Here is a 197,060-nt window from a genome sequence, read left to right as displayed (position 1 = left end):
GTTGGCCGGAATGCGGAAAGTGTTCGGCCCGAGCTTCACGTCCACGGGCGCATCGGTATAGGTGTGGCCGTTGATCGTGCGGCCGGTCTGCGTTGCGCCGGACATGGCGGGATTCCTTTCGTGTTCGGTGGACGGCGGCCGTGCACACGCGCTGGCACTCGTTGCGACGGCGAGTGCAAGCGTCAGGCAACGGCTCGGGGACATCACGTGCATGGGCATTCCATTGCAGGGTTCCAGCGCCACTATAGGGAGCCGGGCGTCAACGGAACAGGAACCGCGTCGCAGCCCTTCACGGCACCAGGCAGCGTTCCACCTGCAGCGACAACGCCTGGCAGGCGTTGAACAGACCTTCGACCACGGCGGCGGAGGGACAGCAGGCGGGATCGTCGTTCTCCCGTGCCACATGCGCAGCGTGCAGCACCGCAGTCAACGCCGCGATGCCCGAAACGCTGCGGGTCGCCAGGGCCATGTCGAAGGCGCGGCCGCGGCTCAGGCACATTTCACTCCAGGCCTCGCCATCGGCGCGCAGGTTCCTGCCGTGGCCTTTCAGGTGTGCAAAGAATGCCGATGGGGTGACGAACTCGGCGGATTCGCGGAGCGCGTCCTCCAGCGTTTCGGCCAAGGCAGCGGGAAGATCAAGTACGGCGGCACCCAGCAGCGCGTGCAGGCGGGGATGGTCGGGAAGACGTTCGGGCATGACGGCAACCTCACGATGTGGCCACCTGCAGATGCAAGGTGGCGGACGGTGCGGGTTGGCGTGCCGGATACGTAGTACGAAAGCCGACGGGCCCTAAGACCCCCACGCACCATCCGCCATGAACTGACAGAAGGTGCATTGTCGTGATCGCAACATACGTTGCAACTACGACGCCTTGTACTACGTAAGTTCGGGACGCCAATCCCGGCCACGGCGAATGCCTTGGCGCGGCCATGGTTACCGCCCTGAACCGGCGGTGGAAAGCAGGGAAATCCTGATCGATCACGTCGCTACGTTGGTTGCGTCAGTGGATGTCGAGTTGTCCATTGACTGGCGTTCTTCGCCAGCAGGCGACTCCAATCGACGCGTACTTTCCGGACGCCCTGTCCAGCCGTATACGACATGCGCGCTGCCGGTGCCAAAGACCCGCCGCTGGCTGTGGGCGTTCGCGAAACCCGCATGCGGCAAGCGCAACGCCGCTCAGCCTTCAGCTATCGCCTTGGGTGCTCTGATAGCCACGATAGGTTTCACCCCACTCGCGCATGGCCAGCAGCACCGGTACCAGCGTGCGCCCGAACTCGGACAGCTCGTATTCCACTTTCGGCGGCACTTCCGGGTACACGTGGCGGATCACCACGCCATCGGCTTCCAGTTCACGCAGCTGGCTGGTGAGCATGGACTGGGTGGCATTGGGCACCCGTCGCGTCAATTCCATGAAACGCCGCTTGCCGGTCATCAGGTGAAACAAAATGATCGGCTTCCACACGCCGCCGATCACCGACAGCGTGACTTCCACCGCGCAACCGCTCTTGCCATCCCAACGCTTGCTACGCATGCATACTCCGGAAAACCATAGTACCTACGGGAAATCGTCGTTCTTGTTGCGATAACGGTGCGAGCCTAGCATGGGGCCATCCACTGAACGTGAGCCCCCACCATGAGTTTCAAGGCACTGCTGACCCGCAAGACGAACGACGGCGTATCCACGGAACTGGTCGATTTCAATGAAGCCGACCTGGTGGACGGCGACGTCCTGGTACAGGTCGAGTACTCCACGCTCAACTACAAGGATGCGCTTGCCCTCACCGGCAAGAGTCCGGTCATCCGGACGTTCCCGCTCATTCCCGGCATCGATCTGGCAGGCGTGGTGCTGGAATCCAGCAGGGCCGACTTCAAGCCAGGCGACCGCGTCGTGCTCAATGGCTGGGACCTGAGCATGGGCCACCACGGCGGCCTGGCACAGCGCGCCCGCGTACGCGGCGAATGGCTCAACCGGATTCCCGGCAACCTGAGCACCCGCGACGCCATGGCCATCGGCACCGCTGGCTATACCGCGATGCTGTGCGTGCTGGCCCTGGAGCATGCAGGGGTGACGCCTGCACAGGGCGATGTGCTGGTTACCGGTGCCAACGGCGGCGTCGGCTCGATTGCGGTGGCGATCCTTTCAAAGCTGGGTTATCGCGTGGTGGCCGCCACCGGGCGGCCGGAGCACGCCGAGTATCTGCACAACCTGGGTGCGGCCGAGATCATCGATCGTGCGCAGCTCTCGGAGCCGCGCGCGCGGCCGGTGAGTGCCGAGCGATGGGCCGGCGTGGTGGATGTGGCCGGCGGCCCAACGCTGGTCAATGCCATCGCCGAAACGAAGTACCGCGGTGCCGTGGCCGCCTGTGGCCTGGCCCAGAGCGATGCACTGCACGGCTCGGTGCTGCCCTTCATCCTGCGCAATGTGACCCTTGCGGGCGTGGATTCGGTGAATGCCCCACAAGAGGTTCGCCAGCGCGCCTGGGATCGGCTCGCGACCGACCTGGACCCGCAGAAGCTGGAAAGCACCGTGCAGCAGATCGGCCTCGCCGAGGTGCTGGATGTCTATGAGCAGATCATCCCCGGCAAGGTGCGTGGCCGCATTGTCGTGGATGTGAACGCCTGACGCCTGCCGCGCCGGCGAGGGTGCAATGCCATCGCTGGCGCGCGTGCGCGAGTGACCGGAATCCCAGCGCGCCATGCCAAGCCGCCTTATCATGGGGCGGCAAGGGCACTTTACGCCCGGTGACGTACGCAAGGCAGTATCTGGATGTCTATGGAATGGCGCCCCTCGGGCTGGGGCCAGCGTGTGACCCGCTCGCCGGACTGGCAGTTGCAGCTGGATGGCGAACAGCTCGCGCTTTTGATCGACGGCAGGCAGTACCGCCAGCAGGTGGCGAACGAACACAGCGTGCGGGTCGTTCGCGGCGTGCTCTGGTCCCGGGTCGAACTGACGACCGAGCACGGTGAAGCACTGTCCGTGGATGGGCTGCCCAACAGCCAGGGCTCCCGGCTTGCGGCTGCCGTGCAGCATATGCTTTTCGCGCGCTCCAGGCGTGGGCGCAAAGCACTGTTTGAGCGCGCTCTGGCGGAGATCCAGGCGTGGCTGGCCGAAGCAGACGCGCTTACCGACCGAGGCACCACCGGACGCCGCTGGATCACCCACGAACAGCAGCAGGCGTTGCTGGCCGACCGCCCCGCCCTGCCCCTGCCGCCCGCCGAGCTGGAGCAGCTGTTCCTCGACGAGGAGGTGCACGACGACCTGCACGCGCCCGGCCACCGCATGGCGCTGGACGCCCTGCACGACTGGCAGCTGGATTGGCCCGCCGTCTGGGCCGAGGCCAACGCGACCATGGCAGAGCGCGAGCGGGTGCTGGCCAAGGACTTCCTGGACCGGGTCGAGAGCAAGCCCCTGACCGAGGAACAAGCCCACGCCGTCATCTGCTTCGACAACCGGGTACAGGTCGTGGCCGCGGCCGGCTCTGGGAAAACCTCCACAATGGTCGCCAAGGCCGCTTATGCCATCGACCGCGGCTTTGTCGAACCCGAACGGATCGTGATGCTCGCCTTCAACAAGGACGCCGCCCAGGAGCTGGAGGAGCGCGCGCAGCGATGCTTCGACCGGCTCGGCATGGGCGACACCGTGGTGGAAGCCCGGACTTTCCACGCCCTGGGCCTGTCCATCATCGCCAAAGCCACAGGGCGCAAGCCGGATATCCCGGAATGGGCGGTCGACGCGACGCTGGGCTTCAACAAGCTGGCCGAACTGGTGGACGACCTGAAGGACCGCTCGACCCATTTCCGCACCCAGTGGGACATGTTCCGCCTGGTGTTCGGGCGCGACCTGCCGCCGTTCGGTGCCGACATGATGGCCGATGGTTACGACCGCGATGGCACGCCCTACATCCGCACCCTGAAGGGTGAGCGGGTGAAGAGCCTGGAGGAGTGCGTCATCGCCGATTGGCTGTTCTACAACGGCGTGGCGTACGACTACGAGCGGCGCTACGAATTCGATACCGCGACAGACACCCATCGCCAGTATCGCCCGGACTTTTACTATCCGGACGCCCAGCTGTATCACGAGCACTTTGCGCTGGATGCCGATGGCCAGCCGCCGAAGCACTTTGCCAACTACAGCGAAGGGATGCACTGGAAGCGCCAGCAGCATGTGGCGCGCGGCACCGCTCTGGTCGAGACGACGTCGTTTGGCCTGCGCAGTGGACAGGCCCTGCAGCATCTTGCCGAGCGGCTTGGCGCGTCTGATGTCGAGCTCGACCCGAACCCGGACCGCGAGCTGCCTGATCAAGGCGCCAAGCCGATGCCGGACGCAGACCTGATTGGCCTGATGCGCACCTTCATTGCCCATGCCAAGAGCAACTGCCTGACACTGGACGATATGGCGGCGCGCCTGCGGCAGATGCCCGAGGATCAGTTCAAGGAACGCTACCGGCGCTTCCTGGAGATCGCCGGGCCGGTTTTCCAGGCCTGGGACAACGCACTGGCTGACGAGCGCAGCATCGACTTCGAAGACATGCTCAACATGGCGGCCGGGCTGCTGGAACAGGGCCACTATGAATCGCCCTACGAACTGGTGATGGCCGACGAATTCCAGGACGCATCGCGCGCCCGCGCGCGCCTCTGCCGTGCCCTGGTCAGCCAACCGGGCCGCCATCTGTTTGCGGTGGGCGATGACTGGCAATCGATCAATCGCTTCGCTGGCGCCGACGTTGCGGTGATGACTGGATTCCGCGAATGGATGGGCCATGGCCAGGTGCTGAAACTGGAGCAGACGTTCCGCTGCCCACAGGCGCTGTGTGATGTGTCCAGCCGCTTCATCAGCCGCAACCCCGTGCAGATCGCCAAAAACGTTCGCTCTGCTGCGCCGGCAATGCGCCCGGTGCTGCAGGCGTTCCAGATGAACCGGCGCGAGGAGGTGCAGGATGGCGTTCGCCAATACCTTGCGAGGCTGCACCAGCAACTGTTGTCAGGTGCAGTGCCGCAGGGCCGCACCGGGCGCGTGACGGTCTTTGTTCTGGGGCGGTATCGCGCGGATCGCGGTGCGATGCCTTCGGATTGGAAGACGGCCTTCGGCAGCACGATGGACGTCGAGTTCCTTACCGCACATCGATCGAAGGGGCGCGAGGCGGACTACGTGATCCTGCCGGGCATGATCAACCGCAGCTTCCCGAGCCTGCGCGCGGATGACCCGGTGCTTTCGCTGGCAATGCCGGACGGCGATACCTATCCGCTGAGCGAAGAACGGCGCCTGTTCTATGTCGCGCTGACGCGTGCGCGACGGTCGGTCGCGATGTTCACCCTGCAGGGCAAGCACTCGCCATTCCTGGATGAGCTGGTGAAGGACGGGGCAGTGGAAGTAACCGCGATTTCAGGCGCGGCCATCCACGATGAGCGCTGCCCGGTGTGCAAGGTGGGCGTATTCGTGGACCGGAATGGGCCACATGGGGCTTTCCGGTCGTGCTCGAGTTACCCGTTGTGCCACAACAAGCCAACAGGTGGGCGTCGGGGCTGAATGCCGCTCCCTCCACATATGCCTGCCTGCATCAGGGCACATAGGCACCGTCTCGGTTTCGCCCCCGGCACGATGCGCGCCATGGCGTTTCCGGAAACGAAAAAGCCCCGGCAGGACCGAGGCTTTTGTCTGGAGGGTGGCAAGGTTGCAGGGTATCGCAAGGTCCCCACACGTCCCCGCCGCGCCCTGCTACGGGATAATGCAGCCGTTCAGACGCAGGCATTGCATATAGTTGCGGGTACAGATACTCAAGTTTGTACCTGACGCCTCGCACGCAATGTATTGGACCTCGCAGACGGAACAGGGGCCAGGGGCTTTCGCCGTGGCGCTGCTGATTCCAAAGGTCAACGCACAGGCCGCAACAGCAACAGAAAGCTTGAATCCAATCTTCATGCCATGACTCCGTTGGTCGCCCTCCTTGGGCATCCGAAGCCTAGCGCGGGTGCCGGGTGCATTCAAATTTCCCGGCGCGAACGTTTGTGCACTTGAAATGATTACCGCCCTTGAATGAAGCAGTTCCCTGTTGTCAGAGGAATGCACCGGTTTATTCGTTCAACTGACCCTCGCGACCGGATGGCTGGCCAGCAAGGGCCGTAGCAACAAAAAAGCCCCTGTTCCCAGGGGCTCTTTGAAACAACTGGCGGAGAGAGTGGCAGACGAACAAAATCTATGTTTAAAGTCTGAACATCCCAAATGACCAATAAAACCACATAAATTCAATGATTTATTGCAAATGAATTTTGCCATCTACAGTGGCCAACAAATCAAGGTGTCTCTACAATGATGGGAACAAAGTAGGGAACATCAATGAAGCTCACCGTTCCGTTCATAGGCAAAGCTCCCCCCGGCAGACATGGTGACGGTGGCGGACTCTATCTGCTCGTAAAGCCGGGCGGACGAAAGACATGGGTGTTCCGATATCGCGACAGAACAACAGGAAAGCAACGTGACAAGGGCCTAGGCCCTTACCCGGACGTCAAGCTAGCTGAAGCTCGGGAGCTTGCTGCCAACTGCCGCTCACAACTCCGGCTGGACATCGACCCAATTGCGTCCAGAAGGGCTGCCCGAGAGCATGCCAAGGCAGAGCAAGGCAGAATGCTGACCTTTGGTGAGTGCGCCAAACGATTCATTGCTGCCAACAAGCCGTCTTGGCGAAACGCAAAGCACGCTGACCAGTGGCATTCGACCATCGAAACCTACTGCAGCACACTTCTCAAACTTCCCGTATCTGAAGTCGACACTAATCACGTATACAGCGCTCTTTACGCCATATGGGAAAGCAAGACAGAGACAGCTACAAGATTACGTGGACGCATTGAGCGAATTCTGGACTGGGCCAGCGTCAACAAACTTCGCTCAGGCGACAACCCAGCAAGATGGAAGGGAAATCTTCAGCACTTGCTCCCTCCACCCGAGCCACTCAAGAAGGTCGAGCATCGCCCTGCACTCCCTTATACGGAAGTGCCTGATTTCATGAAGAAGCTCCAGCAACGGAAGGAACTGTCAGCACTTGCCTTGCAATTTCAAGTCCTGACAGCCACACGCCCTGGGGAAGCAACAGGCGCCAAGTGGGAAGAAATTGATTGGAAACAGAAGCTCTGGACAGTGCCGCCAAGCCGAACCAAAAACAAGAAAGAACACGAAGTCCCGCTAAGCGACCAAGCTATAGCACTTCTGAAAAAGATACCGAACGGAGGAAAGCCCCACCTATTCCCCGGGAAGGCGAACAGGCCAATCGTTACCGCATCGACCTTAAAGGTTCTTCGAACGATTCCTGGCGGCGAAGATGCCACTTGCCACGGGTTTCGCAGCTCGTTCCGCGACTGGGCAGCAGACAAGACAAATCACGAGCGGGACATCATCGAGATGTCCCTTGCGCACAAAGTAGTGGGAAAAGTCGAGGCCGCTTATCTACGGACCAAGATGCTTGAAAAGCGAGCAGCATTGATGGCGGACTGGGGAGACTATTGCCTCAAAATCAGAGCCAGGCAAAAGCGCAATGCCCGCATGGGCACCGCAGACCCCTAAGCGTTGAAGTTGTCAGGTTGCCAAACTTGTAGCAACCTAACCCTAGCCCTCTTGGACAAATCGACCATTGCTATAGCGCCAAGCCTTCCTTGCCGGAAGGCTCCGGACCTTGACAGCAATGCCACTTCTATCGAGGTAGTAGTTGCTGCCATTCCTGTTAGTGTATCCGGGCAGAATCACAGCACTGACATCCCGCCATTGCCGACCATCGAAGCGCTCCACGGCCAGGAACGGCGTACCGACATTGTTCTCGGTGTACATGACCAACGTATCGGGCGAACCAGGCGGCAGGAACATCTGCGTGCTGGCATCCAACTCGGCAAGGCCGCTGGAGGCATCCACACGCACGAAGTCCGACACCGACAGACTGGCGTAGCCCGAATGCACCTTCAGGGCCGCGATGGCATCGTAGATGCTCCTGAAGCCCGCAGTGACCACCGGTTCTTTGTTGCCGCAATCCGAAGTCAGCGCCGACGTGGTTCGCTTGGCTTTCACATCCGCCAGACGGGCTTCCAGCCGCTCATCGTATATTTCGTCCTCGGGGAGCACTCGCAAGCCCGACAGGACCACTGCCGCCTCACCCTTGGCACTGTAGCCGCATCCGGCCCGCCGTGTCCCTTGAGCAATCCCCAGCAGCTTCGCACCTTCGGCAGGATTGGACACGCACAGGGCACCGCTGAACTGGCGTAGCTGGGGATTCCTTGCGGTAGATGCGGCATCCAGCCGGAAGCAAAGGCTTACCCCTTCATCCGTCTCCTTCTGCGATGCGTCGCGGTACTCCCATTGCCCGCTGACCACCAGCGGGGCGACATGAGCCTGCGATGCCAGCGGGGACATTGCCAGAGCCATCACCAATATAGTTCGATTCAACATCTTTTCGTCCTTGTGTCAGGTCAGCCTGAGTACGGCAGGCGATAGACGGACTGCGCCTTGTAACCGGGATTCTGGGCCTCGGCGGTACGTCGAGCTTGGTCCGGAGTGCTGGCGTGGACCGTCACTACGAACGTGCCACTGCCGCCACCTGGGCGGCCCATCTTTACTTCATACTTTGCCATTGCGGCTCACCTTCATCCTTGCTGGACTGGTCATAGGAATAGAACGGACGTGATGTCCTTCGCCTTCGGGTCGGAGAGCAGTTCGCGCATTCGGCTGTAGGGAGGGATACTGTCTCTCACGTCAACGCAGACCAGCGTTGCAGCCCCCTCCTCATAGAAGACGGTTGCGATTCGCTCCTCGTTTGGTTGCATCGTGACCCCCGACAGCGCATGCACGCGCTTTGAACTCCCCACCATGCGCCCCTGTGTATCGAAACCAGCGCACTCCATGTTCGCTTCACGTAGCCCATTGAGGTAGTTCCTCATCACGCAGTTGTAGCTGATGGGGCCACGCCGTTCGCATGAAGCAGGCCGAACATAGCCGAATGACACCAGTTCGCCGGGACCAGCCATAGACGTGAGCTGGTCGCAACCGGCTAGCGAGAACAGAACGATGGCAATGCAAAGCGAGCGGAAGGCGCGCATGAAGCTCCTCATGGGATATTGGTAAGAGAAATGCCAGTCGCCAGCGCCAATCAGCGGCGTTGCAGTTCGGCTTCGCAATTGGGACAGGAATGGATGTCTCGGCTGCCCGAGCGCGCCAGAGCGCTTACCAAGCCGCCCACGATGACAGCGGCCATCATCCCGATACCACCAAAGAGAACAGAGGCAATGCTTGCCGCAATCGCGGCCAGCAGGATGCTTCCCCACCAAGTGGCATACCAAGGTCTGACACACGCCTTGATGCCCATCGGACCAACGTAGCCGCATTCGAGGCAAGTGATACGCTCGGCGTGCTGACGGTATTTCTTCAGGTTCTGCCGGATTCGCTCGGGCAGGACTCCGGGCTGAGCGGAAGTTCCGCTAGGGTCCATGTGCTGGTTCATCTATCCCCCTGTGGTTGGCAATTTCGTACAACACGCCATAGGCGCTACCGACTAACTCACTTGCACCTTAGAAGCAGCAACTCTCCTCGCGAGCCTTGCCGCACAAGGCTTTTCGGCGAAGCGGCACTACCCGTTCACACTGGAGCAACTAAGTCCATTGCGGCTCATGATGCTACATTTAATGTAGCATACAAGATAGGCCAGGGAAGCCATCCTGTGGGGTGCTACAGGACTGCACTTCCCCGGCCTATGTTGTCTTCCAATCTCCGCAGCATCTTTGCCAAGCGCCTGAAGCAGGCGCGCTTGGCCTTGGGCGTCTCCCAGCGCGAGCTTGGCAAACGAATTGGTCTCTCGGAGGAAGTCGTGTCCAGCAGGATTGCACGATACGAATTAGGGACTTCGGAACCCGACTTCGCTACAGCAGGCAAGCTCGCTCAGGAGCTTGGCGTTCCATTGGCCTATCTACTGGCCGACAACGACGTGCTTGCGGATATCATTCTCGCGGCGGCGAGCATGTCTCCAGCCGAGCAACAGAAGCTGGTCGCCGAACTGAAGAAAAAGAAGAATGACACGGCTAAGTAGTAGCCACTTGTGGCTGCGACAGCCGATACACATCATTACTTCTGACTCCGAATCGCCCAGCCAGCCGCTCGATGCCGACGTCCGCTTTCGACCAGGCACTCAAACTCAAGACTCGCGGGCACGGCGTTATCGATGGTGTGGCCATGCATAAAATACGGAGCAACACGAAGGCCAGCCATTCGCAGCACTATGCCCCCTCCAAACATGTGCATTGCGCTCATGCCATTAAAAGCCAAAAGGCAGAAAGAGTCGTGGCCGACTGTGGTGTGTGTGGTATTCGACTAAGGCCTGCGCACATGCATCTATATGCACCCAAGTCATCCGCAGCAGCACGAAACAATGCATACCAAGCTGCCGCATGTACAGTGCAATGAACCGCCCTGCAAAGTCAGCCACGACTCATTCATAGAATAGCTTCAATCATAGGCTGGCTTCAACTCCTTCCGCCTCAAAAGCGCAGGAAGTCCGTCTGTTGACCCCCAGTCGCAGAAGCTAAGATGGTCAGCGGCGAACTTCTTGAAGAAGTTCATATCACTGACGGACATCGGCTTGTATCCAATACTTCTTGTGAAGACGTCTATCGCGACCTTTTTGGTTCCATCTCTCGCAAAAGGACAGGACACAATGTCGAAGAAGAGAAGCGTGGCTTCAGCGTCCAAGTGTATGTCCTCCTTGCGATGCTCAAAGATTCTCTCTGCCGCATCACACGCCGCATCGCGAAGTGAGCTATATCCAGGCTTACCCTGCGCGCAAAACAGCGCAGTGACAATTTTGAAATAACCGTCTTCAGACGCGCCACCCAATCGAAGCGCCTCCATAACGTCAACTTCTGTCACCGAAGTTGGGCCTCCGATGTAGAACAAACAGGCCAAGAGTGAAGATATCTCGCATTCGCCAACAAAGGCTCGGTGAGCTTGCTTCAGAACGGATACGCCGTGGTCGACAATCTCTTGTCGAAGCACCTTCCCCGTACTACCAAACTTGTCCGCCATATCAGCAATGGTCAACAGGATTGAAGCAATCCGATACGTGGTGTTTACCCGGACATCCATCCTGTAAAGAAAGAATGCAGTCTCCAGTACGTAAGAAAGCTTCTGGTATACGTGATGTGGGTTCTGAGTTACGACTGCATCCTTTGTGAGACCTCTATTTGCGCGATATAAGACTCGCGAAATCAGCCCCAATGCGTAAGGTGATATCGTTGAGTAGCTTGCCTTATTCGTCTTGATGGCAGCCTTGAGCGCACGAATTAGGCGGTCCGCAGAGCGCTCATTCGGCGGTCGGACCGATGATGCACTCTCGTCAGGCTTCGACTCTGCCCAATGAAACTGATTAGAGATGCGCTCTCGCAACAAATCCCTTATTGCATCTCTCGCTATCGACAAGTCGCTAATAAGGGGCGACTCAAGAGTCTCCGTCTTAGCGTCATTAATTGACAACTTGTACTTCTCTAGAGAGACCTCGATTGCTGAGCGAGCAGCAGCGGACACATCCTCTGAATTGAAGAACACTAGGTAGTCATCTACGTATCGCCTTATCCGAAGCTGGGATTGGTCAACACCGGCGCCAGCGAGATGCATCGCCACATCATCGTCCACCTGTTGAAGTATGACTTCAGCAAAAAGACGTGAAACCTCTGGCCCTACCAGAATTCCATTTGTCTCGCTCCAGTTCGAACCCTGCATCAATGAGTCGAATGACTTGTCGAACGATTCAGCATCCTTATTCTTCTTGGCAAACGCCTTGTCGCGCACAGCCCATGATATAGAATGCGTATATATGCTCTGAAAACACTTGGAAACATCGAGCCGGAGCAGGCGACGATAGCCCTGCTCCAGCCTCCTAAACTCTGTGGAATCGTAGAATTTCCAAATCTGATTGTACGAGGCGTAGTAGAAATATGATGAAGCATGCGTTCGCTGCTCCTTGGAAGAACTTGGCGCAAGGTCGCCCGCTTCATCACCCAAGGCCGGCTCGTCCTCCTCAAGACTGGATTCAAAGTAGACCGACCCAACCTGTACCGGACGACGCAGACTGTAATCGCTCTTTGAGCACTGGTTAATTATGTAGTGGTCCCAAGTAGCATAGAACTCAATAAATTTTAGTTGACTAGCAGGGTGCATGATTGAGAGCGTTCGCTTGCGGCCATCGCCGCGCTCAATCTTGAAATTGAAAGGTATAGTGAACTTTGGCGAGACAACCCAGCCCAACAGCCCTTTCAGCAAGCCTGGAGTATTGCCAGGTGGATTAGACACAAACTCATACAACCGGTGGTTGGAGAAAAAGACAGGCAACTCGTATGGCAATAGCTCTGTCAACAGGACCCTAGCCGCGTCCTTCTTCTTAATTGCTATGGGTTTACGCTTCACGCCAGCACCTTCCAATCTCAGAAATTCGCTTCGGCGCAAGCTTGCGCATGCGCCTTAGCCTGTGCCCGTTGACGAACGAGAGTGACAACACCTCGCGCCGCTCATTTCTGCTCGGCGGCGCATGAATCTTGAAGACCCTGAGAAGGCTGCTAATGAGGAATTTATCCAAATGCTCCAATCGACTATCGCGCATCAAAGCATCATCGGATAGTGGGCTGTACAAGTCGAAGTTGTAAAAGATGCCACCACATAGCGAACCGCCCACCTTCAACGACTCCAACTTATAGTTGCCAGTAAGAAAAAGCACTCTATCGCGCAGCAAAGAAAAGTCATGCGTAGCCAAGTACTCCCGAGTGGCGGCATGAATTCTTGACTTGTACTTCGCCATCTTCTTGTCCGCCATGTACGCGCCGACAGGATTGAACCTCTTCTTCTCATTAACATCAGGGAAGGCAAGCTTGTAGCCAAGGATGTCCAACTGCCGGATGTTTGCGTCTGCGAGCAGCACGCTGCACTTGCAGGTGGAAGAGCAAGCGCAGTTGCCATTAGGATGAATACACCCTGCGGCACACCTACACTGGACGCTGATGTCTTTAGTTTTCGATGCATTAACGCGGAGACCATTTGCCTCGAATGCATCGTAGATTCTTCGCTCTAAATTTGATATCTCTACATAGGAGAAGATAACTATGTCATCGACATACCTTGCGACGTAATACACGCCTTCAATGGCGCGCAGGTCGCGCTCCAGATGGGAAGCATGGATTTCTGCGAGCGTCGCGCTCACTTGAAGACCGCGAGGCAGTCCGCGAGAGCCAGAATGACTAGTCAGACGGAGAAGCCTACTAAGAAGTTCAAGGGTCCGCGTCGATACTAAGCGGTCCGCCCGAATCTTCTCCACCAGTCGACGACGAGGCACGGATTCATAGAACGACCTGATGTCCAGCCTAATGACATGCTTGGGCGTTGTTTCTTTTAGTGCCTGCTGAATCTGCTTGATGATATCGAAGCGATTTGCTTGCTTGACCCTGTACGCGCGACGAATGTTGTCATTTATTTTTCGCATGACCATGATGTTCTCAAGGCTATGCGTGGAGAAGAGCTTTTTCCCTTTTGAAAGGTCACGCGCATTAAAGGACCTAAATCTAAACGTTCCGTCTAGAATTTGGTTCTGAATTGACGTCAGTAGGACGGTCCACTCCGCTTGGCTCTTTGGAAAGGAGCCATCATCGGCCTTGTACTTGAACTGCGCCCCCCGCCGTCTCATACGGTTGAGTGCTGCAACCGTAAACTCCTGAGAAATCATCTCCTTCGACTCCCCGCTTCCCCGACCCTAACGAGCTAAGCTTACAGCCAACTGGGACCGACTGCATCGCGCCTCATTAGAGCAAAGGCGACAAGGATTTTGGCCTAAGAACTGAGCGCAACAAGCTCACTACAGCGGCGCTGCTAGACGTCACAATGCCAATCTAGTGCATCGAGGCAAGTTGCGCATTGCTCCTGAGCGTAAACACCAGGCCCTCGATGCCGGTTGGCCTAATGAAGAAGATTCCGTCCCCCGTCGGCCAACTCTGCGTTTCTAGGTCTTTTGTCAGATAGGCCGCTAGCCCTTCGGCACTCCAAACCTGCCTCACGTCAGTTCGGTCTGTAGCCGACATTGACCTCCCAAAGTCATCCTGCAGCCACAAGGCCGCCTTGTTGACTACAGCGCCGAAACGTTCGTCCGTAATTTCGCAGTGTGGCCGTTGAACAAGCACGTGGAAATGGAGGCGACCACGCAACGCATGGCTTATCTTATGACGCTCGGCTACCACCGTTGCATGAACGCCACAGCCTCGCTTGCTCCACCTGGGTCCCCACAATGACCTGTTGATGTGTTTGACGCAGTCCCACAAAGAACCAACGGCTCGCCTGTCACTGTAAGCATGGATATAGGAGTGCGTCCACATATAGCTGTAAGGGCCAGTTGTTGATAGGAACTGTCTCCATGCTCCATAGGAGGAAGCACTCGGACCTACAAGTGATTCCACAACCGCTTCGTCATCGGACTTCTTAGGGATGTCGGTGAGCACCCGTTTCTGGGGTGCTATCTCCAGCACACCTCGACTCAAAGAGTAGTTCGCAATCTTTTCTGTCATCTGCATAGTCATTTCCTAAATTATTGCAATCGCTCTGGGCACACTTCTCCTTTTATTGGAGGGCGGTCGAACTGCGGGACTAGCCTCAGCAGTAGGTGGCTTTTCTTGAGCTACCTAGTAGTTAGTCCGACAAAATAGCCAGAGAGCGCAATTTTTTGTGACTGCGGTCACATTTCAGGAAAATACTATTGCCCTGCACGTCCAGTAGCGGCTATGGCACTGGTCGCGTCGACTTAGCAATCGAAGACTTCCCTACCTCGCCAGACCCGGCGCGTACGCACGCATGCGACCCTTCTGTAGGGAACAGAGTTGGGAACACCAGGGAAATGTCTCAAACTCCCTTTGCAATTCAATAAGTTGCAAAGATATCTGGCGGAGAGAGTGGGATTCGAACCCACGGAAGGTTTAACCCTTCGCCGGTTTTCAAGACCGGTGCCTTAAACCGCTCGGCCATCTCTCCAATCGGGTCCCGGTCGCCCGGGCAGCGCCGTATTCTCGCACGTGAAGGGCATTTGCCCAAGACTACCTTGCCCCTGCCCTCCGCATCCGGCACGGTGGGGGCCTTCACCGCACTCGGAGCCGCCATGGCCCATCTCGATCTGGCCAACCTGCGAACCTGCCTGCTGGACGACACCCAGCTGGCCGCTGTGGCCCTGCACCGCACCTTCGCCGGGCACCTGCCGGTCAGCAGCGGGCACGTGGTGGTCTGCGATCCGCTGGTGCAGGCCGAGGCGCCTGCGCTGGCCGACTACACCGCCCCGCTGGGCCGGCATCCGGTCGAGATCATCGTGCACAGCGGCCGCCCGGCGTTGGCCGTGGTCTGGTTCAAGCCACGCGAAGCTCTCACCGCGACCGCCCTGCACTGGCAGATGGCGCGCTGGACCACGCAGGACCTGACCGGACTGGATGAGGACAGCTTCATCGGCTACCCGGTCGACGCTGGCATCGGTTGCTTCATGGACACCGACACCCAGCAGGCGCTGCTGGCCCTGATCGAACGGGCCGATGGCGACGAAGAGAATGAATGGTCGGATGCACTGATCGACCACGATGGCCTGGATGAAGGCGCCGAATATCGCCCCTGGGGCGAGGACTCGCCGCACGGCCTGGTGGTGTTCACCAGCGGCTGGGGCGACGGTGTCTATCCCAGCTACTGGGCGCTGGATACGTCCGGCATTCCGGTCGCCCTGGTCACCGATTTCCTGTGCATCCAGGGCGGCGACGGGCGCGACGAGCGCGAGATTGCCGACCAGGCCTATCGCGACAACCTGCCAGCTGCGGAAGCCGAGGCGCTGGCGCGGCTGGTGGCTGCAGTAGAACGAGACGACGCGGAGGCATTGCAAATCCTGTTGGAGGATGCGCCGCAGCGCGCCAACCTGATCGAACCGGGCTGTGGCGGCACCGCCCTGTACGAGGCGATCCGCCTGGATCGTCCGCAGGCATTGCGGGTGCTGTTGCAGGGCGGCGCATTGCCGGCAATGCCCGAACGCCTGCACATGAGCAAGGTGACCAGCTATCTGGACTATGCGCGATTCCTGAAGAAGCCACGCAGCGCGGAGCTGATGGCGGTGCTGGAAGCGCCCGTCGTTGCAGCCGGACCGCCACCGGCCGCACCGCGACGCCGTAGTTTCTGGGACCGGCTGTTCGGCCGGAACTGATCGGCGCCGGAATACAGCAACGCCGGGCATGGCCCGGCGCTACCTTCGCGCCTTCTCAGCCGGCATCCACCGCCAGCGCACCCAGTGCACTGGCCTTGATCCGCTCCTTGGCCTTTTCACAGGCGCCACCGCAATCCAGGCGCGAGGCCTCCAGCTGCGGCGGCAGGTGCTCGGCCAGGAAGTCGATGAACACGCGCACCGCCGGCAGCAGGCCGCGGCGCGAGGCGAACACGGCGTGGCACACGCCCTGCGGCAGCGACCAGTCCGGCAGCACCACTTCCAGCTCGCCATTACGCACGGCGTCGGCGCACACGGTTTCCGGCAGCATGGTGATGCCGAAACCGTCCTTCACCATGCTCTGCAGCAGCGGGAAGTCGAAGCCGGCCACGCGCGGCTGCAGGTCGACCCGGCGCACTTCGCCTTCCGGGCCATGCAGTTCCCAGCGCTGGCGGGCTTCGTCTTCGCTGATGCTGAGGGTCACGTGCTGGGTCAGCTCTTCCGGGTCCTTGGGGCGGCCGGCGCGGTCGAGGTACTTCGGGCTGGCCACCAGCAGTTCCTGCACCTGGCCGAAGCTGCGCATCACCAGGCTGCCGTCGTCGTCCAGGCGCGAACGCACGCGCAGGGCCACGTCGTAGCCTTCGTTGATGATGTCCACGCGGCGGTTGCTGATGTTCAGCTGCAGCCGCACCTTCGGATACTGCTCAAGGAACTTGGGCAGCAGCTTGGGCAGCTGCATCTGCGCCAGTGACACCGGCACGCTGGCGCGCACCACGCCGCGCGGTTCGGCGCTGAGGCGGTCCACCACTTCGCGGGCGGCCTGGGCCTCGGCCAGCATCGTCTGCGCATGCCGGTGCACGCTGGTGCCGACATCGGTGACCGCGAAACGGCGCGTGGAGCGCTGCAGCAGGCGCACGCCCAGGTCGGTTTCCAGCTGGCTGATGCGGCGGCTCAGTCGCGACTTGGGAATACCCAGCGCCCGCTCGGCGGCGGCGAATCCGCCGTGGTCGACCACCATCGCGAAGTAGTACAGGTCATTCAGGTCATGCATGCCCGAGTTCCATATCTAGAACAATACGTGGCATTCAATCACCTTTATTCCGCCTTTGCAACAACCTATCGTTCTCTCCGTCGGCGGGGCCACCCCGCCCCCTTCCTCCCAGAACATAGGTGACTGCCATGAAGCTTCTGCATCTCGACGCCAGCGTGCTTGGCGACAACTCCGTCTCGCGCCAGCTGTCGGCCGCCGTGGTCGCTCGCCTCGCCAGCCAGATCGACGGCCTGCAGGTCGATTATCGCGATCTTGACGCCAATCCGGTACCGCACCTGCGCAGCAGCTCGCTGGCCAAGACCGACGCCGCTGAAGCGACCGATGCTGAACAGGTGATGCAGCAGTTCCTGGAGGCCGACATCGTGGTGATCGGCGCGCCGATGTACAACTTCAGCATCCCATCCACGTTGAAGGCCTGGATCGACCGCGTGGCCGTGGCCGGCCGCACCTTCAAGTACACCGAGAACGGCCCGGTGGGCCTGGCCGGTGGCAAGCGGGTGATCATCGCCAGCAGCCGTGGCGGCATCTATACCGACTCGCCGGCCGACTTCCAGGAGCCGTTCCTGCGTCAGGTGTTCGCCTTCATGGGCATCAACGAAGTCGAGTTCGTGCGCGCCGAGGGCATCGCCTACTCGCCGCAGCACCGTGAAGACGCCATCGCCGGTGCGCTGGCGGCGCTGCCGTCGCACGAAGCGGCCGAAGCCGTCGCGGCGTAACGCGTTCCAACGTTCGGCGCCCCTCTCTCCTCGTCTGGGCGCTGAACGCGGGCCGGGATCCCCTCCCCCTCCCGGCCTACCCTGGCGGCCCCGCTGTGCGGGGCCGTTTTCTTTTGCGGCGCGCTAGGCTGGGGGCATGAACTACATCGTGACGGCTGCGCACCGCAGCGAATTTCCGCACCCGATCATCCTGCGCCGCGGCCAGGCGCTGGTGGTGGGCGAACGTTATGAAGGCCCGGAGGGCTGGGACGACTGGTTCCTCTGCGAGGCCGAGGGGCAGCAGCCCGGATTCGTGCCGGCGCCGGTGATCGGCCGCGATGCGCAGGGTGGCGCGTTTGCCACGCAGGATTACTGCGCGCGCGAACTGGATGTGGACCCCGGCCAGACGCTGCGCGGGATGCGCACGCTCAATGGCTGGGCATGGTGCGTGCCGGAGAACGGCGAACCGGGATGGGTGCCGCTGGCGAAGCTGCGGGCCATAAAGGAGAGCCGAGCATAGGCTCGGCTCTACACAGATCTGTAGCGCCCGAGCCCATGCTCGGGCGGCGGCGCGCAGCGCCGGCTATCAGCCAATGGTTTCCAGGCCACCCATGTACGGGCGCAGGGCCTCCGGCACGGTGATGCTGCCGTCGGCGTTCTGGTAGTTCTCCATCACCGCGATCATCGCGCGGCCAACGGCCACGCCCGAGCCGTTCAGCGTGTGCGCCAGCTCCGGCTTGCCGGTGGCCGGGTTGCGCCAGCGCGCCTGCATGCGGCGGGCCTGGAAGTCACCACAGTTCGAGCACGAGGAAATCTCGCGGTAAGTTTCCTGCGACGGCAGCCAGACTTCCAGGTCGTAGGTCTTCACCGCCGAGAAGCCCATGTCGCCGGTGCACAGCAGCACCTTGCGGTACGGCAGGCCCAGCTTTTCCAGCACCACTTCGGCGCAGCGGGTCATGCGCTGGTGTTCGGCGTCGCTGTCTTCCGGGCGGCTGATCGAGACCAGCTCGACCTTCTCGAACTGATGCTGGCGGATCATGCCGCGCACGTCGCGGCCACCGCTGCCGGCCTCGGCACGGAAGCACATCGAGTGGGCGGTCATGCGCAGCGGCAGGCGCTCGGCGTCGACGATCTCATCGCGCACGATGTTGGTCAGCGGTACTTCCGAGGTCGGGATCAGGTAACGCGTGGAGTCGCCCACGGCGGTCTTGAACAGGTCGTCCTCGAACTTCGGCAGCTGGCTGGTGCCGCGCAGCGAGTCGGCGTTGACCAGCAGCGGCACGTTGGTCTCCTCGTAGCCGTGCTCGCCGGTGTGCAGGTCGACCATGAACTGGGCCAGGGCGCGGTGCAGGCGCGCGATCGGGCCACGCAGCACGGTGAAGCGCGAGCCGGACAGCTTGGCCGCGGTCTCGCCGTCCAGCCAGCCGTTGCGGGCGCCCAGTTCGACGTGGTCGAGCACCTTGAAATCGAACTGGCGCGGGGTACCCCAGCGCGCCTGCTCGACGTTGTCGTTCTCGTCGGCACCGGCCGGCACGTCGTCGGCCGGCAGGTTCGGAATGCCCATCGAGATCGCTTCGATCTTCTCGCGCAGCTCGTCCAGCGCCACTTCCGAAGCCTTCAGCTCGTCGGCGAAGGCAGCGACCTCAGCCATGATGGCCGAGACGTCCTCGCCCTTGGCCTTGGCCTGGCCGATGGCCTTGGAACGGCTGTTGCGCAGGCTCTGCAGCTCCTGGGTCCGCACCTGGATGCGCTTGCGATCCGCCTCCAGGGACTCCAGGGCAGACACGTCGAGCTCGAAGCCGCGGCTGGTGCGCAGGCGTTCGGCGAGGTCGGCGGGCTGGTGGCGGAGCAGGGCTGGATCAAGCATGGCAGGTGTCGTGGTGGGTATCAGGGATGGGATTATCGCTTGTTATACGGATTTCTGCCGCCCGGTTCATTCCTGGCGTGGCAGAATCGGGCTATTCCGTACTGGTCCGGTCCATGTCTGCACCCCGCTCGTCGTCCGCCAAGTCGTTCACTGTGCATATCCCGCGCAACGCCCTGAAGATCGCCGGCATCGCTTTCGGCGTGGGCGTGCTGTTGTTCGTGCTGGTCTGGTTGACCGGCCGCGACAAGGAGTTCTTCCGTGCCGATCCGGCCGCGCAGACCCCGCAGGAGACCGCGCAGGTGGAACCGCTGCCGGAACCGCTGGCCGCCGCCGCAGGCTCCAGCGACATGCCCGATGCCAAGCCGGCCCCGGTAGAGGACGACGCCCCGAAGCTGGTCGAAACCGCCCCGCCGCCGCCGGCGCCCATCGCTGAACCGGCCCCGGCCACGCCGGCCCCTGCGCCAGCCGCCACCGGCAACAGCCAGCCGATGCCGATTGCCGGCCAGTCGCCGCCGCCGGCCTACCCGGCCGCGGCCCTGCGCGCGGGCGAGACCGGCAGCGTGGTGGTGCGCGTGGACGTGGATGCCACCGGCTACCCGAACAATGCCACGGTCATCCAGCGCAGCGGCTCACGCGAGCTCGACCGTGCCGCCACCGACGCCGTGCGCCGCTGGCGTTTCACCCCGGCGCAGAGCAACGGCCAGGCCGTACCGGGCAGCATTGAAGTGCCGTTCGACTTCAAGACCCAGTAACTGAACGTTTCCCGGCAGGCAACCTGAACCCTGCCGGTGACGTTGACGCAACGCTGACACTTCCCGCCACTGGCCCGCGCAACACTCTCCCCGTCGTCCATTGACGGAAGGAGTTTGCGATGACCGCCACCACCCACGAAGACCTTCATTCGCCGCAGCTGCAGCAAGACGCCAGCGAACAGCACAAGCCCACGTCGCCCTGGATGTGGATCGCGCTGATCGTGGCGATGTTTGCCGCCGCGCTGCTCTGGCTGCGTCACTCGAATCAGGAAGACGTGGCGCCGGCACCGGTCGGCGAGCGCATGCTGCCCGCCCCCGAGCAGGCGCCGGTGGCCGACGCGCAGGAGCCGGCGGCCCGCCAGGCCGCACCGGTCGGCAACCAGCGCAAAGCCGCCCCTGCGGTACGCAATCGCGAGGCGCGCCCACTGGCAGGCAACATCAAGCCGACCTACCCCGCCGCCGCGCTGCGTAATGGCGTACAGGGCAGCGTGATCGCCAGCCTGAATGTCGATAGCCGCGGCCAGGTGACCAATGCCGCGATTGTTTCGCGCAGCGGCGAACGCAGCCGTGATCTGGATCGCGCGGTGCTGAGCGCCGTGCAGAACTGGAAGTTCCAGCCGGCGATGCATGAAGGCCGTGCAGTGGCCAGTGTGGTGCGGGTCCCGGTGGATTTCCGTACCGAACAGCGTTGATCGCGGACGAGGGGTTCGTGATGTTTAGACGGAGGCTTCGGCCTCCGTCCTTTTATCAGGAGAGGCGTGCCAACCAAGGTTGGCACCTACCGGGCGATGTGAGCGTGCCAACCAGGGTTGGCACCTACCGGGCGATGTGAGCATGCCAACCAGGGTTGGCACCTACCGGGTGATGTGAGCGTGCCAACCAAGGTTGGCACCTACCGGAAAACGCGATCCGCCGATCAGGCCAGGTTGAAGCCGGCGCTGCGCGCCAGGCCATCGAAGTCCGGGAAGGACGTGGCGACGTTGGCGATGTCGTTGATGCGCACTTCGCCGTCGCTGATCTGGCCGGCAATGGCGAATGCCATGGCGATGCGATGGTCGCCGTGGCTTTCGATGGTGCCACTCCCCAGCCGAGCCCCGCCATGCAGGGTGGCGCCATCCTCGGTCTCGTCCACCTGCATGCCCAGCGCGCGCAGGCCAGTGGCCATCGCCGCAAGACGATCGGATTCCTTCACCCGCAATTCGGCAGCACCGCTCACCACGGTCTGGCCTTCGGCGGCGGCGGCGGCCACGAACAGCGCCGGGAACTCGTCGATCATGTCCGGCACCAGTGCTTCGGGAATACGCGCGCCCTTCAGCGGAGCGTAGCGCACCACCAGATCGGCCACCGGCTCACCGCCCTGCTCGGCCGGATTCTCTTCGGTGATATCCGCCCCCATCAGGCGCAGCGCGTGCAGCAGGCCGGTGCGACGCGGGTTCAGGCCGACCTGCTTCAGGCGCAGTTCGGAACCGGGAATGATGCTGGCGGCGACCAGGTAGAACGCGGCCGAAGAGAAGTCGGCCGGCACCACGATGTCCGTGGCGCGCAGGCGCTGGCCGCCCCGCAGGCGCGCCTCGCCCGGCGAGAATTCGATGTCCACGCCGAACGCGGACAGCATGCGCTCGGTGTAGTCGCGGGTCGGGTGGGGTTCCACCACGCGGGTTTCGCCCTGCGCGTACAGGCCGGCCAGCAGCACGGCCGACTTGATCTGTGCGCTGGCCACCGGCGAGGCGAAGTCGATGCCATGCAGCGTCTGGCCGCCATGCACGTGCAGCGGCGGCGTGCCGTCGTCCTGGGTATCGATCCTTGCGCCCATCTGCGACAGCGGGCCGGTGACACGGCGCATCGGGCGGCCGGACAGCGACTCATCGCCGATCAGCGTGCAGTCGAACGCCTGGCCCGCCAGCAGGCCGGCCAGCAGGCGCATGCCGGTGCCGGCATTGCCGCAGTCCAGCGGTGCCTCCGGCGCTTTCAGGCCGTCGATACCGACGCCGTGCACGATGCGCTGCGACGGGCTGGGGGTTTCGATGCGCACACCCAGCTGGCTGAAGATGCGCGCGGTGGCGCGGGTGTCCTCGCCTTCCAGGAAGCCTTCGATATGCGAAGTACCATCGGCCAGCGCGGCGAACATCACCGAGCGGTGCGAGACCGACTTGTCGCCGGGAATGGTCAGGCTGCCCTGCAGCGGCTGGCCCTTGCGGGCGATCCAGTGTTGCGCGTTGCTCATCGTTCGATCGTTCCGTAAACGCCGGCAGCGCCGGCGATGCATCAGGGAGCGGCGGCCAGGGCCGCCACAGCAGCACTCAGGGCACGGCCACCGGGTAGGAGCCCAGCACCTTGATCTGCGCCGAGTGCGCTTCCAGTTCGGCCAGCGCCGCCTGCATCGGCGCGTCGTCGATGTGGCCGGCCAGGTCGATGAAGAAGCCGTATTCCCACTTGCCGTGGTGCGACGGCCGCGACTCGATGCGGTTCATGCTGATGCCGTGGCGGGCGAACGGGCTGAGCACATCGAACAGCGCACCGGGCTTGTCATGGATGAACACCAGCACCGAGGTGCGGTCGTGGCCGGAGGTCGGGAAGATGTTGCGGCCCACCACCAGGAAGCGGGTGGTGTTGTCGGCATCATTCTGGATCGGCTTGGTGACCACCTTCTTCAGGCCGTACACGTGGCCGGCACTCTCGCCGCCGATGGCCGCTGCGTCGTCGGCGTTGCGCGCGCGACGCGCACCCTCGGCATTGCTCGACACCGGAATCTTCTCGGCCTTCGGCAGGTTGGCGCGCAGCCACGCCGAGGTCTGCATGAACGACTGCGGATGCGCGTAGATGCGCTCGATGTCCTCGATGCGGCCGCTGCGCGACATCAGGAACTGCTGCACGCGCAGTTCCACTTCGCCACAGATCTTCAGGTTGGAGGTCAGGAACATGTCCAGGGTGATCTGGATGGTGCCCTGTCCCGAATTCTCCACCGGCACCACGCCGAAATCGGCGTTGCCTGCTTCCACTTCCTGGAACACTTCCTCGATGCTGGCCATCGGCAGGCCCAGCGCGGAGCGGCCGAAGTGCTTGAGCACGGCCTGCTGGCTGAAGGTGCCTTCCGGGCCGAGGTAGCCGATCTTCAGCGGCTCCTGCTGGGCCAGGCAGGCCGACATGATCTCGCGATAGACATGCACCAGCAGCTCATCGCTGAGCGGGCCTTCATTGCGGTCCACCACCATGCGCAGCACCTGCGCTTCGCGCTCGGGGCGGTAGTAGTCGACAGCGGCGGCCAGCTTGCCCTTGGCCTTGCCGACCTGGTGGGCGAAGCGCGCGCGCTCGGCGATCAGGCTCTGGATGTCACGGTCGATCTGGTCGATCTTCGAGCGCACATCGGCCAGCGCCAGCGGTGCCAGGGTGGGTGCCGGGTTCGAGGCGGCCTTGGCCTTGCCCTTCGCCTTGCTGGGCGCGCTGTCCTTGGCCGGTTCGGCCTTCTTCGGCGCCTTCTTGCTGGATTTGCTGCTTGCCATCGGAATTCCTTGTTGCGGGACCCGCACCCGACGGTGCGCGCCGTTCATTGCTCAGCCGTGACGCTGCTGGAAATCGGCCATGAAGGCGACCAGCGCCTCGGCCCCGGCCAGCGGCATGGCGTTGTACAGCGAGGCACGGATGCCCCCGACCACCTTGTGTCCCTTCAGCGCCAGCAGGCCGGCAGCCTTGGCTTCGGCGACGAAGCGGGCATCAAGCCCGGCATCGGGCAGGAAGAACGGGATGTTCATCCGCGAGCGTGCCGCATGCGCGACCTCGTTGCGGTAGAAGCCGCCGGAGCCATCGATGGCGCCGTACACCAGTGCCGCCTTGGCGGCATTGCGCCTGGCGAATTCGGCCACGCCGCCTTCGGCCAGCATCCACTTGAACACCAGGCCGGCCAGGTACCAGTTCCAGGTCGGCGGGGTGTTGAGCATCGAATCGCGGGCGACATGCGAGCGGTAATCGAAGATGTCCGCGCGCGGCTGGCCAGTACGCTCGAGCAGATCGCGGCGGACGATCATCACTGCGATGCCGACCGGGCCCAGGTTCTTCTGCGCGCCGGCATAGATCACACCGTAGCGGCGTACATCCAGCGGCTCGCTGGCGATGGACGAGCTGAAGTCCGCCACCAGCGGCACATCGCCGGTATCCGGCACATCACGGAACTCGACGCCGTGGATGGTCTCGTTGGCGGTGATGTGCACATAGGCGGCGTCGGGCGAGAGCTGCCAGTCGGCGCGGGGCGGCAGCGTGCGATAGCCGTCGGGCTCGCTGCTGGCGGCAATGTTGACGTCGACGTAGACGCCGGCCTGCTTGACCGCAGTCTTTCCCCAATGGCCACTGACCACGTAGTCGGCGCGCTGGCCGGGGCTGGCGAAGTTGAGCGGGATGAGCGCCTGCTGGGTGGTGGCACCACCGGACAGGAACAGCACCGCGTAGTCGTCGGGGATATCGAGCAGGCGGCGCAGGTCGGCCTCGGCCTCGGCGGCCACGGACATGAATTCCGCGCCGCGATGGCTCATTTCCACGATCGAGGCACCACTACCGTGCCAGTCCAGCATTTCCGCCTGCGCCTGGCGCAGGACCGATTCCGGCAAGGTCGCAGGGCCGGCACTGAAGTTGAACGCGCGCGTCATGTCACACCTGTGGGGCAAGACCCCTAGTATGCCGCAGTGCACCAGCCTTGCGGCCTAGTGCGGCAAGGGAAATTTGGTTTCATTGGAATCCATTCGCCGCCGGCGTGGCGCTGGTAGTCGCCGACCTTGGTCGGCGTACGCCGTCAGGCGTCATGCCCGCCGAAAAAGCGTGCCGACCAAGGTCGGCACCTACCAAAGCCGTGTGCTGCCAGGCGTCAAGCCCGCCGACGGAGCGTGCCGATCAAGGTCGGCACCCACCAGGGCGCGGACCCAGCGGATTCAGATCAGCGCGCGCCGAACCAGAGCAGCAGGCTGAGCAGTGCGGCCAGCAGCAGCGCACTCACCAGCAGCCACGGCCAGCGCCGGACCCTGCGCGGCGCGGCCGGCAGCACCGGCGCCTGCTCGGCCTCGTGGCTGGCGTCGTCCTCGGCGGGCAGCGGCCGCCGGCGCGGATCGTGCGGCACTTCCAGCACGAACCGGTGCTGGCCATCGAACACGACCTGGTCGCCGGCCTGCAGCCAGCAGTGGCGCACGGCCACGCCGTTGACCCGGGTACCGTCGGCGCTGCCCAGGTCGCGCAGCAGCACGCGCTCGCCGTGCACTTCCACGCGGGCATGCTGTTCGGCGAAGGCCGGGTCATCGATGGCGATGTCGGCCTCGTTGCCGCGGCCGATCAGGCGGGCCTGCGACAGGGTGAAACTGCGGCCATGGTGCAGGCCACCGACACCGCGCAGCAGTCGTTGCTGCTCGTCGCTGCCATCCTCGTTCTTCGGCGCAGGCGCCTGCAGCAGGCTCTCGACTTCGCCCTGCAGCACCATCTCCACGCCATCCACGTATACCGCATCGCCCGCGCGCAGCAGGGCCATCCGGCGCACCGGTCGACCATTGACGTGGATGCCGCGGATGCCATTGCCGACCTGCAGCCAGAGGCCGCGATCGTCCATGCAGAACTGGGCCAGCAGCAGGGCGCCGTGGCCGGCATCACCGAGCCGCACGCTGCCGTTGGCCTGGCGCACGATGCGCTGCACCCCGGGCCGCAGGGGCTGGTCGGGCTGTTGTTGCTGACTGAAGTGAACTAGCAGGTTCTGCACGCGGCGCAGCCTAGCAGGTTGGTCGCCAACGAAGAAGAACCCACGATGAGTGCTTGGCGCGGCGGCCCTTGATGCGCACAATGCTCGCCCTCTTTGATCATCCCCGCCCTGCGCCAGGAGCCTGCATGTCCACCATCGATGTCCGCCACGCCCACGCCCTGCCCGACGCACAGGCGCGCGCCGCGATCGAACAGGTCGCTGCCAAGCTGTCCGAGCGCTTCGGCCTGAAGTCGTCCTGGACCGCCGACGTCCTGAACTTCTCCGGCAGCGGTGTGGACGGTGCGATCGAACTGCAGCCGGGCGCCGTGCGCGTGACCGCCAAGCTCGGTTTCCTGCTGTCGGCGATGAAGGGCATGGTCGAAGGCGAGATCCAGCGCGTGCTGAAGGAAAAGCTGGGCTGAATCCTGGCGGCGGCCATCACGGCCGTGCAACGCCACCGCGCGCTACTCTCGGGGCAGGCCCAACTCCCACGGGAAGTGCGATGAACCACTACGAGAACGACGACCGCCGCAACGACGACGCCTCTTTCGGTGACCAGGCCGAGCGCTTCTCGCGCAAGCTCAGCGATTCGGCGCAACAGGTCTGGCTGGCCGGGCTGGGTGCGCTGGGGCGCGCGCAGGCCGAGGGCAGCCGCTTCTTCGACGGCCTGGTGAAGGAAGGCGAAGCCTGGGAAGCCCGCCGCCGTGAACGCAGCGGCGAACAGGGCCCGGGCTGGCGTGACAACGTCGAATCGTCCCTGGATGAAGCCCGCGAGAAGGCCTCGGGCACCTGGAACAAGGTCGAGAAGGCCTTCGATGACCAGGTGCAGGGCGTGCTCAAGCGGCTGCATGTGCCCACGTCCGACGAGGTGACCGCGCTGGAAGCCCGCATCGATGCCCTGCACGCGCGCCTGGCCAGGCTGGAAAACCGGGCGGCTTCGGGTGCAGATGCCCCCGCACCGGGCAGCCATCAATCGCCGGACAGCATTCCCTGAGCGCAATTGTTGCAATGCAATAAATTTTGATTGACAATCGCGAGCAACCCGCCAATCGCTTCGGCTGCCGTTTGTTCCCTCCCCTCACGGCTTCAGGATTGGCGGGTTTTTCGTGTCCGTCGTATACCGTTCTGCGCGCTCCATCACGCTTCCTGTCAGGAACATCCTGACCCAGCCGGGCACCGCGACCTTTACACTGTCGCTCTCCGCTTTCGCCCCTTCCGCCCTACTCCTGCATGCTCCCCTGGATCCTGGCCCTGCTGTCGGCCCTGCTTACCTGTTCCCTGGCCGTTGTCTATCTGTGGTGGATCAAGCGGCGGCAGAAGGAGATGCAACTCGGCCTGCAGGCTCTGGCAGGCATGCACTGGCGCGAATTCTCGGTTCTGGTCAAGCGCATGCTGCGCGAACAGCGCGGCCTGCGTGAGCTGATCGATCCGGCCGAAGATGCCCGCGAGCCGAGCAGCGACTTCCTGCTCAGCGATGGCCCCAATCAATGGCTGGTGTCGTGCAAGCACGGCCTGGCCTACCGCATCGGCACCGCCGCAGTGAACGAACTGGGTGCGGCCGCGCGCCTGGCCGGCGCCAAGGGTGGCGTACTGCTGACCGAAGGCCGTATCGAGCGCGACGGCCGTGGCGCCGCCGAGAAGCAGGCGGTTGAAGTGCTGGACGGGCCGCGCCTGTGGCCGTTGCTGCAGCCCTACCTCCCTGCCGATATCGAAGCGCGCGTGCGCGCCAGCGCCCGGCACGAAGCGCTGCGCCGCATTGCCATTGCCGCACTGGGTTCGGCCACGCTGGGGCTGCTTGTCGGCCTGGGTCTGCAGGGCCTGCATGTGGAAGAGCCCGCTCCGGTTGCTGCGGCGCCGGTGGTGCCGACGCCTTCGGCCGCACCCGCCCCGATCGAAGCAGTCCCTGCGGCCGCCCCCGCTCCCACGCCTGCCGTCGCCCCCGCGACCGACGCGCGCAGCAATCTCGACCCCGATGCCGCCACGCTGGAGCGCTTCCAGGCCGATCTGGCCCGCGCCCTGGCCGGCAAGCCCGGCATCGCCAGCGGTGTCTGGCTGACCCGGCAGACACTGGCGATCAACCGCACCGGCGAACTGGACGCGGTGTGGCCGCTGGTCTGCGAGGAAGTGCTGCACTACCCCGCGCTGCGCAACGTGCGCATCCAGCTCAACGCCCGCCCCGGCGTGGATGAGCCCGTACGCTGGCGGCAGTGCGCTACGTATTGATGGCGCAGCATCCGCGCATGGCGTGGATCTACTGAATCCCGATGCGCGACCCCTTGGTAGATCCACGCCACGCGTGGATGCCTTTGCAGAGTTGAGCCACGCGCGAACAGCAGCCGAGCATGGGCTCGGCTCCACATGGCGCCTGCTCAGCCCAATGCCGCGAGATGGGCGATGTAACTGGAGCGCGATTCACCCGCCGCTCTGGCCTGCGCATCCAGCCTCGCCAGGATCCGGCGTGGCAGGCTGATATTGACCCGCTCGATGGTGTCGTCCAGCAGAGCCGGATCAACGCAGATGTACGCAAGAATCCAACAGATGTCCTTGGATGCCTCGGCGGCGATCTTCTGCGGCGCTGAAGGTGTCGGAATCGAGCGCCCCTCATCCAGGGCCACATCAATCCAGGCGAGCGCCGCCTCTTCCGCCGCAGTGAGCGCATCATCAAGCGTGTCGGCCGCTGAGAAGCACCCCGGCAGATCTGGAACGACCACACCCCACGCGGTGCGCTCATCGCCCGCCTCGATCAAGACTGGATATCGCATGGGCCCTCCTACGTCAGTCCTGCGAGCTTCCGCAACGCCTGCACCAGCCCTTTCCCCAGATCCTTCCTTGGGTGAGGAACGGTGATGATGTGAGGGTGCTGCGAGTGCACGAATACATGATGGGATCCGCGGATCCGACGACAGATCCAACCTGCCGCTTCCAGTTCCCGGATGAGGTCCCTGCTCTTCATGCAGGGACGGTACACATCGTACACACGCCCCGACAGAGTTCAAGGCGACAGTCGTTTCGGCAGACTAGATCCACGCCATGCGTGGATGGAATCCCTATCGCGCGCCCGGCGCGAAGCGCGCCACCAGGTCCCAGGCATCCCCCAGGAACACCTGGCGAACGCGGGTGATCGGCTGTTCGCCACGCCAGGTCAGGCGTTCGATCACCAGGCAGGCGGTACCGGGCTTCACATCCAGCAGCCTGGCGGTGGCAGTATCCGCGCCCCAGGCACTGATGCGATGCTGGGCACGGGTCCAGGACACGTTCTGCAGCAGCCAGCTGCCCGGGGCGGTGGTGCTGAAGTCGACCTCCAACACCTCGGGCACGCCCACCGGGCTGATCAGGCGGTGCTCCAGTGCCAGCGGGCGACCATCGGCCAGATGCAGGCAGCGCATCGCCAGCAGGTTTTCCTGTCCGGCCAGCTCGACTTCACCGGCATTGCCGGCATCGGCAAGGCGCAGGTCGCGCTGCAGCAGGCGATAGGCGTACTGGTGGCCGCGCGAGCCAACCTCCATCGCGATATCGGGAATCTCCAGCGCCACCTGCTCCAGGTGCGGGGGCTGCCGCGCGACGAACGAACCGGCACGGCGGCGGCGCTCGATCATGCCGCTCTCGGCCAGTGCGGTCAGCACCTTGTTCACCGTCATCCGCGAGCATCCGTACTGCTCCATCAACTCGTGCTCGTACGGAATCCGGAAGCCCGGCGCCCACTCTCCACTGAGGATGCGGCTTTCCAGATCGCTGCGGATACGCTGGTTGAGCGTGGCGGACTTGCTGGCCTTCACGTAATGGGGTCTCGGTGGCGGGAGGCGATCAGCCCAGCACGCCGCGCAGGGCGGCAGCGAAGGCGCTGGTGATCGCCTCGCGCTGCAGGTGGCGGCCCTCGGCCACGCACTGGCGGCCATGGCGCCAGACCGATCGCAGCGCGCCATTACGTGCGGCGAACACCCAGCTGTCAAGCCATGCGTCATCCTGTCGCGCCTGCAGCGCCGGGTGTGCGGCGTCCAGTTCAACCAGGTCGGCACTGGCGCCGACCTGCAGGCCGGCGGCCACGCCCAGCGCCTGTGCGCCACCGTGCAGTGCACCTTCAAACAGGAAACGACCGCTGCTGCGGGTGGCATCCGGCGCCAGCACGTTGCGCCCGCGCAGGGTAAGCCGCTGGCCGTACTCGAGCAGGCGCAGTTCTTCGGCCGCGTCGATCAGCACATTGGAATCGGAACCGACGCCGAAGCGCCCGCCCTCGCGCGCGAACGCCTGCATCGGGAACAGGCCGTCGCCCAGGTTGGCCTCGGTGATCGGGCACAGGCCGGCCACGGCCTGGCTGGCGACGATGGCCGCGCGCTCGTCATCAGTGATATGGGTGGCATGCACCAGGCACCAGCGCGCATCCACCGGCGCATGGTTGTACAGCCACTGCACCGGGCGCTGGCCGCTCCAGGCCAGGCAGGCCTCCACTTCGCGCACCTGCTCGGCGATATGGATGTGCACCGGGCCGTCGGTCAGCGGCAGCAACGCACTCAGTTCCTCGCCGGTGACCGCACGCAGGCTGTGCGGTGCGATGCCGAGCACCGCGTCGGGCAGCGCGGCCAAGGCCGGCTTGGCGGCCTCCAGCAGCTGCGCGAAGCCGTCCACGTCGTGGATCAGGCGCCGCTGCGCTGGATTCGGCGCCGCCCCGCCGAAATCGGCATGTGCATAGAACACCGGCAGCAGGGTCAAGCCAATGCCGGTCTGGTCGGCGGCGGCGGCGATCCGCGCACTCATCTCGGCGCGGTTGGTATACGGCCGGCCGTCGGCATCGTGGTGCAGGTAATGGAATTCGCCGACGCGGGTGAAGCCGCTTTCCAGCATTTCCATGTAGGCCTGGGCGGCAATGGCCTGCACCGCGTCTGGGCGCAGGTGGGCCAGGAAACGGTACATCAGCTCGCGCCAGCTCCAGAAGCTGTCACCGTCGCCGCCGCCGATCTCGGTCAGCCCGGCCATGCCGCGCTGGAAAGCATGGCTGTGCAGGTTGGGCAGGCCCGGCACCAGGATGCCGACGCGGGTGTCGCCCGACTGCGCGCCCTGCCCCGTGCTGATGGCCGCGATGCGACCGTCCTGCACCTGCAGGCGGACATCGCGGACCCAACCCTCGGCCAGCAGGGCGTGGGCGGCATGGAAACTGTGCGGGGAACGCGAATCGGACATGGCTGGACAACCCGAAATGGACGCCTATATTGTATAGACATATAAGCACAGCCGCGTTGTGGATGCCATGCACGTCGATACCCTCTGGTCCAACGTCCACCTGATCACCCTTGATGGCGAAGGGCTGGGTGTCATCCGCGATGGCGTCCTGGCCTGCGCCGACGGCCGCATCGTCCACGTCGGCGCGGCCGGCAGCGACGCCCACCTGCAGCCGACCACCCGCATCGATGGCGAAGGCCGCTGGATCTCGCCCGGCCTGATCGACTGCCACACCCACCTGGTCTACGCCGGCAACCGCGCCAATGAATTCGAGCAGCGCCTGCAGGGCGTCAGTTATGCCGAGATCGCCCGTGCCGGCGGCGGCATCGTCTCCACCGTGCGCGCCACCCGTGCTGCCACCCCGGAACAGCTGGCCCGCGAAAGCCGGCCGCGCCTGCTGGCGATGCGTGCCGAAGGCGTGACCACGATCGAGATCAAGTCCGGCTACGGCCTGACCCTGCCCGACGAACGCAAGCAGCTGCAGGTCGCACGCGCGCTGGGCGAGGAATGCCGGGTCAACGTGGTGACCACCTTCCTCGGCGCACACGCGGTTCCGCCAGGCCGCGAAGCACAGGAATACACCGACGAGGTGTGCAACGCGATGATTCCGGCCATCGCCGCCGAAGGCCTGGCCGAAGCGGTGGATGTGTTCTGCGAGAACATCGCCTTCTCGCCGGCGCAGGCGCGCCAGGTCTTTGAAGCGGCGCGCGCCAACGGGCTGTCGGTGAAGATCCACGCCGAGCAGCTGAGCAACCAGCATGGCGCCGAACTGGCGGCCCGCTTCGGGGCACTGTCGGCCGACCATATCGAACATCTGGACGATGCCGGCATCGCCGCGATGGCCGCTGCCGGTACCGTCGCCGTGCTGCTGCCCGGTGCCTTCTATTTCACCCGCGATACCACCCTGCCGCCGATCGCCGCGCTGCGTGCGGCCGGCGTACCGCTGGCGCTGGCCACCGACAGCAACCCGGGCACTTCGCCGCTGACCAGCCCACTGCTGGCGATGAACATGGGCGCCACCCTGTTCCGCCTGACCGTGGACGAGTGCATCGCCGGCTTCACCCGTGAAGCGGCGCGCGCACTGGGCCATGGCGAGCGCATCGGCCGCCTGGCGGTGGGCATGGACTGCGACCTGGCGATCTGGGACATCGATGCCCCCGCCGACCTGGTCTATCGCATTGGATTCAACCCGCTGCACGCGCGCGTGGTGCGCGGACAGCCCGACCTGCCTGCCTCCTGGAGCAACACATGAGCAACACCCTGGTTCTTCGCCCCGGCCATGTCACTCTCGCCCAGTGGCGGCAGGTCTATCGCGGTGCGCCGCTTGCACTGGACCCGGCCGCGCTGCCGGTGGTGCGCGCCAGTGCGGCGGCGGTGGCCGCCATCGTCGCCAAGGGCGCGCCGGTGTATGGCATCAACACCGGCTTCGGCAAGCTGGCCAGCGTGCGCATCGAGCGCGAAGATCTGGCCACGCTGCAGCGGAACATCGTGCTCTCGCATGCCGCTGGCGTGGGCGAGCCGATGCCGGCCAGCGTGGTGCGCCTGATGATGGCGCTGAAGCTGGTCAGCTTGGCGCAGGGTGCTTCGGGCATCCGCGAGGAAACCCTGCTGCTGCTGGAAGCGATGCTGGTCAAGGGCGTGCTGCCGGTGGTGCCCGCGCAGGGCTCGGTGGGTGCCTCGGGTGACCTGGCGCCGCTCTCGCACCTGGCCAGCGTGATGCTGGGCGTAGGCGAAGCCTTCATCGGTGACGAGCGCCTACCGGCAGCCGACGCACTGGCACGTGCCGGCCTGCAGCCGATCGAACTGGGCGCGAAGGAAGGCCTGGCGCTGCTCAACGGCACCCAGTTCTCCACCGCCTATGCGTTGGCCGGCCTGTTCGAGATCGAGACCGTGTTCCAGGCCGCACTGGTGACCGGCGCGCTGTCGGTGGAAGCTGCCAAGGGTTCCGACACGCCCTTCGACCCGCGCATCCACGCCATCCGCGGCCAGCGCGGGCAGATCGCCACCGCCGCCATCCTGCGCACGCTGATGCAGGGCTCGGACATCCGCGAATCACACCGTGACAACGACGTGCGCGTGCAGGATCCCTACTGCCTGCGCTGCCAGCCGCAGGTGATGGGCGCGGCGCTGGACATCCTGCGCCAGGCCGCGACCACGCTGGAAATCGAAGCCAACGGCGTGTCCGACAATCCGCTGGTGTTCACCGATACCGGCGAAGCGCTGTCCGGTGGCAACTTCCACGCCGAGCCGGTGGCCTTTGCCGCCGACATGCTGGCGATGGCGGTGTGCGAGATCGGTTCGATCAGCGAGCGCCGCCTGGCGATGCTGGTGGACCCGGCGCTGTCCGGCCTGCCCGCCTTCCTGACCCCGCGCCCCGGTTTGAATTCCGGTTTCATGATTCCGCAGGTGACTGCCGCGGCGCTGGTCTCGGAAAACAAGCAGCGCGCCTACCCCGCCAGCGTTGACTCGATCCCGACCTCGGCCAATCAGGAAGACCATGTGTCGATGGCCGCGCACGGCGCGCGCCGGCTGATGCAGATGGCCGAGAACGCGGCCAACGTGATCGGCATCGAGCTGCTGGCCGCTGCGCAGGGCTGCGACTTCCACGCCCCGCTGCGCTCCAGCGCCGCGCTGGAAGCCGTGCGCGCCACCCTGCGTGCGCAGGTGCCGACGCTGGAAGAAGACCGCTACTTCCATCCGGACATGGTGACCGCCACGAATCTGGTGCGCAGTGGCGCGCTGGCGCAGGGCCTGACCGACCTGCTGCCAACCGTGGAACCGCAGGCATGAATACCCAACCCGAATGGCTGACGGTGCACGAAGGCGACGCCCCCCTCATCGTCAGCTTTCCGCATACCGGCAGCGAGCTGCCGCACGACCTGATCGGCGACTACCACTCACCGTGGCTGGCCCGCCGCGACGCAGACTGGTGGGTACACGAACTGTACGACTTCGTGCGTGGCATGGGCGCGACCACGGTGCGCTCGGCGATTTCGCGTTCGGTAATCGACCTCAACCGCGATCCCAGCGGCGTCTCGCTGTACCCAGGCCAGAACACCACCGGCCTGTGCCCGCTGACCACCTTCGACAACCAGCCGCTGTATCACGCCGGGCGCGAACCGGACGAAGCGGAAATCGCCCGTCGCCGCGACACGTATTTCCTGCCTTACCACGATGCGCTGGCGGCGCAGATCACGCGCCTGCGCGCACGCCACGCTACCGTGGTGGTGTACGACGCGCACTCGATCCGCTCACACATCCCGCACCTGTTCGAAGGCGAGCTGCCGCAGTTCAACCTGGGTACCGCCGGCCCCTCCGGTGCACCGGACACCTCCTGCGACAACGCCTTGAGCGATGTGGTGGAGAACCTGCTGGCGCTCAGTGGCATGAGCCAGGTGCGCAACGGCCGCTTCAAAGGCGGCTGGATCACCCGCCACTACAGCAACATCCCGGGCGGCGTGCACAGCCTGCAGATGGAACTTGCCTGCCGCGGCTACATGCACGAGCCGCTGCCCGACCAGGTGGACGAGCACAGCTGGCCCACCCCGCTCGACCCCGCCCACGCCGCACCGCTGCGCCACACCCTGGCGCAGGTGCTCAACGCCTGCCTTGAATTCGCTACGAACCGGAGCGCCGCATGACCCGCAACGACCCGTCCCGCACCATTGCCGCGCCGACCGGCACCACGCTCAACGCCAAAAGCTGGCTGACCGAAGCGCCGCTGCGCATGCTGATGAACAACCTGCACCCGGACGTGGCCGAGCGCCCGCAGGAACTGGTGGTGTACGGCGGCATCGGCCGCGCCGCGCGCGACTGGGAAAGCTTCGATGCCATCGTCGAGACGCTCAAGCGCCTGGACGACGACCAGACCCTGCTGGTGCAGTCGGGCAAGCCGGTAGGCGTATTCCGCACCCACGCCGACGCGCCGCGCGTGCTGATCGCAAATTCCAACCTGGTGCCGCGCTGGTCCAACTGGGACCACTTCAACGAGCTGGATAGGAAAGGCCTGGCCATGTACGGCCAGATGACCGCCGGCAGCTGGATCTACATCGGCGCGCAGGGCATCGTGCAGGGCACCTACGAGACCTTCGTGGAGATGGGGCGCCAGCATTTCGGTGGCAGCCTGAGCGGCAAGTGGCTGTTCACCGGTGGCCTCGGCGGCATGGGCGGCGCACAGCCGCTGGCCGCGGTGATGGCCGGCGCCTCCTGCCTGGCCGTCGAGTGCCGCAAGAGCAGCATCGACATGCGCCTGCGCACCGGCTACCTCGACACCTGGACCGATAATCTGGACGAAGCGCTGCGCCTGATCGACGAGTCGTGCAAGGCCGGCACGCCGAAGTCGGTGGGCCTGCTCGGCAATGTGGCTGACGTGCTGGCCGAACTGCTCAAGCGTGGCGTGAAGCCGGACCTGCTGACCGACCAGACCTCCGCGCACGACCCGGTGAACGGCTACCTGCCGCAGGGCTGGACGGTCGAACAGTGGGATGAGAAGCGCGCTTCCGCCCCCAAGGAAGTGGAGAAGGCCGCGCGTGCATCGATGGCCAACCACATCCGCGCCATGCTCGGCTTCCATGCGCTGGGCGTGCCCACCGTGGATTACGGCAACAACCTGCGGCAGATGGCGCTGGAAGAAGGTGTGTCCAATGCCTTCGATTTCCCGGGTTTCGTGCCGGCCTATATCCGTCCACTGTTCTGCCGCGGCATCGGCCCGTTCCGCTGGGCGGCACTGAGCGGTGATCCGGAAGACATCGCCAAGACCGATGCAAAGGTGAAGGAACTGATTCCGGACAACCCGCACCTGCACCGCTGGCTGGACATGGCCGCCGAGAAGATCAAGTTCCAGGGCCTGCCGGCACGCATCTGCTGGGTCGGCCTGGGTGATCGTGATCGACTCGGCCTGGCCTTCAATGAAATGGTGGCCAACGGCGAACTGAAGGCACCGGTGGTGATCGGTCGCGACCATCTGGACAGTGGCAGCGTCGCCTCGCCGAACCGCGAAACCGAAGCGATGGCCGACGGCTCCGATGCGGTGTCCGACTGGCCGCTGCTGAACGCCCTGCTCAACACCGCCAGCGGCGCGACGTGGGTGTCGCTGCACCACGGTGGCGGCGTGGGCATGGGCTTCTCGCAGCACGCCGGCATGGTGATTGTCTGTGATGGCACCGAAGCGGCGGCGAAGCGGATTGGCCGCGTGCTGTGGAACGACCCGGCCACTGGCGTGATGCGCCATGCCGATGCGGGGTATGGCATCGCGATCGACTGCGCGAGGGGAAAGGGACTGGATCTGCCGGGAATCCTCGGCTGATCACGGAGGTGCCGGCCAGCGGCCGGCACTACCGAAACGTGTGGTAGTGCCGGCCGCTGGCCGGCTCTCCCCGATGCGGGAATCGGCGGCCTTGACCCGCTCGTCGGTCGTGACCAACATGCGCCATCACCGCTGATGGATCACCGCGATGTACCGCACGCTCGCTGCCGCATTGCTCTGCACGCTGTTTGCGATCCCGCCCGCTTCGGCGCGTGACGTCCCCACCAATCTCTCCACTCAGCTAGACGCCCAACTGCAGAGCAACCGCGAGCGCTACGGCATTGCCGGCCAGGCGGTACTGGTCGCACACAACGGCCAGGTGCTCTACCAGGGCGCCAGCGGTGAACGTGATCCCGCTGCCCATGCCCCTGCCACCGTCGAGACCATCTTCGCCGCGCAGTCGATGGCCAAGCTGCTGACCAGCACGCTGGTGATGCAGTTGGTCGATCAGGGCAAGGTGGATCTGGATGCGCCGGCCAGCCGCTACGTGCCGGGCCTGCCGTTTGCATGGCAGGCGATCCACGTGCGTGATTTCCTCAACCACAGCTCCGGCATCGGCGAGTACTACGACCGGGTGGATAACCGCTGGGTGAGCAAGGGCTACCCCGGTGTAGCGCCTGACCTTGGCGCGGCACTGAAGGTGGCCGGTGCGGCACCGATGCAGTTCGCCACCGGCAGCCGCGTGCAGTACACCCAGGCCAACTACCTGGTGCTGACAGCGCTGCTGGAAGCACACTACCGCACGCCCTACCCGGCCATCGCGCGCGAACGCATCCTGCAGCCATTGAAGATGACCAGCACGTCATGGGGCATCGCCAACGTGCCGGTCGAGCGCGCGGCGGTGCCGTACATCGGCAAGGATGGCGCGTTGCAACCGGCCAATGAAGATCCCTGGCCCAACTACGGCTGGGGGCATGCCGACCTGCAGACCACCGTGGGCGACATGAACCGTTTCCTGCAGGCGCTGGCGACCGGCAAGCTGGTGCGCACGGCGACCCTGGAAAAACTCTGGCAGCCGCAGAAGCTGAGCGGTGGCGGCAGCAATTTCTTCTCCACCGGCTGGGACACCACCCGCAGCGACGGCTACACCCAGGTCGGCCACGATGGGGGCACCCGCGTTAGGGCGCGGCTGGCCTACAAGGACACGCTGGCCAGTGGCTACTGGGTGTTCGTGTACCTGACCAACGGCAGCGCCCGCAATGTCTGGTCCAGCACGCTGGTGGAGAGCACGATGGCGGTGGTTGCGCCGGGGGAGTTTCCGCATGCGGTGTTGTCCGAGCGGCTGATCGGCTATGCGCTGGATGACAGCACCGATGCGAAACCGCAGATGCGTAGCTGGCTGCGCGACAGCAATGGCGTTCCCACCGGCGAACTGGAGCGTGCGATCAACGGTGATGGCTATGCCATCCGCGAGAGTCTTGGTGCCAGCAAGGCGCTGAAAGTGTTCGCGCTCAACGCCGAGCTGTATCCGGATTCGGCCAACGCGTGGGACAGCCTGGCCGAGTGCCATGCGGCATTGGGCGATAGGGAAGCGGCTGATCGGCTGTACGCGAAGGCCAAGAAGCTGGCGAAGCCCTCGCCATAAACCCTGCTGTAGCGCCGAGCCCGTGCTCGGCTGATCTTCGCCGCGATGGCAGACAACCCGCGCTGCGCGCGATTAGCCGAGCGTGGGCTCGGCTCTACAGGAACACGGCGGGCGGCCATACGCCGCCGGCGGGTGACGCGGCGCTGCCGACCTGTTAACTTGCGCGTCACTTTCGTGGTTTACAGCATTCCCGCATGTCGCTTCCGTCGTACCGCCCTCACCCGTCGCTGCTGTTCCTGGCCGTTTCCCTTGGCCTCGCCTCCACCGCCGCTGCAGCCCCGCAGGCCACCACGCTGGATGCCGTACAGGTCACCGCCGCCGGTACCAGCGCGCAGGCGCGCGAAGCGCTGAAGCGCATCCCCGGCGCCAGCAACGTCATCGACGTGGCCAAGGCCGACAGCCGACTATCCACCAGCGCCGATGTGCTGGCCTACCAGCCGGGTATCAGCGCGCAGTCGCCGGGTAATGAGGGCACCAAGATCTCGATCCGTGGCTCGGGCATCAACCGGGGCCCGGGCGCGCACGCCTCGGGCATTGCGGTGTCGATCGACGGCCTGCCACTGACCGGCCCGGGCGGCACGCCCTACGAGCTGCTGGAACCGCTGTGGCTGTCGCGCGTGGAAGTGCTGCGCGGCGCCAACGGCTTCGAGCGTGGCGCGCTGGCGCTGGGCGGTGCCATCGACTACGTCAGCCGCAGCGGTCGTGATTCGGCGGGCGTGCAGCTGCACTACGAAGCCGGTAGCCGTGGCTACCAGAAGCGCGGCATCAGCTGGGGCGGCGTCAGTGGTGATGTCGACTACTTCCTGGCCTACACCGATACCGAATTCGACGGTTACCAGCGTCATGCGCGCGGCGACGGCAAGGGCGCGATGGCCAACATCGGCTGGCAGATCACGCCCGACCTGCAGACGCGTTTCTTCGTGCGCTACCGCGAAACCAATCATGAAACGTCCGGTCGCCTGACCCGCGATCAGATCCGTAACGATCCGCGTGCCGCGAATGCGGCCAACCTGGCCATCGATGCGCGTCGCCCGCAGCCGGGCAGCACCTGGGTGGGCAACGTCACCACGCTGCAGATCGATGAAGACTCCTCGTTGCAGGCCGGGCTGGTCTATCACAAGTACCCGATGGACTTGAACGAGAGCCTGTACCGGCAGCAGCTGGACTACGCCAACCTCAACGCCACGCTGGACTACCGCCGCCGCCACCGGCTGTTCGGCCTGGACAGCGAAACCACGGTCGGCCTGCGCGTCACCCACGATCTGGACGCCGATGTGCGCGAGTCGCTGCGCTTTGCCAGCAACGGCTATGCCGCCGGCACGCGCACGCGTGACTTCCGGCACCACGGCACCGACAGCACGCTGCACGTCGGCAACACCCTCACCTTCAATGACCGCCTGCGCATGCAGACCGGGCTGGCACTGATCAACACCCGTCGCGATGTGCAGGTGACCTGGCCGAGCAGCGGTGGCCGCCTGCGCGACCACGACTGGGACTACGCGCCGCGACTGGGCTTCACCTGGCAGCACAGCGCCCGGACCCAGTGGTTCGGCAACCTCAGCCGCTCGGTGGAGGCGCCGCACCCGTGGTCGATGATCTGGGGCTCGAACCAGTACTTCGGGCCAGGCAATGGCCCGTCTACCGGCCGCCAGCGCGCGCCGGTGCCGATGCAGAACCAGACCGCCACCACGCTGGAACTGGGCGCGCGCGGTGACGCGGCGCTGGGCCGCTGGGAACTGACCGGCTACTACGCGCACGTGAACCACGAACTGCTGAGCGTTGAACTGCAACCAGTGCCGAACCTGTTCATCGCCGAGAACAACGCCAGCCCCACCGTTCACCGCGGCATCGAGGCCGGATTGGACAGCACGCTGTGGCGGGCTGCACCGGGCCGGCTGTCGCTTCGCCAGGCCTATACCTTCAGCGATTTCCGCTACCGCCACGACGCGCGTTTCGGCAGCAACCGCCTGCCCGGCCTGCCGCGCCACGCCTACCAGGCCGAGCTGCGCTTCGATCACGCATCCGGCCTGTACGCCGCGCTCAATACCGAATACGCCTCGCGCATCGCCGTCGACTACGCCAACAGCTACTGGGCCGACAGCCACGTGATCTTCGGCAGCCGCATCGGCTACGACGCACCCGGTGGCCGCTGGCAGGCCTGGGCGGAGATGCGCAACCTCGGCAACCGCCACTACACCGCCACGGTCACGCCGGGCTACGACGACGTAGGCAGGGATATTGCCCGCTCGACGCCGGGCGAAGGCCGTGGCATCTACGCTGGTGTGCGTTTGCGGTTTGACTGATGACCGCAGGCGGCGCCGGGTGTGATCCGGCGCCGCCGTTCCAGTGTCAGCCGATACGCCAGGCCGGCAGGCGCTCGCTGCGCTTCCAGATGGAAGGCGCCAAGCCGATCAGCACCAGTGCCGCCAACCACTTCGGCGAGGTACTGAGCAGTGTCGAGGTGAGCGAGCCATCGGCGGGGGCGGCCATTTCCTGCCACGGGTTGTAGCCCAGGTAGACGACGCTGCCAGCCCACCACAGCAACGCCAGACCGACACCCACCAGCAGCAGGGCCAGCGTGCGGCAGGTCCAGCGCTGCGAGGTAGTGCCCCATTCCCGCGACGCCGCGGTCAGCAGGCCCACCACCAGCAGCGACACCAGTGCCACCAGGCCGATATCGACCTTGGTTCCAATGCGCTCATAGGTACAGGCGCGGCACTGCGCCTCTTCCGCGGCGGTGGCGGCTTCGGCGCCATCGGCCTGCCCGGCTGCGGGCTGCGCCAGTGCTGCAAACGGCAACAACGCCGCCAGCAGCGTCACCATGATCCAACGAAACAACGTCCTGTTCCTGCGTGCAGCGACATCCATGCGCTCTTCCTCGTCAGTGGTTGTGTGTCCCAGTGGGCGTCCGGCCATCCAGCGCCCCTGTTTCAGATGCAGTACGACAAGCTCCCGATAGGTGACACCGCCGGGACACGAATCCCGGCCGACCGCGATCATAGCCTACTGTTCAGTGCAGCTGAAAACGGGGCGGGTCCAGGCGATATGAAGGAGCCAACCGCACTCCCCCCCCTGGATGACCTGCAGCAGATGGCTCGCACCCGGCACGCATTCCTGCGCGAGCCAGCCCAGTACGGCGAAAAACAGCAGCAGGCCGAGCAGCGGCCAGATCGTATGCGACACGCATACCCGCCACCATCCCTGTTCCTGCATGCCCTGCATGCGAGGCGATGGGCTGCCACCGCCCACATCCGGCGACAGTCCCTCCAGTACGTTGCCCAGCGCCAGCGGATCCAGATCCACACCAGCAGCAGGAACACGCCATAGGCCAGCAACACGGCCATCGGGTAGCGAAGCAACATCGCGTCGATGCCGGCCAGGCGCAGCAGGTACGAGGCAAGGAATCCGGCCGCACCGGTCAGGGCGACGATCAGGGCCATCTGCAGGCGTGGCCAACCCCGCTGCTGCAGGTGCTGGCGCGCACGCACGACTTCGCTGCCGTGGTTTACGGGCAATTTCAGTGGACCGCGTGAAAAATGGCGTGAGCGCTTCATTCCGCCGCCGGGGGCCGGAGGCAGCGCGGCCAGGGACTTCGGGAACCTGATGCTGCATGCGGACATCCTTGCCGGGCACGCGTAGGCGGTGGTGGACGGATTCCAGCGCGATGGGGCCGTGGGTCCATCACCCACAGGCCGCACTGGCGCCGGCCTTGTACCCGCGCGCCGGCGGCTGGATCATGACTTTCCGCTACGAAAAAGTATGCTCTACGGCATGCACGTCTCCCAGCTCACCCGCTCCACCGCCCTCGTGATGTTCGTTCCAATGATTGGCCTCGCCGGTTGGGGTTCGTGGTTTGGTAGCCGCTGCATCAGCGATGGCTGCCTCGGCGTCCTGGTGGCATGGCTTGCCGCCGTGGCCACCTTTGCGGTGCAGGCGTTGCTGGTGCTCCCGACGCATGCCTGGGCCCTCAAGCGGCAGGGATCCCCCGCCTCCCGCAGCTACCTGCGTTGGTTGGGCGCGTCGGCCATCGCTGCCTTCCTGCCCATCGGGCTCGGCTGGGGCTATCTGATGATCTTCCGATGACCTGCTGCGCGTCTTCCGCACGCGGATAGCCGGATCAAGGACGCGCGGCCGCCTTCAGCAACTGCGCGGCCACCTGGTCGAACGGGGCGATGTCCTGCAGTGCGCGGCACATCGCCACTGCGCCTTCCACGCTGGCAATCACCAGGCTGGCCAGCTCGCCCGCCGCTGCGGGGGCGCGCCCTTCAGCGACGAACGCCGAGGCGAGGTGCCCCTGCCAGCGCGCGAACACTTCGGCAGCAGCAACACGTGGCTGGCTGGGCACGGCCTCCACCGGCTCTTCCACTGCCGCGGCCAGCACCGGACAGCCCGCGCGGAACCCGGAACGCAGCAAGCGCTCACGCCACATCGCCAGGAACTGCTGCAGGCCCTGCACCGCCCCCCCCTTCAGCAGCTCCACCAGCAGCGCTTCTACCTTGTCGCCAGCCATGTGGGTGGCGCGCGCCAGCAACTCCTGCTTGCCGCCGGGAAAGTGGTGATAGGTGGAGCCCAGCGGTGCCTCGGCCAGCTTGGTCACCTCACGAATGCTGGTGGCATTGAGACCCACGCGCGCCAGCATCTGTGCCGCAGCATCAATCACGCGTTGTGGCGCATCAGAGGGACGCGGGCTCACGGCGGGCTCCTTGCTAAGACAGTCGTCATAGATTAGCGTACCGGCGATTCTATAACAGTCGTCATAACCATGAATCTCTGGTTCCGCCTGCTCCACCTGCTGCTGTACAGCCTGTTCCGGCCGAAGCTGGAGGCCCCGTTCGGGGTCTCGCGCCTGCAGTTCCGGGTGCTGCCCAACGACCTGGACAGCAACCTGCACATGACCAACGGTCGCTACTGGAACATCTTCGACCTGGGCCGGCTGGACCTGATCCTGCGCATGGGCCTGGGCCGGGTGGCGCTGCGCGAGAAGTGGGCGCCCATCGTAGGCGCCGGCACCATCCAGTTCCGTCGCGAGCTGAAGCCGTTCCAGCGCTTCACCCTGGAAACGCGCCTGGTGGGCTGGGTCGGCTCGCGCGGCATCATGGAGCAGCGCGTGCTGATCGGCGCCGAGCAGAAGATCGCCACGCGCGCGCTGCTGGTCACCGGCATCTACGACCGGCGTGCGCGGCAGTTCCTGGGCATGCCGAAGATGATGGAAGCGATCGGCGTGGTCGCCCCGCCGTCGCCGCCGCTCAGTGCGGCCGCCGAAGCGTTGCTGGCCGCCGATGCGGCGTTGAAGCAGGACGACGCCTGAGCTTCAGGGGGCCGCCACCGGCACCGCGTGCGGTTCGCGCGACACGACCTGGGTGCGCCCTCCCACGTGCAGCACGTACTCGAAGGACTGCCGCATGCGGCTGTATGCGCCGCCATCCGGCACGCCGTAGTTGGCACCCACGCTCAGGGTATGCCGGCCCGGCGGCAACGGCTTGAGCATTACCCAATAGCCGTCGGCGGCGGCCAGCCGAGAGTGTTCGTCGCCAGCATCCATGCGGAAGCAGCCTTCACTGCGGACCCGATGCCTGCGCATGTCGCCCAGCGGTTGGCCGTCCAGCAGCACCACCGCGCTGATCAGGTAATCGTTGTTGACCGCCGCCCCCGCCTGCAGCTCCTTGCAGGACACAGCCTCATCCATCTGGTAGTGCGCCATGTTGATGATCGGCAGCAACAGGTACTTGCCAGCCGGCACCACGCATTCGCGATGTGGCCGGAAACGGCCATTGGTGCCGGCCAGGTTCCAGACCGGGCCTTCCTGGCCCAGATCACACACACGGCCATCCGGGTCGAGATAGGGCGCGCCGCCCTGGGCGTCGGCCCAGCGCCACCAGCGGGCGGTCCATTCGGCCAACGAAACGCCGCCCACCGGTTCACGCGTCAGCGGCGAAGGCACCGCCGTGTCTGCACTGAACGCCGGCACGGCGGCCAGCAGCAAGGCCATCGTTGCGCCACTGCGGCAAAGCCATCCCTGGATTCCCTTCCGCATCACCCACCCCATCGTCCCTGGCGGCCACGCGGCGTGGCCAGCTTCGGCGCCACTGTACCTTGGCGGGCTGGATCCTGTGCAGTGCGGGTACTGTGCCTACTCCAGCGCCATTGCGCGCTTGACCGCCGCCTCGGCCAACGGCGCCATCACCGCATAGCCCTTCGCGGTGGGATGCACGCCGTCGTCGGCCAGCTGCGGATCCAGCCCTCCGGCGGCATTGGCCATCGGCGTGTAGTAGTCCAGATAGACCAGCTGCTTCGCATCGGCATAGCGCTTCAATGCCGCGTTCAATGCGCGCACCTTGGGCGCAGGTGCCGTGCCCGGCAACCACGGGTAATCGCTGACCGGCAGCACCGATGCCAGCACCACGGCAATGCCATGTGCACGAGCCAGGTCCACCATCGCGTGCAGGTTGTCTTCGATCATCGCCTGCGTGGACGGGCCGGTGTTGCCGGCGATGTCGTTGGTGCCAGCCAGGATCACCACCACCCGCGGCTTGAGTGCCAGCACGTCCTGCGGGAAACGCACCAGCATCTGCGCCGTGGTCTGGCCGCTGATCCCGCGATTGAGCCAACCCTTGCCGGGAAAGAACGTCGCGCTGCCCTCCCTGCCCCAGCCTTCGGTGATCGAGTCACCGAAGAGCACCACGCGTGGTTGCCCCGGTACGGCGGCAGGCAATCGCGCGTTGGCATCGCGGTAACGCTGCAGTTCCGGCCAATCGGCCAGGCGCTGCTGCATGAAGCGCACCTCGTCCGGGCGCAGTCGCTCGACAGGTTCCACCAACAACGGGTTGATGGCGGGCACGTCGGCCGCCATCCCATGGGCGCTCATCGCGCTACCGAGGGCAACCGCGGCCAGGCCAGCGGACAAGGAACGCATGGGGTCTCTCCGTTGAATGTCTACGCCAGTCTAGCGCGCGGCCCCGCGCTCAGCGTGCCGCCGACCGCGCCGCCACGCCTGTCACCTTGGCCGGCATCCACATGCCTGGCGTCCAGCCACTGGCGGCCAGGATCGCCTTCGGGTTGTCCTGCTGGATCAGCGCACGCACCGCGTCACGCTTGTCCTCGGCCTGCAGGTAATAGGCCTTGGCGATGCGATAGCCCACCCAGTAGCCCAGATCATAGGGTTCCTGCGAACCGGGCTTGTAGTTGTACAGCCACGGCGACAGATCGGTGCTGTCCACATCCAGTGCGAAGGCGCTTTCGATATGTACTTCCCGGCCACGGGTCCAGGCCGCGTGGCGACCGTTGCCGACATTGCCGGAAATCAGCTCGCCGATGAACTCGGCGATGCCTTCGCCCAGTGAAACACGCAGCACCGTCGCATGCGGGTCGCCCGGCTCGACGTCGGTCAGGCCGGTCTGCTGGATGTGCACGTACTCGTGCGCGATCACGTGCACGAAGCGGTCCTGCACATTGGGATTCATGAAATCGGCTGCGCACAGCGCTTCCAGGCCGATGATCACCCCGCTCTTGGAGGTCAACCCGACCGGTCGGCCGCGGCCGACCGCGATGGTCACCGGCGGAAACGCGGCCTGCGGATAGATCGCCTGCAGGTTGCCGAACACCTGCACCAGGCGCTGCTTCACCGCCGGCAGCTCTGCAAGGCAACCGCGTCCCTGCGCATACACCCCGGGCTGGCTGGCAATGGCCTCGGCCATACGCTCGGGCGTGACCCGGCGCGCCTTCGCCAGTTCACCCAGGCCCGGACTGCCTTCGGCCAGGTAACCGGCCAGCTGGGCGATGCTGGGCTTGCCGCCGGTGCTGTCGTAGAGCGCGTAGAAGCGGCTGGCATCGGTGGTGAGGATCTGCGGCCCCGGCGGGGTTCCCGCCGACGCCACGCCGACCGCCCCGGCACAGGCCAGGGCAAGCAGGCAACGCAGGAAACTGGACATCGCTCCGTCCTTGGTGGAGTGCATGCGAAGCGCGCAATCTACCACTCCGCCCCGGCCACCGCAGCGGGCACATGCAGGCCCTTCGGGGCTGTGCCAGACTCACTCAGGCACCTGCCATGGATGATGGAGCACCGCACGATGATGATCGTTCCCGCGTACTGGGCCGAAGCCCGCCTGCAGGCCCGTTTCCGTGGCCGGCCGATGGTCGTGCGCCGCTTCGGCTGGTCCGACGAGGGGCCTGCCCAAGCCCAGGCCCACGCCGACGCACGTGCCCATGAAGCCCTCAACGCCATCATCGCCGGGCAGGTGCTGCCGCGTCGCGAAGTGCGCAGCAACTACGGTGTGGAGGGCGTGCCGATCCGCGAGCAGATCGTACAGCGCGATGGCGATGTCATCATCACCCGCAACAGCTATGGCGCGCTGTGCCTCAACAGCCCCGACGTGCTGTTCGCCGACATCGACCATGCGCAGCCACCGGCTGGATGCGTGATACCGGCCATCGTCGCGGCGGTCGTACTGCTTGCCGGCGCCGTCATCGGCACCGTGCTCTGGCATTGGCTGGTGGGCCTGGTACTGGGCGTGGCGGCAGTGCTGCTGGTCAACGCGGCACTGCTGATGCGGCGGAAGCAGCGCCTGGCCGCTGCCGGCGGTGCTGAAGGGCTTGCGCTGAAGCGCGTGGACGCCTTCAGCGAGCAGCATCCCGATTGGCATCTGCGCGTCTACCGCACCCCGGCGGGGCTGCGCGTGCTGGCGATGCATGCCACGTTCTCACCCGAGGACGAGCAGCTCCAGTCATTCTTCAAGGCACTGGGCACCGACACCCTGTACGCGCGCATGTGCCGGCTGCAGCATTGCTTCCGTGCCCGACTGACACCGAAGCCGTGGCGCGTCGGCCTGCGTTATCGCATCAGGCCACCGGTGGCTGCGTGGTCAGCCGAACAGGCCAACAACCCGGACCGGTTGGCCTGGATTGCCGATTACGAAAAGAAGAGTGCCGGCTTCGCCGCCTGCGCCTACCTGCGCAGCTTCGGTGATACCACCCGGGTGCATGCCAAGGCCGAGCATGTGCGTGACCTGCATGACCGGCTGTCACGCGCGCAGGATCGCCTACCGCTGGCGTGAGAGTGGCAGACGCTCAATCAGCGCCCTGCACGAACGGCTGCCCTGCCAAGGTAGTGCCCAGCTGCACCGCGATCTGCTGCCCGCCCTTCTCGAAGATTGTCGCGCACTGCTTTCCGCCCTTCTGGCATCCGACTTCCGGAAAGCCCTCAAGTGACTCGGGGGCGCCCTGTGCCGGACTCGCCTGCCAACCTGCCGCATCCAGCAGGCGCTTGGCCTTGGCATAGGGCATGCCGGCGACGATGCCCAATTGCGTCAGCTCAGCAGGAAACGACTGGGCATGGGCGGTTGAAACCAGGGCCAACGACAACGTTGCAGCAAGGAGAATGGCTTTCATCGCAGTGACCTGAAACGAGCTATCAGGTTCAGCCTAGATCATTTGCGTGGCGTGCGAATGTGCCGGTAACACGCCGTTACCGTGTCTCCACGGTTGATTTCAGGACATGCGCAATTGATCACATGGCGGATTCCCTGCCCCTGGCGCCACAGTCCAGCGACTCCATCGCGAGATCCCTGCGCAGCCGGTCATGCAACCAGCGCGTCTGGAAACGCCTGCGTGAGTCTTCCCCTTCCGGCAGCAGGGCAATCACCGCTTCGCTCAGTTCCGGGTGCCACTGCTCCTGCGCGTTGTCCAGGTCCTGCTGCTCGAAAACCACCGAGGGCAGGCGTTTCCAGGGCAGCATCATTACCTTCTGTGAGGTCGACACCAGCACCACATCCGGACGCCCCGGCCGGCTCACGACAACCGTCATCATCGGCACATCATCGGTCCAGAGCCCGGAGAAATGCCGGTCGACACGCGACTGCAGGCTCCGTCCGGACAGCGCCTTGCGCGCCCACGCGCGCTGCTGTGCGAACGAGCAGGCATCCGTGTCCAAGCTGTGCAGCCCCGGGTCCAGGGACAGTATTTCGGCGCGATCCAGCCGCGAAGCGATCCGCTGCACCGCGGCCGCCCTGGTCAGCGGGGCGGTCTGCAGCGCGGTGTCGAGCGCCGCCATGGCGCCAAACGGCAGCAGCTCCGGCAATCGCGCCTTGCCGTCGGGCCTCTCCACCACCTGCACGCGGGTGGTCAGGCCATAGGCATCGCGCCGGATCACCCAGTGCTCCGATACCGAGCCCCAGCCGTACCAGTCGTATCTCACATCGACGCTCATCTGTGGCTGTGCCGCCATCGCCGCAGACGATGCGCACACCGCTGTCAGTCCCAACAACCAAGTCTTCATGGAGCTGCCTTGCCTCTGGGGTTCCGACGAACGGCAGCCGAGCATGGGCTCGGCTCTACAGAATGCAGGAAGGCCGCTCTGAGGCGGCCTTCCTGTTCCTTCACTTGGCGTTCTTCACGTAGGTATCGAACCAGTTCAGCATTTCCGCCACCAACTGTTCGTTCGATTCCAGCGCGGTGTACCAGTGCGGCTCGTTCGGCAGCATCACCAGCCGGGTGGTGCCGCCGTTGCCGCGGATCGCCTGGTACAGCTTGCGCGACTGGAACGGCTCGGTGCCCGGGTTGGCGTCGTCCTCGCCGTGGACCAGCAGCAGCGGCAGCTTGATCTTGTCGGCATAGAAGAACGGCGAGGCCTTCAGGTACACGTCCTGCGCCTGCCACACCGAGCGACGCTCGTTCTGGAAGCCGAACGGGGTAAAGGTCTTGTTGTACGAACCGCTGGTCGCCACACCGGCCTTGAACAGCTTGGTGTGCGCGATCAGGTTGGCGGTCATCAGGCCGCCGTGGCTGTGGCCGGTCACGCCGATGCGGTTGCGGTCAACCACGCCCATGTCCACGGCCTTGTCCACCGCCGCCTTGGCGTCGGCTTCCAGCTGCTCCAGGTAGGTGTCGTAGGCGTTCTTCGGATCGCCCACGATCGGGAACGAGGCGTTGTCGATGATCGCGTAGCCGGCCAGCAGCATCAGGCGGTACGGCTGCAGGCGGGTGAAGGTCTGCTGCGAACCGGACACCTGCCCCGCCTGCGCGGCGTTGGCGAAGTCGGCCGGATAGGCGTACAGGATCGCCGGCACGCGCTGGCCTTCCTTGTAGCCCGGCGGCGTGTACAGGGTGAACGACAGGTCCACGCCGTCGGCGCGCTTGTAGGTCACCAGCTGCTTCTTGATCTGGCGCACTTCCGGTGTCGGGTCGACCAGCTTGGTCAGTGCGGTCGCGGTGGACGCGAACTGCGCCTCGCCGGCCTTCGCATCAGCCACCGCCTCACCCTGCTGGCGGACGAAGGCATTCGGCGGATCGATCACCGACTGATGCCAGGTCAGGTAGCGGCCCGGCGTGTTGCTGAAACCGAGGAACTGTTCGTAGGCGTCTGCACTGCTGCGGAACAGGCGCTCGCTCTTCAACGTGGCCAGGTCGAGGCGGTCGAGGAACGGACGGTCGCCCTGCGGCGAGGCACCGCGGCCGCTGAGGAACACATGGTTGCCCTCACGGCGCACCACCTGCGCGCCATTCGGCAGGCGGGTGAAGACCAGATTGCCAGGGTTGCCGTACAGCTCATCGCTGGACATGTCCCACAGCAGGCGGCCTTCCTTCTTCGGCTGGTCCACATCCACGATGCGGGTCTGCATCCAGTGACGATTCTCGTCGTTCTCGTACTGGAAGGCCACGGCCGGATCGGCGGTCCACGCGAAGCCTTCGAAGCGCTGCGCGGTGCGGGTGATTTCGGTCGGCTTGCCGTTGAACGGCGCCTTCAGCATCAGCACGCGATCGCGATGCGGCACGTTGACCTTCCAGTCGCCCTTGTCCAGCGCTTCGGCGTAGACCAGGGTAGCCGGATCGGTGGCGCGCCAGTCGAAACCGCGCGGGCCTTCCGGCACGCCGTGCACCGGCACGCGGTCGGCCAGCGGGAGGCTGGCGATCGGCGTGCTGCGGCCACTGCTGATATCCAGCACGGCCACGTCGTTGGCGAAACGCTGGTAGGTCACCGCGTGCGAATACGGTGCCTTGATCGATTCAGTCAGCACGTGCACGCCATCGGGCGCGGCGCTGACTTCGTTGAACAGTGCCGGCTGCCCGACCGGGCGCACGCTGCCTGCGGCGGTATCTACCACGGCCAACTGCGAGGCACCGTAGTAAGCGAACAGCTTTTCGTCGTGCACGCTGGTCAGCGTGTCGCGGGCCTCATAGGTGCTGCTCTCGCCACTGCTGCCCAGCGACTCCTGTGCATCCGGGCCGGTCGGTACGCCGCCGTTGGAAGGTGCCGGGCCCTGGTTGGCCGGTACCAGTTTCACCAGCAGATTCTGGCTGCCGCCCAGCCACTGCACGGTGTAGCCGAAGATCGGGTTCAGCTGCACGTTCGGCACCTGCTTCACCTGCCCGGTGGCCGCATCGCCCACCCACAGCTGCACGCTGGTATCGACCGCATTCTGGAAGGCGAAGTGGCTGCCATCGGCCGACCAGAGCGCGCCGGTGGCGCAGCCCTGCGGCAGGTTGACCTTGGTCTCCTTGCCACTGCCGATGTCGACCAGGGTGAAGTCGGCCACGCAGGCCGGAATGCCGTAGCCACCCGGCGTGTCATGGCGGCTGCGGTTCTTCGGCTCCAGCCGCACGCCGGCCAGCTTCAGGTAGGGCTGGGCGACGCGGCTGATCGAGGGATAGGTCTGCGCGGTGGTCAGCAGCAGGCGCTGACCGCCCGGGGCCACGTTCGGCGCCGGCGGTGGCGGTGCCTTCAGCACCTTGAGCAGGTGTTCCGGCGGCTTGGCGTAGTCGGCCAAGGCCGGGCCAGCGGCCAACAGGCCGACGGTGGCAACGGCAACAGCCGCCGCCAGAGAGGTTCGACGGATCAGCATCCTTATCCCCTGGGTGTGAATGGGTACCCGGAATCGGGCATGGACCCGAATCTAGCACCGCAGGGGATGGGGTGAATGGGCCGGAAGGGCTAGAGGCCGGATGGGGCAAAGTGGGACACGCCCGGAGAGGCCGGCGATGGACCGGCATCTGCCAGGCGTGGTCTGTCGTCACTGCTGGGCGTGCAGGTCCCAGGCGGTCAGGTAATCGGGGTCGACCACGATCATGCCACTGTTCCGCATGCGGTATTCGCCTGGCTCGGCCCGCTGGTACTGGTCGAGCATGGGCGGCAGGTAGCGCTCATGACCATCGTCTTCGTCGGCCAGCACCACGCCTTCGTCGGCGCTGATGCGCAGCACGGTGCCCGCGTACTGCTCCAGACCCTGCACTTGGCCGTCGCCACCATAGCGGGTGACACCCACCAGCACGACCTTGCCGATCATTTCCTCGGCCTTGGCATCGTCCAGTGGGGGCAGCATGGCATTGAATTCGTCGTTCATCGGTGCACCTCCAAAGCCTGTGGGGATAGCGTGGGTTCGGCGGTCCCACGCTGCCAGCGTCGACGGCAACGCAGGAATCTCTCTCGGGGCGCAAGTAGCTGGATCGCAGGCCCGACCGGGCAACGCGGGGGTGCGATGGGTGAAAGGTGTCTGGAACTTGGCTGGAACTGCGGCAGATGGCCATCTGCGCCGATGGCGGGACCGTGTCAGGTCAAGATCAACACCACGCGTTGCGTTGCATACACGGTGAAGCGTGACAGCTGCACTGTAGTGGCATGAGCGCCTCCTGTTGAAGGTCACACGCGGGTGCGTTGCTCCGTTGGAACGAATGCTGCCACTCCACGCGGAAGGAACAAGTGAAGATTGCAGGCGACCTGCAACAAGCGGTTCGCGCGGTACCCGTTCATTAAGCTGGCGCCCCGCTCTGCTGCGGCACGCCTGCCCTGGCAGGACGCTAGAATGCGTCCATGCGCACCGTACATGCCCTCCGCTACATCACCCCGTTACGGGAAGGCGGCTCCCTGCCCGCCGTGGTCGAGACCGACGACGACGGCATGGCCGTGCTGAAATTCCGTGGAGCCGGCCAAGGCCCGAAGGCGTTGATCGCCGAGCTGATCGCCGGCGAGATGGCACGCACGCTGGGCCTGCCGATTCCGGAAATCCTGTTCGTCGAGCTGGACCGCGAGTTCGCCCGCACCGAGCCCGACCCGGAAATCCAGGAGCTGATCCGCGCCAGCGAGGGCCTGAACCTGGGCCTGGACTATCTGCCCGGTGCAATCAATTACGACCCGGCCGCGATGCCTGTGGATGCCGAGCTGGCCTCGCGCATCGTCTGGTTCGATGCATTCACCAGCAACGTCGATCGCACCACCCGCAACCCCAACCTGATGGTATGGCATCGCAAGCTGTACCTGATCGACCACGGTGCGGCCATGTACTTCCACCACGACTGGGCCAGCGCCGGCGATGCCTGCGAGAAGCCGTTCGTGCTGATCCGCGACCACGTGCTGCTGTCGTTCGCCAGCCGCATTGCCGAGGTGGACGCAGAACTGGCTGCGTGCCTGACCGATGCCGAAATCGAGCGCATCGTTGGCCTGGTGCCGGACAGCTGGCTGGTGGACGAACCGGCGTTCGACAGCCCACAGGCCTATCGCCAGGGCTATATCGACTATCTCAAGCACCGCCTGAAAGTGCGTGCAGTGTTCGTGCAGGAGGCCATCCGTGCCCACGCTGCACACGTATGACTATGCGGTCATCCGCGTCGTGCCGCGGGTGGAACGCGAGGAATTCATCAACGTCGGGGTGATCGTCTCCTGCCCTGGCGCGCGCCATCTGGAGGCGGCCATCGAAATCGATCCTGAGCGCCTGCGTGCCTTCGCACCGGCGCTGGACCAGGACGCGCTGCAGCCATGGCTGGATGCAATCGTGGCCATCTGCCGTGGCGACGCCAGCGCCGGACCCATCGCAAAGCTGCCCGCGCGCGCCCGCTTTCATTTCCTCACCGCCAAGCGCAGCTCGGTTGTACAGATGTCGAGCACGCATGTCGGCCGCACTGCGGACCCGGCGGGTGTGGTGGAACACTTGATGACGAAGATGGTGCGGGTACCGGAATGAACGGCACCTGCCGCGTTCACAGTGGCAACCTTCGCGCGATGTAGTTGACCACATTGCCGATCGCATCCGGATCGACATTGGCCAGGCCAACGATCACGTAGCCCTGCGCCGGCAGCACCACGATGGCACTGTTCGATCCGGGCGCACCGCCTTCGTGGCCGTACTGATGCTCCCTGCCCTCGCCCTGAACCACGAAACCAAAGCCATACCAGCCCTTGTGGTTCTGCGCCGTGGTGGCCTGCTGCAGCAATGCAGGTGAAACCAGCTTCCCGCCTTGCAGTGCCTCGGCGAATTTCACCATATCGGCCACTGTGCTGTAGCCACCACCGGCCGACATGCCGCGCCAGGGCAGCGACTTCGTTTCACGGACCCATTGCCCATCGTGCTTCGTGTAAGCGACGGCACGCTTTGGAACGCTCGCTGTTTCCGGCTCGAAGCCGGTGCCGGTCATGCCCACCGGGTGCAGGATGTGCTCCTCCACATATGCGTAGTACGACTGCCCCGATACCGCCTCGATGATGCGTCCCAATACGATGAAGCCATAGTTGGAGTAGCTGTCCTGGCTGCCGGGCGTGAACTGCGGCGCATCCCTGGCGAACCGCTGCACGTAGTCATCCAGCGTCTTCAGGGACGCGGAATACTGTTCGAAACCATCGCCAAAGAAGTCCCCCAGGCCACTGGTGTGTGACAGCAACTCGCGCACGGTCACGCTGCTGGCGACAGCCTTGTTCGGATAGTCCGGCAAGTGCTTGCCGATCGTGTCATCGAGACTGAGCCTGCCATCCTGCACCAGCTGCAGGATGGCCACGGCGGTGAACATCTTGTTGGAGGACGCAAGGCGGAACTGCGTCTCCACGCCCACTGCAATTCCAGTGCTGCGATCGGCATCACCACCGCGCCAGTCCAGCAGCACCTTCCCATTCTGTGCCACCTGCAACGCGCCCGACAGCGCGTCCTGTGCCCGCAGCGCCTCCAGCTTTGCTGTGACGTCGGCCATCAGGGCAGGCAATGCAACCCGTGCCGGCTTGTGCTTGTCCGGCGTTTCAGTGCCCTCGATCTGGAACTGCATCAGGTGCGACGGATTGGCCGGGTCCATGACGGCGGTCACCCACATCGCGCGTTCGTTCATCTGGCCCATCACCAGCAGCTTCGCTTGGCCGGGTGCACTCTCGGTTGATTCGAGTACGCGCAAGGGGCCTGTGCTTTCGCGGAACTCGAGATAGTCCTTGGGACCGCTGCCTTGCTTCTTCGCGTATCTATCGGCGAATGCCTGCAACCCCTCGAGGCTGCCCGCATTGAAGGCCGCAAGCCAGTCACCGATGGCGTCCTGCGCATGCGGATGTGCACGCACGCTGGAGGCGGCGCCCACTGCCGGAACAGCCCAAAGCGTCATCAGCACCGAACAGGCCAGTACTTTGCAGAGCAGCAGGCATCCAACAGCCTTCATGGCAGTTCCTTTGCGGGTATCCCTGGGCGCATCCTAGATCATGGAACCGCCCGCTGCATCCATGCCAGGGACCCTGCCGCAGCACCTCAGCCGTGACGATGAACGCCTCGATGCGATGCCAATCGCCCCGCTCATGCGGCAGCGATTCCACGCCCATGCCGATCTGGTACCTCACCGCATCCGGGCCGTCGCGCCAGTAGTACGGCGCGCCATTGCTCCAGCCGCAACAGGCGTAGCGCAATGCAGGCATGGCAAAGGTCTCGCGCAGATAGGCTTCCACCTTCACTGCCTGGGTACCTGGAACGCGGTAGTGGGCCTGCATGGGTTTGATGCAGGACGCGTCGTCCTGGCTGCAGCCGCTGTATTCCAGTCCCGCAGGCTTCCGGCCCATCGCCTGCAGGAAATCCTGGCATTCGATATCCGGTCGCGCCAGGCCATCCGCACGCCCCTGCGCTTCCCACGCGGCCAGCGCCTGCGCAGTCGTCTGCTGCGCAATCACGTTGGCGGCGAACAGCAATGCCGCCAGCCCCAGCAGCAAGCGCGCGCTACGCAGCGGCAACCGGCCAATCGTCTCAGGGCGATCCTTCGCAGGCAGTCACAGGAATGCCAACCGATGCCGTGCTATCGCCGTGCCATCGTCTGCTCGCTGAAGCGAGCCACGCAGAAGTCCAGGAAACTGCGCAGCTTGGGCGTCAGCTGGCGGTCGCGCGGGTACACCAGGTTGATCCACGTCGATACCGGCACGTAGTCCGGCAGCACTTCCACCAGTTCACCACGCGCCAGCGCGGCGGCAAGCATTTCATGGGGCTGCAGGATCAACCCCAGCCCTCCGACTGCCGCGGTCAGCAGCGGCTCGGCCTGGTTGACCATGAAGCGGCTGGACACCGGCACGCTCAGCACGCTGCCGTCAGCATCGCGGAAACTCCAGCGCGTGCGGATGATCGAATGGGCGAAGCCCAGGCACTCGTGCCGACTCAGATCGGCCGGATGGACAATGGCCGGGCGCGATGCGAGGTACGCCGGCGATGCACACAGCACCAGCGGATACGGCCCCAGCCGTCGCGCCACCAGCCCACTGTCGGCCAGATCACCGGTGCGGAATACCAGATCAAAGCCGTCCTCGACGATGTCCACCAGGCTGTTGGACAGGTTCAGATCAACCTGCACGTCCGGGTACTGCTGCAGGTAGGCCACCACCGCCGGTCCCAGTGCATGCACGCCGAAGGTGACCGGTGCGCTGACGCGCAGGCGCCCCATCGGCCGCCCGCGCGCCACTTCGGCCAGCTGCTCGGCGCCTTCCACCTCCTCCAGGATCACCCGCGCACGCGCCAGATAGGCCTGGCCGAAGTCGGTCAGGCTCTGCTTGCGCGTGGTGCGGTTGAGCAGGCGCACGCCCAGGTGTTGTTCCAGCGACTGCACGTGTTTGCCGACCAGCTGCGGCGACAGGCCCAGCGCGTCGGCGGCAGCGGCGAAGGAGCCAACCTCGACCACTTTGACGAAGGTCCGCAGGGGAGCGATCAGGTCCATTGCAAACAATTGGTTTTCAATGAAACGCCAGATTACCCCTTATTCTGGAGGCAGGCCACGCGCACAGTAGCCTCCACCTTTCCGCCGGCCCCAGCGCCGGCCTTGCCCAGGAGCCCCCATGAGCCAGGTTGTCCGCATCCACGAATATGGCAGCGCCGATGTGCTGCGCATCGACGACATCGATGTTCCCGCCCCCGCCGCCGACGAGGTCCAGATCCGGGTCAAGGCCATCGGCCTGAACCGTGCCGAGGTGATGTTCCGCAACGGCGCCTATCTGCAGGAGGCGCAGTTCCCCAGCCGGCTGGGCTATGAAGCGGCCGGCATGGTCGAGGCGGTCGGCAGTGCGGTGAGCGGATTCGCTGCTGGCGATGCGGTGAGCGTGGTGCCGCCGCTGGACATCGCCCGCTGGGGCACCTACGGCGAGCTGGCCAACGTGCCGGCACGACTGGTGGTCAAGCACCCGCAGGCGCTGGGCTTCGAAACGGCGGCTGCGGTGTGGATGCAGTACGTCACCGCCTGGGGCGCACTGTTGGAGCAGGCGCAGCTGGCCGCCGGGGATTCCGTCATCATCACCGCTGCCAGCAGCAGCGTCGGCCTGGCCGCGATCCAGATCGCCAATGCAGTGGGTGCCACGCCGATTGCGGTGACCCGTGGCCCGGGCAAGCGCCAGGCCTTGCTCGATGCCGGTGCCGCCCATGTCATCGCCACCCAGGAACAGGACCTGGCAGCCGAAGTGGCGCGCATCACCGGCGGTGCCGGCGCCCGCGTGGTGTTCGACCCGATCGGTGGCCCGCAGTTCGTGCCGCTGACCGAGGCAATGGCCCGTGGCGGCATCCTGCTGGAATACGGCGCGCTGAGCAGCGAACCCACCCCGTTCCCGTTGTTCAACGTGCTGGGCAAGTCGCTGACGCTGAAGGGCTACCTGTACTCGGAAATCGTCTCCGACGATGCCGCGCTGGCACGTGCCAAGGCGTTCATCGTCGACGGCCTGGACAAGGGCACGCTGGCGCCGAAGATCGCGAAGGTGTTCCCCTTCGCACAGATCCAGGACGCCCACCGCTACCTGGAATCGAACGAACAGATCGGCAAAGTGGTGGTGACGCTGTAAACACCCTGCCGGCAGCGACGGACCCACTGCGGGCACGTCGCTGCCGCAGGCTCAGGCCATTGAAGGCCCGCGGTTCTCATGCTGGCGGCTTTCGAGGGTGAGCTGGTGCTCGCGCTGCCGGTTGTCACCGGCCAGATCATTCACCGTTTCCTCCATCGAGCGCGCCGGCTGTGCCGTATCCACACTGGCGCGCTCACCGGGAATCAACCCGGCAACCCACAGGCGATCTCCGGCCATCATCACCCGGTCGACGCGCGCGGCATCATCGATGCCGTTGCGCTTGGACTCCAGCACTGCCTGCATGACGTGCTCGTCGCCGATGGTGCCAGGTACCCCCTGGCGGATGCGCTCGAACAGCGCGGCGTCCCTGGGCGACAGCGATTCCATGCCATTGGGCTGCGGTGCGGGCTCCGGCGCGGCCGGACCAGCGACCGGTGCATTCGCCGCTGCCTGCTGCCGCGCCTGCACCTGCTCCGGCTGGAACTCCGCCCGCGTATAGGGCGGACGCTGCGGCGGCCAGTTCTCCGCGCGGTCGAACTCGGTGGTCGGCGCATGCTCGCGAGCGACGGCGGCATCGTTCAACTGCCGGCGCGCATCCGCGTCGATGACGCCGCCGGGGCGCAGCGGCAGGCCATAGTCCTGCTGGAAGTTGCGCATGGCCGCCTGCATGCCGGCATCAAACGTGCGCGCATCGCGCTCGGCACGTGGGTTCGGTTCGGTCAGGTACCCCAACGCCTCCAGCTGCCGGCGCATTTCGAACACCGGCTCGCCCTTCTCACCGGGGCCCAGGTTGCCGTCGGCCAGCGGCCCGGTCAGGTCGGTCACCGTCCGGCGCTTGAAGTCCGGATCGACCGCCAGCGTGTCGCTGCGCATGCGTTCCAGCAGCGCAGCGTCGATGCGGCCATTGGCCGGGCTGATACCCCGCTCGGTCTGGAAGCGGCGCACGGCCTGCTCGGTGGAGGCGCCGAAATCACCGTCGGGCTTGATCGCGGCATTGGCGTTGTTGCGGATGTCCAAGCGCTGCAGGTACTGCTGCGCTTCCAGCACGTGCTGGTTGGCGTCACCCCGGTGCAGGTCCATCGCCCCGGTGGGCGCCTGGGGGGTCGGCACCGGCATCTGGAAGCCTGGTTGCTGCACACGCTGGACCAGGCCGGCAACCTGGGATTCCCATTCAGTGGCCCGTGTGGCGATGGCGTCTGGATAGGGACTGCCGTTGTTCAGCTCACCGCCATTGACCGAGGCCCGCGCCTGCCGGTAGTCGGCATGGTTGGCGCTGACGTTGTCGGACAGCCGCGCACCAAACAGGCCGTCGCGCATCCCCACCACCAGCACCTTGGTGGCGATGTCTGCCTGGGCAGCCCGTTCCGGATGCTCGACCAGCTCGCGGCCGATCCCCAGCGCCTCGCCCAGCCGCTCGTAGTTGTTGACGTGGGTGAGGTGGGCAAAGCCCCGGCCGAAATACTCCTCGCCGCCGAAGTAGCGCAGATCCACCGCCTGCTTCCTACCCCAGTCTTCCTCGGGCGCGGCGAAATCACGCGATTCGTGCTGCGCCGTGGCCAGCACATAGGCAATCTGCCGATGGTCGGTAATGCCGTTGTCGATGCAGGTACGCACGATCATCTCGACCGACTGGTCCCGGGTCAGGCCGAAGCCCGACCCACCTTTTCCATAGCCTTCGCTCATCCTTCAGCTCTCCAGTTCCGGAACGCATCCATTCGTCGGGGGAAGACCTACTTCAGCAGGTCCGGTTCGGTCGGGACCTCGCCCCTGCAGGTGTCATAGCGGCGCTGCAGCAACGTGCGCGTGCCGGTTCCGCGCAGCTGGATGACCTTGTCCTCACGCTCGCACGGGCTGACCTTCGCGCGAAGCACGAACCGCCCATTGTCGATATGGTCGATGTCGCGCCCACCGATGGCCGCTTCCAACGCCTTGGCACGCACATAGCGGTTGCGCTTGGCATCGAACAGGTAGAACGCATGCACCGGAACGTTGTAGACACCGCTGTTGTCCTGCCACACCTGCAGGTCCGGCACGCCATCACCATTGAAATCCGAAACGGTCAGCAGCACGGCGGTCGCACCCTGGGCACCGGTGCCGGCGCGGGTCAGGCGCGGCTGCACGTCCGTGACCACCACGTTGCGCCCACCACGGGTCACGCCCATGCTTCGCACCTGGCAGGTCGTCACGTTGTCGGTGCCGCTGCAATCGGTCACCTGGAAGACCACCTGCAGTGCCGGTGTGAGCCTGCCCTCGCCGGGCCGCAGGACGATCCTGCCCTGCTTGTCGGGCGCGGCATCGGCGGCATGCACAGCGGCCTGCGCCGGCGCCGGGGCCGCCTTGGCTTCCGCCACCAGCGCCGCCGCACCGCCGCCCTGCAACTGGCGGGCACGCAGCAGGGTCATGTGCGTGCGGCACTGCTGTGAATCCAGCTGGGCAACGGCCGTGCTGCCTTCCGGGCACCGGCTGTCGCGCTGGTGCAGCCATTGCCGCTGCAGATCGCGCAGCACCTGCTGATCACTGGCGGTCAGTGTGGAGCGCGCCGCGCTGTAGGCGGCATTGAGTGCATCGTCGTGCACCTTGAGTTCAGCGTCGGCACAACGGCGACGGGCGTCCAGCGCGGTGCCTGCGGCCGCCATGCAAGGCGCATGAGCGGGGCTCAGAGAGCGCGCATCGCCTGCGATCAGTTCGGCACCGCTGGGCACCTTGCGTGCGGCGGGCTGGGGCGACGCCTGCGCGCTTGCCCACAGGCAAGGGCCAAGCAGAAGCAGTCCTGCCAGCAGCCGGGTGGCACGCCCCGGCAGGCGTTCGGAGTTCAGCATGCGTTTCCTTCCCTGGGGGCGTTGGCCGGCCCCGTCCTGTTCCGATGATGGATGCTGCCCGGTCGCCAGCGCAACTTCAGCGACAGCGGTCACAGCCCGTAGGCCGCACTCAGGCCGGCAGCGCTATTTCGGCAGTGCGTAGGCCATCACGTAATCGCCGTTCGGGGTTTCCATGAAATGGTGGCCGCCAGCCATGATCACCACGTACTGGCGCCCGCCCTGCGCGTACACCATCGGATTGGCCTGGCCACCCGCGGGCAGCTTGGCATGCCACAGCTCCTTGCCGGTCTTCAGGTCGATGGCGCGCAGCAGGTCATCAGTGGCGGCGGCGATGAAGATCAGGCCGCTGGCGGTGACTACCGAACCGCCATTGTTCGGCGTGCCGATCTCGATGGGCAGGCCGGAACGGATGCCGAATGGTCCGTTGCCGCGCGCACTGCCGAACGGACGGTCCCACAGCAGCTTGCCGGTGCGCAGGTCGATGGCCCGGATGCCGCCATAGGGTGGCTGCTTGCACAGCAGACCAGTGAACGGCAGGCGCCAACCGGCGTTCACCTGGATGGCGTAGGGCGTGCCCACCTGTGGGTCGCCCGCGCCTTCGGCGCCGCCCTTGTCGAACCGGACCTTCTCGCGTGGCAGCCAGCCCAGCCTGTCGGCCTCGGCGCGTGGCACCAGCCGGTTGTAGTTGGGCATGTCGTTGTAGTTGGCCACGATCACGCCGCGGCGTGTATCGATGGACACACTTCCCCAATCCGAACCGCCGTTGTAGCCGGGATATTCGATGGAATGGCGATCACTGCTCGGCGGGGTGTAGAAGCCTTCGTAGTACGCCTTGCGGAACTGGATGCGGCAGATCAGCTGGTCGACCGGGGTGATGCCCCACATGTCGCGCTCGGTCAGGTCATGCTGCCGGCGCAGCGTGTGATACAGCGAGAACAGCTGCGTGGGTGAGCGTTGTTCCGGTTCGACACCGCCGACCGGCACCCTGCGCTCTTCGGCGGCGGTCAGCAGCTGGCCGTTGCGGCGGTCAAGGATGTAGAGATCACCCTGCTTGGTCGGCAGCAGGAGCGCCGGCACCTTGCCAGCCGCCGTCGGGTAATCGATCAGGCTGGCCTGCGAACCCAGGTCGTAGTCCCACACATCCTTGCGCACCGCCTGGAAATGCCAGGCCGGCTTGCCCGTGGCCACATTGATCGCCACCAGCGACGTCGCGTAGCGGTTCTGGTTTTCCGTGCGTGAGCCACTCCAGTAATCGCCAGCGGAATTGCCCAGCGGCAGATAGACCAGCCCCAGCGCCTCATCACCGGTCGCGGTGGTCCACATGTTCGGCGTGCCGCGCGTGTAGGTCTGCTCATGCGGCGGCAGGCCGCTGCGTTCGGGCTGGTCCATGTCCCACGCCCAGCGCAGCTTGCCGGTGATCGCATCGTAGGCCTGGATCACGCCCGACGGCGCGTCGCGGCGCTGACCATCCAGCACCTGGTGGCCGGTGACGATCACCCCGCGCACGATGGCCGGTGGCGAGGTGATCGACACATAGCCCGGTGGCACCTCGCCCATGCCCAGAGTGATGTCGACCTGGCCGTTGTTGCCGAAATTCGCACAGGGGCGGCCACTGTCGGCATCCACCGCGATGATGCGCCCGTCCAGCGTGCCCTCGATGATGCGCGCCCAGCATGCCGGACGACTGCCCGGTGCAGCGCTGCGGGTGGCACTGGGCGGCGGTTCCGGCAACGCCAGATCAGCAGCGGCATCGGCCAATGCGGCATCGGCGAGGATCGGCGTGGCCGGTTGCTCGTAATAACTCACGCCACGGCAGGCGGCGGTGTATGGAATCGAAGCGTCCTTTACCTTCGGATCGAACCGCCACACTTCCTTGCCGCTGGCCGCATCCAGTGCGATCAGGCGGTTGCGGGCGGTGCACAGGTACAGACGGTCGCCGATCTTCAGTGGCGTGGTTTCCGCACCCCAGCGCTTCTTCGGCATATCGCCGGTGCGGAACTGCCAGGCCAGCTGCAGCGTGGCCACGTTGGCCGGGGTGATCTGCTGCAGCGGCGAATAGCGGGTGGCGGCATTGCTGCGCCCCCACGCCGGCCAGTCCCCTTCGGCAGGCTGGTCGGCCGGCTGCAGGCCGGTGGTGTCGCGGGTCGGTTCCAGCCCGACGCTGGCCGCGCCTTCCGGGAACGGCTGGTGCCCGTCCACTTCGCCGTGCGGCGCGAACGCCAATCCGAAGGCAGCGACGAACACCAGCATCAGCACGCCGGCCACGCTGCGCGACAGGCGCCTGGAAACCGGTTGGTGGAGGGTGGGCGCCAGCAGCGCCAGCACGATGCCAAGCGCGGTCACCAGGCCGAGCCGCGGTACCCAGCGCCAGTAGTCGCTGCCCGACTCCCACCAGGTCCACAACAGCGTACCGGCGAACACCAGCGCATACAGCAGCGCGCCGCTGCGGCGATTGCCGAACAACAGGAGGCCACTGGCCAGCAGGCCGGCCCCGGCGATGGCGTAGTACGCCGAGCCGCCCAGGCTGAGCAGCCATGCGCCGAGCCCGCCGATGACCAGGCCGAGCAGGACCAGCAGCAGCGACAGCACGGTAACGAGAGGATGCCGGGAGGCGCGGACGGGAGCAGGAGCGGACGGCGGCGTGGCGGACATCGTCGATCTCCGGGGGCAGCATGCGCCGTTATCCCACCGCCGACGTGAAGCGCGCGCGTATGTGCGGCATCCGGATACGACGACGCCGGCACAGGGCCGGCGTCGTCGCGTAGCTCAACCTTGCGGCAGGATCACTCCTGCGCGGCGTCCTCGCTGCTGGAAGCCGCCGGGGCGCCATCGGTCGTGGTCGCGGCCGGGGCAGAGGCAGGCACTGCCACCTCATCCTCGTCCTCGTCGATCGAGGCATCCATGCGCTCCACCGCCTGCAGCTTCTCGTCCTTGGACAGGCGGATCAGGGTCACGCCCTGGGTGTTGCGGCCGACGCGGCTGATTTCCGAGCCACGCGTGCGCACCAGGGTGCCACCATCGGAGATCAGCAGGACTTCGTCGCTGGAGCCCATCAGCACTGCGGCGACCAGCTTGCCGTTGCGCTCGGTGGTCTGGATGCCGATCACGCCCTGCGTACCACGGCCCTTGCGCGGGTAGTCCGGCAGCGGGGTGCGCTTGCCGTAGCCGTTCTCGGTGGCGGTAAGGATGTACTGAACGCTGGCGTCGTCGGCGCCGTCGATCACCGCGTCGCCATTGGCAGCGGCTTCCTCGACACCGCTGTCGTCCTCGTTCTCGTCCTCGCTGCCACCGGCACTTTCGGCCACGATCAGGCTGACCACTTCCTCGCCGGCCGGCATCTTGATGCCGCGCACGCCGGTGGCAGTACGGCCCATCGAGCGGACCTTGTCCTCACCGAAGCGCACGGTCTTGCCGTTGGAGGCGAACAGCAGGATGTCGCGCTGGCCGTCGGTCAAGCCGACGCCGACCAGCGCATCGCCCTCGTCCAGGTTGATCGCGATCTTGCCGCGGGCCAGGCGGAAGGCGAACTCGCTCAGCGGGGTCTTCTTGACCGTACCGTTCTTCGTGGCGAAGAACACGAACTGGCCATCGGCGTACTCGCGCACCGGCAGCACGGCCTGCACGCGTTCGCCGGGCTCCAGCGGGATCCAGTTGATGATCGGGCGGCCGCGGGCGTTGGAACCGGCTTCGGGCAGCTGGTAGACCGGCAGCCAGAACACCTTGCCCGAACTGGTGAAGGTCAGCAGCGTGTCGTGCGTGTTGACCAGCCACAGCTGTTCGATGAAATCCTCTTCCTTGGTCGCCGCCGCGCTGCGGCCACGGCCACCACGGCGCTGTGCGCGGTATACGCTCACCGGCTGCCGCTTCACGTAACCGGCATGCGACACGGTAACCACCACGTCTTCCGGCGCGATCAGGTCGAGGATGTCCAGGTCCTCTTCGCTGTGGCGGATTTCGGTGCGACGTTCGTCGCCGAATTCGGCCTTGACGTTGACCAGCTCCTCGCGGATCACCTGCAGCAGGCGGTCGGGATCTTCCAGGATGTGGATCAGCCCGGCGATCACTTCCAGCAGCTGCTTGTACTCGTCGGTCAGGCGGTCCTGCTCCAGCCCGGTCAGGCGGTGCAGCCGCATTTCCAGGATCTGGGTGGCCTGGATCTCGGTCAGCTGGTAGCCGCCCTCGATCAGGCCCACGCCCTTGGGCAGGTCTTCCGGACGGGAGGCCTCGGCACCGGCCGCACCCAGCATCGCACCGACCAGGCCCGGCTCCCACACGCGGGCCAGCATACGCTCGCGGGCTTCGTTCGGGTTCGGCGAGGTCTTGATCAGTTCGATCATCTCGTCGATGTTGGCCAACGCAACGGTCAGGCCTTCCAGCACGTGGGCACGGGCGCGCGCCTTGCGCAGCTCGAACACGGTGCGGCGGGTGACCACTTCGCGACGGTGGCGGACGAACGCCTCCAGCATCTGCTTGAGGTTCATCAACTGCGGGCGGCCATCGACCAGCGCCACCATGTTGATGCCGAACACCGATTCCATCTGCGTCTGCTGGTACAGGTTGTTCAGCACAACCTCGGCAGATTCACCGCGCTTGATCTCGATGTAGATGCGCATGCCGTCCTTGTCGGACTCATCGCGCAGCTCGCTGATGCCTTCGATCTTCTTTTCCTTGACCAGCTCGGCGATCTTCTCGATCAGACGCGCCTTGTTCACCTGGTAAGGAATTTCAGTGACGATGATCGATTCGCGGCCGTTGTCGGCCACTTCGATATCGGCCTTGGCACGGATGCGCACGCGGCCACGGCCGGTGCGGTAGCCGGCGACGATGCCGGCAGTGCCGTTGATGATGCCGGCAGTCGGGAAATCCGGGCCCGGGATGTATTCCATCAGGCCGTCGACATCGATGTCCGGGTTGTCGATCAGCGCGATACAGGCGTTGATCGATTCGCTCAGGTTGTGCGGCGGAATGTTGGTCGCCATGCCCACCGCGATGCCAGCCGAACCATTGACCAGCAGGTTCGGGAACCGGGTCGGCATGACCGTCGGCTCCAGTTCCTTCTCATCGTAGTTGGGCTGGAAATCGACGGTTTCCTTGTCGATGTCCGCCATCAGCTCATGCGCGAGGCGCGACATGCGCGCCTCGGTGTATCGCATTGCTGCAGCGGAGTCGCCGTCGATCGAACCGAAGTTACCCTGGCCGTCGACCAGCATGTAGCGCAGCGAGAACGGCTGTGCCAAGCGCACCAGCGTGTCGTACACCGACTGATCGCCATGCGGGTGGTACTTACCGATGACGTCACCGACGATACGCGCCGACTTGAAGTAGGGCTTGTTGCTGTGCGCGTTGAGTTCGTTCATCGCGTACAGCACGCGGCGATGCACCGGCTTGAGGCCGTCGCGCGCATCCGGCAGCGCGCGGCCCACGATCACGCTCATGGCGTAATCGAGGTAGCTCTTGCGCATCTCGTCTTCCAGGTTGACCTGGATGATTTCCTTGGCGGTTTCTGCCATTCGGGTTCCGTTGTCTGGTAGCGGTCCAGTCCGGCGCAGCCCTCTGCGGGAGGGGGTCGCGCCGGAACCTCGATTCAACCTGCGGATACTACCACAACAGGCCGTTTTCCGCCTCCCTTTACGGGGATTTTACCGGCACAAATCAGGAACTTAGGGCCCCATACCGCCCCTGTAGAGCCGAGCCCATGCTCGGCTGCGCGAAATCAGTAGATCCGCGCCGTGCGTGGATGAGGCCTGCCTGGGGTCAGAGCCCTTTCCTGCGAAAAGGGATCCGACCCCGGGACCTTCCTGCCCGCCTCAGCCGCCGAAGGCGGTGCGCATGTTCCCGGCGGTCGGGTTCAGGATGACCCCGCGCTCGGTCACGATGGCGTCGATCAGCTCGCCCGGGGTGACGTCGAACACCGGGTTCCAGGCAGCAATGCCCTCGGCGACGGTACGGGTACCCCCCACGCCGTACAGCTCACCCGGGTCGCGCTGCTCGATCTCGATCTGGCTGCCGTCCACGGTCTCCATGTCCACGGTCGAGGACGGAGCGACCACCATGAACTTGACCCCGTGGTGGCGGGCGGCGATGGCCAGCTGGTAGGTGCCGATCTTGTTGGCGGTATCGCCATTGGCGCAGATGCGGTCCGCGCCCACGATCACCCATTGCACGGCGCCGGTCTTCATCAGGTGCGAGGCAGCCGAATCGGCGATCAGGGTGGCATCGATGCCGTCCTGCTGCAGTTCCCACACGGTCAGGCGTGCCCCCTGCAGCCACGGCCGGGTCTCGCCGGCGAACACGCGGGCGATGCGGTGCTGGGCCATGCCGGCGCGGATCACGCCCAGCGCGGTACCGAACCCCGCAGTGGCCAGCGAGCCGGTATTGCAGTGGGTCAGCACGCCGCTGCCAGCCTCGATCAGGCCCGCGCCCAGTGCACCCATGTGGCGGTTGGCGGCCAGGTCTTCCTCGGCGATGGCCTGCGCTTCCGATTCCAGCAACGCCTTCCAGTCGGCGCCGGCGGCGTTCAGGCAACGGCGCATGCGCGCCAGCGCCCAGGCCAGGTTGACCGCAGTCGGGCGCGACGCATTGAGGCGCTGCAGGGCCGGTTCCAGCTGCTGCAGGGCGTGCGCACCATCGGCGGCCTGCACCTCGCGTGCAGCCAGCACGACACCCCAGGCAGCGGCAATGCCGATCGCCGGCGCGCCACGCACGGTCAATGCGTGGATCGCGCTGGCAACCTCGTCACTGTCATGGCAGACCACGTGCTCGACCACGAACGGCAGCTTGCGCTGGTCCAGCAGTTGCAGGGCATCGCCGGTCCACAGGATCGGGCGGATGTGGTCGTAACGGGCGTAGTCGATGTCAGAGGCAGTGTTCATGGCCCCATTGTAGGGCCACGCCCCGCAGGGTTGGAGCCTGCCCGGGCTCAATTCACCGAGAATTCGGCGCGGCAGCCGCCGTCCACCCAGATCCCGTTGCGGCTCCAGCCCCAGGTACTGCCTTCCTCGCAGGGCGTGCTGGACAGCTGCTCGGAGACCACGGCGCCAACCGAGATGCTGGCACCGCAGAAGCGCCGCTTCTTCGACTTCGATTCGCAGGTCAGGCGGCGCGGCATGTCGACGAAGCGGCCATCGTCATCGGCCACTTCGAAGTCACCCTGGCAGCCACGGCTGGTCCAGACTTCATTGCGCTTGTAGCCCCAGCCCTGCCCTTCGCGGCACGGCAACACCGACAACTGGCGCAGCAGGCGCACCGGCGCGCCATCGAGTCGTACCGGGCAACTCTGCGGACGGCCATTGGACTCGCAGCGCACCACACGGCGCACCAGGCGCTTGCCCGAGCTGTCAGCCGGCGGCGCCGCGCCCGCTGCGCGCCGGGCGCGGAACTCGGCACGGCAGCCCAGGGTGACCCACACACCACTGCGGTCAGTGCCCCACTCGCTGCCGCGGATGCAGCTGTTGCTGGACAGCTGGCGCACCAGGTCGACGCCGTTGGCAACCTCGATATCGCAGTGCACCCAACCCATGTCGCGTGATTCGCAGGTCACCACTTCATCGTCGTAGCCCACCTGCTGGGCCGACGCCGGCGACGGCAGCCAGGCACCCCAGAGCGCAATGGAGTACACCGGTGCAGCGACAACCGCGAACCACTTGACCAAAGCCTTCCCCAGCAGGAATGGATGAACTGGATGCCAGTGTCCGGCATTGGCCGTGATAAGAGCATCATCGTGCTTACCGACGCAAGCGCACCGAACCCGCGTTTCGTTCAGCCTGCGATGTTCAGCAACACGCGGGGATCACGCGTGGGCGAAGTCGTAGGCCAGCACATCGGCGATGCGTGGCGTGCGGTTCATCGCCATCAACAGGCGATCGACGCCCACCGCCACGCCAGCACAGGCAGGCATCGACGGCAACGCCGACAGCAGTGCCTCGTCCACGGCCGGCTGCACCTGTCCACGTTCGTGGCGGCGCTGCTGGTCCCGCTGGAACCGGGCGCGCTGCTCGTGGGCGTCGTTCAGTTCGTGATAGCCGTTGGCCAGCTCCACTGCACCCAGGTACAGCTCGAAACGCTCGGCCAGCGGCGGCGTGCCCGGACGGATGCGGGCCAGCGCGGCCTGGCTGGCCGGCCAGTCATGCACCACGGTCATCACCGCGTCATCGAACTGCGGCTGGATGTGGTGGGTCATCAACAGGTCCAGCCAGTCATCACGGGTCAACCCGACCGGGTCGATGTGCACGTCGCCAAGTGCAACACGCAGCGCGGCTTCATCGGCCTCGAACGGATCCAGGCCCACGTGCTGCTGGAACAGCTCGCGGTAACTCAACACACGCAGCGTTGCACGGCGTCCGACCAGGGCCAGCGCCTGGCCGACCAACTCGGCGGTTTCCTCCATCAACCGGTGGTGGTCCCAGCCGACCCGATACCACTCCAGCATGGTGAATTCCGGGTTGTGGCGGGCACCGGCCTCGCCGTTGCGGAACACCCGGCCCAGTTCGTAGCAGTCGCCCACACCGGCCGCCAGCAGGCGCTTGAGCGGATATTCCGGCGAAGTGCGCAGCCAGCGACGACGGCCACCGGCATCGACATGGCCGGTGAAATCGGTATGGAAGCTGTCGATGTTCGGCTCGGTGTTGCCTGCCACCGACAGGATCGGCGTTTCCACCTCCAGCACATCGCGCTCGGCGAAGAAGCGGCGCACCAGCGCGTTGAGCGTGGCGCGCTGCTGCAGCGCGCGCAGCAGGGCCTCGCTCACAGGATGCCCTCCGGGCGCGGATGGTCGAGCCGCAGGGTCAGCAGATCGCGGGTGTCGTCGATGTAACCGCTGGCCAGGTACAGGCGGCGGGCCAGTTCGTTGTGGTGGTTCACCTCCAGGCGCAGGCGGCTGACACCACGCCCGCGAGCGCGCTGTTCACAGATGGCCAGCGCCTGCTTGCCGCGACCACGACCGCGCGCGCGATGACTCAGGTACAGCTCGTCCAGCAGCATGAAGTGGCCGCCCTGCTCCAGGCTGAAGCCCATCGCGATCACCGCGTAGCCGACCACCTCGCCGGCCTCGTCCAGCCACAGCAGCACTTCGCCATTGCGCGGATCGGCCAGCAGCGCGTCCACGCCGCGACGCACGCGCGCGTCATCGAAGTCGATCCTGTCTTCGGCGTAGAACTCGCGCATCAACGCGATCAACAGTTCTTCGTCGGCACGGGTGGCCAGGCGGAAATCCAGCGGGGCGGTCTGCATCGGCGTTCCTTTGTCTTTCATGCCGGGCGTCAGGCACCCGGCGGGGTCATCATTCGTGTTCGGCGAGGTAGGCCAGCAGGCGGTCTTCGTCCCACACCGGCACGCCCAGCGATTGCGCCTTGTCCAGCTTGGAGCCGGCCTCGGTGCCGGCGACCACGAAGCTGGTCTTCTTCGACACGCTGCCGGAGACCTTGGCACCCAGCGCTTCCAGGCGTTCCTTGGCGGCATCGCGGGTGAGCTGGGCCAGGGTGCCGGTCAGCACCACGGTCTGCCCATCCAGCGGGCCGGCCACGATCTCGGCCAGCGCCGGCGCCTTGGCCAGGATCTGCTGCATCGCCTTCTCGGCTGCCAGCAGCATCGCGCCATGGCCATCGGCATCGAGCCAGTCGGCCAGACCGCGCGCAGTGTCGTCCGGCAGGCCGGCGTTGACGAACTGGCCATGCTCGGCATCCAGCACCGCCTGGGCACCCGGCAAGGCAGCCACCAGCTTCTCCGCACGCAGGCGGGTGATGCCGGGGATTTCCGATTCGACCAGCAGTTGCGCCAGATCCAGGCCTTCGCGCAGCTTGGCACTGGGCGCGTGCACATCACTGATGCGCACCTGCCCGACCTGCAGCAGGTCGTCGATGGCCTGCTGGTTGCCCTGCTGCTCGAAGAAATGGCCGAGAGAACGCGCCACTTCGCCACCGATGTCCGGCACGCGCTTGAACAACGGCCATGGCAGGTGGCGGATCAGTTCCAGGTCACCGAACCACTGCGCCAGCGCCTTGGCCGTGCTCTCGCCGACGTGCTCGATGCCAAGCGCGAACAGCAGGCGCTCCAGCGTGGCTGCGCGACTGGCGTCGATTGCCGCGATCAGGTTGTCGGCCCATTTGGTGGCGATCTTCTTCGTGTTCCATTCGAAGCTGGCCGGCTGTGCCAGCGCCTGCGCGCGCCACGCCGGATCGTTGCCATCCAGCTTGAGCACCGCATTGAGCACCGCGCCGCTGCCTTCTGCCGGCAGGTGCAGCTTCAGCGCGGCGGCCAGTGCGGAAGGGTCCTCGGCATCCAGCACCAGCTTCAGGTGCAACAGCTGGTCACGGTTGAGCCGGTACAGATCGGCCACGCTCCTGACGATGCCGGCGTCGACCAGGGTTTCGATGTACTTGTCGCCGAGGCCGTCGATATCCATCGCACGGCGCGAAGCGAAATGGGCAATGGCCTCCTTGCGCTGCGCAGGGCAGGACAGTTCGCCCGAACAGCGCCACGCAGCTGCACCTTCCTCGCGCACGATTTCCGAGCCGCACACCGGGCAGCGCGTCGGCATCTGCCAGGGCGAGGTGCCCTGTGGACGGCGGTCGAGGATGACGCTGACCACTTCCGGAATCACGTCGCCAGCACGTCGCACGATCACGCTGTCACCGACACGCACATCGAGACGCGCGATCTGATCGGCATTGTGCAACGTGGCATTGGACACGATCACGCCGGCCACAGCCACCGGTGCCAGCCGGGCGACCGGCGTGGCGGCACCGGTGCGGCCGATCTGGATCTCGATCGCCTCCACCGTGGTGCTCTGTTCCTGTGCCGGGAACTTGTGCGCGATGGCCCAGCGTGGCGCACGCGAGACAAAACCCATGGCCTGCTGGCCGGCGCGGTCATCCAGCTTGTAGACCACACCATCGATGTCGAACGGCAGGCCATCGCGACGCTCGCCGATGTCACGGTAGTAGCCGAGCAGGCCGTCGGCGCCTTGCACCACCTTGCACAACCCGCTGACCGGGAAGCCCCAGGCGCCGAGCTGGGCCAGCGTGCCCGAATGGGTGTCCGGCAGCTCGCCGCCCTGCACTTCACCGGTGCCGTAGGCGAAGAAACTCAGCCGGCGCTGCGCACTGATCTTCGGATCGAGCTGGCGCAGTGAACCCGCTGCCGCGTTGCGCGGGTTGGCCAGCACCTTGCCGCCCTGCTGGCGCGCACGTTCGTTGTAGGCCTCGAAATCGGCGCGGGCCATGTACACCTCGCCACGCACCTCCAGCACATCCGGCCAGTCCTTGCCGTGCAGGCGCTTGGGAACATCGCCGATTTCACGCAGGTTGGCGGTCACGTCCTCGCCGGTACTGCCATCACCGCGGGTTGCGCCGAGTACGAAATGACCGTCCTCGTAGCGCAGGCTGATCGCCAGGCCATCCATCTTCGGTTCGGCCGAGAACTGCAGGCTGCGGCGGCCCAGGCGCTCATCGATGCGGCGCACGAAGTCGGCCACTTCCTCATCGCTGAAGGCATTGGACAGCGACAGCATCGGCACCGCATGGCGCACTTCGGGGAAGCGGCCGGACGGGCGTGCACCGACCTGTTGGGTCGGGCTGTCGGCACGGGCCAGTTCCGGGTGCTCGCGCTCCAACGCTTCCAGCTCGCGCACCATCCGGTCGTAGTCGACGTCGGGGATCTCCGGCGCGTCCAGCTCGTGGTAGGCGCGGTTGGCCTGGGCGATCTGCCGGCGGAGATCTTCGGCGCGTTCGGCGGGGCTGGGGCTCATCGGGATCCGGTGGTTCTGGGATGGCCGGGGATTCTACCGCGCCCGGCCGTCAGGCCCTGTAACGCCCCGCCTTTGCAGCGTCGAGCGTGCTCGACGGGCACTCCCCGCTCCGGTAGGTGCCAACCTTGGTTGGCACGTCTGTAGTCGAGCATGGCTCGACGCCACAAAAAGCAGCTTGCCGCCCGCTCACGCCGGCGCTAGCGTGCGACGGCCCCATCGGAATCCTGCCCATGACCCTGCCTGACTCCCGTAGACGCTTCCTGCAGCTGGCCGGTGCCAGCCTTGCCGTCGCCGGCAGCGGCCTGCCGCTGCGTGGCCAGGCCCAATCCGCGGCCACCGTCGGTGCGGCCCCTGCCGAAGGCGCGGTACTACTGAACTTCAACGAATGCCCCTACGGCCCCTCCCCCGCTGCCCAGCAGGCGGCGCGCGACAGCATCGCCAGCTGCGGCCGCTACCGCTTCGCCCTGGCGGCACAGGTGCGCGATGCCTTCATCGAGCAGGCCCGTATCCCGGCCGACCATGTGCGCCTCTATCCGGGCTCCAGCGAACCGTTGAACCGCGCCGCCACGTTGTGGACCGGCCCGCAGGCGGGACTGGTGGTGGCCGACCCCACCTTCGAGACCCTGGGCGAGGTCGCTGCCGCACATGGTGCACACGTGCAGAAGGTGCCGCTGCGCAATGACGGCGCACACGACCTGCGTGCGATGGTCGCAGCCGCGCATGCGCGCCCGACCGGGCTGCTGTACGTGTGCAATCCGAACAACCCGACCGGTTCGATCAGCCCACCGGATGAGCTCGCCTGGCTGCTGGCCCACAAGCCTGCTTCCACCCGCGTGCTGGTCGACGAGGCCTACCTGCAATACAGCGAGCAGCCCAGCCTGATCGCGCAGGTGGCGCAGCGCGACGATCTGATCGTACTGCGTACATTCTCCAAGCTGTACGGCATGGCCGGCCTGCGCCTGGGCCTGGCGGCCGCACATCCCGAGCGTCTGCGCGAGCTGGCCAGCCCCGGCGACAACCCGCTACCGGTGCCCGCGCTGGCGGCGGCGCTGGCCAGCCTGCAGGATCCGCAGCTGATTCCGCAGCGTCGCCTGCAGAACGCCAAGGTGCGCCAGGCCACCATCGCATGGCTGGGCAAGCGTGGTTTCAGCTGCCTGCCGTCGGAAGCGAACTGCTTCGTGGTCGACGTGCAACGCGACGGCAGCACGTTCGCCAAGGCGATGGCCGACAACGGTGTGGTGATCGGGCGCAGCTGGCCGATCTGGCCGCAGCACGTGCGCGTGACCGTCGGCAGCGAGGACGAGATGGCCGCGTTCCGCCGCGCGTTTGCCAAGGTGGCCGGCGTACCGGCGTAGACCCCATCCACACAGGGCGTGGATCTACTGTTGTGGGTGCCGACCGTTGGTCGGCACGCCATGGGGCTCACCAGCGCGGGGTCTTGGTCAGCGGCGGCGCCTGGTGCTGGCGGTCGTAGGCGCGCAGCTCGTCACGGATGTGCGCGATGCGCTGGCGACCCAGGGCGTTGCGGCTGTCATCCAGCACCACGCCATCCAGCAGTTCGGCCATGCGCTGCACCGTCGGCAGCATCTTCTCCCAGGCATCCAGCGCGGTCAGCGGCGCCGGCAGGGTCAGGAAGAAGGCGATGGCCGGGGTTTCCATGGCACGGATGTTGGCCATGTCGAAGCTGCCTGGCTTCATGATGCTGGCCATCGAGAAGATCGGCCCGCGCTCGGGATGGCCTTCCACCAGACGGTGGAACACGTTCATGTGGCCGAACACCAGGCCGGTCTTCTCCGCCGCTACCACGATGTCTTCGCCGCGCAGCTGCTCGCCGGCCCGGGCGGCCACGAACAGCGAAACGATCTTGTCGAAATCCTGGGTGGCGCGCTTGCCGAGATCGCTGGCGCCCGGGTCGGTATCGCCCAGGCCGAGTTCGGCCTGTTCGCCTTCCGTGCCCATGCCCGGTTCGACGCGGCCATCGGCCACGACAACGCCGTCCTCGCCCAATACCGGTTCGCGGCGCTCGCCGCTGGCCGGTTCCGCGCTTTCCACGCGGCGTCCTTGGGGCTTCTTCTTCGGACGGCCAAACAGGAAGATCGCGGCGATCAACAGCAGGCCGGCGGCCAGGATGCCGATGCGCAACAGTGCCGTGTCGGACATTCGATAGGTTCTCCGGCTAGTTCATTCAGGTAACTAGGATGGCACGTCAGGCCGCGCCCGCCAATCGCGCGGCTTCTTCCAGGTCCACGCTGACCAGGCGGCTGACGCCCGGTTCACGCATGGTCACGCCCGAGAGCTGGTGCGCGGCCTCCATCGTCGCCTTGTTATGGCTGACGAACAGGAACTGCACCTTCTCGCTCATTTCCTTGACCATGTTGGCCAGCCGGCCGACGTTGGCTTCGTCCAGCGGCGCGTCCACCTCGTCCAGCAGGCAGAATGGCGCGGGGTTCAGCTGGAAGATGGCGAACACCAGCGCCACTGCCGTCATCGCCTTCTCGCCGCCGGACAGCAGCGAGATGCTGGACACGCGCTTGCCCGGCGGGCGCGCCATGATGGTCACACCGGTGTCGAGCAGGTCTTCACCGGTCAGCTCCAGGTAGGCGTGGCCGCCACCGAACAGGCGCGGGTACAGCGCCTGCACGCCAGCATTGACGCGGTCGAAGGTGTCCTTGAAACGGCCGCGGGTCTCGCGGTCGATCTTGCGGATGGCATCCTCGAGGGTTTCCAGCGCCGTAGTCAGGTCGGTGTGCTGCGAATCCAGGTAATCCGAGCGCTGCGAAGCCTCGCCGTACTCGTGGATGGCCGCAAGGTTGACCGGCTCCAGCCGGCGCATGCGTGCGTCGATCTGATGCACGGCCTGCTCCCAGTCGCCCAGGCGCGCATCCTCGGGGAGTGCGTTGAGCACGTCCTGCAGCACGAAGCCGGCCTTTTCCACCGCCGCCTGCAGGGTGTCCGCGCTGAGCACCAGTGCCTGCTGGTCCAGCTTGCGCTGCGAAATACGCTCGCGCTGGGCCAGCGCCTGTTCGTCACGCTGGTGACGGGTCTGCTCGTAATTGCGCAGCTCGGCGTCGATGCCGTCCAGCAACGTACGCGCTTCGGTCAGCACGCGATCCGCCCGCACGCGCTCTTCCAGTGCATTCTGGTGCTCGGCCTGCAACGATTCGACCGGCGAATCACCTTCGTCCAGCTGTGAATGCAGCTCGCCCAGCCGCGAATCCAGCTGCCCGCGCTGGGTGCCCATGCGCTCCAGCGCCTGGCTCAACGAGGCCAGCTGCGCACGCTGCGATTCCAGGGTCAGGGCCAGCGAATGCGAGCGCTCGCGCACTGCACGGGCAGCATCGCGGGCCAGGTCGCGCGCCTCGGTCAGCTGGCGGCGCTCGCCCTCCAGCCGCTGCCGGGTCGACTCCAGATCACCCATGCTGCTGACCGCGTTCTCCAACCGCGAGCGCGCTTCGCGCGCCTGCGCGTTGTTGGCTTCAATCGTTTCCTGCAGTTGCTTCAGCTCGCCTTCGATGCGGTCGATGCGCGTGCGTGCAGCCTCTACCTTGCCCTGCTGGCCCTGCAGCTGGCCAGCCAGCTCGGACACCGCGCGATGGGCCTGGTACAGCGCACGCTGCGCGTCTTCGCGCTGCTGTTCAGCCGCCTGCAGCTGCTCGCGGAAACCGGCCAGCTGTTCTTCCAGCTCGGCCTCGCGGTCCTGCAGCTGCTCGATCTGCTCGCGCAGCTCGTTGATCTCGCGTTCGCGCAGTAGCGCGCCCTGCTGGGCTGCACCGGAGCGCGACACGCGCAGCCAGCCCTGGCCCAAGCGCTCGCCGCTCTGGGTGATGATCGAATCGCCTTCCGGAAGGCTGGACTGCAGGGCCTTCGCCTCGGACAGGTCCTTGGCACCATGCAGGTGCGCCAGCAGGCGACGGATCGCCGCCGGGCCACGCACGCGTGCGGCCAGCGACGTCGGTGCGGCCTTGACCTCGGCATCCGCGCTGGCGACCAGCGCAATGTGGCCGTCGCCGAGTTCGCCGAGGGCGTTGACCAGGCTGCCCGGGTCATCGACCAGCACGCCTTCGATCAGCTGGCCGAGCGCACTTTCCACCGCGTTTTCCCAACCGGCATCGACGTCCAGGCGTTCGCCGACACGTGCCGCCGAATCCAGCCCGCGCGCCTTCAGCCACGCGACGGCCGCGCCCTGCTCCTGGCCCAGCGCGGCCTGCTGCAGGGTTTCCAGCGAGGCCAGGCGACCGCGCAGGCCGTTGGCCTGCTTGCGCAGTTCGGCCAGTTCGTTCTGGCCATTGCGCTGCTGTTCCTGCACGGCCGCCACGCCCTGCTTGCGCAGCTCGACGTCTTCGCTCAGTTCATCCAGCGCGGCCTTCTGCGTGTCGTGCTGCAGGTGCAGCTGCTCGAAGGCTTCTTCCAGCGCGTCCACGTCCAGCCCGGCGCGCTCGGCGGCCAGGGCCTCGCGACGCCGGTCGGCGTCGAGGATCTGCTTGTCCAGGTAGTCCACGCGCGTGCGCTCGACATCACCGGCGCGCGACGCCTCCGAACTCTGCGAGGTGTGCTGCTCCCAGCGCTGCTGCCAACTGGCCAGCCGGTCTTCGGCCTCGCGCAGGCTTTCCTGCTTGATCTCGTTCTCTTCCTGCAGCGCTTCCAGCTGCGGGGTGGCGGCCTCCACTGCCTCGCGCAGCACCCTCAGTTTGGCCTCGTCGCCGCTGATGTGCTGGCCCAGTTCGGCCAGGGCCTGCTGGGTTTCATCGCGCGCCTTGTGCAGGCGCTGCGACAGCTCGCGCTGGTGCTGGATCTGTTGTTCCAGGCGCGCCAGCGTGCTGCCGACCTGGTAGACCGCGGCCTGCGCGGTGTTGAGCGCGTCGGCGGCCTCTTCGCGCCGCGCGCGCGAGGTCTCGATGCGGGCCTCGGCATCACGCTGGTCGGCGATCAGCTGCTGCAGCTTGGTCTCTTCCTGCGACAGGCCTTCGCGCAGCTTCGACAGGCGACCGTCGAGACCACGGAATTCCAGCGCCTTCCACTCGGCATCCTTGACCCGGCGCTCTTCCTGCAGGGCCTGGTACTGCTCGGCCTGCCTGGCCTGGCGCTTGAGGTGTTCGAGCTGCTTGCTGATCTCGTCGCGCAGGTCGCCCAGCCGGTCCAGGTTCTCGCGGGTGTGGCGGATGCGGGTCTCGGTCTCCTTGCGGCGCTCCTTGTACTTGGAGATGCCGGCTGCCTCTTCCAGGTACACGCGCAGGTCTTCCGGTCGCGCCTCGATGATCTGGCTGATCATGCCCTGCTCGATGATCGAGTAGCTGCGCGGGCCCAGGCCGGTGCCGAGGAACAGGTCGGTGATGTCGCGACGGCGGCACTTGGTGCCGTTGAGGTAATAGTTGCTGGTGCCGTCGCGGCTGACCGTGCGCTTGACCGAGATTTCGTTGAACGAGGCGTACTCGCCGGAAATCGTGTGGTCGGAGTTGTCGAAGATCAGCTCGACGGTAGCCTGCGAGACCGGCTTGCGGGCATTGGACCCGGAGAAGATCACGTCGGTCAGCGAGTCGCCACGCAGGCGGCTGGCCGAACTCTCGCCCATGACCCAGCGCACGGCATCGATGATGTTCGACTTGCCGCAGCCATTGGGGCCCACCACGCCGGTCATGTTGGTCGGCAGGTGCAGGGTGGTCGGATCGACGAACGACTTGAAGCCGGACAGCTTGATCGTGGAAAGACGCATAGGGGTTCCGGACTGGGGCCGGCAAGCGGCCTGCGTTTACCCTCCAAGTCATTGATCCTGCTGGGATCGATGCCCGTGGAACGGGTGTGACGCCCTGAGTATACCGATGTGGCCGTGTTCTACGAATGGGCGTGGAACATTGTCCAGCCCACCCTGTCAGCCGGACGTGGCCGCACGCCACGAAACGGAACCATAAAACAAAACGGGCACCCTTGCGGGCGCCCGTTCTGCGGTGATGCCAGGCCTTGCGGCGTGGGATCAGGCTTCGGCGACGACGACGACCTTGACGGTGGTCTCGACGTCGGCGTGCAGGTGGATCAGCACGTCGTACTCGCCGATGTTGCGGAAGGCGCCTTCGCCCAGGATGACTTCGCTCTTGCTGACCGGCAGGCCGGCAGCGGTGAAGGCATCGGCGATTTCGCGGGCGCCGACCGAGCCGTACAGCTTGCCTTCGGTCGAAGCGTTGGCCGGGATGGTCACGCTCGCGCCGTCCAGCTTGGCCTTGCGGGCGTCAGCGTCGGCGTGGATGGCCTGGGCCTTGGCTTCGTATTCGGCGCGCTTGGCTTCGAACTCGGCCTTGTTGCTCTCGGTGGCCGGCACGGCCTTGCCCTGCGGCACGAGGAAGTTACGGCCGTAGCCCGGCTTCACGTCGACCAGGTCGCCCAGGTTGCCGAGGTTGGTGACTTTCTGCAGGAGGATCAGCTGCATGGTATTGCTCCAGATGAGTTATTCGTTAGCGAGGCGATGCCCCGCAACAAAGGCTGTCCGAATAGCTGGCACAGCGGGGCGGCACCAGGCCGCCCCGCCGGGCATCAGACGTCGTGGTTGTCGGTGTACGGGATCAGGGCCAGGAAGCGGGCGCGCTTGACGGCGGTCGCCAGCTGGCGCTGGTACTTCGACTTGGTACCGGTGACGCGGCTCGGCACGATCTTGCCGTTCTCGGTCAGGTACTGGCGCAGGGTGTTGAGATCCTTGTAGTCGATCTCCTTCACACCTTCAGCCGTGAACTTGCAGAACTTGCGGCGACGGAAGAACTTGGACATGGGAAGGCTCCTTAGGCGGCGGAAGCGGCGTCGTCGCCGGCTTCGTTGTCAGCGGTGGTGGTGGACTCGCCTTCTTCGTCGTCACGACGACGGCGCTCACCGCGCTCCGGCTTGTCACCCTTCTCGTCCTTGCTCTTCATGATCAGCGACTGCTCGGTGTCAGCCTCGTCACGCTTGATGACCAGGTTGCGCAGAACGGCGTCGTTGAAGCGGAAGCTTTCGGTCAGTTCGTTCAGAACGGCCTGGTCGGCTTCGATGTTCATCAGCACGTAGTGGGCCTTCACCAGGTTCTGGATCGGGTACGCCAGCTGGCGGCGGCCCCAGTCTTCCAGACGGTGGATGGTGCCGTTGCCGTTCTCGACCAGCGACTTGTAGCGCTCGATCATGGCCGGGACCTGCTCGCTCTGGTCCGGGTGGACCATGAACACGATTTCGTAATGACGACTCATGTTTTTTCTACCTTTCGGATGTGGCCTTGCGGCCGGACAGCCCCCCGCCGTTGAGACCGCGGTGGGGCAAGGATTCCCGCCGGGAAGGCAGGAAGCCGCGCATTATGCGGCAAGCGGCGCCACCGGGCAACCGGGCGCAAACCGGGCAACCTGAACGGGAGCGCCGGCCCATGTCCGGCACGTGCTCATTCCAGATCGACGTGAAGACGATGCTGGCCGCATTCCAGGCATTGGAACAGGCAGCCGACCATCATCCCGTCCCGGCTCAGATGCTCCAGCACCCAGTCGGCGTCGCGCGGATTGACCGCCGCCACGTCCGGCCGGACCTGGTCGAGGATCGGCAGCAGATCGTCGCTGCCGGCGTAGCCGAGGAAGGCGCAGGGCCGTTCGCAATGGCTCAACCAGACCGATTGCTGCCAGGAGGAGTAGCCCGGGGTGCGCTCGCAGACCTCCAGCAGCAGCTCACGGGCGATGGTCGGCGGCGGATCAGCCGGATCCGGGGATACCCCCTCGATATCGCTCCAGCCGGTGAACTCCCCCTCGTAACTGGCCGCAGCCCTGCCATCGGCGATACACCAGGGGCACAGGTAATCCGGGCGCAGGCGGGTGTAGAACGGTCCGCGATAGCGCAGTGCGCGCGCCTGGCCGCAGCAGTCGCAGATCCCCTCGACCTCTTCGAAGGAGAGCTCGTAGGCGTTGGGGTGATAGGTGAAAAGCGGTCGTTCCATCCGTGGGATCCCTGCCGAGCCCAGCGTGCCGACCAAGGTCGGCGCCCACCAGAGCGCGCCTGGTCAGCGCCGGGCCATGCCCGGTGGCCGGCCCTCAGGCCTTGTCGGCGTCGGTGGTGAAGCTCTCGCCGCAGCCACACTCGGCGGTGGCGTTCGGGTTGCTGAACGTGAAGGTCTCGCTCAGGCCGTGCTTGCCGAAGTCGATCACGGTGCCGTCCACCAGGGCCAGGCTCTTGGCGTCGACGTAGATCTTCACGCCCTCCTGCTCGAACACCGTGTCGCCCTCGCGCTCTTCGCGGGCCAGGTCGGTCACGTGGCCCCAGCCTGAGCAGCCGGTCTTGGTCACGCCGAAACGCAGGCCCAGCGCGCCGGGGGTCTGGGCGACGAAGCGCTGCACGCGCTCGAAGGCAATGGGGGTCAGGCTGACGGCCATGGGGCTACTCCAGAGGTACGGGGACATTATAAGGAGCCGTTGCCACGAAAAATGCCTCGCAAGCAGAACGCTGCAACCGGTAAACTCCCGTGTTCACAGATCGAGTCGATCAGCAGAGGATTCAAGTCATGACGGTGGTCAGCGTTGAACATGCGCTTGCCGGGAAGATCCCGGAAGGCGGCGAAGTCACGGTACGCGGATGGGTGCGCACGGTGCGCGGTTCAGCGAATCTGGCCTTCGTGAATGTGAGCGACGGCTCCTGCTTCGCCCCGATCCAGGTCGTGGCCGGCGACAGCCTGGCCAACTTCGATGAGATCAAGCGCCTGACCAGCGGCTGCTCGGTCATCGCCACCGGCACGCTGGTGAAGTCGCAGGGCAAGGGCCAGTCGTTCGAGATCCAGGCCAGCAGGCTGGACGTGGTCGGCTGGGTCGAAGACCCGCTCACCTACCCGATCCAGCCCAAGCCGATGTCGCCGGAGTTCCTGCGCGAAGTGGCGCACCTGCGTCCGCGCACCAACCTGTTCGGCGCGGTCACCCGCATCCGCAACTGCCTGGCCCAGGCCGTGCACCGCTTCTTCCACGAGAACGGCTTCAACTGGATCAGCACCCCGATCATCACCACCTCCGACGCCGAAGGCGCCGGGCAGATGTTCCGTGTGTCCACTCTGGACATGGTGAACCTGCCGCGTGACGAGAAGGGCGCGATCGATTTCAGCCGCGACTTCTTCGGCAAGGAAACCTTCCTGACCGTGTCCGGCCAGCTGAACGTCGAGGCTTACTGCCTGGCGCTGAGCAAGGTCTACACCTTCGGCCCGACCTTCCGCGCCGAGAACAGCCACACCACCCGCCACCTGGCGGAGTTCTGGATGATCGAGCCGGAAATCGCCTTCGCCGACCTGGCCGAAGACGCGCGCCTGGCCGAAGAGTTCCTGAAGTACCTGTTCCGCGCAGTGCTGAACGAACGCAGCGACGACCTGGCCTTCATTGCCGAGCGCGTGGACAAGAACGCGATCACCAAGCTGGAAGACTTCATCAACGCACCGTTCGAGCGCATCGACTACACCGACGCGGTCAGCCTGCTGCAGAAGTCCGGCAGGAAGTTCGACTTCCCGGTCGAATGGGGCCTGGACCTGCAGACCGAGCACGAGCGCTGGCTGACCGAGGAACACGTCGGCCGCCCGGTGGTGGTGACCAACTATCCGGAGCACATCAAGGCCTTCTACATGCGCCTGAACGACGACGGCAAGACCGTTGCCGCGATGGACGTGCTGGCCCCGGGCATCGGCGAGATCATCGGCGGCAGCCAGCGCGAAGAGCGCTTGGACGTGCTGGACGCGCGCATGGCCCAGTTCGGCCTGGATCGCGAGCACTACAGCTGGTACCGCGATTTCCGCCGCTATGGTTCGGTGCCGCACGCCGGCTTCGGCCTGGGCTTCGAGCGCCTGGTGGTGTACGTCTGCGGGCTGTCCAACATCCGCGATGCGATCCCCTACCCGCGCGCGCCGGGCAGCGCGGACTTCTAAGCCCCACACGACCACGGAGGTACCGCCCCCATGACCCTGTTCTTCGCCCTCTGTTTCGTCGGCGTTGCAGTGGCCGGGTTCAGTGCCTTCGTGATCTTCTGGCCGCTGACCCTGGTGCACGTGCGCGACCGCCATCCGGCGCTCGCCGCGCGCTTCGGCAGCGGCGCCTTCCTCAAGCCCGATGCCCTGGCCTGGCTGCTGCGACGCGACTATCGGCAGCAACCGGACCGCTCGCTGTCCGGGCTGGCGACACCGGCCTGGGTATCGCTGCTGACCCTGCTGGCCGGACTGGGCATGGCCGCCCTGCTCTGGCTGGCCTCGCTCTGGTAATACGCTCATGAATGACATCACCGCCTCGCGCGACAGCTGGTGGCTGGCCAGCCTCGGCAACACCCTCATCTGGGCGCGCCTGCGCGTTCGCCCGGCCGGCACTGCCGAAGTGCTCGACAGCGATGGCAACACGCTGAGCTACGACAGCGAAGACACCGCCCGTTCGCAGTTGTTCGACGCCGAGTTCGTCGAGTACGACGGCCTGGACGAGGAGGACGCACTGGTGCGCGGCTTCAGCCTGCACGAAGTGCAGCCGCCGCAGGCCGACAGCGACGAGGGCCTGCGTGGCCGCATGATCCAGTCACTCGGCGGGCGCGCCTGACCCCTGCATGTTCACCCCGCGCGCCTTCGCCGAGACCGACCTGCTCTGGCTGGACCGCCTGCTGGCGCGCGACCCGTTCGTTACCGTGCTCACCCCCGGCAGCGATGGCCTGCCGGAGCTGACCCGGATGCCGGTGCTGTACCGGCGTGACGGCGACCAGATCGAACTGCGCGGCCACTGGGCCCGCGCCAACCCGCAGTCGCGCCACAGCGGCGCGGCCAAGGTGCTGGTCGATGGACCGCACGGTTACGTCTCGGCCAGCTGGTATCCGGACAAGGAGCCCGCCGCGCGGGTACCGACCTGGAACTACGCTGCTGCCGAGCTGCGTGGCCAGCTGCAGACCTTCGACGATGCCGGCGCGCTGGCGGAGCTGGTCGGCGCGATCAGCGACCGCTTCGAAGCCAGCGTCGGCCAGGCCTGGCAGTTCGATGCCACGCGTGCCGAACATGGCCCGGAGCTGCGCGCCATCGTCGGCTTCCGTTTCCAGGTCGAACATGTGCAGATGAAGCTCAAGCTGAGCCAGAACCATCCCGACGCCAACCAGCGTGCGGTGATCGCCGAACTGGAACAGCTGGGCACCCCCTCTTCCACCGAGTTGGCGCAGTGGATGCGCTGGCACCGCGAACAGGCCGCCCGCAGCGACTGAACGCCGCAGATTCCCGCGACGACGCAGCCGGACGGCTGCGGCGCGCCCCCACCCGACGCCAGGGACCCGAACATGAAAGACATCCACAAGCTGCTGCAGAACAACCGCGACTGGGCCGACCGGATCGAGAAGGAAGACCCCGAGTTCTTCCACCAGCTGGCCAAGCAGCAGCACCCGGAATACCTGTGGATCGGCTGCTCCGATTCGCGCGTGCCGGCCAACCAGATCATCGGCATGGCCCCGGGCGAAGTGTTCGTGCACCGCAACGTCGCCAACGTGGTCGCGCACACCGACCTGAACTGCCTGAGCGTGGTGCAGTACGCGGTGGACCAGCTGAAGGTGAAACACATCCTGATCGTTGGCCACTACGGCTGCGGCGGTGTGCATGCCTGCCTGCACAACACCCGCGTCGGCCTGGCCGACAACTGGCTGCGCCACGTCGGTGACGTGATGCAGAAGCACACCGGCATCCTCGATGCGATCGAGACCGATGAGCTCAAGCACGCGCGCCTGTGCGAACTGAACGTGATCGAGCAGGTGGCCAACCTGTGCCGCTCGACCATCGTGCAGGATGCGTGGGCCCGCGGCCAGAAGCTGATGGTGCATGGCTGGGTCTACAGCCTGAAGGACGGACGCGTGCGCGAGATGGGCATCGACGTCGGTTCGCAGGAAGAGCTGCAGCCTGCATATGAAAAGGCCCTGTCCTACATCCCGCGCAAGGGCAAGCGCGACTGATCCCTTACGGATGACCATCATGCTCGCTTCGCCGATCAACCTGCACGCCTGGATCGAAGAGAACCGCCACCTGCTGAAGCCGCCGGTGGGCAACAAGATGATCGACAACGGCGATTTCATCGTGATGGTGGTCGGCGGGCCGAATTCGCGCACCGACTATCACTACGACGAAGGCCCCGAGTGGTTCTACCAGCTCGAAGGCGAGATGGTGCTGAAGGTGCAGGAAGACGGCGCGGTGCGCGACATCCCGATCCGCGCCGGCGAGATCTTCCTGCTGCCGGCAAAGGTTCCGCACTCGCCGCGGCGCCCGCCCGGTGGCATCGGCCTGGTGGTCGAGCGCAAGCGCCTGCCGCACGAGATGGACGGCGTGATCTGGCACTGCGAGCGCTGCAACAACAAGCTGCACGAAGAGTTCTTCCCGCTGCAGAACATCGAGACCGACCTGCCCAAGGTGTTTGCGCGCTACCACGCCAGCCTGGAGCTGCGTACCTGCAGCCAGTGCGGGCACGTGGATCTGCTGCCGGCGCCGGCGGTGGGCTGAGCCCCTCGAACGGTAGTCGCCCACCTTGGTGGGCGCTTGCTCGCTCCCGCCCTGGTAGATGCCCACCTTGGTGGGCGCTTTCTTGTACGTGCGCCAACCAAGGTTGGCGACTACCGGATCACACGGCGCTGGTGCCGGGCCGGCTGCTACCGGGCCATGCCCCAGGCGCTACACTGGCGGTCCCGTTGCAGCCTGTTGCCCGACCATGTCCGACCTGCTCAGCCGCACCCACGCCATCGCCCTGGACGCCGCCGATCCGCTGCGCCCGCTGCGCAGTGAATTCCTGATTCCGCGCCATGAGGGCGGCGAGCAGACCTACTTCGTGGGCAACTCGCTGGGCCTGCAGCCCCGCGGCGCGCAGGCAGCGGTGCAGGAAGTGATGAAGCAGTGGGGCGAACTGGCGGTGGAAGGCCACTTCACCGGCCCGACGCAGTGGCTGTCCTACCACCGCCTGGTGAGCGCGCAGCTGGCCCGCGTGGTTGGCGCGCTGCCCAGCGAAGTGGTGGCGATGAACACGCTGAGCGTAAACCTGCACCTGATGATGGTCAGCTTCTACCGGCCGACCACGCAGCGCCCGGTGATCCTGATGGAAGCCGGCGCGTTCCCGACCGATCGCCACGCGGTGGAAGCCCAGATCCGCTTCCATGGCTTCGACCCGGCCGAGTGCCTGGTGGAAGTGCAGCCGGACGAAGCCAACGGCACGATTTCACTGAACGCCATCGAGCGCGCCATGACCGAACACGGCCCGCGCCTGGCACTGGTGCTGTGGCCTGGCGTGCAGTACCGCACCGGCCAGGCCTTCGACCTCGATGCGATCACCCGCGCCGCCCGCCTGCAGGGCGCACGCATCGGCTTCGACCTGGCGCACTCGGTCGGCAACCTGCCGCTGCGCCTGCATGACGTGGCCCCCGATTTCGCCGTGTGGTGCCATTACAAGTACCTCAACAGCGGCCCGGGCGCAGTGGCTGGCGCCTTCGTGCACGAGCGCCACCACCGCGATACCACCCTGCCGCGCTTTGCTGGCTGGTGGGGCCATGAGGAAGCCACCCGTTTCCAGATGGCGCCGCAGTTCACCCCGGCCATCGGCGCCGAGGGTTGGCAGCTGAGCAATCCACCGATCCTCGGCCTGGCACCGCTGCGTGCCTCGCTGGACCTGTTCGAACGTGCCGGCATGGAGGCGCTGCGCAGCAAATCGCTGGCGCTCACCGGCATGCTCGAAGCACTGGTGCGCGCGCGCCTGCCGCAGGTGCTGGACATCATCACCCCGGCCGATCCGCAGCGCCGCGGCTGCCAGTTGTCGCTGCGCGTGATCGGTGGCCGCGAGCGTGGCCGCGCACTGTTCGAGCACCTGCGCGGCATCGGTGTGCTCGGCGACTGGCGCGAACCCGACGTGATCCGCATCTCGCCCACCCCGCTCTACAACCGCTACCTGGACGTGCACCACTTCGTCGAGGAAGTGGAAGCCTGGGCCGGCCTTTGAGCCGGTCCCTCCCCTGCTGCTGGACAGTTCGTTGATCGCACATGCTTCCCGCTCGTTGAGCATTATCGGTGCCGGCCTGGCCGGGTCCCTGCTGGCCATCCTGCTGTCGCGGCAAGGCTGGCGCATCACCCTGTACGAACGCCGCGGTGATCCGCGCGTGGCTGATTACGAGAGTGGCCGCTCGATCAACCTGGCATTGGCCGAGCGTGGGCGCAATGCGCTGCGCCAGGCAGGTGTGGAGGACGAAGTGATGGCACGCGCGGTGATGATGCGCGGCCGCATGGTGCACCCCCGCGACGGCGAACCGCAGCTGCAGCGCTATGGCCGTGATGACAGCGAAGTGATCTGGTCGATCCACCGCAGCGATCTGAACACCACGTTGCTGGAACTGGCCGAGCAGGCCGGCGCCACCGTGCACTTCCATCGGCGCCTGCACACCGTTGATTTCGACGCCGGTTACGCGCGTTTCATCGATGACCGCGACGACAGCCCGCACGACATCCGCTTCGACACCCTGATCGGTGCCGACGGCGCCGGTTCGGCCCTGCGCGCGGCGATGAACCGCCGTGCCCCGCTGGGCGAGGACATCGCCTTCCTCGACCACTCCTACAAGGAGCTGGAGATCCCTCCGGCCGCCGACGGCAGCTTCCGCATCGAGCGCAATGCGCTGCACATCTGGCCACGTGGCCATTACATGTGCATCGCCCTGCCCAACCACGAAGGCACCTTCACCGTCACCCTGTTCCTTCCCAACCAGGGCGATCCCAGCTTCGCCACGGTCAACACCGGCGCGCAGGCCGAGGCGCTGTTCGCGCGGGAGTTCGCCGACACCCTGCCGCTGATCCCGAACCTGCGCGCGGACTGGGAACAGCACCCGCCGGGGCTGCTCGGCACGCTCACCCTGGAGCGCTGGCACCAGCACGGTCGCGCCGTACTGATCGGTGATGCCGCGCATGCGATGGTGCCGTTCCACGGCCAGGGCATGAACTGCGCGTTCGAGGACTGCGTTGCGCTGGCCCGGCACCTGATGGAAGCGGATGATCTGGAAGGCGCGTTCGCCGCGTTCGAAGCCGAGCGCAAGCCGAATGCACGTGCCATCCAGCAGATGGCGCTGGAGAACTACCTGGAGATGCGCGACCGTGTCGCCGATCCTGCGTTCCTGCTGCAGCGCGAACTGGAGCAGGAACTGCAGCGGCGCTGGCCGACCCGCTTCGTGCCGCACTACACGATGGTCACCTTCCTGCACACACCGTACGCCGAGGCGCTGCGCCGCACCGAACTGCAACGCGACATGCTGGTGGCCGCCACCACCGGTCACGATTCACTGGACAACATCGACTGGGCCGCGCTGGAAGCGCAGATCCACGCGCAGCTGCCGGTCCTGGAGGGCGCGCACTGATGGCCGACAGCTTCCTGTTCTACGACCTGGAAACCTTCGGCCAGGACCCGCGGCGCACGCGCATCTCGCAGTACGCCGCGATCCGTACCGATGCCGACCTCAACGAGATCGATACGCCGGTCAGCTTCTTCGTGCGCCCGGCCGATGACCTGCTGCCCTCGCCGATGGCCACCCTGGTTACCGGCATCACCCCGCAGCAGGCCCTGGCCGAGGGCATCAGCGAGGCCGAGGCCTTCGACCGCATCAACGAACAGCTGTCGCGCCCCGGCACCTGCGCGCTGGGCTATAACACGCTGCGCTTTGACGATGAATTCGTCCGCTACGGGCTGTTCCGCAATTTCCACGACCCGTACGAGCGCGAGTGGCGCAACGGCAATTCGCGCTGGGACCTGCTGGACATGCTGCGCCTGATGCGCGCGATGCGTCCGGACGGCATCAAGTGGCCGCTGCGCGAGGACGGCGCCACCTCGTTCAAGCTCGAGCACCTGGCCGAGGCCAACAACGTGCGCGAGGGCGATGCGCACGAAGCGCTGTCCGACGTACGTGCCACCATCGGCATGGCACGCCTGTTCAAGCAGTCGCAGCCGCGCCTGTGGGAGTACGCGCTGAAGCTGCGTGACAAGCGCTTCGTCGGCGGCCTGCTGGACGTGGCCGCGATGAAGCCGGTACTGCACATTTCCATGCGCTACCCGGCCAGTCGCCTGTGCGCGGCGCCAGTACTGCCGCTGGCCGTGCACCCCACCATCAACAACCGGGTGATCGTGTTCGACCTGGAAGGCGAGATCGACGACCTGCTGGAACTGCCGGCCGAGGTGATCGCACAGCGCCTTTACCTGCGCGCCAGCGAGCTGCCCGAAGGCGTGGCGCGGGTGCCGCTGAAGGAAGTGCATCTGAACAAGGTGCCAGCGCTGATCGCCTGGAACCACCTGCGCGCCGATGACCACGCGCGCCTCGGCCTGGACGTGGCCGCGATCGAGGCCAAGGTGGAACGGCTGCGCGCGTTCGCCCCGCAGCTGGCCGAGAAGGCGCGCCAGGTCTACAACCAGCCCCGCGTCGCCACCGTGGCCGACGTCGATGCCTCGCTGTACGACGGTTTCCTCGGCAACGGCGACAAACCGCTGCTTGCGCTGGCACGCACCACCGCGCCCGAGCAGCTGGCCGCGCTGGAAGGCCGTTTCCGCGACCCGCGCCTGCCGGAGCTGCTGTTCCGCTACCGCGCGCGCAACCACCCCGACAGCCTCGCGCCGGCGGAACGCCAGCGCTGGCAGGATTACCGCCGCCAGCGCCTGCTCGGCGACGGCGGGCTGGGCGAACTCAACCTGCCCCAGTACCGGCAGCAGCTCGATGCACTGGCCGCCGAAGCGCCCGACGATGCGCGGCGCCAGGCCCTGCTGCAATCGCTGCGCGACTGGGGCCAGCACCTGCAGGAGACACTGTGAGCACCTACTTCTCGGACGCCAGTTTCAGGTTCCTGCGCAGCCTGGCGCGGCACAACGACAAGGCCTGGTTCAACGACCACCGCCAGCAGTATGAAGACCACGTACGGCAGCCGTTCCTGCGCCTGCTGGGCGACCTGCAACCGGCCCTGGCCGAGGTCAGCGAACACTTCCGTGCCGATACGCGCGGCGTCGGCGGCTCGCTGTTCCGCATCCACCGCGACGCGCGCTTCTCCAACGACAAGTCACCGTACAAGACCTGGCAGGGCGCACGCCTGTTCCATGAGCGCCGCCGTGAAGTAGCCGCGCCTTCGTTCTACGTGCACCTGCAGCCGGGCGAGAGCTTCGTCGGTGCCGGCCTGTGGCATCCGGAACCGGAAACCCAGCGCCGCGTGCGCCACTTCATCCTCGACAACCCGGGCAGCTGGAAGGCCGCCGCGCACGCACCGGGCCTGCGCAAGCGCTTCGATTTCGAGGAGAGCGAAAAGCTGGTGCGTCCGCCGCGTGGCTTCCCCGCCGACTTCGAGTTCATCGACGACCTCAAGCACCGCAACTGGGTGATGTGGCGCTCGCTGGACGACGCCACCATGACCGGTCCGCGCCTGCTGTCCACGCTGGGCAAGGATCTGGCCGCGCTCGGCCCGTTCGTCGACTACCTGTGCGCGGCGCTGGACCTGGAATTCTGATGCCATTGGCACAGCAACGCCGCACGCTGGGCCGCACCGGCCTGGCGGTTTCGCCGGTGGGCCTGGGCTGTTCCGGCTTCTGGGGGCATCGCCGATTCCCGGAACAATCGGCCGCGAACGTGGTCGAGCATGCACTGGCACAGGGCGTGAACCTGTTGGACACCGGCCACAACTACTCCGGTTTCCACGCCGAGCCGCGGCTGGGCCGCATCCTGCGCACGTTGCTGAAACAATACCCGCGCGACGCGCTGGTGATTTCCAGCAAGGGCGGCACGCTGACCGGCCAGGCCGGCGTCAGCGGCGCCGAGCAACGCAATTTCTCGCCGGCAGCCATCACCGCCAGCTGCGAGGCTTCGCTGCGCAATCTCGGCCTGGATCACCTGGATATCTACCAGTTGCATGGCGCCAGCGAGCACGACATCAACGATGACCTGCTGGCCGCGCTGCAGCGCCTGCGCGAACGCGGGTTGATCCGGCACACCGGCATCAACACCCACTCGGCCTCGACCCTGCGCTGGATGATCGCCCATCCCGACGCCTTCGATGTGGTGCTGCTGGACTACAACGCCCTGCAGCAGGACCGCGAACCGCTGATCGACCAGTTGCAGGCGGTGGGCATCGGCGTGCTGGCCGGGACCGTGCTGGCGCAGGGCCACCTGCTGCCCGCGCGCCCGCGCCTGCCACGGCTGGCCGATGGCTGGTACCTGGCGCGCGCCTGGCTGAAGCCCAGCAGCCGGCAGCTGATGCGCAGTGCCCGCCAGATGCGCCGGGCAGTGGCCGCGATCCGCAGCCAACGCCCGGCCCAGACCGCCTTCGCCTATGCGCTGGGCCATCCCGGCGTGGCCAGCGGCATCCTTGGCACCACCCGTACCCGCAGCCTCGACGAGGTGCTGGCGACGCGGCTGGAAGCGCTGACCCCGGCCGAACGGCAACAGCTGGTCGATGCCTTCGGTGACGGCCGTGGCTCGCCCAGTCAGTGAGTCTTCACCCGGCACTGCCGCCATTGCGGCAGTCTGGTCGGCATGAAGAAACTCACCGCACTCAGTGTGCTGCTGGTCCTGGCCGTCGCGGCCTGGTGGTTCGGCGGCCCCTACATGACCGTCAATGGCCTGTCCAAGGCCATCGAGCAGCGCGACACCGCCCGACTGGAGCGTTACGTCGACTTCCCGCGCGTGCGCAGCAGCCTGCGTGCGCAGCTCAACGACTACCTGGTGCGCCAGGCCGGCCCCGACGTGGCATCCAGCCCGTTCGGCGCCCTGCTCTACGGGCTGGGCGACCAGCTTGGCGGTGCCGCAGTGGAGACCATGGTGACCCCGACCGGGATCGGCGCGATGCTGCAGGGCCACGTGCTGTGGAAGCGTGGCCGCAATGAACTGCAGGGCGGCGATGCCTTCGGTGCGACCGAACCGGCGCGGCCGCTGAAGCATGCCGAGCATCATTTCGAGGCACTGGACCGATTCGTGATCGACGTCGATCGCGGCCCCGGCCAGCCACCGTTGAAGGTGGTGCTGGAGCCGCAGGGCCTGCGCTGGAAGGTGGTGGACCTGCAGCTGGGAATGTCGGGCAGCCCTTGATCGGACCCGTGGCCTGACGGCAGCGCCAACCAAGGTTGGCAACTACCGGGGCATGTGGCTGTGGTAGATGCCCACCTTGGTGGGCATGTCGCTGTGGTAGATGCCCACCTTGGTGGGCATGTCGCTGTGGTAGATGCCCACCTTGGTGGGCATGTGGCTCTGGTAGATGCCCACCTTGGTGGGCATGTGGCTCTGGTAGATGCCCACCTTGGTGGGCATGGGTCCTAGGCAGTGCAAACCAACGGTTGGCACCTACCGGTCGAGTCCGCCCTACCCCTCGTTGGCGACGCCGTGCGGCACGTGGCCGGCGGCCACATGCTCGCGGGCGCTGTCGATGTTGTGCTGCGAATCGTCGAAGAAGATGTCGGCACCGAAGGCCTGCAGGAACGGGCCCTTGTGACGGCCGCCCAGGAACAGTGCCTCGTCCAGGCGCACGCCCCACTCGCGCAGGGTGCGGATCACCCGCTCATGCGCCGGTGCCGAACGCGCGGTGACGAGCGCGGTACGGATCGGCGCGCTCTCGCCGGCCGGGAACACTTCCTGCAGCGTATGCAGGGCCGACAGGAAGCCACGGAAGGGACCGCCACTGAGCGGCTCGCGGGCGCGCTCGCGCTCGTGGCGGCCAAACGCTTCCACGCCCTGCTCGCGCGAGATGCGCTCGCTCTCGTCACCGAAGATCACCGCGTCACCATCGAAGGCGATGCGCAGCTGGCCGGCCGGGCGACCAGTATCGATCTGGTCGGCGGCTGCCGCAGCGGTCTCGCCCGGCGGCTTGGGCAGGATGGTTGCCGCCGCGATGCCATGACGCAGCGCGCTGCGCACCGATTCGGGGTTGGCCGACAGGAACAGGTCGGTACCGAACGGCTTCACGTACGGCCAGGTCGGCTCGCCGGCGGTGAAGGTCGCGCGGATGATGCCCAGCCCATAGTGCTGGATCGAATTGAAGATGCGCAGGCCGGTATCGGCCGAGTTGCGCGACAGCAGGATCACCTCGACCCGCGGGTTCTCCGGGCTGGCGCCCTGGTTCAGCGCCAGCAGCTTGCGCACCACCGGGAAGGCCACGCCGGGGCCGAGGATATCGTCCTCGTGCTGGCGCTGGAATTCGGCGTAGGCCGCCACGCCATCACTTTCGAACAGCGCATGGCTTTCCTCGAGGTCGAACAGCGCGCGCGAGGTCACCGCGACGGTCAGCAAGCGGGGGGAGTTGTCGCCCATCGGTGGGGGTCCTTCAAGCGGTCGGCGGGGCCGGCCGCCCATTGTCCTCAAAAAACGAACTGTTCGCTCAGGATCCTGTCTTCCAGGTTGTGCTCCGGGTCGAACAGCAGGGTCACGCGGCGGTCCTTCGACTCGCGGATGGTCACCTCGACCACGTCGCGGGTCTCGTGCGAATCCGCCGTGACGCTGACCGGGCGCTTGTACGGGTCGAGCACGCGGAAGCGCACCTCGGTATCGGCCTTGAGGATCGCCCCGCGCCAGCGACGCGGCCGGTACGGGGCCAACGGCGTCAGCGCGATGGTGTGCGAGCCCAGCGGCAATACCGGGCCATGCGCGGAATAGTTGTAGGCGGTGCTGCCCGCCGGGGTGGCCACCAGCACGCCGTCACCGATCAGCTCGGCCACGCGTTCCTGGCCGTTGAGGTCGATGCCGATATGCGCGGCCTGCCGGGTCTGGCGCAGCAGCGAGACATCGTTGTAGGCCAGCGAACCGGTACTGGTGCCCGACTCGGTCAGCGCCACCATTTCCAGCGGGCGCAGGTTGGCCGGTTCGGCACGCGCAATGCGGGCCTGCACGTCGTCGTCGCCACGGTACTGGTTCATCAGGAAGCCGACGGTGCCCAGCTTCATGCCGAACACCGGCTTGCCCAGGTGCCCATGCCGGTGCAGGGTCTGCAGCATGAAGCCGTCGCCCCCCAGCGGACACAGCACGTCGGCCTGCTCCGGCGCGTGATCGCCATAACGCGAGACCATCGCGGCGCGGGCCATCTGTGCAGGTTCGGTGGCGCTGGCCAGGAAAGCGATGCGGGGGGTGTCGCTCATCGGTGGATCCGGGTGGGTGTGCCAGCAAGAGCATACCCGGTAGTGCCGGCCGCTGGCCGGCAGCTGCACCCGATTGTGATCCATGCGGTTGCCGGCCAGCGGCCGGCACTACCCGGCAATGCAGAACGGCCCCGCTTTCGCGGGGCCGTTCCTCCAACTGCTGCAGATCAGGAGCCCCCCCTGAGTCAGGGGGGCGCGCCAACGGCGCGGGGGTCTGGGAGCATGGTTGGCATGGGGCCCACGGTTTGCAGAGCAAACCGTGGGGCGTCAGCGCGAATGCGCTTACGCACCATGCGCGGCCAGCTGACCCAGGCGCTGCACCGCGACCGAAACGGTCGGGTAGTCCAGGGTCTTCTGCTCGGCCAGTTCGGCCAGCATCGCCAGGGTGAAGCGCAGGCTGCTGTCGTCGCGACCCATCCAGGCCGCCACCTTTGCTTCGGCACTGCTGCCCTTGGTACCCAGCACCTGGCCCGCCAGATTGCGGTGGTTGGCGGCCAGCTCGTCACGCAGCACGCCACGTGCCACCGCGTGCCAACGGCCATTGACCTCCAGCGCATCGACCTGCTCGAACAGCCACGGCAGCTGCAGGGCATCGCCCAGGCGGAAGTGGACCTTGGACACGTCCACCGGCTTCAGCTTGCGGGTACGGGCCAGTTCGATGATGTCGAACGCCGGCTCCAGGAAGTGCAGTTCGGCCAGCTGCTGCGCCAGCGCGGACGGCAGGCCCTTTTCCTTCCACTCGGCCACCAGGGCTTCGTAGGTCGGACGCTGCGAATCCGGCAGCACACCCGAGGCAACGCGGATGTCGTTGAACGGGCCCTGGTAGCGGTTGACCGCTTCGGTGATGCCGGGCATCGCGCCGGGGCGCGACAGCAGCCAGCGCACGAACGAGCGCTGCAGCTTCCAGATCACTTCCAGGGCGTCGATCTGCACCGACTCCGGCACCTTGCCGTCGAGGGCATCGATCTGCGCCCACAGCGCGCGTGCATCCAGCGTTTCACGGCTGATGGTGTAGGCCTTGGCGACCTCGGCGATGGAACGGCCGGTGTCTTCCTGCATGCGCATCAGGAAGGTGGCGCCCATGCGGTTGATGGTCTGGTTGGTCACGGCCGTGGCGATGATTTCGCGCTTCAGGCGGTGACGCTCCATTGCGTCGGCATACTTCTTCTGCAGCGGGGTCGGGAAGTAGCGCTGCAGTTCCTTGGACAGGTACGGATCTTCCGGGATGTCCGAATCCAGCAGCTGGGCGAATGCCACCAGCTTGGAGTAGGACAGCAGCACCGACAGTTCCGGACGGGTCAGGCCCTGGCCGCGCGCCTTGCGCTGCGACAGCTCGGCATCGGACGGCAGGAACTCGATCTGGCGATCAAGCAGGCCCTGCTGTTCCAGGGTACGGATGAAGTGCTGCTTGGAACCCAGGCGCTTGACCGCCATCCGCTCCATCAGGCTCAGCGCCTGGTTCTGGCGGTAGTTGTCGTTGAGCACCAGCTCGGCGACTTCATCGGTCATCGAGGCCAGCAGCTTGTTGCGCTGCTCGACGGTCAGCTTCTTGGCCCGCACCACATCGTTGAGCAGGATCTTGATGTTGACTTCATGGTCGGAGGTGTCGACACCGGCCGAGTTGTCGATGAAGTCGGTGTTGAGCAGCACGCCGGCCTGCGCGGCTTCGATGCGGCCCAGCTGGGTCATGCCCAGGTTGCCGCCCTCGCCCACGACCTTGCAGCGCAGCTCGCCACCATTCACGCGCAGCGCGTTGTTGGCACGGTCGCCGACATCGCTGTGCTGCTCGCTGGCGGCCTTGACGTAGGTACCGATGCCGCCGTTCCACAGCAGGTCGACCGGTGCCTTCAGGATCGCGCTCATCAGCTCGTTCGGCGACAGCGCCTTGACGTTCTCGTCCAGGCCCAGCGCTTCACGCACCTGCGGGGTGATCTCGATCGACTTCAGGCTGCGCGGGTACACGCCGCCGCCCTTGCTGATCAGCTTGGCATCGTAGTCCGCCCAGCTCGAACGCGGCACGGTGAACAGGCGCTCACGTTCGACGAACGTGGTGGCCGCATCCGGGTTCGGGTCCAGGAAGATGTGGCGGTGATCGAACGCAGCCACCAGGCGGATGTGGCGCGACAGCAGCATGCCGTTGCCGAACACGTCGCCGGACATGTCGCCGACGCCGACCGCGGTGAAGTCCTGGCTCTGGCTGTCACGGCCCAGCGCACGGAAGTGGCGCTTGACCGACTCCCACGCACCGCGTGCGGTGATGCCCATGCCCTTGTGGTCGTAACCGACCGAACCACCGGAGGCGAACGCATCGCCCATCCAGAAGCCGTGCGCGATGGCCAGGCCGTTGGCGATGTCGGAGAAGGTCGCAGTGCCCTTGTCGGCGGCCACCACCAGGTACGGATCGTCCATGTCGTGGCGCACGACATCCACCGGCGGCACGATCTTGTTGTTGACGATGTTGTCGGTGATGTCCAGCAGGCCCTGGATGAACAGCTTGTAGCAGGCCACGCCGTTGGCGAAGATCGCATCACGGTCGCCGTTCACCGGCGGGGTCTTGGCGAAGAAGCCGCCCTTCGCGCCGACCGGCACGATGACGGTGTTCTTGACCATCTGTGCCTTGACCAGGCCCAGCACTTCGGTACGGAAGTCTTCGCGACGGTCCGACCAGCGCAGGCCACCACGGGCGACCGCGCCGAAGCGCAGGTGGGTACCTTCCACGCGCGGGCCGTAGACGAAGATCTCGCGGTACGGGCGCGGCTTCGGCAGGTCCGGCACCAGCGCCGAATCGAACTTGAAGCTGATGACATGGCCGTGCTGGCCGTTGGCATCGGTCTGGTAGTAGCTGGTACGCAGGGTCGCGTCGATCACGCCCATGAACGAGCGCAGGATGCGGTCCTCGTCCAGGCTGGACACGCGGTCCATCAGCTTCAGCAGCGCATCGCGCGCGGCCTGCATCTGCGCGTCGCGGTCACCCTTGCGGGCGTCGACCACGGTCTTGAGCACCTTCAAGGTGGCATCGTCACCGGCAGCCAGCACGTCGAAGTGGGCCTTCAGCTGGGCCTGGCCGGCGGCGATGTCGTCCTTGCTCTCGTGGCCGGTGGCCGGATCGAAGCGGGCCTCGAACAGCTCGACCAGCAGGCGGGCCAGCAGCGGGTAGCGCGCGAAGGTGCCTTCCACGTAGGCCTGGGAGAACGGCACGCCGGTCTGCAGCAGGTACTTGCAGTAGCCGCGCAGCATGGCGACCTGGCGCCAGTGCAGGCCGGCAGCCAGCACCAGGCGGTTGAAGCCGTCGTTCTCGGCATCGCCGTGCCAGACGCGGGCGAAGGTCTCGCCGAAGGCTTCATCGACACTGGCGGCATCGATCGCGCCGGCGGTCGACTCGACCTCGAAGTCCTGCACGTACACCGGGGCGTTGTCGACCGACAGGCGGTACGGACGCTCGGCGATCACGCGCAGGCCCATGTTTTCCATCATCGGCAGCGCGTCCGACAGCGGAATGTCGTCCAGCTGGCGATACAGCTTCAGGCGCAGGCCATCACCGCTTTCGCGCGGCACGGCCTGCAGGCTCAGGCGCAGGTCGTCCGGGCCGGTCAGGGCGTCGAGCTGGCTGACATCGTTGGCGGCAACCGCGGTGCTGTTGTCTTCGATGTAGCCGGCCGGCAGCGCCTTGCCGATACGGGCGGCGATGCGCAGGCCTTCGGTCTCGCCGTGGCGGGCCACCAGCGCTTCGCGCAGGTCGTCCTGCCAGTTGCGCAGCACCTGGGCCAGCTTCTGCTCCAGTTCGGCGGTATCGACGTCGAGCATCTCACCCGGCTTCGGGCGCACGATCAGGTGCACCTGGGCCAGCGGCGATTCGCCCAGCACCACCGAGCTGTCGACGTACTCGCCGTGCAGCGCGTCCTTCAGCATCGCTTCGATGCGCAGGCGCACGTCGGTGTTGAAGCGCTCACGCGGCAGGTAGACCAGCGCGGAGATGAAACGGCTGTACTTGTCGCGGCGCAGGAACAGGCGGCTGCGCACGCGCTCCTGCAGGCCCAGCACGCCCATCGCGGTGCGGAACAGTTCGTCCTCGCTGGACTGGAACAGTTCTTCGCGCGGCAGGGTTTCCAGGATGTGGCGCAGGGCCTTGCCACTGTGGCTGGCCGGGGCCAGGCCCGACTGCTTCATCACGTGCTCGTGGCGCTGGCGCACCAGCGGGATTTCCCACGGGCGGCGGTTGTAGGCGCTGGAGGTGAACAGGCCGAGGAAGCGCTGCTCGCCGATGATCTTGCCCTTGGCGTCGAATTCCAGCACGCCGATGTAATCCATGTAGCCAGCGCGATGCACGCGCGAACGGGCATTGGTCTTGGTCAGGATCAGCGCATCCTTCAGACCGGACGTGGTGTTCAGGCCCTGCGCGGCCAGGGTCTTGACCGGACGGGCGGCGGACTTGTCCTTGCCGCGCATCAGGCCCAGGCCGGTGTCGTTCAGCGGCGCCAGCACCTCTTCCTTGCCCTGCTTCTCGACGCGGTATTCGCGGTAGCCGAAGAAGGTGAAGTGGTTGTCGGCGGCCCAGCGCAGGAACTCCTGTGCTTCCTTGCGCGATGCGTCGTCGACCGGCAGCTGGCGGCTGCCGAGGTCGTCGGCCAGCGCCAGTGCCTTGTCCTTCATCGGCTGCCAGTCGCGCACGATCGCACGCACTTCGTCCAGCGCCTTGTTGATAGCCTGTTCGATGGCAGCCATGGCGTCGGCCGGCTGGCGGTCGATCTCCAGCAGCATCACCGACTCGGCATCGCCCTCGCCGACCTTGACCAGCTTGCCGGCCTTGTCGCGGGTGAAGCGCAGCACCGGGTGGCCCAGCACGTGGACACCCACGCCCTGCTCGGCCAGCGACATGGTGACGGTATCGACCAGGAACGGCATGTCGTCGTTGACGATCTGCAGCACGGTGTGCGGCGATTCCCAACCGTTGGCCTTCGCAGTCGGATTGAACACGCGGACGTTGGCCTTGCCGGCCTTGCGGGCACGGGCGAATTCCAGCGTCTCAGCCGCGAGCGCGGCCCACTCTTCAGCGCTGTGGTGCGGGAACTCGTCCGATTCCATGCGCTTGTAGAAGTCAGTGGCGAAGGCCACCGCTTCGGCCTGTGCGGCCGCGGGGTAGCGCTTGCGCAAGGCCGTGTACACCGGCTCCAGGGAGAAACCAGCGGTCACTGCGACCTCCGACTCTGCTGGTTTCGTCTTGTTTTTCACGGTCTTGGCTGCGGTTTTTTGCGGTTTCATGGCAGAGCGATGCGCTTGCTCAGTTGGGAAAATGAAATTGTAGCCCTACCGCACGAAAAGGCCTTGCTGCAGGACGGAATAAGCAGATTCGGGTTTGCTGCGGTTTAGACGCCTATTCAGTTCGCTCCGGTATGGAGCTGGCGCCTGCTTCAGCAGTGCCGACAGGATCGGCAAAGCGTGTTACCGAAAGACACACGCGGCGACGCCGATTCGATTCCACAATCCTGAACTGGACGGTATAGTCCACCGCGTGAACCCGGCCTACCTCCCCGTTGCCCTCGACGCGCGCGATGAGCGCGTGTTCGATGCCGTGCGCAGACTGCTGGCCGAGCAGGGCATGCAGATGAGCATGGACGCGGTGGCCCAGCATGCCGGCTGCTCCAAGCAGACCCTGTACTCGCGCTACGGCAGCAAGCAGGAACTGCTGCGCCGGGTGATGCAGCGCCACGTCGGCCACGCCACCGGGGCCATGCTGCGTGCACTCCGCAGTGACGACCTGCGTGCCAGCCTTCTCCAGTTCGCCACCGACTTCCTGGAGCATTTCAACCAACCGCACGTAGGACAGGCCTGCCGGCTGATTGCAGCCGAGGCAGCCCAGTTTCCCGAAGAGGCGCGTACGCTGTACCGGCACGGTGCCGGCGCGCTGACGCTTCATCTTGCTGAATGGATTGAAACCGTTTGCATGCAAGGCCAGCTCCGGCATGACGACCCGCACTTCATGGCCGAACTGCTGCTGAGCATGATCGCCGGTCAGGATTTCGACAAACAGCGCTTCCATACCCCCCATCGTGATGACGCGCTCCTGCGTCGGCGCTGGGCAGAGTTCTCCGTCGACAGCTTCCTGCGCGCGTTCGCGCCACAGCCGTCGCCGGCCCCGTCTACAAACCAACCCCGGAGTTCCTCCTGATGACCGCCCCACTCCGCACCCTTGCCTTGACGTGCGCCGTTGCTGTCGCGCTGGCTGCCTGCAAGAAGCCGGAACAGCAGACGCCCCCGCCGCCGGAGGTGGGCGTGATCGACGCCAAGCCGCAGACCCTGCCGCTGCAGCGCGAGCTGGTCGGCCGCCTGTCGCCGTTCCGCAGCGCCGACGTCCGCGCACGCGTACCCGGCGTGCTGCTCAAGCGCGTTTACCAGGAAGGTTCGCAGGTCAAGCAGGGCCAGACCCTGTTCCTGATCGACCCGGCGCCGTTGCGTGCCTCGCTCAACGCCTCCGAGGCCCAGCTGGCTTCGGCCCGCGCCACCTACGCCAATGCCAAGGTCGCCGCCGATCGCGCGCGCTCGCTGGCGCCGCAGCAGTTCGTCTCCAAGTCCGACCTGGACAACGCCGAATCGGCCGAGCGCACCGCCCTGGCCGCCGTCAAGCAGGCCGAAGCGGCAGTGACCTCTTCGCGGATCAACCTGGGCTACGCCGAAGTGACCGCGCCGATCAGTGGCGTGGCCAACAAGCAGCAGGTCACCGAGGGCGCGCTGGTCGGCCAGGGCGATGTGACCCTGCTGACCACCGTTGACCAGCTCGACCCGCTGTATGTGAACTTCTCGCTGAGCGTGGATGAGCTGACCCAGCTGCGCGCGCAGCAGGCCAAGGGCTCGCTGGCGCTGTCCGGCGACGGCAAGGCCACGGTCAACGTCAAGCTGGCCGACGGCAGCACCTATGGTGAGCCGGGCACGCTGGACTTCTCCTCGACCACGGTCGACCCGGCCACCGGTGCGGTGTCGCTGCGTGCGCTGCTGCCGAACCCCCAGCAGATCCTGCTGCCGGGCGCCTTCGTCAGCTTCCAGGCCAACCTGGGCGAGCGCAACAATGCCTACCTGGTGCCGCAGCAGGCGCTGCTGCGTGACACCACCGGCGGCTACGTGATGGTGGTCGGTGCCGACGGCAAGGTGGTGCGCAAGAACGTGAAGACCGATGGCGCGCAGAACGGCAACTGGTTGGTCAGCGACGGCCTGGCCGCCGGTGACAAGGTGATCGTGGCCGGCGTGCAGAAGGTCAAGGAAGGTGCACCGGCGGTGGCCAAGCCGTGGACCCCGGGGCAGGACGCCAACGGCAAGCCTGCCGCAGGCGGCGCCGCTCCGGCTGGCGCAGCACCGGCGGCAGGCAAGGCACCGGCCGACGCCAAGCCGGAACAGGCCGATGCGGCCAAGCCGGCCACCACCGATTCGAACAAGCAGTAACGGGAACCTTCCGTCATGCCTAAATTTTTCATCGAACATCCAGTCTTCGCCTGGGTGGTTGCGATCCTGATCTCGCTCAGCGGCGTGATCGCGATCCTCAACCTGGGCGTGGAGTCCTATCCCAACATCGCCCCGCCGCAGGTCACCGTCTCGGCGACCTACCCGGGCGCCAGCGCGGACACCACCGAGAAATCGGTCACCCAGGTGATCGAGCAGCAGCTGACCGGTATCGATCACCTGCTGTACTTCAGCTCCTCGTCGGCCTCCAACGGCCGCGCGCAGATCACCCTGACCTTCGAGACCGGTACCGATCCGGACATCGCCCAGGTGCAGGTGCAGAACAAGGTTTCGCTGGCCACGCCACGACTGCCTTCGGAAGTGACCCAGCAGGGCGTGGTGGTGGCCAAGGCCAATGCCGGCTTCCTGATGGTGGTGGCGCTGCAGTCCGATACCCCGACCATCAACCGTGACGCCCTGAACGACATCGTCGGCTCGCGCGTGCTCGACCAGGTCTCGCGTATCCCCGGCGTCGGCAGCACCCAGCAGTTCGGTTCCGAGTACGCCATGAACATCTGGCTGAACCCGGAGAAGATGCAGGGCTATGGCCTGTCGGCCAGCCAGGTACTGGCCGCGGTACGTGCGCAGAACGTGCAGTTCGCCGCCGGTGCGCTGGGTTCGGACCCGTCGCCGGAAGGCCAGCACTTCACCGCCACGGTCTCGGCCGAAGGCCGCTTCAGCTCGCCGCAGGAATTCGAGAACATCATCCTGCGCGCCAACGCCGATGGCTCGCGCGTGCTGCTCAAGGACATCGCCCGCGTCGCCTTCGGTGCCAACAACTACGGCTTCGACACCCAGTACAACGGCAAGCCGACCGGCGCCTTCGCCATCCAGCTGCTGCCGGGCGCCAACGCCCTGAACGTGGCCGAAGCGGTGCGCGCCAAGATGGACGAGCTGCAGCCCAGTTTCCCGTCCGGGGTGACCTGGTTCTCGCCGTACGACAGCACCACCTTCGTCAAGATCTCGATCCAGGAAGTGGTCAAGACCCTGTTTGAAGCGGTCCTGCTGGTGTTCCTGGTGATGCTGATCTTCCTGCAGAACTTCCGCGCCACACTGATCCCGACCCTGGTCATCCCCGTCGCCCTGCTCGGTACCTTCCTGGGCATGTGGATGATCGGCTTCACGATCAACCAGCTGACCCTGTTCGCGATGGTGCTGGCGATCGGCATCGTGGTCGACGATGCGATCGTGGTGATCGAGAACGTCGAACGCATCATGAGCGAGGAAGGCCTGGCGCCGAAGCCGGCCACGCAGAAGGCGATGACCCAGATCACCGGCGCGGTGGTGGCGATCACCGTCGTGCTGGCGGCGGTGTTCATCCCGTCCGCCCTGCAGGGCGGCGCCGCCGGTGAGATCTACAAGCAGTTCGCCCTGACCATCGCCATCTCGATGGCGTTCTCGGCGTTCCTGGCACTGGGCTTCACCCCGGCGCTGTGCGCGACCTTCCTCAAGCCGACGCACAACGACAACCCGAACATCGTCTACCGCACCTTCAACAAGTACTACGACAAGATCAGCCACACCTACGTGGGCCACATCACCTCGGCGGTGCGCCATGCGCCGCGCTGGATGATCCTGTTCGTGGTGCTGACCGCGCTGTGCGGCTTCCTGTTCACCCGCATGCCGGGCAGCTTCCTGCCGGAAGAAGACCAGGGCTATGCGCTGGCGATCGTGCAGCTGCCGCCGGGCTCGACCAAGGGCCAGACCAACGAAGTGTTCGCGCAGATGCGTGGCATCCTGGAAAAGCAGGATGGCTATGAAGGCATGCTGCAGGTGGCCGGCTTCAGCTTCGTCGGTTCCGGCGAGAACGTGGGCATGGGCTTCATCCGCCTGAAGCCGTGGGAGGAACGCAAGTTCACCGCGCCCGAGTTCATCCAGAACATGAACGGTGCGTTCTACGGCATCAAGGAAGCGCAGATCTTCGTGGTCAACCTGCCCACCGTGCAGGGCCTCGGCCAGTTCGGCGGCTTCGACATGTGGCTGCAGGACCGCAGTGGTGCCGGCTACGAACAGCTGACCCAGGCGCGCAACATCCTGCTGGGCAAGGCCGCGCAGAAGCCCGAAGCCCTGGTCGGCGTGCGTCCGAACGGGCTGGAGAACGCCCCGCAGCTGCAGCTGCACGTGGACCGCGTGCAGGCGCAGTCGATGGGCATGTCGGTGTCGGACGTGTACAGCACCATCCAGCTGATGCTGGCCCCGGTCTATGTCAACGACTTCTTCTACGAAGGCCGCATCAAGCGCGTGACCATGCAGGCCGATGGCCCGTACCGCACCGGCCAGGAGTCGCTGAAGAGCTTCTACAGCCCCTCCACCCTGACCCAGAACGCCGATGGCACCAACGCGATGATCCCGCTCAACACGGTGGTCAAGTCCGAATGGGTGTCGGCACCGCCGTCGCTGAGCCGCTACAACGGCTACTCGGCGATCAACATCGTCGGCTCGCAGGCCCCAGGCACCAGCTCGGGCGAAGCGATGCAGACCATGGAGAGCATCGTCAACGACGACCTGCCGGCCGGCTTCGGCTACGACTGGTCCGGCATGTCCTACCAGGAAATCCTGGCCGGCAATGCCGCCACGCTGCTGCTGGTGCTGTCCATCGTGGTGGTGTTCCTGTGCCTGGCCGCCCTGTATGAAAGCTGGTCGATCCCGGTGGCGGTGCTGCTGGTGGTGCCGCTGGGCGTGCTGGGCGCACTGGGCCTGTCGATGCTGCGCGGCCTGCCCAACGATCTGTTCTTCAAGATCGGCCTGATCACCGTGATCGGCCTGGCCGCGAAGAACGCGATCCTGATCGTGGAGTTCGCGGTGGAGCAGCGCGCAGCCGGCAAGAACCTGCGCGATGCCACCATCGAAGCGGCCCGCCTGCGCTTCCGCCCGATCCTGATGACCTCGTTCGCGTTCATCATGGGCGTGATCCCGATGGCGATCTCCACCGGCGCCGGCGCCAATTCCCGCCACGCCATCGGTACCGGCGTGATCGGCGGCATGCTGTTCGCCACCCTGCTCGGCCTGCTGATGATCCCGGTGTTCTTCGTGGTCGTGCGCCGCATGCTGGGCGACAAGCTGGATGAACCGTCCAAGGAGTTCATGGAACGCCAGCGCGACGCGGATGCTGCACACCGCCCGGATCGTTGATCCGGCAGTGCGCTGAAACGAAAAGGCCCCGGAGCGATCCGGGGCCTTTTTCTTGCCGCCTTTGAATTCATGCCAACCAAGGTTGGCATCTACCAGGGCAACGGCATGCCCGGTAGCCGCCAACCTTGGTGGGCGCCGTTCGAGTCACGTTTCAGCGCAACAGCGCGACCACCAGGCACACTGCCACGATTACCAGTGCAGCCCACTGCATGGGCACAAAGAAGAAATGATGGGGCGCCACTTCGCCCTTCTGCCGGGGTGCCCGGTTGAGCCACAGGCCCAGCAGCACGTTCACCGCCGCGCCAATGCTGGCACCCAGCAACACCTGCGAGAGTGGGGTGTTGCCCTTGGGGCCTGCGTGCGGGAAGAAATACGCCAGCAGCAGGATCGCTGCGATCGGCGTGATCAGTGTCAGGATTCCCCAACCACGATAGATCATCTGTGCAGACCGTATGGAAACGGCCTGCATTGGAACAGATCCGGCATCGTTCGGCCAAGAGCACAGCGCATCCACGCGTGGCGCGGATCGACCGGCCGCGCCGCCATTGCAGCGGCGCGGCCGTTGCGTCTCAGCGCAGTCCGGTTTCGTTGCGGGCGATCACCAGGCGCTGGATTTCCGAGGTGCCTTCATAGATCTCGGTGATCTTGGCATCACGGAAGTAACGCTCCAGCGGCATCTCCTTCGAATACCCCATGCCGCCGTGGATCTGCACCGCCTGGTGGGTGATCCACATCGCCGCTTCCGAGGCGGTGAGCTTGGCGATGGCGGCTTCGTTGCTGAAGCGCTTGCCCTGGCCCTTCACCCAAGCCGCGCGCAACGTCAGCAGCAGCGCTGCATCCAGCTTGCACTTCATGTCGGCAATCTTGGCCTGGGTCATCTGGAAGGTGCCGATGGCGGCACCGAAGGCCTTGCGCTCCTTCACGTACTCCAGGGTCGCTTCATAGGCGGCACGGGCGATGCCGATGGCCTGCGAGGCGATACCGATGCGGCCGGCATCGAGCACGCTCATGGCGATCTTGAAGCCCTCGCCCTCCTGGCCCAGCACGTCCTCGGCCTGCGCCACGTAATCGTTGAACTCGATCTCGCAGGTGGCCGAGGCGCGGATGCCCAGCTTGGGCTCGGTCTTGCCACGACCGAAACCGGCCTTGTCGGTATCGATGATGAAGGCGGTGATGCCGCGCGCGCCCTTGTCCGGCTCGCTCATCGCGAACAGCACGATGTACTTGGCCACCGGGCCGGAGGTGATCCAGCTCTTCTTGCCATTGATGACGAAGGTGCCGTCGGCCTGTTTCACCGCGCGGCAGCGCATGGCAGTGGCATCGGAACCGGACTGCGGCTCGGTCAGCGCGAACGCGCCGATGGCGGTGCCTTCGGCGATGGCACGCACGTAGGTCTGCTTCTGCTGCTCGGTACCGTGGGTGAGGATGCCGTTGCAGAACAGCGAGTTGTTGACCGACATGATGGTCGAGTGAGCGGCGTCGGCGGCGGCGACCTCCACCATCGCCAGCACGTACGCAACCGGGTCCATGCCCGCACCGCCGTACTCGGTCGGCACTTCGATGCCCATCAGGCCGTTCTCGCCCAGCAGGCGGATGTTGTCCAGCGGGAACTCGCCGGTGCGGTCATGGTGCTCCGCGCTGGGGGCGATCTTTTCCTGCGCGATGCGCCGCGCCACGTCCTGCAGCATCAACTGCTCTTCGGTAAAGCTGAAATCCACAACACCCTCCCGGGTACATGAAGTTATGGGCCGCATACGGCGCGCCCAGGTGCTCCGATTGTACCGGGGGCCGGCTGTTTCCGTACGCTGGCGACTTGACCGCGGCAGGCCCTTTCGGCGAATATATCTCTATATCGCGATAGGTAGATATTTATGGATCTGGAAGACTGGTCGACCCGCCTGAAGGTGTTCGCCGATGCCACCCGCGTGCGCCTGCTGGCGCTGCTGGAGCAGGAGGAACTGACCGTGGCCGAACTGTCGGCAATCACCCGGCTGGCGCAGCCGCGCGTGTCCACCCACCTGGCGCGCCTGAAGGAAGCCGGCCTGGTCCGCGACCGCCGTGCCGGCGTGTCGGCCTACTACCGTTTCGACGAAGCCCAGCTGGACCCGGCGCAGCGTGCATTGTGGCATGCCTTGAGCAACGGAAGCGACGACCCGTTGCTGCGCCAGGATGCCGAGCGCGTGGCTGCAGTGCTGGCCCATCGCGCCTCTGACCAGAACTGGGCCGACAGCGTGGCCGGCGACATGGAGCGCCACTACTCTCCGGGCCGTACCTGGGAGGCGCTGGCGCGCACCGCCTTGCCGTTGCTGGAGACCGGCGACGTGCTGGACATCGCCTCCGGTGACGGCGTGCTGGCCGAACTGGTCGCCCCCCACGCCAAGCGCTACATCTGCATCGATACCAGCGCGCGCGTGGTCGCCGCTGCCAGCGAGCGCCTGCGCCGGCTGCCCAATGTGGAAGTCCGCGAGGGTGACATGCATGCCCTGCCGTTCAAGGACGGCAGCTTCGACCTGGTGGTGCTGATGCACGCGCTGACCTATGCCAGCAAGCCGGCGCAGGCCGTAACCGAAGCCGCACGCGTGCTGCGCCCGGGCGGCCGCCTGCTGCTGTGCAGCCTGGCCCGTCACGAGCACAAGGCAGCGGTGGAGGCCTATGGCCACGTCAACCTCGGCTTCAGCGACAAGGAGCTGCGCAAGTTCGTCGACAAGGCCGGCCTGCAGGTGTCCAGCCTGGAAACGGTCACCCGCGAGAAGCGTCCGCCGCACTTCGAAGTGATTTCGCTGATCGCCAACAAGCCCTGAGCCCGAGACCACCATGCCTGCCCTGCCCTGGTTGCATCCTGATCGTGCAAACGCCCTGCTCGACGCCCTGCGCGAGCGGATCCTGATCATCGACGGCGCGATGGGCACGATGATCCAGCGCCATGGCCTGCAGGAAGACGACTACCGCGGCGAGCGATTCGCCGATGGCTATGACCATGCGCACGGTCCCGGCTGCGACCACGGCACGCCTGAAGGCCATGACCTGAAGGGCAACAACGACCTGCTGCTGCTGACCCGGCCGCAGGTCATCGCCGACATCCATACCGCATACCTGGACGCCGGGGCGGATCTGGTCGAGACCAACACCTTCAACGCCACTTCGGTCAGCCAGGCCGACTACCACCTCGAACACCTGGTGTACGAGCTGAACAAGGCCGGCGCCGCCGTTGCACGCGCCTGCTGCGATGCGGTGGCTGCGGCCACGCCGGGCAAGCCGCGCTTCGTGATCGGGGTGATCGGTCCCACCAGCCGCACCGCTTCGATCAGTCCCGACGTCAACGATCCGGGCTTCCGCAACACCAGCTTCGACGAGTTGCGCGACACCTATCGCGAAGCCATCGAGGGCCTGATCGATGGCGGCGCCGACACCCTCATGGTCGAGACCATCTTCGACACGCTCAATGCCAAGGCCGCGCTGTATGCGCTGGAGGAGGCCTTCGACGCGCGTGGTGCACGCCTGCCGGTGATGATCTCCGGCACCATCACCGACGCCTCCGGGCGCACCCTGTCCGGGCAGACCGCCGAGGCCTTCCATGCGTCACTGGCGCATGCGCGCCCGCTGTCGATCGGCTTGAACTGCGCGCTGGGCGCCGAGGCGATGCGCCCGCACGTGGAGACCCTCTCGCAGGTCGCCGACTGTTACGTCAGCGCGCACCCCAACGCGGGCCTGCCCAACGCCTTCGGCGAGTACGACGAAACGCCTGAAGAGATGGCCACCACCCTGCGCGGCTTCGCCGAGGATGGCCTGTTGAACCTGGTCGGCGGCTGCTGCGGCTCCACCCCCGACCACATCCGTGCGATCGCCCGCGCCGTGGCCGGGCTGCCGCCGCGCGCCCTGCCCGGTGTCCAGGAGCAGGCCGCATGAATGTCGCCGCCACCGTTCCACACTTCCCGCCCTCCTGCTGTTGAGCCGACGCCTGCCATGACGCCTGTCCGCCCTACCCGCCTGTCCGGCCTGGAACCCCTGGTCATCACTCCGGACCTGCTGTTCATCAACGTCGGCGAACGCACCAACGTCACCGGCAGTGCGCAGTTCCGCAAGCTCATCAAGGAAGGCCGCTACGAAGAAGCGGTGGACGTGGCCCGCCAGCAGGTCGCCAGCGGCGCGCAGATCCTCGACGTCAACATGGACGAGGGCCTGATCGATTCGGAAGCGGCAATGACCCGCTACCTCAACCTGATCATGTCCGAGCCGGACATCGCCCGCATCCCGGTCATGGTCGACTCCTCCAAGTGGAGCGTGATCGAGGCCGGGTTGAAGTGCCTGCAGGGCAAGAGCGTGGTCAATTCGATCTCGCTGAAGGAAGGCGAGGCGCTGTTCCGCGAACACGCGCGCAAGGTCCTGCGCTATGGCGCCGCCGCGGTGGTCATGGCCTTCGATGAAAGCGGGCAGGCCGATACCTGCGCGCGCAAGGTCGAGATCTGCACCCGCGCCTACCGCATCCTGGTCGACGAGATCGGCTTCCCGCCGCAGGACATCATCTTCGACCCGAACATCTTCGCCGTCGCCACCGGCATCGAAGAGCACGACAACTTTGCGGTGGACTTCATCGAAGCCACCCGCATCATCAAGCAGACCCTGCCGCACTGCCACGTCTCCGGCGGCGTCTCCAACGTCTCGTTCTCGTTCCGCGGCAACGAAACGGTGCGCCAGGCCATCCACTCGGTGTTCCTCTACCACGCCATCGCCGCCGGCATGGACATGGGCATCGTCAACGCCGGCGCCATGCCGATCTACGACGAGCTGGAGCCTGAGCTGCGCGAGCGCGTCGAGGACGTGATCCTCAACCGCCGCAGCGATGCCACCGAGCGCCTGCTGGAGATCGCCGAGCGCTACAAGGGCAGCAAGGGCGCGGCGAAGACCGAGGACCTGGCCTGGCGCGGGAAGCCGGTGGCGCAGCGCCTGGCACATGCGCTGGTGCACGGCCTGGATGCCTTTGTCGAGGAAGACACCGAGCTGGCCCGGCAGGCCTCCAGCCGCCCGCTGGACGTGATCGAGGGCCCGCTGATGGACGGCATGAACATCGTGGGCGACCTGTTCGGTGCCGGCAAGATGTTCCTGCCGCAGGTGGTGAAATCCGCACGCGTGATGAAGAAGGCGGTGGCCTACCTGCTGCCGTACATCGAGGCGGAGAAGGCACGCAGCGGTGATACCGCCAAGAGCAATGGCAAGATCATCATGGCCACGGTGAAGGGCGATGTGCATGACATCGGCAAGAACATCGTCGGCGTGGTCCTGGCCTGCAACAACTTCGAGGTGGTCGACCTGGGCGTGATGGTGCCGGCGCAGAAGATCCTCGATGCCGCCCGCGAGCACAACGCCGACCTGGTCGGACTGTCCGGACTGATCACCCCGTCGCTGGAGGAGATGAGCCACGTCGCCCGCGAGATGGAGCGCCAGGGCTTCGACCTGCCGCTGCTGATCGGCGGCGCCACCACCTCGCGCGCGCACACCGCGCTGAAGATCGACCCGCACTACAAAGCGCCTACGGTGTGGGTGAAGGACGCCTCGCGCGCGGTGGGCGTGGCCCAGTCGCTGATCTCACGCGACCTGCGCGAAGCCTTCGTCGCGGCCAACGAGGCCGACTATGCCGAGATCCGCGCCCGCCACCGCAACCGTGGCGACGCCAAGCGCCTGGTGACGCTGGAACATGCGCGCGCGCAGAAATTCCAGGGCGGCTGGGACAGCTACACGCCACCGGCACCGGAACAACCCGGCCTGCACGTGTTCGATGACTACCCGCTGGACGAACTGGTCGACTACATCGACTGGACACCGTTCTTCCAGGCCTGGGAGCTGGCCGGCAAGTTCCCGGCCATCCTCACCGACGAGATCGTCGGCACCCAGGCCAGCGAGCTGTACCGCGATGCGCGCGCGATGCTCGAGCGCATCGTCGGCGAGAAGTGGCTGACGGCCAAGGCCGTGTTCGGCCTGTGGCCGGCCAACAGCATCGGCGACGACGTCCGCGTGCAGCACCCGCAGGGCGAAACGACCCTGCACTTCCTGCGCCAGCAGGTAGACAAGCCTGCCGAGCGCCCGGACTTCTGCCTGGCCGATTTCATCGCGCCCCTCGACAGTGGCAAGCAGGACTGGATCGGCGCGTTCGCAGTCACTGCCGGTATCGGCATCGACGCGCACGTCGCGCGCTTCGAGGCCGAGCATGACGACTACAACGCGATCCTGCTGAAAGCACTGGCCGACCGCCTCGCCGAGGCGCTGGCCGAGCGCCTGCACCAGCGCGTGCGTACCGAATTCTGGGGCCATGAGCGCGCCGAGGCGCTGGACAACGACGCCCTGATCGACGAGCAGTATCGCGGCATCCGGCCGGCGCCTGGCTATCCGGCCTGCCCGGAACACAGCGAGAAACGGCGCCTGTTCGACCTGCTGCAGGCCGAAGCAAACGCCGGCATGGAATTGACCGAGAGCTTCGCGATGCTGCCCACGGCCGCTGTCTCGGGCTACTACTTCAGCCATCCGCAGAGCCAGTACTTCGTGGTCGGCCGGCTCAGCCGCGAACAGGTCAGCGATTACGCCCGCCGCAAGGGCGTGGACCGCGCCCAGGCCGAACGCTGGCTGGCCTCCAACCTCGACTACGACCCCGAATGACACAAAAAGGGGACGGAGGGGATTAAGTCGTTTATGCATTCGCGACTTAATTCCCTCCGTCCCCTTTTTTGCCTCATCATTCCGCGATGACCGTTCCCGTTGCACGCCTCTCCAGCTTCTACCTGTTCTACTACGCGGCGCTGGGCGCGTTCACGCCGTACTGGAGCCTGTTCCTGACCGCGCGCGGCATGAGCGTGACGGCCATCAGCGTGATGATGGGCCTGTGGTACGCCACCCGCGTGATCGCGCCCAGCACCTGGACCTCGCTGGCGGCCGCATCGCCACGACCGATCCGCCTGCTGCGCGCGGGCTGCGTGCTGACCCTGCTCAGCTTCGCGGTATTCCTGCTGCCGCTGCCACAGCCGTGGATGTACCCGGCGATGGTGGTGTTCTGCTTCTTCTACAACGCGGTGATGCCGCAGTTCGAGTCGATCACCCTCACCCATCTGGGCAACGACAGCCATCGCTACGGGTTGATCCGGGTCTGGGGCTCGCTCGGCTTCATCGCCGTCGTGACCCTGTTCGGCTGGCTGATCGAAGATGACGGCACGGCCAGCCACGCCGGGCTGCTGCCGTGGATGATGCTGCCACTGTTCGCGCTGCTGGTCGCCTCGGCCTTCAGCAACCACTACGCGCGCGGCATCGGCAAGACCGGCGGCGACGCCAGCGGCTTCTGGCAGATCGTGCGCCGACCGCCGGTGCTGGCGTTCTTCCTGGCCGCCTTCATGGAGCAACTGTCTTTCGGCCCGTACTACACGTTCTTTTCGGTCTACATGGACCATCACGGCTACCGCACCTCCACCCTGGGCCTGTTGTGGACCATCGGTGTGGTCTTCGAAGTGGGCGTGTTCTTCACCATCGGCCGCTTCTTCCGCCGCTATGACGCCAGCTGGATGCTGTTGATCGCGCTGGTCAGTTCCTGCCTGCGCTGGGCCGTGACCGCACTGTTCCCGGAAAACCTGCCGGTGATGCTGCTGGCGCAGAGCGCGCACGCGCTGGGCTTTGCGGCGTTCTTCGCAGCAGCGATGCAGATGCTGGCGACCTACTTCCCCGGTCGCCTCAATGGGCATGGCCAGGGGCTGCTGTACGGATTCTCGTCCGGTGTCGGCGGTGTGCTCGGCGCACTCATTGCCGGCCAACTGTGGAAGATCGACGATGGTCGCACCGCGTTCCTGGCCGGCAGCGGCTTCGCCCTGATTGGCGCCCTGCTCTGTTTCTTCGCACTGAGCCTGCCGCTCATACGTGCGCGACGGAACAGCCGCGTGCGCTGACCCCTGCCCGGCTCAGCGCTGCAACAGCACCTGTTGCAGCGAGGGCAGCAGCACCCGGTTGCCATGCGCACTGAGATGATCGCCATCGAAGAACAGCGGCCGCCCATCGCGCTGGGCTGGACATAACGCGTCGTCGCACAGCACCGGCATCGGGTCCCACAGCACGCCACCTGGCAGTCCATCGACCACCTGCTGCAGGCTGCCCAGCATGGGTGCCCGCAACGTTTCCATCGCGACGCGCGTGCTGTCCAGGCCGTTGCGGCAGACCTCGTTGCGGGCATTGAAGCGGTCCGAGCAGCGATAAGGAGGCGCTGGCAGCACTGGCTTGGGCGCCTCCAGCACGATGCGCACGCCACGCTCGGCCAGGGGTCTCCACTGCGCGACCGCCTCGGCCACTTCGGCGTCGCGTCCTGCCGCGGCCTCTGCCGTCAGTTCGCCCGCCAGCTGCGCCTGCGCATCGAACAGCACGAACTGATCGGAAAGGCGTGGCACGCGCAACGACACCAGCACCACGGCATCCCCCGGCTGCGCACGCCGCACGATATCGGCGAACACCGCGGCGTCGAAATCAGCGCAACCGGCACCGGCACCGCGCCACTTCTGCAGGCTCACCTGCGGGCATCCGCCGCGGCCATAGAGGGAGACCGCCGAGCCGGTTTCCAGGGCCAGTCGCTGCAGCAGCTCGATGTAGGCCATCGCATGCGAATCACCAGCAACGAACACCCGCTTCGGCGCGCCAACCGGTAGCGGGCGGTCGCAGTCTCCACGGGCAAAGGTGCGCGCACTACCGCCTTCGAAACGATGCTTGGCGACCACCAGTGCGCACTCGGGATAGTCACCGGCCACGCTCTTGCCATTGGGGTACCAATCGGCCGGATGCCGGCTGACCGTACTCAACGACAGCCGCGGCGCCTGCAGGTAGAGCACTGTCTGGATGCCGGCGGCGCACAGCAGTACGACCGCGCCGGCCAGCACCCAACGCCCGGGACGCAGGCGCTGCGCCAACGTGCCGCGGAACGGCTGTTCCACCCAGCGCCACGACAGCCATGACAGCAGCAGCACCAACGCCATCGCGGTGGTCATCTGCAAGGGTGTCTGCAGGCCCACGGTCCAGCGCATCAGCACGAACACCGGCCAGTGCCACAGGTACAGCGAGTACGACAGCAGGCCGATACGGCGCATCGGGGCGCTGGCCAACAGGCGCGCCACCCATGCCTGCGGATGATGATGCAGCGCCCACAGCAGGCCCGCGGTGGCGAAGGCCGGCAGCACGCCGTCAGGCCACGGTGACCGCCCGGCACGCGCGGACCACAACGCCCACCCCAGCAGGCCCAGCGCCACCATGGCCAGCAGGGAGAACACCGGCGCGGCGCGCTTCAGTGCCTGGCCGGTTGCCGGGTCCAGCGATTCGCGCACATGCAGCAGCTGGAACAGCAGCACGCCCACCCCCAGTTGCCAGAGGCGGGTGCTGGTGGCATAGAACGCCCACGATGGCGGCGCCTCGCGCAGACCCAGCACCGCCGCATGCAGCAGCGACGCCATGCTGACCAGGGCGAACAGGCCCAGGCTGATCCAGCGCCCGCGTGCACCGCGCGCCCAAGCCAGGAACAGCAGCGGGAACAGCAGGTAGAACTGCTCTTCCACGCCCAGCGACCAGGTGTGGGTGTAGGGATTGAATTCGGCCCTGGGTGCGAAATAGTCGTTGCCGATCGCTGCCAGCACCCAGTTGCTGAAGCCGAAGAACGCCATCAGTCCGGTCCTGTCACTGGCTTCGCTGAGCCAGGACTCGGGAATGAACAGCACGCTTGCCACGGCAGTCAGCAACAGGCAGGCCAACAGCGCCGGCGCGATGCGACGGATGCGGCGCGCATAGAAGCGCAGCATCGACTGCCCCAGCGACAGCGGCGGCAGCCGGTGTACCGACGCGCTGACCACGAAACCGGAGATGACGAAGAACACATCCACGCCGGTGAACCCGCCTGGCAACCAGGCCGGGTCCAGGTGGAACACGATGACGGCCAGCACGGCGATCGCGCGCAGGCCGTCAATGTGCGGCACGTAGCCACGGCTTGGATCAGCGGTCATCCCTACCCCCACGGCCGCGACGGCAGCGCGCCCGCGGCGGTCACGCGTTTACCAGACCAGGTCGTCCGGCACCTGGTACTGCGGGTCCGCGTACGGATCTTCCTCGGCCGGCGCATTCGGATCGACCTTCAGCGCCACCGATGCGGCGAACACCGCCTCGCACTGCGCCAGCACCTCGGCGGTCACCAGCAGGTAGCGGCCATTGAGCTGGACCACACCCAGCTCACCGGCGTTGAGCGCGGTCAGCTGTTCGGCGGTCACATAGATGCGCTTGATCTTGCCGCCGTAGGGGAAGTGGCGGGCAATGTCCGCCGCTTCGGCATTCAGGCCCTTGTCCTTCAGCAGTTCTTCCAGCTTGGTCTTGGCCTCGCGGCGCACACGCGCCTCTTCCTGCTTCAGGCGCTCGGTTTCGATGCGCTCTTCCTTTTCCTTCTGCGCGCGGATGGCGTAGGCCTTGGCCAGGTCCATCTCTTCTGCGCTGCGCGGCTTGCGCGGGCCCTGCTGGCCCGGGCCACGCGACTGGCCGGGCTTGCCCGGGCCGCCATGGCCAGGACCGCGACGCTGGCCGGGCTTGTGCTCGCCCTTGCCAGCGCCCTGCGGCTTTCCATTGCCGTTGCCACCCTTGCCCTGCGGGCGGCCATCACGGCGGGGGCCATCATTCTTGCGCTCTGGCTTGGGCGCAGGCTTGAAGCCCAGGCCCATCAGCTGGTCACGGAGGGTATCGCTCATAGGATTCGGATCAGTAGTGCGGCGGCGGCGGTTCGCTCGCCGGATCGGAAGAATTCAGCGCGTTGCGGACCTTGCCCAGATCTTCCAGCAGCACGCGCAGCACGTCGGCGTTGCGCATGCCCTGCATGCGGGCATCGGCCAGCGCATCGCTCAGTTCGGCCAGCGCCTGTTCCTGGAAGGACACGCGCATTTCCAGTTCGACCAGGCGCGCTTCCAGCGCCTGCTCGCGTTCGGTTGGCAGCAGATCAGACATGCAGCGAGCGCCCCCGGCCAATGCCGTAATACGCCAGGCCCGCTGCTTCCACGTCCGCCGGCTCGTACAGGTTGCGGCCGTCGAACACCACCGCGTCCTTCAACTGCTCGCGCAGCGTCTGGAAATCGGGGCTGCGGAACTGCTTCCACTCGGTCACCACGACCAGTGCATCGGCGCCCTGCAGCGCCTCGTTGGCATTGCTGCAGAACACCAGGTCATCGCGTTCACCGAAGATGCGCTGCGCCTCATGCATCGCTTCCGGATCGTAGGCACGCACCGTCGCACCGCCTTCCCACAGTTGCGCCAGCAGGCGTCGGCTGGAGGCTTCGCGCATGTCGTCGGTGTTTGGCTTGAATGCCAGGCCCCACACGGCAAAGGTCTTGCCACGCACGCCTTCGTCCTCGCCCTTGTCGTAATGGCGCTGGACCAGGGCGAACAGATGGCCCTTCTGCGCATCGTTGACCGCTTCCACGGCGTTCAGCAGTTTAGGCTCCAGGCCGGCCTGCTGCGCGGTGCGGGCCAGCGCCTGCACATCCTTGGGGAAGCACGAGCCACCATAGCCGGCGCCCGGGTAGATGAAATGCCAGCCGATGCGCGGATCCGAGCCGATGCCCTGGCGGACCTGCTCCACATCGGCGCCGACACGTTCGGCGATGTTGGCGATTTCGTTCATGAACGAGATCTTGGTCGCCAGCATCGCGTTGGCGGCGTACTTGGTCAGCTCGGCCGAACGCACGTCCATTTCCACCACGCGGTCGTGGTTGCGGTTGAACGGTGCATACAGGCGCCGCATCACCGCCACCGACTCGGCGCTGGTCGCACCGATGATGATGCGATCCGGACGCATGCAGTCGGCAACGGCGTCGCCTTCCTTCAGGAATTCCGGGTTGGACACCACGTCGAAGGCGATGTCGGCGCCACGTGCCGCCAGCTCTGCGGCAATGGCGGCACGGACCTTGTCGGCGGTGCCCACCGGCACCGTCGACTTGTTGACCACCACGGTCGGCACGCTCATGTGCTGGCCGATGGTGCGGGCCACGGCCAGCACGTACTGCAGATCAGCGCTGCCATCCTCGTCCGGCGGCGTGCCGACGGCGATGAACACGACCTGGCCGTGGCCGATCGCGGCTGCGGCATCGGTGGTGAACGTCAGCCGCGACGCGGCGTGATTGGCCTTCACCATCGGTTCCAGGCCCGGCTCATAGATCGGGATGATGCCCTGGTTGAGGCCATCGACCTTGGCCTGGTCGATATCGACGCAGACCACCTGGTGGCCGACATCGGCCAGGCAGGTACCGGTCACCAGCCCTACGTAACCGGTACCGAAAATCGCAACGCGCATGTCCGTGCTGGCTCCGTGGTCGCTTACGGCAGGACGCCCAGCAGCTCGACGTCGAACGTCAGAGTCGCGTTCGGGCCGATCGGGCCACCCGGGGTGCCGTTCTCACCGTAGGCGAGCTCGCCCGGGATCCAGAAGCGGTACTTCGAACCGACCGGCATCAGCGCGACGCCTTCGGTCCAGCCCTTGATCACCTGGTCCAGGCCGAACTCGGCCGGCTGACGACCATAGGAGCTGTCGAACACGGTGCCGTTGAGCAGCTTGCCTTCGTAGTTCACGCGCACCTTGCTGCTCGGCAGCGGACGCTCGCCGCTGCCCGGGCGGATGACCTGGTACTGCAGGCCCGACGGGGTGGTCACCACGCCCGGCTGGGTCTTGTTCTTGGCCAGGAACGCATTGCCTTCCTCGCGGTTGGTCTGCGCGGCAGCGGCGGCCTTGGCCTGCATTTCGGCCTGCTTGCTGCCCATGAACGCCTGGATGGTGGCGGTCGCGTCAGCTTCCGTCATCTTCGGCTGACCCTTGCTCAGGCCGGTGCTGATCGCGTCAAACAGCGAGGCGACATCGATGTCGTCCTTCAGCTGTGCCAGCGACGGGCCGACCGAGTAGGAACCGATCATCTGCGACACCTTGACGCGGTCGACCTTCGGCGGCTGCGAACCCGGCGCCATGCCCGGCACCTGCTGCCCGCTGCGGGCCATCACGACCTGGCGCAGTGCGGCATCGGTGGCCTTGGCCTGTTCCTGGGTGATCTGCGGCTGCAGGCCTTCGAACGAACGTTCCACGGCGGTGCGCAGCGCGGCCACATCGATCTCATCGGCGATCGGGGTGAACGACTTGGCGACGTCCAGGCCGATGGCGTAGCCGAGCTTCTGCTTGGGGGAATTCAAGGTTGCGGTCTCCTTGGCGGCTGCGGGGGCAGCCGGTTGTTGCGACAGAGCGACACCCGAAGTGCCCATCGCCAGAATCAGAACCGACGCCGCGGCGCCGCGCATTCCCATCTTCATTCGCTGCATTCCTGGAAGTGTCTGGGCGCCGACGTCGGCGCGAAAAGAAGCATTGTCGCACGCATGCCGTCGATGTCGAGGCATCCGTGCCGGATATCAATGCGTAGGAGCGACGGCCAGCGCCTTGTCGATGGCGGCGGTCAGCTGTGGATCGTCCGGCGTCACCTTGCTGGCGAACTGGGCGATGACCTTGCCATCGCGGCCGACCAGATATTTGTGGAAGTTCCAGCCCGGCGCCACGCCGGTGGCTGCGGTCAACCGCTGGTACAGCGGCGTGGCCTCCGCACCGACGACGTGCACCTTCTCGAACATCGGGAACTTGACGCCATAGGTAAGCGTGCAGAAATCCTGGATCTGCTTCTCGTCACCCGGTTCCTGGCCCTTGAAATCGTTGGACGGGAAACCCAGCACGGCAAAGCCGCGGCCGGCATAACGCTTCTGCAGCGCCTCCAGGCCTTCGTACTGGGGGGTATAGCCGCACTTGCTTGCGGTATTGACCACCAGCAGCACCTGCCCGTGGTAGCGCTGCTGCAGGTTGACCTGCTGCTTGCTTGCCAGCGGGCGATAGTCCAGGTCCAGAAGATCGGCCGCCAGCACATGGGCGGAACCGGCCAGGCCGGCCACCAGCAGGGTCAACAGGGACAGGCCGCGCAGTCGGCGCGGAACAACGGTCGGCAGGGGCATCGAGAGCAGTCCGCGGTAGCCATTCACAGGGCCGGCCGATAGCGGCCGGGAATCGGCCGAACTATAGCACCGGGCTCCGTTGCCCCTTGTTGCGGCGGGCGCCGGCGGCTTTGCGCGGCGTGGCCTTTCCCGGGAGGACCCACCCTCAACGGCGCAGGGATGACATAGCATGGACAACGCTGAATGGAAGGCAGGGCGTGATCGGCCCGCACGACAATTCCCGTTTCCCTTTTCAATCAAGGGGATAAGGGGATATTTCAGCGGTTTGACCACCCCTGCCATCAGTTGGGCACGGCAAGGGGTTGCACGTGGGCGTGCCGGTGTTATAGTTGCATACAACACCAGTCACCTGAGACAGGGGGAGCCATGAACGCCCGGATCCGTCGCAACCTCACCGCACCCGCGGCCGCTGCCGTTTCGGCCCTGATCGTGCTGGCCTGGCTGGCCATGCCAACCGCTCCCGCCTCCGCCGACAGTGCGCAGGATGCATCCGTTTCGCCGGCCGGGAACGCCGATCCCTCCCCCTCTCCCCCGCGTCGGCTGCACAGCTCCCTGTCCATGCCGTACTTCTCGTTCGCACAGCCGCTGACCCCACGGAGCTGAATATGAGCGACATCCAGTGGAGCGACGGCGCTCCCATATACCGTCAGTTGAAGGAGCGCGTGATCGCCATGATGCTCGACGGAATCCTCAAGCCGGGCGATGCCCTGCCTTCGGTGCGCCAGGTGGCCGCCGACTACCAGCTCAACCCCATCACCGTTTCGCGCGCTTACCAGGAACTGGCCGATGAAGGCCTGGTCGAGAAGCGCCGCGGCCTGGGCATGTTCATGACCGAGCAGGCGGCCACGCAGCTGCGCAGCAGCGAGCGCGAGCGCTTTCTCAACGAAGAATGGCCGGCGGTGCTGGAGCGCATCCAGCGCCTGGGCCTGAGCCTCGACGAATTGCTGCCCCAGGGGAAAGTCTGATGAATAGCACTGCAAGTGAACCGGTCATCACCGCCCGAGGCCTGCGCAAGGCCTACAAGACCACCGTGGCCCTCGACAATGCCAGCTTCAGCATTCCAAGCGGGCGCATCGTCGGCCTGATCGGGCCCAACGGCGCCGGCAAGACCACCGCGCTGAAGGCCATCCTCGGCCTGACCTCGGTGGAAGGTGAGTTGAGCGTGCTCGGCCGCGACCCGCGGCAGCACCGCGACGCGCTGATGAACGACATCTGCTTCATTGCCGACGTCGCCGTGCTGCCGCGCTGGCTGAAGGTCCGTGAAGCGATCGATTTCGTCGCCGGTGTCCATCCGCGCTTCGACCGTGCCCGCTGCGAGCGTTTCCTGGCCAACACCAAGCTGCAGCCGAAGCAGCGCGTGCGCGAACTGTCCAAGGGCATGATCGTGCAGCTGCACCTGGCGCTGGTGATGGCCATCGATGCGCGCATCCTGGTGCTGGACGAGCCCACCCTGGGCCTGGACATCCTGTACCGCAAGGAGTTCTACCAGCGCCTGCTGGAAGATTATTTCGACGAACAGAAGACCATCATCGTCACCACCCACCAGGTGGAGGAGATCGAGCACATCCTCAGCGACGTCATGTTCATCCGTGATGGTCGCATCGTGCTCGATGCAGAAATGGACGATGTCGGCCAGCGCTACACCGAGCTTCTGGTCAACGCCGACCAGCTGGAGACCGCGCGTGCGCTGAAGCCGATCGACGAGCGCAGCCTGACGTTCGGCAAGACCGTAATGCTGTTCGACGGTGTGCCGCGCACCCAGCTCTCCACCCTTGGCGAGACCCGCAGCCCGGGCCTGGCCGATCTGTTCGTCGCCATCATGAAGGGGACCTACGCATGACTGCCGTCAACCACCCCGTCAGCCCGATGGGCACCCTGCGCTGGCTGCTCAAGCGCGAGTACTGGGAGAACCGTGGCGGTTTCCTGTATGCGCCGCTGATCGCCGGCCTGATCTCGCTGGTGATGAGCACCGTCGGCATCGCCTTCGGCCTGTTTGCACTGAACCGTGCAGCACGCAACGGCGCACTGCATGTCGACGGCGAGAGCGTGAACATCAACGGCCTGGACCTGGCCCTGCTGACCCGGGACATCAGCGCCAAGGACCTGGCCGACCTCGGCAACGGCCTCGACCTGACCCTGGTGCTCAGCTCGGCCTGGCCGTTCCTGGTGCTGGCCTTCGTGGTGTTCTTCTACTGCCTGGGCGCCCTGTACGACGACCGTCGCGACCGCAGCATCCTGTTCTGGAAGTCGCTGCCGCTGTCGGACACCCAGACCGTGCTGTCCAAGGTGATCAGCGCACTGGTCGTGGCCCCGATGATCGCGGTGATCGCCGGCATCATCACCATGTTCGGCTTCATGCTGGTGATCAGCATCGTCGCGCTGATGCACGGTGGCAGCCCGATGACCCTGATCTGGGGCCCGGCCAGCCCGTTGACCCTGGCCGCCGGTCACCTGGCCTGGATTCCGGTCTACGCCCTGTGGGCCCTGCCCACCGCCGGCTGGCTGCTGCTGTGCTCGGCCTGGGCCCGCACCAAACCGTTCCTGTGGGCGGTGATGCTGCCGCTGTTCGCCGGCGTCATTGTCAGCACCACCAAGGTGATGCCGTTGATCGGCCTGACCACCGGCTGGTTCTGGCAGAACATCGTTGGCCGCCTGCTGCTGGGTGGCGTGCCGGGCACCGACCTGGTGTATCGCCTCAGCGCCGAGGAAGGCACGCGTCGCGATCTCGAATCGGTGGTCAGCCTGATGTCGCCGGCCTCGCAGCTGAAGTCGCTGGCGATGCCGGAACTATGGATCGGTGCCGCCGTCGGTGTCGTGTTCATCGTCCTCGCCATCCGCCTGCGCAAGCGCGCCGGCGAGATCTGATTCCATCCACCCGGAGGCACCACCCATGCGTTCCCTGCTCGCCTGTTCTGCGTTGTTGCTGTTGCCTCTGTCGGCGCTGGCCGCCGATGCTCCGAACTGCAAGTTCACCGCCGCCCGCACGCTGAAGCTGGATGTGGCCGGCGCCAAGGCGGTGGTGCTGGAGGTGAACCAGCATGACCTGAAGGTCGTCGCCAGCAAGGGCGGTGGCCAGCTCGATGGCCGCGCCTGCGCCTCCAGCCAGGAATGGCTGGACCAGCTGGTACTGGAGCAGCGCAGGGAAGGCGACAAGCTGGTCGTCAGCCTGCGCCGCGACGGCCGCCACAGCGGCATCAGCCTGGGCAACAGCTATGCGTGGCTCGACATCCGCGGCAGCGTGCCCGACAACCTGCCCCTGCAGCTCAAGGTCGGCTCCGGCGATGCCAGCGTGGACAACGCCCAATCGCTGAGCGTGGACGTCGGCTCGGGCGACGCGATCGTTCGCGGCACCCGCGGCAGCATCCACGCAGCGGTGGGTTCGGGTGACCTGGACATCGACGGTGGCGGCTCGCTGAACCTGCTGTCGCTCGGCTCCGGCGACGTCAAGGCGCGCAACATCGGCGGCGATGCGGTCACCGGCACCGTCGGCTCCGGTGACCTGAAGATCAGCGATGTCCGCGGCAACGCCCGGCTGGACACGGTCGGTTCCGGCGACATCGGGTTCAAGCGCGTGCAAGGCAACGTCGAGGTCGGCGTGGTCGGCTCGGGCGATGTCGATCTGTCCGACATCGGCGGCAACGTGCACGTGCGCAGCCATGGTTCGGGCGACATCCAGGTCGACGGCGTGCGCGGCAGCCTGACCGTCGACCACAGCGGCAGCGGCGATGTCGGCCACCGCAACGTCGGCGGCACGGTCACCCTGCCCCGCAACAAGTAACCGCCACCGGACCAATTCGAGGGAGTTGCCATGAACCTGCTGCGCCCGCTGCCTGCCATCCTGCTGTGCCTGCCGCTGATCGCCTGCGGCGGCACTTCTTCCACGCCCGACAAGACCGTCGGCAAAAGCGTCGCCGAAGCCACCAGCGGCGTCGGCCAGACCGTCAAGGAGGCCATGGTTGATGCCCGCAAGGACATCACCCAGGGCAACATCAACATCTCCGCCGACAAGCAGCCGCGTGCGGAGATCACGCCGGATGGCCACCTGCTGATCGACGGCAAGGACGTGCCGGCCAACGAGGCCCAGCGACAGCGGTTGCTGGAGTACCGCGGCCACGTCGTCGCCATTGCGATGGACGGCATGGATGTCGGCCTGGCCGGCGCCAAGCTCGGCGCCAGCGCTGCCGGAGAGGCACTGAAGGGCATCTTCAGCGGCGACAGCGAAGGCATCGAGAAGCGGATCAATGCCGAGGCGGAGAAGATCGAAGCCCAGGCCAAGCGCATCTGCAACCGCTTGCCGGCGATGCTGGCCAGCCAGCAGGCACTGGCGCGCGAGCTGCCGGCGTTCAAGCCCTACGCAACGATGGACCAGAGTGACGTCGACGACTGCGGCAAGGACACCGTGGTCCAGCGCTAGGCCTGTGACAGATCAGCGCACCCGGCCGGCAGCGGCGCCCCGCTGCCGGCCGTCGTGCGCCGGCCGGCTTACAATGGCGGCCCCGGAGGCCCCCGAACCGAATGCCATGAAGAAGTTGTTCCTGCTGCTGGCCGCCCTGCTCTGCCTGGGCCTGGTCGGCTGTGACAAGGATTACCGCAACCACCGCGCCGAGCGCGGCAAGCCAAAGATCTCCGTCAGCGAAGGCATGGTCACTGTGCGTCGCCCGCCGGCGCCGAACATCATCATCCTCGGCGATGGTTCGATGAAGGTGGACGAGATCCAGATTCCGCTGGACGAGGCACAGAAGCAGATGCTGCAGACCATGTTCGGCAAGCTGCAGGTGCTGCGCCAGAACACCCTGGTCGCCGCCCCGGCCGATCCCAACATGCAGCCGGTGAAGATCCAGCCGCCGGAAGGCATGGAAGTGATCCCGGCCGACCTGGTCCAGCGCATCCCCGAGTTCAAGGACTACACCGACACCTTCGGCAACATCGTCGCCGACCGTCGCTGAAAAAACGCCGCCCCCTGGGCGGCGTTTCCTCTTGTAGAACCGAGCCCATGCTCGGCCCAGGTCCAGGAAGCAGCCGAGCATGGGCTCGGCCCTACGACCGGCAGATCAACCGCCGCCGCCACCGCCCCCCGCGTGGATGCCACCGGCAGTCAGTGCGGCCGGGTCCAGCAGGCGGCGCAGCTCGGCTTCATCCAGGCCGCTGTCCTCCAGCGCGACATCCAGCACCGGACGCTGCTCCTTGTAGGCACGCTTGGCAATCGCCGCCGCCTTCTCGTAGCCGATGATCGGGTTCAGCGCGGTGACCAGGATCGGGTTGCGCGCCAATGCTTCGGCAACGCGATCCTCACGCACCTTCAGCCCGGCAATCGCGCTGTCGGCCAGCAGGCGAGACACATTGGCCAGCAGGCCAATGCCATCCAGCAGGTTCACCGCGATCAGCGGCAGGGTGACATTGAGCTGGAAGTTGCCGGTCTGCCCGGCCACGGTGATCGCGGTGTGGTGGCCGATCACCTGCGCGCAGGCCATCACCGTCGCTTCCGGAATCACCGGGTTGACCTTGCCCGGCATGATCGAGCTGCCCGGCTGCAGCGCCGGCAGTTCGATCTCGCCCAGCCCGGCCAGCGGACCGGCGTTCATCCAGCGAAGATCGTTGGCGATCTTGATCAGCGCCACCGCCAGTGCATTGAGCTGGCCCGACAGTTCCACCGCGTCATCCTGCGCGGCCAGGCCCTCGAACTTGTTCTCGGCGCTGTCGAACTTGAACCCGGTCTGCTGCTTCAACGCCTTGGCCACCTGCGCGCCGAAGCGCGGGTCGGCATTGATGCCGGTACCGATGGCGGTGCCGCCCAGCGGCAGCCGGCGCACACGCTTGAGGCTGTCTTCGATGCGTTCCTGTGCCGAGGCCAGCTGTGCCGACCATGCGCCGAACTCCTGCTCGAAGGTCAGCGGCATCGCATCCATCAGGTGCGTGCGGCCGGTCTTGACCACCTTGCGCAGGCTGCGGCCCTTCTTGTCGAGGGTCTTGCGCAGGTGCACCAGCGCCGGCAGCAGCTGCTCATGTACCGCCAGTACCGCCGATACGCGCAACGCGGTCGGGATCACGTCATTGGAGCTCTGCCCCTGGTTGACGTGGTCATTGGGGTGCACCGCGGTCTTGCCCGCCTTGCCGGCACGGTTGGCCAGGGTGGCGATGACCTCGTTGGCATTCATGTTCGAGGACGTGCCAGAACCGGTCTGGTAGACGTCGATCGGGAACTGCGCGTCCCAGGTGCCGGCGGCCACTTCGGCGGCAGCGGTCTGGATGGCCTTGGCCACGTTCTTGGGCAGATGGCCCAGCTCGGCGTTGACGCCAGCGGCAGCGCCCTTGACCAGGCCCAGGGCACGGATGAAACCGCGCGGCATGCGCTGGCCCGACACCGGGAAATTCTGCACGGCACGCTGGGTCTGCGCGCCCCACAGGGCGTCGGCAGGCACCTGCAGCTCGCCCATGCTGTCGTGTTCGATTCTGAAACCCTTGCTTGCAGCTCTGCTCATTGCATCAACTCCGCACTACTTCAGTTGGGGAAAGGGAAGCGGCGGCTGGCAGGGTGTCGCTTCCCGGGCTGGCGGCTGCGCCAACGATACTCCCTTGCCCGCAGCGTGGGATGACGAGGACGGGCCAGATCGTTCCGTCCGCAGGGCCGTGTTGTAGAGCCGAGCCCATGCTCGGCTGCCCGCGGGGCGCCGGATTCTCCGAAGCAGCCGAGCGTGGGCTCGGCTCTACAGGGCACGCCCCGCCGGCACGTCGTAGAATATCGGCCCCGCCGCTCGTCCCAGCCCTGCCGACATGTCCGATTCCGCCCTGCTCGCCCTGTCCCCGCTCGATGGCCGCTATGCCGGCAAGGTCGACGCCCTGCGCCCGATCTTCTCCGAGTACGGCCTGATCAAGGCCCGCATCACGGTCGAGGTGGAATGGCTGCTGGCCCTGGCCGCCGAGCCGGGCATCGTCGAACTGGCTCCGTTCTCCGACGCTGCCATCGCCCGCCTGCGCGCGCTGGCCGCCAGCTTCAGCCCGGCCCAGGCCGCGCGCGTGAAGGAGATCGAGCGCACCACCAACCATGACGTCAAGGCGGTGGAGTACTTCATCAAGGAACAGCTGAAGGACGACGCCGAGCTGGCGTCGGCGCTGGAATTCGTGCATTTCGCCTGCACCAGCGAAGACATCAACAACCTCAGCTACGGCCTGATGCTGGAACAGGCGCGCCGCGAGGTGCTGTTGCCTACCCTGGACGGCATCGCCAGCACCCTGCGCACCCTGGCCCACACCCAGGCTGGCCAGCCGATGCTGTCGCGCACCCACGGCCAGACCGCCTCGCCGACCACCCTGGGCAAGGAACTGGCCAACGTGGTCGCGCGCCTTGAGCGCCAGCGCCGGCAGATTGCCGCGGTCGAACTGACCGGCAAGATCAACGGCGCGGTGGGCAACTACAACGCCCACATCGCCAGCTACCCGGACGTGGACTGGCCAGCCTTCGCCGAGCGCTTCGTGACCGGCCTGGGCCTGGTGTTCAACCCGTACACCACGCAGATCGAGCCGCACGACAACATCGCCGAGATCGGTGATGCCGCACGCCGCGCCAACATCATCCTGATCGACCTGGCCCGTGACATCTGGGGCTACGTTTCGCTGGGCTACTTCAAGCAGCGCCTGAAGGAAGGCGAAGTTGGTTCGTCGACGATGCCGCACAAGGTCAACCCGATCGATTTCGAGAATGCGGAAGGCAACTTCGGCATCGCCAACGCGCTGTTCGAGCACTTCAGCGCGAAGCTGCCGATCAGCCGCTGGCAGCGTGACCTGACCGATTCCACCGTGCTGCGTGCGCTGGGCACCGCGTTCGGCCACAGCCAGGTGGCACTGGATTCGCTGGCCAAGGGCCTGGGCAAGCTGGAAGTGAACCCGCAGCGCCTGGACGCCGATCTGGACGCGGCCTGGGAAGTGCTGGCCGAGGCCGTGCAGACGGTGATGCGCCGCCACGGCCTGCCGAACCCGTACGAGCAGCTGAAGGCGCTGACCCGCGGCCAGGGCATCACCGCCGAGTCGATGCGTGCGTTCGTGCAGGGGCTGGAGCTGCCGGCGGATGCGAAGCAGCGCCTGCTGGAGATGACCCCGGGCAGCTACACCGGCCTGGCTGAGTCGCTGGCGAAGAAGATTTAAGGGGATTCCTTTGCGGCGGCGGCCGCGGGCGCTGCCTGCGGCAGGCAACGGCAACGGCAATAGCAACGTCAAGAGCGGCTCTGGATTGCTGCTAGCTGGGTGGGGCGGGAGGGGCCAGCGGGACACGCCGTGAACCCATCCATGGGGGCTCGATGGCGCCATCCATGGCGCCAACGGTCCCGCTGGCCCCTCCCGCCCCACCTCTGGCAGATTCCCGGTGACGGATCGAAGAGCATTGGGTTGTCGGGACGGAATTTGAAAGAGGGACGCGGCTTCGCCGCGTCCGTCTTTGTTTGAGGGTCTTTTGTAGAGCCGAGCCCGTGCTCGGCTGCTTTTGGGCGTGGGCAACAGCAAGCCGAGCGTGGGCTCGGCTCTACAAGGGCATGAGCAAGCGCAGCGCGCGACCCGCTGTTGCCTTTGATCTTCTTCTTCCATTCCGTGGCGGGCCGCGCAGGAAACTGTCACCCGCCACGAGGGGCTCCGCCGTTGGCCGGACACCCCGCGACAAACCACCGCACGTGCGCAATCCCGACGAACGGCGGACAATGGAACCCTTGGCGGCTCGCCACGCCGCCCCTCCCGCTTTCCGCTGCAAGGATTCCCCCATGGCCGCCCGCAAGTCCTCCGCCCCCCTGATCGAAGTCACCGCCCGCCCTGGCCAGCCGCTCGGCATGGCGCCGGCCACCTTCCTGCGCGACTTCTGGCAGAAGCGCCCGCTGCTGATCCGCAATGCCTTCCCGGATTTCCAGACCCCGGTACAGCCGGAAGACCTGGCCGGGCTGGCCTGCGAGGAAGGTGTGCTGGCGCGCCTGATCGAGCACGACAAGGCCCAGGACGGCTGGCGCGTGCGCACCGGCCCGTTCCAGGAAGACGTGTTCCCCGCCCTGCCCGACCACGACTGGACCCTGCTGGTGCAGGACGTGGACAAGTGGGACCCGGACGTGCGCGCCCTGATCCAACACTTCAGCTTCCTGCCGCGCTGGCGCATGGATGACGTGATGATCAGCTTCGCCGCCACCGGCGGCTCGGTCGGCGCCCATGTCGACCAGTACGACGTGTTCCTGCTGCAGGCCCACGGCCACCGTCGCTGGCAGATCGATGCGAGCGAATCGATCAAGGGCAGGCAGCCGCCGCTGGGCTTCCGCCCGGACGTGGAGCTGAAACTGCTGAAGGTGTTCAAGCCCACCCACGACTGGGTGCTGGCGCCGGGCGACATGCTGTACCTGCCGCCGAACGTGCCGCACCACGGCGTCGCCGAAGACCCCTGCCTGACCTTCTCGTTCGGCATGCGTGCGCCGTCTTCTGCCGAGCTGATCAGCGACTATCTGGACACCCTGATCGCCGATGCCGATGAGAACATCCGCTACCAGGATGCCGACCTGAAGGTGCCGGCCGACCCGAACGAAATCGACACGGTGGCGATGGCGCGGGTGATCGCCGCCCTCAACGCCATCCGCATGAACGACCCGGACAAGCTGGGTGACTGGTTCGGCCGCTTCATCACCACCTACCGCGCCGCCGGCGAAGTGATGGCCCACCAGGCTGCGCCGGCCGCGGAGCAAGTGGTCGAAGCGCTGGCCTCGGGCATGCTGCTGCAGCGCCACCCGTGGGCCCGCCTGGCCTGGCGCCGGGCCAAGCGTGGCGCCAGCCTGTATGTCAGCGGCCAGGACTTCGCGCTGCCGGTGAAGGACGCGCAGCGACTGGCCGGCGCCGAGCAGCTCGACGCCGCCGCCTATCGCGGCCTGTCCGACAAGGGCCGTGCCGTGGTCCAGCAGCTGCTGGTCGGTGGTGTGTTCCAGCTGATCGACCCGAATGAGGTGTACGAGGCCGAAGACGAGGAAGACAGCGAGGATGCCGTGGTGCTCGGCGAGGTCGTCGAAGGCCGCGACCGCGTCGAGGCGATCGACGCCGACGCGGTGTCCGACGATGTCCACTCCGTGACCGTGCACGACGACGGTATCGAGGTCATCGTCAACTTCGAGGACGACGACGAAGACGACAGCACCGGCCGGGCCTGAGCCATCGTCATGATCCGGGTCCAGCAGGTCAGCCACGCCGACGCCCACGTTGCCATCCACGACGTGCGCCAACGCGTGTTCGTGCAGGAACAGGGCATCGCCGCCGAGCTGGAACGCGATGCGCTGGACCCGGTCAGTGCCCATGTGCTGGCGCTGGACAGTGACGGCCAGCCGGTCGGCACCGGCAGGCTGGCTCCGGACGGCCGCATCGGCCGCATGGCCGTGCTGGCCACCCATCGCAGCAACGGGGTCGGCGAGGCCCTGCTGGCGGCCCTGGTCGAAGCCGGGCGCCGGCTCGGCCTGGCCGAACTGCACCTGCACGCCCAGCTGCCCGCGCGCGATTTCTATGCACGCCAGGGCTTCCTGCCCGAGGGCGAGGTGTTCGAGGAAGCCGGCATCGGACACCAGCAGATGCGCCGCCGGCTGGGCGTGGCCAGCGCCATCGACAGCCGCGTCGAGGCGGTGGCGATCACCACGGCCATCATCCACCGCGCCCGTCGCCAGCTGTGGCTGCACAGCCGCCAACTGGACCCGGGGCTGCTCGACGCGCCCCCGGCACAGTCCGCCCTGCGCCGCTTCGTCACCGCCCGCCACGACAAGCAGCTGCGGGTGATCGTGCACGACGCCGCCGCGATCGCGTCTGCCGGGTCGCCGCTGCTGGCGCTGGCCCAGCGCCTGCCCAGCGTGGTCCAGTTCCGCGAGGTCAGCGATCCGGTCGACCGCGCGCTGGCCTCGGCCTGCCTGCTCAACGATGCGGGCGACTTCTACTTTCGTCTGATCGGCCATCGCCTCGACGGCGAGGCCGGCATCGCGCTGCCAGCACGTTCGCAGCCGTTCGAGCAGCAATTGCAGCGTGTCTGGGACCGTTCGCGCGTCTGCAGCGAACTGCGTGCGCTCGGCATCTGAGTCGGCACAGCCGACCGAACCTGTCTGGAACCGGCATCGGCGGACGCGGGATACCTGTGGTGGTGCCCCTTCGTGTCCGGTTGGGGGTACAATTTGGCTGTTTGAACGCGCCCGCGCAGGGCTATTCATCTTCCTGCCGGGTCCTTCTGAAGCCATACCCCACAAAGCGAATCAACACCCTCCATCGTGGACAATCAACTGAAGCAGTTTGCGCAATCTTCGCAACTCGCCGGCGGCAACGCCTCCTATGTCGAGGACCTGTACGAGCAGTACCTGGTCTCCCCGGATAGTGTCGATCCCAAATGGAAAACCTACTTCGACGGCTTCAAGGGCCGCGAAGCAGGTGACATTCCGCACTCGGCCGTCATCTCCCACATTGCGGACGCGGCCAAGGATGCGCCGAAGGCCGGTACCGGTAACGGTGCAGGCGACGAGCGCGAGCGCAATGTCGGTCGTCTGATCACCGCCTACCGTTCGCGCGGCCACCTGGACGCCCGCCTCGATCCGCTGGGCCTGGCCGCACCGGTCAATACCCCGGATCTGGGCCTGCCGTTCCACAGCCTGTCCGATGCCGACCTCAACAGCGAGTTCAGCACCGGCGGCGTCGGCGGCCAGCCGCGCATGAAGCTGCGCGACCTGCTGGCACGCCTGAAGGCGACCTACACCGGCTCGATCGGTGCGGAGTTCATGCACATCTCCGAGGTCGAGCAGCGCCAGTGGATCTACAAGAAGCTGGAAGCGGCCGGTGGCAACTACCAGCTGGACGCTGACACCCAGCGCCGCACCCTGGAGCGCCTGACTGCGGCCGAAGGCCTGGAGCGCTACCTGCACACCAAGTACGTCGGCCAGAAGCGGTTCTCGCTGGAAGGCGGCGATTCGCTGATCCCGATGATGGACACCATCATCCGCAACGCCGGCAAGGATGGCGTCAAGGATGTGGTGATCGGCATGGCCCACCGTGGCCGCCTGAACGTGCTGGTCAACACCCTGGGCAAGAACCCGCGCAAGCTGTTCGACGAGTTCGAAGGCAAGTTCGAGCACGACGAGCACGCCTCGGCCGGCGACGTGAAGTACCACATGGGCTTCTCCGCCGACGTCGCCACCGATGGCGGCCCGGTGCACCTGGCGCTGGCGTTCAACCCGTCGCACCTGGAAATCGCCGACCCGGTCGTGGCCGGTTCCGTGCGTTCGCGCCAGGAGCGCCGCAAGGACACCGCGCGCAAGCAGGTCATGCCGATCCTGATCCACGGCGACGCGGCCTTCTCCGGCCAGGGCGTGGTCATGGAACTGTTCCAGATGTCGCAGGCCCGCGGCTTCGCCGTCGGCGGCACCGTGCACATCGTGGTCAACAACCAGGTCGGCTTCACCACCTCCAACCCGCTGGATACGCGTTCCACGCGCTATGCCACCGACGTGGCGAAGATGATTGCCGCCCCGGTGCTGCACGTGAACGGCGATGACCCGGAAGCAGTGGTGTTCGCCGCACAGCTGGCCTTCGAGTTCCGCCAGACGTTCGCCAAGGACGTGGTCATCGACCTGATGTGCTACCGCCGCTGGGGCCACAACGAGGCCGACGAACCGGCGATCACCCAGCCGCTGATGTACCAGGTGATCCGCAAGCACCCGACCACCCGCGAGATGTACGCCGAGCAGCTGGAAAAGGCGGGCGTGATCGCCGCCGGCGCCGGCAAGGCGATGGTCGATGCCTACCGCGAGAAGCTGGACGCCGGTGAAGTGACCACCGAGCTGGCCAAGGTCGAGAAGACCCCGCCGAGCAGCCCGCTGTTCGTCGATTGGCCGAAGCTGCTGGAAGGCAAGCTGTCCGACCCGGTCTCGACCAAGGTCGAGAAGAACAAGCTGGTCGAGCTGGCCAAGCTGATCAACACCATTCCCGATGAAGTGCAGCTGCACTCGCGCGTGGCCAAGGTCTATGACGACCGCCGCAAGATGGCCGCCGGCGAGATCCCGGGCGACTGGGGCTTTGCCGAGAACCTGGCCTACGCCACCCTGCTCGATGAAGGCCATGCACTGCGCCTGGTCGGCCAGGACGTGGGCCGCGGTACGTTCACGCATCGCCACGCGATCCTGCACGACCAGAAGACCGACAACTACTACATGCCGCTGCGGCAGCTGGTGGATTCGCCGGAGAAGGCCACCGTCATCGATTCGCTGCTGAGCGAAGAAGCGGTGATGGCCTACGAGTACGGCTTCTCCACCACCGATCCGAACACGCTGTGCATCTGGGAAGGCCAGTTCGGCGACTTCGCCAACGGTGCCCAGGTGGTGATCGACCAGTTCATCGCCGCCGGTGAAGCCAAGTGGGGCCGCATTTCCGGCCTGACCCTGCTGCTGCCGCATGGCTATGAAGGGCAAGGCCCGGAACACAGCTCGGCGCGCCTGGAGCGCTTCCTGCAGCTGTGCGCGCTGGAGAACATGCTGGTGGTCGTGCCGTCGACCCCGGCCCAGGCCTTCCACATGCTGCGTCGCCAGCTGCACATGACCACCCGCAAGCCGCTGGTGGTGATGTCGCCGAAGTCGCTGCTGCGCCACAAGCTGGCCGTGTCGACCCTGGACGAGCTGGCCAACGGCGAGTTCCAGCACCTGATCGGCGACGCCAACGCAGACGCCAAGAAGGTCAAGCGCGTGGTGCTGTGCTCGGGCAAGGTCTATTACGACCTGCTGGAGGACCAGATCAAGCGTGGCCAGGACGACGTGGCGATCATCCGCGTGGAGCAGTTGTATCCGTTCCCGCGTGCGCTGCTGGCGGCCGAACTGAAGAAGTACGGCAAGGCCACCGACGTGGTGTGGACGCAGGAAGAACCGCAGAACCAGGGCGCGTGGTACCAGATCCGCCACCACCTGCAGTTCTGCCTGGCCGATGGCCAGAACCTGCACTACGCCGGTCGCGCACGTTCGGCCTCGCCGGCTGCCGGTCACATGGCTGACCACGTCCGCGAGCAGCAGCAGCTGATCGCCGACGCACTGGTCAACCCGTTCAACGACACGTTCGCTGAATAATCCTCCCCCTATTTAGAAGACAAACCAGGAAGCTCCCGCAATGGCCACCGAAGTCAAAGCCCCGGTACTGCCCGAATCCGTCGCCGACGGCACCATCGCCACCTGGCACAAGAAGGTGGGCGACGCCGTCAAGCGCGACGAAAACCTGCTTGACCTGGAAACCGACAAGGTCGTCCTGGAAGTGCCGTCGCCGGTCGACGGCGTGCTGAAGGAAATCAAGTTCGCCGAAGGCTCGACCGTGACCTCCAGCCAGGTCGTGGCGATCATCGAGGAAGGCGCCGTTGCAGCTGCTCCGGCACCGACCGCCGAGGCCGCTCCGGCCGCTGCTCCGGCCGCCGCCGCTCCGGCTCCGGCCGCTGCCGCTGCGCCGGCCCCGGCCGCCAAGTCGGCCGCCGATGCGCTGCCGCCGGGCGCCCGCTTCACCGCCATCACTGAAGGCGTGAACCCGGCCGATGTCGACGGCACCGGCCGTCGCGGCGCGGTCACCAAGGAAGACATCGTCAACTTCGCCCGCAACGGCGGCGCCGGCAAGGCCGGTGGCGCACGCCCGGAAGAGCGCGTGCCGATGACCCGCATCCGCAAGCGCATCGCCGAGCGCCTGATGGAGTCGAAGAACTCCACCGCGATGCTGACCACCTTCAACGAAGTCGACCTGTCCAAGGTGTCGGCGGCGCGCAAGGAACTGCAGGACGAGTTCGTCAAGGCACACGGCATCAAGCTGGGCTTCATGAGCTTCTTCGTGAAGGCCGCCGCCAACGCGCTGCAGCGCTTCCCGCTGGTCAACGCCTCGATCGACGGCGACGACATCATCTATCACGGCTACTCGGACATCTCGATCGCCGTCTCGACCGAGAAGGGCCTGGTCACGCCGGTGCTGCGCAACGTCGAGCGCATGTCGTTCGCCGACATCGAGAAGACCATCGCCGACTACGCCAAGAAGGCCCGTGACGGCAAGCTGGGCCTGGAAGAACTGCAGGGCGGCACCTTCACCGTGACCAACGGCGGCACCTTCGGTTCGCTGCTGTCGACCCCGATCATCAACCCGCCGCAGAGCGCCATCCTGGGCATGCACGCCATCAAGGAGCGTCCGATCGCCCAGAACGGCCAGGTCGTGATCGCGCCGATGATGTACCTGGCGCTGTCCTACGACCACCGCATCATCGACGGCAAGGACTCGGTGCAGTTCCTGGTGGACATCAAGAACCAGCTGGAAAACCCGGGCCGCATGCTGTTCGGCCTGTAAGACACCTCCCGCCCCTCCGCGCCTGCGCGGAGGGGTTCTGGTAATGCATCAAGGAATAATTCAATGGCTGAACAATTCGACGTCGTCGTCATCGGTGCCGGCCCGGCCGGTTACCACGCTGCCATCCGCGCGGCCCAGCTGGGCCTGAAGACCGCCTGCATCGATGCAGCGCTGGGCAAGGACGGCAAGCCGGCCCTCGGCGGCACCTGCCTGCGCGTGGGCTGCATCCCGTCCAAGGCGCTGCTGGATTCCTCGCGCCAGTTCTGGAACATGGGCCACATCTTTGGCGACCACGGCATCAGCTTCAAGGATGCCAAGATCGACGTCGAGGCGATGGTTGGCCGCAAGGACAAGATCGTCAAGCAGTTCACCGGCGGCATCGGCATGCTGTTCAAGGCCAACAAGGTCGCCGCCTACTACGGCTTCGGTGAACTGCAGCCGGGCAACGTGGTCAAGGTCACCCAGCATGACGGTTCCATCGTCGAGCTGAAGGGCACCAACGTCATCATCGCGGCCGGTTCGGATTCGATCGAACTGCCGTTCGCCAAGTTCGACGGCGAGACCATCGTCGACAACGTTGGCGGCCTGGACTTCACCGAAGTGCCGAACCGCCTGGCCGTGATCGGCGCCGGCGTGATCGGCCTGGAACTGGGCAGCGTGTGGAAGCGCCTGGGCGCTGAAGTCACCATCCTGGAAGCCATGCCGGAGTTCCTGGCGGCTGCCGATGCGGAAGTGGCCAAGGCGGCTGCCAAGGAATTCAAGAAGCAGGGCCTGGACATCAAGCTCAATGCCAAGGTCTCCAAGACCGAGATCACCGGCAAGGGCAAGAAGAAGGAAGTCATCGTCACCTACACCGACGCGGAAGGCGAAAAGACCCTGACCGTGGACAAGCTGCTGGTGGCCGTTGGCCGTCGCGCCGCCACCAAGGGCCTGCTGGCCGAAGGCACCGGCGTCAAGATCAACGAGCGCGGCCAGATCGAAGTCGATGCGCACTGCCACACCGGCGTCAACGGTGTGTGGGCAGTCGGCGACTGCGTGCGCGGCCCGATGCTGGCGCACAAGGGCTTCGAGGAAGGCATCGCGGTGGCTGAGCTGATCGCCGGCCTGCCGGGCCACGTCAACTTCGACACCATCCCGTGGGTCATCTACACCGAACCGGAACTGGCCTGGGTCGGCAAGACCGAAGCGCAGCTGAAGGCCGAAGGCATTCCGTACAAGGCCGGCAGCTTCCCGTTCGCCGCCAACGGTCGTGCCGTGGCGATGATCGAGCCTGCAGGCTTCGTGAAGATCCTGGCCCATGCCGAAACCGATCGCATCCTCGGCATGCACCTGGTCGGCGCCAACGTCTCCGAGCTGGTGCACGAAGGCGTGCTGACCATGGAGTTCAGTGGTTCGGCCGATGACCTGGCCCGCATCTGCCACGCCCACCCGTCGCTGTCGGAAGTGGTCCACGACGCGGCGATGGCGGTCAGCAAGCGCGCCATCCACAAGGCGAACTGATCGGCATCATGGTAGGTGCCGACCGTTGGTCGGCACTCACCTGCAGACGAAAAACCCCGCTTCGGCGGGGTTTTTTGTTGCCCGTTTCCCTGTAGCGCCGAGCCCACGCTCGGCTGCCCTGCAAAGGCCGCCGAGCATGGGCTCGGCGCTACACCTTTCCAGCCGGCTTCTTCGGTGGATCCTCACAGACCCTGTGCTGTATCACCGTATCGCCGGCCTTCCATTGCTTGACCACCCGGCAGCGCGCCTCGGCTTTCGGCGCAGGGACCGCCGCTGCATTGGCTTCGTCAGCCGCAGCGCTCTGCTCGCGCTCCAGCCACGCCGACGGGGGTGCCGGGGGTGCGGCCAGCACCGGGCCTGGCAACAGGACCAGACCGGCCAGCAGCACCCTCCTCATGCGGGAACCGCCCGGCCGCCAAGCAACCGCGCCGGCAGCATGAACAGCGCGCGCAGGAAGGCGAACAACGCCGAGAAGGTGATGCCGACCAGGCGGAACGGCAGGCTCAGCAGCCACACGAGCGGCCAGGCGATCAGGGCGAGGATCGCCAGCGGCCAGCACAGCACGAACAGCAGGCACCACACACCGAGCGCGAACAGGGTCTTCATCACGGTCTCCTTGGGGCGGCACCCTGCCGCCTGCGGACACCTTGGCGCCCCGCCCTTGCCGCCGGCAAACGGTTTGCGACGAAACCCGGGCTGGGGGCGATGAAATCCGGTGCAGGGCCGTCGTTGTAGAGCCGAGCCCGCGCTCGGCTGCTCTTCGTTGCGATCACAGAAAACCCGCGCTGCGCGCGACAGCCGAGCGTAGGCTCGGCTCTACAGGAGCTGCACCGCGCCCGGGCGGCCATGGGTCACCTGGAATCGCGCCGCGGTACGCACTGCGGCATCCGGGCGCAGCACGCTGTCGGCGAAGCGGAGCTCGGCGTCCACGGTCTGCCGGTTCAGCTGCAGCTCCCACCAGCCGCGGCGGTCGCCGTCGAAATAGCGGATATGCGGGTTCTGCGGAATCGATGGCCCGTAGTACGGCCCGTACGGCGTGTCGTCGCCGCCACTGCTGATCGCCGGGGCAATGAATTCGGTGGCCACGACCGGCGCGCTGGCCGCGTCGAAATCCAGCTTCAGGTCGTTGACGAAGGTGGAATGCCAGTCGCCGCCCAGCACGATGGCGTTGCCCTGCCCGCCTGCCTGCATCGCCTGCAGCAGACGCCTGCGTGCGGCGGGATAGCCATCCCAGGCGTCGTTCCAGAAGCGCTCGCGTGGCGTGCCGCCGTCCAGCCGCAGCTGCGCCATCAGCAGCTGCTGCACCACCACGTTCCAGCGCGTGCCCTGCGCGGCGGCCATCGACTGCGTGAACCACGCTTCCTGCCCCGTGCCGAGCATGCTCATGCGCGGATCCAGCGCCGCTTCGCAGCGCGGTGACTCGCCCACACCGCAGGGATTGGCCGGGCGGAACTGGCGGCAGTCGAGCAGAGTCAGCTGTGCCAGATCGCCGTAACGCAGGCGCCGGTGCACGCGCAGGCCGCCATTGCCCGCAGGCGTGCTGCGCATCGGCAGGTGTTCGTAGAACGCGCGGTAGGCCACCGCGCGGCGAACGATGAAGTCCTCGATCGACACGCCGGGCTTCTCCGGATGGATGCCCGAGTAGTCGTTCTGCACCTCGTGATCGTCCCAGATCACCGCGAAGGCGTGTGCGGCATGGGCCGCCTGCAGATCCGGGTCGAGCTTGTACAGCGCGTACTGGTCACGGTAGCGCTCCAGGCTCACCGTCTCGCCACTGAAACGCGCCGCGTCCAGCATGGTGCCACGCACGTTCTGCAGCGGGCTGTATTCGTACATGTAGTCGCCGGCATGCAGCACGAGGTCGACATCGCTCCGTGCGATATCGCGCAGCACCGGATAGTAGCCACTGTTCCAGGCCTGGCAGGTGCACAGGGCCAGCCCCAGCTGCTGCAGCTGCGTGTCCGGTAGCGACGCGGTGCGGAAGTGGCCGACCGCGCTTTCCTCATCGCCATCGCAGGCGAAGCGGTAGTAGTAGTCGCGGCCCGGGCGCAGGCCATTGACCTCCACGTGCACCGAATGGGCCAGCTCCGGCACCGCGGCAGCGACGCCCCGCTGTACCAGCCGGCGCATGCCGGCGTCTTCGGCCACGAACCAGCGCACCGGCACCGCCCGCGACGGCATGCCGCCGCCGTTGAGCGGGTCCGGCGCCAGCCGCGTCCACAACACGGCCCCCTGTGGATCCGGATCACCGGCGGCGACACCAAGGGTGAACGGATCACGCCCCAGCCGCGGCCGTGGGCCGGCCGTGGCCAGCCCCGGCATCGCCGCCAGCGCGATCGCCGCCCCCGTGCCCTGCCACGCCATGCGCAGCAGGCGACGACGGCGTTCCGGATCCACAGGCCCGCGCATCAGAAGCGCACGGTGGCGGTGGCCATCACCTGGCGCGGCGCGCCGACCTGCATGGTCGCCAGGCTGCGGGTCGGGTCGGCGGCGTAGGTGCCGTTGGTGTTGATCGAAGACAGGTAGCGCTTGTCCGTCAGGTTGGTCAGGTTAAGCGCCATGGTCAGGTTCTGCGCCGGGCCCAGCGCGCCGAAGTCATAGGCAACGGAGGCATTGACCAGCCAGTAGCTCGGCACCGACTCGTCGTTGGTATAGGTCACGTAGCGCTTGCCGACGTGGTTGGCCGACAGGCGCATGTCCCAGGGGCCCGGGGTCCAGGCCAGGGTGCTGGCGAACATCCATTCGGGGGTGTCGACGGTCTTCTTGCCGCGGGTCGGCACCACGCCATTGTTCACGTAGTCGTTGTCGTAGGTGCTGTCATTCCAGGACAGCGCGTTGGACCAGGCCAGGTCCTGCATCGGCTTCAGCTGCAGTGTCGCCTCGGCGCCGCGGCTGGTCACCGAACCGACGTTGGAGAACAGCGCCGGGCAGCCGAGGATGCCCACGCACTGGGCGATCGCCAGCAGGCGGTTGTCGAACTTGACGTCGTACACCGCAACCGAGGCTTCATAGCCCTTCCCGTAGCCGCGCCAGCCCAGTTCCAGGGTGCGTGACTGTTCCGGCTTCAAGTCCTGCGCGCTGGCATCGAACGCCGCCTGCGGCACGTTGAACGGGCTGCCCACGCCCAACGCGTAGGCGGCGATGTTCCTGGCGAACGAACCGAAGATCTCGTTGCCTTCGTTGAGCTTGAAGTTGAATCCCGCCTGAGGCAGCAGGCCCTTCTTCGAAGTCAGGCTGCTGTTGTTGGCATAGCTGCCCAGTGGCGTGCGCACGCGGGTGCGGGTGTGCGGCGACTTCGCACCGATGTCGATGGTCAGCCGGTCATCGAACAGGCGGAAGCGGTCCTGCACGTAGAACTGGCGGGTAATGGTGGTGTAGCGCTGGTGCCACACGCGCTGGTCCGGGTTGCGCAGGAAGAAGTCATCGGTGACCGGGCCGTCGATGTAGTAGAAGTTGCGCTGCACGCTGTGGCCGTTGTCCTCGTACCAGAGACCGGCTTCCAGGTCGTGGCCACCGACGTTCCAGGTGAACGCCGAGGTCACGCCGGTACGGTCGATCGCGTACTCGGTGGTGCGGATCGAGATCGGAATCTCGCGACCGGTGCCCGGGTTGGACGGATTGGACGGGCTGAACCAGTGGCCCTGGCCGCGGTTGCTGTGGTTGTACACATTGACCTTCAGCCGCATCGACTCGTTCAGGCCGAAATCGCCGGCGATGCTGGACAGGTCATCGTTGCGCAGGCCGTGGCCGGAGTAGTACGCATCCCAGGGGCTGTTGACGCCGCCCGTGAACCTGCCGCGCGCGGCGGCGACGGCACGATCCCAGTCCGGCGCGTAGTTGTCCCAGTCCCAGCCAAGGCGATCGATCATCTCCAGCGACAGGTCCTGGTAGTCCGCCTCGACGCGGCGCGAGGCGTTGAACAGCGCGGTGATCCTGCTGTCCGTTCCGAAATTGTAGGTGGCCTTGCCGTTGAACTGTTTCAGCTCCTGCGAGCCCTTGCCCTTCCACTTGTCGCCTTCGGAGTACACGCCGGACAGGTAGGCCGCAAAGCCCTGGTGCTCACCGGTCTCCAGGCGCGCATAGCTGCGCCGCGCGCTGTCGCTGCCGAAGCCCTGCGCCAGCACCACGCCGTACTCGGTGGACGGATCGATCGAATAGAACTGGAACACGCCACCGAGGTTGCTGGTGGACGGCGTACCCAGCGCGCCGATGCCGGTGGACACTTCGGCTCCGCCCAGGTTCTCGCTGATCACGGCACGGCTGATGTGCAGGCCGTTGCTGTTGCCATAGGCCATGTTGCCCAGCGGGATGCCATCGAGCGTGTAGCCCAGGCGGCTCTGGTTGAAGCCACGCAGGCTGATGGTGGTGGACCATTCGTAGGCGCCGGTGGCATCGGCCGACTCGAAGTGAACGCCCGGCTTGCTGGCCAGCAGCTTCAGTGGGTTCGCACCGGGCGGCAGGATCTTCATGTCCTCGGCGGTCACGCGCTGCACCTGGCGGGCTTCGCCGCGGCCGATCACCGAGATCGAATCGAGGTTGGTCGCCGACGGTGCGTCGGGGGCGGGTTCAGCGGCAGCGAGCGACGGCAGCGAAGCACAGACCAGCAGGGCCAGCAGATTGCGGCGATGCGAAGCGTGGGACGACATGGAGGTGGATTCCTTGGGCACGCTGGACGCCGAAGGGCGGCGTCGAAGGGCAGCAGCGGCGGAATCGTAGAAGCGGCGCGTTACATGTCATTTACACGCCACATGCGGAATCCTTGCGTTCCGAATGGTTTACCGTCCGGAAGGCGAGGCGATTGCCGGCCAGCGGCCGGCATGGCCGTTATTCGAACGAGCCGACCGAATCGTGGGCCAGGTTGTCGAAGCGGGTGTACTCGCCGAAGAACTTCAGCTTGCACGAGCCGGTCGGGCCACCACGGTGCTTGCCGATGATGATCTCGGCCAGGCCCTTGTCCGGCGAGTTTTCCTTGTTGTAGTAGTCGTCGCGGTAGATGAACACGATCATGTCCGCGTCCTGCTCGATTGCGCCCGACTCGCGAAGGTCGGCCATCACCGGGCGCTTGTCGGTACGCGTTTCCAGCGAGCGGTTGAGCTGTGACAGCGCGATCACCGGCACATTCAATTCCTTGGCCAGGCCCTTCAACGAACGCGAGATCTCCGAGATTTCGGTCGCGCGGTTTTCGCTGTTGCCGGGCACGCTCATCAGCTGCAGGTAGTCGATCACGATCAGGCCGAGGTCATGCTCGCGCTTGAGGCGGCGGCACTTGGAGCGCAGCACTTCCGGCGACACGCCCGGCGTATCGTCGATGAAGATCTTGGTTTCCTTCAGCATCTTGATCGCGCTGGTGACGCGGCTCCAGTCCTCGTCTTCCAGCTGGCCGGTACGCAGGCGCTGCGCGTTGATGCGGCCATTGGAGGAAATCAGGCGCATCGCCAGCTGCGATGCCGACATTTCCATCGAGAACACCGCCACGCCCTTCTTCGACTTGATCGCCGCGTACTCGGCGATGTTCAGCGCGAAGGTGGTCTTGCCCATGGCCGGGCGCGCCGCGAGGATGATCAGATCGGTCGGCTGCAGGCCGGCGGTCATCGCATCGAAATCGGTGTACCCGGTCGGCAGGCCGGTGATGTTGCCGCCGTTCTCGAAGCGATTGCGCAGCTCCTCGAATGCATCCTTCAGCGCACCGGGCATGGCCACGAAATCGGTGCGACCACGTGCGCCCTGTTCGGCAATGGCGAACACGCTCTTTTCCGCCGAGGCCAGCAGCTCGCTGCTGTCGCGGCCTTCGGGCTGGAAACCGTCGTTGACGATGTCGGTGCCCACCTGGATCAGCTGGCGCAACACTGCCTTGTCACGCACGATCTCGGCGTAGGCCACGATGTTGGCAGCCGACGGCGTGGTACTGGCCAGTTCGATCAGATAGGCACCGTCGCCCACCAGTTCCATCTTGCCCTGCGACTCGAACCACTCGCCCAGGGTCACCGCATCGAACGGACGCTCGCGCTCGGAGAGCTCGCGGATCGCCCGATAGATCATCTGGTGGTCGCGACGGTAGAAGTCGCCTTCGGTCAGCTGGTCATTGACCCGGTCATACGCTTCGGGCGCCAGCATCAGCCCCCCCAGCACCGCCTGCTCGGCTTCCACCGAATGCGGCGGTACCCGCAACTGGTCGATGCGCGACTCGTCGCGATCGCGATCGAAGCCATCACCGCGCTCTCTGCGGTTGGAACGGAAGCCGGGACGAGCGGACATGCTGCGGTGTTTCCTGCAAAAGTGGGCCAGACGAGTGTAGGCATGCGCCGACCCCGGCGACCATGGACAAGCCTGTGGATAAGCCGTGGAGAAACGGGGGATATCCGCCGGCGCCTGGCCAGACTGGCGTGGGGGCGTCGCACTGCCTGCGACAGGCGCCATTGCGGCACCCGAGCGGAGCATTATCGCAGATCAGGCGCCACGGGTCGGAGCCCGTCGCTGCGCGTCAGGATCCGACCCCGGGGCGTGGTTGGGGTCGGATCCCTCTGCGACGCAGGGAACTCCGACCCCGCAGGCGTCAATCGCCCTTGACGTGCACCGCGATCAGCGCCAGGAACCGGTCCACGTAGCCCTGCAGGAACTTCTGCGTGCCCTCGTTGTGGATCGTGCCGTCGGCATCGATCAGGCCCTCCTTGAAGTGGATGAACGCCTCGGGCTGCCCAAGCACATGCATGTCCAGGAAGGCCAGGGTGTTGCGCAGGTGCTGCTGGGCCACGGCGGTACCGATCTGCCCGATGGAGGCGCCGATCACCGCCGCCGGCTTGCCGGCAAACGCACTGTCACCGTAGGGACGCGAGCCGATATCGATGGCGTTCTTGAGCACGCCCGGCACCGACCGGTTGTATTCGGGGGTGACGAACAGCACCGCGTCGGCGGCGCGCACCTGGTCCTTCAGCCGGGTACCCTGCGCCGGGTACTGCGCGTCGAAGTCCTGGTCATACAACGGCAGGTCGCCGATCTGCACGTACTGGAAGCGTGCGCGATCACCGGCGATCTTCTCCAGCGCATGGGCCAGCTTGCGGTTGCACGAGTCCTTGCGCAGGCTGCCGACGAACACGGCGATGGTGGGGACGGACATCGGGACATACTCCTCATGGTGCGGGAGGCCCAGCCTAGTCGCCGGGCCCGTGCAGGCCGGTGAAGATCAGCCGCCCACAATGCCTGCGCGCACCTGCCGCCAATGCGCCTGCCAGGCCTGGAACATCAGCACGTTCCACAGATGGGTATGCCACTTGCGCTGCCCTCCCAGGAACTGCTGCCACAGCGGCTGCACCGCCGCCGCCGACAGCACGCCCTCACGCTCCAGCCGCGCCGGCTGCAGCAGGTCCTCGGCCCAGGGCCGCAGGTCGCCTTTCAGCCAGTCACTGACCGGCGCGCCGAAACCGCGCTTGGGACGGTGCACCATCGAATGCGGCACGTAACGGCCCAGCACGCGCTTGAGCAGCACCTTGCTGGTGGTCTCGCTGCGCTTGAAGCCCAACGGCAGCGACCAGGCGAACTCGGCCACCCGCCAGTCCAGCAGCGGTGCGCGCGCTTCCAGGCTGACCGCCATCGAGGTGCGGTCGACCTTGCACAACAGATCGTCCGGCAGGTAGGTCACGAAATCGGCCAGCATCATCGCGTCGGCCGGCGTACCCGCGCCGTGCAGCGGATCGGCCAGGTCGTAGAAGCTGCCGGCGGCCCGCGCGCCGGTCACCGCCGCGGCCGGGTCGCGCCAGCGCGAGATGCGGTTGCGGTAGACGTCGCCGATGCCACGCGCACCGGTCTCGGCCAGCAGCGCGGCCAGGCCGCCGGTGCGCGAGGCTTCGCCCTGCTGCTGCGCACGCGCGCCCATCCAGCGCCGCAGCGGCCCCGGCACGCGGCCGAGCATCTGCCAGTTGCGCAGCGCGCGTACATACCGGGTATAGCCGAAGAACAGCTCATCGCCACCGTCACCAGACAGCGCCACGGTCACGCCCTGCCGCGCCAGCCGGGCGACCAGCGCGGTCGGCACCTGCGACGCGTCGGCAAAAGGCTCATCGAACATCGCCGGCAACTGCGGCACCACCGCCAGCGCGTCGGCGCCGCTGACGTACAACTCGGTATGGTCACAGCCCAGGTGGGCCGCCAGCTCCCGGGCCAGCGGCGCCTCGTCATGTCCCGAATCGGTGAAGCCGATGCTGAAGCTGTGCACCGGCTGCCCGCTCTGGGCCTGCATCAGCGACGCCACCAGTGAGGAATCGGTGCCACCAGACAGGAATACGCCGACCGGCACGTCGGCCACCATGCGTAGCGCCACCGCGTCGCGCAGCAGCGTGTCCAGCTGTTCCTCGGCGTCCTCGATGCGGCCCTGGAAGGGTGCGGCCAGCGCCGCCTGCATGCGCGCGCGCGCATCCCAGTACGGCCGCTGTGCCTGTTCCGGACGATGCGCGGATGCGCCGGCAGCGACGGCCGCCGCGTCCAAGCGCAACACCCGGCCCGGCATCAGCTTGTAGCAGCGCTGGTGGATGCTGTGCGGCGCCGGGATGTAATCCAGCCGCAGCAGCAAGGTGAGCGCATCGCGGTCGATGTCGTTGTCGAACGCCGGGTGCTGCCAGAGCGCCTTCAGTTCCGAACCGAACACCAGCGTGTCGCCGGCCCAGCCGTAGTACAGCGGCTTCTTGCCGACGCGGTCGCGGGCCAGCCACAGGCAACGCTCCTGGCGGTCCCACAGCGCGATGGCGAACATGCCGTTGCAGCGCTGCAGGGTGTCTTCCACGCCCCATTGCAGGATCGCCGCCAGCAGTACTTCGGTGTCGGAATGGCCGCGGAAGGCATGCCCCAGCGGCTCCAGTTCCTCGCGCAGGGCGGCGAAGTTGTAGACCTCGCCGTTGTAGGCCATCACGTAGCGGCCGTCGGCCGAGGCCATCGGCTGGTGGCCCAGCGGGGACAGGTCGAGGATGCTCAGGCGGCGATGCGCCAGCGCGATGCCCGCCTCGGCATCAACCCAGCTGCCGCCATCATCGGGCCCGCGGTGGTGCAGCGCCTGGCCCATGGCCAGGGCCTGCGCCTGCAGCGCCTCGGCCGACGCCACCGGCGCCGGCAACAACATTCCCGCCAATCCACACATGCATCAGGGTTCCTGCGCCAGGTCGAGGGCGGCGCCAATCACCGCATTGTCGCTTGGAAGCCCGAACATTGCTGCCCCCGCCAGTGGCGTGTAGGTGTCGGCACCGCAGACCCGGCGCAACGGCAGATGGCCGAACCCGGCCTCGACCAGCGCGGTGACCACGCCCTCGCCCACCCCGCCGCTGTGGCGGCCTTCATCCAGCACCAGCACCCGCCGTGCGCTGGCGGCCTGGGCAGCGATGAAACCGGCGTCCAGCGGTACCAGCCAGCGCAGGTCGACCACCCGCACCTGCCAGCCCAGCTGCTGCTCGATCGCCCGCGATGCGCGCAATGCCATCGGCACGCCGTTGCCATAGGTATAGATCACCAGATCGCCGGCCTCCGGCGCATAGACCCGGCCCTCCCCCGGCACCAGCGACTGGCCCTGTGCGGGGAAGTCGAACAGCCACTGGCCATCGCCGGCTTCGTGCAGGTCCTTGCTCATGTACAACGCGATCGGCTCCAGGAACACCGCCACGCGCCCATCCACCCGCGCCAGTGCGGCCAGCGTGCGCAGCATCATCACCGCATCGTCGCCACGCGACGGGCAGCCCACCACCAGCCCCGGGATGTCGCGCAACGCGGTGATCGAGTTGTCGTTGTGGAAGTGGCCACCGAAGCCCTTCTGGTACCCCAGCCCGGCCACCCGCACCAGCATCGGGTTGCGGTACTGGTCGTTGGAGAAGAACTGCAGCGAACACGCTTCGCCGCGCACCTGGTCGATGGCGTTGTGCAGATAGGCCAGGTACTGGATCTCCGGAATCGGCAGCATGCCCAGGTTGGCCAGGCCCTGAGCCATGCCCAGGATCATGGTCTCGTCCAGCAGGGTGTTGAACACCCGGCGTGGGCCGAAGCGGCGCAGCAGATCCTTGGTGACGGTGTAGACACCGCCCTTCTGTGCGACGTCCTCACCGAACAGCAGGCTCTGCGGATACTTCGCCAGCAGTTCCTGCAGGGCATGGTTGATCTGGATCGCGAGGTGGCGTGGCGCCTGCCGTTCGGGCAACGCCTCCGCACCGCCATACAGCGCTTCACGCGTTCCGGCGGGCACCTCGCGCCGTGCTTCGGCCTGCACCGCAGCCGGCGTATAGGGCGCAAGCGGCTCCATCACTTCCCGCAGCGACTGCAGCTTCGGCCGTCCTTCGGCATCGGCGGCGGCGGCCATGCAGCGCGCGCGCATCGTCTCGTAGGCCACCTCGATGGCGGCCGCATCCATCCAGCCCGATTCCATCGCGATCTGTGCCGAGCGCAGCAGCGGATCCTGCGCCTCGGCCGCGCACAGCTCGGGCAACGCGCGCCATTCCACCTCGAAGTCGGTGCCGGCGTGCCCCATCAGGCGCGTGGTGCGCAGATGCAGGAAGGTCGGCCGCCGCGTACGCCGGCAGTGCTCCACCGCCGCCTGCACCTGCGCATGGCCGGTGGCCAGGTCGAGGCCATCGGCGTAGAAGTAGTCCAGCCCGGGCTGACCGCTGAAGCGTTCGGCGATCCAGCCTTCAGGCGTTTTCACCGAGATGCCCAGGCCATTGTCCTCGCAGACGAACAGGACCGGTGCCGGCAGCTTCTGGTAGGCCGACCACATCGCGGTGTTGAACGCGGTCTGCGCGGTGGCATGGTTGGCCGAGGCGTCGCCGAACGAGCACAGTACGATGCTGTCGGCCGGAATCGGCAGTTCGTGGCCCAGCCGCTTGCCGCTTTCGAGGGCCAGCGCGGTGCCCAGCGCTTTCGGCAGATGCGAGGCGATGGTCGAGGTCTGCGGCAGCACCCACAACGGTTTGCTGCCCCACACCTTGTGCCGCCCCCCGCTGGCCGGGTCATCGGCGCTGGCAGCAAAGGACAGCGCGGCATCGCGCAGCGGGTCGATCCCCGGCACCTGGCGTGAGCGCTCGGCCATGAAGGCACCGGAGCGATAGTGCAGGAATGCTGGATCCGTATGCCGGCAGGCCCGCGCCAGCAGCGCATTGCCTTCGTGGCCGGATGAACCGATGGTGTAGAAGACCTTGTTCTGCACGCGCAGCACGCGCGCCATCAGGTCCAGCTGGCGGCTGGCCAGCTGCGAATCGAACAGCTCGCCAAACGCGGCGGCGGTAAGCGTGCTGCCCGGCAGGATCGGCGCATCCGGCGCCGGGCGCGGGCGCGGGGTACCGCGCCAGCCACGCACCGCGTCGAGGAAATTGGCGTCGCACACGTCGGCGCGGTTGAGCACGCGCATGCGTGCGGGAATCGGATCTGGAACCACAGCGAACATCGAACACCCTCCGTGTCGTTGTTGCATTCCGCCCGGGGTTGGCCAGGCGCTACCCTGTGGGGATCACCTTGGTGAGAGTCATGCGGCCTCGAAGCGGGCGCGCACCTCGGCGGTCACCGCCGGCATCGGCAGGAAGCGCGGCTGCCCGCGCACGCGCTGCAACCAGGCGCGAACTTCCGGGAACGGCTGCAGGCTGATTCCACCCTCGCCTGCGACGTCGGTGTAGGCGAACAGCGCGATGTCGGCGATGCCGTACCCACTGCCGGTGAACCATTGCGCATCACGCAGGTGCTGCTCCATCACCGCCAGTGCAGCGGCGGCGCGCTCGTGCAGGCGTGGCAGTTCGGCGCGGCGCGGCGACCCAGGCGGGGTCCAGCCGCGGATGAAGCGCGCGACCGCTACGCACGGCTCGTGCGTGTACTGCTCGAAGAACATCCAGCTCAGTGCCTGCGCGCGCTCCCAGCCATCGGTGGGCAGGTAGGGCGTGCCTTCGGCCAGCCAGAAAAGGATCGCATTGGACTCGGTCAGCACGCGGCCATCGTCGCGGACGATCAACGGCACCTTGGCATTGGGATTGAGCGCGAGGAACTCGGGGGTGTGGGTCTGGCCGTGGGCACTGTCCACTTCCACCCAGCGGTAGCGGCTGCCGAGCTGCTCCAGCAGCAGGCGGACCTTGTGGCAATTGCCTGACACCGACATGCCGTGCACCGTCAACGGGACGCGCTCTTCCACCATTGCCTGCTCCCTCGGATCCGGCCGGCGGCCGGCTGCGTGCAGTCTGGCAAGCACGCCAGTGAATGCCAAGCGCGGGTGCAGCATGACTACACGGTAGTGCCGGCCGCTGGCCGGCATCCTCGATGCAGCTGGATCCAAGCGATTGCCGGCCAGCGGCCGGCACTACCAAGCCACGCTCAGCGCGCGCGTTGCCGCCACTGTTCGCGCGACTGGCCCCAGATCTGCATGGGCTTGTCGTTGTATGGCGCTGGCAACTCCCCCATGCGCAGCAGGGTGCTTCCCAGCTTGCGTGCCACGGCCCGCGAGTTGTCGTTGTCCTCGGCGATGGTATGGATCACCTCAGCCCAGCCCAGCGTATCGAACGCCCAGTCGATCGCCGCGACCGCCGCCTCCGGCGCATAGCCCCGGCCCCAGCTGGCATGACGGATGCCCCAACCAACCTCGGTACCCGGCCAGTCCTGCGGCTGCCACGGTCCCATCCGCCCGATCCAGTCGCCGCTGGATTTCTCGATCACGCTGAACATCGAGAAGCCGAACAGCTGCCAGGCGCCAGCCAGGCTGCAGAAACCGCGCCAGGCCACCGAGGGTGGCTGCACGCCGCCCAGGGTACGCATCGTGGCCTCGTCGGCGCAGAACGCCAGGTACGGCTCGTAGTCCTCGCGAAGCAGCGGGCGCAGGATCAGCCGCTCGGTTTCGATGCGCAGGTCGAAGATGCTCATGCCGGCTCCATGTCGAAGGGGGCACCCATGATGGAGGATGGCTTCCCTGCGCGGATGAATATCGCCGGTCGCAATGAAACGGGCCGGCATGAGCCGGCCCGTCAGGTACTGCATGCTGCGCCGGGATTACTGGCGCGTGGCTGCGGCAGTGGCACCGGCGGCAGCGGTCTGCGTGACCAGCTGGCCATCGACCACCGGCAGGCGATCGCTGGCCGGCTTGTTGTCCATGCGCACGGTCTTCTCCGCGCCGTCATAGCGGTAGGTCACGTTGTAACCCTTCACCACGTCGTTGGTACCCATGGCAATGCGGTTGCCCGGCTTGCTGGCCATGCGCATGGTGCCAGTGGTGCCGTCCTCATTGCGGTAGGTCACGTTGTAGCCGGTGACGCGGCTCGACTCGGAGGTGGCGGTCTCGGTGTGGCACTGGCGCTCGGTGCGGTTGACCACGCGGCCACCCACATGGCGCTTGTCGATCTGGTTGCCGATGAAGCCGCCGGCCACGGCACCGGCGGCGGTCGCGGCCTTCTTGCCGTTGCCGCCACCGACCTGGTTGCCGAGCAGGCCACCCACCACCGCGCCAACCACGGTACCGCCAACGTTGCCATCACGTTCCGGCAGGCGCTCCTGCACCGTCACGTCCTGGCAGACTTCATGAGGAGTCTGGGTCGTGGACGTTTCGCGCACCGCATCGGTGCCGATCACGGTGGCGTAGGCCTTCTGCTTCTCGGTGATCGGGTCAACCTTCAGCACATCGGCATATTCAAGCCCGCGCGGCGCGGACGGGTCCAGCTTGTCACCACGTGCGCCGTCGTCAGAAGCGTTACCTTCAACGAGGCGCGATTCACCATTGGGGGTTCCGGCGCTGATGGAATCGGGCGACTTGTCACCACTCTTCATGAAGGCGGCGGTGGCGATGCCACCGACCAGCAGCGCGCCCGCTGCGACCAGGACAGTTGTAGTTGTGCTTTTCATGACCTGCTCCTTGCGGACCATCCGCAACGTTCTCGGGGCAGATTGCAGCATGCGCTGCCTGAACGGAATCTCCACATTTCCTGCTCATTCCGATAACCCATTCAGCATCGGGAAATGCTGGGCCCGTGGTAGCGTTTGCATATTCCCCACGAGGCTTCCCGCCATGGCCAACCCGATGCTGCTGCCGGTACTGCAATGGGCCCGCCGGCTGCGCTACCCCACCCTGTTCAAGCTCACCGCCGGCCTGTTCGTGCTGACCTTGTTCATCCCGGACCCGATCCCGTTCGTCGATGAGCTGGTGCTGGGCTTCGGCACGCTGCTGCTGGCCAACTGGAAGAGCCGCAACGCCGCAACACCTCCGCCGCTGGAACAGCGTTGAGCATCCTGGTTGACAGCCACTGCCATCTGGATGCCAGCGGGTTCGACCGTGACCGCGCTGCGGTGATCGAGCGTGCGCAGGCCGCGGGGGTGCGCCAGCAGGTGGTACCGGCGGTGACCGCGGCCAGCTGGCCGAAGCTGCGTGAGGTCTGCCAGCAGGCGCCGGGGCTGTACCCGGCCTACGGCCTGCATCCGATGTTCCTGGCCGATCACCAGCCCGGGCACCTGCCACTGCTGCGCGAGTGGATCGAGCGCGAACGCCCCTGTGCGATCGGCGAATGCGGCCTGGACTTCTTTGTCGAAGGGCTGGACGCCGACGCCCAGCAGGCGTATTTCATCGGCCAGCTGGAACTGGCCCGCGAATTCGAGTTGCCGGTGATCGTGCACGCGCGACGCGCGGTGGATGCGGTGATCGCCGCCATCCGCCGCGTCGGCGGCCTGCGCGGCGTGGTGCACAGCTTTTCCGGCAGCCCGGAACAGGCCGCGCAACTGCACAGGCAGGGCTTCCTGCTCGGCCTCGGTGGCCCACTGACCTACGATCGCGCGCAACGGCTGCAGCGGCTGGTGCGCGAGATGCCGCTGGAACAGTTGCTGCTGGAAACCGACGCGCCCGACCAGCCCGACGCCGGCATCCGCGGCCAGCGCAACGAGCCAGCGCGGCTGGCGACCATTGCCCGGCACGTGGCCGCACTGCGCGGGATGGAGCTGGATGCCGTGGCCCAGGCCACGACGGAGAATGCGCGGCGATTGTTCGCGCTGCCGGCAATGTAACGGGTAGGTGCCGGCCGCTGGCCGGCACGATCCATCACACCGCGCTGGCCTCTACCGCATCCACCTTCACCTTCTTCGGCTCCAGCAGCATCTCCAGCGCCTTGCCAACCGCCGCGAAGGCGAACGCGCCGGTGATGTGGGTTGCCGCGCCCAGGCCGGCACCACAGTCCAGCTTCAACGCCGCATCGGCGCCCAGGTTCGGACGGATGCCGCAGACGCTGCCATCGGCCTGCGGGTACTTCACATTCTCCAGCGAATACACCGCCGGTACGCCGAAATAGCGCTTGGCGTTCTTCGGGAAGTTGAATTCGCTGCGCAGCTTCTTGCGGATCAGCGCCAGCATGGCGTCGTGCTCGGTGCGAGAGACATCGCGGATGCGCACCAGGGTCGGATCGGTACGGCCACCGGCGGCACCGACGGTCAGCAACGGCAGCTTGCGGCGGCGGCACCATGCGATCGTCTCGACCTTGACCCGGAAGCTGTCGCAGGCATCGATCACCAGATCGAACCCCCGGTCCAGCAGCTCGGCCATGTTGGACACGGTCAGGAATGCCTGCACCGCGTCGACCCCGATGTCCGGATTGATCGCACGGCAACGCTCGGCCATCGCCTCGGCCTTGTTGCGGCCGTAGTTGCCTTCCATCGCCGGCAGCTGCCGGTTGGTGTTGGACACGCAGATATCGTCGGCATCGATCAGGGTCAGGTGGCCGACGGCCGAACGGGCCAGCGCCTCCACCACCCACGAGCCGACGCCGCCCATGCCGACCACCGCCACGCGGCTGCCCTGCAGGCGCTCGAGTGCACCCACGCCGTACAGCCGTTCGATGCCGGCGAAGCGTTGTTTGACCTGTTCGTTCATCGGGCTATTTTAACGTGCAGGTGCTGGCGCCCGCAGTACGCCGGCGTCGAACCCACCGTTGCACGCCCGGAGTGCCCGCATGAATGCCAGCCCGCCCCGCCGCCTGTCCAGCGCCCATCGCTACCTGTTCGTGCTCTGCCTGGGCCTGCTGATCGGCCTGATCGCCACGGTAATGGTCGGCCGCGCCCTGCAGGCGCGTCGCGATCCGTTCCCGGGCAGCCTGATGCAGGTGATGCAGCGGCAGTCACAGCTGCTGCAGCAGGCCCAGCTGCAGAACCGCTGCAGCCTGGCTGACAGCGTGCCGCGGCTGCAGGTGCTGCGCCTGCTGTCCAATGACCTGGACCAGGCGTTTCCCGGGCTGAAGGACAGTGCGCAGTTCCAGCAGCACGCCAGCCAGCTGCGCGGCAACCTCAACACGGCGCTGGCCTCCCCCCCCGGCGACTGCAGGGCCCTCGCCCAGCTGGTGGAAACACTGCAGGCGGACTGCCGCGCCTGCCACCAGGATTTCCGCTGAGCCGCATTCATCCTGCAGCCGGGCAGCACGCACACGGTTGGCGCGTTGTTCACGTTCGAAAGGAGAGGATTCGTCCACCCTGCTGCACGACGCAGTACCACCCAACCCACCCGCCTTCACGGCCAGGAGACGCCCCATGAAGATCCAGCTCATCGCCGCCAGCGCCATCGCTACCCTTGCGCTGGCTGGCTGTGCCACCTCGCCCGGTTACAGCGGCGGTGGTTACAACAACGGCTACAACAACGGCGGCTACGGCAACAATGGCGGCTACAACCAGGGCCGTTGCGCTGACTGTGGCATCGTCACCCGCATCAACACCGTGCCCTCGGGCCGCACCGCGCCCAGCGCGACCGGCGCGATCCTCGGCGGCATCGTCGGCGCCGTGGCCGGCCATGAAATCTCCGACCACACCGGTGGCAGCCGTGGCAACAAGAACATCGCCGCCGCCGCAGGCGCGGTCGGTGGTGCCCTGGCCGGCAACCAGATCCAGAAGAACGTCACCAGCGATACCTATGACATCAGCGTGCGCATGGATGATGGCCGCACCATCGTGGTCAACCAGCGCGATCTCGGCGGCATCCGCGAGAACACCTACGTGCGAGTCGTCAATGGCAAGGTCATCCTGCGCTGACCTGCACCGGGCCAACGGCAAAGAAAAAGGCCCGCTTGCGCGGGCCTTTTTCATGCCGACGGGCGGCGGGTATTACACCGGCTGCACCTTGTCAGCCTGCAGGCCCTTCTGGCCCTGCACGACTTCGAAGCTCACAGTCTGGCCTTCCTTGAGGCTCTTGAAGCCCTGGGTCTCGATGGCGCGGAAGTGCACGAACACGTCCTCGCCATTCTGCCGGCTGATGAAGCCGAAGCCCTTCGCATCATTGAACCACTTTACGGTACCGGTCTCGCGCTCAGCCATCTCACTAACTCCCTTTGACTCTCTCTTGTTGTTGGAAACGCCCGGTGGGCGGCTGACAAGCAAGGGGGAAGCGAGGTGCATCGATGCAGCGGATCGGAAAGATCTTGCTTCATCAGGCCACGATCCACGGTGACCTTGCCAAGCTCAGCGACTGCAACTTAACCCGCCCAAAACGAAAAAGCAACTGGCAAAATCTTTCACTGTCAACCCCAAAACGGCCACCATACGGGACAGCATGGGACTCTCATTCATCTTATATCTGCTAGCGGTCATTTTTGTCCTGATCGGCTTCGCCGGCATCATCCTGCCGGCCCTCCCGGGCATCCCGCTGGTGTTCATCGGGCTGCTGCTGGCGGCCTGGGCCGACGGCTTCGCCCACGTCGGCTGGCCCACCCTGGTCGCGCTGGGCGTGCTGACCCTGCTTTCACTGTTGGTGGACGTGCTCGCCACCGTAGTTGGCGCGCAGCGCGTCGGCGCCAGCCGCAAGGCCCTGTGGGGCACCTTCGTCGGCAGCATCGTCGGCCTGTTCTTCATGCCCATCGGCCTGTTTGCCGGACCGCTGGTCGGCGCCCTGCTCGGCGAGTACTGGCACACCCGCGAACTCGGCCGCTCGACCAAGGTGGGCCTGGCGACCTGGCTCGGCATCCTGCTCGGCCTGGCACTGAAACTGGCGGTGGTGATCGCGATGCTGGGCCTGTTCGCGTTCGCCTGGTTCTTCTGAGCCACCCAGCCTTCACGCCACGCGCACGCCGTGGCCGTGCATAAACGGTGGGGCTGGCCGCGATCCGGTGCAGCCGCCACACTGTGCGATTCCCGTATCCATCGAAGGGCCTGCTGCAATGACCCTCCCCACGCTGCTTCCCCGTCTGGCGCCGCTGGCGCTTGCCCTGGCCAGTGCACCGTTGGCTGCGCAGGAGTTCGCGCCCAGCGCCGACACCTCGCCGGCCGCCTGCGCGGCGATCACCACCGACGCGGCCCGCCTGGCCTGCTATGACCGCCTCTTCGGGCACACCCCGGAGGCCACCGCCGCCGCCGATGCCGCCGCCGAATCGGCTGCGCAGGCGCGCCGCGAGGAACGACAGACCGCGCGCGTGAGCCAGGGCGAGGAAAAGCTGCGCGAGCGGGTCAGCGACCTGTTCCGTCCGGCGGCACCGGACAGCGCGCTGGCCAATGCTGGCCGCGGTTCGCTGCTGGACAGCCGCTGGGAGCTGGCCGAGGACTCCAAGCTGGGGCCCTTCCAGCTGCGTGCCTACAAGCCGGTGTACCTGCTGCCGGCGTTCTGGACCAGCGACCGCAACACCACGCCGCATTCGCCGAACCCGGCCAACAGCGTGACGACCCCGCAGGTACTCGACAGTGCCGAGCTGAAGTTCCAGATCAGCTTCAAGACCAAGATCGCAGAGAACCTGTTCGGCGACAACGGCGACATCTGGGCTGGCTACACCCAGAGTTCGCGCTGGCAGGCCTACAACAGCGAGGATTCGCGCCCGTTCCGCGAAACCAACTACGAACCCGAAGTGATGATGGTGTTCCGCAACGGCTACTCGATCGGTGGCTGGCGCGGGCGCATGACCGGTATCAGCCTCAACCACCAGTCCAACGGACGGGCCGATCCGCTCTCGCGCAGCTGGAACCGGGTCATGCTCAACATCGGCCTGGATCGCGAGAACTGGGCGCTGGTGCTGCGCCCGTGGTACCGCATCCCGGAAAGCCGCAGCGAAGACAATAATCCGGACATCGAGGATTACATGGGCCGGGGTGACGCGACCCTGATCTGGAACCGCAACGGGCATGAGGTCGCGCTGATGGCGCGTCATTCGCTGCGCACCGGCAGCCGCTCCCACGGTGCACTGCAGCTGGATTACGGCTTTCCGATCAGCAATCTGCTGCGTGGCCATGTGCAGGTCTTCGACGGCTATGGCGAGAGCATGATCGACTACAACCACAAGGCCACCTATGTGGGCGTGGGCGTGTCGCTGCTGGAGTGGTTCTGATGGACGTGACGATCTGGCACAACCCGGCCTGCAGCAACTCGCGCGGCGCACTGAAGCTGATCCGCGATGCGGGCTTCGACCCGGTGGTGATCGAGTACTTGGGCACCCCACCCGACGCGGCCACGCTGCGCCAGGTGCTGGCCGAGTCGGCCCTGAGCGCGCGCGACCTGGTGCGCAGCAAGGAGACCCAGTTCGCCGAACTCGGGCTGGAAGATGCCGACGATGCCACCCTGCTGGCTGCGATGGCCGAACACCCGCGCCTGATCAACCGCCCCGTGGTGCGCACGCCCAAGGGCACACGGCTGTGCCGCCCGCCGGAAACGGTGCTGGAGATCCTGTAACGGAAAAGGGGACGGAGGGGATTAAGTCGTTTGTGCACAAACGACTTAATCCCCTCCGTCCCCTTTTCTGGTTACCGCCAGTCGGTGATGCCTTCGCGGCGGTAGGCCTCGGCGAACGCCGGGCGCGCCTTCATCGAGGTGGCATGTGCCTTGAGCGACGGCCAGGTGTCACTGGGCCTGGGCATGTTGCGCGACCAGCGCATCAGCATCACCAGCATGTAGTCGACCACGCAGGGCGTGGCGCCCAGCAGGTAGGGCCCATGCGCCAGCAGGTGCGTGGCCACATGCTGCCAGGCCGCTTCCAGGCGCTGTCGCGCCATCTCGCGACTGGCCTCCACGTTTGCCTCGCCCGCCACCTCGTGCGGATAGAACCAGGCGCGATAGGCCGGCTGCAACGTATTGGCACACCAGAACATCCAGCGGTAGGCATCGGCGCGCTGCGGCGTGCCCAGTGCCGGCAACAAACCGGCGTCCGGATGGCGGTCGGCCAGGTACAGGGCGATCGCCGCCGCTTCAGTCAGTACCAGGCCATCGATCAGCAGCGTCGGCACCACGCCGGCCGGATTCAGTGCCAGGTACTCCGCCGACTTGTGCTCGCGCGCGTCGAAATCCAGCAGCACCAACTCGTGCTCGATGTCGAGCTCGATCAGCAGCCAGTGCACCACCAGCGCGGCGGTGCTTGTCGAACCATACAGCGTGGTGCTCATGCGGCGGATCCTGTGCAGGTGGGCCGGCCGATTATGCGCCCGTGCGGGAGCCGTCGCTCAGCCGCAGCTGCTCATGCAGGTATCGCGGCGCTCGCCACAGGACATCATCGGCGCGCGCAGCGTGCAGTCATGCGTCTTCAGTTCGCAGGCACGGCGCAGGTCCGGGTTGTCCACGTCCTTGCAGCGCTTGTCCGGCGCCGGCACCATCCGCTGCTCGCAATTGCTCTGGCGGCTGCCGAGAGAGTCATTCTGCGCCATGCAGCTGCGATAGCCGGCCTGGCACTGCATGCGGCATTGCGCCGATGCAGGGAAATCCGCGCCTTCGTACGACGCCGGGGTGCTGCAGCCGGCCAGGGCCAGCAGCACGCCGGCCACGATGAAGCGATGCAGGGCCATGGACACGTCCTGTGCGAGGGTGTGCCGACCGTAGCAGAGCCAGGGCTACAGGCGTGTTAATCCTGCCTCCAGATACAGCAACGGCGCCACAGGGGCGCCGTTGTCCGGACCGAAGCGTGCGGGAATTACTCCACCACCACCGGAATCTTGCCGATGCGGGCCTGCCACTCGCGCGGGCCGGTCTTGTGCACCGATTCGCCGGCGGAGTCGACGGCCACGGTCACTGGCATGTCCTGCACGGTGAACTCGTAGATCGCCTCCATGCCCAGGTCAGCGAAACCGACCACCTTGGCCGCCTTGATCGCCTTGGACACCAGGTAGGCCGAGCCACCGACGGCCATCAGGTAGGCCGACTTGTGCTTCTTGATCGCCTCGATCGCGGCCGGGCCGCGCTCGGCCTTGCCGACCATGCCCAGCAGGCCGGTCTGTGCCAGCACCTGCTCGGTGAACTTGTCCATGCGGGTCGCCGTGGTCGGGCCGGCCGGGCCCACCACTTCGTCACGCACCGGATCGACCGGGCCGACGTAGTAGATGAAGCGGCCCTTCAGATCGACCGGCAGCTGCTCGCCCTTGTTGAGCATGTCGACCATGCGCTTGTGCGCGGCGTCGCGGCCGGTGAGCAGCTTGCCGTTGAGCAGCAGGGTCTGGCCCGGCTTCCAGCTGGCCACGTCTTCCGGGGTAATCGTATCCAGGTCCACCCGGGTGCCCTTGGATGCGTCGTAGGTCAGCTTCGGCCAGTCTTCCAGCGACGGCGGGTCCAGCATCACCGGGCCGCTGCCATCCAGGGTGAAGTGCGCATGGCGGGTGGCCGCGCAGTTCGGGATCATCGCCACCGGCAGGTTGGCCGCGTGGGTCGGGTAGTCGTTGATCTTGATGTCGAGCACGGTGGTCAGGCCACCCAGGCCCTGCGCACCGATGCCCAGCGCGTTGACCTTCTCGTACAGCTCCAGGCGCAGCTCCTCGATGCGGTTGGACGCACCACGGGCCTGCAGCTCGGTGATGTCGATCGGCTCCATCAGCGCTTCCTTGGCCAGCAGCATCGCCTTCTCGGCGGTGCCACCGATGCCGATGCCCAGCATGCCCGGCGGGCACCAGCCGGCGCCCATGGTCGGCACGGTCTTCAGCACCCAGTCGACAATCGAGTCGGACGGATTGAGCATGGCGAACTTGGTCTTCGCTTCCGAACCACCGCCCTTGGCGGCGACGATCACGTCGACTTTGTTGCCCGGCACCACCTTGACGTTGACCACGCCCGGGGTGTTGTCCCTGGTGTTGATGCGCTTGCCTGCCGGATCGGCCAGCACCGAGGCGCGCAGCTTGTTGTCCGGGTGCATGTAGGCGCGGCGCACGCCTTCATTGGCCATGTCTTCCACGCCCATGGTGGCGTCATCCCAACGCACGTCCATGCCGATTTCCAGGAACACGGTGACGATGCCGGTGTCCTGGCAGATCGGGCGGTGGCCCTCGGCGCACATGCGCGAATTGATCAGGATCTGCGCCATCGCTTCCTTCGCGGCCGGCGACTCCTCGCGCTCGTAGGCGGCGGCAAGGTTCTTGATGTAGTCGACCGGGTGGTAGTACGAGATGTACTGCAGCGCGTCGGCGATGGACTGGATGAGGTCTTCCTGCTTGATCGATGTCACGTCTTGCTCGCTTGCTCGAGGCTGGCGGGGGTAATCCACCCATTTTACCCCCTCCCCCGGCCCCGGGGTGGTAGTGCCGGCCGCTGGCCGGCAAGATTCCCCCGACGCCCTGTCACGCCACGCGCCACTGCGGCGTCCTTGCCCACATGAATGCCGAAACCGCTTTCCAGACCCACCGCCCGCGCCTGATGGCGCTGGCCTACCGCCTGCTCGGCAGCCGCACCGACGCCGAAGACGTGGTCCAGGACGCCTGGCTGCGCTGGTCCGGCGCCGATCCTGCGGCCGTCCGCGATGCCGAGGCCTGGCTGGTCACCACCACCACCCGGCTCGGCCTGGACCGGCTGCGTGCGGCCAAGCGCGAGCGCGTCCACTACGTCGGCCCATGGCTGGCCGAACCGCTGGCGGTCACCCTGGAGCCGGACCCGGCGCCCGGTCCGGCCCAGCTGCATGCGCTGGCCGACGACGTCTCGGTCGCTTTCCTGACCCTGCTCGAACAGCTCGGCCCGGAGGAACGCGCCGCCTTCCTGCTGAAGGAGGCGTTCGACCACGACTACCGTCAGATCGCCGAGCTGATCGGCCACAGCGAGGCCAACTGCCGGCAGCTGGTGCACCGTGCCCGGCAACGCCTGCAGGCCGGACGACCGCGCTTCAATGCCGATGCCAGCCAGCACCGGCAGCTGCTGGCGCGCTTCATGGAGGCCTCGCAGCGCGGCGACAGCGACGCGATCCAGGCCCTGCTGCACGCCAACGCGGTGCTGGTTTCCGACGGCGGTGGCGTGGTCACTGCGGCGGTGCGGCCGCTGCTGGGCGCCGAACGCATCGGCCGCCTGTTCTGGGCCATCGCCCGCCGCGGCGCGGTGCATCCCGCCCAGCTGGGCTACGTCAACGGCGAGCCGGCGATCCTGCGCTTCCAGGGTGAGCGCCTGCATTCGGTCACCACCATCGAAGTGGTCGATGGCCGCATCGCCAACGTGTACAGCGTGTTGAATCCGGAAAAGCTGCCGGGTGTTGTCACGCGCGATGACGGTACGGCGTCCTGGTAGTGAAAGGCGGCCACCGTGGCCGCCGTGGAGCCGAAAATGTCCGACCACGCCTCTCCCCGCGTCCCCTACACCCGCCTGGCCGCCGAGGCCTTCAAGGGCCTGCTGGCCACCAGCCAGGCCGTGCATGACAGCTCGATCGATCCGACCCTGATGGAACTGGTGTTCCTGCGCGTGTCGCAGCTCAACGGCTGCGGCTACTGCATGGACATGCACGGCACCGCGCTGCGCAAGGGCGGCATCGAGCCGCGCAAGCTGGACACGCTGCCGGCATGGCACGAGAGCCGCTTCTTCGACGAACGCGAGCGCGCGGCACTGGGCTGGGCCGAGGCGCTGACCCGGCTGACCGACGGCGCGCCGTCGCAGGCCGCGTTCGATGCCCTGGCACCGCACTTCGATGAGAAGGGCATCAGTGACCTGAGCATGGGCATCGCGGTGATCAATGCCTGGAACCGCCTCGGTGCGGGGTTGCTGCCGCCGCTGCCGGCCTGACCCACCCCGCCTTCGACAGTTCATCGGTGCTGCTGGTAGGTGTCGACCTTGGTCGGCACGCTGGATCCACGCAATGCGTGGATACGGGAGGGTCGGATCCCTTCGCTTCGCGAAGGGATCTGACCCCGGTGCCGGCAACACGGCTGCACTGACTCCCCCTGCACGTATCACGCGCGCACAATACGCGCATGCCTGCCATCCCCCCCGTTGGCGCTGCCGCCGCGAAGAAACCCAGCCTGCGCCAGCGCTTCAAGGCGATGCGCAACCTGCCGCCGTTCCTGCGCATGGTCTGGCAGACCAGCCCCGCGCTCACCCTGGCCAGCCTGGGGCTGCGCCTGATCCGTGCGCTGCTGCCGGTGGCGATGCTGTACGTCGGCAAGCTGATCATCGACAGCGCCCTGCACCTGAGCCAGCACGACGCCGGTTTCCCGCCGCTGGGCGAGGCGCTGTCCAGCGGCATGCTCAATCCGCTGCTGGGCCTGCTGGCGCTGGAATTCGGCTTGGCCATCGCCTCGGACCTGCTCGGCCGGCTGGTCAGCTACGCCGATGCCCTGCTCTCCGAGCTGTTCGCCAACGTCACCAGCATCCGGCTGATGGAACACGCGGCGACGCTGGATCTGGAGGACTTCGAGGACCCGGACCTGCAGGACAAGCTGGACCGTGCGCGGCGCCAGACCATGGGCCGGATGAACCTGATGAGCCAGCTGTTCGGCCAGGTGCAGGACGCGATCACCGTGGCCAGCCTCGCCGTCGGCCTGCTGGTCTACGCGCCGTGGCTGATCCTGCTGCTTGCGCTGGCACTGGTGCCGGCCTTCATCGGCGAATCGCACTTCAACGCGGCCGGTTACAGCCTCAACTTCCAATGGACGCCCGAGCGCCGCCAGCTCGACTACCTGCGCCAGCTCGGTGCCAGCGTGGAAACGGCCAAGGAAGTGAAGATCTACAACCTGCACCGCTTCCTGGTCGAGCGCTATCGGCGCCTGTCGGTGGCGCTGTTCCAGGCCAACCGTGCCCTGGCACGGCGCCGGGCGTTCTGGGGCACGCTGCTGGCTGCGCTGGGTACGCTGGGCTACTACACCGCCTACGCCTACATCGCCTGGCGCACGGTGCGCGGCGATTTCTCGATCGGCGACCTGACCTTCCTTGCCGGCAGCTTCCTGCGCCTGCGCCAGCTGCTGGAAGGCCTGCTGATCGGCTTCTCGCAGGTGGCCAGCCAGGCGCTGTACCTGGACGACCTGTTCTCGTTCTTCCAGATCGAGCCGGAAATCCACTCGCGCGAAGGCGCCATACGCGTGCCGCAGCCGATCCGCCAGGGCTTCGTGTTCGAGAACGTCGGCTTCCGCTATCCCGATGCCGAACAGTGGGCGGTGCGCCACCTCGATTTCCAGCTGCAGGCCGGCGAAGTGCTGGCCCTGGTCGGCGAGAACGGCGCCGGCAAGACCACCCTGGTGAAGCTGCTGGCACGCCTGTACGAACCGGACGAGGGTCGCATCCTGCTCGATGGCCGCGACCTGCGCGACTACGACCTGGACGACCTGCGCGCCAACCTCGGGGTGATCTTCCAGGACTTCGTGCGCTACAACCTCAGCGCCGGCGAGAACATCGGCGTCGGCCAGGTCGAGGCCATGGACGACCGGGCGCGCATCGCCGACGCCGCGCGCCGCGGCATGGCCGAGGAAGTGATCGAGGAGCTGCCCGGTGGCTACGACCAGCTGATCGGCCGCCGTTTCAAGCGGGGCGTGGACCTGTCCGGTGGCCAGTGGCAGAAGATCGCCATTGCCCGCGCGTGGATGCGCAATGCGCAGGTGATGATCCTGGATGAGCCAACGGCAGCACTGGATGCGCGCAGTGAATTCGAGGTGTTCCAGCGGTTCAGGGAACTGGCGGATAATCGCACCGCCGTATTGATTTCCCACCGTTTTTCCTCGGTCCGCATGGCCGATCGCATCCTGGTGCTGGCCGATGGCCGGATCGAGGCCAGTGGCACCCACGCCCAGCTGATGGCACAGGGCGGCCGCTATGCCGAGCTGTTCGAGCTGCAGGCGGCGGGTTACCGCTGAGAACGCCTCTCGTTCCGCCCAATGAGAACCCGTCTCATTTGAGATAGAATTCCCCCGACGACTTTTGACAGATACGCCCATGTCCTCCGCTTTTGGCGCCGAAACGGTGCTTGAGGTCCGTCACTGGACCGACGCCTACTTCAGTTTCACCACCACCCGCGACAGCGGCTTCCGCTTCGAGAACGGCCAGTTCGTGATGATCGGCCTGGAAACCGAGGCACGGCCGCTGCTGCGTGCGTACTCCATCGCCAGCGCCAACTGGGAAGAGCATCTGGAGTTCTTCAGCATCAAGGTGCAGGACGGCCCGCTGACCTCGCGCCTGCAGCACATCAAGCCGGGCGACAAGGTGCTGGTCGGCAAGAAGCCCACCGGCACCCTGCTGATCAGCGACCTGCACCCGGGCAAGAACCTGTACCTGCTGGGCACGGGTACCGGCATGGCGCCGTGGCTGTCGGTCATCAAGGACCCGGAGACCTACGAGCGCTTCGAGAAGGTGATCCTCTGCCACGGCGTGCGCTACGAAAAGGATCTGGCCTACCGCGATTACTTCGAGAGGGAGCTGCGTGAGCACGAGTTCCTGGGCGAGATGATCGGCGACAAGCTGCTGTACTACCCGGCCGTCACCCGCGAGCCGTTCGCCAACCAGGGCCGCCTGACCTCGCTGATGGAAAGCGGCCAGATGCAGCGCACCCTCGGCCTGCCGGAGCTGAGCCCGGAAAACGACCGCGCGATGATCTGCGGCAGCCCGCAGATGCTGGCCGACCTGCGTGCTGTGCTCGATGCCCGCGGTTTCCAGGTTTCGCCGCGCATCGGCCAGCCGGGCCACTACGTGTTCGAGCGCGCGTTCGTCGAGAAATGATGCTGCAACGGTAGTGCCGGCCGCTGGCCGGCTCTTCCTGGCCCACGGGATTGCCGGCCAGCGGCCGGCACGACCTCACAGCAGCGCTTCGATCTCGCCGCGCAGCTGCTCCGGCCGGGTGGTGGGCGCATGCCGCGACACCACCCGCCCCTGGCGATCGACCAGGAACTTGCTGAAATTCCACTTGATGCGGGCACTGCCGAGCACGCCGCGCTTCTCCCGCGCGAGCCACCTCCAGAGCGGGTCGGCCCCATCGCCGTTGACCTCGATCTTCTCCGACAGCGGGAAGCTGACCGGATAGTCCAGCGAACAGAACTGGCGGATCTGTGCGGCATCACCGGGCTCCTGCGCGCCAAACTGGTTGCACGGGAAGCCGATCACCACCAGGCCGCGCTCGCGGTAGTCCTGCCACAGCTGCTCCAGCCCGGTGTACTGCGGGGTGAAGCCACAGCGGCTGGCGACGTTCACCAGCAGCAACGGGTGGCCCTGGTACCGGGCCAGCGCCTGCCGCTGGCCGTCGAGGTCGCGGAAGCTGAAATCGTAGGCAGTGGTCATGGCAGCGGGCCGTGGGCGGTGAACGCATGGTACCCGCGCCCGGCCCCGGCAACATGCCTTTTGACACAAGTGCAGTCGCCGCCGGCCGGGTTACCCTCGGGCCCTTGTTTGCCTTACCGGAGCTTCTACCTTGACCACTCGACTTGCCCTTGCCGTGGCCATGTCCCTCGGCCTTGCCCTGCCCGCCTTCTCGGCCGGCGCCGCCACCCCGGCTGCCAGCACCAATGCCCAGCAGGCCAACCCGTTCTTCGCCGAAAGCCCGCTGCCGCTGCACTTCCCGCAGTTCGACAAGATCAAGGACAGCGACTTCGCCCCGGCCTTCGACGCCGGCATGGCGCAGCAGCTGAAGGAAGTGGAGGCGATCGCCAACAACAAGGCCAAGCCGACCTTCGACAACACCATCATCGCCCTGGAAAAGAGCGGTGACATCCTCGACCGTGCGACCACCGTGTTCTTCAGCCTGGTCGGCGCCGATACCAACGACACCCGCAAGAAGCTGCAGGCCGACTACTCGGCGAAGTTTGCCGCGCACAGCGATGCGATCGCGCTGAACGGCAAGCTGTTCGCCCGCATCCAGGCGCTGTACGACACCCGCAGCCAGCTGGGCCTGGACGCCGAAGGCGTGCGCCTGGTCGAGAAGTACTACGACAACTACGTGCGCGCCGGCGCCAAGCTGTCCGAGGCCGACAAGGCCACGCTGAAGGACATGAATGCCGAACTGGCCAATCTGGGCACCAAGTTCAGCCAGAACGTGCAGTCGGAAGTGAACGCTTCGGCGATCACCGTCGACGACGTCAAGGAGCTGGCTGGCCTGTCCAAGGAGCAGATCGCCGCCGCCGCCGAAGCCGCCAAGGCGCGTGGCCTGGAAGGCAAATACGTGATCACCCTGCTCAACACCACCGGCCAGCCGCCGCTGACCAACCTGGCCAACCGCGCCCTGCGCCAGAAGATCTACGAAGCCTCGACCACCCGCGGCAGCCGCGGCGGTGAGTTCGACAACACCGCGCTGGTCTCGCGCATCATGCAGCTGCGTGCCGACAAGGCCAAGCTGATGGGCTTCCCGAACTTCGCCGCCTACAACCTGACCAACCAGACCGCCAAGACCCCCGAAGCGGTCAACGCGATGCTCGGCAAGCTGGCTCCGGCCGCGGTGGCCAATGCCAAGCGCGAAGCCGCCGACCTGCAGGCGATGATCGACAAGGAGCAGAAGGCCGCGCGCAAGCCGACCTTCCAGCTGGAACCGTGGGACTGGGCCTTCTACAGCGAGAAGGTGCGCCAGGCCAAGTACAACTTCGACGAGTCGCAGCTGAAGCCGTACTTCGAACTGAAGAACGTGCTCGAGAACGGCGTCTTCTACGCCGCCGGCCAGGAATTCGGCCTGACCTTCAAGCAGCGCACCGACCTGCCGGTCTACCACGATGACGTCACCGTCTACGACGTGTTCGACGCCGATGGCAGCCAGCTGGCGATCTTCATCTTCGATCCGTATGCGCGCGCCTCCAAGCGCGGCGGTGCGTGGATGAACTCCTACGTCTCGCAGTCCAAGCTGACCGGCTTCAAGCCGGTGGTCGCCAATCACCTGAACATCCCGAAGCCGCCAGCCGGCCAGCCGACCCTGCTGACCTGGGATGAGGTGAACACCACCTTCCACGAGTTCGGCCACGCCCTGCACGGCATGTTCTCCAACGTGAAGTACCCCTACTTCTCGGGCACCTCGGTGCCGCGCGACTTCGTCGAGTTCCCCTCGCAGGTCAACGAGATGTGGGCCGACAACCCGGTCATCCTGAAGAACTACGCCAAGCACTACCAGAATGGTTCGGCGATGCCGCAGGCCCTGCTGGACAAGGTGATTGCCGCATCGAAGTTCAACCAGGGCTTTGCCACCACCGAATACCTGGGGGCGGCGATGCTGGACCAGAACTGGCACCAGATCGGCCCGGACCAGGTGCCGGCGGCCAAGGACGTGATGGCCTTCGAGCGCGCCGCGCTGGAGAAGGACGGCATCTACTACGCGCCGGTTCCGCCGCGCTACAAGACCCCGTACTTCAGCCACATCATGGGCGGCTACTCGGCCGGCTACTACGCCTACATCTGGTCGGAAGTGCTCGACGCCAACACCCAGAAGTGGTTCAAGGACAACGGCGGCCTGAGCCGCAAGAACGGCGACCACTTCCGCGCCACCCTGCTGTCCAAGGGCGGCAGCGTCGACGCGATGCAGCTGTTCCGCGATTTCGCCGGCCACGAGCCGCAGATCGAACCGCTGCTGGAAAAGCGTGGCCTGACCGGCGCCGGCAACTGATCGCCAGCGCAGTCGCCTGAAACGAAAACCGCCCGGGAGACCGGGCGGTTTTTTGTTGTGGTCGGGGTCAGAGCCCTCTTCTGCGAAAAGGGATCTGACCCCGGGGTCGGATCCCTTTCCGACGGAAAGGGCTCCGACCCCAGCCACGCCATCAACGCGGCGCCACGTACCCACCCGGCACGCCTTCCGGCGACAGCACCAGCTGCCACAGCTGCGCGTGCCGGCAGCGGAAGGTGGCCATCGACCCGGCCAGGTAGAAGCGCCACATGCGCCGGAAGTGCTCGTCGTAGTGCGCATCCAGCCGCGGCCACGCTGCTTCCACGTTGCGCCGCCATGCCTGCAGGGTCAGGTCGTAGTCGGTGCCGAAGTTGTGCCAGTCCTCCAGCACGAAACGGCCTTCGAACGCCTTGGTGATCTGCACCGCCGACGGCAGCATCGAGTTGGGGAAGATGTAGCGTGCAATCCATGGATCGGTGCGATGCCGTGAGACATTGGTGCCGATGGTATGCAACAGCAGCAACCCGCGCGGCGACAGGCAGCGCTTGGCCACTTCGAAGAAACTGGCGTAGTTCTTGTCACCGACGTGCTCGAACATGCCGATCGAGAAGATCGCATCGAATGGTTCGTCCAGTTCACGGTAATCCTGCAGGCGGATTTCGATCGGCAGGCCAGCGCACAACTGCCGCGCGAACTCGGCCTGCTCCTGCGATATGGTCACGCCGACGCCGCTGACACCGTAGCGCTCGGCGGCGAACTTCAGGGCTTCGCCCCAACCGCAGCCAATGTCCAGCACGCGCTGGCCCGGGCGCAGGCCCAGCTTGCGGCAGACCAGGTCGAGCTTGGCCTCCTGTGCGGCGTCGAGGTCGTCGGCGTTGCGCCAATAGCCACAGCTGTAGACCAGGCGCTGGCCGAGCATGGCCTGGTAGAGATCATTGCCGAGGTCGTAATGGCGGCGACCGACTTCGTAACTGCCCTGCCCCGCCTGCAGGTTGAACAGGCGCGCCTTCAGCGCGTCTGCCACTTCGCGCCAGCCGTGCACCCGTTCATCCAGGTGCGCCTGCATCAGGTGGACGAGGAATTCATCCAGGACATTGGCATCCCACCACCCCTCCATGTAGCTCTCGCCCAGGCCGAGCGAGCCGTGGCCCATGACCCGCGCGAAAAAGCGCGGGTCATGCACCTGGATGTCCTGTGGCTGGGTGCCGCCGATGCGGACCCCGGCTTCGTGGAGCAGGCCGGCGACCCGCTCCTGCAACCCTGTATCCACGCCACCTCCTCGACTGCGGTCAACCGCGTGCGAACAGCTCCACGTAGTCCTTGGCCACGTGCGGCAACAGCACCGCTGCCGGTACATCGGCGGTCTGGGTGCCGTCCGAGTATGGACCCACCTGGTACGGCGGGAAAACAAAGCGCAGCGCGGTGATCTGCCCCTTGTCGTCGGTCAGTGGCTGGAACTGGCTGAAATTGTCGGCCTGCGGGCCGGTTCCGTCGGCGATCATGCGCGATGCGTTGCGCAGCGATTCCTGCAGCTGGGCCGGGTCCATGTCCTCGCCACTGAGGCGGGTGGCCACGCGTTCGCGCAACTGGTCGGCGACGAAATCGCTGATCGCCTTCCAGCCCTTGGCATCGGCCACAAGCTTTTCGGCGCTGAGCATCTGCTGCTGCTGCGGCAGCCACACGAAGCGCGCCACCAGCGGTTCGCCGTGGGCGCCACCCGTGTAGCGGCTGCCGTCGGCACTGACCACCACCAGCTGCGGGGTTTCAAGCAGCTTCTCGAAGCTCAGCGACAGCTCGTAGGGCATGGTCGGCTTGTCGTTGCCCAGCCCGTCCAGCGCCTGCTGCAGGTCGCTGCGCGCACTCGTGGCATAGCTCTGCAGCGCGCGGGCCAGGCCCGGATAACGGTCGATACCGGCCGGGTAGCTGATGCCCACCACTTCGCGCTCGTTGTTCTCGATCACGTCGCGCAGATCCAGCGGCGCTTCCGTGGCCGGCGTTTCGCCCGCGGCCGTCGCCTCGGCGGCGGGCGCCGCGTCGGTCGCCGGTGCCGGCTCGCTTTCACGCTGGCAACCGGCCAGCAACAGCACGCCCACCACGCCGGCCAACACGCTGCCGCGCAGTGGCCGGTTGTTTCCAATCTTCATCGGGATCCCCTGTTCATGTTTGTACATCATCGCCTGCCATGGCTGAAGCGTGACCCGCTGGCGTTCAGCCAACGAGCAGGTCGTGGTACTCCTCGTGGCGCTGCAGGAAGGCTTCGGCGTAGGAACATGCCGGCACCACCTTGTATTTCTGCTCGCGCGCGAAACGCAGTGCCACGCGGGTCAGCTCACCGGCGATGCCACGGCCGGCGATCGGCTCGGGCACCTCGGTATGGGTGATGACCATGCGCCTGCGCTTGATCTGGTAATCGAGCACCGCCAGCTGTCCGCGCACACGTGCGGTGAAGCGGTGGTTGGCCAGGTCGTGCTCGACCTCATAGGCCAGACCGGGGGGCGTGACCGAAGCCATGGAACTGTCTCCTGCGGCGACTGCGTGGATGGTGCGCAGCCGGGCGCCATGATCGCGTGAAGCCTGAACAGGGGCAAGTCCAGTCCATTCACGTCAGTTTTCGCCCTCAAGCTGGAGGCGGGCCGGCCGCTATCGCCTATGGAGGGGTACGGCCAGGCTGGCACGACCCTTGCGACCGTTGACCATGCGCACCACCGTGGAGGCTCCCATGCACGCCAGCAATTCCCATTCCGATACCGACCGCGCCCTGCTGGAGGGCCTGCTGCAACTGGCGGTGGAAGGGCAGACCGAGGATCAGGATTTCCAGCGCATCGGCGAGGAAGTGTTCGCCCGCCTGCTGGATACCTACGGCCAGCAGACCGCAGCCTGACCCGGCCGGGGCGGATCGGACCCGATCCGCCCCGCTACCCGCATCAACCGCCGCCGAGGCGGAAGGTCGGGTTGGAGAGTTCGCGCAGGAAGTGGGTGAAGATGCTCGGCTGCATGGCCAGCATGAAGATCACGCCAAACGCCGCACCTGCCAGGTGCGCGCTGTGGTTGATGCGGTCGCCACCGCGCCTGTCCATCCAGATGCTGTAGCCGACGTAGAACGCGGCATAGATGATCGCCGGTGCCGGGATGAAGAACACCAGGATGATCGACCACGGCTTGATCAGGATGAAGGCGAACAGCACCGCCGATACCGCCCCGGACGCCCCGAGGCTGAGGTAGTTCGGGTTCTTCTGGTTCTTCAGGTAGCTGGGCAGGATCGAGACCAGCAGCGCGCCGATGTAGAACGCCGGGTAGGTCAGGTAGCTGCCGGTCAGCTGCACCATCACGCTCTCGATGAATCCCCCGAAGAAGAACAGGGTGATCATGTTGAAGATCAGGTGCGACCAGTCGGCGTGGATGAAGCCATAGGTCACCAGCCGGTCGTACTGGCGGTGACGGTCGATGGCCGGCGGCCACAGGATCAGGCGGTCGGCCAGCTTGCGGTTGTTGAACGCCATCCACGACAGGATGGCGGTGATGGCGATCAACAGCAGATTGACGGGGGTCATGTCAGGCTCAGGCGCTACGGTAGTTGTCGACCATACGATAGCGTTTCGCGTACCAACCGAAGGCCAACGCCGCGACGAAGGCGAAGCCGGCGAAGAAGAACATCAGGAACGCCGCCTCGCTCAGGCCCGTGCCCGCGATCTGGTGGGTGACCGTGTCGTTGCGCACCGCTGCGTTGGACAGCAGCACCCACAGGTTGCCGATGGTGGTGGTCAGGTTCCAGAAGCTCATCACCACGCCCTTCATCGCCTGCGGTGCCTGGCTGTAGGCGAACTCCAGGCCGGTGGCCGAGACCAGCACCTCACCGAAGGTCAGCAGCGCGTACGGCAGCATCTGCCAGAAGATCGACATGGCGTTGCCGCCGTCCATCACCACCTGGATGCCACCCACCACGATCCAGGCCAGGCCACTGAAGGCGATGCCGGCGGTCATGCGGCGCAGCGCGGTCGGTTCGAAGCCGAAGCGGCGCAGGGCCGGATACAGCACCAGGTTGTTGAACGGAATCAGGATCATCACCAGCAGCGGGTTCAGCGCCTGCATCTGCGAGGCGGTGAACCAGCTTGGCATCTGCATCTGCTGGCCCTGCAGGACCCAGGTCGAGGCCTTCTGGTCGAACAGCGAGAAGAACGGCGTGGTCAGCGCGAAGATCACCAGCACGCGCAGTACCGAGCGCACGCCTTCCACGGCTTCGGCCGGATGCTGGCCACGGGCGCGGTCCAGCTGCAGCCAGGTGCCGCCACCGATGCCGGCAAGGATGGCCACCAGCGCCAGGCACAGGCAGATCACGATGCCCAGCGAACCGACCAGGCCGAACGAGGCCACCGCCAGCGCCAGGCCAAGCACGGCGATCACCAGGCCCGGACGGCCCTGGCCAGCCACGCGCGTGGTCAGCGCGGTACGCACCACGTTGGCGAACGAATGCGGGTCCTTCGGCGGCAGCGGCACCAGCACGTAGCGCCTGCGGCCCAGCCAGAACACGAAGGTAGCGATGAACATCAGGATGCCCGGGATGCCGAACGCCCACTGCGGGCCCCAGTTCTTCAGCACCAGCGGGATCAGCAGCGAGGCGAACAGCGAGCCGAAGTTGATGATCCAGTAGAAGGCGTCGAAGACGATCTTGGCCAGGTGCTTGTTGCTCTGGTCGAACTGGTCGCCCATGAACGAGGCCACCAGCGGCTTGATGCCGCCGGCACCGAGCGCGATCAGGCCCAGGCCGAGGAAGAAGCCCTCGCGGCTGTTCTCGAACAGCGCCAGGCACAGGTGGCCGGCGCAGTAGACCAGGCTGAACCAGAGGATGGTGTGGTACTTGCCGAAGAACCGGTCGGCCAGCCAGCCACCGAGCAGCGGGAAGAAATACACGCCGATCATGAAGCTGTGCATGATGTCCTTGGCTTCACCGGCACGGCCTTCGGCAGTGATTTCCTGCAGCAGCAGCGAGGTGATCAGGAACTGCACCAGGATGTTGCGCATCCCGTAGAAACTGAACCGCTCGCAGGCCTCATTGCCGATGATGTACGGAATCTGGCGCGGCATCTTTCCCTGGCCGGCGATGGGGGCGACTGCGTCGTGGCTCATCCTGTAAGGCATTCCTGCAAAGCGAAAGGCGCAAGGTTACCGGAACCGGGGCTTGCGAAGCACGCTGCAGGGCTGCATGACAACGGTGCCAATCCATGGCAGGCAGTGCAGGCCCTGCCGGAAGTCACGGCACCTGCACGACAAAAGCGTAAACTTATCGTTATGCGCCCCCTCGCCCACGCCCGCCTCCTGCTCAGCTGCCTTGCGCTGTTGCTGGCGTTGCAGGCGCAGGCACGACCACAGGCGCCGGCCGCCGTTGCCAGCGAGAGCGACCCCAGGCAGCTGACGGTCGCCGCGCTGGAGCTGCCCAGCCGCGATGACGCGCAATGGAAGCAGCGCCGCGAGCAGGTCGCACAGCTGCTGACCGAGCTGCAGCCGGACGTGATCTCGGTGCAGCAGGTGCTGCAGCAGCAGGGCCGCAACCCGGCCTGCTGGCTGGCCAGCCGGCTGCGCTACAGCTGCGACTTCGTTACCGCCGATCCGCCCAGCCAGCCGCTGCGGCATGGCAACGCCATGCTGACCCGGCTGCCGGTCAGCGAGGACGGCGTGACCCTGCTGCATCCTCCCGGCACCTTCAGCGCGGCCGGCATGATGCGGCTGAGGCTGGGCGAGGCGCTGGTCAACATCTATGTGGCGCGGCTGCGCCCGGACCCGGACGAGGCCAGCGCCCGCCAGCACCAGACCAGCGACCTGATGACCTGGATCGGCGCCACCGCCGAAGGCATGCCGAGCCTGATTGCCGGCGATTTCTCGGCCAGCACGGTGGAACTGGTGCGCAGCACGCCGGGGTTCCAGCCGGCCCGGCGCAATCCCGGCGGCCGTGCCGAGGCGCCGGCGGCCAGTGGGGGCGGCAGCAGCGGCCACGGCCTGGATGTGCTGTTCCAGGTCAAGCATTTCGGCGGCATCCGCCAGCAGCCGATCCTGCTGCCGGCCGACGGCGACCTGCCCGGCCTGCGTCTGGGTGTGATGGCGACCCTGCGCCTGCAGGGCGATACGGCCACTGCGGAATAGGTAGTGCCGACCGCTGGCCGGCTCCCCCGGTACTGCACGGTTGCCGGCCTGCGGCCGGCACTATCGAACGACTGCTGCAACAGAAAAGGCCGGGGTCTCCCCCGGCCTTCTCATGTCATCCCGTCACGCGATCAGGCGATCGCTTCCTGGTAACGGCGCTCGACTTCGTTCCAGTCGATGACGTTGAAGAACGCGCCGATGTATTCCGGGCGGCGGTTCTGGTACTTCAGGTAGTACGCGTGTTCCCACACGTCCAGGCCGAGGATGGGGGTGTTGCCTTCCATCAGCGGGCTGTCCTGGTTGCCGGTGCTCTCGACCACGACCTTCTTGTCCGGGGTCACGCTCAGCCACGCCCAGCCACTGCCGAAACGGGTCAGCGCGGCCTTGGTGAAGGCATCCTTGAACTTGTCGAAACCGCCCAGGTCCTTGTCGATGGCCTTGGCCACGTCGCCCACCGGGTTGCCGCCGGCATTGGGGGCCATCACGGTCCAGAACAGCGAGTGGTTGGCATGGCCACCACCGTTGTTGCGCACCGGGCCCTGCAGGTTCTCCGGCAGCGACTTGAGCTTCTTCACCAGCTCTTCGACCGGCAGGTCAGCGTACTCGGTGCCTTCCAGCGCCGCGTTGACGTTGTTGATGTAGGTCTGGTGATGCTTGGTGTGATGGATTTCCATCGTCGCCGCATCGATATGCGGTTCCAGCGCGTCGTAGGCGTAGGACAGCTTGGGCAGGGTGTAGGCCATGATGCATCTCCTGATTGCGAGGGCACCCGACGATGTCGGGCGGTGCGCGGTGAATGATGGGGACAGACCGCCAGATTACCAAGGGGGATGTAAAGGAAATTGCGTCCTGCCAGTGAGCACGACGGCAATTGTTACGCAGCAGTGACGCAGCGCGCTCCTCATGCACCGTGCAGCGCACAGGCGCTACAGTGCGTGTACTACCCTCGCCCGCCCCTGCCCATGCGCAACCCCCGGCTGCTGATCACCGCCATCGCCCTGCTGCTGCTCGGCCTGGTCGCCAACCATTTCCTGCAAAGGCCGCCAGCGCCGCAGTTCGCGCCCGACCTGCAGGGCACGCCTGTCGCGCGCGCGCCGGCCACCGCCTCGCCCGGCAAGGACAGCGGACTTCCCGCGTTCCTGCCCGCCGAAGCGCGCGCGACCATCGCCCTGATCCAGCGTGGCGGTCCATTCCCGCACCGCCAGGACGGCAGTACCTTCGGCAACCGCGAGCAGCAGCTGCCGCAGCGCGCGCGCGGCTACTACCGCGAATACACCGTCGACACCCCTGGCGCGCGTACGCGTGGCACGCGTCGCATCGTCACCGGCGGCGATCCGCCGGAAGCGTGGTACTACACCGACGACCATTACGCGTCATTCCGCAGCTTCACCGTACCGGCCCAGGGAGCGCAGTGATGAGCCACGATGATTTCGGCCTTGGCCTGCATGACATCAACAACGCCGGCGTCTACGCCATCGACAGCGACGACATCGGCGCACTGGCCGCGGCGATGCGCGATGCCGGCCTGAAAGTGATCCGCATCGATCTAGAGGGCGTCGCGGACAAGCGCACCCTGCTCGCCCGTTTGGCCGCACAGCTGGATTTCCCGGCCGGTTTCGGCGGCAACTGGGATGCGCTGTCGGACAACCTGCGCGACCTGCAATGGCTGCCGGCCAATGGCTACGCGCTGTTCCTGGCCGACGTGGACGCGCTGCGCGCCGGTCCGCAGAAGGACTTCGACACCCTGCTGGACGTGATGGACGAGACCAGCCGTGACTGGGTCGGCCGCGACGTACCGTTCTGGGTGTTCCTGTCGCAGAGCGCGTAAGGTCACTGCCTTGGCCGGCATGCACTGACGCCTTGGCAGAGGCCAAAGCGCGGGCCGGCCAGCACGTCGGCGCGGCCCCCTGCCTAGCGGCTCCCGTTGTCTTCCTGCAGTTCCTTCTTGAACGGGATGTCCGGCGGCGGTCGTGCCACGGCCGGCTGGTCCTGCATGTTGGGGTTGGTCAGGCCACAGCCGCCACCGGCCTGCAGGATCGAAATGACGCAGGAGATCCTTGTGTTGGTGCCCGGCAATGGAATGTCCATCGCCTTGACGCCCTTGCGCACCCATTCGGCCAGCAGCGATTCCTGCGGCACCCAGTATTTGTCGAACGAGGTCGGCGTGTAGTCGTACGGCGGGCGCTTCAGCCAGGTGCCGGACTGCGCAATGCGCTCCTTGCTCCAGCCGTCGTTGGCCCCACCGGGCGCACCGCGCGCGGCATGGCCATCGCCCTCCTGGCCAGGCACGCGCACGCTGCCATCGGCATTGAACAGGCCGCTGCCCTTGCCGGCGGTACTGGCCTGGCGGGTACCGTTGCTGCTGCCGTCGCGGTTGCGGCTGGAAGACCCCCAGTCATCGCCCTTGGCAGGTGTCGCCCAGTTGCCTGGATCAGGCGCCGGGCGCGCTCCCGCGTTTGCGGGTGTGCTGCTGGATGCTGACGGACGCGCGCTGCTGCTCGCCTGCGTCGCGCTGCCCTGGGCCGCAGTCGCAGGCGTCGCCGTGGCACTGCCACTGGAGGATGCCGGCGCTGCCACCGGTGCCGAGGCCACTTCACGTTCCCGCACCTGCACGTCGCGGCCAGTGGGCGCGCGTACGGCGGGCTCACGCCCGGCCACCGCCGCCATCCGCACCTGCGGATCGGCCACGGCCTGCACTTCACGTTCGCGCACCTGCACGTCCTGCTGCGGCACGCGCACCTGCACTTCCGCGTTGCGCAGCGGTTGGGGAGCCACCGGCGCGTCGACCGTACTGACTTCGCGTTCGCGCACCTGGATGTCACGCACCTGCGGCGTGCGCACGGCCAGTTCCGGGGTACGCACCGGGCTTGGTGTCGGCGGCGCCTGCACCGGCTGCACGCTGCGCTCGCGCACGGCGAGTGTGCTGTCACGCGGTACGACGCTGACTTCGGTGCGCGGCACACTGACCGGCGGCACCACGAAATCCGTGCTGGCCTGCGCCACTTCGGTGGCCTGGACGGGCGAAGGCGGCGGCGCGGCCACCGGCGCCGGCTCGGCGTCGGCCGGCGGTGGTGGAACGCTGGCGGTCGGCGCGGATGCCGGGGATGAGGCGGTGGTTTCGGCAGCCACCGGACGCGGCGCAGGGGCCGAGGCAGCGCCCGCCTCCTGGCCCGGCGTAACCCGACCTGCCGCCGCAGCCGCAGCCGCTTCGGCGCCCGGCTGATCGCCACCGCCTTCCTGCGACGCGCGGCCGACGAACTCCACCTGCACGCGCTCGCCCTCGGTGCCCTCTTCGTCCGGCGCGCTGGTACGGATCACCGCCACCCACAGCAACAGCACGAAGAACAGCAGATGCAGCAGTGCACTGACCAGTGCCGAGGTCCAGCGCATCCAGCGCTGGTCGCGCGGCGCGGCGTCCCAGTCCTGCCAGAACAATCGGCGCAGCGCCTGCCACGGCGACAGCCGCGGCGACTGGCCTGGCGGGCCCGGCAGCGGGCGCGGCAGGAAAACTGCGATCACCTCGCGGGCATGGAACGGCCGCGGCAGTGGCCCCAGCGAGCGCAGCCACAGCGCCCAGCCATAGGGCAGGCGCGTGGACTTCTCGAGGACGGCGCGGGGCTGCTGGCGCGCCAGCAGCAGATCAATGAGTTGCTCGGCCCGGGTCAGAGGCACGCGTCAGCGATCAGGCGACGTTGCCGCGCGGAATGTAAGGCGCGTGGCCGCTGTCATGATCGGTCGCGTCACGCACGGCGGTCACGCCCGGCACGCGGCCCATCAGGGTTTTTTCGATGCCCTGCTTGAGCGTCACATCGGCCATGCCGCAGCCCTGGCAGCCACCACCGAAGCGCAGCAGCACCACGCCGTCGGACGAGACTTCCTGCACGGCCACCTTGCCGCCATGCGAGGCCAGCTGCGGATTGACTTCGTTCTCCACCACCCAGTGCACGCGTTCGACCAGCGAGGCCGCATCACCCGGCGCTTCGCCCTTGATGCGCGGCGCCTTGATGGTCAGCTGCTGGGCACCGGCGGTGCCGGCGACGATGTCGATCTCGGCGCCATCGAGCCAGCCAACGCTGCCGGCGTCGACATAGAGGGTGAAACCATCGCAGTCCACCGCCCACTCGTCACCGAGCAGGTCGGTCGGTTCGGCGAATTCCAGCCGGGCATCGGCGCGCGGCGTACCGGGGTCCACCGCGCTCAGGCGCACGCCCATGCCGGGCACGCCCTCGCGTTCGATCAACTTGCGGAAATGGGTCTGGGCAGTGTCGGAGATCTGGATCATCAGGCTATTCTAGCCAAGTAAGCGCCAGCCGCTCATTCAGTTTATACACCGTCCGGCGCATTGTTCAGTCAACACGAGGTGGAGATTCCCATGGCCGACCTGATTCCACTGGCCCACGCCCGTTGCGTGCCGCGCAAAGGCAGCGACCACAAGCTCGGCGAGGCCCGCCTGGCCGAACTGCTGCCGCAGGTTCCCGGCTGGGAGCTGAGCGAGGGTGACCAGGCCCTGTCGCGTACCTTCCGCTTCAAGGATTACTACGCCACCATGGCCTTCGTGAACGCGCTGGCCTGGATCGCCCACCGCGAGGACCACCACCCGGACCTGGGCGTGCACTACGACCGCGCGGTCGTGCGCTTCTCCACCCACGATGTGGGCGGGCTGAGCGAGAACGACTTCATCTGCGCGGCCAAGACTTCGGCCCTGACGGAGCAACTGCCATGAACGTACGTTTGCTGAGCCTGTCCCTGATCGCTGCGACCGGCCTGGCCGGCTGTGGCGCGTCCGAACCGCCGTCACCGCCACCACCGCCGCCGACCGAAGTGGCCGCGGTGAAGACGCCGCCGCAGTACCCGCTGGAACTGGCCTGCATGGGCGTGGGCGGCACCAGCACCTTCAAGGTGACCATCGGCACCGACGGCAAGCCGAGCGAGGTTGCGCTGTTGACCGGGGCCGGCAACCCGCAGCTGGACGAACTGGCCAAGACCGCCGTGCAGGGCTGGCAGTTCAAGGCCGCCACCCGTAACGGCCAACCGGTGCCGGCCACCATCCAGGTTCCTGTCAGCTTCAACCCGCCACAGCCGAAGCCGGACCAGTGCTTCGCCATCGAAGAACGCCTGCGCCGCGGCGGCTGATCGCGCGCACCCCGACGGGGCCTGCCGACGCCCGCCTCGCCCTCGCCGCCCCGGCCCTGCCCGGGGCGGCTGTCTGTTGACCAGGATCGCGTGGGTTGATGCTGCAGATTCCCCCTGAAAACATCTGGATCGCACTGGCGGTCACGCTTGCCGCAGGCCTGGCCACCGCGATCGGCAGCCTGCTGGTGCTGTTCTCGCGCCGCCCCAGCCCGCGCCTGCTGGCGTTCGGTCTGGCCTTTGCCGGTGGCGCGATGGTCTATGTGTCGCTGTCGGAGATCCTCAACAAGTCCATTGCGTCGTTTGCACTGGCGTATGGCGAGCGCACCGGCTTCACCTACGGCACCCTGGCCTTCCTGCTGGGCGTGATCGTGATCGTACTGATCGACCACTTCATTCCCAATCCGCATGACAGCCTGGACAAACAGGACCCTGCGTTCCGCGAGAACAGCCGCGAGTACCTGAAGCGGGTCGCGCTGCTGACCTCGGTTGCGATCACCGCACACAATTTCCCGGAAGGGCTGGCGACCTTCTTTGCCACGCTGGAAAGCCCATCGGTGGGCATGCCACTGGCCTTCGCCATCGCCATCCACAACATTCCCGAGGGCATCGCGATCGCGGTGCCGGTGTACTTCGCCACCCAGAACAAGTTCTACGCGTTCAGTGCCAGCCTGCTGTCCGGCCTGGCCGAGCCCGTGGGCGCGGCGCTTGGCTACTGGCTGCTGTCAGGATCGCTGTCGCACGCCACGTTCGGCTGGGTGTTCGGCCTGATCGCCGGCGTGATGGTGTTCCTGGCGCTGGATGAGCTGCTGCCGGCGGCCAAGCGCTATGCCAAGGGCCACGAGACGGTTTACGGACTGGTGGCCGGCATGGGCACGCTGGCGATCAGCCTGGTGCTGTTCAAGTGGTGAGGGGTTCCCGGCTCGCCCTGTAGAGTCCAGCCATGCTCGACTGGCTTTCCGCGCGGCCCGACCGAGGCGCAGTCGAGCGTGGCTCGACGCTACAGGAGATCCTTACTTCAGCCGGTCCAGCGCCTCGACCAGCTCATCCGCCAGCGGCGCGTTCAATACGTATGGGCTCTTGCCGTCATCCAGCGCGAACTCCAGCGAGGCCGCATGCAGGAACAAGCGCTTCAGCCCGATCTGCTCACGAAGCCGCTTGTTGACCGCTGGATCGCCGTATTTGTCGTCACCGGCCACCGGATGCCCCAGATGCTGGGCGTGCACGCGGATCTGGTGGGTACGGCCGGTCTCGATGCGGACTTCGCAGTACGAATGGCCACCGCGGCGTTCCAGCACCCGGAAGTGGCTGATCGATTCCTTGCCGATCGCATTGACCTGCACATGGCGCTCGCCGCCCTGGCGCAGGCCCACGTGCAGCGGGGCGTCGACCGTCATCACGCCGTCGGGCATGCGCCCGGCCAGCAGGGTCAGGTAGCGCTTGCGGATGCCGGCGCCGTGGTCTTCACGCAGCAAGGCCTGCAGTTCGCTCAGCGCGGAGCGCTTCTTGGCCACGACCAGCAGACCCGAGGTGTCGCGATCCAACCGGTGGACCAGCTCCAGGGTCTGCCCCGGGCGCAGCGCGCGCAGCGTCTCGATGGCGCCGAAGCTGATGCCGCTGCCGCCGTGGCTGGCCACGCCGGTCGGCTTGTTCAGGGCCAGCAGGCGGGCGTCCTCGAAGACGATGGCCTGCTCCAGGCGGCGCATGAACGCCTCCGGCGGACCGGCCTTGTCTCCTTCCTCAGTGAGACGGACCGGCGGCACGCGCACCTCGTCACCGGCCTCGAGCTTGCGTTCGGCCTTGGCGCGGCCACCGTTCACCCGAACCTGGCCACTGCGCACCAGCTTGTAGACCAGGCTGCGCGGGGCGCCCTTCAGCTGGCCGAGCAGGAAGTTGTCCAGGCGCTGGCCGGCGCGGTCGGCGGGAACGGTGATCATGCGCACGGAAGGCTTGTCGCCAGCGGGTTTGATGGGGTCTTGGGCGGTCATCAGGCTGTTTATTCTGTTACACTCGGGGGGCGAGATAAGGGATTGATTTCGTTGGAAGTTACTCAGGGCCAGAAGCCCAGCTTCCGACGAATCCGGCACAGTGCGCGACCACCGCCCGCGGGGCGGCCATGTTAGCGGCTCACCGGCCTTCCCGGCCATCGCCGGATGCCTGACACGCAACCGTGCTGAACATGTCCCGCGTGGCGCTCCAGCCTGGCTGACAGCTGCCTGCGGCCTGTAACACCCCAAAACCCATAAGAGTGAAGCGCTCCCGCGGCCTGCCGTGGTGTCGTAGCGCTGGAAACCCAAGCCGCCCTCCCCGCGCTTGCGCGAATGGGCGGCGAACCGTGTCCAGAGGCGAAACCCCATGGCGTTCCGCGCGGTAGCCGCTTGCGAGGAACGCAACAATGAAGCGAATGCTGATCAACGCCACGCAGGCTGAAGAGCTGCGTGTTGCCATCGTGGATGGCCAGTCGTTGTATGACATCGACATCGAACAGCCGTCGAAGGAACAGAAGAAGTCCAACATCTACAAGGGCCGGATCTTCCGCATCGAGCCCTCGCTGGAAGCCGCCTTCGTCGAGTACGGCGGTGGCCGCCATGGCTTCCTGCCGCTGAAGGAAATCTCCCGCGACTACTTCCAGGCCGGTGTCGACCACAACAAGGCCGGCATCCGCGAGCTGCTGAAGGAAGGCCAGGAGATCGTCGTCCAGGTCGACAAGGAAGAGCGTGGCAACAAGGGCGCCGCCCTGACCACGTTCATCTCGCTGGCCGGCCGCTACATGGTGCTGATGCCGAACTCGCCCAGCGCCGGCGGCGTTTCCCGTCGCATCGAGGGCGAAGACCGGGCCGCGCTGAAGGACGCCCTGGACAAGCTGAACATTCCCGACGACATGGGCGTGATCATCCGTACCGCCGGCGTCGGCCGCGATGCGGAAGAGCTGCAGTGGGACCTGGACTACCTGCTCAATGTCTGGCGCGCCATCGCCGAAGCCGCACTGAGCAAGCCGGCTCCGTTCCTGATCTACCAGGAATCGCGCCTGATCGTGCGCGCCCTGCGTGACTACCTGCGCGCCGACATCGGCGAGATCCTGGTGGACACCGAGGAGATGTACGAGCACGCCCGCGAGTTCATGCAGCAGGTGATGCCGCAGACCCTGCGCAAGCTCAAGCATTACAAGGACGACATCCCGCTGTTCAACCGCTTCCAGATCGAGTCGCAGATCGAGGGCGCCTACGAGCGCAACGTGCGCCTGCCGTCGGGCGGCTCGATCGTGGTCGACCAGACCGAAGCGCTGACCGCGGTCGACGTCAATTCCTCGCGCGCCACCAAGGGCAGCGACATCGAGGACACCGCGTTCCAGACCAACCTGGAAGCGGCCGAGGAAGTGGCCCGCCAGCTGCGCCTGCGCGACCTGGGCGGCCTGGTGGTGATCGACTTCATCGACATGGCCTCCAACAAGCACCAGCGCGAGGTCGAGAACCGCCTGGCCAACGCGCTGAAGTACGACCGTGCGCGCGTCCAGGTTGGCCGCATCTCGCGCTTCGGCCTGCTGGAAATGAGCCGCCAGCGCCTGCGCCCGAGTCTGGGTGAATCCAGCCAGATCGTCTGCCCGCGTTGCGACGGCCACGGCCGCATGCGCAGCGTTGAGTCGCTGTCGCTGTCGATCATCCGCGTTGCCGAAGAGCATGCGATGAAGGAAAACACCGGGCAGGTGCTGGTCCAGGCGCCGGTGGAGATCGCCAATTACCTGCTGAACGAAAAGCGCAGTGCCCTGCGCGAGATCGAGCAGCGCCACGAGGCGCCGATCGTGATCGTCGCCGACGAGCAGCTGCACACCCCGCACTACACCGTCACCCGCCTGCGCGAGAACGAGCTGGGTGAAGAGAGCAACAAGCCCAGTTACCAGCGCGGCACCCCGCGCAAGCTGCCGGTGCATGCCCTGACCAAGGGCCAGCTGAACATCCCGCCGCCGGCGGTGACCCAGGTCAAGCACACCTCCCCCGCCCCGGTGCGCGAGGAAGTGGAGCCGGCCGCAGCGGCACCGGCCCCGATCGTGGCAGCGCCGGTTGCAGCGGCCCCGAGCGGCGGCGTGATCGGTTGGCTCAAGCGCGTGTTCGGTGGCGAACCGGCGCCGGCACCGGCACCGGCGGCTCCTGTTGCCCGCCAGCAGCAGGACGGCGGCCGCAAGGACCGCAACAAGGATCGCAACAAGGACCGCAAGGATCGCCGCGACGACAACCGTGGCAACGGCAACGCTCAGCAGCAGAAGGATGGCGGCAACCGAAAGGAGCGCGGTGAGCAGCGCAAGGACGGCCGCAACGGCAACAACGGCAATGCCCAGCAGCAGCCGCAGCAGGGCAGGCAGAAGGAGCCTCAGCAGAAGGACGGCCAGCAGCCGCATCAGCAGAACAAGCCGCGCAACGAGCAGCAGGGCCAGAACCAGAACCAGAACCAGCAGCAGCCGAAGCTGAAGCAGCCCAAGCAGCCGCGCCAGCCGCAGGACGGTGACAAGCCGGCCGAGAAGCCGCAGCGCAGCACCGCCGAGGCACCGGCCGAGGCCGTGACCGCGGCTGCCGCCGTGGCCGCCACGGCGGTCGCCGCCAATGGGGTGACCGCTCAGGAAGCCACTGCGCCGGTTGCGCCGGCCGCCTCCGCTCCGGCGGAAGCCACTGCACCGGCCGACACCACTGCCAACGCCGGCAACGAGGCCGAGGCGATTGCCGTGACCGGTGAAGAGGCTGCTGTCGACGCCAACGGCGAGCAGGCCGGTGAAGGCGCGACCCGCCGCCGCCGTGGCCGTCGTGGTGGCCGTCGCCGCCGTCGTGGTGGCGCCGAGAACGCTGCCGGCAGCGATGGCCTGGGCGATGATCAGGACGACGCGGACGACAGTGATGACACCGATGCCGCTGATGTCGCCGAGCAGAGCAACGACAGCGTCGCCGGGACCACTCCGGTCGCGGCCGCGCAGCCGGCCCGTTCGCAACCGGAATTCGATTTCGATGACGAAGTCGAACCGACCGCTGCCGAATCCGGAAAGCCGGTCCGTGCCGCCGCCGCTGTTGTCGCCGCGCCGGTCGCGGTGGTGAGCAGCGCCGTGGTCGATGCCGCTGCACCGGTGGTGGCCGAGGTACAGGCCCCGATCAATACCGTGGCCAAGGCCGAACCGGCATCTTCGCCGGTGCAGACCAGCATGCTCGATGCCATCGACGCGGCGACCCCGGCCCAGCCGGTGGTGGCTGCAGCACCGGCGGTCGAAGCCAAGCCGGTCGTGGTTGAGGCTGCCCCGGCCGTTGAAGCCACTCCGGTGGTCGAAGTGAAGCCGGTCGTGGTCGAGGCTGCTCCGGTCGTGGAATCGAAGCCGGAGGTTGTTGCAGCGTCCCCGGTGGCTGAAGCCGAGCCGCTGGCCGTTGAGGCCGCCCCGGTGGTGGAGGCCGCTCCCGCGGTTGAAGCCAAGCCGGTTGTCGAGACCGCACCGGTCGCCGAACAGCCAGTCGCTCCGGTGGCGGTTGAAGCCGCACCGGTGGAAGCTGCGGCCCCGGTCGCCGATGCGGTGGTGACGCCGTCGATCGATCCGGTCGCCGATGGTCACGCCGATGCCGCCGCCCAGGCGGCCGAAGCCAAGGCCGACGAAGAAGACGAAGACGCCGCCAAGCGCACGCCGCCGGCGAACTGATCGCGATCTGGTCGCGTGAAAAGGAACGGCGGGGATCGATGATCCCCGCCGTTTCTGTTTGTGCGCCGGGCGCGCGCAGCGCTCTGGTAGAGGCCAACCTTGGTTGACGCCGTTGTTCGAGCGAACGCGGACACGTCCGTGCCAACCAAGGTTGGCACCTACCAGGACATCAGCGCGTCGGCGCGAACTGCAACCGGGTCCACACGCCGTAGTGGTCCGAGGCCCAGCGACCGCTGTCATCGGGCTGGTCGAACAGGAGCTTCGCTTCGCGCGCGACCATCCGGTCCTGCTGGAAGAAGATGTGGTCGATACGCGAAGGTGCCTGGTAATAGTGCCGGTTCAAGGTGCTGACCCCGGCCAGGTCGGTGTTGACGTGCACGCTGCCATAGCTGTCGCCGTAATGGCTGCGCAGCTCGCTCAGGTCACCTGCGTCCACCAGCGCATTGAAGTCGCCCGCGATCACCACCGGCGCGCCGGCCGAGGTAGCGGTGATGAAGCGCAGCAGGTCCTCGACCTGGGTACGGCGGATGCGCTGACCACTCTCGTCGTTGCGCTCGTTGAGATGCGTGGCGTAGACGTTCACCGGCGTGCCGTCGACGTCGATGCGCAGGTGGGCCACCGTGCGGTAGTCGTCCAATGGCAGCAGCAGATGGTCCCCCTGGGCGAGGATCGGCCGCCGGGTCAGCAACGCATTGCCGTAACGCTTCGGCGCACCCACCGGATCGGTGGACACGAATACGTACTTGTAGCCGAGTTGGCTGGCCAGCCACTGCGCCTGGTTGCGCACGTTGCGGCGCTGGATCACCTCCTGCAGCGCGATGGCATCGGGCTGCAGGCGCTTGAGTTCGGCCAGGATGGTACGGCGGCGGCTTGGCCAGTCTTCGCGGTCATGATGGAGGTTGAAGGTGACCATGCTCATGCCTGGCGCGCTGGCGATGTCCACCGCTGGCGATGCGAACTGCGGCACCGCCGCCAGCGTCAGCCCTGGCAATACCAATGCAATGGCCAGCCCCAGGGCGCGCACCGTCGCACGCGCTCCCTCCCCTTGTTGCTTCATCGTTACTGCCCCTTGCGCTCGGCGCGGCGCACCGCGCCCGGTACATCGATCTCGACCCGTGCCGGCAGCTGGTGCACGTGCAGTTCCTTGTTGATCCATTCGGCCGCTTCGCCGTTGATGGTCGCCTCGCCCGGATCACCGGCGTACGGCCACGGCAACACCACGCCACCGACCGGTGGCACCAGGCCCGGCTGCACCTCCAGCACCAGCTGCTTGTCGCTGCGCTGCAGGCGGTAATTGAGCTGGCCCTGCGGCGTGCGAAGGCCCTGCACGGCGATGCCCTCGCCCTGCAGCCAGGCCGTCGGGATGCCGGCGGCCAACACCAGCGCATCGTCCATGTCACGACTGTAGGCGAACATGTCCAGGGCCGAGCGCACGAAGTCCGAGGCGACCCAGGCATGCGGCAGGTCACCGACGAAGAACGGCTTGCGCGGCGTGCGCGAGACCACTTCGGCCCACTGGTTCCAGGCCTGCGGCGCACGGTCCTTGAAGAAGAACTCGGTCGCCTGCCAGGCGCGATCGCGCCAGCCCAGGCGAACGAAGGCGGCCACGTTGCGCCATTCGTACGGCGTGTAGTCCTTCCACTCGCGCTTGCCATCGCGGCGGGCCACGAATTCCTTCCAGTAGCGCTCGAAGGTCGCCTCCAACGCCTGCTGCGACAGCCGGCCCTGCTCGCCGCCCGGCGCCAGCGCGATGGTGGTCGAGGTCGCGTCGAAATCGCCCAGCTCGGCCGAGCCCGGCAGGTAGTCGATGTTGTGCTGCTGCATCGCCGACAGCAGTGACGCCTGCAGGTCATCACGGAACTGGTCACGCGACTCGGCGATCTGCATCGCTTCGACCTTGCCCAGCTGGGCCGCCAGCGATGCTGCGTCCTTGTAGCCGCGCAACGCCCAGAAATTATCCCAGTACGAATGCATCGGCTTGGCCGAATAGCCTTCGTGGCTGATCGAGGCCGGCATCATCCCGTAGAACGCCGGATTGCGCGCACGGTTCTCTTCGGTACGCTCGCTGGCACGCAGCTGCTCCATGTAGCTGTAGGCGCCCTGCACGTGCGGCCACATCAGCTCGGCGAAGGTGCTGTCGCCGGTATAGCGCCCATATTCGGCGATGCTGTAGATCAGCTCACCGTGGCTGTCATTCTCCGGCACCGGGTCGCTGCCGCGCGCATCGACACAGCACGGCACCTTGCCGTTCTCGAACTGGTAAGGCGCATACCAGTTGATGTAGTCACGCACGGCATCGCTGCGCCCCATGCGCAGCAGGCCTTCGGAAATCATCGCGCCGTCGCGGATCCAGCTGCGCGCGTACGAGCGCGTGCCCGGCTGCAGGCGCGGGCCGACCCGCGAGATCAGCATGTGCGCCACGGCGGTGCGCAGGGTGTCGACCAGGGCCTGGCCTGCCGCCGGCACCTGCAGCGAGACCACGCCCAGCGCGTGCCGCCACTGTTCGGCCACCTGCGCCTGCGCCTTGGCCACGTCCAGCGCCTGCGGCGCCCAGCTCCCGGTCTGCGGCAGCACCACTGCCACTTCGCGGCTCTGCCCGGGTTCCAGCTTGATCGTATACAGCAGCGCACCGGACGCCATGCCGGTACTGTCCTTCACTGCCGTAGTGGCCGGATACTTTCCGGACGCAAGATGCATCGCATCGAGCTTGCCATCGAACGTGCTGGCGAAACGGGCATCGGGCACCTGCAGTGGATAGATGCGCGGCTCGCCGTTGATGCGTACCAGCTGTTCGCCCACGTCCAGCGCATCGATGCGGCTGAAGCCGCCGACGGTGTTGAGGAACTGGGTCGGCGGGTTGACCTGCCAGGGGCGGATCGCCAGCGCCAGGGTGTACTCGTGCGCCACCTTGTCCGGATTGCTCAGCCGGTAGCGGCCGATCAACTGCGCGCGCTCCGGCGTGCCCTGCACGAAGCTGGTCACCGCCAGGCCGGCCTTCTCGTGCACCCAGTCGACGTTGGCGATCGGAAGATAGTGGTCCTGCAGCGACTGGGTAGTGGCCACCTTCGACCAGTCCAGCAGCTTGCCGTCGAGGCGGATGAACGGCTCGATGCTGAAGCTGCCCTTGGCCGGCTCCAGCGCACCGTCCTCGCTGATCAGCGCCTGTTCCTGGCCGCCATCGAGGCCGAGCAGGGTCCAGTACGGCTGTTCGCCCACATACGCACGCGGCAGCGAACCGCGCGGCAGGTCGGCCGCCACCGAGGACAGGAAGGCGTTCGGCGTGGCGGCGAACGCCAGCGGCTTGAGCGTGATGTCACGGATGCCATAGCGCCAGTTCGGGCCATCGAGCAGATCGAAACGCACGTAGCGTGCGTCGGTGTCCGGCAGCGCCAGCCAGTCGCGGCCACCCGCACCGCCGGTCACCTCGCGCACAGTGCGCCAGTCCCGGCCATCTTCGGACGTCCGCACGGTGTAACGATTGGCTTCCAGGTTCGGCAGCCAGTCGATCACCGCACCGCCGATCTCGCGGCTCTTGTGCAGGTCGAGGCTGATGGTCTGCTGCTTGACCCCGCCGCTGATCCAGAACGTATCGCCCTTGCCATCGATCATGCGGTCCTGCAGCGCGGTGGCGGTATCGGCGATGACCGATGGCACCAGTGCCGAATCATCCTGCGGTGGCAGGCCCTGCAGGGTCAGCTTGTCGAAGCACACCGTGCCGCGGCCACCGACCTTGCTGTAGATCGTGAACTCGACCGCGGCGCTGCGCGCCATCTCCTTCTCGGGCGACGGCCCCCACGCCTTGTCGATCTGGCGACGCCGGTATTCGACCGGTGTCCACGCCTTGGGGAAGCTGTAGCCCGGGCGGTTGACCCACCAGACGTTGTCGCCGCTGGCATCGATCAGCTTGAACTGCAGGTCGTTGGCCGGCGAATCACCACGCAGCTGGAAGCCGAAACGGTAGTTGACCGGGTAGTCGATGTTCAGCGCGCGGCGGATGCCGACGTAGCCGGAGACCTTGTGGAAATCATAGTCCAGGCACAGGGCACGGCCGCCGCCGGCGCCGCTGACCGGCCGCAGCGAACCACTGACCTGGTCGGACAGCACCAGTTTCCAGGCGCCGATATCGTCGAAGTCGTCCAGCACCTTCGGCGCCGGCAGTGCCGGTGGTGCGGCGATCGCCAGGGAGGTCCACAACAGTCCCAGTCCAACGGCGATCGCTCGCTTCATCCCTTGACGCTCCCCAGCAACAGACCTTGGATGTAGTACCGCTGCAGCACCAGGAACAGCGCCAGCACCGGAACCACGGTGACCACCGCGCCAGCCATCATCATTTCCACGTCCATGATGTGTTCGCGCGAGAGGGTGGCCAGCGCCACCGGCAAAGTGTAGTGCTCCTGGTCGGTCAACACGATCAGCGGCCACATGAAATCGTTCCATGCGCCCATGAAGGTGAAGATCGCCAGGGTCACCAGCACCGGCTTGAGCATCGGCAGCACGATCTGGAAGAAGATGCGCAGCTCCCCTGCCCCGTCGATGCGCGCCGCTTCCAGCAGTTCGTCCGGGATCGAACGTGCGTACTGGCGTACCAGGAAGATGCCGAACACGCTGGCCAGCGCCGGCACGATCACGCCGCCGAAGCTGTTGACCAGCCCCAGCTGCTTCATCAGCAGGAACAGTGGCAGCATCGCCACCTGCGCTGGAATCACCAGCGCCGCCATCAGTACCTGGAACAGGCGCTCGCGGCCGACGAAGTTGAGCTTGGCGAAAGCGTAACCGGCCATGGTGTTGAGCAGCAGCGAGCCGATCGTGATGCCCAGCGACACCAGCAGGCTGTTGGCAAAGTTGCCGCCCATGCCGGTGCGCGCGAACAGTTCATGGTAGTTGTGCGTGGTGATGCTCGAAGGCAGCAGCGGCGGCGGGAAATGGCTGGCCTCGCCCTGCGGCATGAACGAGACCGAGACCATCCACAGCAGCGGTGCCAGGCTGACCAGGGCCAGCACCAGCAACGCACCATTGATCATCCACGGGTACCAGCGCGACTGGCCGATTTCACGACTCATACCAACTGCCTCTTGCGGCCGAAACGCAGCATCACGGTGGTCACCGCCAGGATGATCAGGAACAGCAGGAACGCCACGGCGGAGGCACGTCCCAGGTTCCACCACTTGAAGCCTTCCTCGAACATGAAATACAGCACGCTGACGGTGCTCTGCAGTGGGTCGCCGCGGGTCATCACGTAGGGTTCGGCGAACAGCTGGAAGTAGCCGGACACGGTAATCACCCCGACCACCAGCAGCACCGGGCCGAGCATCGGCAGGGTGATGTGCAGGAACTGCTTCCAGCGCGAGGCACCATCGATGCGCGCCGCTTCGTACAGGTCATGCGGGATCGCCTGCAGGCCGGCCAGGAAGATCACCATGTTGTAGCCGAAGTTCTTCCACACCGCGAACAGCATGATGGTCGGCATCGCCCAGTTGGGATCACCCAGCCAGTCGATCGGGCTGATGCCCAGATGGCCCAGGCCGTAGTTCACCAGGCCATAGCTGGTATGGAACAGGTAGCGCCAGATCACCGCCACCGCCACCAGCGTGGTCACCACCGGCGCGAACAGGGCCGTGCGGAACAGGGCCTTGAAGCGCGCGGCCGGTGCATTGAGCAGCATCGCCGCGCCCAGCGACACGCCGATCGACAACGGCACGCCGATCAGCACGAAGTAGGTGGTGTTCCACAGCGACTTCCAGAACATCGGCGTCTGCAGCAGGTCGATGTAGTTGCCCAGGCCGACGAAGCGCAGGTTGCTGCTATCGGCCAGTGCATAGAGGTCGAAGTCGGTCACGCTCAGTGCAAGCGCCGAGGCGACCGGCAGGCCGAAGAACACGCCCAGCACGATCAGCGAGGGGCCGGCGAAGATCCAGCCGGCCAGCGAAGTACGTTTCATTGCGCCCTCCCGGCGGCCACGGCGCTGCTCGATTGCGGCGACGGCGCGCGCTCCTGCAGGCGTTGTTGTTCATGCATCCAGCGGCGCTTGGCCAGCACCTTGTCCACGCGCTGGTCCAGCTCTTCCACGGCCTTGTCCTGCGGCAGGCCACCGCGCACCACCTTTTCGGTGACGATGCGCATTTCCTGCACGATGCGCTCCCATTCGAGCACCTTCGGCGTCGGCCTGACCCGCTCCAGCTGATCGCGGAACGCGGCCGCCAGCGGGTCATTGGCCAGCGACGGCGTGTTCCACGCACTGCGGCGCGGCGGCAGGTCGCCAATGATCGAATGGAAGCGTGCCTGGATTTCCGGCCGCGACAGGAATTCGATCAGCTTCCAGGACGCCTCCTTCTGCTGCGACTTGCGGAAGATCACCAGGCTGGTACCACCGGCGATGCCCGCGCCCGGACCGTCCGGCCCCGGCAGCGCGGCGGTGCCCCACTGCCCTTCCAGTTCCTTCGGCTGTAGCTTCTTGAACTCGCGGATGTTCCAGGGGCCGGAGATGTAGAACACGTTGAAGCCGCGGAAGAATTCGTCCCAGACATTGGAGATCTGCGTCTCGGACATCTTCGGCGCCCAGCCCTGCTCGAACATGTTGGCGTAGAAGCCCAGCGTGCGGCGGAACCCCGGGCTGGAGAAATTGCCCCGGGTGTCGTCGTCACGCAGCAGCGGGTCGGGCTGCTGCAAGGCCAGCGACAGCTGCTGCTCGAACTCGTTGATCGGCATCAGCACCGCGTAGCGGCTCGGGCCCTGCATGCGCTTGATCGCCGCCATCTGCTCTTCCCATTCCTGCCACGTACGCGGCGGGTGGTCGTAGCCGGCCTTGGCCAGCAGGTCCTTGCGGTAGTAGATCAGGCGCGTATCGACGTACCACGGCACGCCGACCAGCCCGCCGTGGATCACGTTGGTATCCCAGATGCCCTGGAAGTAGTCCTTCGGGTCGACCACGGTGGAGCGCTGCACGAACGGCTGCAGCGGGGTCAGCGCGTCGAGTTCGGCGAACTCCGGCACCCAGGTGTTGCCAAGCTGGCACACGTCCGGCAGGCCGTCGGCGGCGAACGCGGTCAGCAGCTTCTCATGCGCGGCGGTCCACGGGATGTTCTGCACATCCACCTTGATGCCGGGGTTTTCGGCCTCGAATTCGTGGATCAGCTCGCTGACCACCTCGGCTTCGCGGCCCATCGCCCAGAAGCGCACGGTGGTGGTGCCCGGTTCGGTACGGGCGCAGCCGGCCACGGCCAACGCGGCCAGGGCAGGCAGCGCCCAGCGGCGCAGGCGGTCGATCCAGTTCGGCATCGGGCTACTTGCCCTGGCCTGTGGTGCGGTTGGCATTGTTCTTCTGTTCCTGCGCGGCAGCCGCGCGTGATTCGGCGATACCCACCGCGCGTGCTGCCGCGGCCTTTTCGTCTTTCTGCAGTTCCAGCGGCTGGAACGAGCCTTCCGGCGCCAGCCAGCCACCGCTGAACCCGGCCCGCTCCAGGCCCTTGCGGATGTACGGGTTCTTCTTCATCACTTCCCAGACGAAGTCATCGCGGTAATTGGCGATCATGGTCAGGATCGGGCCCTGGTCGATGGCGATGTAGTCGCTGGCGACCCAGCCGCGATCGGGAACCAGACGACCGGTCTTGATCGGGATGTCGTAGTTGAAGCTGGGGTTGAACGAATCCAGGAAGCCGTAGCTGGAATAGATGTAGTCGCCAAAGCGCTTGTGCATCTCCAGCGTGGCCGGGATCACCTGCTCGGGGGCGAACACCACCGAGGCGATCGCAGCGGTCGGGGCGATGGTGCCGTCATCAAAGTTCTCGCGCAGGCCGGCGCCGCGCGAGGAGTAGTGGCGGAACTGGCGCTGCTCGCCGCGGTACTCCTGCGTGGTGTTCTGCGGACCATCGCTGGCGGTCAGGCCCCACACGTTCTCGCCATACTCCTTCCACTGCATCGGGTTGGCGATGGCATATTCGCGCTGGGCCAGCGCGGCCGACCGGCTGTTGAGGAAATAGGTGCTGCCGCGCTCGCGCATGTAAGCGTCCTGGATGTCGCGGAAGTCGATCCAGACGTGGCTGTACTGGTGGCCGAACAGCGGGCCGAAGGACAGGTATTCCTGGCCCTGGTAGACGCCCCAGTCGTTGTCGTAGGTACGCGTCCACACCGTCCACGCGTCCGGGCTGACCGGGTGCGTCGGCGAGCCCAGGGCGAGGATGTACACCATCATCGCCTCGTTGTAGCCCATCCAGTCGTGGTCGATGAAACCGCTCTCCGGGAACCAGCCCATCGAGATCAGCGGTGCACGCTGCTGCAGCCACGGCCAGTCGACCTTCTTGTACAACGTATCGGCGATCTGGCGGATTTCCTTCTCGCGCGGATCATCACCGTCGTAGTACGACTGCGCGAACAGCACGCCCATCATCAGCAGCGCGGTATCCACCGATGACAGCTCGACCCAGCTGTCGTAGCGACGGCCTTCCTGCATGTCCAGGAAGTGGTAGTAGAAGCCCTTGTAACCGGCCTTGCCGGTGCGCTGCGGGCCCATCGGCACGTCGCGGAAGAACTTCAGCGTGGTCAGCGTGCGGTCGATCGCCTGGTTGCGGCTGACCCAGCCGTTCTCGATGCCGATCGGATAGGCGGTCAGCGCGAAGCCGACCGAGGCGATGCTGGCGAACGGCCGCGACGGGTAGCGGTCCGGGGTCAGCCCGTTGACCTCGTTGGTGGTATCCCAGAAGAACTGGAAGGTGCGGCGCTCGATGTCATCGAACAGCGGCGGCAGCTCAGGCTTCATGGGCCGAGGCGGTGCATCGGCCTCGATCAGGATCACCGGCGGGCGCGGTTTGGCAGGTTCCTGCTGGGCCGGCTGGCAGGCGGCCACGGCCAGGCTCAGCGCTGCGGCGGACAACAGATGGCGTGCCTGCATGGCGCGGTTCCTCCGGTGGTCTGATCGATGGGAAAGCATACCGTCCAATGATCTGAAATCGTTTACAAGGTGTGTGCTTAAAAAACCACGAAAAACGTGGCCTGACACCGCGATCATTGCCCACGCCGCTGCCCCCTGGCCGGCAGCGGCGTGGGCAATGGACCGGCACGGGGCCGGCCATTGCCGTTTTCACCGATGCCGCCAGCGAGCCGGCGGCATCGGGTCATGCATCACCGCCCGGGCTTAGAAGCGGAAGCCCACTTCGGCCTTGACCTGGCGCGGCGTACCGACGATGTCGCCGGTCTCGTTGTAGCTCACCAGCAGCTTGCCGTCGCTCTTCACGTAGTTCAGGTTGGAGAAGTTGTCGAAGTTGAGCACGTTGATGATGTCGATACGCGCATACAACTCGGTATCGCCGGCCAGCTTGAAGGTCTTGGTCGCCTGCAGGTCAAGCGACCGGTAGCCGAAGATCTTGCCGCCGAGCAGGAAGCGGCCGTTGCCCCCCGGGTAGCCGGCGGCCGGGGTCGGCAGGCAGTTCGGGTTGCCGGCCTGTGCCACGCAGGACCAGTCGTTGCCCGCCACCGGGGTGGCCAAGGTCAGCTTGCCACCGAAGGTGATGCCCCAGAAGCCATCGTAGGAGCCCGTGACCACCAGACGGTGGCGCGGCGCGCCGTTGGACTTGATGTATGGGTATTCGCCGATGGTGCCGCGATCGAACGAGTAGTGCTCGTCGATGTTGCGGTTGTGGCGCGCAGTGGTCCAGGTATAGGCGATCGAGGTACCCCAGCCACTTTCCTTGGTGTACGGCTTCTGCGCAGACAGGAGGATCTGGGTAGCGCGGGTCTTGATGCCCTGCTGGCCAATGATCAGGCTGCCGAAGCCGGGGATGTTGCAACCCCACGGTTGGCCGTAGGTTGGCTTTTCGGCACCACACAGCATCTGGTTGTCGAAGAAGTTGCCGTTGCGGAAGCGATTGCCCAGGGTGTAGGCGAAGCCATCATAGGTCAGCGTGCGCGAGATGGTGGCGTCGGTCAGCCACTCCCCGATCTGGTTGCTCATGCCCAGGCTGAACTGGTCCGCGTAGGGCACCTTCAAGTTGTTGTTGAGCAGGTCCACTTCCAGGCCTTCGTTGCTGGTACTGCCCAGCAGGGCCTGCACGTTGCCGATGCCATTGAGCAGGTTCGGGTTCCAATCGAAGCACGGGTTCTGCCCGTACAGGCAGGCTCCGCTGCGCGGGTCGCGGAAGTACACGGTCGGCTGCGGCAGGGCCAGCTTGGTGGTTTCCAACGCCAGGTAGTCGAAAAGATCACGGTCGTAGGAACGACCGGCGCCACCATGGATCACATGCTGCTCGTCGGCATTGATGTCATACGAGAAGCCCAGCCGCGGCTGCCAGGCATCCTTGAATGCCTTGCGGTTGTGGCCGTTGCTGATGTAGTCGTTGATGTTCAGGCCGCTCAACGCGAGCGTCTGCGCGTAGCTCTGCCCGGCCGGTCCATGCGGATCCTGCGCATTGAGCGCGCTGACCACTTCCGGCGGGGTCACGAAGTCCAGGTAGGTCGGGTTCTTCTCGTAGTCCCAACGCAGGCCAAGGTTCAACTGCAGGTGGTCGTTGACCTGCCAATCGTCCTGAATGAACAAGCCAATCTGCGTGGTCTTCGAGCGTACTTCCGGCAACACGCCACTGACACCAGTAATCGGCTTGGTGAACTGCGCCTTGTACGGCGTATCAATGCCAAATTCCGGGTTGCCCACGGTGTAGTAGAACTGCGGGTTGATCTGCTGCGCGTCGGAGGCGTACAGATTGATCTTCTTGTACTTGGCGCCCATCTTGATGGTGTGGTCGCCAGCCCACTCCAAGCCGTCCAGGGTCAGGTTGTCTTCGATCGACCAGCCCTTCTGGCCCTTCACCTGCGAGGCGAAGGCGCTGGCACCACCGATTTCCACAATGGTGCGTTCCTGCGGGGTGTTGCCGTCGATGTCACGGCCGTCCGGCGCGGTGTACACGTAGCCGTTGCCCAGGGTCAGCGGCAGCGGGTTGTTGAACGACTTCTCGTGGGTGACCATCAGCTCGTTGTAGAAGCGCTCACCGCTGTGATTCCAGCGCAGCGCGAAACGACGGTCTGTGTTGTCAGTGACCTTGCCATGCTCCTTGGAGGTCTGGTCACTGAACTGCTGCTGATTCTCGTCACGATCCTGGACTGTGAACTCGATGCGGTCGTTGTCGGTCGGCTCGACGTCGATCTTGGCGAAGATCAGGTCCTGCTTGAACGGCTGGCTGGCCGGGCCCAGGCCGGCGGCGGCCGCCGCCGGCAGCTGCGAGGCAGCACTGGTGACCGCGCCATTCGGGGCAATGGTCACTGGCAGATCGAAACGCTTGGCTTCGTAGGTCACGAAGAAGTGGGCCTTGTCCTTGATGATCGGGCCGCCCAGCGCGAAGCCGTATTCCTTCTCCGCCGATTCTTCCTTGCTCTTTCCCGGCTGGCGTTCGGCCGGGGTCATCGCACGCATACTGTCGTTGGTGTAACGATAGAAGGTCTCGCCCTTGAACTCGTTTGTACCCGACTTGGTCGCAGCGGTGATCGCGGCGCTGGACACCTGGCCGTACTCGGCCTTGTAGTTGCCGCTGATGACCTTGTATTCGCCGATGGCCAGCTGCGGGAACGGGTTGCCTGCGCTGCCGGACTGGCCGGCCACGCCGCCGCCCTTGACGTAGCTCTTCTGGCCCACACCGTCAATGTACACGTTGGTGCCGTCGGCGTTGGTCGCACCGCCGCGCAGCGAGGTGTTGCCCTTGGCGTCACGGGTGAAGATCATGCCCGGCACCGCGTCGGCGAACTCCAGGAAGTTGCGCGACACCTGCGGGGTGGTCTGGATCTGCTGCAGGCTGACGGTCTTGCCGACTTCGGAGGTGCGCACTTCCTGCAGCAGGGTCGGCGCGACGACGTTGACGGTGTCCAGGTTGGTGGCCGCGGTCGAACCGGGGGTGCTGCTGGCGGCACCGGCAAAGTTCAGCGTCGCGGTCGAGGCCACGGTGACGGTGACCTTCTGGGTCTGGCCGTTGGCGACCACGTCATAGGTACCCGGGTCCAGGCCCATCAGCGAGTAGCTGCCGTCGGCGCGGATGGTGCCACGGCGGACGGTACCGGTGGCCACGTTGGTGGCGGTCACTTCGGTACCTGCCTGGGCGCCGGCAACCTGGCCGCGCAGGCTGGCGTTGGCCGACTGCGCCATGACGTTGGGGGCGGCGGCCAGCATCAGGCAGCTGACCAGTGCGGTGCTCAGCAGCCGGCGCGCCGGCATGCGGAAGGTGGTATGCATCATCAACTCAATCTCCGGGTGGCGGTAACCGCTTGCGCGGTCCCTGCGATCAGTCAAAAAAAAGAAGGAACGCCTCTGGCTTCAATGGCCGGATGGCGGAGTGGTGGAATCGCGAACTATCAAGCGGGGAACCAGGGTCTGCTTGTCCCCTGTCCCATCCGTGGAGGTGCCGTCCATCAACTGCATCAGACGCGTCATGGCCCGGTCGCCGAGCTCGGCGATGCTGACCTGCATGGTGGTCAGCGACGGGTGGACGAAACGCGCCAGTGGAATGTCATCGAAACCTGCCAGGGCAACATCGGCCGGCACACGGACACCAGCCTGCGTGAACGCATACAGGCAGCCCAGGGCCATCATGTCGTTGGCGGCGAACACGGCATCGGGCAGCGCTCCGGCTGCCAGCAACTCCTGACCGGCGCGATGGCCGGAAGCTTCGTCGAAATCACCGGGCAGCTCGATGCCTTCGGCGCCACTGCCAAACGCCACCAGCGCGTCACGGAAGCCGCGCAGGCGCTCGCGCGCGTCGAAGTTGAGGTCCGGGCCAGAAATGAAGGCAATGCGGCGGTGGCCGGCGTCCAGCAGGTGGCGGGTCATCGCCATCGCACCGGCGTGGTCGTCGATGCTCAGCACCGGATGGTCCTGCCCGGGCAGATAGGTGTTGATCAACACCGTCGGCAGCGACTGCGGCAGGTTGTCGGTCAGGAAGCCCGGGCTCTCGGCATAGGGCGAGAGCACCAGCAGGCCGTCGACGCGGCCGCGCATGGCACGCAGGGCGGCGCCCTGCTGTTCCTGGTCGCCGTGGTAGCTGGACACCAGCAGGTGCTGGCGGCGGTTGCGGGCCACGCCGTCGATGCCGCGCATCAGTTCGGAGAAGAATTCGCCGTACAGGTCAGGCAGCACCACGCCCACCGTATTGGTGCGGCGGCTGCTCAGGCTGCGGGCGGCGGCATGCGGGGTGTAACGCAGCCGTGCGGCCACCTCCAGCACAAGCTGGCGGACCGGTTCGGCGACATTTTCATGCCCGTTGAGCGCGCGGGAAACCGTGGCCACGGAGACCCGGGCTTCGCGTGCGACGTCTTTGATTGTGATAGCTGCCTTGTTCACGAAGCCGCCCTCCACGGCTTGGACCTACCAGCATTGGCGCGGAATGTAAGCGTTTCCATCTGGGCTTGTAAACAGTCCGTTAGGCGAATGTCCCGAAATGGACATGAAAACCTGTCCGTGGCCAGGCCCTTGCGGACCCGCCAGGACAGTGCGGGACAAGGGCTCAGCCCTGTTCTGACGGGGTATGTGCGCGGATGGACAGCGCGTGGATATCGGTGTCCATCATCGACCCCAGTGCGGCATAGACCGCGCGATGCCGGGCCAACGGAGCCAGTCCGGCGAAGCGTTCACTCACCACATGGACGTTGAAATGGCCGCGCCCGTCGCGCGCGCCGGCATGGCCGGCATGGCGATGGCTGTCATCCTCGATCTCGAGCACGCTGGGTGCCAGCGCCTGCTGCAGCGCATCACGGATCCGCTCGATCCGTTCCGCGTTCACGGCAGGACCTTGCGGAACGGGCGTACCTGCACGCGGGTGTAGACGCCGGCAGCCACGTACGGGTCGGCATCGGCCCAGGCCTGGGCCTGCGGCAACGACTCGAACTGCGCGATCACCACCGAGCCGCTGAAACCGGCCGGGCCCGGGTCTTCACTGTCCACCGCCGGGCACGGGCCGGCCAGCAGCAGGCGTCCCTCGTCGCGCAGCGCGTGCAGCCGCGCCAGGTGTTCCGGCCGCGCCTGCAGCCGCTGCGCCAGCACATCCTGGCCGTCATACCCTTCGATCACATACCACACCGGCATTTCCTCGCTTGCGTTGTCGGGTCCGCAGATTCTAGCCAATGCAGCCCCCGCCCCGGTCCGGCTGGACACTGGCGCGGCAAAGGCTTACCCTAGACTCCATTGCACGTGGCTGGATGCAGCGGCCCGTCGGTTTTTGCGGCCAACGCAGCCCCCGACGACCGTCCCGCTGCTTCAAACCGGACCACCCGGCCGGGCCACGTAGACGACCTCCCCGTAGTTCTGTCGCTGCCGTTTACCGCGGCGCGTCCCGCTGTTTGATATGTGTGGAATCGCGCCGATCCCGGCGTGTCTGGCGCCTTGGGGCTCCGTGGCGTTGGCCCGGCGAACCCGGTGCCGCGACTGGTCCGTTGCAATCCTGATCTCCATTAGATGACTTCCGAACTCGCGCTCGACGCGAACCCGCCAACCCGGCCGCCCGCCCCCCAGCAGCAGGAAATGCCGCTGGCCGTGGTGCATGGGCAACCGGTCCTGCAGATTCCGCAGGACCTGTACATCCCGCCGGACGCGCTGGAAGTCATCCTGGATGCCTTTGAAGGCCCGCTGGACCTGCTGCTGTACCTGATCCGCCGCCAGAACCTGGATGTACTGGACATTCCCGTTGCCGAGATCACCCGGCAGTACGTGGAGTACATCACCGTGATGCGCGAGCTGCGCTTCGAGCTGGCGGCCGAATACCTGGTGATGGCCGCGATCCTGGCCGAGGTGAAGTCGCGGATGCTGCTGCCGCGCCCGGTCAGCGAGGAAGGCGATGAAGCCGACCCGCGCGCCGAACTGGTGCGCCGGCTGCAGGAGTACGAACGCTTCAAGCAGGCCGCCGAGAACATCGACGCCCTGCCCCGCCAGGACCGCGATACCACCGTGGCACATGCCTTCATGCCCGAACGTGCCACGGTGAAGCTGCCGCCGCCGGTGGACCTGAAGGAAATGCTGCTGGCCCTGCACGACGTGCTCAAGCGCGCCGAGCTGTTCAGCGGCCACGCCATCAAGCGTGAGGCACTGAGCGTGCGGCAACGCATGGGCGAAGTGCTTGGACGCCTGGAAGATGGCAAGTTCTATCGTTTTGAAGGGCTGTTCACCGCCGAAGAAGGCAAGCTGGGCGTGCTGGTCACGTTCCTGGCGGTGCTGGAGCTGGCCAAGGAACAGCTGCTGGACATCGTCCAGGAAGAACCGCTGGCGCCGATCTACGTGAAGTCGCTGGCGGCCGGCAACACCAATGCCCCGCTGCAGTTCAGCAGCGAGTTCGACGACAACGACGACGACGCCAATGCAGACGAGTGAGCGCTGACTGCCGATGGATCAATCGCTGATCAACCGCATTGTCGAGGGTGCCCTGCTGGCTTCCAGCCAGCCGCTCACCCTGGCCCAGCTGAAGGACCTGTTCCCGGAAGAGGAACCGGCACCGCCGGGCAGCATCGAACGTGCGCTGGAACGCCTGCGCGAGGCCTGCGAAGGCCGCGGCGTGGAACTGGTCGAGGTCGCCTCCGGCTTCCGCTACCAGGTCACTGGCGAAGTGCATGGCTGGATCAGCCGGCTGTGGACCGAACGCAAGACCCGCTACACCCGTGCCACCCTGGAAACCCTGGCGCTGATCGCCTACCGGCAGCCGATCACCCGCGGCGAGATCGAACAGGTGCGCGGCGTGGCGGTCAGCAGCAACATCATCCAGGCGCTGGAAGAACGCGAGTGGATCCGCGTGGTCGGCCACCGCGACGTGCCCGGCAAACCGGCGCTGTTCGGCACCACCAAGGGCTTCCTGGACTACTTCGGGCTGAAGCGGCTGGACGAACTGCCGCCGCTGTCGGAGCTGAAGGACCTGGGCGAGCTGGAACCGCAGCTTGCCCTGGACCGCGATGCGCCGGCCGTCGCCGGTGCCGAGGGTCCGGACATCTCGGCCGGCGCCGATGGCGCTGCCGCG

Annotated in this window: 173 protein-coding genes, 1 tRNA gene and 2 pseudogenes (1 of these 176 cut by a window edge); 79 read left to right on the top strand and 97 right to left on the bottom strand. The window is 66.2% G+C overall.

Annotated features, from left to right (window positions below; genetic code table 11):
* The 3 genes and pseudogenes from AC5P6H_RS07095 to AC5P6H_RS07085 form a co-directional block, all read right to left on the bottom strand.
* Window positions 1-219: pseudogene (locus tag AC5P6H_RS07095) on the bottom strand (hypothetical protein); the annotation flags it as partial.
* Between the two features lie 70 nt (window positions 220-289).
* Entirely contained in the window at window positions 290-697 is a 408-nt protein-coding gene (locus tag AC5P6H_RS07090) for a hypothetical protein (RefSeq protein WP_495202427.1), read from the bottom strand.
* A 487-nt stretch (window positions 698-1,184) separates the two neighbouring features.
* Window positions 1,185-1,532 (bottom strand): winged helix-turn-helix transcriptional regulator, encoded by a 348-nt coding sequence (locus AC5P6H_RS07085; protein ID WP_014037677.1) that lies wholly within the window; start codon window positions 1,530-1,532, stop codon window positions 1,185-1,187.
* Window positions 1,533-1,634: 102 nt separating this feature from the next.
* Here AC5P6H_RS07085 and acuI point away from each other — a divergent pair, with 102 nt between their 5' ends.
* The 3 genes from acuI to AC5P6H_RS07070 all read left to right on the top strand — a co-directional run bounded on the left by acuI (window position 1,635) and on the right by AC5P6H_RS07070 (window position 7,556).
* Entirely contained in the window at window positions 1,635-2,624 is a 990-nt protein-coding gene (gene acuI, locus AC5P6H_RS07080) for an acrylyl-CoA reductase (NADPH) (protein ID WP_049442489.1), read from the top strand.
* A gap of 150 nt (window positions 2,625-2,774) precedes the next feature.
* Window positions 2,775-5,528, top strand: coding sequence for a UvrD-helicase domain-containing protein (locus tag AC5P6H_RS07075; protein WP_495202426.1), 2,754 nt, complete (start codon window positions 2,775-2,777; stop codon window positions 5,526-5,528).
* 807 nt (window positions 5,529-6,335) lie between these two features.
* Window positions 6,336-7,556 carry a tyrosine-type recombinase/integrase gene (locus tag AC5P6H_RS07070; RefSeq protein ID WP_180870653.1) on the top strand — a complete coding sequence of 407 codons (1,221 nt, stop codon included), beginning with the start codon at window positions 6,336-6,338 and terminating at the stop codon, window positions 7,554-7,556.
* Window positions 7,557-7,598: 42 nt separating this feature from the next.
* Here the strand turns inward: AC5P6H_RS07070 and AC5P6H_RS07065 are convergent, their stop codons facing one another.
* The 3 genes from AC5P6H_RS07065 to AC5P6H_RS07055 all read right to left on the bottom strand — a co-directional run bounded on the left by AC5P6H_RS07065 (window position 7,599) and on the right by AC5P6H_RS07055 (window position 9,477).
* Window positions 7,599-8,429, bottom strand: coding sequence for a hypothetical protein (locus AC5P6H_RS07065; RefSeq protein ID WP_495202425.1), 831 nt, complete (start codon window positions 8,427-8,429; stop codon window positions 7,599-7,601).
* A gap of 212 nt (window positions 8,430-8,641) precedes the next feature.
* Window positions 8,642-9,076, bottom strand: a complete 435-nt coding sequence (locus AC5P6H_RS07060; protein ID WP_329772335.1) for a hypothetical protein — start codon at window positions 9,074-9,076, stop codon at window positions 8,642-8,644.
* A 50-nt stretch (window positions 9,077-9,126) separates the two neighbouring features.
* On the bottom strand, window positions 9,127-9,477 hold the full coding sequence (locus tag AC5P6H_RS07055; RefSeq protein WP_180870645.1) for a hypothetical protein: 351 nt from the start codon (window positions 9,475-9,477) through the stop codon (window positions 9,127-9,129).
* 249 nt (window positions 9,478-9,726) lie between these two features.
* Here AC5P6H_RS07055 and AC5P6H_RS07050 point away from each other — a divergent pair, with 249 nt between their 5' ends.
* Window positions 9,727-10,059 carry a helix-turn-helix domain-containing protein gene (locus tag AC5P6H_RS07050; RefSeq protein ID WP_180870643.1) on the top strand — a complete coding sequence of 111 codons (333 nt, stop codon included), beginning with the start codon at window positions 9,727-9,729 and terminating at the stop codon, window positions 10,057-10,059.
* 416 nt (window positions 10,060-10,475) lie between these two features.
* Here the strand turns inward: AC5P6H_RS07050 and drt3b are convergent, their stop codons facing one another.
* From drt3b to AC5P6H_RS07035, 3 genes are all read right to left on the bottom strand, one after another.
* Window positions 10,476-12,428: an antiviral reverse transcriptase Drt3b gene (drt3b, locus tag AC5P6H_RS07045; RefSeq protein ID WP_495202424.1), complete on the bottom strand. Its 1,953-nt coding sequence runs from the start codon at window positions 12,426-12,428 to the stop codon at window positions 10,476-10,478.
* Entirely contained in the window at window positions 12,418-13,734 is a 1,317-nt protein-coding gene (gene drt3a / locus AC5P6H_RS07040; RefSeq protein WP_180870638.1) for an antiviral reverse transcriptase Drt3a, read from the bottom strand. The genes drt3b and drt3a overlap by 11 nt, the downstream gene beginning before the upstream one ends.
* Before the next feature lie 1,202 nt (window positions 13,735-14,936).
* Window positions 14,937-15,026: transfer RNA gene (locus AC5P6H_RS07035), tRNA-Ser, on the bottom strand.
* 124 nt (window positions 15,027-15,150) lie between these two features.
* On the opposite strand from AC5P6H_RS07035, the gene AC5P6H_RS07030 reads away from it, so the two are divergent.
* A complete protein-coding gene (locus AC5P6H_RS07030; protein ID WP_495202423.1) occupies window positions 15,151-16,224 on the top strand; it encodes a DUF4241 domain-containing protein in 1,074 nt (357 codons plus the stop codon).
* A 55-nt stretch (window positions 16,225-16,279) separates the two neighbouring features.
* Here the strand turns inward: AC5P6H_RS07030 and AC5P6H_RS07025 are convergent, their stop codons facing one another.
* Window positions 16,280-17,272: a LysR family transcriptional regulator gene (locus tag AC5P6H_RS07025; protein WP_005410175.1), complete on the bottom strand. Its 993-nt coding sequence runs from the start codon at window positions 17,270-17,272 to the stop codon at window positions 16,280-16,282.
* A 128-nt stretch (window positions 17,273-17,400) separates the two neighbouring features.
* On the opposite strand from AC5P6H_RS07025, the gene AC5P6H_RS07020 reads away from it, so the two are divergent.
* Both AC5P6H_RS07020 and AC5P6H_RS07015 read left to right on the top strand, forming a co-directional pair.
* Window positions 17,401-17,988: an FMN-dependent NADH-azoreductase gene (locus AC5P6H_RS07020; protein WP_014647610.1), complete on the top strand. Its 588-nt coding sequence runs from the start codon at window positions 17,401-17,403 to the stop codon at window positions 17,986-17,988.
* A 136-nt stretch (window positions 17,989-18,124) separates the two neighbouring features.
* Entirely contained in the window at window positions 18,125-18,487 is a 363-nt protein-coding gene (locus AC5P6H_RS07015) for an SH3 domain-containing protein (protein ID WP_495202422.1), read from the top strand.
* Between the two features lie 66 nt (window positions 18,488-18,553).
* Here AC5P6H_RS07015 and serS read toward each other — a convergent pair whose 3' ends face one another.
* Window positions 18,554-19,834 (bottom strand): serine--tRNA ligase, encoded by a 1,281-nt coding sequence (gene serS, locus AC5P6H_RS07010; protein WP_014647612.1) that lies wholly within the window; start codon window positions 19,832-19,834, stop codon window positions 18,554-18,556.
* Window positions 19,835-19,947: 113 nt separating this feature from the next.
* On the opposite strand from serS, the gene AC5P6H_RS07005 reads away from it, so the two are divergent.
* Together AC5P6H_RS07005 and AC5P6H_RS07000 are read left to right on the top strand one after the other, a co-directional pair.
* Entirely contained in the window at window positions 19,948-20,586 is a 639-nt protein-coding gene (locus AC5P6H_RS07005) for an energy transducer TonB (RefSeq protein ID WP_111207052.1), read from the top strand.
* Window positions 20,587-20,705: 119 nt separating this feature from the next.
* Entirely contained in the window at window positions 20,706-21,278 is a 573-nt protein-coding gene (locus AC5P6H_RS07000) for an energy transducer TonB (RefSeq protein ID WP_046431429.1), read from the top strand.
* 224 nt (window positions 21,279-21,502) lie between these two features.
* On the opposite strand, the gene aroA is transcribed toward AC5P6H_RS07000, so the two are convergent.
* The 4 genes from aroA to AC5P6H_RS06980 form a co-directional block, all read right to left on the bottom strand.
* Window positions 21,503-22,810 (bottom strand): 3-phosphoshikimate 1-carboxyvinyltransferase, encoded by a 1,308-nt coding sequence (aroA, locus tag AC5P6H_RS06995; protein ID WP_049442485.1) that lies wholly within the window; start codon window positions 22,808-22,810, stop codon window positions 21,503-21,505.
* A 76-nt stretch (window positions 22,811-22,886) separates the two neighbouring features.
* Window positions 22,887-24,086 carry a prephenate dehydratase gene (gene pheA, locus AC5P6H_RS06990; protein ID WP_014647616.1) on the bottom strand — a complete coding sequence of 400 codons (1,200 nt, stop codon included), beginning with the start codon at window positions 24,084-24,086 and terminating at the stop codon, window positions 22,887-22,889.
* Window positions 24,087-24,137: 51 nt separating this feature from the next.
* Entirely contained in the window at window positions 24,138-25,223 is a 1,086-nt protein-coding gene (serC, locus tag AC5P6H_RS06985; RefSeq protein ID WP_014647617.1) for a 3-phosphoserine/phosphohydroxythreonine transaminase, read from the bottom strand.
* 284 nt (window positions 25,224-25,507) lie between these two features.
* The gene (locus tag AC5P6H_RS06980; protein WP_032961655.1) at window positions 25,508-26,314 is read right to left on the bottom strand and encodes an FHA domain-containing protein; all 807 of its coding nucleotides are present in this window, start codon (window positions 26,312-26,314) and stop codon (window positions 25,508-25,510) included.
* A gap of 125 nt (window positions 26,315-26,439) precedes the next feature.
* Between AC5P6H_RS06980 and AC5P6H_RS06975 the strand changes: the two genes are divergently transcribed.
* The 3 genes from AC5P6H_RS06975 to AC5P6H_RS06965 all read left to right on the top strand — a co-directional run bounded on the left by AC5P6H_RS06975 (window position 26,440) and on the right by AC5P6H_RS06965 (window position 28,516).
* Entirely contained in the window at window positions 26,440-26,715 is a 276-nt protein-coding gene (locus AC5P6H_RS06975; protein ID WP_005417302.1) for a polyhydroxyalkanoic acid system family protein, read from the top strand.
* An 80-nt stretch (window positions 26,716-26,795) separates the two neighbouring features.
* Complete coding sequence (locus tag AC5P6H_RS06970) at window positions 26,796-27,287, top strand: phasin family protein (RefSeq protein WP_241887394.1); 492 nt, start codon at window positions 26,796-26,798, stop codon at window positions 27,285-27,287.
* Between the two features lie 236 nt (window positions 27,288-27,523).
* Complete coding sequence (locus AC5P6H_RS06965) at window positions 27,524-28,516, top strand: restriction endonuclease (RefSeq protein ID WP_495202421.1); 993 nt, start codon at window positions 27,524-27,526, stop codon at window positions 28,514-28,516.
* Between the two features lie 146 nt (window positions 28,517-28,662).
* On the opposite strand, the gene AC5P6H_RS06960 is transcribed toward AC5P6H_RS06965, so the two are convergent.
* The 4 genes from AC5P6H_RS06960 to AC5P6H_RS06945 all read right to left on the bottom strand — a co-directional run bounded on the left by AC5P6H_RS06960 (window position 28,663) and on the right by AC5P6H_RS06945 (window position 31,468).
* Entirely contained in the window at window positions 28,663-29,055 is a 393-nt protein-coding gene (locus AC5P6H_RS06960) for a type II toxin-antitoxin system HicB family antitoxin (RefSeq protein ID WP_041863589.1), read from the bottom strand.
* 8 nt (window positions 29,056-29,063) lie between these two features.
* Entirely contained in the window at window positions 29,064-29,246 is a 183-nt protein-coding gene (locus AC5P6H_RS06955; protein WP_080053039.1) for a type II toxin-antitoxin system HicA family toxin, read from the bottom strand.
* Window positions 29,247-29,340: 94 nt separating this feature from the next.
* Complete coding sequence (gene hutC, locus AC5P6H_RS06950) at window positions 29,341-30,069, bottom strand: histidine utilization transcriptional repressor HutC (protein ID WP_033835268.1); 729 nt, start codon at window positions 30,067-30,069, stop codon at window positions 29,341-29,343.
* Window positions 30,070-30,097: 28 nt separating this feature from the next.
* Window positions 30,098-31,468: a formimidoylglutamate deiminase gene (locus AC5P6H_RS06945; RefSeq protein WP_401735245.1), complete on the bottom strand. Its 1,371-nt coding sequence runs from the start codon at window positions 31,466-31,468 to the stop codon at window positions 30,098-30,100.
* A gap of 67 nt (window positions 31,469-31,535) precedes the next feature.
* Here AC5P6H_RS06945 and hutI point away from each other — a divergent pair, with 67 nt between their 5' ends.
* The 6 genes from hutI (at window position 31,536) to AC5P6H_RS06915 (ending at window position 40,700) form a co-directional block, all read left to right on the top strand.
* The gene (hutI, locus tag AC5P6H_RS06940; RefSeq protein WP_495202420.1) at window positions 31,536-32,759 is read left to right on the top strand and encodes an imidazolonepropionase; all 1,224 of its coding nucleotides are present in this window, start codon (window positions 31,536-31,538) and stop codon (window positions 32,757-32,759) included.
* Window positions 32,756-34,297 (top strand): histidine ammonia-lyase, encoded by a 1,542-nt coding sequence (gene hutH / locus AC5P6H_RS06935; protein ID WP_495202419.1) that lies wholly within the window; start codon window positions 32,756-32,758, stop codon window positions 34,295-34,297. Before hutI ends, hutH begins: the two co-directional genes overlap by 4 nt.
* Window positions 34,294-35,148: an N-formylglutamate deformylase gene (hutG, locus tag AC5P6H_RS06930; protein WP_495202418.1), complete on the top strand. Its 855-nt coding sequence runs from the start codon at window positions 34,294-34,296 to the stop codon at window positions 35,146-35,148. Before hutH ends, hutG begins: the two co-directional genes overlap by 4 nt.
* The gene (gene hutU / locus AC5P6H_RS06925; protein ID WP_495202417.1) at window positions 35,145-36,812 is read left to right on the top strand and encodes a urocanate hydratase; all 1,668 of its coding nucleotides are present in this window, start codon (window positions 35,145-35,147) and stop codon (window positions 36,810-36,812) included. Before hutG ends, hutU begins: the two co-directional genes overlap by 4 nt.
* A 148-nt stretch (window positions 36,813-36,960) precedes the next feature.
* Window positions 36,961-38,397 (top strand): serine hydrolase, encoded by a 1,437-nt coding sequence (locus AC5P6H_RS06920; protein WP_495202416.1) that lies wholly within the window; start codon window positions 36,961-36,963, stop codon window positions 38,395-38,397.
* A 194-nt stretch (window positions 38,398-38,591) separates the two neighbouring features.
* On the top strand, window positions 38,592-40,700 hold the full coding sequence (locus AC5P6H_RS06915; RefSeq protein ID WP_495202415.1) for a TonB-dependent receptor family protein: 2,109 nt from the start codon (window positions 38,592-38,594) through the stop codon (window positions 40,698-40,700).
* Window positions 40,701-40,746: 46 nt separating this feature from the next.
* Here the strand turns inward: AC5P6H_RS06915 and AC5P6H_RS06910 are convergent, their stop codons facing one another.
* Together AC5P6H_RS06910 and AC5P6H_RS06905 are read right to left on the bottom strand one after the other, a co-directional pair.
* Complete coding sequence (locus AC5P6H_RS06910) at window positions 40,747-41,265, bottom strand: hypothetical protein (protein WP_014647630.1); 519 nt, start codon at window positions 41,263-41,265, stop codon at window positions 40,747-40,749.
* A 204-nt stretch (window positions 41,266-41,469) separates the two neighbouring features.
* Window positions 41,470-41,951 (bottom strand): annotated as a pseudogene (locus AC5P6H_RS06905) (hypothetical protein); the annotation flags it as partial.
* Between the two features lie 205 nt (window positions 41,952-42,156).
* Here AC5P6H_RS06905 and AC5P6H_RS06900 point away from each other — a divergent pair.
* The gene (locus tag AC5P6H_RS06900; RefSeq protein ID WP_014647632.1) at window positions 42,157-42,480 is read left to right on the top strand and encodes a hypothetical protein; all 324 of its coding nucleotides are present in this window, start codon (window positions 42,157-42,159) and stop codon (window positions 42,478-42,480) included.
* 34 nt (window positions 42,481-42,514) lie between these two features.
* On the opposite strand, the gene AC5P6H_RS06895 is transcribed toward AC5P6H_RS06900, so the two are convergent.
* The gene (locus AC5P6H_RS06895; protein WP_049442476.1) at window positions 42,515-43,090 is read right to left on the bottom strand and encodes a TetR/AcrR family transcriptional regulator; all 576 of its coding nucleotides are present in this window, start codon (window positions 43,088-43,090) and stop codon (window positions 42,515-42,517) included.
* A 69-nt stretch (window positions 43,091-43,159) separates the two neighbouring features.
* Between AC5P6H_RS06895 and AC5P6H_RS06890 the strand changes: the two genes are divergently transcribed.
* The gene (locus AC5P6H_RS06890) at window positions 43,160-43,705 is read left to right on the top strand and encodes a thioesterase family protein (protein WP_046431478.1); all 546 of its coding nucleotides are present in this window, start codon (window positions 43,160-43,162) and stop codon (window positions 43,703-43,705) included.
* A gap of 3 nt (window positions 43,706-43,708) precedes the next feature.
* Here the strand turns inward: AC5P6H_RS06890 and AC5P6H_RS06885 are convergent, their stop codons facing one another.
* The 3 genes from AC5P6H_RS06885 to AC5P6H_RS06875 form a co-directional block, all read right to left on the bottom strand.
* Entirely contained in the window at window positions 43,709-44,386 is a 678-nt protein-coding gene (locus AC5P6H_RS06885; protein WP_046431481.1) for a hypothetical protein, read from the bottom strand.
* Between the two features lie 141 nt (window positions 44,387-44,527).
* Window positions 44,528-45,310, bottom strand: coding sequence for an SGNH/GDSL hydrolase family protein (locus AC5P6H_RS06880; RefSeq protein WP_049442475.1), 783 nt, complete (start codon window positions 45,308-45,310; stop codon window positions 44,528-44,530).
* Between the two features lie 49 nt (window positions 45,311-45,359).
* On the bottom strand, window positions 45,360-46,325 hold the full coding sequence (locus AC5P6H_RS06875) for a DUF2268 domain-containing putative Zn-dependent protease (protein WP_049442474.1): 966 nt from the start codon (window positions 46,323-46,325) through the stop codon (window positions 45,360-45,362).
* Window positions 46,326-46,463: 138 nt separating this feature from the next.
* Here AC5P6H_RS06875 and AC5P6H_RS06870 point away from each other — a divergent pair, with 138 nt between their 5' ends.
* Window positions 46,464-47,447 carry a membrane protein gene (locus tag AC5P6H_RS06870; protein ID WP_049442512.1) on the top strand — a complete coding sequence of 328 codons (984 nt, stop codon included), beginning with the start codon at window positions 46,464-46,466 and terminating at the stop codon, window positions 47,445-47,447.
* Between the two features lie 13 nt (window positions 47,448-47,460).
* On the opposite strand, the gene AC5P6H_RS06865 is transcribed toward AC5P6H_RS06870, so the two are convergent.
* The 4 genes from AC5P6H_RS06865 to AC5P6H_RS06850 all read right to left on the bottom strand — a co-directional run bounded on the left by AC5P6H_RS06865 (window position 47,461) and on the right by AC5P6H_RS06850 (window position 51,728).
* Window positions 47,461-47,781, bottom strand: a complete 321-nt coding sequence (locus AC5P6H_RS06865) for a hypothetical protein (protein WP_049442473.1) — start codon at window positions 47,779-47,781, stop codon at window positions 47,461-47,463.
* A gap of 118 nt (window positions 47,782-47,899) precedes the next feature.
* Window positions 47,900-48,667 (bottom strand): hypothetical protein, encoded by a 768-nt coding sequence (locus AC5P6H_RS06860; RefSeq protein ID WP_014647639.1) that lies wholly within the window; start codon window positions 48,665-48,667, stop codon window positions 47,900-47,902.
* Window positions 48,668-48,767: 100 nt separating this feature from the next.
* Window positions 48,768-51,230, bottom strand: a complete 2,463-nt coding sequence (locus tag AC5P6H_RS06855) for a S9 family peptidase (protein ID WP_111207043.1) — start codon at window positions 51,228-51,230, stop codon at window positions 48,768-48,770.
* A gap of 168 nt (window positions 51,231-51,398) precedes the next feature.
* Entirely contained in the window at window positions 51,399-51,728 is a 330-nt protein-coding gene (locus AC5P6H_RS06850; protein WP_014647641.1) for a hypothetical protein, read from the bottom strand.
* Window positions 51,729-52,195: 467 nt separating this feature from the next.
* Between AC5P6H_RS06850 and AC5P6H_RS06845 the strand changes: the two genes are divergently transcribed.
* Together AC5P6H_RS06845 and AC5P6H_RS06840 are read left to right on the top strand one after the other, a co-directional pair.
* Window positions 52,196-52,972, top strand: coding sequence for a HipA family kinase (locus AC5P6H_RS06845; RefSeq protein WP_046431494.1), 777 nt, complete (start codon window positions 52,196-52,198; stop codon window positions 52,970-52,972).
* Window positions 52,950-53,342, top strand: coding sequence for a DUF3037 domain-containing protein (locus AC5P6H_RS06840; RefSeq protein ID WP_014647643.1), 393 nt, complete (start codon window positions 52,950-52,952; stop codon window positions 53,340-53,342). The genes AC5P6H_RS06845 and AC5P6H_RS06840 overlap by 23 nt, the downstream gene beginning before the upstream one ends.
* A 16-nt stretch (window positions 53,343-53,358) precedes the next feature.
* On the opposite strand, the gene AC5P6H_RS06835 is transcribed toward AC5P6H_RS06840, so the two are convergent.
* The 3 genes from AC5P6H_RS06835 to AC5P6H_RS06825 form a co-directional block, all read right to left on the bottom strand.
* The gene (locus AC5P6H_RS06835) at window positions 53,359-54,735 is read right to left on the bottom strand and encodes a serine hydrolase domain-containing protein (protein ID WP_227863943.1); all 1,377 of its coding nucleotides are present in this window, start codon (window positions 54,733-54,735) and stop codon (window positions 53,359-53,361) included.
* Window positions 54,656-55,348: a DUF4952 domain-containing protein gene (locus tag AC5P6H_RS06830; protein ID WP_227863922.1), complete on the bottom strand. Its 693-nt coding sequence runs from the start codon at window positions 55,346-55,348 to the stop codon at window positions 54,656-54,658. The genes AC5P6H_RS06835 and AC5P6H_RS06830 overlap by 80 nt, the downstream gene beginning before the upstream one ends.
* A gap of 62 nt (window positions 55,349-55,410) precedes the next feature.
* Window positions 55,411-56,316 (bottom strand): LysR family transcriptional regulator, encoded by a 906-nt coding sequence (locus AC5P6H_RS06825; RefSeq protein ID WP_126411132.1) that lies wholly within the window; start codon window positions 56,314-56,316, stop codon window positions 55,411-55,413.
* Window positions 56,317-56,434: 118 nt separating this feature from the next.
* On the opposite strand from AC5P6H_RS06825, the gene AC5P6H_RS06820 reads away from it, so the two are divergent.
* Complete coding sequence (locus AC5P6H_RS06820) at window positions 56,435-57,424, top strand: zinc-dependent alcohol dehydrogenase family protein (RefSeq protein WP_134966558.1); 990 nt, start codon at window positions 56,435-56,437, stop codon at window positions 57,422-57,424.
* A gap of 51 nt (window positions 57,425-57,475) precedes the next feature.
* Here the strand turns inward: AC5P6H_RS06820 and AC5P6H_RS06815 are convergent, their stop codons facing one another.
* The 9 genes from AC5P6H_RS06815 to ligA form a co-directional block, all read right to left on the bottom strand.
* On the bottom strand, window positions 57,476-59,107 hold the full coding sequence (locus AC5P6H_RS06815; protein WP_495202414.1) for a peptidoglycan-binding protein: 1,632 nt from the start codon (window positions 59,105-59,107) through the stop codon (window positions 57,476-57,478).
* 47 nt (window positions 59,108-59,154) lie between these two features.
* Window positions 59,155-60,243, bottom strand: coding sequence for a lysozyme inhibitor LprI family protein (locus AC5P6H_RS06810; RefSeq protein WP_142234952.1), 1,089 nt, complete (start codon window positions 60,241-60,243; stop codon window positions 59,155-59,157).
* A 123-nt stretch (window positions 60,244-60,366) separates the two neighbouring features.
* Entirely contained in the window at window positions 60,367-62,895 is a 2,529-nt protein-coding gene (locus AC5P6H_RS06805; protein ID WP_046431508.1) for a membrane-bound PQQ-dependent dehydrogenase, glucose/quinate/shikimate family, read from the bottom strand.
* A gap of 131 nt (window positions 62,896-63,026) precedes the next feature.
* Window positions 63,027-65,753 (bottom strand): DNA gyrase subunit A, encoded by a 2,727-nt coding sequence (gene gyrA, locus AC5P6H_RS06800; RefSeq protein WP_134809064.1) that lies wholly within the window; start codon window positions 65,751-65,753, stop codon window positions 63,027-63,029.
* A 297-nt stretch (window positions 65,754-66,050) separates the two neighbouring features.
* A complete protein-coding gene (mtnA, locus tag AC5P6H_RS06795; RefSeq protein ID WP_014647652.1) occupies window positions 66,051-67,115 on the bottom strand; it encodes an S-methyl-5-thioribose-1-phosphate isomerase in 1,065 nt (354 codons plus the stop codon).
* Window positions 67,116-67,162: 47 nt separating this feature from the next.
* Window positions 67,163-67,894, bottom strand: coding sequence for a DUF3011 domain-containing protein (locus tag AC5P6H_RS06790; RefSeq protein ID WP_014647653.1), 732 nt, complete (start codon window positions 67,892-67,894; stop codon window positions 67,163-67,165).
* Between the two features lie 138 nt (window positions 67,895-68,032).
* Window positions 68,033-68,989 (bottom strand): EF-P lysine aminoacylase EpmA, encoded by a 957-nt coding sequence (gene epmA / locus AC5P6H_RS06785; RefSeq protein WP_495202413.1) that lies wholly within the window; start codon window positions 68,987-68,989, stop codon window positions 68,033-68,035.
* On the bottom strand, window positions 68,986-69,471 hold the full coding sequence (locus AC5P6H_RS06780; RefSeq protein ID WP_495202412.1) for a GNAT family N-acetyltransferase: 486 nt from the start codon (window positions 69,469-69,471) through the stop codon (window positions 68,986-68,988). Before AC5P6H_RS06780 ends, epmA begins: the two co-directional genes overlap by 4 nt.
* Window positions 69,472-69,520: 49 nt before the next feature.
* Window positions 69,521-71,992, bottom strand: coding sequence for an NAD-dependent DNA ligase LigA (ligA, locus tag AC5P6H_RS06775; protein WP_172412079.1), 2,472 nt, complete (start codon window positions 71,990-71,992; stop codon window positions 69,521-69,523).
* A gap of 224 nt (window positions 71,993-72,216) precedes the next feature.
* Between ligA and AC5P6H_RS06770 the strand changes: the two genes are divergently transcribed.
* On the top strand, window positions 72,217-73,341 hold the full coding sequence (locus AC5P6H_RS06770; protein ID WP_049420860.1) for a pyridoxal phosphate-dependent aminotransferase: 1,125 nt from the start codon (window positions 72,217-72,219) through the stop codon (window positions 73,339-73,341).
* Window positions 73,342-73,408: 67 nt separating this feature from the next.
* On the opposite strand, the gene zipA is transcribed toward AC5P6H_RS06770, so the two are convergent.
* The 7 genes from zipA to AC5P6H_RS06735 form a co-directional block, all read right to left on the bottom strand.
* Entirely contained in the window at window positions 73,409-74,146 is a 738-nt protein-coding gene (zipA, locus tag AC5P6H_RS06765) for a cell division protein ZipA (RefSeq protein WP_014647658.1), read from the bottom strand.
* A 46-nt stretch (window positions 74,147-74,192) separates the two neighbouring features.
* On the bottom strand, window positions 74,193-77,696 hold the full coding sequence (smc, locus tag AC5P6H_RS06760) for a chromosome segregation protein SMC (RefSeq protein ID WP_014647659.1): 3,504 nt from the start codon (window positions 77,694-77,696) through the stop codon (window positions 74,193-74,195).
* A gap of 258 nt (window positions 77,697-77,954) precedes the next feature.
* Entirely contained in the window at window positions 77,955-78,404 is a 450-nt protein-coding gene (gene rplI / locus AC5P6H_RS06755; protein WP_014647660.1) for a 50S ribosomal protein L9, read from the bottom strand.
* A 104-nt stretch (window positions 78,405-78,508) separates the two neighbouring features.
* The gene (rpsR, locus tag AC5P6H_RS06750) at window positions 78,509-78,739 is read right to left on the bottom strand and encodes a 30S ribosomal protein S18 (protein WP_002804494.1); all 231 of its coding nucleotides are present in this window, start codon (window positions 78,737-78,739) and stop codon (window positions 78,509-78,511) included.
* 11 nt (window positions 78,740-78,750) lie between these two features.
* A complete protein-coding gene (rpsF, locus tag AC5P6H_RS06745; RefSeq protein WP_006452997.1) occupies window positions 78,751-79,188 on the bottom strand; it encodes a 30S ribosomal protein S6 in 438 nt (145 codons plus the stop codon).
* Window positions 79,189-79,373: 185 nt separating this feature from the next.
* A complete protein-coding gene (locus AC5P6H_RS06740; RefSeq protein WP_046431540.1) occupies window positions 79,374-79,916 on the bottom strand; it encodes a CbrC family protein in 543 nt (180 codons plus the stop codon).
* A gap of 94 nt (window positions 79,917-80,010) precedes the next feature.
* Window positions 80,011-80,349, bottom strand: coding sequence for a HesB/IscA family protein (locus AC5P6H_RS06735; protein ID WP_046431542.1), 339 nt, complete (start codon window positions 80,347-80,349; stop codon window positions 80,011-80,013).
* A gap of 128 nt (window positions 80,350-80,477) precedes the next feature.
* Between AC5P6H_RS06735 and asnS the strand changes: the two genes are divergently transcribed.
* The 12 genes from asnS (at window position 80,478) to AC5P6H_RS06675 (ending at window position 91,021) form a co-directional block, all read left to right on the top strand.
* Complete coding sequence (gene asnS / locus AC5P6H_RS06730) at window positions 80,478-81,872, top strand: asparagine--tRNA ligase (protein WP_495202411.1); 1,395 nt, start codon at window positions 80,478-80,480, stop codon at window positions 81,870-81,872.
* Between the two features lie 30 nt (window positions 81,873-81,902).
* Window positions 81,903-82,202 carry a hypothetical protein gene (locus AC5P6H_RS06725; protein WP_005410232.1) on the top strand — a complete coding sequence of 100 codons (300 nt, stop codon included), beginning with the start codon at window positions 81,903-81,905 and terminating at the stop codon, window positions 82,200-82,202.
* Window positions 82,203-82,209: 7 nt separating this feature from the next.
* A complete protein-coding gene (locus AC5P6H_RS06720; protein WP_006453002.1) occupies window positions 82,210-82,524 on the top strand; it encodes a hypothetical protein in 315 nt (104 codons plus the stop codon).
* Between the two features lie 7 nt (window positions 82,525-82,531).
* Complete coding sequence (locus AC5P6H_RS06715; RefSeq protein ID WP_014647665.1) at window positions 82,532-83,170, top strand: FMN-binding negative transcriptional regulator; 639 nt, start codon at window positions 82,532-82,534, stop codon at window positions 83,168-83,170.
* A gap of 72 nt (window positions 83,171-83,242) precedes the next feature.
* Window positions 83,243-83,905 carry a carbonate dehydratase gene (gene can, locus AC5P6H_RS06710; protein ID WP_010480460.1) on the top strand — a complete coding sequence of 221 codons (663 nt, stop codon included), beginning with the start codon at window positions 83,243-83,245 and terminating at the stop codon, window positions 83,903-83,905.
* A 19-nt stretch (window positions 83,906-83,924) separates the two neighbouring features.
* The gene (locus AC5P6H_RS06705; protein WP_495202410.1) at window positions 83,925-84,446 is read left to right on the top strand and encodes a 3-hydroxyanthranilate 3,4-dioxygenase; all 522 of its coding nucleotides are present in this window, start codon (window positions 83,925-83,927) and stop codon (window positions 84,444-84,446) included.
* A 205-nt stretch (window positions 84,447-84,651) separates the two neighbouring features.
* Entirely contained in the window at window positions 84,652-85,926 is a 1,275-nt protein-coding gene (gene kynU, locus AC5P6H_RS06700; RefSeq protein WP_014647667.1) for a kynureninase, read from the top strand.
* 31 nt (window positions 85,927-85,957) lie between these two features.
* Window positions 85,958-87,325 carry an FAD-dependent oxidoreductase gene (locus tag AC5P6H_RS06695; RefSeq protein ID WP_014647668.1) on the top strand — a complete coding sequence of 456 codons (1,368 nt, stop codon included), beginning with the start codon at window positions 85,958-85,960 and terminating at the stop codon, window positions 87,323-87,325.
* Window positions 87,325-88,764 carry an exodeoxyribonuclease I gene (gene sbcB / locus AC5P6H_RS06690; RefSeq protein WP_164077092.1) on the top strand — a complete coding sequence of 480 codons (1,440 nt, stop codon included), beginning with the start codon at window positions 87,325-87,327 and terminating at the stop codon, window positions 88,762-88,764. Before AC5P6H_RS06695 ends, sbcB begins: the two co-directional genes overlap by 1 nt.
* Window positions 88,761-89,447 carry a DUF2461 domain-containing protein gene (locus tag AC5P6H_RS06685; protein ID WP_032962055.1) on the top strand — a complete coding sequence of 229 codons (687 nt, stop codon included), beginning with the start codon at window positions 88,761-88,763 and terminating at the stop codon, window positions 89,445-89,447. The genes sbcB and AC5P6H_RS06685 overlap by 4 nt, the downstream gene beginning before the upstream one ends.
* Entirely contained in the window at window positions 89,447-90,427 is a 981-nt protein-coding gene (locus AC5P6H_RS06680) for an aldo/keto reductase (protein ID WP_049442459.1), read from the top strand. The genes AC5P6H_RS06685 and AC5P6H_RS06680 overlap by 1 nt, the downstream gene beginning before the upstream one ends.
* A 42-nt stretch (window positions 90,428-90,469) precedes the next feature.
* Window positions 90,470-91,021, top strand: coding sequence for a DUF2939 domain-containing protein (locus tag AC5P6H_RS06675; protein ID WP_142234961.1), 552 nt, complete (start codon window positions 90,470-90,472; stop codon window positions 91,019-91,021).
* A gap of 42 nt (window positions 91,022-91,063) precedes the next feature.
* Here AC5P6H_RS06675 and AC5P6H_RS06670 read toward each other — a convergent pair whose 3' ends face one another.
* The 4 genes from AC5P6H_RS06670 to AC5P6H_RS06655 all read right to left on the bottom strand — a co-directional run bounded on the left by AC5P6H_RS06670 (window position 91,064) and on the right by AC5P6H_RS06655 (window position 98,316).
* The gene (locus tag AC5P6H_RS06670; RefSeq protein ID WP_495202409.1) at window positions 91,064-91,240 is read right to left on the bottom strand and encodes a hypothetical protein; all 177 of its coding nucleotides are present in this window, start codon (window positions 91,238-91,240) and stop codon (window positions 91,064-91,066) included.
* 51 nt (window positions 91,241-91,291) lie between these two features.
* Window positions 91,292-92,236, bottom strand: coding sequence for a 5'-nucleotidase (locus AC5P6H_RS06665; protein ID WP_005410242.1), 945 nt, complete (start codon window positions 92,234-92,236; stop codon window positions 91,292-91,294).
* Between the two features lie 47 nt (window positions 92,237-92,283).
* Entirely contained in the window at window positions 92,284-93,057 is a 774-nt protein-coding gene (locus tag AC5P6H_RS06660) for an NAD kinase (RefSeq protein WP_032962058.1), read from the bottom strand.
* Between the two features lie 282 nt (window positions 93,058-93,339).
* Entirely contained in the window at window positions 93,340-98,316 is a 4,977-nt protein-coding gene (locus AC5P6H_RS06655; protein WP_046431556.1) for an NAD-glutamate dehydrogenase, read from the bottom strand.
* 250 nt (window positions 98,317-98,566) lie between these two features.
* On the opposite strand from AC5P6H_RS06655, the gene AC5P6H_RS06650 reads away from it, so the two are divergent.
* The 3 genes from AC5P6H_RS06650 to AC5P6H_RS06640 are packed head-to-tail and all read left to right on the top strand — an operon-like array spanning window position 98,567 to window position 103,677.
* Window positions 98,567-99,223, top strand: coding sequence for a TetR/AcrR family transcriptional regulator (locus AC5P6H_RS06650; RefSeq protein WP_111207029.1), 657 nt, complete (start codon window positions 98,567-98,569; stop codon window positions 99,221-99,223).
* On the top strand, window positions 99,223-100,488 hold the full coding sequence (locus AC5P6H_RS06645) for an efflux RND transporter periplasmic adaptor subunit (RefSeq protein WP_288496560.1): 1,266 nt from the start codon (window positions 99,223-99,225) through the stop codon (window positions 100,486-100,488). The genes AC5P6H_RS06650 and AC5P6H_RS06645 overlap by 1 nt, the downstream gene beginning before the upstream one ends.
* A 15-nt stretch (window positions 100,489-100,503) precedes the next feature.
* A complete protein-coding gene (locus AC5P6H_RS06640) occupies window positions 100,504-103,677 on the top strand; it encodes a multidrug efflux RND transporter permease subunit (RefSeq protein WP_046431562.1) in 3,174 nt (1,057 codons plus the stop codon).
* Between the two features lie 151 nt (window positions 103,678-103,828).
* On the opposite strand, the gene AC5P6H_RS06635 is transcribed toward AC5P6H_RS06640, so the two are convergent.
* Both AC5P6H_RS06635 and AC5P6H_RS06630 read right to left on the bottom strand, forming a co-directional pair.
* On the bottom strand, window positions 103,829-104,116 hold the full coding sequence (locus tag AC5P6H_RS06635) for a hypothetical protein (protein WP_277878426.1): 288 nt from the start codon (window positions 104,114-104,116) through the stop codon (window positions 103,829-103,831).
* Window positions 104,117-104,246: 130 nt separating this feature from the next.
* Window positions 104,247-105,395: an acyl-CoA dehydrogenase family protein gene (locus AC5P6H_RS06630; protein WP_014647680.1), complete on the bottom strand. Its 1,149-nt coding sequence runs from the start codon at window positions 105,393-105,395 to the stop codon at window positions 104,247-104,249.
* A 153-nt stretch (window positions 105,396-105,548) separates the two neighbouring features.
* On the opposite strand from AC5P6H_RS06630, the gene AC5P6H_RS06625 reads away from it, so the two are divergent.
* The 4 genes from AC5P6H_RS06625 to AC5P6H_RS06610 all read left to right on the top strand — a co-directional run bounded on the left by AC5P6H_RS06625 (window position 105,549) and on the right by AC5P6H_RS06610 (window position 111,596).
* Window positions 105,549-106,478: an ArsR/SmtB family transcription factor gene (locus AC5P6H_RS06625; protein ID WP_014037755.1), complete on the top strand. Its 930-nt coding sequence runs from the start codon at window positions 105,549-105,551 to the stop codon at window positions 106,476-106,478.
* 13 nt (window positions 106,479-106,491) lie between these two features.
* On the top strand, window positions 106,492-107,583 hold the full coding sequence (locus AC5P6H_RS06620; RefSeq protein ID WP_495202408.1) for a homocysteine S-methyltransferase family protein: 1,092 nt from the start codon (window positions 106,492-106,494) through the stop codon (window positions 107,581-107,583).
* Window positions 107,584-107,640: 57 nt separating this feature from the next.
* Entirely contained in the window at window positions 107,641-110,325 is a 2,685-nt protein-coding gene (gene metH, locus AC5P6H_RS06615) for a methionine synthase (RefSeq protein WP_495202407.1), read from the top strand.
* A gap of 86 nt (window positions 110,326-110,411) precedes the next feature.
* Window positions 110,412-111,596, top strand: coding sequence for an MFS transporter (locus tag AC5P6H_RS06610; protein WP_111207025.1), 1,185 nt, complete (start codon window positions 110,412-110,414; stop codon window positions 111,594-111,596).
* Window positions 111,597-111,608: 12 nt separating this feature from the next.
* Here the strand turns inward: AC5P6H_RS06610 and AC5P6H_RS06605 are convergent, their stop codons facing one another.
* From AC5P6H_RS06605 to AC5P6H_RS06580, 6 genes are all read right to left on the bottom strand, one after another.
* Window positions 111,609-113,681, bottom strand: a complete 2,073-nt coding sequence (locus tag AC5P6H_RS06605) for an acyltransferase family protein (RefSeq protein ID WP_478405996.1) — start codon at window positions 113,679-113,681, stop codon at window positions 111,609-111,611.
* Between the two features lie 48 nt (window positions 113,682-113,729).
* On the bottom strand, window positions 113,730-114,410 hold the full coding sequence (locus AC5P6H_RS06600; RefSeq protein ID WP_111207023.1) for a DUF2058 domain-containing protein: 681 nt from the start codon (window positions 114,408-114,410) through the stop codon (window positions 113,730-113,732).
* 10 nt (window positions 114,411-114,420) lie between these two features.
* Entirely contained in the window at window positions 114,421-114,663 is a 243-nt protein-coding gene (locus AC5P6H_RS06595) for a SlyX family protein (protein WP_005410256.1), read from the bottom strand.
* Window positions 114,656-116,005, bottom strand: a complete 1,350-nt coding sequence (locus AC5P6H_RS06590) for a UDP-glucose dehydrogenase family protein (protein WP_032962083.1) — start codon at window positions 116,003-116,005, stop codon at window positions 114,656-114,658. Before AC5P6H_RS06590 ends, AC5P6H_RS06595 begins: the two co-directional genes overlap by 8 nt.
* 23 nt (window positions 116,006-116,028) lie before the next feature.
* Window positions 116,029-117,006 carry an FKBP-type peptidyl-prolyl cis-trans isomerase gene (locus tag AC5P6H_RS06585; RefSeq protein WP_032962085.1) on the bottom strand — a complete coding sequence of 326 codons (978 nt, stop codon included), beginning with the start codon at window positions 117,004-117,006 and terminating at the stop codon, window positions 116,029-116,031.
* 96 nt (window positions 117,007-117,102) lie between these two features.
* On the bottom strand, window positions 117,103-117,690 hold the full coding sequence (locus AC5P6H_RS06580; RefSeq protein ID WP_014647689.1) for a glutathione peroxidase: 588 nt from the start codon (window positions 117,688-117,690) through the stop codon (window positions 117,103-117,105).
* A 366-nt stretch (window positions 117,691-118,056) separates the two neighbouring features.
* Here AC5P6H_RS06580 and AC5P6H_RS06575 point away from each other — a divergent pair, with 366 nt between their 5' ends.
* From AC5P6H_RS06575 to AC5P6H_RS06545, 7 genes are all read left to right on the top strand, one after another.
* Window positions 118,057-118,293 (top strand): hypothetical protein, encoded by a 237-nt coding sequence (locus AC5P6H_RS06575; protein WP_495202406.1) that lies wholly within the window; start codon window positions 118,057-118,059, stop codon window positions 118,291-118,293.
* Window positions 118,294-118,295: 2 nt separating this feature from the next.
* The gene (locus tag AC5P6H_RS06570; protein WP_005410261.1) at window positions 118,296-118,655 is read left to right on the top strand and encodes a GntR family transcriptional regulator; all 360 of its coding nucleotides are present in this window, start codon (window positions 118,296-118,298) and stop codon (window positions 118,653-118,655) included.
* Complete coding sequence (locus AC5P6H_RS06565; protein ID WP_014647691.1) at window positions 118,655-119,530, top strand: ABC transporter ATP-binding protein; 876 nt, start codon at window positions 118,655-118,657, stop codon at window positions 119,528-119,530. The genes AC5P6H_RS06570 and AC5P6H_RS06565 overlap by 1 nt, the downstream gene beginning before the upstream one ends.
* Window positions 119,527-120,555: an ABC-2 transporter permease gene (locus tag AC5P6H_RS06560; RefSeq protein ID WP_014647692.1), complete on the top strand. Its 1,029-nt coding sequence runs from the start codon at window positions 119,527-119,529 to the stop codon at window positions 120,553-120,555. Before AC5P6H_RS06565 ends, AC5P6H_RS06560 begins: the two co-directional genes overlap by 4 nt.
* Before the next feature lie 25 nt (window positions 120,556-120,580).
* Window positions 120,581-121,468: a GIN domain-containing protein gene (locus AC5P6H_RS06555; RefSeq protein ID WP_014647693.1), complete on the top strand. Its 888-nt coding sequence runs from the start codon at window positions 120,581-120,583 to the stop codon at window positions 121,466-121,468.
* A 30-nt stretch (window positions 121,469-121,498) separates the two neighbouring features.
* Window positions 121,499-122,104, top strand: a complete 606-nt coding sequence (locus AC5P6H_RS06550; RefSeq protein WP_445391794.1) for a YggN family protein — start codon at window positions 121,499-121,501, stop codon at window positions 122,102-122,104.
* A 106-nt stretch (window positions 122,105-122,210) separates the two neighbouring features.
* Window positions 122,211-122,636 (top strand): hypothetical protein, encoded by a 426-nt coding sequence (locus AC5P6H_RS06545; RefSeq protein ID WP_014647695.1) that lies wholly within the window; start codon window positions 122,211-122,213, stop codon window positions 122,634-122,636.
* A 105-nt stretch (window positions 122,637-122,741) separates the two neighbouring features.
* On the opposite strand, the gene AC5P6H_RS06540 is transcribed toward AC5P6H_RS06545, so the two are convergent.
* Window positions 122,742-124,169, bottom strand: coding sequence for a class II fumarate hydratase (locus AC5P6H_RS06540; RefSeq protein WP_495202405.1), 1,428 nt, complete (start codon window positions 124,167-124,169; stop codon window positions 122,742-122,744).
* Window positions 124,170-124,461: 292 nt separating this feature from the next.
* On the opposite strand from AC5P6H_RS06540, the gene purB reads away from it, so the two are divergent.
* From purB to lpdA, 6 genes are all read left to right on the top strand, one after another.
* A complete protein-coding gene (gene purB / locus AC5P6H_RS06535) occupies window positions 124,462-125,829 on the top strand; it encodes an adenylosuccinate lyase (protein WP_495202404.1) in 1,368 nt (455 codons plus the stop codon).
* 605 nt (window positions 125,830-126,434) lie between these two features.
* Window positions 126,435-127,847, top strand: coding sequence for a ribosomal protein uL16 3-hydroxylase (locus AC5P6H_RS06530; protein WP_134809078.1), 1,413 nt, complete (start codon window positions 126,435-126,437; stop codon window positions 127,845-127,847).
* A gap of 9 nt (window positions 127,848-127,856) precedes the next feature.
* On the top strand, window positions 127,857-128,753 hold the full coding sequence (locus AC5P6H_RS06525) for a GNAT family N-acetyltransferase (protein WP_111206019.1): 897 nt from the start codon (window positions 127,857-127,859) through the stop codon (window positions 128,751-128,753).
* A gap of 186 nt (window positions 128,754-128,939) precedes the next feature.
* Window positions 128,940-131,771: a 2-oxoglutarate dehydrogenase E1 component gene (locus tag AC5P6H_RS06520; protein ID WP_495202403.1), complete on the top strand. Its 2,832-nt coding sequence runs from the start codon at window positions 128,940-128,942 to the stop codon at window positions 131,769-131,771.
* A 40-nt stretch (window positions 131,772-131,811) separates the two neighbouring features.
* Window positions 131,812-133,014, top strand: a complete 1,203-nt coding sequence (sucB, locus tag AC5P6H_RS06515; RefSeq protein WP_014647702.1) for a dihydrolipoyllysine-residue succinyltransferase — start codon at window positions 131,812-131,814, stop codon at window positions 133,012-133,014.
* A gap of 63 nt (window positions 133,015-133,077) precedes the next feature.
* Complete coding sequence (lpdA, locus tag AC5P6H_RS06510) at window positions 133,078-134,514, top strand: dihydrolipoyl dehydrogenase (RefSeq protein WP_014647703.1); 1,437 nt, start codon at window positions 133,078-133,080, stop codon at window positions 134,512-134,514.
* A gap of 148 nt (window positions 134,515-134,662) precedes the next feature.
* Here the strand turns inward: lpdA and AC5P6H_RS06505 are convergent, their stop codons facing one another.
* From AC5P6H_RS06505 to AC5P6H_RS06455, 11 genes are all read right to left on the bottom strand, one after another.
* Window positions 134,663-134,911, bottom strand: a complete 249-nt coding sequence (locus AC5P6H_RS06505; RefSeq protein WP_495202402.1) for a hypothetical protein — start codon at window positions 134,909-134,911, stop codon at window positions 134,663-134,665.
* Entirely contained in the window at window positions 134,908-135,120 is a 213-nt protein-coding gene (locus tag AC5P6H_RS06500; RefSeq protein WP_032958903.1) for a hypothetical protein, read from the bottom strand. Before AC5P6H_RS06500 ends, AC5P6H_RS06505 begins: the two co-directional genes overlap by 4 nt.
* A gap of 210 nt (window positions 135,121-135,330) precedes the next feature.
* On the bottom strand, window positions 135,331-136,923 hold the full coding sequence (locus tag AC5P6H_RS06495; protein ID WP_495202401.1) for an alkaline phosphatase D family protein: 1,593 nt from the start codon (window positions 136,921-136,923) through the stop codon (window positions 135,331-135,333).
* Window positions 136,923-139,160, bottom strand: coding sequence for a TonB-dependent receptor family protein (locus AC5P6H_RS06490; protein ID WP_495202400.1), 2,238 nt, complete (start codon window positions 139,158-139,160; stop codon window positions 136,923-136,925). The genes AC5P6H_RS06495 and AC5P6H_RS06490 overlap by 1 nt, the downstream gene beginning before the upstream one ends.
* 178 nt (window positions 139,161-139,338) lie before the next feature.
* Window positions 139,339-140,769, bottom strand: coding sequence for a replicative DNA helicase (locus AC5P6H_RS06485; protein WP_014647708.1), 1,431 nt, complete (start codon window positions 140,767-140,769; stop codon window positions 139,339-139,341).
* Between the two features lie 298 nt (window positions 140,770-141,067).
* Window positions 141,068-141,628: an NADPH-dependent FMN reductase gene (locus AC5P6H_RS06480; RefSeq protein ID WP_014647710.1), complete on the bottom strand. Its 561-nt coding sequence runs from the start codon at window positions 141,626-141,628 to the stop codon at window positions 141,068-141,070.
* A gap of 66 nt (window positions 141,629-141,694) precedes the next feature.
* Window positions 141,695-143,638 (bottom strand): asparagine synthase (glutamine-hydrolyzing), encoded by a 1,944-nt coding sequence (asnB, locus tag AC5P6H_RS06475; RefSeq protein ID WP_180835894.1) that lies wholly within the window; start codon window positions 143,636-143,638, stop codon window positions 141,695-141,697.
* A 3-nt stretch (window positions 143,639-143,641) separates the two neighbouring features.
* Window positions 143,642-145,921, bottom strand: a complete 2,280-nt coding sequence (locus AC5P6H_RS06470) for a thiamine pyrophosphate-dependent enzyme (RefSeq protein ID WP_046431612.1) — start codon at window positions 145,919-145,921, stop codon at window positions 143,642-143,644.
* Window positions 145,922-145,999: 78 nt separating this feature from the next.
* The gene (locus AC5P6H_RS06465) at window positions 146,000-146,656 is read right to left on the bottom strand and encodes a glutathione S-transferase family protein (RefSeq protein WP_046431688.1); all 657 of its coding nucleotides are present in this window, start codon (window positions 146,654-146,656) and stop codon (window positions 146,000-146,002) included.
* 176 nt (window positions 146,657-146,832) lie between these two features.
* Entirely contained in the window at window positions 146,833-147,375 is a 543-nt protein-coding gene (locus tag AC5P6H_RS06460) for a GNAT family N-acetyltransferase (RefSeq protein ID WP_053495598.1), read from the bottom strand.
* Window positions 147,376-147,501: 126 nt separating this feature from the next.
* The gene (locus AC5P6H_RS06455; RefSeq protein WP_032958908.1) at window positions 147,502-148,347 is read right to left on the bottom strand and encodes a glycine zipper 2TM domain-containing protein; all 846 of its coding nucleotides are present in this window, start codon (window positions 148,345-148,347) and stop codon (window positions 147,502-147,504) included.
* Between the two features lie 163 nt (window positions 148,348-148,510).
* Here AC5P6H_RS06455 and AC5P6H_RS06450 point away from each other — a divergent pair, with 163 nt between their 5' ends.
* Both AC5P6H_RS06450 and AC5P6H_RS06445 read left to right on the top strand, forming a co-directional pair.
* Entirely contained in the window at window positions 148,511-148,726 is a 216-nt protein-coding gene (locus tag AC5P6H_RS06450) for a DUF6116 family protein (RefSeq protein WP_014647716.1), read from the top strand.
* Complete coding sequence (locus AC5P6H_RS06445; protein WP_032958897.1) at window positions 148,723-149,496, top strand: TatD family hydrolase; 774 nt, start codon at window positions 148,723-148,725, stop codon at window positions 149,494-149,496. Before AC5P6H_RS06450 ends, AC5P6H_RS06445 begins: the two co-directional genes overlap by 4 nt.
* 34 nt (window positions 149,497-149,530) lie before the next feature.
* Here AC5P6H_RS06445 and AC5P6H_RS06440 read toward each other — a convergent pair whose 3' ends face one another.
* Complete coding sequence (locus AC5P6H_RS06440) at window positions 149,531-150,355, bottom strand: tRNA threonylcarbamoyladenosine dehydratase (protein WP_049442438.1); 825 nt, start codon at window positions 150,353-150,355, stop codon at window positions 149,531-149,533.
* A gap of 79 nt (window positions 150,356-150,434) precedes the next feature.
* Here AC5P6H_RS06440 and AC5P6H_RS06435 point away from each other — a divergent pair, with 79 nt between their 5' ends.
* Both AC5P6H_RS06435 and AC5P6H_RS06430 read left to right on the top strand, forming a co-directional pair.
* Window positions 150,435-150,869: a cytochrome c gene (locus AC5P6H_RS06435; protein ID WP_014647719.1), complete on the top strand. Its 435-nt coding sequence runs from the start codon at window positions 150,435-150,437 to the stop codon at window positions 150,867-150,869.
* Window positions 150,870-151,005: 136 nt separating this feature from the next.
* A complete protein-coding gene (locus AC5P6H_RS06430; RefSeq protein ID WP_005417545.1) occupies window positions 151,006-151,500 on the top strand; it encodes a glycine zipper 2TM domain-containing protein in 495 nt (164 codons plus the stop codon).
* A gap of 72 nt (window positions 151,501-151,572) precedes the next feature.
* Here AC5P6H_RS06430 and AC5P6H_RS06425 read toward each other — a convergent pair whose 3' ends face one another.
* A complete protein-coding gene (locus tag AC5P6H_RS06425) occupies window positions 151,573-151,782 on the bottom strand; it encodes a cold-shock protein (RefSeq protein WP_014647720.1) in 210 nt (69 codons plus the stop codon).
* A gap of 235 nt (window positions 151,783-152,017) precedes the next feature.
* Here AC5P6H_RS06425 and AC5P6H_RS06420 point away from each other — a divergent pair, with 235 nt between their 5' ends.
* The 3 genes from AC5P6H_RS06420 to arsC all read left to right on the top strand — a co-directional run bounded on the left by AC5P6H_RS06420 (window position 152,018) and on the right by arsC (window position 154,117).
* Window positions 152,018-152,503, top strand: a complete 486-nt coding sequence (locus AC5P6H_RS06420) for a DUF456 domain-containing protein (protein WP_346601788.1) — start codon at window positions 152,018-152,020, stop codon at window positions 152,501-152,503.
* 118 nt (window positions 152,504-152,621) lie between these two features.
* Complete coding sequence (locus tag AC5P6H_RS06415; protein ID WP_053496454.1) at window positions 152,622-153,776, top strand: phospholipase A; 1,155 nt, start codon at window positions 152,622-152,624, stop codon at window positions 153,774-153,776.
* Window positions 153,776-154,117: an arsenate reductase (glutaredoxin) gene (gene arsC / locus AC5P6H_RS06410; protein ID WP_014647723.1), complete on the top strand. Its 342-nt coding sequence runs from the start codon at window positions 153,776-153,778 to the stop codon at window positions 154,115-154,117. The genes AC5P6H_RS06415 and arsC overlap by 1 nt, the downstream gene beginning before the upstream one ends.
* A gap of 71 nt (window positions 154,118-154,188) precedes the next feature.
* Here arsC and AC5P6H_RS06405 read toward each other — a convergent pair whose 3' ends face one another.
* From AC5P6H_RS06405 to AC5P6H_RS06395, 3 genes are all read right to left on the bottom strand, one after another.
* On the bottom strand, window positions 154,189-154,824 hold the full coding sequence (locus AC5P6H_RS06405; protein ID WP_049442437.1) for a glutathione S-transferase family protein: 636 nt from the start codon (window positions 154,822-154,824) through the stop codon (window positions 154,189-154,191).
* 57 nt (window positions 154,825-154,881) lie between these two features.
* Window positions 154,882-155,220 carry a hypothetical protein gene (locus AC5P6H_RS06400; RefSeq protein WP_046431623.1) on the bottom strand — a complete coding sequence of 113 codons (339 nt, stop codon included), beginning with the start codon at window positions 155,218-155,220 and terminating at the stop codon, window positions 154,882-154,884.
* Between the two features lie 125 nt (window positions 155,221-155,345).
* Window positions 155,346-156,863 carry a fumarate hydratase gene (locus AC5P6H_RS06395; RefSeq protein ID WP_014647726.1) on the bottom strand — a complete coding sequence of 506 codons (1,518 nt, stop codon included), beginning with the start codon at window positions 156,861-156,863 and terminating at the stop codon, window positions 155,346-155,348.
* Between the two features lie 146 nt (window positions 156,864-157,009).
* Between AC5P6H_RS06395 and AC5P6H_RS06390 the strand changes: the two genes are divergently transcribed.
* The 4 genes from AC5P6H_RS06390 to AC5P6H_RS06375 all read left to right on the top strand — a co-directional run bounded on the left by AC5P6H_RS06390 (window position 157,010) and on the right by AC5P6H_RS06375 (window position 161,314).
* A complete protein-coding gene (locus AC5P6H_RS06390) occupies window positions 157,010-157,906 on the top strand; it encodes an RNA polymerase sigma-70 factor (RefSeq protein ID WP_288496563.1) in 897 nt (298 codons plus the stop codon).
* 36 nt (window positions 157,907-157,942) lie between these two features.
* On the top strand, window positions 157,943-158,395 hold the full coding sequence (locus AC5P6H_RS06385; protein ID WP_134809081.1) for a carboxymuconolactone decarboxylase family protein: 453 nt from the start codon (window positions 157,943-157,945) through the stop codon (window positions 158,393-158,395).
* 188 nt (window positions 158,396-158,583) lie between these two features.
* A complete protein-coding gene (locus AC5P6H_RS06380; protein WP_288496564.1) occupies window positions 158,584-160,455 on the top strand; it encodes an ABC transporter ATP-binding protein in 1,872 nt (623 codons plus the stop codon).
* Between the two features lie 79 nt (window positions 160,456-160,534).
* A complete protein-coding gene (locus tag AC5P6H_RS06375; RefSeq protein WP_014647730.1) occupies window positions 160,535-161,314 on the top strand; it encodes a ferredoxin--NADP reductase in 780 nt (259 codons plus the stop codon).
* A 75-nt stretch (window positions 161,315-161,389) separates the two neighbouring features.
* On the opposite strand, the gene AC5P6H_RS06370 is transcribed toward AC5P6H_RS06375, so the two are convergent.
* Window positions 161,390-161,869, bottom strand: a complete 480-nt coding sequence (locus AC5P6H_RS06370) for a glutathione peroxidase (RefSeq protein WP_134809080.1) — start codon at window positions 161,867-161,869, stop codon at window positions 161,390-161,392.
* A 130-nt stretch (window positions 161,870-161,999) separates the two neighbouring features.
* Here AC5P6H_RS06370 and AC5P6H_RS06365 point away from each other — a divergent pair, with 130 nt between their 5' ends.
* Window positions 162,000-164,168 carry a M3 family metallopeptidase gene (locus AC5P6H_RS06365; RefSeq protein ID WP_014647732.1) on the top strand — a complete coding sequence of 723 codons (2,169 nt, stop codon included), beginning with the start codon at window positions 162,000-162,002 and terminating at the stop codon, window positions 164,166-164,168.
* Window positions 164,169-164,319: 151 nt separating this feature from the next.
* On the opposite strand, the gene cfa is transcribed toward AC5P6H_RS06365, so the two are convergent.
* The 3 genes from cfa to AC5P6H_RS06350 are packed head-to-tail and all read right to left on the bottom strand — an operon-like array spanning window position 164,320 to window position 166,676.
* Complete coding sequence (gene cfa / locus AC5P6H_RS06360) at window positions 164,320-165,435, bottom strand: cyclopropane fatty acyl phospholipid synthase (protein ID WP_049405890.1); 1,116 nt, start codon at window positions 165,433-165,435, stop codon at window positions 164,320-164,322.
* A 19-nt stretch (window positions 165,436-165,454) separates the two neighbouring features.
* Entirely contained in the window at window positions 165,455-166,336 is an 882-nt protein-coding gene (locus tag AC5P6H_RS06355; protein WP_046431642.1) for a DUF3298 and DUF4163 domain-containing protein, read from the bottom strand.
* 37 nt (window positions 166,337-166,373) lie between these two features.
* The gene (locus AC5P6H_RS06350) at window positions 166,374-166,676 is read right to left on the bottom strand and encodes a GNAT family N-acetyltransferase (protein ID WP_006455911.1); all 303 of its coding nucleotides are present in this window, start codon (window positions 166,674-166,676) and stop codon (window positions 166,374-166,376) included.
* Between the two features lie 208 nt (window positions 166,677-166,884).
* Between AC5P6H_RS06350 and AC5P6H_RS06345 the strand changes: the two genes are divergently transcribed.
* Window positions 166,885-167,046, top strand: coding sequence for a hypothetical protein (locus tag AC5P6H_RS06345; protein WP_014037806.1), 162 nt, complete (start codon window positions 166,885-166,887; stop codon window positions 167,044-167,046).
* Window positions 167,047-167,089: 43 nt separating this feature from the next.
* Here the strand turns inward: AC5P6H_RS06345 and AC5P6H_RS06340 are convergent, their stop codons facing one another.
* Window positions 167,090-167,716, bottom strand: a complete 627-nt coding sequence (locus tag AC5P6H_RS06340) for a rhomboid family intramembrane serine protease (protein ID WP_014647735.1) — start codon at window positions 167,714-167,716, stop codon at window positions 167,090-167,092.
* Window positions 167,717-167,723: 7 nt separating this feature from the next.
* Window positions 167,724-169,289, bottom strand: coding sequence for a POT-type proton-dependent oligopeptide transporter (locus tag AC5P6H_RS06335; RefSeq protein ID WP_014647736.1), 1,566 nt, complete (start codon window positions 169,287-169,289; stop codon window positions 167,724-167,726).
* Between the two features lie 162 nt (window positions 169,290-169,451).
* Here AC5P6H_RS06335 and AC5P6H_RS06330 point away from each other — a divergent pair, with 162 nt between their 5' ends.
* The gene (locus AC5P6H_RS06330) at window positions 169,452-170,300 is read left to right on the top strand and encodes an endonuclease/exonuclease/phosphatase family protein (RefSeq protein ID WP_049405898.1); all 849 of its coding nucleotides are present in this window, start codon (window positions 169,452-169,454) and stop codon (window positions 170,298-170,300) included.
* Window positions 170,301-170,431: 131 nt separating this feature from the next.
* Here the strand turns inward: AC5P6H_RS06330 and AC5P6H_RS06325 are convergent, their stop codons facing one another.
* A complete protein-coding gene (locus AC5P6H_RS06325; protein ID WP_005410310.1) occupies window positions 170,432-171,043 on the bottom strand; it encodes a superoxide dismutase in 612 nt (203 codons plus the stop codon).
* A gap of 219 nt (window positions 171,044-171,262) precedes the next feature.
* Here AC5P6H_RS06325 and AC5P6H_RS06320 point away from each other — a divergent pair, with 219 nt between their 5' ends.
* Both AC5P6H_RS06320 and AC5P6H_RS06315 read left to right on the top strand, forming a co-directional pair.
* The gene (locus AC5P6H_RS06320) at window positions 171,263-171,715 is read left to right on the top strand and encodes a guanyl-specific ribonuclease (RefSeq protein WP_041863621.1); all 453 of its coding nucleotides are present in this window, start codon (window positions 171,263-171,265) and stop codon (window positions 171,713-171,715) included.
* A complete protein-coding gene (locus AC5P6H_RS06315) occupies window positions 171,715-172,128 on the top strand; it encodes a barstar family protein (RefSeq protein ID WP_014647739.1) in 414 nt (137 codons plus the stop codon). The genes AC5P6H_RS06320 and AC5P6H_RS06315 overlap by 1 nt, the downstream gene beginning before the upstream one ends.
* An 83-nt stretch (window positions 172,129-172,211) precedes the next feature.
* Here the strand turns inward: AC5P6H_RS06315 and AC5P6H_RS06310 are convergent, their stop codons facing one another.
* Complete coding sequence (locus tag AC5P6H_RS06310) at window positions 172,212-173,972, bottom strand: hypothetical protein (protein ID WP_495202399.1); 1,761 nt, start codon at window positions 173,970-173,972, stop codon at window positions 172,212-172,214.
* A gap of 10 nt (window positions 173,973-173,982) precedes the next feature.
* Window positions 173,983-174,582: an NfuA family Fe-S biogenesis protein gene (locus AC5P6H_RS06305; protein ID WP_014037813.1), complete on the bottom strand. Its 600-nt coding sequence runs from the start codon at window positions 174,580-174,582 to the stop codon at window positions 173,983-173,985.
* A 90-nt stretch (window positions 174,583-174,672) separates the two neighbouring features.
* On the opposite strand from AC5P6H_RS06305, the gene AC5P6H_RS06300 reads away from it, so the two are divergent.
* The 3 genes from AC5P6H_RS06300 (at window position 174,673) to zupT (ending at window position 176,341) form a co-directional block, all read left to right on the top strand.
* Window positions 174,673-175,023 carry a 4a-hydroxytetrahydrobiopterin dehydratase gene (locus AC5P6H_RS06300; protein WP_197621052.1) on the top strand — a complete coding sequence of 117 codons (351 nt, stop codon included), beginning with the start codon at window positions 174,673-174,675 and terminating at the stop codon, window positions 175,021-175,023.
* A complete protein-coding gene (locus tag AC5P6H_RS06295) occupies window positions 175,020-175,433 on the top strand; it encodes an energy transducer TonB (protein WP_495202398.1) in 414 nt (137 codons plus the stop codon). The genes AC5P6H_RS06300 and AC5P6H_RS06295 overlap by 4 nt, the downstream gene beginning before the upstream one ends.
* Before the next feature lie 98 nt (window positions 175,434-175,531).
* Window positions 175,532-176,341, top strand: coding sequence for a zinc transporter ZupT (zupT, locus tag AC5P6H_RS06290; RefSeq protein WP_014647743.1), 810 nt, complete (start codon window positions 175,532-175,534; stop codon window positions 176,339-176,341).
* A 102-nt stretch (window positions 176,342-176,443) separates the two neighbouring features.
* Here the strand turns inward: zupT and AC5P6H_RS06285 are convergent, their stop codons facing one another.
* Window positions 176,444-177,418 carry an RluA family pseudouridine synthase gene (locus tag AC5P6H_RS06285; RefSeq protein ID WP_049442427.1) on the bottom strand — a complete coding sequence of 325 codons (975 nt, stop codon included), beginning with the start codon at window positions 177,416-177,418 and terminating at the stop codon, window positions 176,444-176,446.
* A 407-nt stretch (window positions 177,419-177,825) separates the two neighbouring features.
* Between AC5P6H_RS06285 and rne the strand changes: the two genes are divergently transcribed.
* Complete coding sequence (rne, locus tag AC5P6H_RS06280; protein ID WP_495202397.1) at window positions 177,826-181,095, top strand: ribonuclease E; 3,270 nt, start codon at window positions 177,826-177,828, stop codon at window positions 181,093-181,095.
* A 169-nt stretch (window positions 181,096-181,264) separates the two neighbouring features.
* Here the strand turns inward: rne and AC5P6H_RS06275 are convergent, their stop codons facing one another.
* The 10 genes from AC5P6H_RS06275 to AC5P6H_RS06230 all read right to left on the bottom strand — a co-directional run bounded on the left by AC5P6H_RS06275 (window position 181,265) and on the right by AC5P6H_RS06230 (window position 195,139).
* Window positions 181,265-182,152 carry an endonuclease/exonuclease/phosphatase family protein gene (locus AC5P6H_RS06275; RefSeq protein WP_049442425.1) on the bottom strand — a complete coding sequence of 296 codons (888 nt, stop codon included), beginning with the start codon at window positions 182,150-182,152 and terminating at the stop codon, window positions 181,265-181,267.
* Between the two features lie 2 nt (window positions 182,153-182,154).
* Window positions 182,155-185,322, bottom strand: a complete 3,168-nt coding sequence (locus AC5P6H_RS06270) for a discoidin domain-containing protein (RefSeq protein ID WP_288496568.1) — start codon at window positions 185,320-185,322, stop codon at window positions 182,155-182,157.
* Window positions 185,319-186,155 (bottom strand): carbohydrate ABC transporter permease, encoded by an 837-nt coding sequence (locus AC5P6H_RS06265; RefSeq protein ID WP_006456347.1) that lies wholly within the window; start codon window positions 186,153-186,155, stop codon window positions 185,319-185,321. Before AC5P6H_RS06265 ends, AC5P6H_RS06270 begins: the two co-directional genes overlap by 4 nt.
* Entirely contained in the window at window positions 186,152-187,033 is an 882-nt protein-coding gene (locus AC5P6H_RS06260) for a carbohydrate ABC transporter permease (RefSeq protein WP_005410323.1), read from the bottom strand. Before AC5P6H_RS06260 ends, AC5P6H_RS06265 begins: the two co-directional genes overlap by 4 nt.
* Window positions 187,030-188,370, bottom strand: a complete 1,341-nt coding sequence (locus AC5P6H_RS06255; protein ID WP_049442423.1) for a sugar ABC transporter substrate-binding protein — start codon at window positions 188,368-188,370, stop codon at window positions 187,030-187,032. Before AC5P6H_RS06255 ends, AC5P6H_RS06260 begins: the two co-directional genes overlap by 4 nt.
* 4 nt (window positions 188,371-188,374) lie before the next feature.
* Window positions 188,375-189,979: a glucoamylase family protein gene (locus AC5P6H_RS06250; protein ID WP_014647750.1), complete on the bottom strand. Its 1,605-nt coding sequence runs from the start codon at window positions 189,977-189,979 to the stop codon at window positions 188,375-188,377.
* Window positions 189,980-190,222: 243 nt separating this feature from the next.
* Entirely contained in the window at window positions 190,223-193,303 is a 3,081-nt protein-coding gene (locus AC5P6H_RS06245; protein ID WP_046431674.1) for a TonB-dependent receptor, read from the bottom strand.
* A 78-nt stretch (window positions 193,304-193,381) separates the two neighbouring features.
* Window positions 193,382-194,419 (bottom strand): LacI family DNA-binding transcriptional regulator, encoded by a 1,038-nt coding sequence (locus AC5P6H_RS06240; RefSeq protein ID WP_014647752.1) that lies wholly within the window; start codon window positions 194,417-194,419, stop codon window positions 193,382-193,384.
* Between the two features lie 148 nt (window positions 194,420-194,567).
* Window positions 194,568-194,843 carry a BolA family protein gene (locus AC5P6H_RS06235; protein WP_014647753.1) on the bottom strand — a complete coding sequence of 92 codons (276 nt, stop codon included), beginning with the start codon at window positions 194,841-194,843 and terminating at the stop codon, window positions 194,568-194,570.
* Window positions 194,840-195,139, bottom strand: coding sequence for a YciI family protein (locus tag AC5P6H_RS06230; protein ID WP_014037825.1), 300 nt, complete (start codon window positions 195,137-195,139; stop codon window positions 194,840-194,842). Before AC5P6H_RS06230 ends, AC5P6H_RS06235 begins: the two co-directional genes overlap by 4 nt.
* Before the next feature lie 375 nt (window positions 195,140-195,514).
* Here AC5P6H_RS06230 and AC5P6H_RS06225 point away from each other — a divergent pair, with 375 nt between their 5' ends.
* Both AC5P6H_RS06225 and scpB read left to right on the top strand, forming a co-directional pair.
* A complete protein-coding gene (locus AC5P6H_RS06225; protein WP_014647754.1) occupies window positions 195,515-196,423 on the top strand; it encodes a segregation and condensation protein A in 909 nt (302 codons plus the stop codon).
* 13 nt (window positions 196,424-196,436) lie between these two features.
* Window positions 196,437-197,060: the 5' portion of an SMC-Scp complex subunit ScpB gene (gene scpB, locus AC5P6H_RS06220; protein ID WP_053495349.1), read on the top strand. Its footprint extends 252 nt past the window's final position; 624 of the gene's 876 nt are visible here — the first part of the coding sequence; its start codon is at window positions 196,437-196,439; its stop codon lies off the right edge, out of view.

The sequence above is a fragment of the Stenotrophomonas sp. YJH_SMC_110 genome (assembly GCF_059369255.1).
The sequence above is the reverse complement of the archived record's forward strand: the minus strand, read 5'-3'. Positions and strand labels throughout refer to the sequence as shown.

Coding starts and splice junctions, on each gene's coding strand:
- AC5P6H_RS07090 (WP_495202427.1), bottom strand. CDS start 697: ATGCCCGAACGTCTTCCCGACCATCCCCGCCTGCACGCGCTGCTGGGT.
- AC5P6H_RS07085 (WP_014037677.1), bottom strand. CDS start 1,532: ATGCGTAGCAAGCGTTGGGATGGCAAGAGCGGTTGCGCGGTGGAAGTC.
- acuI (WP_049442489.1), top strand. CDS start 1,635: ATGAGTTTCAAGGCACTGCTGACCCGCAAGACGAACGACGGCGTATCC.
- AC5P6H_RS07075 (WP_495202426.1), top strand. CDS start 2,775: ATGGAATGGCGCCCCTCGGGCTGGGGCCAGCGTGTGACCCGCTCGCCG.
- AC5P6H_RS07070 (WP_180870653.1), top strand. CDS start 6,336: ATGAAGCTCACCGTTCCGTTCATAGGCAAAGCTCCCCCCGGCAGACAT.
- AC5P6H_RS07065 (WP_495202425.1), bottom strand. CDS start 8,429: ATGTTGAATCGAACTATATTGGTGATGGCTCTGGCAATGTCCCCGCTG.
- AC5P6H_RS07060 (WP_329772335.1), bottom strand. CDS start 9,076: ATGCGCGCCTTCCGCTCGCTTTGCATTGCCATCGTTCTGTTCTCGCTA.
- AC5P6H_RS07055 (WP_180870645.1), bottom strand. CDS start 9,477: ATGAACCAGCACATGGACCCTAGCGGAACTTCCGCTCAGCCCGGAGTC.
- AC5P6H_RS07050 (WP_180870643.1), top strand. CDS start 9,727: ATGTTGTCTTCCAATCTCCGCAGCATCTTTGCCAAGCGCCTGAAGCAG.
- drt3a (WP_180870638.1), bottom strand. CDS start 13,734: ATGATTTCTCAGGAGTTTACGGTTGCAGCACTCAACCGTATGAGACGG.
- AC5P6H_RS07030 (WP_495202423.1), top strand. CDS start 15,151: ATGGCCCATCTCGATCTGGCCAACCTGCGAACCTGCCTGCTGGACGAC.
- AC5P6H_RS07025 (WP_005410175.1), bottom strand. CDS start 17,272: ATGCATGACCTGAATGACCTGTACTACTTCGCGATGGTGGTCGACCAC.
- AC5P6H_RS07020 (WP_014647610.1), top strand. CDS start 17,401: ATGAAGCTTCTGCATCTCGACGCCAGCGTGCTTGGCGACAACTCCGTC.
- AC5P6H_RS07015 (WP_495202422.1), top strand. CDS start 18,125: ATGAACTACATCGTGACGGCTGCGCACCGCAGCGAATTTCCGCACCCG.
- serS (WP_014647612.1), bottom strand. CDS start 19,834: ATGCTTGATCCAGCCCTGCTCCGCCACCAGCCCGCCGACCTCGCCGAA.
- AC5P6H_RS07005 (WP_111207052.1), top strand. CDS start 19,948: ATGTCTGCACCCCGCTCGTCGTCCGCCAAGTCGTTCACTGTGCATATC.
- AC5P6H_RS07000 (WP_046431429.1), top strand. CDS start 20,706: ATGACCGCCACCACCCACGAAGACCTTCATTCGCCGCAGCTGCAGCAA.
- aroA (WP_049442485.1), bottom strand. CDS start 22,810: ATGAGCAACGCGCAACACTGGATCGCCCGCAAGGGCCAGCCGCTGCAG.
- pheA (WP_014647616.1), bottom strand. CDS start 24,086: ATGGCAAGCAGCAAATCCAGCAAGAAGGCGCCGAAGAAGGCCGAACCG.
- serC (WP_014647617.1), bottom strand. CDS start 25,223: ATGACGCGCGCGTTCAACTTCAGTGCCGGCCCTGCGACCTTGCCGGAA.
- AC5P6H_RS06975 (WP_005417302.1), top strand. CDS start 26,440: ATGTCCACCATCGATGTCCGCCACGCCCACGCCCTGCCCGACGCACAG.
- AC5P6H_RS06970 (WP_241887394.1), top strand. CDS start 26,796: ATGAACCACTACGAGAACGACGACCGCCGCAACGACGACGCCTCTTTC.
- AC5P6H_RS06965 (WP_495202421.1), top strand. CDS start 27,524: ATGCTCCCCTGGATCCTGGCCCTGCTGTCGGCCCTGCTTACCTGTTCC.
- AC5P6H_RS06960 (WP_041863589.1), bottom strand. CDS start 29,055: ATGCGATATCCAGTCTTGATCGAGGCGGGCGATGAGCGCACCGCGTGG.
- AC5P6H_RS06955 (WP_080053039.1), bottom strand. CDS start 29,246: ATGAAGAGCAGGGACCTCATCCGGGAACTGGAAGCGGCAGGTTGGATC.
- AC5P6H_RS06945 (WP_401735245.1), bottom strand. CDS start 31,468: ATGTCCGATTCGCGTTCCCCGCACAGTTTCCATGCCGCCCACGCCCTG.
- hutI (WP_495202420.1), top strand. CDS start 31,536: ATGCACGTCGATACCCTCTGGTCCAACGTCCACCTGATCACCCTTGAT.
- hutH (WP_495202419.1), top strand. CDS start 32,756: ATGAGCAACACCCTGGTTCTTCGCCCCGGCCATGTCACTCTCGCCCAG.
- hutG (WP_495202418.1), top strand. CDS start 34,294: ATGAATACCCAACCCGAATGGCTGACGGTGCACGAAGGCGACGCCCCC.
- hutU (WP_495202417.1), top strand. CDS start 35,145: ATGACCCGCAACGACCCGTCCCGCACCATTGCCGCGCCGACCGGCACC.
- AC5P6H_RS06920 (WP_495202416.1), top strand. CDS start 36,961: ATGTACCGCACGCTCGCTGCCGCATTGCTCTGCACGCTGTTTGCGATC.
- AC5P6H_RS06915 (WP_495202415.1), top strand. CDS start 38,592: ATGTCGCTTCCGTCGTACCGCCCTCACCCGTCGCTGCTGTTCCTGGCC.
- AC5P6H_RS06910 (WP_014647630.1), bottom strand. CDS start 41,265: ATGGATGTCGCTGCACGCAGGAACAGGACGTTGTTTCGTTGGATCATG.
- AC5P6H_RS06900 (WP_014647632.1), top strand. CDS start 42,157: ATGCTCTACGGCATGCACGTCTCCCAGCTCACCCGCTCCACCGCCCTC.
- AC5P6H_RS06890 (WP_046431478.1), top strand. CDS start 43,160: ATGAATCTCTGGTTCCGCCTGCTCCACCTGCTGCTGTACAGCCTGTTC.
- AC5P6H_RS06885 (WP_046431481.1), bottom strand. CDS start 44,386: ATGGCCTTGCTGCTGGCCGCCGTGCCGGCGTTCAGTGCAGACACGGCG.
- AC5P6H_RS06880 (WP_049442475.1), bottom strand. CDS start 45,310: ATGCGTTCCTTGTCCGCTGGCCTGGCCGCGGTTGCCCTCGGTAGCGCG.
- AC5P6H_RS06875 (WP_049442474.1), bottom strand. CDS start 46,325: ATGTCCAGTTTCCTGCGTTGCCTGCTTGCCCTGGCCTGTGCCGGGGCG.
- AC5P6H_RS06870 (WP_049442512.1), top strand. CDS start 46,464: ATGATGATCGTTCCCGCGTACTGGGCCGAAGCCCGCCTGCAGGCCCGT.
- AC5P6H_RS06865 (WP_049442473.1), bottom strand. CDS start 47,781: ATGAAAGCCATTCTCCTTGCTGCAACGTTGTCGTTGGCCCTGGTTTCA.
- AC5P6H_RS06860 (WP_014647639.1), bottom strand. CDS start 48,667: ATGAAGACTTGGTTGTTGGGACTGACAGCGGTGTGCGCATCGTCTGCG.
- AC5P6H_RS06855 (WP_111207043.1), bottom strand. CDS start 51,230: ATGCTGATCCGTCGAACCTCTCTGGCGGCGGCTGTTGCCGTTGCCACC.
- AC5P6H_RS06850 (WP_014647641.1), bottom strand. CDS start 51,728: ATGAACGACGAATTCAATGCCATGCTGCCCCCACTGGACGATGCCAAG.
- AC5P6H_RS06845 (WP_046431494.1), top strand. CDS start 52,196: ATGCGCACCGTACATGCCCTCCGCTACATCACCCCGTTACGGGAAGGC.
- AC5P6H_RS06835 (WP_227863943.1), bottom strand. CDS start 54,735: ATGACGCTTTGGGCTGTTCCGGCAGTGGGCGCCGCCTCCAGCGTGCGT.
- AC5P6H_RS06825 (WP_126411132.1), bottom strand. CDS start 56,316: ATGGACCTGATCGCTCCCCTGCGGACCTTCGTCAAAGTGGTCGAGGTT.
- AC5P6H_RS06820 (WP_134966558.1), top strand. CDS start 56,435: ATGAGCCAGGTTGTCCGCATCCACGAATATGGCAGCGCCGATGTGCTG.
- AC5P6H_RS06815 (WP_495202414.1), bottom strand. CDS start 59,107: ATGAGCGAAGGCTATGGAAAAGGTGGGTCGGGCTTCGGCCTGACCCGG.
- AC5P6H_RS06810 (WP_142234952.1), bottom strand. CDS start 60,243: ATGCTGAACTCCGAACGCCTGCCGGGGCGTGCCACCCGGCTGCTGGCA.
- AC5P6H_RS06805 (WP_046431508.1), bottom strand. CDS start 62,895: ATGTCCGCCACGCCGCCGTCCGCTCCTGCTCCCGTCCGCGCCTCCCGG.
- gyrA (WP_134809064.1), bottom strand. CDS start 65,753: ATGGCAGAAACCGCCAAGGAAATCATCCAGGTCAACCTGGAAGACGAG.
- mtnA (WP_014647652.1), bottom strand. CDS start 67,115: ATGAACACTGCCTCTGACATCGACTACGCCCGTTACGACCACATCCGC.
- AC5P6H_RS06780 (WP_495202412.1), bottom strand. CDS start 69,471: ATGCAGACCGCCCCGCTGGATTTCCGCCTGGCCACCCGTGCCGACGAA.
- AC5P6H_RS06770 (WP_049420860.1), top strand. CDS start 72,217: ATGACCCTGCCTGACTCCCGTAGACGCTTCCTGCAGCTGGCCGGTGCC.
- zipA (WP_014647658.1), bottom strand. CDS start 74,146: ATGTCCGACACGGCACTGTTGCGCATCGGCATCCTGGCCGCCGGCCTG.
- smc (WP_014647659.1), bottom strand. CDS start 77,696: ATGCGTCTTTCCACGATCAAGCTGTCCGGCTTCAAGTCGTTCGTCGAT.
- rplI (WP_014647660.1), bottom strand. CDS start 78,404: ATGCAGCTGATCCTCCTGCAGAAAGTCACCAACCTCGGCAACCTGGGC.
- rpsR (WP_002804494.1), bottom strand. CDS start 78,739: ATGTCCAAGTTCTTCCGTCGCCGCAAGTTCTGCAAGTTCACGGCTGAA.
- rpsF (WP_006452997.1), bottom strand. CDS start 79,188: ATGAGTCGTCATTACGAAATCGTGTTCATGGTCCACCCGGACCAGAGC.
- AC5P6H_RS06740 (WP_046431540.1), bottom strand. CDS start 79,916: ATGGAACGACCGCTTTTCACCTATCACCCCAACGCCTACGAGCTCTCC.
- AC5P6H_RS06735 (WP_046431542.1), bottom strand. CDS start 80,349: ATGGCCGTCAGCCTGACCCCCATTGCCTTCGAGCGCGTGCAGCGCTTC.
- asnS (WP_495202411.1), top strand. CDS start 80,478: ATGACGGTGGTCAGCGTTGAACATGCGCTTGCCGGGAAGATCCCGGAA.
- AC5P6H_RS06725 (WP_005410232.1), top strand. CDS start 81,903: ATGACCCTGTTCTTCGCCCTCTGTTTCGTCGGCGTTGCAGTGGCCGGG.
- AC5P6H_RS06720 (WP_006453002.1), top strand. CDS start 82,210: ATGAATGACATCACCGCCTCGCGCGACAGCTGGTGGCTGGCCAGCCTC.
- AC5P6H_RS06715 (WP_014647665.1), top strand. CDS start 82,532: ATGTTCACCCCGCGCGCCTTCGCCGAGACCGACCTGCTCTGGCTGGAC.
- can (WP_010480460.1), top strand. CDS start 83,243: ATGAAAGACATCCACAAGCTGCTGCAGAACAACCGCGACTGGGCCGAC.
- AC5P6H_RS06705 (WP_495202410.1), top strand. CDS start 83,925: ATGCTCGCTTCGCCGATCAACCTGCACGCCTGGATCGAAGAGAACCGC.
- kynU (WP_014647667.1), top strand. CDS start 84,652: ATGTCCGACCTGCTCAGCCGCACCCACGCCATCGCCCTGGACGCCGCC.
- sbcB (WP_164077092.1), top strand. CDS start 87,325: ATGGCCGACAGCTTCCTGTTCTACGACCTGGAAACCTTCGGCCAGGAC.
- AC5P6H_RS06680 (WP_049442459.1), top strand. CDS start 89,447: ATGCCATTGGCACAGCAACGCCGCACGCTGGGCCGCACCGGCCTGGCG.
- AC5P6H_RS06675 (WP_142234961.1), top strand. CDS start 90,470: ATGAAGAAACTCACCGCACTCAGTGTGCTGCTGGTCCTGGCCGTCGCG.
- AC5P6H_RS06670 (WP_495202409.1), bottom strand. CDS start 91,240: ATGCCCACCAAGGTGGGCATCTACCAGAGCCACATGCCCACCAAGGTG.
- AC5P6H_RS06665 (WP_005410242.1), bottom strand. CDS start 92,236: ATGGGCGACAACTCCCCCCGCTTGCTGACCGTCGCGGTGACCTCGCGC.
- AC5P6H_RS06660 (WP_032962058.1), bottom strand. CDS start 93,057: ATGAGCGACACCCCCCGCATCGCTTTCCTGGCCAGCGCCACCGAACCT.
- AC5P6H_RS06655 (WP_046431556.1), bottom strand. CDS start 98,316: ATGAAACCGCAAAAAACCGCAGCCAAGACCGTGAAAAACAAGACGAAA.
- AC5P6H_RS06645 (WP_288496560.1), top strand. CDS start 99,223: ATGACCGCCCCACTCCGCACCCTTGCCTTGACGTGCGCCGTTGCTGTC.
- AC5P6H_RS06640 (WP_046431562.1), top strand. CDS start 100,504: ATGCCTAAATTTTTCATCGAACATCCAGTCTTCGCCTGGGTGGTTGCG.
- AC5P6H_RS06635 (WP_277878426.1), bottom strand. CDS start 104,116: ATGATCTATCGTGGTTGGGGAATCCTGACACTGATCACGCCGATCGCA.
- AC5P6H_RS06625 (WP_014037755.1), top strand. CDS start 105,549: ATGGATCTGGAAGACTGGTCGACCCGCCTGAAGGTGTTCGCCGATGCC.
- AC5P6H_RS06620 (WP_495202408.1), top strand. CDS start 106,492: ATGCCTGCCCTGCCCTGGTTGCATCCTGATCGTGCAAACGCCCTGCTC.
- metH (WP_495202407.1), top strand. CDS start 107,641: ATGACGCCTGTCCGCCCTACCCGCCTGTCCGGCCTGGAACCCCTGGTC.
- AC5P6H_RS06610 (WP_111207025.1), top strand. CDS start 110,412: ATGACCGTTCCCGTTGCACGCCTCTCCAGCTTCTACCTGTTCTACTAC.
- AC5P6H_RS06605 (WP_478405996.1), bottom strand. CDS start 113,681: ATGACCGCTGATCCAAGCCGTGGCTACGTGCCGCACATTGACGGCCTG.
- AC5P6H_RS06600 (WP_111207023.1), bottom strand. CDS start 114,410: ATGAGCGATACCCTCCGTGACCAGCTGATGGGCCTGGGCTTCAAGCCT.
- AC5P6H_RS06595 (WP_005410256.1), bottom strand. CDS start 114,663: ATGTCTGATCTGCTGCCAACCGAACGCGAGCAGGCGCTGGAAGCGCGC.
- AC5P6H_RS06590 (WP_032962083.1), bottom strand. CDS start 116,005: ATGCGCGTTGCGATTTTCGGTACCGGTTACGTAGGGCTGGTGACCGGT.
- AC5P6H_RS06585 (WP_032962085.1), bottom strand. CDS start 117,006: ATGAAGATGGGAATGCGCGGCGCCGCGGCGTCGGTTCTGATTCTGGCG.
- AC5P6H_RS06580 (WP_014647689.1), bottom strand. CDS start 117,690: ATGCCCCTGCCGACCGTTGTTCCGCGCCGACTGCGCGGCCTGTCCCTG.
- AC5P6H_RS06575 (WP_495202406.1), top strand. CDS start 118,057: ATGAACGCCCGGATCCGTCGCAACCTCACCGCACCCGCGGCCGCTGCC.
- AC5P6H_RS06570 (WP_005410261.1), top strand. CDS start 118,296: ATGAGCGACATCCAGTGGAGCGACGGCGCTCCCATATACCGTCAGTTG.
- AC5P6H_RS06565 (WP_014647691.1), top strand. CDS start 118,655: ATGAATAGCACTGCAAGTGAACCGGTCATCACCGCCCGAGGCCTGCGC.
- AC5P6H_RS06560 (WP_014647692.1), top strand. CDS start 119,527: ATGACTGCCGTCAACCACCCCGTCAGCCCGATGGGCACCCTGCGCTGG.
- AC5P6H_RS06555 (WP_014647693.1), top strand. CDS start 120,581: ATGCGTTCCCTGCTCGCCTGTTCTGCGTTGTTGCTGTTGCCTCTGTCG.
- AC5P6H_RS06550 (WP_445391794.1), top strand. CDS start 121,499: ATGAACCTGCTGCGCCCGCTGCCTGCCATCCTGCTGTGCCTGCCGCTG.
- AC5P6H_RS06545 (WP_014647695.1), top strand. CDS start 122,211: ATGAAGAAGTTGTTCCTGCTGCTGGCCGCCCTGCTCTGCCTGGGCCTG.
- AC5P6H_RS06540 (WP_495202405.1), bottom strand. CDS start 124,169: ATGAGCAGAGCTGCAAGCAAGGGTTTCAGAATCGAACACGACAGCATG.
- purB (WP_495202404.1), top strand. CDS start 124,462: ATGTCCGATTCCGCCCTGCTCGCCCTGTCCCCGCTCGATGGCCGCTAT.
- AC5P6H_RS06530 (WP_134809078.1), top strand. CDS start 126,435: ATGGCCGCCCGCAAGTCCTCCGCCCCCCTGATCGAAGTCACCGCCCGC.
- AC5P6H_RS06525 (WP_111206019.1), top strand. CDS start 127,857: ATGATCCGGGTCCAGCAGGTCAGCCACGCCGACGCCCACGTTGCCATC.
- sucB (WP_014647702.1), top strand. CDS start 131,812: ATGGCCACCGAAGTCAAAGCCCCGGTACTGCCCGAATCCGTCGCCGAC.
- lpdA (WP_014647703.1), top strand. CDS start 133,078: ATGGCTGAACAATTCGACGTCGTCGTCATCGGTGCCGGCCCGGCCGGT.
- AC5P6H_RS06505 (WP_495202402.1), bottom strand. CDS start 134,911: ATGAGGAGGGTGCTGCTGGCCGGTCTGGTCCTGTTGCCAGGCCCGGTG.
- AC5P6H_RS06500 (WP_032958903.1), bottom strand. CDS start 135,120: ATGAAGACCCTGTTCGCGCTCGGTGTGTGGTGCCTGCTGTTCGTGCTG.
- AC5P6H_RS06495 (WP_495202401.1), bottom strand. CDS start 136,923: ATGCGCGGGCCTGTGGATCCGGAACGCCGTCGTCGCCTGCTGCGCATG.
- AC5P6H_RS06490 (WP_495202400.1), bottom strand. CDS start 139,160: ATGTCGTCCCACGCTTCGCATCGCCGCAATCTGCTGGCCCTGCTGGTC.
- AC5P6H_RS06485 (WP_014647708.1), bottom strand. CDS start 140,769: ATGTCCGCTCGTCCCGGCTTCCGTTCCAACCGCAGAGAGCGCGGTGAT.
- AC5P6H_RS06480 (WP_014647710.1), bottom strand. CDS start 141,628: ATGTCCGTCCCCACCATCGCCGTGTTCGTCGGCAGCCTGCGCAAGGAC.
- asnB (WP_180835894.1), bottom strand. CDS start 143,638: ATGTGTGGATTGGCGGGAATGTTGTTGCCGGCGCCGGTGGCGTCGGCC.
- AC5P6H_RS06470 (WP_046431612.1), bottom strand. CDS start 145,921: ATGTTCGCTGTGGTTCCAGATCCGATTCCCGCACGCATGCGCGTGCTC.
- AC5P6H_RS06465 (WP_046431688.1), bottom strand. CDS start 146,656: ATGGTGGAAGAGCGCGTCCCGTTGACGGTGCACGGCATGTCGGTGTCA.
- AC5P6H_RS06460 (WP_053495598.1), bottom strand. CDS start 147,375: ATGAGCATCTTCGACCTGCGCATCGAAACCGAGCGGCTGATCCTGCGC.
- AC5P6H_RS06455 (WP_032958908.1), bottom strand. CDS start 148,347: ATGAAAAGCACAACTACAACTGTCCTGGTCGCAGCGGGCGCGCTGCTG.
- AC5P6H_RS06450 (WP_014647716.1), top strand. CDS start 148,511: ATGGCCAACCCGATGCTGCTGCCGGTACTGCAATGGGCCCGCCGGCTG.
- AC5P6H_RS06440 (WP_049442438.1), bottom strand. CDS start 150,355: ATGAACGAACAGGTCAAACAACGCTTCGCCGGCATCGAACGGCTGTAC.
- AC5P6H_RS06435 (WP_014647719.1), top strand. CDS start 150,435: ATGAATGCCAGCCCGCCCCGCCGCCTGTCCAGCGCCCATCGCTACCTG.
- AC5P6H_RS06430 (WP_005417545.1), top strand. CDS start 151,006: ATGAAGATCCAGCTCATCGCCGCCAGCGCCATCGCTACCCTTGCGCTG.
- AC5P6H_RS06425 (WP_014647720.1), bottom strand. CDS start 151,782: ATGGCTGAGCGCGAGACCGGTACCGTAAAGTGGTTCAATGATGCGAAG.
- AC5P6H_RS06420 (WP_346601788.1), top strand. CDS start 152,018: ATGGGACTCTCATTCATCTTATATCTGCTAGCGGTCATTTTTGTCCTG.
- AC5P6H_RS06415 (WP_053496454.1), top strand. CDS start 152,622: ATGACCCTCCCCACGCTGCTTCCCCGTCTGGCGCCGCTGGCGCTTGCC.
- arsC (WP_014647723.1), top strand. CDS start 153,776: ATGGACGTGACGATCTGGCACAACCCGGCCTGCAGCAACTCGCGCGGC.
- AC5P6H_RS06405 (WP_049442437.1), bottom strand. CDS start 154,824: ATGAGCACCACGCTGTATGGTTCGACAAGCACCGCCGCGCTGGTGGTG.
- AC5P6H_RS06400 (WP_046431623.1), bottom strand. CDS start 155,220: ATGGCCCTGCATCGCTTCATCGTGGCCGGCGTGCTGCTGGCCCTGGCC.
- AC5P6H_RS06390 (WP_288496563.1), top strand. CDS start 157,010: ATGAATGCCGAAACCGCTTTCCAGACCCACCGCCCGCGCCTGATGGCG.
- AC5P6H_RS06385 (WP_134809081.1), top strand. CDS start 157,943: ATGTCCGACCACGCCTCTCCCCGCGTCCCCTACACCCGCCTGGCCGCC.
- AC5P6H_RS06380 (WP_288496564.1), top strand. CDS start 158,584: ATGCCTGCCATCCCCCCCGTTGGCGCTGCCGCCGCGAAGAAACCCAGC.
- AC5P6H_RS06375 (WP_014647730.1), top strand. CDS start 160,535: ATGTCCTCCGCTTTTGGCGCCGAAACGGTGCTTGAGGTCCGTCACTGG.
- AC5P6H_RS06370 (WP_134809080.1), bottom strand. CDS start 161,869: ATGACCACTGCCTACGATTTCAGCTTCCGCGACCTCGACGGCCAGCGG.
- AC5P6H_RS06355 (WP_046431642.1), bottom strand. CDS start 166,336: ATGTACAAACATGAACAGGGGATCCCGATGAAGATTGGAAACAACCGG.
- AC5P6H_RS06350 (WP_006455911.1), bottom strand. CDS start 166,676: ATGGCTTCGGTCACGCCCCCCGGTCTGGCCTATGAGGTCGAGCACGAC.
- AC5P6H_RS06345 (WP_014037806.1), top strand. CDS start 166,885: ATGCACGCCAGCAATTCCCATTCCGATACCGACCGCGCCCTGCTGGAG.
- AC5P6H_RS06340 (WP_014647735.1), bottom strand. CDS start 167,716: ATGACCCCCGTCAATCTGCTGTTGATCGCCATCACCGCCATCCTGTCG.
- AC5P6H_RS06335 (WP_014647736.1), bottom strand. CDS start 169,289: ATGAGCCACGACGCAGTCGCCCCCATCGCCGGCCAGGGAAAGATGCCG.
- AC5P6H_RS06330 (WP_049405898.1), top strand. CDS start 169,452: ATGCGCCCCCTCGCCCACGCCCGCCTCCTGCTCAGCTGCCTTGCGCTG.
- AC5P6H_RS06325 (WP_005410310.1), bottom strand. CDS start 171,043: ATGGCCTACACCCTGCCCAAGCTGTCCTACGCCTACGACGCGCTGGAA.
- AC5P6H_RS06320 (WP_041863621.1), top strand. CDS start 171,263: ATGCGCAACCCCCGGCTGCTGATCACCGCCATCGCCCTGCTGCTGCTC.
- AC5P6H_RS06315 (WP_014647739.1), top strand. CDS start 171,715: ATGAGCCACGATGATTTCGGCCTTGGCCTGCATGACATCAACAACGCC.
- AC5P6H_RS06305 (WP_014037813.1), bottom strand. CDS start 174,582: ATGATCCAGATCTCCGACACTGCCCAGACCCATTTCCGCAAGTTGATC.
- AC5P6H_RS06300 (WP_197621052.1), top strand. CDS start 174,673: ATGGCCGACCTGATTCCACTGGCCCACGCCCGTTGCGTGCCGCGCAAA.
- AC5P6H_RS06295 (WP_495202398.1), top strand. CDS start 175,020: ATGAACGTACGTTTGCTGAGCCTGTCCCTGATCGCTGCGACCGGCCTG.
- zupT (WP_014647743.1), top strand. CDS start 175,532: ATGCTGCAGATTCCCCCTGAAAACATCTGGATCGCACTGGCGGTCACG.
- AC5P6H_RS06285 (WP_049442427.1), bottom strand. CDS start 177,418: ATGACCGCCCAAGACCCCATCAAACCCGCTGGCGACAAGCCTTCCGTG.
- rne (WP_495202397.1), top strand. CDS start 177,826: ATGAAGCGAATGCTGATCAACGCCACGCAGGCTGAAGAGCTGCGTGTT.
- AC5P6H_RS06275 (WP_049442425.1), bottom strand. CDS start 182,152: ATGAAGCAACAAGGGGAGGGAGCGCGTGCGACGGTGCGCGCCCTGGGG.
- AC5P6H_RS06270 (WP_288496568.1), bottom strand. CDS start 185,322: ATGAAGCGAGCGATCGCCGTTGGACTGGGACTGTTGTGGACCTCCCTG.
- AC5P6H_RS06265 (WP_006456347.1), bottom strand. CDS start 186,155: ATGAGTCGTGAAATCGGCCAGTCGCGCTGGTACCCGTGGATGATCAAT.
- AC5P6H_RS06260 (WP_005410323.1), bottom strand. CDS start 187,033: ATGAAACGTACTTCGCTGGCCGGCTGGATCTTCGCCGGCCCCTCGCTG.
- AC5P6H_RS06255 (WP_049442423.1), bottom strand. CDS start 188,370: ATGCCGAACTGGATCGACCGCCTGCGCCGCTGGGCGCTGCCTGCCCTG.
- AC5P6H_RS06250 (WP_014647750.1), bottom strand. CDS start 189,979: ATGCAGGCACGCCATCTGTTGTCCGCCGCAGCGCTGAGCCTGGCCGTG.
- AC5P6H_RS06245 (WP_046431674.1), bottom strand. CDS start 193,303: ATGATGCATACCACCTTCCGCATGCCGGCGCGCCGGCTGCTGAGCACC.
- AC5P6H_RS06225 (WP_014647754.1), top strand. CDS start 195,515: ATGACTTCCGAACTCGCGCTCGACGCGAACCCGCCAACCCGGCCGCCC.